This window comes from Rhodococcus sp. DMU1 (assembly GCF_012272955.1).
GTDB lineage: Bacteria > Actinomycetota > Actinomycetes > Mycobacteriales > Mycobacteriaceae > Rhodococcus > Rhodococcus aetherivorans.
Genome location: NZ_CP050952.1, coordinates 1,132,326 through 1,363,011 on the forward strand (window position 1 = coordinate 1,132,326; position 230,686 = coordinate 1,363,011).

207 protein-coding genes, 5 tRNA genes, 5 pseudogenes and 1 riboswitch (2 of these 218 only partly in view) are annotated in these 230,686 nt (G+C 69.1%); of the genes and pseudogenes, 134 read left to right on the forward strand and 83 right to left on the reverse strand.

The genetic code is table 11. From position 1 onward, the window contains the following. On the reverse strand, positions 1–363 hold the 5' portion of the coding sequence (locus tag HFP48_RS05370) for a hypothetical protein (protein ID WP_168579167.1). It extends 306 nt beyond the left edge of the window; the window shows 363 of its 669 coding nt (coding positions 1–363); the start codon lies at positions 361–363; the stop codon falls past the left edge of the window. A gap of 864 nt (positions 364–1,227) precedes the next feature. Here HFP48_RS05370 and HFP48_RS05375 point away from each other — a divergent pair. The 4 genes from HFP48_RS05375 (at position 1,228) to entS (ending at position 13,100) form a co-directional block, all read left to right on the forward strand. Then, positions 1,228–2,244: an ABC transporter substrate-binding protein gene (locus HFP48_RS05375; RefSeq protein ID WP_168579168.1), complete on the forward strand. Its 1,017-nt coding sequence runs from the start codon at positions 1,228–1,230 to the stop codon at positions 2,242–2,244. An 81-nt stretch (positions 2,245–2,325) separates the two neighbouring features. Further along, positions 2,326–11,598: a non-ribosomal peptide synthetase gene (locus tag HFP48_RS05380; RefSeq protein ID WP_168579169.1), complete on the forward strand. Its 9,273-nt coding sequence runs from the start codon at positions 2,326–2,328 to the stop codon at positions 11,596–11,598. A 4-nt stretch (positions 11,599–11,602) separates the two neighbouring features. Further along, on the forward strand, positions 11,603–11,842 hold the full coding sequence (locus HFP48_RS05385; protein WP_168579170.1) for a phosphopantetheine-binding protein: 240 nt from the start codon (positions 11,603–11,605) through the stop codon (positions 11,840–11,842). Positions 11,843–11,849: 7 nt separating this feature from the next. After that, a complete protein-coding gene (gene entS, locus HFP48_RS05390) occupies positions 11,850–13,100 on the forward strand; it encodes an enterobactin transporter EntS (RefSeq protein WP_168579171.1) in 1,251 nt (416 codons plus the stop codon). A 63-nt stretch (positions 13,101–13,163) separates the two neighbouring features. Here the strand turns inward: entS and HFP48_RS05395 are convergent, their stop codons facing one another. From HFP48_RS05395 to HFP48_RS05405, 3 genes are all read right to left on the reverse strand, one after another. Further along, a complete protein-coding gene (locus HFP48_RS05395) occupies positions 13,164–14,288 on the reverse strand; it encodes an NDMA-dependent alcohol dehydrogenase (protein WP_168579172.1) in 1,125 nt (374 codons plus the stop codon). 95 nt (positions 14,289–14,383) lie between these two features. Further along, the gene (locus HFP48_RS05400) at positions 14,384–15,856 is read right to left on the reverse strand and encodes an aldehyde dehydrogenase family protein (RefSeq protein WP_168579173.1); all 1,473 of its coding nucleotides are present in this window, start codon (positions 15,854–15,856) and stop codon (positions 14,384–14,386) included. Positions 15,857–15,936: 80 nt separating this feature from the next. Beyond that, on the reverse strand, positions 15,937–16,839 hold the full coding sequence (locus tag HFP48_RS05405; RefSeq protein ID WP_168579174.1) for a helix-turn-helix domain-containing protein: 903 nt from the start codon (positions 16,837–16,839) through the stop codon (positions 15,937–15,939). 362 nt (positions 16,840–17,201) lie between these two features. On the opposite strand from HFP48_RS05405, the gene HFP48_RS05410 reads away from it, so the two are divergent. From HFP48_RS05410 to HFP48_RS05440, 7 genes are all read left to right on the forward strand, one after another. Further along, entirely contained in the window at positions 17,202–18,572 is a 1,371-nt protein-coding gene (locus HFP48_RS05410) for an NAD(P)/FAD-dependent oxidoreductase (RefSeq protein ID WP_168579175.1), read from the forward strand. A gap of 9 nt (positions 18,573–18,581) precedes the next feature. Further along, positions 18,582–20,057 (forward strand): APC family permease, encoded by a 1,476-nt coding sequence (locus HFP48_RS05415; RefSeq protein ID WP_168579176.1) that lies wholly within the window; start codon positions 18,582–18,584, stop codon positions 20,055–20,057. 10 nt (positions 20,058–20,067) lie between these two features. Then, positions 20,068–20,661, forward strand: coding sequence for a TetR/AcrR family transcriptional regulator (locus tag HFP48_RS05420; protein WP_168579177.1), 594 nt, complete (start codon positions 20,068–20,070; stop codon positions 20,659–20,661). A gap of 55 nt (positions 20,662–20,716) precedes the next feature. Continuing rightward, a complete protein-coding gene (locus HFP48_RS05425) occupies positions 20,717–21,457 on the forward strand; it encodes a class I SAM-dependent methyltransferase (protein ID WP_246872520.1) in 741 nt (246 codons plus the stop codon). 110 nt (positions 21,458–21,567) lie between these two features. Continuing rightward, positions 21,568–21,999 carry an SRPBCC domain-containing protein gene (locus HFP48_RS05430; protein ID WP_006931928.1) on the forward strand — a complete coding sequence of 144 codons (432 nt, stop codon included), beginning with the start codon at positions 21,568–21,570 and terminating at the stop codon, positions 21,997–21,999. Then, positions 21,996–22,319: a metalloregulator ArsR/SmtB family transcription factor gene (locus tag HFP48_RS05435; RefSeq protein WP_168579178.1), complete on the forward strand. Its 324-nt coding sequence runs from the start codon at positions 21,996–21,998 to the stop codon at positions 22,317–22,319. The genes HFP48_RS05430 and HFP48_RS05435 overlap by 4 nt, the downstream gene beginning before the upstream one ends. A 193-nt stretch (positions 22,320–22,512) precedes the next feature. Continuing rightward, positions 22,513–24,078, forward strand: a complete 1,566-nt coding sequence (locus tag HFP48_RS05440; protein WP_168579179.1) for an alpha/beta hydrolase — start codon at positions 22,513–22,515, stop codon at positions 24,076–24,078. Positions 24,079–24,257: 179 nt separating this feature from the next. Here HFP48_RS05440 and HFP48_RS05445 read toward each other — a convergent pair whose 3' ends face one another. Both HFP48_RS05445 and HFP48_RS05450 read right to left on the reverse strand, forming a co-directional pair. After that, on the reverse strand, positions 24,258–24,821 hold the full coding sequence (locus HFP48_RS05445) for a nuclear transport factor 2 family protein (protein WP_168579180.1): 564 nt from the start codon (positions 24,819–24,821) through the stop codon (positions 24,258–24,260). A gap of 33 nt (positions 24,822–24,854) precedes the next feature. Continuing rightward, positions 24,855–25,688, reverse strand: a complete 834-nt coding sequence (locus HFP48_RS05450) for a TauD/TfdA family dioxygenase (RefSeq protein WP_168579181.1) — start codon at positions 25,686–25,688, stop codon at positions 24,855–24,857. Between the two features lie 156 nt (positions 25,689–25,844). Between HFP48_RS05450 and HFP48_RS05455 the strand changes: the two genes are divergently transcribed. From HFP48_RS05455 to HFP48_RS05470, 5 genes are all read left to right on the forward strand, one after another. Then, positions 25,845–26,765: a TIGR03564 family F420-dependent LLM class oxidoreductase gene (locus HFP48_RS05455; protein ID WP_168579182.1), complete on the forward strand. Its 921-nt coding sequence runs from the start codon at positions 25,845–25,847 to the stop codon at positions 26,763–26,765. Between the two features lie 68 nt (positions 26,766–26,833). Next, positions 26,834–26,968, forward strand: coding sequence for a hypothetical protein (locus HFP48_RS32060; protein ID WP_282597482.1), 135 nt, complete (start codon positions 26,834–26,836; stop codon positions 26,966–26,968). Position 26,969: 1 nt separating this feature from the next. Next, positions 26,970–27,239 carry a WhiB family transcriptional regulator gene (locus HFP48_RS05460; protein ID WP_246872560.1) on the forward strand — a complete coding sequence of 90 codons (270 nt, stop codon included), beginning with the start codon at positions 26,970–26,972 and terminating at the stop codon, positions 27,237–27,239. A gap of 229 nt (positions 27,240–27,468) precedes the next feature. Then, entirely contained in the window at positions 27,469–27,690 is a 222-nt protein-coding gene (locus HFP48_RS05465; RefSeq protein ID WP_168579184.1) for a hypothetical protein, read from the forward strand. A gap of 178 nt (positions 27,691–27,868) precedes the next feature. Then, the gene (locus HFP48_RS05470; RefSeq protein ID WP_168580519.1) at positions 27,869–28,561 is read left to right on the forward strand and encodes a GTP pyrophosphokinase family protein; all 693 of its coding nucleotides are present in this window, start codon (positions 27,869–27,871) and stop codon (positions 28,559–28,561) included. Between the two features lie 112 nt (positions 28,562–28,673). Here HFP48_RS05470 and HFP48_RS05475 read toward each other — a convergent pair whose 3' ends face one another. Both HFP48_RS05475 and HFP48_RS05480 read right to left on the reverse strand, forming a co-directional pair. Beyond that, complete coding sequence (locus HFP48_RS05475; protein ID WP_065922998.1) at positions 28,674–29,504, reverse strand: siderophore-interacting protein; 831 nt, start codon at positions 29,502–29,504, stop codon at positions 28,674–28,676. Between the two features lie 29 nt (positions 29,505–29,533). Then, positions 29,534–30,970 (reverse strand): MFS transporter, encoded by a 1,437-nt coding sequence (locus HFP48_RS05480; protein ID WP_050034621.1) that lies wholly within the window; start codon positions 30,968–30,970, stop codon positions 29,534–29,536. Positions 30,971–31,079: 109 nt separating this feature from the next. Here HFP48_RS05480 and HFP48_RS05485 point away from each other — a divergent pair, with 109 nt between their 5' ends. Further along, positions 31,080–31,973, forward strand: a complete 894-nt coding sequence (locus tag HFP48_RS05485) for a phosphoribosylaminoimidazolesuccinocarboxamide synthase (RefSeq protein WP_006931941.1) — start codon at positions 31,080–31,082, stop codon at positions 31,971–31,973. Beyond that, positions 31,970–34,111, forward strand: a complete 2,142-nt coding sequence (locus HFP48_RS05490; RefSeq protein WP_037201420.1) for a S9 family peptidase — start codon at positions 31,970–31,972, stop codon at positions 34,109–34,111. Before HFP48_RS05485 ends, HFP48_RS05490 begins: the two co-directional genes overlap by 4 nt. A 95-nt stretch (positions 34,112–34,206) precedes the next feature. Here the strand turns inward: HFP48_RS05490 and HFP48_RS05495 are convergent, their stop codons facing one another. Both HFP48_RS05495 and HFP48_RS05500 read right to left on the reverse strand, forming a co-directional pair. After that, positions 34,207–34,896 (reverse strand): response regulator, encoded by a 690-nt coding sequence (locus HFP48_RS05495; RefSeq protein ID WP_006931945.1) that lies wholly within the window; start codon positions 34,894–34,896, stop codon positions 34,207–34,209. Then, positions 34,893–36,449, reverse strand: a complete 1,557-nt coding sequence (locus tag HFP48_RS05500; protein ID WP_168580520.1) for a sensor histidine kinase — start codon at positions 36,447–36,449, stop codon at positions 34,893–34,895. The genes HFP48_RS05495 and HFP48_RS05500 overlap by 4 nt, the downstream gene beginning before the upstream one ends. Before the next feature lie 193 nt (positions 36,450–36,642). Here HFP48_RS05500 and HFP48_RS05505 point away from each other — a divergent pair, with 193 nt between their 5' ends. Beyond that, positions 36,643–38,049 carry a cation:dicarboxylase symporter family transporter gene (locus HFP48_RS05505; protein ID WP_168579185.1) on the forward strand — a complete coding sequence of 469 codons (1,407 nt, stop codon included), beginning with the start codon at positions 36,643–36,645 and terminating at the stop codon, positions 38,047–38,049. Between the two features lie 86 nt (positions 38,050–38,135). On the opposite strand, the gene HFP48_RS05510 is transcribed toward HFP48_RS05505, so the two are convergent. The 6 genes from HFP48_RS05510 to HFP48_RS05535 all read right to left on the reverse strand — a co-directional run bounded on the left by HFP48_RS05510 (position 38,136) and on the right by HFP48_RS05535 (position 44,499). Next, complete coding sequence (locus HFP48_RS05510) at positions 38,136–39,182, reverse strand: nucleoside hydrolase (protein WP_168579186.1); 1,047 nt, start codon at positions 39,180–39,182, stop codon at positions 38,136–38,138. Between the two features lie 120 nt (positions 39,183–39,302). Beyond that, on the reverse strand, positions 39,303–39,908 hold the full coding sequence (locus tag HFP48_RS05515) for a TetR family transcriptional regulator (RefSeq protein WP_006931956.1): 606 nt from the start codon (positions 39,906–39,908) through the stop codon (positions 39,303–39,305). Positions 39,909–40,002: 94 nt separating this feature from the next. Next, on the reverse strand, positions 40,003–40,920 hold the full coding sequence (locus tag HFP48_RS05520; RefSeq protein WP_006931958.1) for a LysR substrate-binding domain-containing protein: 918 nt from the start codon (positions 40,918–40,920) through the stop codon (positions 40,003–40,005). A 10-nt stretch (positions 40,921–40,930) separates the two neighbouring features. After that, on the reverse strand, positions 40,931–42,520 hold the full coding sequence (gene ahpF / locus HFP48_RS05525; RefSeq protein ID WP_168579187.1) for an alkyl hydroperoxide reductase subunit F: 1,590 nt from the start codon (positions 42,518–42,520) through the stop codon (positions 40,931–40,933). Between the two features lie 141 nt (positions 42,521–42,661). Continuing rightward, positions 42,662–43,225, reverse strand: a complete 564-nt coding sequence (gene ahpC, locus HFP48_RS05530) for an alkyl hydroperoxide reductase subunit C (protein WP_050034622.1) — start codon at positions 43,223–43,225, stop codon at positions 42,662–42,664. A gap of 197 nt (positions 43,226–43,422) precedes the next feature. Further along, complete coding sequence (locus HFP48_RS05535) at positions 43,423–44,499, reverse strand: alkene reductase (protein WP_168579188.1); 1,077 nt, start codon at positions 44,497–44,499, stop codon at positions 43,423–43,425. A gap of 113 nt (positions 44,500–44,612) precedes the next feature. On the opposite strand from HFP48_RS05535, the gene HFP48_RS05540 reads away from it, so the two are divergent. Continuing rightward, positions 44,613–45,359: a Mut7-C RNAse domain-containing protein gene (locus HFP48_RS05540; RefSeq protein ID WP_168579189.1), complete on the forward strand. Its 747-nt coding sequence runs from the start codon at positions 44,613–44,615 to the stop codon at positions 45,357–45,359. A 1-nt stretch (position 45,360) separates the two neighbouring features. On the opposite strand, the gene HFP48_RS05545 is transcribed toward HFP48_RS05540, so the two are convergent. Next, positions 45,361–46,065 (reverse strand): GAF and ANTAR domain-containing protein, encoded by a 705-nt coding sequence (locus HFP48_RS05545; protein ID WP_168579190.1) that lies wholly within the window; start codon positions 46,063–46,065, stop codon positions 45,361–45,363. A 202-nt stretch (positions 46,066–46,267) separates the two neighbouring features. Here HFP48_RS05545 and HFP48_RS05550 point away from each other — a divergent pair, with 202 nt between their 5' ends. Beyond that, positions 46,268–48,409, forward strand: coding sequence for an NAD(+) synthase (locus HFP48_RS05550; protein ID WP_168579191.1), 2,142 nt, complete (start codon positions 46,268–46,270; stop codon positions 48,407–48,409). Here the strand turns inward: HFP48_RS05550 and HFP48_RS05555 are convergent. Further along, positions 48,380–49,612 carry an aminotransferase class I/II-fold pyridoxal phosphate-dependent enzyme gene (locus HFP48_RS05555; protein WP_168579192.1) on the reverse strand — a complete coding sequence of 411 codons (1,233 nt, stop codon included), beginning with the start codon at positions 49,610–49,612 and terminating at the stop codon, positions 48,380–48,382. The genes HFP48_RS05550 and HFP48_RS05555 overlap by 30 nt on opposite strands. Positions 49,613–49,842: 230 nt before the next feature. Here HFP48_RS05555 and HFP48_RS05560 point away from each other — a divergent pair, with 230 nt between their 5' ends. Beyond that, complete coding sequence (locus HFP48_RS05560) at positions 49,843–50,322, forward strand: hypothetical protein (protein WP_006931977.1); 480 nt, start codon at positions 49,843–49,845, stop codon at positions 50,320–50,322. Positions 50,323–50,357: 35 nt separating this feature from the next. Here the strand turns inward: HFP48_RS05560 and HFP48_RS05565 are convergent, their stop codons facing one another. Together HFP48_RS05565 and HFP48_RS05570 are read right to left on the reverse strand one after the other, a co-directional pair. Beyond that, positions 50,358–51,038 carry an NAD(P)H-binding protein gene (locus HFP48_RS05565; protein WP_168579193.1) on the reverse strand — a complete coding sequence of 227 codons (681 nt, stop codon included), beginning with the start codon at positions 51,036–51,038 and terminating at the stop codon, positions 50,358–50,360. Next, on the reverse strand, positions 51,035–52,000 hold the full coding sequence (locus HFP48_RS05570; RefSeq protein WP_202916655.1) for an EamA family transporter: 966 nt from the start codon (positions 51,998–52,000) through the stop codon (positions 51,035–51,037). Before HFP48_RS05570 ends, HFP48_RS05565 begins: the two co-directional genes overlap by 4 nt. 37 nt (positions 52,001–52,037) lie before the next feature. Here HFP48_RS05570 and HFP48_RS05575 point away from each other — a divergent pair, with 37 nt between their 5' ends. Together HFP48_RS05575 and HFP48_RS05580 are read left to right on the forward strand one after the other, a co-directional pair. Continuing rightward, positions 52,038–52,919, forward strand: coding sequence for a LysR substrate-binding domain-containing protein (locus HFP48_RS05575; protein ID WP_168580521.1), 882 nt, complete (start codon positions 52,038–52,040; stop codon positions 52,917–52,919). Between the two features lie 110 nt (positions 52,920–53,029). After that, on the forward strand, positions 53,030–53,176 hold the full coding sequence (locus HFP48_RS05580; protein WP_168579194.1) for a hypothetical protein: 147 nt from the start codon (positions 53,030–53,032) through the stop codon (positions 53,174–53,176). Between the two features lie 203 nt (positions 53,177–53,379). Here the strand turns inward: HFP48_RS05580 and HFP48_RS31485 are convergent. From HFP48_RS31485 to HFP48_RS05635, 13 genes and pseudogenes are all read right to left on the reverse strand, one after another. Then, positions 53,380–53,811: pseudogene (locus HFP48_RS31485) on the reverse strand (IS1380 family transposase); the annotation flags it as partial. 69 nt (positions 53,812–53,880) lie between these two features. Continuing rightward, positions 53,881–54,669: pseudogene (map, locus tag HFP48_RS05585) on the reverse strand (type I methionyl aminopeptidase). A gap of 310 nt (positions 54,670–54,979) precedes the next feature. Then, positions 54,980–55,060 (reverse strand): annotated as a pseudogene (locus HFP48_RS31490) (nitroreductase family deazaflavin-dependent oxidoreductase); the annotation flags it as partial. A gap of 128 nt (positions 55,061–55,188) precedes the next feature. After that, positions 55,189–55,599, reverse strand: coding sequence for a RidA family protein (locus HFP48_RS05590; protein WP_168579195.1), 411 nt, complete (start codon positions 55,597–55,599; stop codon positions 55,189–55,191). Between the two features lie 137 nt (positions 55,600–55,736). Then, positions 55,737–56,549: an SDR family NAD(P)-dependent oxidoreductase gene (locus HFP48_RS05595; RefSeq protein ID WP_210432806.1), complete on the reverse strand. Its 813-nt coding sequence runs from the start codon at positions 56,547–56,549 to the stop codon at positions 55,737–55,739. Positions 56,550–56,633: 84 nt separating this feature from the next. Further along, entirely contained in the window at positions 56,634–57,935 is a 1,302-nt protein-coding gene (locus tag HFP48_RS05600; RefSeq protein WP_246872521.1) for an MFS transporter, read from the reverse strand. 202 nt (positions 57,936–58,137) lie between these two features. Continuing rightward, a complete protein-coding gene (locus tag HFP48_RS05605; protein ID WP_168579197.1) occupies positions 58,138–58,953 on the reverse strand; it encodes an NAD(P)-dependent oxidoreductase in 816 nt (271 codons plus the stop codon). Positions 58,954–59,043: 90 nt separating this feature from the next. Continuing rightward, positions 59,044–60,693, reverse strand: a complete 1,650-nt coding sequence (locus HFP48_RS05610) for an AMP-binding protein (protein WP_168579198.1) — start codon at positions 60,691–60,693, stop codon at positions 59,044–59,046. Next, entirely contained in the window at positions 60,690–61,661 is a 972-nt protein-coding gene (locus tag HFP48_RS05615) for a phosphotriesterase (protein WP_168579199.1), read from the reverse strand. Before HFP48_RS05615 ends, HFP48_RS05610 begins: the two co-directional genes overlap by 4 nt. Positions 61,662–61,685: 24 nt before the next feature. Further along, entirely contained in the window at positions 61,686–63,179 is a 1,494-nt protein-coding gene (locus tag HFP48_RS05620; protein ID WP_168579200.1) for an aldehyde dehydrogenase family protein, read from the reverse strand. Between the two features lie 284 nt (positions 63,180–63,463). Further along, complete coding sequence (locus HFP48_RS05625) at positions 63,464–63,727, reverse strand: hypothetical protein (protein ID WP_168579201.1); 264 nt, start codon at positions 63,725–63,727, stop codon at positions 63,464–63,466. Continuing rightward, the gene (locus HFP48_RS05630; protein ID WP_168579202.1) at positions 63,715–64,080 is read right to left on the reverse strand and encodes a hypothetical protein; all 366 of its coding nucleotides are present in this window, start codon (positions 64,078–64,080) and stop codon (positions 63,715–63,717) included. Before HFP48_RS05630 ends, HFP48_RS05625 begins: the two co-directional genes overlap by 13 nt. A gap of 474 nt (positions 64,081–64,554) precedes the next feature. Then, on the reverse strand, positions 64,555–65,379 hold the full coding sequence (locus HFP48_RS05635) for an alpha/beta hydrolase (protein ID WP_168579203.1): 825 nt from the start codon (positions 65,377–65,379) through the stop codon (positions 64,555–64,557). A gap of 203 nt (positions 65,380–65,582) precedes the next feature. On the opposite strand from HFP48_RS05635, the gene HFP48_RS05640 reads away from it, so the two are divergent. The 3 genes and pseudogenes from HFP48_RS05640 to HFP48_RS31495 all read left to right on the forward strand — a co-directional run. Continuing rightward, positions 65,583–67,325, forward strand: a complete 1,743-nt coding sequence (locus HFP48_RS05640; RefSeq protein ID WP_168579204.1) for an acetolactate synthase catalytic subunit — start codon at positions 65,583–65,585, stop codon at positions 67,323–67,325. Positions 67,326–67,337: 12 nt separating this feature from the next. Next, on the forward strand, positions 67,338–68,126 hold the full coding sequence (locus tag HFP48_RS05645) for an IclR family transcriptional regulator (protein WP_168579205.1): 789 nt from the start codon (positions 67,338–67,340) through the stop codon (positions 68,124–68,126). 248 nt (positions 68,127–68,374) lie between these two features. Next, a pseudogene (locus tag HFP48_RS31495) lies at positions 68,375–68,568 on the forward strand (IS1380 family transposase); the annotation flags it as partial. A gap of 172 nt (positions 68,569–68,740) precedes the next feature. On the opposite strand, the gene HFP48_RS32065 reads toward HFP48_RS31495, so the two are convergent. Continuing rightward, positions 68,741–71,536 carry a LuxR family transcriptional regulator gene (locus HFP48_RS32065; protein ID WP_282597454.1) on the reverse strand — a complete coding sequence of 932 codons (2,796 nt, stop codon included), beginning with the start codon at positions 71,534–71,536 and terminating at the stop codon, positions 68,741–68,743. A 178-nt stretch (positions 71,537–71,714) separates the two neighbouring features. Here HFP48_RS32065 and HFP48_RS05655 point away from each other — a divergent pair, with 178 nt between their 5' ends. From HFP48_RS05655 to HFP48_RS05665, 3 genes are all read left to right on the forward strand, one after another. After that, positions 71,715–71,939: a hypothetical protein gene (locus HFP48_RS05655; protein WP_139310946.1), complete on the forward strand. Its 225-nt coding sequence runs from the start codon at positions 71,715–71,717 to the stop codon at positions 71,937–71,939. A gap of 205 nt (positions 71,940–72,144) precedes the next feature. After that, positions 72,145–73,122, forward strand: a complete 978-nt coding sequence (locus HFP48_RS05660; protein WP_083662398.1) for an LLM class F420-dependent oxidoreductase — start codon at positions 72,145–72,147, stop codon at positions 73,120–73,122. A gap of 148 nt (positions 73,123–73,270) precedes the next feature. Further along, on the forward strand, positions 73,271–73,606 hold the full coding sequence (locus tag HFP48_RS05665) for a hypothetical protein (RefSeq protein WP_044475651.1): 336 nt from the start codon (positions 73,271–73,273) through the stop codon (positions 73,604–73,606). A gap of 17 nt (positions 73,607–73,623) precedes the next feature. Here the strand turns inward: HFP48_RS05665 and HFP48_RS05670 are convergent, their stop codons facing one another. Then, complete coding sequence (locus HFP48_RS05670) at positions 73,624–73,881, reverse strand: hypothetical protein (protein ID WP_006932002.1); 258 nt, start codon at positions 73,879–73,881, stop codon at positions 73,624–73,626. Between the two features lie 516 nt (positions 73,882–74,397). Then, a riboswitch (cobalamin riboswitch) is annotated at positions 74,398–74,517 on the forward strand. Between the two features lie 118 nt (positions 74,518–74,635). Here HFP48_RS05670 and HFP48_RS05675 point away from each other — a divergent pair. The 4 genes from HFP48_RS05675 to HFP48_RS05690 are packed head-to-tail and all read left to right on the forward strand — an operon-like array spanning position 74,636 to position 78,315. Then, a complete protein-coding gene (locus HFP48_RS05675) occupies positions 74,636–75,658 on the forward strand; it encodes an ABC transporter substrate-binding protein (protein WP_168579207.1) in 1,023 nt (340 codons plus the stop codon). Next, positions 75,655–76,770 carry an iron ABC transporter permease gene (locus HFP48_RS05680; RefSeq protein ID WP_168579208.1) on the forward strand — a complete coding sequence of 372 codons (1,116 nt, stop codon included), beginning with the start codon at positions 75,655–75,657 and terminating at the stop codon, positions 76,768–76,770. Before HFP48_RS05675 ends, HFP48_RS05680 begins: the two co-directional genes overlap by 4 nt. Continuing rightward, positions 76,767–77,549: an ABC transporter ATP-binding protein gene (locus HFP48_RS05685; protein WP_168579209.1), complete on the forward strand. Its 783-nt coding sequence runs from the start codon at positions 76,767–76,769 to the stop codon at positions 77,547–77,549. Before HFP48_RS05680 ends, HFP48_RS05685 begins: the two co-directional genes overlap by 4 nt. Then, the gene (locus HFP48_RS05690; protein WP_006932009.1) at positions 77,542–78,315 is read left to right on the forward strand and encodes a (2Fe-2S)-binding protein; all 774 of its coding nucleotides are present in this window, start codon (positions 77,542–77,544) and stop codon (positions 78,313–78,315) included. Before HFP48_RS05685 ends, HFP48_RS05690 begins: the two co-directional genes overlap by 8 nt. 4 nt (positions 78,316–78,319) lie before the next feature. Here HFP48_RS05690 and HFP48_RS05695 read toward each other — a convergent pair whose 3' ends face one another. Both HFP48_RS05695 and HFP48_RS05700 read right to left on the reverse strand, forming a co-directional pair. After that, positions 78,320–78,724 carry a DUF1304 domain-containing protein gene (locus HFP48_RS05695; protein ID WP_006932010.1) on the reverse strand — a complete coding sequence of 135 codons (405 nt, stop codon included), beginning with the start codon at positions 78,722–78,724 and terminating at the stop codon, positions 78,320–78,322. Beyond that, positions 78,721–79,182 (reverse strand): hypothetical protein, encoded by a 462-nt coding sequence (locus HFP48_RS05700; protein WP_050034629.1) that lies wholly within the window; start codon positions 79,180–79,182, stop codon positions 78,721–78,723. The genes HFP48_RS05695 and HFP48_RS05700 overlap by 4 nt, the downstream gene beginning before the upstream one ends. An 87-nt stretch (positions 79,183–79,269) precedes the next feature. Here HFP48_RS05700 and HFP48_RS05705 point away from each other — a divergent pair, with 87 nt between their 5' ends. Both HFP48_RS05705 and HFP48_RS05710 read left to right on the forward strand, forming a co-directional pair. Next, the gene (locus HFP48_RS05705; RefSeq protein WP_006932013.1) at positions 79,270–80,337 is read left to right on the forward strand and encodes a helix-turn-helix transcriptional regulator; all 1,068 of its coding nucleotides are present in this window, start codon (positions 79,270–79,272) and stop codon (positions 80,335–80,337) included. Between the two features lie 34 nt (positions 80,338–80,371). Next, a pseudogene (locus HFP48_RS05710) lies at positions 80,372–81,637 on the forward strand (serine hydrolase domain-containing protein). A gap of 63 nt (positions 81,638–81,700) precedes the next feature. Here the strand turns inward: HFP48_RS05710 and HFP48_RS05715 are convergent. Beyond that, positions 81,701–82,462, reverse strand: coding sequence for an IclR family transcriptional regulator C-terminal domain-containing protein (locus HFP48_RS05715; RefSeq protein ID WP_006932018.1), 762 nt, complete (start codon positions 82,460–82,462; stop codon positions 81,701–81,703). Beyond that, entirely contained in the window at positions 82,459–84,003 is a 1,545-nt protein-coding gene (locus tag HFP48_RS05720) for an APC family permease (protein ID WP_051446146.1), read from the reverse strand. The genes HFP48_RS05715 and HFP48_RS05720 overlap by 4 nt, the downstream gene beginning before the upstream one ends. 375 nt (positions 84,004–84,378) lie before the next feature. Here HFP48_RS05720 and HFP48_RS05725 point away from each other — a divergent pair, with 375 nt between their 5' ends. From HFP48_RS05725 to HFP48_RS05780, 12 genes are all read left to right on the forward strand, one after another. Next, entirely contained in the window at positions 84,379–84,969 is a 591-nt protein-coding gene (locus HFP48_RS05725; RefSeq protein WP_235431167.1) for a MauE/DoxX family redox-associated membrane protein, read from the forward strand. 40 nt (positions 84,970–85,009) lie between these two features. After that, positions 85,010–85,624, forward strand: coding sequence for a redoxin domain-containing protein (locus HFP48_RS05730; protein ID WP_006932024.1), 615 nt, complete (start codon positions 85,010–85,012; stop codon positions 85,622–85,624). Positions 85,625–85,668: 44 nt separating this feature from the next. After that, positions 85,669–86,331 (forward strand): methylamine dehydrogenase light chain, encoded by a 663-nt coding sequence (locus HFP48_RS05735; RefSeq protein ID WP_168580523.1) that lies wholly within the window; start codon positions 85,669–85,671, stop codon positions 86,329–86,331. Then, a complete protein-coding gene (locus HFP48_RS05740) occupies positions 86,328–87,641 on the forward strand; it encodes a hypothetical protein (protein ID WP_065922984.1) in 1,314 nt (437 codons plus the stop codon). Before HFP48_RS05735 ends, HFP48_RS05740 begins: the two co-directional genes overlap by 4 nt. Further along, complete coding sequence (locus tag HFP48_RS05745) at positions 87,638–89,251, forward strand: multicopper oxidase family protein (protein WP_168579210.1); 1,614 nt, start codon at positions 87,638–87,640, stop codon at positions 89,249–89,251. Before HFP48_RS05740 ends, HFP48_RS05745 begins: the two co-directional genes overlap by 4 nt. 11 nt (positions 89,252–89,262) lie before the next feature. After that, a complete protein-coding gene (locus HFP48_RS05750; protein ID WP_029541412.1) occupies positions 89,263–89,607 on the forward strand; it encodes a plastocyanin/azurin family copper-binding protein in 345 nt (114 codons plus the stop codon). Beyond that, positions 89,604–89,930, forward strand: a complete 327-nt coding sequence (locus tag HFP48_RS05755) for a cupredoxin domain-containing protein (RefSeq protein ID WP_006940361.1) — start codon at positions 89,604–89,606, stop codon at positions 89,928–89,930. The genes HFP48_RS05750 and HFP48_RS05755 overlap by 4 nt, the downstream gene beginning before the upstream one ends. Positions 89,931–89,976: 46 nt before the next feature. Continuing rightward, a complete protein-coding gene (locus HFP48_RS05760; RefSeq protein ID WP_006940359.1) occupies positions 89,977–90,813 on the forward strand; it encodes a hypothetical protein in 837 nt (278 codons plus the stop codon). Positions 90,814–90,882: 69 nt separating this feature from the next. Continuing rightward, positions 90,883–91,377, forward strand: a complete 495-nt coding sequence (locus tag HFP48_RS05765; RefSeq protein WP_006940357.1) for a glutathione peroxidase — start codon at positions 90,883–90,885, stop codon at positions 91,375–91,377. A gap of 5 nt (positions 91,378–91,382) precedes the next feature. Then, on the forward strand, positions 91,383–92,036 hold the full coding sequence (gene bluB, locus HFP48_RS05770) for a 5,6-dimethylbenzimidazole synthase (RefSeq protein ID WP_006940353.1): 654 nt from the start codon (positions 91,383–91,385) through the stop codon (positions 92,034–92,036). Between the two features lie 30 nt (positions 92,037–92,066). Beyond that, positions 92,067–92,771 (forward strand): DUF2334 domain-containing protein, encoded by a 705-nt coding sequence (locus tag HFP48_RS05775; protein ID WP_006940351.1) that lies wholly within the window; start codon positions 92,067–92,069, stop codon positions 92,769–92,771. Positions 92,772–92,819: 48 nt separating this feature from the next. Then, a complete protein-coding gene (locus tag HFP48_RS05780; protein WP_029541423.1) occupies positions 92,820–94,463 on the forward strand; it encodes an FAD-binding dehydrogenase in 1,644 nt (547 codons plus the stop codon). A 54-nt stretch (positions 94,464–94,517) separates the two neighbouring features. Here HFP48_RS05780 and HFP48_RS05785 read toward each other — a convergent pair whose 3' ends face one another. Further along, positions 94,518–95,162 carry an MBL fold metallo-hydrolase gene (locus tag HFP48_RS05785; RefSeq protein ID WP_006940348.1) on the reverse strand — a complete coding sequence of 215 codons (645 nt, stop codon included), beginning with the start codon at positions 95,160–95,162 and terminating at the stop codon, positions 94,518–94,520. A gap of 128 nt (positions 95,163–95,290) precedes the next feature. Beyond that, on the reverse strand, positions 95,291–95,833 hold the full coding sequence (locus tag HFP48_RS05790; protein ID WP_029541426.1) for a flavodoxin domain-containing protein: 543 nt from the start codon (positions 95,831–95,833) through the stop codon (positions 95,291–95,293). A 159-nt stretch (positions 95,834–95,992) separates the two neighbouring features. Between HFP48_RS05790 and HFP48_RS05795 the strand changes: the two genes are divergently transcribed. Both HFP48_RS05795 and HFP48_RS05800 read left to right on the forward strand, forming a co-directional pair. After that, a complete protein-coding gene (locus HFP48_RS05795) occupies positions 95,993–97,471 on the forward strand; it encodes a carboxylesterase family protein (protein WP_168579211.1) in 1,479 nt (492 codons plus the stop codon). Positions 97,472–97,702: 231 nt separating this feature from the next. Continuing rightward, positions 97,703–98,197: a hypothetical protein gene (locus tag HFP48_RS05800; RefSeq protein ID WP_246872522.1), complete on the forward strand. Its 495-nt coding sequence runs from the start codon at positions 97,703–97,705 to the stop codon at positions 98,195–98,197. A 10-nt stretch (positions 98,198–98,207) separates the two neighbouring features. On the opposite strand, the gene HFP48_RS05805 is transcribed toward HFP48_RS05800, so the two are convergent. The 3 genes from HFP48_RS05805 to HFP48_RS05815 form a co-directional block, all read right to left on the reverse strand. Then, positions 98,208–98,924: a hypothetical protein gene (locus HFP48_RS05805; protein WP_006940340.1), complete on the reverse strand. Its 717-nt coding sequence runs from the start codon at positions 98,922–98,924 to the stop codon at positions 98,208–98,210. An 81-nt stretch (positions 98,925–99,005) separates the two neighbouring features. Next, the gene (locus HFP48_RS05810) at positions 99,006–101,246 is read right to left on the reverse strand and encodes a heavy metal translocating P-type ATPase (protein ID WP_168579212.1); all 2,241 of its coding nucleotides are present in this window, start codon (positions 101,244–101,246) and stop codon (positions 99,006–99,008) included. A gap of 27 nt (positions 101,247–101,273) precedes the next feature. Beyond that, the gene (locus tag HFP48_RS05815; protein WP_006940337.1) at positions 101,274–101,591 is read right to left on the reverse strand and encodes a heavy-metal-associated domain-containing protein; all 318 of its coding nucleotides are present in this window, start codon (positions 101,589–101,591) and stop codon (positions 101,274–101,276) included. A gap of 202 nt (positions 101,592–101,793) precedes the next feature. Between HFP48_RS05815 and HFP48_RS05820 the strand changes: the two genes are divergently transcribed. The 3 genes from HFP48_RS05820 to purQ all read left to right on the forward strand — a co-directional run bounded on the left by HFP48_RS05820 (position 101,794) and on the right by purQ (position 105,209). After that, a complete protein-coding gene (locus tag HFP48_RS05820) occupies positions 101,794–104,175 on the forward strand; it encodes a PAS domain-containing hybrid sensor histidine kinase/response regulator (RefSeq protein WP_029541438.1) in 2,382 nt (793 codons plus the stop codon). A gap of 114 nt (positions 104,176–104,289) precedes the next feature. After that, positions 104,290–104,535 carry a phosphoribosylformylglycinamidine synthase subunit PurS gene (purS, locus tag HFP48_RS05825; protein ID WP_006940332.1) on the forward strand — a complete coding sequence of 82 codons (246 nt, stop codon included), beginning with the start codon at positions 104,290–104,292 and terminating at the stop codon, positions 104,533–104,535. Then, positions 104,532–105,209 carry a phosphoribosylformylglycinamidine synthase subunit PurQ gene (gene purQ / locus HFP48_RS05830; RefSeq protein ID WP_006940330.1) on the forward strand — a complete coding sequence of 226 codons (678 nt, stop codon included), beginning with the start codon at positions 104,532–104,534 and terminating at the stop codon, positions 105,207–105,209. Before purS ends, purQ begins: the two co-directional genes overlap by 4 nt. Here purQ and HFP48_RS05835 read toward each other — a convergent pair. Then, positions 105,176–106,297, reverse strand: a complete 1,122-nt coding sequence (locus HFP48_RS05835) for an ATP-binding protein (protein ID WP_006940328.1) — start codon at positions 106,295–106,297, stop codon at positions 105,176–105,178. The genes purQ and HFP48_RS05835 overlap by 34 nt on opposite strands. Further along, positions 106,294–106,989 carry a response regulator transcription factor gene (locus tag HFP48_RS05840; RefSeq protein ID WP_006940326.1) on the reverse strand — a complete coding sequence of 232 codons (696 nt, stop codon included), beginning with the start codon at positions 106,987–106,989 and terminating at the stop codon, positions 106,294–106,296. The genes HFP48_RS05835 and HFP48_RS05840 overlap by 4 nt, the downstream gene beginning before the upstream one ends. Positions 106,990–107,082: 93 nt before the next feature. Here HFP48_RS05840 and HFP48_RS05845 point away from each other — a divergent pair, with 93 nt between their 5' ends. Then, positions 107,083–107,442, forward strand: a complete 360-nt coding sequence (locus HFP48_RS05845) for an MmcQ/YjbR family DNA-binding protein (protein WP_168579213.1) — start codon at positions 107,083–107,085, stop codon at positions 107,440–107,442. A 182-nt stretch (positions 107,443–107,624) separates the two neighbouring features. Here HFP48_RS05845 and HFP48_RS05850 read toward each other — a convergent pair whose 3' ends face one another. Further along, positions 107,625–107,864: a hypothetical protein gene (locus HFP48_RS05850; protein WP_168579214.1), complete on the reverse strand. Its 240-nt coding sequence runs from the start codon at positions 107,862–107,864 to the stop codon at positions 107,625–107,627. A gap of 134 nt (positions 107,865–107,998) precedes the next feature. Between HFP48_RS05850 and HFP48_RS05855 the strand changes: the two genes are divergently transcribed. From HFP48_RS05855 to purM, 12 genes are all read left to right on the forward strand, one after another. Further along, entirely contained in the window at positions 107,999–108,619 is a 621-nt protein-coding gene (locus tag HFP48_RS05855; RefSeq protein WP_050034639.1) for a DUF305 domain-containing protein, read from the forward strand. A 105-nt stretch (positions 108,620–108,724) separates the two neighbouring features. After that, positions 108,725–110,794 (forward strand): copper-translocating P-type ATPase, encoded by a 2,070-nt coding sequence (locus HFP48_RS05860; RefSeq protein ID WP_168579215.1) that lies wholly within the window; start codon positions 108,725–108,727, stop codon positions 110,792–110,794. 325 nt (positions 110,795–111,119) lie between these two features. Continuing rightward, positions 111,120–111,485 carry a hypothetical protein gene (locus tag HFP48_RS05865; RefSeq protein ID WP_029541450.1) on the forward strand — a complete coding sequence of 122 codons (366 nt, stop codon included), beginning with the start codon at positions 111,120–111,122 and terminating at the stop codon, positions 111,483–111,485. Positions 111,486–111,545: 60 nt separating this feature from the next. Next, positions 111,546–111,896, forward strand: coding sequence for a VOC family protein (locus HFP48_RS05870; protein ID WP_029541452.1), 351 nt, complete (start codon positions 111,546–111,548; stop codon positions 111,894–111,896). Between the two features lie 172 nt (positions 111,897–112,068). After that, on the forward strand, positions 112,069–113,367 hold the full coding sequence (locus HFP48_RS05875; protein ID WP_006930236.1) for a M18 family aminopeptidase: 1,299 nt from the start codon (positions 112,069–112,071) through the stop codon (positions 113,365–113,367). Between the two features lie 69 nt (positions 113,368–113,436). Continuing rightward, positions 113,437–114,048 (forward strand): Uma2 family endonuclease, encoded by a 612-nt coding sequence (locus tag HFP48_RS05880; protein WP_029541454.1) that lies wholly within the window; start codon positions 113,437–113,439, stop codon positions 114,046–114,048. A gap of 65 nt (positions 114,049–114,113) precedes the next feature. Further along, positions 114,114–116,396 (forward strand): phosphoribosylformylglycinamidine synthase subunit PurL, encoded by a 2,283-nt coding sequence (gene purL, locus HFP48_RS05885; protein WP_029541457.1) that lies wholly within the window; start codon positions 114,114–114,116, stop codon positions 116,394–116,396. Between the two features lie 3 nt (positions 116,397–116,399). Continuing rightward, positions 116,400–118,175, forward strand: coding sequence for an alpha/beta hydrolase (locus HFP48_RS05890; protein ID WP_065922977.1), 1,776 nt, complete (start codon positions 116,400–116,402; stop codon positions 118,173–118,175). Further along, complete coding sequence (locus HFP48_RS05895; RefSeq protein WP_168579216.1) at positions 118,172–118,861, forward strand: CPBP family intramembrane glutamic endopeptidase; 690 nt, start codon at positions 118,172–118,174, stop codon at positions 118,859–118,861. The genes HFP48_RS05890 and HFP48_RS05895 overlap by 4 nt, the downstream gene beginning before the upstream one ends. A gap of 11 nt (positions 118,862–118,872) precedes the next feature. Further along, the gene (locus tag HFP48_RS05900) at positions 118,873–119,259 is read left to right on the forward strand and encodes a sterol carrier family protein (protein WP_006930223.1); all 387 of its coding nucleotides are present in this window, start codon (positions 118,873–118,875) and stop codon (positions 119,257–119,259) included. Positions 119,260–119,375: 116 nt separating this feature from the next. Next, positions 119,376–120,962, forward strand: coding sequence for an amidophosphoribosyltransferase (gene purF / locus HFP48_RS05905; RefSeq protein WP_006930220.1), 1,587 nt, complete (start codon positions 119,376–119,378; stop codon positions 120,960–120,962). A 175-nt stretch (positions 120,963–121,137) separates the two neighbouring features. Then, entirely contained in the window at positions 121,138–122,211 is a 1,074-nt protein-coding gene (purM, locus tag HFP48_RS05910) for a phosphoribosylformylglycinamidine cyclo-ligase (RefSeq protein WP_006930215.1), read from the forward strand. Positions 122,212–122,463: 252 nt separating this feature from the next. On the opposite strand, the gene HFP48_RS05915 is transcribed toward purM, so the two are convergent. From HFP48_RS05915 to HFP48_RS05930, 4 genes are all read right to left on the reverse strand, one after another. Further along, positions 122,464–122,673 carry a DUF3073 domain-containing protein gene (locus HFP48_RS05915; RefSeq protein ID WP_006930206.1) on the reverse strand — a complete coding sequence of 70 codons (210 nt, stop codon included), beginning with the start codon at positions 122,671–122,673 and terminating at the stop codon, positions 122,464–122,466. Positions 122,674–122,855: 182 nt separating this feature from the next. After that, entirely contained in the window at positions 122,856–123,830 is a 975-nt protein-coding gene (locus HFP48_RS05920) for an asparaginase (protein ID WP_168579217.1), read from the reverse strand. Then, the gene (locus HFP48_RS05925) at positions 123,827–124,501 is read right to left on the reverse strand and encodes an MOSC domain-containing protein (RefSeq protein ID WP_006930202.1); all 675 of its coding nucleotides are present in this window, start codon (positions 124,499–124,501) and stop codon (positions 123,827–123,829) included. Before HFP48_RS05925 ends, HFP48_RS05920 begins: the two co-directional genes overlap by 4 nt. Next, the gene (locus tag HFP48_RS05930) at positions 124,498–125,628 is read right to left on the reverse strand and encodes a folate-binding protein YgfZ (RefSeq protein ID WP_043801598.1); all 1,131 of its coding nucleotides are present in this window, start codon (positions 125,626–125,628) and stop codon (positions 124,498–124,500) included. Before HFP48_RS05930 ends, HFP48_RS05925 begins: the two co-directional genes overlap by 4 nt. Before the next feature lie 54 nt (positions 125,629–125,682). Here HFP48_RS05930 and HFP48_RS05935 point away from each other — a divergent pair, with 54 nt between their 5' ends. The 5 genes from HFP48_RS05935 (at position 125,683) to cydC (ending at position 132,682) form a co-directional block, all read left to right on the forward strand. Then, positions 125,683–126,528, forward strand: a complete 846-nt coding sequence (locus HFP48_RS05935; RefSeq protein ID WP_029541472.1) for an aminodeoxychorismate lyase — start codon at positions 125,683–125,685, stop codon at positions 126,526–126,528. 212 nt (positions 126,529–126,740) lie between these two features. Beyond that, complete coding sequence (locus tag HFP48_RS05940; protein WP_006930196.1) at positions 126,741–128,237, forward strand: cytochrome ubiquinol oxidase subunit I; 1,497 nt, start codon at positions 126,741–126,743, stop codon at positions 128,235–128,237. A 10-nt stretch (positions 128,238–128,247) separates the two neighbouring features. Next, positions 128,248–129,285 carry a cytochrome d ubiquinol oxidase subunit II gene (gene cydB / locus HFP48_RS05945; RefSeq protein ID WP_006930194.1) on the forward strand — a complete coding sequence of 346 codons (1,038 nt, stop codon included), beginning with the start codon at positions 128,248–128,250 and terminating at the stop codon, positions 129,283–129,285. Further along, positions 129,282–131,021, forward strand: a complete 1,740-nt coding sequence (gene cydD / locus HFP48_RS05950) for a thiol reductant ABC exporter subunit CydD (protein ID WP_161995141.1) — start codon at positions 129,282–129,284, stop codon at positions 131,019–131,021. The genes cydB and cydD overlap by 4 nt, the downstream gene beginning before the upstream one ends. Beyond that, the gene (cydC, locus tag HFP48_RS05955; protein WP_029541479.1) at positions 131,021–132,682 is read left to right on the forward strand and encodes a thiol reductant ABC exporter subunit CydC; all 1,662 of its coding nucleotides are present in this window, start codon (positions 131,021–131,023) and stop codon (positions 132,680–132,682) included. Before cydD ends, cydC begins: the two co-directional genes overlap by 1 nt. Positions 132,683–133,038: 356 nt before the next feature. Here the strand turns inward: cydC and HFP48_RS05960 are convergent, their stop codons facing one another. Beyond that, positions 133,039–133,710 carry an FABP family protein gene (locus HFP48_RS05960; RefSeq protein WP_029541483.1) on the reverse strand — a complete coding sequence of 224 codons (672 nt, stop codon included), beginning with the start codon at positions 133,708–133,710 and terminating at the stop codon, positions 133,039–133,041. A 229-nt stretch (positions 133,711–133,939) separates the two neighbouring features. Between HFP48_RS05960 and HFP48_RS05965 the strand changes: the two genes are divergently transcribed. Further along, complete coding sequence (locus HFP48_RS05965) at positions 133,940–135,175, forward strand: cutinase family protein (RefSeq protein ID WP_168579218.1); 1,236 nt, start codon at positions 133,940–133,942, stop codon at positions 135,173–135,175. A 53-nt stretch (positions 135,176–135,228) separates the two neighbouring features. On the opposite strand, the gene HFP48_RS05970 is transcribed toward HFP48_RS05965, so the two are convergent. The 5 genes from HFP48_RS05970 to HFP48_RS05990 all read right to left on the reverse strand — a co-directional run bounded on the left by HFP48_RS05970 (position 135,229) and on the right by HFP48_RS05990 (position 138,369). Then, positions 135,229–135,534: a DUF1416 domain-containing protein gene (locus HFP48_RS05970; protein ID WP_029541490.1), complete on the reverse strand. Its 306-nt coding sequence runs from the start codon at positions 135,532–135,534 to the stop codon at positions 135,229–135,231. 2 nt (positions 135,535–135,536) lie between these two features. Beyond that, the gene (locus tag HFP48_RS05975) at positions 135,537–136,373 is read right to left on the reverse strand and encodes a sulfurtransferase (protein WP_006936411.1); all 837 of its coding nucleotides are present in this window, start codon (positions 136,371–136,373) and stop codon (positions 135,537–135,539) included. 60 nt (positions 136,374–136,433) lie between these two features. Continuing rightward, a complete protein-coding gene (locus HFP48_RS05980; protein WP_029541494.1) occupies positions 136,434–136,901 on the reverse strand; it encodes a DUF4395 domain-containing protein in 468 nt (155 codons plus the stop codon). Positions 136,902–137,119: 218 nt separating this feature from the next. Continuing rightward, entirely contained in the window at positions 137,120–137,593 is a 474-nt protein-coding gene (locus HFP48_RS05985; protein WP_006936409.1) for a thioredoxin family protein, read from the reverse strand. Next, positions 137,590–138,369 carry an LmeA family phospholipid-binding protein gene (locus HFP48_RS05990; RefSeq protein WP_006936408.1) on the reverse strand — a complete coding sequence of 260 codons (780 nt, stop codon included), beginning with the start codon at positions 138,367–138,369 and terminating at the stop codon, positions 137,590–137,592. Before HFP48_RS05990 ends, HFP48_RS05985 begins: the two co-directional genes overlap by 4 nt. 127 nt (positions 138,370–138,496) lie before the next feature. Between HFP48_RS05990 and HFP48_RS05995 the strand changes: the two genes are divergently transcribed. The 6 genes from HFP48_RS05995 to pstB all read left to right on the forward strand — a co-directional run bounded on the left by HFP48_RS05995 (position 138,497) and on the right by pstB (position 144,345). Next, a complete protein-coding gene (locus tag HFP48_RS05995) occupies positions 138,497–139,225 on the forward strand; it encodes a response regulator transcription factor (protein WP_006936407.1) in 729 nt (242 codons plus the stop codon). A 10-nt stretch (positions 139,226–139,235) separates the two neighbouring features. Then, the gene (gene mshD / locus HFP48_RS06000) at positions 139,236–140,132 is read left to right on the forward strand and encodes a mycothiol synthase (protein WP_050034648.1); all 897 of its coding nucleotides are present in this window, start codon (positions 139,236–139,238) and stop codon (positions 140,130–140,132) included. Positions 140,133–140,370: 238 nt separating this feature from the next. Continuing rightward, positions 140,371–141,489: a phosphate ABC transporter substrate-binding protein PstS gene (gene pstS, locus HFP48_RS06005; RefSeq protein ID WP_029541508.1), complete on the forward strand. Its 1,119-nt coding sequence runs from the start codon at positions 140,371–140,373 to the stop codon at positions 141,487–141,489. A 58-nt stretch (positions 141,490–141,547) separates the two neighbouring features. Continuing rightward, a complete protein-coding gene (gene pstC / locus HFP48_RS06010) occupies positions 141,548–142,603 on the forward strand; it encodes a phosphate ABC transporter permease subunit PstC (RefSeq protein WP_006936404.1) in 1,056 nt (351 codons plus the stop codon). Positions 142,604–142,607: 4 nt separating this feature from the next. Next, positions 142,608–143,516: a phosphate ABC transporter permease PstA gene (gene pstA / locus HFP48_RS06015; RefSeq protein WP_072634423.1), complete on the forward strand. Its 909-nt coding sequence runs from the start codon at positions 142,608–142,610 to the stop codon at positions 143,514–143,516. Positions 143,517–143,568: 52 nt separating this feature from the next. Continuing rightward, positions 143,569–144,345 carry a phosphate ABC transporter ATP-binding protein PstB gene (pstB, locus tag HFP48_RS06020; protein ID WP_006936402.1) on the forward strand — a complete coding sequence of 259 codons (777 nt, stop codon included), beginning with the start codon at positions 143,569–143,571 and terminating at the stop codon, positions 144,343–144,345. A gap of 78 nt (positions 144,346–144,423) precedes the next feature. Here the strand turns inward: pstB and phoU are convergent, their stop codons facing one another. From phoU to HFP48_RS06050, 6 genes are all read right to left on the reverse strand, one after another. Beyond that, the gene (phoU, locus tag HFP48_RS06025; protein WP_010593878.1) at positions 144,424–145,131 is read right to left on the reverse strand and encodes a phosphate signaling complex protein PhoU; all 708 of its coding nucleotides are present in this window, start codon (positions 145,129–145,131) and stop codon (positions 144,424–144,426) included. Positions 145,132–145,214: 83 nt separating this feature from the next. After that, positions 145,215–147,215, reverse strand: coding sequence for an LCP family protein (locus HFP48_RS06030; RefSeq protein WP_029541514.1), 2,001 nt, complete (start codon positions 147,213–147,215; stop codon positions 145,215–145,217). A gap of 148 nt (positions 147,216–147,363) precedes the next feature. Beyond that, positions 147,364–148,506, reverse strand: a complete 1,143-nt coding sequence (gene dusB, locus HFP48_RS06035; protein WP_168579219.1) for a tRNA dihydrouridine synthase DusB — start codon at positions 148,504–148,506, stop codon at positions 147,364–147,366. 121 nt (positions 148,507–148,627) lie between these two features. Next, entirely contained in the window at positions 148,628–149,584 is a 957-nt protein-coding gene (locus HFP48_RS06040; protein ID WP_006936396.1) for an acyl-ACP desaturase, read from the reverse strand. 216 nt (positions 149,585–149,800) lie between these two features. Next, on the reverse strand, positions 149,801–150,376 hold the full coding sequence (locus HFP48_RS06045; RefSeq protein ID WP_065922971.1) for a DUF937 domain-containing protein: 576 nt from the start codon (positions 150,374–150,376) through the stop codon (positions 149,801–149,803). 58 nt (positions 150,377–150,434) lie between these two features. Then, positions 150,435–150,878: a hypothetical protein gene (locus HFP48_RS06050; RefSeq protein ID WP_072634426.1), complete on the reverse strand. Its 444-nt coding sequence runs from the start codon at positions 150,876–150,878 to the stop codon at positions 150,435–150,437. A gap of 163 nt (positions 150,879–151,041) precedes the next feature. Here HFP48_RS06050 and HFP48_RS06055 point away from each other — a divergent pair, with 163 nt between their 5' ends. After that, entirely contained in the window at positions 151,042–151,629 is a 588-nt protein-coding gene (locus HFP48_RS06055) for a hypothetical protein (protein ID WP_029541522.1), read from the forward strand. A 60-nt stretch (positions 151,630–151,689) separates the two neighbouring features. Here HFP48_RS06055 and HFP48_RS06060 read toward each other — a convergent pair. After that, positions 151,690–151,765, reverse strand: a tRNA-Lys gene (locus HFP48_RS06060). A gap of 231 nt (positions 151,766–151,996) precedes the next feature. Between HFP48_RS06060 and HFP48_RS06065 the strand changes: the two genes are divergently transcribed. From HFP48_RS06065 to HFP48_RS06085, 5 genes are all read left to right on the forward strand, one after another. Then, positions 151,997–152,650, forward strand: coding sequence for a TetR/AcrR family transcriptional regulator (locus tag HFP48_RS06065; RefSeq protein WP_006936388.1), 654 nt, complete (start codon positions 151,997–151,999; stop codon positions 152,648–152,650). Between the two features lie 98 nt (positions 152,651–152,748). Further along, positions 152,749–152,821 (forward strand) — tRNA-Glu (locus HFP48_RS06070). Positions 152,822–152,878: 57 nt separating this feature from the next. Further along, positions 152,879–152,952 (forward strand) — tRNA-Asp (locus tag HFP48_RS06075). Between the two features lie 37 nt (positions 152,953–152,989). Next, positions 152,990–153,066 (forward strand) — tRNA-Phe (locus HFP48_RS06080). Between the two features lie 70 nt (positions 153,067–153,136). Next, positions 153,137–153,210, forward strand: a tRNA-Asp gene (locus tag HFP48_RS06085). 56 nt (positions 153,211–153,266) lie between these two features. Here HFP48_RS06085 and HFP48_RS06090 read toward each other — a convergent pair. Both HFP48_RS06090 and HFP48_RS06095 read right to left on the reverse strand, forming a co-directional pair. After that, positions 153,267–154,952 (reverse strand): AMP-binding protein, encoded by a 1,686-nt coding sequence (locus HFP48_RS06090; protein ID WP_168579220.1) that lies wholly within the window; start codon positions 154,950–154,952, stop codon positions 153,267–153,269. Then, on the reverse strand, positions 154,949–155,917 hold the full coding sequence (locus HFP48_RS06095; RefSeq protein WP_006936384.1) for a cyclase family protein: 969 nt from the start codon (positions 155,915–155,917) through the stop codon (positions 154,949–154,951). The genes HFP48_RS06090 and HFP48_RS06095 overlap by 4 nt, the downstream gene beginning before the upstream one ends. A gap of 345 nt (positions 155,918–156,262) precedes the next feature. Between HFP48_RS06095 and HFP48_RS06100 the strand changes: the two genes are divergently transcribed. The 3 genes from HFP48_RS06100 to HFP48_RS06110 are packed head-to-tail and all read left to right on the forward strand — an operon-like array spanning position 156,263 to position 159,319. Beyond that, on the forward strand, positions 156,263–157,501 hold the full coding sequence (locus HFP48_RS06100) for a glycosyltransferase family 4 protein (RefSeq protein ID WP_006936381.1): 1,239 nt from the start codon (positions 156,263–156,265) through the stop codon (positions 157,499–157,501). Further along, a complete protein-coding gene (locus HFP48_RS06105; RefSeq protein ID WP_168579221.1) occupies positions 157,501–158,232 on the forward strand; it encodes a methyltransferase domain-containing protein in 732 nt (243 codons plus the stop codon). Before HFP48_RS06100 ends, HFP48_RS06105 begins: the two co-directional genes overlap by 1 nt. Then, positions 158,219–159,319, forward strand: coding sequence for a prenyltransferase (locus tag HFP48_RS06110; protein ID WP_037200535.1), 1,101 nt, complete (start codon positions 158,219–158,221; stop codon positions 159,317–159,319). Before HFP48_RS06105 ends, HFP48_RS06110 begins: the two co-directional genes overlap by 14 nt. Positions 159,320–159,323: 4 nt before the next feature. Here HFP48_RS06110 and HFP48_RS06115 read toward each other — a convergent pair whose 3' ends face one another. The 7 genes from HFP48_RS06115 to HFP48_RS06145 all read right to left on the reverse strand — a co-directional run bounded on the left by HFP48_RS06115 (position 159,324) and on the right by HFP48_RS06145 (position 165,393). Then, on the reverse strand, positions 159,324–159,983 hold the full coding sequence (locus HFP48_RS06115) for a class I SAM-dependent methyltransferase (protein ID WP_168579222.1): 660 nt from the start codon (positions 159,981–159,983) through the stop codon (positions 159,324–159,326). A gap of 114 nt (positions 159,984–160,097) precedes the next feature. Continuing rightward, positions 160,098–160,868 carry an SDR family oxidoreductase gene (locus HFP48_RS06120; RefSeq protein ID WP_161995846.1) on the reverse strand — a complete coding sequence of 257 codons (771 nt, stop codon included), beginning with the start codon at positions 160,866–160,868 and terminating at the stop codon, positions 160,098–160,100. 47 nt (positions 160,869–160,915) lie between these two features. Continuing rightward, entirely contained in the window at positions 160,916–161,281 is a 366-nt protein-coding gene (locus HFP48_RS06125) for a carboxymuconolactone decarboxylase family protein (protein ID WP_006936371.1), read from the reverse strand. After that, complete coding sequence (locus HFP48_RS06130; RefSeq protein ID WP_029541571.1) at positions 161,278–162,153, reverse strand: NAD(P)-dependent oxidoreductase; 876 nt, start codon at positions 162,151–162,153, stop codon at positions 161,278–161,280. The genes HFP48_RS06125 and HFP48_RS06130 overlap by 4 nt, the downstream gene beginning before the upstream one ends. Then, a complete protein-coding gene (locus HFP48_RS06135; protein WP_168579223.1) occupies positions 162,150–162,911 on the reverse strand; it encodes an SDR family oxidoreductase in 762 nt (253 codons plus the stop codon). Before HFP48_RS06135 ends, HFP48_RS06130 begins: the two co-directional genes overlap by 4 nt. Positions 162,912–162,916: 5 nt before the next feature. Continuing rightward, on the reverse strand, positions 162,917–164,398 hold the full coding sequence (locus HFP48_RS06140; RefSeq protein WP_168579224.1) for an aldehyde dehydrogenase: 1,482 nt from the start codon (positions 164,396–164,398) through the stop codon (positions 162,917–162,919). Between the two features lie 398 nt (positions 164,399–164,796). Further along, positions 164,797–165,393, reverse strand: a complete 597-nt coding sequence (locus tag HFP48_RS06145; RefSeq protein WP_029541579.1) for a TetR/AcrR family transcriptional regulator — start codon at positions 165,391–165,393, stop codon at positions 164,797–164,799. Positions 165,394–165,465: 72 nt separating this feature from the next. Here HFP48_RS06145 and HFP48_RS06150 point away from each other — a divergent pair, with 72 nt between their 5' ends. From HFP48_RS06150 to HFP48_RS06205, 12 genes are all read left to right on the forward strand, one after another. Further along, positions 165,466–166,650 carry a Rieske 2Fe-2S domain-containing protein gene (locus tag HFP48_RS06150; protein WP_168579225.1) on the forward strand — a complete coding sequence of 395 codons (1,185 nt, stop codon included), beginning with the start codon at positions 165,466–165,468 and terminating at the stop codon, positions 166,648–166,650. Next, on the forward strand, positions 166,647–167,414 hold the full coding sequence (locus tag HFP48_RS06155) for an enoyl-CoA hydratase/isomerase family protein (RefSeq protein WP_050034657.1): 768 nt from the start codon (positions 166,647–166,649) through the stop codon (positions 167,412–167,414). The genes HFP48_RS06150 and HFP48_RS06155 overlap by 4 nt, the downstream gene beginning before the upstream one ends. 10 nt (positions 167,415–167,424) lie before the next feature. Continuing rightward, entirely contained in the window at positions 167,425–168,087 is a 663-nt protein-coding gene (locus tag HFP48_RS06160) for a PaaI family thioesterase (RefSeq protein WP_043799783.1), read from the forward strand. After that, on the forward strand, positions 168,084–169,313 hold the full coding sequence (locus HFP48_RS06165) for a CoA transferase (protein WP_168579226.1): 1,230 nt from the start codon (positions 168,084–168,086) through the stop codon (positions 169,311–169,313). The genes HFP48_RS06160 and HFP48_RS06165 overlap by 4 nt, the downstream gene beginning before the upstream one ends. A 278-nt stretch (positions 169,314–169,591) precedes the next feature. After that, entirely contained in the window at positions 169,592–171,157 is a 1,566-nt protein-coding gene (locus HFP48_RS06170; protein WP_006936345.1) for an AMP-binding protein, read from the forward strand. Between the two features lie 34 nt (positions 171,158–171,191). Then, positions 171,192–172,571, forward strand: a complete 1,380-nt coding sequence (locus HFP48_RS06175) for an MFS transporter (protein ID WP_029541596.1) — start codon at positions 171,192–171,194, stop codon at positions 172,569–172,571. A gap of 188 nt (positions 172,572–172,759) precedes the next feature. Beyond that, positions 172,760–174,883, forward strand: a complete 2,124-nt coding sequence (locus tag HFP48_RS06180) for a molybdopterin-dependent oxidoreductase (protein ID WP_168579227.1) — start codon at positions 172,760–172,762, stop codon at positions 174,881–174,883. Further along, positions 174,873–177,110 (forward strand): molybdopterin-dependent oxidoreductase, encoded by a 2,238-nt coding sequence (locus HFP48_RS06185; RefSeq protein WP_043799793.1) that lies wholly within the window; start codon positions 174,873–174,875, stop codon positions 177,108–177,110. Before HFP48_RS06180 ends, HFP48_RS06185 begins: the two co-directional genes overlap by 11 nt. Continuing rightward, positions 177,107–178,339 carry a 3-hydroxyacyl-CoA dehydrogenase family protein gene (locus tag HFP48_RS06190; RefSeq protein ID WP_006936338.1) on the forward strand — a complete coding sequence of 411 codons (1,233 nt, stop codon included), beginning with the start codon at positions 177,107–177,109 and terminating at the stop codon, positions 178,337–178,339. Before HFP48_RS06185 ends, HFP48_RS06190 begins: the two co-directional genes overlap by 4 nt. Further along, a complete protein-coding gene (locus tag HFP48_RS06195; protein WP_168579228.1) occupies positions 178,336–179,970 on the forward strand; it encodes an FAD-dependent oxidoreductase in 1,635 nt (544 codons plus the stop codon). The genes HFP48_RS06190 and HFP48_RS06195 overlap by 4 nt, the downstream gene beginning before the upstream one ends. Positions 179,971–180,058: 88 nt before the next feature. Beyond that, entirely contained in the window at positions 180,059–181,582 is a 1,524-nt protein-coding gene (locus HFP48_RS06200) for an AMP-binding protein (RefSeq protein WP_168580525.1), read from the forward strand. A 7-nt stretch (positions 181,583–181,589) separates the two neighbouring features. Further along, entirely contained in the window at positions 181,590–182,330 is a 741-nt protein-coding gene (locus HFP48_RS06205) for an SDR family NAD(P)-dependent oxidoreductase (protein ID WP_168580526.1), read from the forward strand. A 127-nt stretch (positions 182,331–182,457) separates the two neighbouring features. Here HFP48_RS06205 and HFP48_RS06210 read toward each other — a convergent pair whose 3' ends face one another. From HFP48_RS06210 to HFP48_RS06220, 3 genes are all read right to left on the reverse strand, one after another. Then, positions 182,458–183,819 (reverse strand): MFS transporter, encoded by a 1,362-nt coding sequence (locus HFP48_RS06210; RefSeq protein WP_029541610.1) that lies wholly within the window; start codon positions 183,817–183,819, stop codon positions 182,458–182,460. A gap of 84 nt (positions 183,820–183,903) precedes the next feature. After that, positions 183,904–186,045 carry a molybdopterin-dependent oxidoreductase gene (locus tag HFP48_RS06215; RefSeq protein WP_168579229.1) on the reverse strand — a complete coding sequence of 714 codons (2,142 nt, stop codon included), beginning with the start codon at positions 186,043–186,045 and terminating at the stop codon, positions 183,904–183,906. Continuing rightward, entirely contained in the window at positions 186,042–186,920 is an 879-nt protein-coding gene (locus tag HFP48_RS06220) for a glucose 1-dehydrogenase (RefSeq protein WP_168579230.1), read from the reverse strand. Before HFP48_RS06220 ends, HFP48_RS06215 begins: the two co-directional genes overlap by 4 nt. A gap of 96 nt (positions 186,921–187,016) precedes the next feature. Here HFP48_RS06220 and HFP48_RS06225 point away from each other — a divergent pair, with 96 nt between their 5' ends. The 8 genes from HFP48_RS06225 to HFP48_RS06260 all read left to right on the forward strand — a co-directional run bounded on the left by HFP48_RS06225 (position 187,017) and on the right by HFP48_RS06260 (position 196,394). After that, positions 187,017–187,832, forward strand: coding sequence for an enoyl-CoA hydratase-related protein (locus tag HFP48_RS06225; protein WP_168579231.1), 816 nt, complete (start codon positions 187,017–187,019; stop codon positions 187,830–187,832). Positions 187,833–187,880: 48 nt separating this feature from the next. Further along, positions 187,881–188,918, forward strand: coding sequence for an LLM class F420-dependent oxidoreductase (locus HFP48_RS06230; RefSeq protein WP_168579232.1), 1,038 nt, complete (start codon positions 187,881–187,883; stop codon positions 188,916–188,918). Then, the gene (locus HFP48_RS06235; protein ID WP_006936321.1) at positions 188,915–190,402 is read left to right on the forward strand and encodes an acetyl-CoA acetyltransferase; all 1,488 of its coding nucleotides are present in this window, start codon (positions 188,915–188,917) and stop codon (positions 190,400–190,402) included. The genes HFP48_RS06230 and HFP48_RS06235 overlap by 4 nt, the downstream gene beginning before the upstream one ends. A gap of 77 nt (positions 190,403–190,479) precedes the next feature. Next, a complete protein-coding gene (locus tag HFP48_RS06240) occupies positions 190,480–190,797 on the forward strand; it encodes a hypothetical protein (protein WP_029541620.1) in 318 nt (105 codons plus the stop codon). Beyond that, positions 190,794–191,249, forward strand: a complete 456-nt coding sequence (locus HFP48_RS06245) for a zinc ribbon domain-containing protein (protein ID WP_006936317.1) — start codon at positions 190,794–190,796, stop codon at positions 191,247–191,249. The genes HFP48_RS06240 and HFP48_RS06245 overlap by 4 nt, the downstream gene beginning before the upstream one ends. Continuing rightward, complete coding sequence (locus tag HFP48_RS06250) at positions 191,246–192,439, forward strand: hypothetical protein (protein ID WP_006936315.1); 1,194 nt, start codon at positions 191,246–191,248, stop codon at positions 192,437–192,439. The genes HFP48_RS06245 and HFP48_RS06250 overlap by 4 nt, the downstream gene beginning before the upstream one ends. A gap of 23 nt (positions 192,440–192,462) precedes the next feature. Then, a complete protein-coding gene (locus tag HFP48_RS06255) occupies positions 192,463–193,923 on the forward strand; it encodes an aldehyde dehydrogenase (RefSeq protein ID WP_168579233.1) in 1,461 nt (486 codons plus the stop codon). A 44-nt stretch (positions 193,924–193,967) separates the two neighbouring features. Beyond that, positions 193,968–196,394, forward strand: a complete 2,427-nt coding sequence (locus tag HFP48_RS06260; RefSeq protein WP_168579234.1) for a CoA transferase — start codon at positions 193,968–193,970, stop codon at positions 196,392–196,394. A gap of 81 nt (positions 196,395–196,475) precedes the next feature. Here the strand turns inward: HFP48_RS06260 and HFP48_RS06265 are convergent, their stop codons facing one another. Further along, positions 196,476–197,714, reverse strand: coding sequence for a cytochrome P450 (locus tag HFP48_RS06265; RefSeq protein ID WP_168579235.1), 1,239 nt, complete (start codon positions 197,712–197,714; stop codon positions 196,476–196,478). A gap of 418 nt (positions 197,715–198,132) precedes the next feature. Here HFP48_RS06265 and HFP48_RS06270 point away from each other — a divergent pair, with 418 nt between their 5' ends. The 16 genes from HFP48_RS06270 to HFP48_RS06345 all read left to right on the forward strand — a co-directional run bounded on the left by HFP48_RS06270 (position 198,133) and on the right by HFP48_RS06345 (position 212,886). Next, positions 198,133–198,609 (forward strand): cupin domain-containing protein, encoded by a 477-nt coding sequence (locus HFP48_RS06270; RefSeq protein WP_006936304.1) that lies wholly within the window; start codon positions 198,133–198,135, stop codon positions 198,607–198,609. 1 nt (position 198,610) lies between these two features. Next, positions 198,611–199,834 carry an LLM class flavin-dependent oxidoreductase gene (locus HFP48_RS06275; RefSeq protein ID WP_168579236.1) on the forward strand — a complete coding sequence of 408 codons (1,224 nt, stop codon included), beginning with the start codon at positions 198,611–198,613 and terminating at the stop codon, positions 199,832–199,834. A 51-nt stretch (positions 199,835–199,885) separates the two neighbouring features. Continuing rightward, positions 199,886–200,698 (forward strand): mycofactocin-coupled SDR family oxidoreductase, encoded by an 813-nt coding sequence (locus HFP48_RS06280; protein ID WP_006936302.1) that lies wholly within the window; start codon positions 199,886–199,888, stop codon positions 200,696–200,698. A gap of 75 nt (positions 200,699–200,773) precedes the next feature. Further along, a complete protein-coding gene (locus HFP48_RS06285; RefSeq protein ID WP_029541633.1) occupies positions 200,774–201,256 on the forward strand; it encodes an OB-fold domain-containing protein in 483 nt (160 codons plus the stop codon). After that, positions 201,253–202,428, forward strand: a complete 1,176-nt coding sequence (locus HFP48_RS06290; RefSeq protein WP_029541635.1) for a transporter — start codon at positions 201,253–201,255, stop codon at positions 202,426–202,428. The genes HFP48_RS06285 and HFP48_RS06290 overlap by 4 nt, the downstream gene beginning before the upstream one ends. An 18-nt stretch (positions 202,429–202,446) precedes the next feature. Continuing rightward, positions 202,447–202,941 carry a lipocalin-like domain-containing protein gene (locus HFP48_RS06295; RefSeq protein ID WP_072634449.1) on the forward strand — a complete coding sequence of 165 codons (495 nt, stop codon included), beginning with the start codon at positions 202,447–202,449 and terminating at the stop codon, positions 202,939–202,941. Positions 202,942–203,011: 70 nt separating this feature from the next. Beyond that, on the forward strand, positions 203,012–203,548 hold the full coding sequence (locus HFP48_RS06300) for a flavin reductase family protein (protein ID WP_161996746.1): 537 nt from the start codon (positions 203,012–203,014) through the stop codon (positions 203,546–203,548). Continuing rightward, positions 203,548–204,210 (forward strand): TetR/AcrR family transcriptional regulator, encoded by a 663-nt coding sequence (locus tag HFP48_RS06305; protein ID WP_168580527.1) that lies wholly within the window; start codon positions 203,548–203,550, stop codon positions 204,208–204,210. The genes HFP48_RS06300 and HFP48_RS06305 overlap by 1 nt, the downstream gene beginning before the upstream one ends. A gap of 93 nt (positions 204,211–204,303) precedes the next feature. Next, entirely contained in the window at positions 204,304–205,719 is a 1,416-nt protein-coding gene (locus tag HFP48_RS06310) for an aldehyde dehydrogenase family protein (RefSeq protein ID WP_102799941.1), read from the forward strand. 47 nt (positions 205,720–205,766) lie between these two features. Further along, the gene (locus HFP48_RS06315) at positions 205,767–206,957 is read left to right on the forward strand and encodes an SRPBCC family protein (RefSeq protein WP_029541646.1); all 1,191 of its coding nucleotides are present in this window, start codon (positions 205,767–205,769) and stop codon (positions 206,955–206,957) included. 236 nt (positions 206,958–207,193) lie between these two features. Next, positions 207,194–208,543: an MFS transporter gene (locus HFP48_RS06320; RefSeq protein ID WP_168579237.1), complete on the forward strand. Its 1,350-nt coding sequence runs from the start codon at positions 207,194–207,196 to the stop codon at positions 208,541–208,543. A gap of 280 nt (positions 208,544–208,823) precedes the next feature. Beyond that, the gene (locus tag HFP48_RS06325; protein WP_081636967.1) at positions 208,824–208,970 is read left to right on the forward strand and encodes a DUF1059 domain-containing protein; all 147 of its coding nucleotides are present in this window, start codon (positions 208,824–208,826) and stop codon (positions 208,968–208,970) included. Positions 208,971–209,224: 254 nt separating this feature from the next. Then, complete coding sequence (locus HFP48_RS06330; protein ID WP_029541648.1) at positions 209,225–210,106, forward strand: SDR family NAD(P)-dependent oxidoreductase; 882 nt, start codon at positions 209,225–209,227, stop codon at positions 210,104–210,106. A gap of 2 nt (positions 210,107–210,108) precedes the next feature. Beyond that, positions 210,109–210,342: a ferredoxin gene (locus HFP48_RS06335; protein WP_006936280.1), complete on the forward strand. Its 234-nt coding sequence runs from the start codon at positions 210,109–210,111 to the stop codon at positions 210,340–210,342. Between the two features lie 40 nt (positions 210,343–210,382). After that, positions 210,383–211,606: a cytochrome P450 gene (locus HFP48_RS06340; RefSeq protein ID WP_006936278.1), complete on the forward strand. Its 1,224-nt coding sequence runs from the start codon at positions 210,383–210,385 to the stop codon at positions 211,604–211,606. 20 nt (positions 211,607–211,626) lie between these two features. Next, a complete protein-coding gene (locus HFP48_RS06345) occupies positions 211,627–212,886 on the forward strand; it encodes a cytochrome P450 (protein ID WP_050034670.1) in 1,260 nt (419 codons plus the stop codon). Positions 212,887–212,938: 52 nt separating this feature from the next. On the opposite strand, the gene HFP48_RS06350 is transcribed toward HFP48_RS06345, so the two are convergent. Together HFP48_RS06350 and HFP48_RS06355 are read right to left on the reverse strand one after the other, a co-directional pair. Next, complete coding sequence (locus HFP48_RS06350; RefSeq protein WP_029541658.1) at positions 212,939–214,090, reverse strand: acyl-CoA dehydrogenase family protein; 1,152 nt, start codon at positions 214,088–214,090, stop codon at positions 212,939–212,941. 52 nt (positions 214,091–214,142) lie between these two features. Beyond that, positions 214,143–215,312, reverse strand: a complete 1,170-nt coding sequence (locus tag HFP48_RS06355; RefSeq protein ID WP_006936272.1) for an aromatic-ring-hydroxylating dioxygenase subunit alpha — start codon at positions 215,310–215,312, stop codon at positions 214,143–214,145. Between the two features lie 164 nt (positions 215,313–215,476). Here HFP48_RS06355 and HFP48_RS06360 point away from each other — a divergent pair, with 164 nt between their 5' ends. The 3 genes from HFP48_RS06360 to HFP48_RS06370 all read left to right on the forward strand — a co-directional run bounded on the left by HFP48_RS06360 (position 215,477) and on the right by HFP48_RS06370 (position 218,978). After that, positions 215,477–216,511, forward strand: a complete 1,035-nt coding sequence (locus HFP48_RS06360; protein ID WP_029541661.1) for a GNAT family N-acetyltransferase — start codon at positions 215,477–215,479, stop codon at positions 216,509–216,511. 126 nt (positions 216,512–216,637) lie between these two features. Continuing rightward, the gene (locus HFP48_RS06365; RefSeq protein ID WP_006936270.1) at positions 216,638–217,462 is read left to right on the forward strand and encodes a mycofactocin-coupled SDR family oxidoreductase; all 825 of its coding nucleotides are present in this window, start codon (positions 216,638–216,640) and stop codon (positions 217,460–217,462) included. Positions 217,463–217,481: 19 nt separating this feature from the next. Continuing rightward, positions 217,482–218,978 carry an aldehyde dehydrogenase gene (locus tag HFP48_RS06370; protein WP_029541665.1) on the forward strand — a complete coding sequence of 499 codons (1,497 nt, stop codon included), beginning with the start codon at positions 217,482–217,484 and terminating at the stop codon, positions 218,976–218,978. Positions 218,979–219,125: 147 nt separating this feature from the next. Here HFP48_RS06370 and HFP48_RS06375 read toward each other — a convergent pair whose 3' ends face one another. The 3 genes from HFP48_RS06375 to HFP48_RS06385 form a co-directional block, all read right to left on the reverse strand. Continuing rightward, a complete protein-coding gene (locus tag HFP48_RS06375) occupies positions 219,126–219,788 on the reverse strand; it encodes a TetR family transcriptional regulator (protein ID WP_029541668.1) in 663 nt (220 codons plus the stop codon). Positions 219,789–219,874: 86 nt separating this feature from the next. Next, positions 219,875–220,738, reverse strand: coding sequence for an alpha/beta hydrolase (locus HFP48_RS06380; protein WP_050034672.1), 864 nt, complete (start codon positions 220,736–220,738; stop codon positions 219,875–219,877). Between the two features lie 23 nt (positions 220,739–220,761). After that, on the reverse strand, positions 220,762–221,553 hold the full coding sequence (locus tag HFP48_RS06385) for an SDR family NAD(P)-dependent oxidoreductase (protein WP_168579238.1): 792 nt from the start codon (positions 221,551–221,553) through the stop codon (positions 220,762–220,764). A 112-nt stretch (positions 221,554–221,665) separates the two neighbouring features. On the opposite strand from HFP48_RS06385, the gene HFP48_RS06390 reads away from it, so the two are divergent. The 5 genes from HFP48_RS06390 (at position 221,666) to HFP48_RS06410 (ending at position 227,360) form a co-directional block, all read left to right on the forward strand. Continuing rightward, on the forward strand, positions 221,666–222,628 hold the full coding sequence (locus HFP48_RS06390; RefSeq protein ID WP_168579239.1) for a PDR/VanB family oxidoreductase: 963 nt from the start codon (positions 221,666–221,668) through the stop codon (positions 222,626–222,628). Between the two features lie 8 nt (positions 222,629–222,636). Then, positions 222,637–224,076, forward strand: coding sequence for an MFS transporter (locus HFP48_RS06395; RefSeq protein ID WP_044475947.1), 1,440 nt, complete (start codon positions 222,637–222,639; stop codon positions 224,074–224,076). Positions 224,077–224,200: 124 nt separating this feature from the next. Further along, entirely contained in the window at positions 224,201–225,718 is a 1,518-nt protein-coding gene (locus HFP48_RS06400) for an AMP-binding protein (RefSeq protein ID WP_029541679.1), read from the forward strand. Positions 225,719–225,746: 28 nt separating this feature from the next. Continuing rightward, positions 225,747–226,589, forward strand: coding sequence for an enoyl-CoA hydratase-related protein (locus HFP48_RS06405; RefSeq protein WP_029541682.1), 843 nt, complete (start codon positions 225,747–225,749; stop codon positions 226,587–226,589). 114 nt (positions 226,590–226,703) lie between these two features. Continuing rightward, positions 226,704–227,360, forward strand: coding sequence for a TetR/AcrR family transcriptional regulator (locus HFP48_RS06410; protein ID WP_006936256.1), 657 nt, complete (start codon positions 226,704–226,706; stop codon positions 227,358–227,360). 50 nt (positions 227,361–227,410) lie between these two features. Here the strand turns inward: HFP48_RS06410 and HFP48_RS06415 are convergent, their stop codons facing one another. Further along, the gene (locus HFP48_RS06415) at positions 227,411–228,004 is read right to left on the reverse strand and encodes a TetR-like C-terminal domain-containing protein (protein ID WP_050034675.1); all 594 of its coding nucleotides are present in this window, start codon (positions 228,002–228,004) and stop codon (positions 227,411–227,413) included. An 86-nt stretch (positions 228,005–228,090) separates the two neighbouring features. On the opposite strand from HFP48_RS06415, the gene HFP48_RS06420 reads away from it, so the two are divergent. From HFP48_RS06420 to HFP48_RS06430, 3 genes are all read left to right on the forward strand, one after another. Further along, positions 228,091–229,314, forward strand: a complete 1,224-nt coding sequence (locus tag HFP48_RS06420) for a cytochrome P450 (RefSeq protein WP_006936251.1) — start codon at positions 228,091–228,093, stop codon at positions 229,312–229,314. Positions 229,315–229,387: 73 nt separating this feature from the next. Beyond that, on the forward strand, positions 229,388–229,948 hold the full coding sequence (locus tag HFP48_RS06425; protein WP_006936248.1) for a TetR/AcrR family transcriptional regulator: 561 nt from the start codon (positions 229,388–229,390) through the stop codon (positions 229,946–229,948). A gap of 3 nt (positions 229,949–229,951) precedes the next feature. Beyond that, on the forward strand, positions 229,952–230,686 hold the 5' portion of the coding sequence (locus HFP48_RS06430) for a cytochrome P450 (protein ID WP_006936246.1). 477 nt of this gene lie beyond the right edge of the window; the window shows 735 of its 1,212 coding nt (coding positions 1–735); its start codon is at positions 229,952–229,954; its stop codon lies beyond the right edge, outside the window.

Consider the following 230,686-nt stretch of genomic DNA (forward strand, 5'->3'; position numbering starts at 1 on the left):
CACCGCGCCGTCAGGGTCGTCGACGTGACGCTGGCCGCGACGCCGTGCACTGGCCAGTGCTCCGTCGGTGTCGGCGGGAATCGGTCCGTGCGCGGGCAGCAGCACCCGTGGCCGAAGGTCGGTCAACCGGTGCAGCGATTGCAGGGCCGTGCGGGCCGCGTCAGGGCCGTCGAGGGCACTGTCGACCCAGCCGACGTCGTAGTCGGACAGCGCGTCTCCGACCACCTGTAGTTGCTGCATGCGAGCAACCGCGTGCAAACAATCCTCGCCGCCCGCGAGTGCGGTCTCATCCGCTGACCCCCCGCCTGCAGCCTCGCATCCCCGCCCGCAGGCGTCGCCACCAGCAGCCACCGGGCTGGGCACTCGGCCCTGCCCGGTGGCGCATATTCCAGAACGGGGGCCAGACAGCCTGTCGGCTCCGCGGAGCACATCGAACGTCAGAAGTCAGCGCATACACGACGACGGGATCGCCGAATCAGGCTGGCGACAGCGGGCAAGGGGGTTACACGCTCGCGATGAGGCTTCGGAGGCGACGAACCAGTCTCGGGTGCGTCCCCGGAGCCGGAACAGTGACCACGGGTCCTCGCGTGTCAGCTCCGCCAATGCCAGGCTGTCGCCGGTGCGGCGATGCGAGGGAGGCATTGTCGAGTTCGCTCAGTTGCATACTCACCTCGTTGTCGAGGATCGACTCCGACAGTGTGCGTTTGCTCTGCAGGATCTCATCGATTCGTTCCTCCAGGGCGCCCACACACATCAGTCGGTGGACGACAACAGGATGGGTCTGGCCGATCCGGTGGGCGCGGTCGGTTGCCTGGTCTTCGACGGCGGGGTTCCACCAGTGATCGCCGGCTACGACGTGCGGCATGAGGCGGCAGCGGTCCGGAACGTTCGCATGCTGCGACGAACGTCGTCGGGGTCCCGGATACCACGCTCTGGGGCCTCCACCCGAGACAGGGCTGCACTCGTGGACGACCGGCCACCGGTCGTCGCGGTGGAGGCACCGCACCGCCGCCCGTCCCGATCCACTGGGAATGTGTCATATCGGGTCGAACGGGTGCCGTCGACGCTTGGCGGCGGCGGACGTGGAGTTTTGCTGGGGTCTGGCTCGGTGCAGACAACAGGTGCACAGGTCCGGGGACGTAGCGCTTGGCGCCCGCACCGAGTTCGGTTAGCCTAACCAATCAGGTCCGGGCGGATGCCCGGCGAACAGACATGTGGGAGTAAGCGATGCGGGTTGAGGGACGGGGCCGGCTGCGCCGCGCAGCGGTGTTCGGCGCGACGGCGGTGCTGGCCGTGGGCCTGGTGGGGTGCGGCAGCGACGGTGGCTCCGGCGAGGAACCGGCCGCGGATGCCACGCGCACGTTCGAGGCGCAGAACGGGCCGATCGAGATCCCGTCCGACCCGCAGCGCATCGTCGCCTGCGGCTACGCGGTGCTACCGCTGCTCCAGGCCGACGCGAATCTCGCCGCCGCCTGCGAATGGACCCGCGAGCTCGACAACATGGACGCGGAGACCAAGGCCGCGTACGAGGCGCTGCCCAAGGTGGCGCCGGACGGGGCCGTGAGCGAACTCGACTACGAGGCCGTCGCCGCCGCCGCGCCCGACCTGATCATCATGGGCGTGCCCGCGCGCGTGCAGTCGCAGCTCGACACGGCCAAGCTCGAGGCCCTCGCTCCGGTGGTCTTCCTCGGCCTGACCAACCCCGGTGACTGGCGCGGCCTCGGTGAGCAGTACGCCGACGCCGCGAACGTGTCCGACGCCTACGGCGAGTACAAGGAGCAGTACGAGGCACGCGCCGCGGAGATCGCCGGGAAGTACCGCGGCACCCTCGGGAACCTGACCTTCGCCGGCGTCTGCAACGTGTGCGGCACCGAGCCCGGTGAGTTCTTCCGCGAGTACGCCTCGTCGTACACCACCAACCTGTTCGAGGACCTCGACCTGCAGTTCCCCGGTCAGCCCGCCAACCCCGAGGACGTGCACGGCGAGTACCTCTCCGTCGAGGAGATCGGCCGGAACCTCGGGAACGTCGACGTCATCGTCTACGGCGTCGAGGCCGACGGCTCGGTCTCGCCCGAGCTGCAGGAGCTGATGGCCTCCCCGCTGTGGCAGTCCCTGCCCGCCGTGCAGGGCGGAAATCTGGTTCCGGTCAAACATTCCCACGCCGCGACCTACGAGACCGCGCTGCTCGCACTCGATTCCATCGACGAGGCGCTCGCCGCGCTGCCCGCGAACCGGCAGCAGTAGCCCTCCCCGCACCCACGGCCCCCGCGTCCGGCGACCCGGGGGCCGTGTTCGTCGCACCTCGCACCCGTTCGTTAGGCAGATATGACCCGCACCTCCGCGCTCGAAGACATCGTTCCCCTCTCGCCGCTGCAGCAAGGCCTGCTATACCTCAGCACCGTCGCCGCGCCCGACGACACCGCCCGTGCCGCCGGAGCCGTCGAACCGGACGCCTACACCGTGCAGTCCGTGCTGCGCCTGACCGGGCGGGTGGACGAGGACACCCTGCGGACCTCCGCGCAGGCGCTGCTGGACCGGCACCCCGCCCTGCGCACGTGCTTCCGCCCCCGCAAGGACGGCCGCACCGCCGGCCTCGTCGTGCGCGGCGCCGAAGCCCCCTGGCGCAGCGTCGATCTGACCGGTCTCGAGCCGGACGTCGCGGAGCGTCACCTCGCGGACCTGCTCGCCGAGGATCTACGCGACTGGTTCGACCTCACGCGGCCGCCGCTGATCCGCTGGCTGTTCGTGCGATTCGGGCCGGACGACGTGCGGCTCGTGCTCACCGCCCACCACATCGTCGTGGACGGCTGGTCCACCCCGATCCTGGTGCGCGAACTCCTCGAGATCTACGCCGCGGGCGGTGCCGCCACCGGCCTGCTTCCGGTCCGGCCCTACCGCGACTACCTCGCGTGGCTCGGCAGGCAGGACCACGACGCCGCCCGCGCGTTGTGGCGCGAATCCCTCGACGGACTCACCGAACCGAGCCTCGTCGCCCCGCCCGGCGCCACCCGGGCCACCACGCCGACCGCCGCCGTCGCCGTCGAGGTGCCGGCCGGACTCGGTGACCGGCTCACCGGCCTGGCCCGCGACGCCGGCGTCACCCTCAACACCGTCCTGCAGACCGGGTGGGCGCTGCTGCTGTCCGGGCTGCTCGGCCGCGACGACGTCGTCTTCGGCGCCACCGTCTCCGGGCGACCGCCGGAACTGGCCGGCGTCGAATCCATGGTCGGATTGTTCATCAACACCGTGCCCGTGCGGGTGCGCCTGGATCCCCGCGCCACCGTCACCGAGCTGCTGCGGCGCGTGCAGCTGGCGCAGTCCCGCACCGTCGACCACCAGTACCTCGGCCTCGCCGAGGTGCAGCGCGACGTGGGACTGGGGGAGCTGTTCGACACCCTCACCGTCTTCGAGAGCTATCCCGTGGACCGCGACGCGCTCGACCGTGCCCAGCGCGCCGGCGGGGTCACGATCGCCGCCGTCGAGGGCCGCGACGCCACCAACTATCCGCTCGTGCTCACCGCGGGCGTCGCCGACACCCTCGTCATGACCCTCGACTACCGGCCCGGCCTGTTCACCGCGGACGACGCCGCCGCCCTCGCCGGCCGCCTCGTCCACATCCTCGGCGCCCTCGCCGCCGCGCCGGACCGCCCGGCCGCCGCGCTGGACCTGCTCACCGGCACCGAACGCGGTCGCGTCCTCGGCACGTGGTCCGTCGCGCCGGCCGCGCCCTCGGACGGCACCGTCGCGGCGCTGCCCGCCTCGGCGGGTCCGGACACCCTCGCGGTGGTGTGCGGCGCCGAGGAGCGCACCTTCGCGGAGCTCGGGGCGAACTCGGCGCGGCTCGCGCGCCTGCTGATCGGGTTCGGTGTCGGACCCGACGTGCTCGTGGGCCTGGCCCTGCCACGCTCCGCCGCCACCGTGGAGGCCGTCCTCGCGGTGCTCGCCGCCGGGGGTGCCTACCTGCCGCTCGATCCGTCGTACCCGGCGGAGCGGTTGGCGCACATGGTCGCCGACGCCCGCCCCGGTGTCGTGCTCACCACCCGTGCCGTCGCCGACGAACTCGGAGCGACCCTCACCGGCAGCGGCGCGCGCCTCGTCGTGCTCGACGACCCGGACCTGCGCGCCCGGCTCGCCGCGCTGCCCGCCGCCGCGGTGGCCGACGCCGATCGTCTCCGCCCGCTCCGCCCCGGTCACGCCGCGTACGTCGTCTACACCTCCGGCTCCACCGGCCTCCCCAAGGGTGTCACCGTCACCCACGCCAATCTCACCGATCTCGTTGCCGCGCAGCGAGAGACGATCATGCGGTCGGCGTCCGGCACGTGGCGGGTGCTGCTGACCTACCCGTTCGCCTTCGACTCGGCCGTCGCCGCCCTGACCTGGCTGCTGTCCGGGCACACCCTGCACGTGCTGCCCGACGAGCACCGCACCGACACCGCGTTCGTCGTCGACTACGTGCGGACCCACCGCATCGATCATGTCGACTGCGTGCCCGTGCTGATGAGCGGTCTGCTCGACGCCGGTCTGCTCGACGGTAACCGCCACCGGCCCGCCAAGGTGACCGTCGGCGGCGAGGCCGTCGGATCGGCGCTGTGGCGGCGCCTCGGCGCCGCGGACGGCGTCGAGGCCTACAACTGCTACGGCCCCACCGAATGCACGGTCGACGCAACCTGTTCCCGTATCGAGGGAGACACCGTGACCATCGGCGGACCGACCCCCGGCACCCGGCTGTACGTGCTGGACCGGTGGCTGCGACCGGCACCGCCCGGCGTGGCCGGGGAACTGTACGTCGCCGGCGGGGGTGTCGCCCGCGGTTACCTGGGACAACCCGGCCGGACGGGGGAGCGGTTCGTCGCCGACCCGTTCACCGGCCGGGGCGAGCGGATGTACCGCACCGGCGACGTCGTGCGGTGGTTGCCGGACCCGGTCGACACCGAACGCGGTGCCCTCGAATACGTGGGCCGCGACGACGACCAGGTCAAGATCCGCGGGTTCCGCGTCGAACTCGGCGAGATCGAGGCCGCGCTGGGTGCCGTGCCGGGGGTGCGTGCCGCCGTCGTCGTCGCGCACACCGACGCCCGCGACGTGCGCCGCCTGGTCGGCTACGTCACCGGAACGGCCGAGCCCGTGACCGTCCGCACCGCCGTCGCCGCCCACCTGCCCGAGTACCTGGTGCCCGCCGCGATCCTGCGGGTCCCGGAACTGCCGACCACCGCGAACGGCAAGGTGGACCGGAAGGCCCTGCCGGAGCCGGACTTCGGGGCGCTCGCCGGATCCGGTGCGCCACGCACCGCGACGGAGTCGGCGCTGTGCTCCGCGTTCGCGGAGGTCCTCGGCCTCGACCGCGTCGGCGTCGACGACGACTTCTTCACCCTCGGCGGCGATTCCATCGTCTCGATTCAACTGGTGTCCCGCGCTCGCGCCGCCGACGTCCGGATCACCGCGCGCCAGGTGTTCGAACTGCGCACCGTCGCCGCGCTCGCCGCGGCCTGCGAGTCCGACACCGGTGACGAGCAGCCGGCGCGGCCCGCCGTCGTGGCCACCGGCCCGGTGCCGCTCACCCCGATCGTGCGCGAAACCCTCGACCACGGAGGGGATCTGCGGCACTTCGCGCAAGCCCGCCTGCTGATCGCTCCGCCCGGGCTCACCGAGGCGCACCTCGTCGCGGCCGTCGACGCACTGCTGCGCACCCATCCCATGCTCCGCTCGCGCCTGACCGTCGCCGGCGGCGACGCGGACTGGGTGGTGCCCGAGGGTATTCCGGACGCGGCGACGGCGGTGCGCCGGGTCGACGCGGCAGGTCTCGACGACGCGCGGTGGCGCGCCCTGTTCGAGGCCGAACGCGACCGCGCGCTGGCGGACCTCGACCCCGCGGCCGGGCAGATGATCCGCGTGGTGCTCCTCGACGCCGGCCCCGACGCGGCGGGCCGCGTGTTCGTCGCCGTGCACCACCTCGTCGTCGACGGTGTGTCGTGGCGGATTCTCGTGCCCGACCTCGCGGCCGCCGTCGATCGGGTGCGCCGCGGCGCCGCGCCGGACCTCGAGCCGGCCGGCACCTCCTTCCGGGACTGGGCGCTCGGGCTCGCCGAAGCCGCCACGTCCGATCGCATTGCGCAGTCTCTGCCGCGCTGGCAGGAGATCGCCGAGACCACCGAACCGCCGCTGGGCGCCCGCCCGCTGGATCCGGCGCGCGACACCGTCGCCACCGCGCGGTCGCGCGAGGTGCGGGTACCCGTGGCGGTCACCGAGCAGATCCTCACCACCGTGCCCGCCGCGTACCGGGCGGGCGTCGCGGATGTGCTGCTCACCGCCCTCGCGCTGGCCGTGACGTCGGTGCGCGGCGGCGACGTGCTGCGCGTGCACCTCGAGGGCCACGGCCGCGCCGAGCACGCCGTGCCCGGCGCCGACCTCACCCGCACCGTCGGCTGGTTCACCACCCTGTACCCCGCCGTGCTCGACGTGTCCGGCATCGACCCGCACGAGGCCCTCGCCGGTACCGCGGCAGCCGGAACCGCTCTGGTCCAGGTCAAGGAGTCGCTGCGGGCCCTGCCCGACGACGGCCTCGGATTCGGGCTGCTGCGCCGGCTCGCTCCCGGGGGAACGCGGCACTTCCCGGGGTACCGGGCCCCCGACGTGATGTTCAACTACCTCGGCCGGATGACGCTCGGGGAGAACACAGGTCAGGCGTGGTCCGCCGCGCCGGAGGCGGGCGCCCTCGGCGGCGCCGTCGATCCCGGCACACCCCTCGACCACGTCCTCGACGTCAACGCCGTCACCGAGGACGGCCCCCGCGGCCCCGAGATCATCTGCGAATTCACGGCGGCGGGCGTCCTCGACGAGGAGACCGTCGCCCTCGTCGCCGGCCGGTGGGTGGAGGCGCTCGCCGCGCTGGCCCGGCACGCCGGCACCCCCGGCGCCGGCGGACCCACCCCGTCGGACCTGACCTACCGGGGGCTGTCGCTGCCCGAACTCGCCTCGCTCACCACCGAACTCGGCCCGATCGACGACGTCGTGCCGCTCACGCCGTTGCAGCGCGGCATGTTCTTCCTCGCCGGTCTCGACGACGGCACCGGCACCGACGTGTACTCGATGCAGACCGTCCTCGATCTGCGCGGCGACCTCGACCGGGACACGTTGCGGCGCAGCGTCGTCGCGCTGCTGGACCGGCACGCGACCCTGCGCACCGGATTCCGCACGACCACAGCCGGTGACCCCGTCGGCGTCGTTCTCCGGGACCCCGGCCTGCGGTGGACGGACGTCGACCTCACACACGACCCCACCCCCGTGACCGAATGTCACACCGCTTCGGTCAGATCGACGCGATGTGACATTCGGCCCGTCGAGGAGCGCAGCGACGACCTCGTCGCCGCCGACCGCGCCACCGGGTTCGACGTCGCGGCCGCGCCGCTGGTGCGGTTCACCCTCGTGCGCCTCGCACCGGACCGGCACCGGCTGATCTTCGCCGCCCACCACCTGCTGCTCGACGGCTGGTCGTCGCCGCTGCTGATGCAGGAACTGTTCACCCTCTACGGCGCGGGCGCCGACCCGGCGTCGCTGCCCGCGGTCCGCCCGTTCACCGACTACCTCGCGTGGCTGGGCGACCGCGACACCGACGAGGGCTTGCGCCGCTGGACCGAGGCGCTCACCGGCGTCGAGGAACCCACGCTGCTCGCCCCGGCCGGCTCGTCGCTCGACGCCACGCTGCCCGCCGAACTCTCGGTGCCGGTGCCGGCCGGCCTGGCCGCGCGGCTGCAGCGCCGCTGCCGCGACCTCGGCGTCACCGTGAACACCGCGGTGCAGACCGCGTGGGCGGTTCTCCTCGGCGCCCGGCTCGACCGCACCGACGTGACCTTCGGCGCCGTCGTGTCCGGCCGCGTCCCGGACGTTCCCGGCGTCGAGACGATGATCGGCCTGTTCATCAACACCGTGCCCGTGCGCGTCGCGCTGCGCCCCGGCGAGCCCGCCGCCGAACTGCTCCGGCGCGTCCAGGACGAGCAGAACCGGCTCCTGGATCACCAGTACGTCGGCCTCGCCGACATCCAGCGCGCCGTCGGCCTCGGCGAACTGTTCGACACCCTCATCGTGTTCGAGAGCTACCCGATCGACACCGACGCCCTCGCCCGCGCGCAGCGCTCCGGTGGTCTCGATGTCACCGACGTCCGCGGTCACGACGCCACCAACTTCCCGCTGGTGCTCGTCGCCGAACTCGACGACGAGCTCGCCCTCACCCTCGAGTACCAGCAGGCGTTGTTCACCGCCGCCGACGCCGGCGCATTCGGCCGGCAGCTCGTGCGCCTCCTCGACCAGCTCGCCGGGGAACAGTCGCTGCGCGTCGCCCAGCTCGACGTCCTCGGTCCGGCCGAGCGAGGGCGGCTGCCCGAACTCTCGTCGACCGCCCCGGCACCGTCGAACGGGCACCGCACCGTGCCCGACCTGCTCGCGGCGCAGATCGCCCGCACCCCGGACGCGGCGGCCGTCGTGTGCGGCGCCGTGCGGCTCACCTTCGCCCAGCTCGGCGCCGCGTCGGCACGTCTGGCACGACGGCTGATCGACGAGGGCGTCGGGCCCGAGACGCTCGTGGGCCTGGCCCTGCCGCGCTCGGCGGACATGATGGTCGCGCTCTGCGCCGTGCACGCCGCCGGCGGCGCCTACGTCCCGATGGACCCGGCGTACCCCGCGGAGCGCCTCGCGCACATGGTCGGCGACGCGCGGCCGCGGGTCGTGGTCACGAACGGTGCCGTGGCGCAGACGCTGCGACCGGTGCTCGGTGGGGTGCCGGTGCTCGACCTCGACGACGAGACGGTCCGTGCCGACGTCGGGGCCCGCCCGGCCGCACCCGTCGCCGACCACGAGCGCACCGCACCGCTCCGGCCGGAGCACCCCGTGTACGTCATCTACACGTCCGGCTCCACCGGGTTGCCGAAGGGCGTGGCGATCACCCACGCGAACCTGCTCAACCTGTTCGACAGCCACCGCGCCGACCTGTACGTGCCCACCGTGGCGGGGGCGGGCCGGACGAGCGTGGGCGTCGGGCACGCCTGGTCGTTCGGGTTCGACGCCTCGTGGCAGCCGATGCTGTGGCTGCTCGACGGCCACGCCGTGCATGTGTTCGACGAGGACACCCTGCGCGATCCCGAGGCGATGGTCGCGTACGTCGCCGAACACGAACTCGACTTCCTCGAGGTCACCCCGTCGTTCCTCGACCGCATGGTCGCCGCCGGGCTGTTCGACGGCGGACACCGGCCCGCCACGGTCGGGTTCGGGGGCGAGGCCGTCAACCCGGCGCTGTGGCGGCGGTTGCGGGAGCTGACCGACGGACGTGCGTTCAACCTCTATGGGCCTACCGAGTGCACCGTCGACTCGCTCGTCGGACAGGTCACCGACGCCGACACCCCGTGCCTGGGCCGGGCCGTGCACGGCGCCGCCGCCTACGTCCTCGACCGGATGCTGCGCCCCGTGCCGGTCGGCGTCGCGGGTGAGCTGTACGTCGCCGGATCCGGCGTGGCCCGCGGCTACCTCGGCCGCCCCGACCTGACCGGCACCCGCTTCCTGCCCGACCCGTTCGGTCCGCCGGGAACCCGCATGTACCGCACCGGCGACGTCGTGCGCCGGGTCCCGGCCGGCGACGGCCGTATCACCCTCGAATTCCTCGGCCGCGGCGACGACCAGGTCAAGATCCGCGGCTTCCGGGTCGAGCTCGGCGAGGTCGAGGCGGCCCTGACCGCGGTGCGCGGGGTGCGCGACGCCGTCGCCGTCGCCCACACCGACGAACGCGGCGTGCGCCGGCTCGTCGGCTACGTCGTGCCCGACGGCGACGTGGACCCGGCCGTCGTGCGGGCCGTGCTCGCCGAGCGGCTCCCGGACTACATGGTGCCGGCCGCGGTGCTCGTGCTGGCCGCATTCCCCGTCACCGCCAACGGCAAGGTGGATCGGAAGGCGCTGCCGGAGCCGGACTTCGGGGCACTCGTCGGCTCGGGTGCGCCGCGCACCGAGCGGGAGGCGGTGCTGGTGGAGGTGGCCGCCGAGGTGCTCGGCCTCGACCGGGTGGGCATCGACGACGACTTCTTCGCGCTCGGCGGTGACTCGATCGTCTCGATCCAGTTCGTCTCCCGCGCCCGGGCCGCCGGGCTCCGGCTCACGGCCCGGCAGGTGTTCGAGCTGCGCACCGTCGCGGCCCTGGCCGCGGTCGACGAGACGGACACGGCCCCGGCGGCGGTGCCCGCGGTCGCCGCGACGGGCGACGTGCCGATCACCCCGATCGTGTGGGAGGCCCTCGCGTGGGGCGGCGACCTCGCCCGGTTCTCGCAGGCGCGGTTGCTCGTCGCGCCCGTCGGCCTCACCGTGGACACGCTCGGGAAGGCCGTCGCGGCGCTGCTCGACACCCATCCGATGCTGCGGTCCCGGTTCGCCGTCGCCGGGGGCCGACCCCGCTGGACCGTCCCCGAGACCGCACCGGGCATCGAGACCCTGGTGCGCCGCGTCGAGGTCGGTGAGGTCGACGACGAGCAGTGGGCGGATCGGTTCGCTGCCGAACGCGAAATCGCCTACAGGGCACTCGATCCGGAATCCGGAGTGATGGTGCAGGCGATCTTGTTCGACTTCGGGCCGCACCGCCCCGGCCGCGTGTTCGTCGCCGTGCACCACCTGGTGATCGACGGTGTGTCGTGGCGCATCCTCGTGCCCGACCTCGCCGACGCCGTCGAACAGGCCGGACGCGGCGAGACCGTCGCGCTGACGTCACCCGGCACGTCCTTCCGGGCGTGGGCGACCGGCCTCGCCGTGGCCGCGCGCTCCGAGCGGATCAGGGCCTCGCTGCCCGCCTGGCAACCCGCGGTCGACGCGGTCGAACCACCTCTCGGCGTCCGGGCCCTCGACCCGGCACGCGACACGGTCTCGGCGCTGCGCTCGACGCACGTGCGGGTTCCCGCGCCGGTCACCGAGGACGTCCTCGCCTCCGGGGCCGTGAACGACGCGCTGCTCGCGGCACTCGCCGTGGCGGTCGCCTCGGTCCGCGGCGGCGACGTCGTGCGCGTCGAACTCGAGGGTCACGGCCGCGAGGAACAGGTCGTGCCCGGAGCCGACGTCGCGCGCACCGTCGGGTGGTTCACGTCGATGTTCCCGGTCGCGCTGAACCTGGCCGGTATCGACCCCGAGGACGCCCTGACCGGCGCGGCCGCCGCGCGCGAGGCCCGCGCGCGAGTCGCGCACGCGCTGAACGCCGTGCCCGACAACGGCATCGGCTTCGGACTGCTGCACCGCCTCGCGCCGGACCACGTCTTCGACCGCTATCGGCGGCCCCAGGTGGTGTTCAACTACCTCGGCCGGATGACGCTCGGCGAGGACACCGGCGCCCCGTGGTCGGGCGCACCCGAGGCCGTCGCGCTCGGCGGTTCCGTCGACCCGGCCACGCCGCTCGACCACGTCCTGCACGTCGACGCCGTCGTCGAGGACACCCCGGAGGGGCCCGTGCTCGACTGCGAATTCGCCGCGCCCCACGAGGTGCTCGACGAGCACACCGTCGCCGTCGTGGCCCGGCGCTGGGTCCAGGCCCTCACCGCGGCCGCCCGCATCCCCGAACCCGTTGCAACCGAGAAGGAGTGACCTCATGTCAACACAGTCCGGCATCCTGGACCGCGAGACGATCCGCACCGATATCGCACGGCTCCTCGAGATCGAGGCCGACGAACTCGACCCCGCGCTCAGCCTCGTCGACCAGGGCCTCGACTCGGTGCGTCTGATGGCGCTCGTGGAGCAGTGGCGCGGCGCCGGCGCGGATGTCGACTTCGTCTCGCTGGCCACCGAACCGCAGCTCGAGGCGTGGTACGACCTGCTCGCCCCGCGGTGACCCGGCCGTGGCCCTGATCGACAAGCTGGTCCTCGACGTCGACCCCCTGCGCACCAGCCGCGAATTCCGCTACATCTTCACCGCCCGGGTCGTGTCGCTGTTCGGCCTCGGCTTCCTCGTCGTCGCCGTGCCGCTGCAGGTGTACCGGCTTACCGGGTCCACCGCGCAGGTCGCCGCCGTGTCGGCGGTGCTCGGCGTGACCACCTTCGCCGCCACGTTCGTCGGCGGGGTGCTCGCCGACCGCTACGATCGCCGGCGCGTCATCGCCGTCGCCCGGGGCACCGCGGGCGTGGCGTTCGCGGTGCTCGCACTCAACGCGTTTCTGCCCGACCCGAAGATGTGGGTCGTCTATGTGGCGGCCGTGATCGACGGCGCGTGCGGCGGCATCTCCGCGACCGCGCTCATGGCCGTCACCCCCAGCCTGCTGCCGCGGGAGAAGATGGCGGCGGCCGGTGCGCTCATGGCCCTCACCGGCGACCTGGGCGCGATGGTCGGACCCGCACTCGGCGGGGTCGTCATCGCCGCCGGCGGAGTCGGGGTGGCCTACGCTCTCGCGGCATTCACCACCGCCGTGACCACGTTCTGCATCACCCGGCTGCCGTCCCTGCCGCCGACGCACGTCGCCGACGAGTCGCCGCTGCGCTCGGTGCTCAGCGGCTTCCGCTACGCGTCGGGGAACCGTGTCATCGGCGGCGTGCTCGTCTGCGGATTCGTGACGATGCTGCTCGCCGGCTGGTCGGTGCTCGTCCCCGAGTACGCCACCGAGGTGCTCGGCGCGGGACCGTCGGTGGTGGGGCTGCTCTACACCGCCCCGGCCGTCGGCGCGGTGATCGGCTCGCTCACCAGCGGCTGGACCGGCCACCTCCGCCGGTCCGGGCAGGTGGTCTTCCTGCTCATGGCCGTCTCCGCCGCCGGGCTCGTCGGGGCGGGCCTCACCGCGACCGTCGCGGTGGCGCTGCTGGGCCTGGCCGCGCACGGCTTCGGCGACGCGCTCACCGACATCGTCCGGTACGCGACGGTCCAGAAACACACCCCCGACGAGTACCGGGGGCGCATCGCCGCGGTGTGGGCGGCGCAGGTCACCGCCGGTGCCTCCGTCGGCGCGGTGGTCGCCGGCGCAGTGGCGGCGCTGGTGCCGATCTCGGCGGCGCTGCCCGCGTACGGTGCCGTCGGGCTGGTGATCACCGCGCTGCTGTGGGCGACCTTGCGCACGCTGCGCCGACTCGACGAGGGAACTCCGCTCGAGCGCGTCGCCTGAGCCCGTCCTGCCGAACGCCGCTGCGCCGGCACCCGTTTCCGGGGCCGGCGCAGGCGGTTCCGCTCAGTCGAACACGATCACGCCGCGGATGTTCTTGCCGGCGTGCATGTCCTCGTACGCCTCGGCGACCTGGTCGAGGGTGTAGCGGGTGGTGATCAGCTCGTCCAGTTTCAGCAGTCCCCGCTGGTAGAGGCGCAGCAGGTTCGGGATGTCGTGGGCCGGGTTGGCCTCACCGAACAACGATCCCTGGATCCGCTTCTGGTACAGCGTCAGTTCACCGAGCGGGATGGGGGCCCCGAGGGCGGTGATGTCGCCGAGGCCGGTGACGACGACGGTGCCGGCCTTGCGGATTGCCGCGAGAGCCTGCGCAACGTGCTCGCCCTGTGTCACACCGACGGTGACGATCACCGAATCCGCGCCCTGGCCGTTGGTCATCGAGCGCGCGTAGTCGGCGGCCTCGTCGATGGTGGCATAGCTGTGGGTCGCGCCGAACAGCTTCGCCTGCTCGCGCTTGAACGGCACCGGGTCGACGGCGATGATCGTCGATGCTCCGGCGTGGGCGGCGCCCTGCAGGGCATTGGCACCGATGCCGCCGATGCCCATGACGATGACGGTGTGGCCGGGGCGGACACCGGCGGAGTTGACCGCCGAGCCCCACCCGGTGGGCACGCCGCAGCTGAGCAGGGCGGCGACGTCGAGGGGGACGTCCTTGTCGATCTTGACGACGGAATCGACCGAGGTGGTGGTGTATTCGGCGAAAGTGGAGATGCCGCACTGCTGGCCGACGGGGGCGCCGTCGAGGCTGAGCCGGAAGCTGGTCGGGTCGTTCGCGCGGGCACCGGTCAGCAGGGTGGCGCCGAGGTCACACAGATTCTGGATTCCCTGGGCGCAGAACTCGCACTTGCCGCAGGCCGGCAGGAATGAGAACACGACGTGGTCGCCCACCTCGTAGCCGGGGGTGTTCGGGCCGACCGCGGTGACGACGCCGGCGCCTTCGTGCCCGCCGCAGAACGGGTAGATGCCGACGGGGACGTCACCGGTGGCGGCGTGGTCGTCGGAGTGGCACAGCCCGGAGGCGGCCAGCTTGACGGTGACCTCGCCCTGGCGGGGATCGTCGAGCTCGAGCTCGACGACCTCGTACGTGCCGGGGGCCTGGCGCAGCACGGCGCCGCGGGTGGTGAGAGGCATGGTGGTTCTCCGTGGGGAAGGGACGGCGACGGTGTCCGCCGTCGACGTTGCTCGGTTGCAGTCGGGTCGAGGACCGGGCGGGCCGGCAGGTGAGCTCAGCGGTCCAGGGCCACCCAGACGCTCTTGGTCTCGGAGTACAGGTCGAGGGCGTGCCTGCCCATCTCCCGGCCCCACCCGCTCGCCCCGAAGCCACCCCAGGGAGCGGCGGGATCCACGGGATTGGGCATGTTCACGAACACGGTCCCCGCTCGCAGTGCCGCGGCAAGACGGTGCGCACGCCCCACGTCCCGCGTCCAGATCGACGCGGCCAGGCCGTAGTCGGTGTCGTTGGCGCGCGCGACGAGGTCGTCCTCGTCGTCGAACGGCATGATCGTGACGACCGGACCGAAGATCTCCTCGCGGGCGATCCGCATGTCGTCCCGCACGTCGGTGAACACCGCGGGACGGACGAAGAATCCGCCGCTCTCCGGGGCGACGCCCTGTCCGGTCTCCGAGCAGGTGTCCCCACCGGTGAGGAGAGTGGCCCCGTCCTCGACGCCGGAGCGGATCATCCCCCGGACGTGATCGAGGTGCTCCGCGGAGGCGAGGGGACCGAGTTCGGTGCTATCGTCCGTGCCGGCACCGAGGACCATCCCTTCCGCCGCTTCCGCGCAGCGGCGAGCGAACTCGTCAGCGATGCTGCGATGCACGTAGAACCGGCTGTAGGCCGCGCACACCTGGCCGCTGTTGAGGAAGGCGCCCTGCAGGCCACCGCGCACGGCGGCATCGAGGTCCGCGTCGTCGAGCACGACGGCGGGGTTCTTGCCGCCGAGTTCGAGCGAGACGCGCTTGAGGTTGCCGGCGGCGGCGCGCACGATCTTTCGTCCCACCTCCGTGGAGCCGGTGAAGGAGACCTTGTCGACGCCGTCGTGCTCGGTCAGTGCCGCGCCGACCTCCGGTCCGCCGGTGACCAGGTTGAGCACGCCGGCCGGCACACCGGCCTCCTGGCAGAGCTGTGTCAGCCGGACCGTGGTCAACGACGTCTGCTCGGCAGGCTTGAGCACCACGGTGTTACCGCATGCGAGGGCTGGCGCGACCTTCCACGAGGCGATCATGAGCGGGAAGTTCCACGGCGTGATCAGGGCGCAGACACCCACCGGCTCACGGCGGCTGTACTGCAGGACACCGGGTATCGAGACGGGCGAGGTCTCGCCCTCGAGCTTGGTGACCCATCCGGCGTAGTACCGGAAGTGCTCGGCAGCGCCGGCCACGCTGATCCCGCGGGCGATGCCGAGGGGCTGTCCCTGGTCCAGGGTCTCGAGCGCGGCGAGTTCCTCGGCGTGCTCGTCGACAAGATCGCCGATACGCCACAACAGCTTTGCGCGCTGTGCAGGGGTGAGACCGGTCCACTCCGGGTCCGTGAGCGCCGATCGCGCTGCCGCGACCGCGTCGTCGACGTCGCCGGCCGTCGCCGCTGCGACGGATCCGATCGTCTCCCCGGTCGCCGGGTCGTGCGTGGGGAAGGTCGCCGCGTCGGACGCGGGGCGCCATACGCCGCCGATGAACAGTTCTGTCTTGTGGGTGGTCATGTCGATCTTCCTCGAGCAGTGGCAGTTCCCCGATACTGCCGCTCCGGCGTGGCATGGATTTGTCCGTCCGTGCACTTGGTCTACGGGCCGCCGCTGCGCCGCCACTGCACGGGGCTGATACCGTACGCCGCCTTGAACACGTGGCTGAAATGCGCCGGGTCCGGAAAGCCCCACGCGGCTCCGACCGCGCGGACGGAGCGATGGGCGTAGCGCCTGTCCACGAGATCCTCCCGGCACCGTTGCAGTCGACGGGCGCGGATCCAGTGGGACACCGACAAGTCGTAGCGGGCGACGGCGTTGTACAGGGTGCGCCGGGAAACATAGTGGGCTGCCGCGATCCGGTCCGGTGTCAGGTCCGGTCGGGTCAGGTGCTGTTCGATGTAGTCCACCACGCGCCCGCACAGGGCGGTGCGCGGGTCGGTGCCCTTCGCCGAGGACGCCAGCACTGCCGCCGTGACACCGGGAAGTGTGACGTCCGGGGCCGGGTCGCCCGGTCCGGTGGGAACGGACGACAGGCCGGCGGCGAGCGACCGGACGAGACTGCGTGCGGACGGCGCAAGGCCGGCGACCCGGCCGTGCGGGAGGCCTATGGTGCTCTTCGGGGCCATGAGGACGAGTACCCGGCTGTCCTCCGGCAGGGTGAGGTCGTACGGGTGGTCCGGGTCGTAGAGGACCGCGTGGCCGGCCGGCACCGACATCGCGGTGTCACCGCGGCGGAGGGTGCAGGATCCCGCGAGGGGGACGGCGATCTTCGCCTTGCCGGAGGGGCTCGAGGCGATGTGGCGACGCTGTCGCCGCACGGTGTGCCGGGACGCGGTGATCATGCCCGCGCAGGCGTGCGCGCCGTCGGACACGGTGAGCCGTCCCGGGCCGAAGCGCTCGTCCGCGTCCACCTCAAGTTCCAGGAAGTGCGACCGCACCGTCGCACTCCAGTCCTCGAGGCCTGCCGCGATGGAGGTGTGGGGCGCAGCCGACATGGACATGGTATTCGCTCCTCGTAGCCGCGCACCCGTTCGATACGCGCAAAGGTTTGATCAAGATTGAGTGTCGTGGATCACCATACCGGACGCAGGGCCGGTCGCTTACGGCTCGATCGTGCTGTCTTGTCCGTCCGTGCACATCCGTCAGCGCCGAGGATTGTAACTCGCGTCACATAGGTGCAGGTCACGCCCGAATCCCGGCCCGGAGTCCGAACCCGCGCCGGCCCGTGCCCCGAAATCCACTGTTTACGCGAGCTGCCGCTCTTCGTAATCTCGAAACATCAACCTCTTCTACGTGCGTAGAAAAACGCACTTCGGAGGGTCCCAGCTCGATCAGAACCCAGCAAGGATCGGAAAGCAGAACCATGAAGATCATCGTCGTCGGCGCCGGATTCGCCGGCCTCGTCGCTGCCCGGGAACTCACCTGGACCGACCATGACGTCACCGTCCTGGAAGCTCGTGACCGCATCGGCGGTCGGACGTGGACCGACACCCGCCTCGGCATGCCGCTCGAGATGGGCGGGACGTGGGTCCACTGGATGCAGGGTTACGTATGGGCCGAGATGAAACGATATGGACAAACCGTTGTCGAAAGTCCGAGGCCTGCGGCCGCGTACTGGATCAGCGCCGGCACCGTACATGCCGGAACAGAGGAGGAACTGGACGGCAAGCTCCTGCGTCCCCAGGAAGCAATCTTCGCCGGCTCCCGGACGTTCTTCCCGCGGCCGGCCGACTGCGAGACGATCTTCCGCTCCTCCGAGGACGCCGACCTCGTCGCCCGATACCGGGCGATGGACGCCGGTAACGTTCTCGACGCCGTCCGGGGCGGTGACTTCACGCAGGAGGAGATCGATCTCGTCGACGCGTACTGGTCCGCCGCCAATTGCGGCCCCTCCGGCCGTGCCTCCGCCGCGATGGCCCAGCGCTGGGTGTCGCTGAGCGATCATCGCCTGTCCCTGCTCGACGACTGCACCCTGCGCTACAAGCTGGAGAACGGGATGCGCGACCTGTACGAGAACATCGCCGCCGACACCACTGCCGACATCCGGTTGAACAGTGTCGTGCGCTCGATCGTGCACGGCGCGGACTCCGCGACGGTGACGCTGACCGACGGCGATGTACTCACCGCCGACGCGGTGGTCGTGACCGTGCCGATCACCGCGCTCCGGGAGATCTCGTTCGAACCGCCGCTGCCCGAGGACGCGACGGCTGTCGTCGAGGAGGGACTCAACTCGACCGGCGTGAAGATCTGGGCGCGCCTGCGCGGCGAGCACTCGTTCATCGCCTACGCGCCCTCGGGGTACCCGCTGTCGCTCGTGCGTTCCGAGTACTCGATCGACGGGGACACCATCGCCGTCGGATTCGGTCCCGACGCGTCCGTGCTCGACCCCGACGACGCCACCGCTGTGCAGGAGGCGTTCCGGCAGTGGCTGCCGGATATCGAGGTCGTCGCGTCTGCCGGTCACGACTGGGTGTCCGACCCGTACTCGCAGCAGACGTGGGCGACGTTCCGCAGCGGACAGATGAGCGGAGGCTGGCGGTCGTTCCTGTCCACCTCGACTCGTCTGATCTTCGCCGGAGCCGATTACGCACAGGGCTGGAACAGCTTCGTGGACGGCGCCATCGAGAGCGGCATCACCGCGGCGCGCACGATCATCGGCCGGGACGCGTCCGGCCGGCAGTCGGCACCTGCCCCGGCCGAGGCTCCCGGCATCGCCGACCTGGCGCACGTCTAGGAGGCCGACATGAGCAGCAGCACGTCCTCCACGTCGGCACCGCATCCGCCGGCGCACACTGCAACCGAGTCGACACTGCGCGGATCGATCGGGATCCCCGGGGTGGTCCTACTCGTAATCGCCGCTGCGGCACCGCTGACCGCCGTCGGGGGCGCGCTGCCGGTCATGCTCGCGATCGGCAACGGGTCCGGCACCCCGGTCGCCTACCTCGTGGTGGCAGCGGTGCTGTTGGTCTTCAGCGTCGGCTATGCCGCGATGAGCCGTCACGTCGTGGAACCTGGAGCCTTCTACGCGTACGTCACCAAGGGGCTCGGCCCGTCGAACGGGCTGGGGGCGGCCGGTCTCGCAGTCGTCGGATACACCGCGATCCAACTGGCGATCTACGGGCTGGCCGCCGCGACGATGCGCGACCTCGTCCTGGCCCACGGAGGTCCGGACGTTCCCTGGTGGGCATGGGCTCTGGCGTTCGCCGCGATGGTCGCGGCCCTGGGATACCGGAGTATCGACGTCGGCAAGACGGTCCTCGGCATCGCACTGGCACTCGAGGTCGGGGTGGTGGCCGTGCTGTCGTTCGCGATCCTCGTTCGCGGCGGCGCCGAGGGCATCTCCTTCGCCACCTTCACCCCCGGAGCGTTCTTCCAGGGATCTCCCGGCATCGCCCTGATGTTCGCAGTGGCATCGTTCATCGGGTTCGAGGCCACCGCCCTGTACGGAGAGGAGTCGCGCAATCCCGGCCGCACCGTTCCCGCTGCGACCTACTGTGCGGTCGTCGCAATCGGAGTCTTCTACGCCTTTGCCAGCTGGACCATCGTTCTCGCGTACGGACCGGCTCGGGTACAGGCCGCGGCACAGAGCGACGTAGGAGACTTGACGTTCGCCGCCTCGGACCGCTTCGTCGGCACGACGTACACCGAGATGCTGCGGATCCTGCTGCTCACGAGCTTGTTCGCTGCGCTGCTGGCCTTCCACAACGCCATCGCCCGATATTTCCACGCGCTCGGCCGCAGCGGTGCTCTCCCGGTCCGGCTCGCCAGGACGCATCGCGTGCACGGTTCACCGCACATCGGATCCGTTGTGCAGACGGTTGTCGCCGTCCTGCTCGTCTCGACGTGCGCGCTTGTCGGAGCCGATCCGGTCCTGGAGGTGTTCGGCTGGATGTCGGGGATGGCCACCGTCGCGATCCTGGCCCTGATGATCCTGACGAGCATCGCGGTCACCGTGTTCTTCGCTCGCACCGGCGCGGACCGGCGGTGGTGGCACAGCCGCATCGCTCCGGTGCTCGGTGCGGCCGGACTGGGAGTCGTGCTCGCCCTGTGCATCGGCAATTTCACCACCCTGATCGGCGGATCACCCGCTGCGGCTCGGGCGTTGATCGGTGTCGTGGTGGCGACGTTCGTGCTCGGCGCCGGCTCCGGTCTGCGGCACCGTCGCCGGGCGCGTCGTGACGCCCCCGCCACACCGGGCGTACCCGTGGTCTCCACCTAGAATCTGCGCTGTGCCGAAAGCAGTGGATCACGCAGCCCGTCGCCGTGAGATCGTCGAGGTCGCTTGGAAGGTGATCGCCGAACGAGGAATCGATGCGACGGGCATGCGTGATCTGGCACGTGAGTGTGGATTCGCCAATGGCGCCCTGTCCCACTACTTTCCGAGCAAGAACGAAATCCTGCGGGCGGCGTGGGAGTACGTCTTCGAGCGGACGAACGAGCGGATCGCCGAGGCCGTCGCGGGTCGTCGCGGCCTGGACGCGCTGGTGCGGTTCTGTGAGCAGGTCATGCCGATCACCCCCGGTGCCGAAGCCGAGGCTCGCGTCGTCCTCAACTTCTGGCAGCGTGCCCTTGTCCACCCCGATCTCGCCCGGATCAACGACGACGCCATGATCTCGTGGCGTTCGTTCATCCGCCGCTGCATCACGGAGGCCCGGGAGGACGGCGCGGTGCGCCCCGGACTCGACGTCGAGGTAGCTGCCGAGGAACTCCTGGCCGCGCTCATGGGGGCGCAGATGCTCGCCGCCCTCACCCCGAGCGCGCATACCCCCGACGTCCAGCGGCAGATCGTGAGCTACGCGGTCCGAAGGCTCGCACCGGCGTGAGACCCGCCTCGTCGCACCGCTGTTTCCGGACTCCGGCGAGGGGAATCTCGACGGCATGTCCACCAACGAACCGTTCGTGCCGTTCGAGCGCACACCCGGAGAAGAGATCGATGCTGCGCACCCCTCTGCACGCTGGATGACGAGTGACGCAGCGCAGGCCCGGGACTACGACACCTGGTTCGCCAGCCCGTGGGGCGCCCACGCCTGGGCCGTGGAGCGCGGCGCGATCGATGTGGCCCTGCCGGAGGTGGCCGGCCGCACCGTGGTGGAGATCGGCTGCGGGACCGGCCGGCTCGTGTGCCATCTTGCCCACCGCGGTGCCCGTGTGCTCGGTGTGGACCTGTCGGCGGGCATGTTGGCCGTCGCGGCCGGCCGGGCACCCGGCCGGGTCGTGCGCGCCGACGCCGCCCGCCTGCCGGTGCCGGATGCCGCGGCCGACGCGGCCGTCACCGTCGCGACCCTCGAGTTCACCGACGCCGCGGCGGTGCTGACCGAGATGGCCCGCATCACTCGTCCGGGCGGGCGCATCGTCGCACTCACCCTGAACCCGACCAGCCCTTGGGGGTGGCTCGATCGGCCCACCCGCCGAGCGCCGTACTCGGACGGACGCTTTGTCACGCGGCGAGAGCTGCGCCGTCTGGGCGCTCGACACGGCCGGGCCCGGGTGCAGGGCCGGTTGTTCACCGCGGCGCATCCGCGGTTCGGGCACCGGCTCAAGCCGGTGGCGGCCCTGATCGGCCGGATCGTCCCGCAGTTCGGTGCCGTCCAGGTGCTGGTCGTCGACCGGACGCGATGAGAGGTGAGTCGCCGTCGCGACGAACATATTTCTGCAACTGAGGGGTTGCAGTCGAGGAAGAAAGGTGCAACCCTGGAGTTGCACAAACCCTACCCGAACTGGAGGCGATCATGGCCCCGCTCGACATCACCCGCACCATCGACATCGCGGCACCGGCCACCAAGGTGTGGTCCGCCCTGACCGAACCCGCACTGATCGCGCAATGGTTCGGCGACAGAATCGAATTCGACGCATCGCCCGGCGGTACCGGCACGTTCGGCTGGACGGGCCACGACGCCGGACCCTTCCGGGTGCTGGTCGAACACGTGGACGAGCCGAAGACACTGATCTACCGCTGGGCACGCGACGCGAATGTGGACCCGGTACCGGGCAACTCCACGGTCGTGCGGTTCGACCTGGCCGAGATCGACGGCGGCACCCGGTTGACGATGGTGGAGACCGGCTTCGAGGAACTCGTCGACCCGCAGTCGGCCCACGACGGCAATGTCGACGGCTGGCGTGCCGAACTCGGCGATCTGGTGGAGTTCCTGGAATCCCGGTGAACGATGTGCCGAAGGGCGTTCCAGCGGTGTTCGCGGTACTGGCCGACGAGACCCGCTGGAACATCCTCACCGCGATCGGCGCCGAGGACCTGTCCGCCAGTGCGCTCGCGGGGCGGCTGCCGGTCAGTCGTCAGGCGATCGCCAAGCACCTGACCGTGCTGGCCGACGCCGGGCTCGTGGAGTCGGTTCGGGTCGGACGGGAGATCCGCTACCGGGCGGTCGGTGCCCGGCTCGGCGAACTGGCCGGCGAGCTGGAATCGATCGGGCGGCAGTGGGACCGCCGGCTCGAAGCGATCAAGCGCATTGCCGAACGCCCCTAGCCGCACGGGCGGCCGGAGCGCGGCGAGGCCCGAGCGGCGACGCGCTCGGCGAGAACGGTGGAGCGCCGTCCCGAGGGGTTGTCCATCGACACCCTCGGGGTGGTGGTGCCGGTCGCCGCCGGCACCGACCCTGTAGTGGTCCGAGGAGAGATTCGCCTCTCCGATCGAGTACCACTGGAGGGCAGGTCGATTCATGGCGGCGAGTGGAGAGCGCAGGACCCGGGACCGGGTCCTGCGGTTCGTGACCGCAGCGGGAGCGGCGACGGCACTGATCGTGGGCGGGTTCACGTCTCCGGTCGGCGCGGCCGGCTTCGCTTCGGCGGCTGGGGAGATCCCGCCGGGCCTCGAGCCCTTCTACACCCAGCAGCTCCAGTGGGGCTCGTGCGACGGCTACAGCACCGACGGATCGGACCTGGCCGGGGCCGGGCTCGAGTGCGCGCGGGTGACCGTGCCGATCGATTACGAGAACCCCCAGGGCGATACCGCGCAGATCGCCCTGTCCCGATCACGGGCGACGGGGGAGAAGGTCGGGTCGCTGCTCGTCAACCCGGGTGGACCGGGAGCGTCCGGCCTCGGGATGGCCGTCGTCGGCGCCGGCACCGAGCTCGCCGAGCGGTTCGACGTCGTCGGATTCGACCCGCGCGGCATCGGTGCGTCGACACCGCAGATCGACTGCCTGACGCCCGAGGAGACCGACGCGTGGCGGCAGGACCCCGCGGTGGACATGACCCCCGAGGGGATCGCCCGGGCGGAGCAGAACCGCCGGGAGTACGCGGCGCGCTGCGCCGAACGCACGGGCACCGACGTGCTGGCGCACGTGGGCACCCGCGACGTGGTGCGGGACATGGACGTCATCCGGGCCGTTCTCGGCGACCCGAAGCTGAACTACCTCGGCTACTCCTACGGAACCCGGCTCGGTTCGGCCTACGCGGAGGCGTTTCCCGGCAACGTGCGGGCGATGGTGCTCGACGGGGCGCTCGATCCTCAGCAGGACCCGGTCGAGGAGGCGGTGCGGCAGGCCGCCGGTTTCCAGCAGGCCTTCGACGCATTCGCCACGGAGTGTGCGACCCGCGAGGACTGCCCCCTCGGCACCGATCCCGCGGTCGCAGTCGAGCGGTTCCGCTCGCTGGTCGATCCCCTGATCGATCGGCCGGCCGCGACGGAGGATCCGCGGGGGCTGAGCTACGCGAACGCGATCAGCGGCGTCATCGCGACCCTGTACTCGCCGGAGGGCTGGGAATACCTGCGGGACGGGCTCACCGAACTGGTGCAGGGCCGGGGCGACACACTGCTGGTGCTGTCCGACATGTACGAGGGCCGGTTCGCCGACGGTTCGTACTCGAACTCTGCCGAGGCGATGGCGGCGGTGCGGTGCGTCGACGACGCCGCCGTGACCGACCCCGCCGTGGCCGGTGAACTCGACACCCGGTCCCGGCAGGCGGCCCCGTTCCTCGACGACGGCCGCGGCACTGGCAACGCGCCGCTCGGTGCGTGCGCCTTCTGGCCCGTGCCGCCGACGGGAGATCGGCACGCCGTGGAGGTCGACGGTCTGCCCCCGATCGTCGTGGTCTCCACCACCGAGGATCCGGCGACGCCGTATCAGGCGGGTGTGGACCTGGCGAAGCAACTGGACGCGGTGCTCGTCACGTACCGCGGAACCCAGCACGGCGTGGTGCTGAGCGGCCAGTGGTGCGTCGACCTGCCCGTCGCGCGTTACCTCGTCGATCTGGCTGTGCCGGAGGGGGATACGACGTGCTGAGCCGCACCGGAGCCGATCCGTCGTGACAGAGGTTCGGGGCGCCCGCGGTGACCACCGCGGGCGCCCTGCTTCCCAGGGCGAAGGGGTATCGTCCCCCGCTGCGCGGACCGATGCGGACGCCCGTGACCTTCCACCCCGACCCGGGCACAGGTCGGTGGGGTAGGTCCGTCGCCTGCAGGTCACCATCGCGCGGGCGCCGGTGTGTCGATCGACAGTGGGCGCTGGTACGACAGGTCGTTCCGGGCGCGGGTGCCTTTGAGGAAGTTCTGCTTCGTGAAGACGGGTGAGCGCAGCATCGACGCATCGCCTGTTGCGGTCCATTCGACGGTCGAGCGGCGCACGACGATTCGCCACGCACCGTCGCGTCGTTCCAGCCGGTCGAGATAGCGGCCGTTGATCAACTGCACAGTCCTGCCGTCGTTCTGGAGCAACCCCACCAGTACGTAGCTCTCGCAGTGGGCAGTGTCTCCGTCGATCTCGCACGAGTGAGTCGTGATGTTGTGGGTGTGGGCGCGGGACGTGGCCGCGTGCGCGGTGTTCGCCCAGTTCGCATACTCCGGACCAGGATTGGTATTCGTACCGTGCTCATCGACACTGTCGGCATGATAAGCGCTGCCGATGAGATCTGAGTCGTGCCGATCACAGCCGCGGGCGTGCTGCGAGATGCAGTCAAGGATCGCTGCTCGGTCCAGCAGGTACTGCACGTCGGTCTGCAGACGGGCGATCATGGCGTCGGTGCCCATTGTTCTCCTGTCGGGTGATCGGATGGAAGGGGGTCAAGCCACGGCCTCTTCACCGACCAGCGTCGTCCGGTGCAGGAGCCGTGGTGAAGTGGGTGTGTAAGGGACGGCGCGGTGCAGCATCCCCGTGTTGTCCCACATGACCAGGTCTCCGGGGCGCCAGTGATGTTGCAGTGTGAAGCGCGGTTGTGTCGACCATTCGAGGAGGTGGTCCAGGAGGACACGTCCCTTCTCGTGTGGCCAGCCGACGACGTGTGACGCGGTGGCGCCCAGGAGAAGCGATTTGCGTCCGTTGCGGCGCGTCCACACCAGTGGGTGCACCCGTGTCGGAGCCCTGTCCCATGCCGCCTTCTGCTTGTCGGACGGTTCGGGGTTGGCGAGCAGTTGCGCGGTCGCGAAGCTGTGTACGACGCGCAGGCCCGCCAATGCTGCCTTCTCGTTCTCTGCAAGTGCCTCGTAGCCGGCGTAGGTGTTGGCGAACTGGGTGTCGCCCCCTTCGTCGGATACCTCCAGGGCGGTGAGCAAGGTCGCCATCTGGGGGGTCGCGTCGGTGGCACCGTCGATGTGCCAGTGAAAGGTGCCTTGATTGTAGGAGGCCAACACGGTCTTGGTCGGATCGAGGCTGATCGCCGAAATCTCGGGGTGCTCGTTCTGCCCACCCATCGGTGCTACGACGACCTCACCCAGCAGGCGGCTCAGGGCGACCAGGTCGTCGTCGTCGATGTGTGCGTTCCGAAAGATCACTACGCCGTGCTCGTCGAGCAGCGCGCGGTATCGGGCGGCGGTCTGGGCGTCGACGAGTCGGCTGCCCGGCAGCCCGGTGATTTCTACACCGATCGACGGGGTGAGGGGGATGGCGTTCGGGAACAAGGCTGCTCCTCCTGTCGTCCTGCGGACGGTGAAGCTGAATAGTCATGTATGAGAATAGTGATCTTCCCTCCAGGAGGGAATATTTTCATTTCGAGCAGAAACGTGTATGTATCGAAGAGGCTGCCGATTCGGGTCGTGCAGCAGAGAGGAGGCGTCATGCGGATCGGATTGACAGGAGGAGCATCGTCGACGGACAAGATCGTGCAGCAGGCACGACAGGCAGAGGCGGACGGTTTCACATCCTTGTGGTACGCCAGCACGGTCGCGGGGGATCCCCTGGTCGCTCTGGCGACGGCCGGACGGGCCACATCCTCGATCGAACTCGGGACCGCTGTGCTGCAGACGTACCCCTGCCACCCCCTACTGCAGGCGAACCGCGCCGCCGCCGTCGCCGAGGCCATGGGACGCCGTGGTTTCACGCTCGGCCTCGGTCCGTCGCATGAGTCCCTGGTCCGCGACGTGTACGGGCTGTCCTACGACCGTCCCGGCAGCAATACCGAGGAATACCTGCGGATCGTCACCGCCCTGCTACGCGGTGACGACGTCGATTTCCACGGTCGCGACTGGACCACACGCAGCGCCGGTCGCATGGCTCCCTGCGCGTATCCGGTCCCCGTCCTGCTCTCCGCGATGTCGCCGCGCATGGTGCGGGTGGCCGGTCGGTACGCCGATGGAACGGTGCTGTGGATGGCCTCGGCGACGGTGATCGACACCCGGATTGCCCCCGCACTGCATGCCGCCGCGGAGTCCGCCGGGCGTCCCGTGCCCCGCATCGTCGCCGGACTCCCTGTGGCAGTCCACGACGACCCCGACGAAGCGCGGGCAGCGGTCGCCGCCACCGCGACCGCATATGCCGGAATGCCGAACTATCAACGGATCCTCGAGGCCGGCGGGGCCACCAACCCCGCAGACGTCGCCATCGTCGGCAGCGAAGCATCCGTGCGCGCCCAGCTGCAGAACCTCCTCGATGTGGGTGCCACGGACATCTGGGCAGCGGTGTTCGCCGTCGGCGCCAATAGGAAGGACTCGGTCCGTCGTACCACCGATCTGCTCCGGGAACTTGCCGCCACCAACTGACTTCGAATGCGAGAACCTCTGTGCCACGGCCGAGGGCTTGTTCATCGTTCTTCGGAAGGAGGCACCTCATGGCCGGCATCGATCCGACTGAATCGGACATCTCCGAACGACTCGGGAACCGCATCAGTCGACCACTCGAGCCGGAGTACGAAACGGAAGAGGCCAACATCCGGCAACTCCCATCACCCGTCGTCGGCTCCTGAACTGGCAGGCGCGTGCAGCATGCGGGACGTCGACGCGGCTCTCTTCTTCCACCCCGACAACGAAAGAGGGGAAGCGCGCCTGGTACGGATCCGAGCCGCCAAGGCTGTCTGTGCTCAGTGTCCTGTGCGTGAAAGATGCATGGATCATGCGATCGAATCCTCCGAAAGATGCGGCATCTGGGGGCTCAACGAAGGGGAACGCAGGGTCTCGACTCGTAAGCGGATTCTTCGGGGGCGCCGTGGGATACGTCCGATCGGGCCCACTGCCTGACGGTGAGGGCAGCCGCACGGAGTCGCGGTGCGCCTTCCTCCCGGCTGCGGGTTCATCGGCTCGTCACGGAGTGGTGCCGTTGTTCCGAGGCGCCCCACTGGGAGCCCGTGCCGCGAACTCGGAGCCGAACGGCAGGTTTTCCCAAGGCTGCTGCCAGCTGCGCGAGTCAGTGTGGAGTCGTCCAACGGGCGGGGAACCACCTCGCCCCCGACGAGAGGACTGCGAAGTCGTGAAGGTTCTGAACACGAAGCTGGGCAAGATCGCGGCGACGGGGACAATCGCGTTGGCCGCAGTGGGCGTCGGCGCCGGCGTCGCGAGCGCCGCACCCGGTTCGTCCCCGGTTCAGCAGCAGCCGGCGCCGCAGCACCAGCCGGCCCCGCAGCATCAGCAGCCCGGGCTGCAGGGGCACGGGTTCTGGCTGTTCGACCAGTGGGTGCCGCTGCCGTGGTGACGACTGCGCCCGTCCATCCCGGCTGAGGGTGCGCGGCGACCGTGCCGCTCCGGCGCGGTCGCCGCGTGCCGCCCTCACGCTCGTCACCGCGGCTCCGAGTCGGCGCCGGGCCGCACCCTCGGCCGACCTGGCAGACTCGATCGGGAAGGCGATGAGGAGACAGACGGTGACGGAAACGGTGGACGGCGCTGACGACGTGCAGCTGAGGCAACCACGAGTCGAGCCGGCGCAGCTCAACCTGGACCCGCCGCAGATCGCGCTCCAACGGGAGTTCCGCCGCGTCCTGATGGTCTACAAGTTCGGTATCGACGAGATGATGACTAAGATCAACATCCTCCGGGAGGAGTTCGGCTTCGCCCACGACCACAACCCGATCGAGCACGTCAAGTCGCGGCTGAAGACACCGGAGTCGGTCGTCGAGAAGGCCGTCCGCAAGAACCTGCCGCTCACCCTCGACGCGATCCGCGAGAACATCTACGACATCGCCGGCATCCGCATCACCTGCAGTTTCATCTCCGACGTCTACCGGATCTTCGATTTGATCACCGGGCAGCGCGACGTCCGGGTCGTCCAGGTCAAGGACTACATCGCGCATCCGAAGCCCAACGGGTACCGGAGCCTGCACGCGATCGTCGAGGTCCCCGTGTTCATGTCCGACCGGGTGCAGCCGGTGTTCGTCGAACTGCAGATCCGCACCGTCGCGATGGACTTTTGGGCCAGTCTCGAACACAAGATCTTCTACAAGTACGACAAGGCGGTGCCCGTCGGACTGCTCGACGAACTCCGGGCAGCGGCCGCGACCGCCCGCGATCTCGACGTCCGGATGGAGGCCCTGCACGACCAGGTGCACGGGCCCGACTCGTCGCCCTGACCTCCTGCGGCCGAGCGAATGTATCGCTCGCTACCGCTGAGGAGATGGACGATACATTCGCTCGGCCCGGGGCGGCCCGAGGCGGCGCGCGGCACGCGTCACTCGGCCCAGCTCAGGCGTCGTGCTCGGTGAAGTCCCGGTCGTGATCCGTGGTACGGCCGTACCCGGTCTCGGTCATGCCGTGCCGCCAGTAGCCGATGACGAGGGTGGACCTGCGGTCGAAGCCCGCCTCGTTCCGCAGATACCTGCGCATCCGCAGCACAGTCGCGGATTCGGCCGAGACCCACGCGAACCGCTTCAACTCGCCGTCGGGGATCGGCACGGCGGTCGCCGCGTCGGCCAGGTGTGTGGTGGTGCCTGCCGGCGCCCCGTCGCGGTGCACCCAGCGGATCTCGATGTCGGCGGGGGAGCGCAGATCCTGTCGTTCACCCTCGTCGGCGACCTCGACGACGGCGGTGCCGCGGGCGCCCTCGGGTAGGCGTTCGAGCATGCGGCCGATCGCCGGCAGCGCCGTCTCGTCGCCGACGATCAGATACCAGTCGGCCGGGGGCGCGACGATCCCGCCGCCGCCGGCCGCCGCGATGCGGTCACCCGGACGGGCCCGCTCGGCCCAGGCGCTGGCCAGCCCTTCGTCACCGTGCCGGACGAAGTCGATGTCCATCTCGGAGGCCGCGGGATCGAGCCGCCGCACGGTGTAGGTGCGGACCTGTGCCTTGAGCGTGGGGTCGGGCCACTCGAGGCGACGGCCGCCGGTGTTGACCGGCAGGTCGAGGTCGCCGTTCTCCCGCGGGAAGATCAGTTTGATGTTGGGCACGCGGGTCGGGTCGCTCGCGTAGACCTCGACCCCGCGGCCGGCGAACGTGACGCGGCGCATGCGGGGGGTGATGTCCTCGACCTTCGCGACTTCGATGACGCTGGGCAGCAGCCCGTCTTCGTTCGACATGACCCACACCTTAGGTGAGCCTTTCCAACCTAAGGGGTGCCGGGTGGTTCGGCGGGCCGGTTCGGCATCGTCGCGGCCGTCACCGCCAGGCCCACCGCGGCCACGAGAAGGGCGACGAACACCGGAGCCACCGCGTCGGCGAGCCGCTCCGGCTCCAAGGGGCCCGACCCGGCGACCCCGTCCGCGGCCAGCGCCGAGTTCGCCAGCGCGCCGAACACCGCGACCCCGACGGCGCTGCCGATCGATCGGGCGAACGAATACGCCCCCGTCACCACGCCCCGCTCGGCCCACGTCACGCTCGACTGCGCCGAGATCAGCGCCGGGCTCGCGATCAGGCCCATCCCGAGACCGACCAGCACGCAGCACACCGCGACGTGCCACACCGGCGATTGCTCGTCGAGCAGCGTCAGCAGACCCGTGCCGGCCAGCACCGGCACGGACCCGATCATCGCGGTGTTGCGGAACCCGATCCGCAGGTAGAACCAGCCGGAACGAGCCGCCGCGAGCGGCCAGCCGATCGTCATCGTCGACAGGGTGAATCCCGCGACCAGTGCCGTGGTGCCCAGTGACCCCTGCACGAACGCGGGCACGTAGGAGGTCAGCCCCAGCACCACGGCGCCGACGAGGGCAGCGACCGCGCTGCTGGTCAGCACCACACGACGGGCGAACACCCACGGCGGCAGGATCGGCTCCGGCGCCCGCCGCTCGACCCACACGAACAGCAGCAACAGCGTCGTGCCGGCCGCGAACACCCCGGCGCTCGGCGCCGATGCCCACGCCCACGCCTGCCCGCCCTCGAGCAGACCCAGGATCAGCAGACCCGAACCCGTGGCGAGCGTCGCGGCGCCGGCCAGATCCACCCGCCGCCGGGCGGCCGGGGGCCGTGGCTCGGCGAACGCCCGCAGCAGCACCCCCGCGGCCAGCGCACACAGCGGCAGGTTGACCCAGAAGATCCACCGCCACGACACATAGTCGGAGAACACGCCGCCGACGGCGGGGCCGACGATCGCCGACATGCCCCACACGCTCGCGAGGTAGCCCTGCGCCTTTGCGCGCTCGGCGACGGTGTAGATGTCGCCGGCGATGGTCTGCGCCATCGGCAGCACGGCCCCCGCCCCGAGACCCTGCACCGCGCGGAAGGCGATCAGTGCCGGCATGCTCCACGCCAGCGCGCACAGCGCCGAGCCCAGCGCGAACAGCGCGATGCCGAACAGCAGCACGGGTTTGCGCCCGTACACGTCCGACACCTTGCCGTAGACCGGCACGAGCACGGCCTGCGTGAGCAGGTAGCTCGAGAACAGCCACGGGAACTGCGTGAAGCCGCCGAGGTCCGCGACGATGGTCGGGACGGCGGTGGCCAGGATGGTGCTCTCGAGTGCGACGAGCGCGGTGGCGAGCATCAGAGCCGCGAGAATCGGTCCGCGTTCCGAGCGCAGACCCACGTCGATCCGGGGTGCGGCCGACATCACGCTCCTGTTCGGGGTGGGGTTCCGGTCACGATCATTGTCATAGGGAACGATCCGGCGATCGGACGGGGGTGCGGTGCAGGTCGGCGCGGCGCACTAGGGTGGCAGCGTGCGTCCATCACTCCAGTCCTACCCCCACCTCGCCGGCGGCAAGGTCCGGGACCTGTATGTCATAGACGACGAGCACCTGCTCCTCGTGGCCAGCGACCGGATCTCGGCATACGACCACGTGCTCGACACCCCGATCCCCGACAAGGGCCGGGTGCTCACCGCGATGAGCGTGTTCTTCTTCAACCTGCTCGAGGTGAACCACCACCTCGCCGGGGAGCCCGACGACGAACGCATCCCCGCCGAGGTCCTCGGCCGCGCCCTCGTCGTCAAACGGCTGAAGATGGTGCCGATCGAGTGCGTGGCCCGCGGCTTCCTCACCGGGTCGGGCCTGCTCGACTACCGGAAGACCGGCGCGGTGTGCGGCGTCCCGCTGCCCGAGGGCCTCGTGGAGGCCAGTCAGCTGCCGGATCCGATCTTCACCCCGGCGAGCAAGGCCGAACTCGGCGACCACGACGAGAACATCACCTTCGAGGAGGTCGCCGACAAGGTCGGCGTGGATCTCGCCGTGAAGCTGCGCGAGGACACCCTCGACATCTACGGCCGTGCCGCGATGTACGCGGCGGACAAGGGCATCCTGCTCGCCGACACGAAGTTCGAGTTCGGCCTCGACGACGACGGCAACCTCATCCTCGCCGACGAAGTGCTCACCCCGGATTCGTCACGCTACTGGCCCGCCGAGGGCTACGAGCCCGGCAAGGTGCAGCCCAGCTTCGACAAGCAGTTCGTGCGCAACTGGCTGACGGGCCCCGAGTCCGGCTGGGACCGTGCGTCCGACACCCCGCCGCCGCCCCTGCCGCAGCACATCGTCGACGCCACCCGGGAGCGCTACATCGAAGCCTACGAACGGATCTCGGGCCTGTCGTTCGCCGACTGGTGGGGGCCGAGCGCATGACCCCGCCGATCGCCAAGCGGGTCCCGTCCGAGCGGGTCCATCACGGACACACCTTCGTCGACGAGTACGAGTGGCTCCGCGACAAGGAGAATCCCGAGGTCATCGCCCATCTCGAGGCCGAGAACGCGTGGACCGAGAAGCAGACCGCGCATCTGGCGCCGCTGCGGGAGCGGATCTTCGAGGAGATCAAGTCCCGCACGCAGGAAACCGACATGTCGGTGCCCACCCGCATGGGGGACTGGTGGTACTACGCCCGTACCGTCGAGGGCAAGCAGTACAGCATCCAGTGCCGCTGTCCGATCGCCGACCCCGACGACTGGAATCCGCCGGAGCTGGCGCCGGGTGTGGAACTGCCGGGCGAGCAGGTGCTGCTCGACGGCAACGTCGAGGCGGCCGGGCACGAGTTCTTCTCCCTCGGCGCGTTCTCGATCAGCCACGACGGGACGCTGCTCGCGTACTCGGTCGACGTCGTCGGCGACGAGCGCTACACGCTGCGGTTCAAGAATCTCGGCACCGGCGAGCTGCTCGCCGACGAGATCCCCGGGACCGCACCCGGCGCGACGTGGGCGATCGACCACAGCCACATCTTCTACCTCACCGTGGACGAGTCGTGGCGGCCGGACACAGTATGGCGGCACCGTCTCGGCACGTCCCACACCGAGGACGTCAAGGTCTTCCACGAGCCCGACGAGCGGTACTGGGTGTCGGTGGGTACCACCCGCAGCGAGAAGTATCTGATGATCTGGGTGGGATCCAAGATCACCACCGAGGGCTGGGTGCTCGAATCCGCGGATCCCACCGGCGAATTCCGGGTGTTGCTGCCGCGCCGCGAGGGCGTCGAGTACGGCGCCGAGCATGCCGTCATCGGCGGCGAGGACCGGTTCCTGGTCATGCACAACGACGTCGTCGAGGTGGTGAACGACGCGACGGGGGAGATCACCCGCGAGAAGGCGGAGAACTTCGTCCTCGCCGAGGCGCCAGTGGACGATCCGTCGGCGCTGCGCACTCTCATCGGGCACCGGCACGACGTGCGTCTCGAGGACGTCGACGCGTTCGCCGGGCACCTCGTTCTCGGGTACCGGCGGGAGGCGCTGACCCGGCTCGCGGTGTGGCCGCTGACCGCCGACGGCTACGGCGAGCTGACCGAACTCGAGTTCGACGAGGAACTCTTCGCCGTCGGCCCGGGTGCGAATCCGGAATGGCACCAGCCGATGCTGCGGCTCGGCTTCACGTCGTTCATCACCCCCAGCCGGGTCTACGACTACGTCGTGGATTCGGGAGAGCTGTTGCTGCGCAAGGCCCAGCCGGTGCTCGGTGACTTCGACCCGTCGAACTACGAACAGCGCCGGGACTGGGCGGTGGCCGAGGACGGCACCCGTATCCCGCTGTCGATCGTGACCCGCAAGGGCACGCCCGAGAACTCGCCGGCGCTGCTCTACGGTTACGGGTCGTACGAGGCCAGCATCGACCCCGGTTTCTCGGTGGCGCGCCTGTCGCTCCTCGACCGGGGCATGGTCTTCGCGGTGGCGCACGTGCGGGGCGGCGGCGAGATGGGCCGGCACTGGTACGAGAACGGCAAGACGCTGGCGAAGAAGAACACCTTCACCGACTTCGTCGCCTGCGCACGGCACCTGATCGACGCCGGTGTCACCGGCCCGGACCGGCTCGTCGCCGACGGCGGCAGCGCGGGTGGCCTGTTGATGGGCGCGGTGGCGAACCTGGCGCCGGAGCTGTTCGCCGGGATCCTTGCGAACGTGCCGTTCGTCGACCCGCTCACGTCGATCCTCGATCCGTCGCTGCCGCTGACGGTGATCGAATGGGACGAGTGGGGAAACCCCCTCGACAACCCCGAGGTGTACGAGTACATGCGCTCGTACAGCCCGTACGAGAACGTCGAGGCGAAGGACTACCCGGCGATCCTCGCGATCACCAGCCTCAACGACACCCGGGTGCTCTACGTCGAGCCGGCCAAGTGGGTGGCCAAGCTGCGCGCCACCAAGACCGGTGACGCCCCGTTGCTGCTCAAGACGGAGATGAGCGCCGGCCACGGCGGCGTGTCCGGCCGGTACGAGAAGTGGCGCGAGGTGGCCTTCGAGTTCGCGTGGGTGCTCGAGACCTCCGGGGCATACCGCGGCTGAGAACCGCCGGGGCCGAATGTCACATGCGTTCGATGTAAACGACACGGTGTGACATTCGGCCACAACGGCCACAAACGGCCACCGCGTGCCGCCGCTCAGCGCGGGGCGTAGCGGATCTGCGGCCGGCCGGCACGGCCGTACTCGGTGTGCCGGGAGGCGACGCCGTCGTCGGCCAGGCGCTCCAGGTACCGCCACGCCGTCACCCGCGACACGCCCACCGCGCTGCCCACCTCGGCGGCCGTCAGCGGGCGCGACGCGTCCCGCAGGCACCGGGCCACCGCATCGAGGGTTTGCGGCGCAACGCCTTTCGGGGACGAGGCGCGCGGATCGGAGGTCCGCAGCGCAGCCATCGCCCGGTCGATGTCGTGCTGGCCGGTGGCCGTGCCCGACGCGCCGAGCGCGTCGCGGTAGGCCAGGTAGTGGTCGAGCTTGTCGCTCAGGGCCGCGAAAGTGAACGGCTTGAGCAGATACAGCACGATGCCCCGGGCGACGGCGGTGCGGACGACCTCGAGGTCGCGGGCGGAGGTGACGGCGATGATGTCCGGGCTCGGGCGGATCCCGCTCATCGCTGCAGCCACGTCGAGGCCGCTCATGTCGGGCAGGCCGATGTCCAGCAACACCAGATCCACCGGCTCGGCGGTCCGCGCGGCGTCGGCGACGGCGCGCAGCGCGGCCTGCCCGGTGTTGGCGACGGCGACGACCCTGAACTGCGGCAGCCGATCGACGTAGGCGCGGTGGGCGTCGGCGATGCGTGGCTCGTCCTCCACGACGAGGACGCGAATCATCGTGCGCCGCCTCCGTGCTCGGCCTGCAGGGGGATCTCCGCGACGACCATCGAACCCAGCGACGGTTCGGTCCGCAGAGTGCCGCGGTGCCGCGCCACCACCTGCGCGACGAGGGCCAGGCCCAGGCCGTGGTGGTCCGCCTTCGTGGAGTAGCCCCGCGTCATGGCACGGGCGAGGGTTTCCGGCGACATCCCCGGCCCGCTGTCCGCCACCTCGACGATCATGTTCGAATCATCCTGCCGTATCGTCACTTCCACCCAGGGCTCGTCGACGGCCCGCGCGGCGTCGATGGCGTTGTCCACCAGGTTGCCGACGAGCGTCACCAGGTCCCGGGTGCCGAGCGGCGTCGCGCCCAGCGCGGTGTCGTCGGTGACGGTCAGCTCCACGCCGCGCTCGGCGGCGTCGTTGATCTTCCCCAGCAGCAGGGCGACCAGCGCGGGTTCCTGCACCGACGCGGTGAGCCGGTCGATGAGCTGCTGCGACAGGCGCAGCTCCTCCGTCGCAAACGCGACCGCCTCTTCGGGGCGTCCCAGTTCGACCATCGTGACGATGGTGTGCAGCCGGTTCGCCGACTCGTGTGCCTGCGCGCGCAGCGCGTCGGCGAATCCGCGCACCGAGTCCAGTTCGCCCAGCACCCTCCGCAATTCGGTGCGATCCCGCAACGTCATCACCGTGGCGATCCGTCGGCCCTCCCACTGCACCGGGCTGCGGTCGACGACCAGGACGCGGTCCTCGGTGAGAAGTACGTCGCCGCGGGCGTCCGAGTCCGAGCCGGCCACCCGCAGCGCTTCGGGCAGGTCCTCCGTCGTGACCGGGCCGTCGCCGAGGCCGAGCAGGCGCCGCGCCTCGTCGTTGACGACCTCCACACGTGCGGGCTCGTCGGTGCCGAGCACGATCAGGCCCTCGCCGATCGCGTGGAGGACCGCGTCGTGGTGCTCGTAGAGCCGGCGCAGCTCGTCCGGTGCGAGTCCGAGGGTCTGGCGGCGCAGGCGCCGGCTGACGAGCACGGCGCCGGCGGCCGCGACGGCCAGGGCCGCGGCCGACAGGCCCAGGAGGGCGGGCAGCCCACGGGCGAACTGGTCGGCGACCTTCGCGCGGGTGACGCCGACGGCGACCAGGCCGACGACGCGTTCGTCGTCGAGGATCGGCGCCACCGCCCGGATGGACGGGCCGAGCGAGCCGGCGTAGGTCTCGGTGAACGCGGTGCCGGCGAGGGCCGGTTCGATGTTGCCGCTGAACGGCAGACCGATCATCGCGGGGTCGGTGTGGGTGTACCGGGTCCGGTCCGGCGCCATCACCACGATGAAGTCGGTGCCCGTCGCCTCCCGGATCCGTTCGGTGCGCGGCTGCAGCACCGCGGTCGGGTCCGGCGTGCGCAGCGCCGCGGCCGTCGAGTCGGACCCGGCCAGGGATTCGGCGATGGCGAGGACGGTGCGGCGGGTGGCGTCGTCGCTGTCGCGGCGCTCGTCGATCCCGACGAGGACGGTACCTGCGGCGATGACCAGGGCGAGCACAGCCAGCTGCAGCACCAGCAGCTGACGTGCCACGCTCATCGACGGCCGGTGCGCGGTCGGCGGCACGGACGTACTCCTTCCGGATGCCGGTGGGTCCGCCTCGTGAGCGCGACATCACCTGAACGAAATGAACGCAATCTTCACCGGGTGAGGCTGCGCTACCACCATTTCTATCAGGAACGTGACCGCGATCACGAAGTCCCCCGAAACGTCCCATCCGAGAGGATCCGCCATGAGCACGTCCACAGACTCCCGGCTACCCGGTGCCAAGTCGCCGGCCAAGCGCAAAGACCGGACGCACTGGCTCTACGTCGGTGTCATCGTGGCGGTGGTGGCCGGCGTCCTCGTCGGCTGGCTCGCCCCGGACGTCGCCAAGTCGTTCGGCGTCCTCGGCACGATGTTCGTCGATCTCATCAAGATGATGATCAGCCCGGTCATCTTCTGCACGATCGTCCTCGGCATCGGCTCGGTGCGGGCCGCCGCCAGCGTCGGCAAGGTCGGCGGCCTGGCGATGGTGTACTTCCTCGGCATGTCCACCGTCGCGCTCGCTATCGGCCTGGGGGTGGGTAACCTGCTCGATCCGGGCAGCGGCCTGAACCTCTCTCCGGAGACCGCCGGCACCGGTGCCGCGCTGGCCGACAAGGCCCACGCCGCGGGCGGGACCATGGACTTCATCGCGTCGATCATCCCCACGTCGCTGCTGTCGGCGCTGACCGAGGGCAGCGTGCTGCAGACCCTGTTCGTCGCACTGCTGGTCGGCTTCGCGCTGCAGGCCCTCGGGAAGACCGGCGAGCCGGTCCTGCGAGGCATCGGCTACGTGCAGAAGCTCGTGTTCAAGATCCTGTCGATGATCCTGTGGCTCGCTCCGATCGGTGCCTTCGGCGCCATCGCCAACGTGGTCGGGCAGACCGGTCTCGGCGCGGTGGTCCAGCTCGGCACCCTCATGATCGGGTTCTACCTCACCTGCGTGCTGTTCGTGTTCGGTGTGCTGGGCTCCCTGCTACGCATGGTGTCCGGGGTGTCGATCTTCAAGCTGGTCAAGTACCTGGCCCGCGAATACCTGCTGATCTTCGCGACGTCCTCGTCCGAGTCCGCGCTGCCCCGGCTCATCGCCAAGATGGAGCACGTCGGTGTCGAGCGCACCACCGTCGGCGTCGTGGTCCCCACCGGCTACTCGTTCAACCTGGACGGCACCGCCATCTACCTGACGATGGCCTCGCTCTTCATCGCCGATGCGCTCGGTTCGCCGCTGTCCCTGGCCGAGCAGCTCTCCCTGCTGGTGTTCATGATCGTCGCGTCGAAGGGCGCGGCCGGAGTGAGCGGCGCGGGCCTGGCCACGCTCGCCGGCGGCCTGCAGAGCCACCGTCCGGAGCTGCTCGACGGCGTCGGCCTCATCGTCGGCATCGACCGGTTCATGTCCGAGGCGCGCGCGGTCACCAACTTCTCCGGCAACGCCGTCGCCACCCTGCTGGTGGGAACGTGGACCGGCACCGTCGACCGCGGCCGCGTCCGCGACGTCCTCGCCGGCCGCATCCCGTTCGACGAGGAGACCATGGTCGACGACGGCCACGGTCCGGTCGCCGAGCCGAAGCCGGCCGTCGCCGCCGAGCCGGAAGAGAAGGTGCTGGTACGCGCCTGACCCGCCTCCGCGAAACCCCTTGTGGCCGGATGTCACACCGGTTCGATCAGATCGAGCCGGTGTGACATTCGGCCACAGGCGTTCGGTCAGACGTGCGTCCGGGACAGCGCGGCGAGGTGCGCCCCGACCCGCTCGACGAGGTGGTCGAAGAACAGCGGCGGGTCGGTGGCGACGACGATCTCGGCGTTCGGTTGCCGGCCCCACATGCCGGACCAGTCGGCGACGGTGGTGCCGCGGGTGAGCCGGCCGTCGAGTTCGACGTCGACCGTCGCCGGACGGGTGGTGACGGGCACCGCTCCCAGGGCGACCGCCGCCGCGAACGGATCGTGGACGTGTGCCAGGAAACCCTGATCCTGATCGCGGTGGAATTCCATGTAGAAGCGCAGGGCGTCGGACAGGTACCGCACGACCGGGTGGGACGCCTCCGAGCGCAGTCCGCGCGGATCGTCCGGCGAGAGGATTTCGGCCGGCACGCTCCCCGCGGTCTCGGCGAGCCGTCGCAGGTGTTCGGGTCGCATCGCGATGGACTCGGTGGTGTCGAGCGGGCACACGATCGGCCGACGGCCGGGCTCGACCGCGGAGAACGCGTCGAACACCGCCTTCGCGGCCTCGGGGTCCACCGCGACGTTCCACTCGGAGGTGGGTGTGGTGTTGCCCGGGTAGTTGAACGCCCCGCCCATCACGACCAGACGACGCAACCGGTGGGGGAGTTCCGGGTCGAGCCGGACCGCCAGTGCGAGATTGGTGAGCGGACCGGTGACGAGCCCGACGAGTTCGCCGGGGTGGGCGCGGGTCAGCTCCACCCATGCCTCGGCGGCGCTGCGGCCCGACGGGCCGCGTCCGGGGGCGGGCAGGTCGGCGTAACCGACGCCGCGCGGGCCGTGCGTGTCCTCGGTGGTCATCAGCGGCGCGACGAGCGGGGCCTCGGAGCCGACGGCGACCTCGATGTCCGGCCGGCCGCACACCTGCAGCCACGCCAGGTTGTTCGTGGTGACCTGCTGCACGGGCACGTTCCCCGCGGTGGAGAGCACCGCGACGATCTCCGCGTCCGGACTCGCCAGCAGGTAGAGCAGGGCGAGTGCATCGTCGATGCCGGTGTCGACGTCGGCGACGAGGCGGGTGGGTTCGGGCACCCGCCCATCCTGCAGTACGCGGCCGCGGCCCGGAACGGCCGGGGCGGGCCGGATGGGTGTGGATGCCGACCACACCGCGGACGGACGGCCGATCGCGGCTCGGGCAGTGCGAGTGCGGTCTCAGCCGACGATGCGCCGCAACTCCTCGCGGCAGCGGCGGTAGACCTCCACCGGTTCCGCGGCCTCGCCCGCGAGGGCGAGTTCGCCCCAACGCTCCCAGCTCGTGCGCCACACGGCCACGGCCGTCTCGGCGACCAGCAGGATCGTCGCCGGGTCGTAGTGCGGGAGCTGTTCGGTCAGGCGGGCCCGGAGGCGGGACGTGAGGACCTGCTCCTGCGATGCGGCGAGCGCCTGCAGGTCGGGCTCTTTCGCCAGCAGGCGCGCGACGCGCCGGTGTTCCTCCAGGTCGGGGTCGGTCTCCCGGCTCATCACCGCCTCCGCGGCGGCCTCGACGCTTCTCAGGACGGCGGCGGGATCCGGGCCGGAGACCTCCAGGGCGTCGATCACCAGGAGCAGGCGGCGCTGTCCGGGCAGGGCGGCCTGCTCCTTGGAGGTGAAGTACCGGAAGAAGGTGCGGGCCGAGATGCCGACCCGGTCGGAGATCTGCTGGACGGTGGTCTCGCGGACGCCCTGTTCCTCGAACAACTCGAGGGCAGCCCGGTGGATCTCCTGGTGGGTGTCCAGGCGGCGCCGGGTCCGCAGATCGCGGGGGATGTCGACGTTCATGCGGTCCTTCCTCAGCCGGTGTCCTGCGATTATGACCACCTCCGTCGATGCCGGCGTGCGGGCGGCGACCCGGCCGTCGCCTCGGGTTGCCGGCTCAGGAGGGCGGTGTCGTGTCGACCAGGCCGGCGGGGAGCTGGCGGAACATCTCGGCGAGCTGAGGCAGGAAGTCGCGGAAGCCGCTGCTCTTGCGCCAGAACATGCCGATGCGGCGATGCGGGACGGGATCTTCGAAGCGCAGCAGCCGGATGTCCGGCGGCTGGGTGACCGGGGTGGTGACGGCCAGGCGGGGCAACAGTGTCACCCCGACCCCGGCGATCACCATCTGACGCAGGGTCTCCAGGCTCGTCGCCCGGAAGCCGTTGCGTTCGGCGGCTCCGGTCAACCGGCACACCTCGAGGGCTTGGTCCCGCAGGCAGTGACCGTCCTCGAGCAACAGAAGGCTCTCGTCCGCGATCACCGACATAGGGGCAGGTTCGGCCGTGGCGGCCAGCGGATGCGTGGCCGGGACGGCGAGCACGAAGTCCTCGGAGAACAGGTACTCCTGGTGCAGGTGTTCGTCGTTGACCGGGAGCGCCAGCACGGCGACGTCGAGGTCGCCGCCGCGGAGCCGCTCGAGGAGGTCCTCGGTCTTCTCCTCGATCAACAGCAGTTCGAGGTCGGGGAACCTCGCCCGCACCTTCGGTACGACATGGGGGAGCAGGTACGGCGCGAGGGTCGGGAACAGGCCGATGCGGAGCGTGCCCGACTCCGGGTCGGAGGACTGCCGGGCGATCTCGCGAATGTTCGCGGTCTCGCTCAGAATGATCCGGGCCCGCTCCACGATCTGCCGGCCCGCGTCGGTCAGGGTGATCTGACGCGGGCTCCGCTCGACGAGTTCGACGCCGAGTTCCTGTTCGAGCTTGCGGATCTGGGTCGACAGCGTCGGCTGACTGACGTAGCAGGCCTCCGCCGCCCGGCCGAAGTGGCGGTGATGCGCCACCGCGGCCAGGTACTCGAGATCACGCAGGTTCACGAGGGACGAACTATCGGACGACCGCGGCGACCGAGTCCTCGGCCGGGGCGCTGGTGCGGATGAGATGGTCGAACGCGCCGAGCGCTGCCGTCGCTCCGGCGCCGGCGGCGATGATGATCTGCTTGTACGGCACCGTGGTGCAGTCGCCGGCGGCGAACACGCCGGCCACCGAGGTCTGGCCGCGGTCGTCGACGACGATCTCGCCGCGCGGCGACAGCTCGACCGTCCCGGTGAGCCACTCGGTGTTGGGCAGCAGGCCGATCTGGACGAAGATGCCCTCCAGTTCGAGCGTGTGCGCGGTCTCGGTGGTGCGGTCCTGGTAGGTCAGGCCGGTGACCTTGTGGCCGTCGCCGAGGACCTCGGTGGTCAGCGCGCTGACGACGATGTCGACGTTCGGCAGGCTGCGCAGCTTGCGCTGCAGCACCTCGTCGGCGCGCAGCGCCGAGTCGAACTCGATGAGCGTGACGTGCGCGACGACGCCGGCGAGATCGATCGCGGCCTCGACGCCGGAGTTGCCGCCGCCGATCACGGCAACGCGCTTGCCCTTGAACAGCGGTCCGTCGCAGTGCGGGCAGTAGGTCACGCCCTTGTTCCGGTACTCGGTCTCGCCGGGCACGTTCATCGAACGCCACCGTGCACCCGTGGACAGGATCACGCTGCGGGCGAGCAGGGAGGCGCCGCTCTCGAGCTCGACCTCGACGAGGCCGCCCTCGGTCGCAGGCACGAGCTTCGCCGCGCGCTGCACGTTCATGATGTCGACGTCGTACTGGCGGACGTGGTTGTCGAGTGCGGCGCCGAGCTTGGGGCCTTCGGTGTAGGGCACGGAGACGAAATTCTCGATCGCCATCGTGTCGAGCACCTGGCCGCCGAAGCGCTCGGCGACGACACCGGTGCGAATGCCCTTGCGGGCGGCGTAGATCGCGGCCGCGGCACCGGCCGGGCCGCCGCCGACGACGAGCACGTCGAACGGGTCCTTCTCGTCGATCGCGGCCGCCGCCCGGTCCGCGGCGCCGGTGTCGAGCTTGCCGATGATCTGCTCGAGGCTCATGCGGCCCGAGTCGAACAGCTCGCCGTTGAGGTACACCGTCGGCACGGCCATCACCTGACGTCCGTCGACCTCGTCCTGGAACAGGGCGCCGTCGATCGCGACGTGCTTGATGCGCGGGTTGAGCACACACATCAGGTTCAGGGCCTGCACGACGTCGGGGCAGTTCTGGCAGGACAACGAGAAGTAGGTCTCGAAGTGCAGCTCGCCGTCCAGGTCTCGAACCTGCTGCTGCAGCTCCTCGGGCTCCTTCGACGGGTAACCGCCGACCTGGAGCAGTGCAAGCGCGAGCGAGGTGAACTCGTGGCCCAGCGGGATGCCGGCGAAGCGGACCTCGATGTCGGTGCCGACGCGGCGCACCGCGAAGGACGGGCGACGCGCGTCGTCGTCGCGACGCTCGTAGGTGACCTTGTCCGACATCGCCGCGATCTCGGTGAGCAGTTCGGCGAGTTCGGCGGACTTGGGTCCGTCGTCGAGGGAGGACACGAGCTCGATCGGCAGGGTCAGCCGCTCGAGGAGGGACTTCAGTTGGCCGGCAAGCGAGGCTTCGAGCATAGGGATCTACTCCATCGACGGGGCGGAACGGTGATCGGGGCGAAGGGAACTGCGCCGGGTGGTTCGGCGCTCCGGGGGGTGGCGCGGGGTCCGGCGGACCGGACCCCGCGCCGCACTACCGGGGTGTCGAATCCGGGTGCGTCAGATCTTGCCCACGAGGTCCAGCGACGGGGCGAGGGTGTCGTCGCCCTCTTCCCACTTGGCCGGGCAGACCTCGCCCGGGTGCGACCGGACGTACTGGGCGGCCTTGACCTTGCGGACGAGTTCGGCGGCGTTGCGGCCGATGCCCTCCGCGGTGACCTCGGTGAACTGGATGATGCCGTCCGGGTCGACGAGGAAGGTGCCGCGGTCGGCCAGGCCCTCGTTCTCACGCAGCACCTCGAAGTTGGTGCTGATCTGCAGGGTCGGGTCGCCGATCATGGCGTACTTGATCTTGCCGATGGTCTCGGACGAGTCGTGCCACGCCTTGTGCGTGAAGTGGGTGTCGGTGGAGACCGAGAAGACCTCGACGCCGAGCTTCTGCAGCTCCTCGTAGTGGTCGGCCAGGTCGCCGAGCTCCGTCGGGCAGACGAAGGTGAAGTCGGCCGGGTAGAAGAAGAAGATCGCCCACTTGCCCTTGATGTCCTCGTCGGACACGGAGACGAAGCCGCCCTCCTGGTAGGCGGTCGCGGAGAAGGGCTTGATCTGCTTGTTGATCAGGGCCACGTTGAACCTCTGTTCGGTCGATATGGGTTTCTGACGTTGTGAACACTAACGACTTTCGATAGATAATGCCAATCGACCGGTCTGATTCGATTGATAGTCTGCATCTATCGGTATGATTGGTCGCGCCCGTCCCGCACCATGAAGACGGCGAGAGTTGTTCTCTCCGCTGCCGAGCGGAGCCGGCGCAGCCGTGAGGCTCAGCCCGCCTGCAGGAACGGGTAGTCGGTGTAGCCCTCGGCGCCCGGCGAGTAGAACAACGCCGGCCGCAGCTCGTTCTCCGGGTGCTCGCCGTGCCAGCGCTCGACCAGATCGGGATTGGCGATGAGCGCCCGGCCCACCGCCACGGCGTCGGCATGGGCGGCCTCGATCAGCTGCACCGCCTCCGCACGGGTGGTCGGCGACGCGAAGCCGCTGTTGGCGATCAGCCTGCCGCCGAAACGCCGGCGCAGCTCCTGCACCAACTCACCGGCCGGGTCCGCGTGCAGCACGGACAGGTAGGCCAGATTCAGCGGGCGCACCTGCTCGAGCAGGGTGCCGTAGGTGGCCAGGACGTCGTTCCGGTCGGTTTCGTAGGCGTCCTGGATGTTGTGCTCCGGCGAGATCCGCAGCCCGACCCGGCCGGCGCCGACGGCCGATGCCACCGCCGTGACCACCTCCACGACGAAACGGGCCCGGTTCTGCGGCGAACCGCCGTACTCATCGGCGCGCTGATTGGCGGCCGGGGAGAGGAATTCGTGCAGCAGGTAGCCGTTGGCGCTGTGGATCTCCACGCCGTCCAGCCCGGCCTCGATCGCCCGGCGGGCCGCGGCGACGAAGTCCCCGATGATCGCCCGCGCCTCCTCCGTGGTCAGCGCGTGCGGCACCGGGTACGGCTGCTTGCCCTTCTCCGTGTGCCCCACACCGTCGATCGCGATCGCGCTCGGGGCGACGACCCGCCGGCCGCCGTTCACGTCGGGGTGCGTGACCCGGCCGCCGTGCATCACCTGCAGCACGATGCGGCCGCCGCGGTCGTGCACCGCCTCGGCCACCCGCCGCCAGCCGGCCACCTGCTCGCCGGTGACGATCCCCGGCTGGCCGACGAAGGCCTGCGATTCGTGGTTCACATAGGTGCCCTCGGCGATGATCAGCCCGGCACTCGCCCGCTGCCGGTAGTGCTCGACCACCAGGTCTCCGGGGACGCCGGAGGCGCCGGACCGCAGCCGGGTCAGTGGGGCCATGACAACGCGATTGGCGAGTTCGAGGTCTCCGAGGGTGACAGGTGTAAACAAATCCATGTCGGGCGCAACCGGGCTGGCGTACCCGCGATTCCCGAACGTGACCGACTGCGACCGGCGTCACGCCCGCCGCGACGGTTGTGCCGGGTCATGCTGCGCGCGAAGATGGTCCGATGACCGGCCACGTCGAGGTCCGGGCGTACGCCGAGCTGAACGACTTCGTGGCGCCCGAGTCGCGGGGCATCGCGGTGCGGCGGCCGTTCCGTGCCCATCAGACGGTCAAGGACGTCGTCGAGGCGATGGGCATACCGCACACCGAGGTCGATCTGATCGTGGTCGACGGCGAGCCGGTGGATTTCGCGTACCGGCCGCGCTCGGGCGCTCGCATAGCGGTCTATCCCTTGTTCGAGGCGCTCGACATCGAGCCGATCACCCGGCTGCGCCCGGTTCCCCTGCGTGACCCCCGGTTCGTGGTCGACGTCAACCTGGGCCGGTTGGCGCGCCTGCTCCGGTTGCTGGGGTTCGACGTGATCTGGACGTCCGACATGGACGACGCGGAGCTGGCGAGGATCGGGCGTGCGGATCAGCGGATCCTGCTGACCCGCGACCGCGGACTGCTCGAGCGCCGGGAGGTCACCCACGGGCTGTTCGTGCACGCCGACCGCCCGCTCGAGCAGATCGTCGAGGTCGTCCGCCGGCTCGATCTCGCGGCGCGGTTCGCCCCGCTCACCCGGTGCCTGCGCTGCAACGGCCGGCTCGACCCGGTGCCCAAGGACGAGGTCCTCGATCGGCTCGAGCCGCTCACCCGCCGCTTCTACGACGAGTTCTCCCGGTGCACGGACTGCGGCCGCATCTACTGGGCCGGGTCGCATCACGGGAAGCTGGTCGCCCTCGTCCGGGAGATCGCGGCGGAGGTCTGACTCAGATGCGCAACCCGACGTCGACGATCGCCTGCGCGACGGCGCGCACCGGCGCCTGATGACGGCGCGCGTAGGCGCGGATCAGCTCGAACGCCGCGGCCGGCGTGACGCCGCGGGCCTGGGCGGTGATGCCCTTGGCCTGCTCGACGACGATGCGGGTGTCGAGCGCGGTCTGCAGTTGCGCGGAGAGCTGCTCCTGCTGGCGCAGCTTGTCCGAGTTGACGATGTAGCCGGTGGCCATGTCGGCGAACACCTGCGCGGCGGCGAGCTCGTCGTCGGCCCATTCCCGGGGCTCGCGGCAGTAGAGGTCCAGGGCGCCGATCTTGACCTCGCCGAGCTGCATCGGGACACCGGCGACGGCGGCGATCTCCCGCCGTCGCGCCTCGGCGGCGAACTCCGGCCACAGATCGTCGCGGCGGCGCACATCGGAGACGGCGATGGTCTCGCCATGGGCGAAGGCGTGCGCGCACGGTCCGGCGGCGAATCGCTCCTGGCACCGCTCCATCGCCTCGATCTGTTCGCCGGCGGCGGTGACGAACCGGAGCCGGCCGTCGACGTGCAGAGTCACTCCCGCTCCCGACAGCTCGAGCACGGTGGTCACCTTGCGGACGACTGCGTCGAGGGCGGCGTCGACCTCGTACGGGGTGAGGAGGCGCTGCGCGAACTTCGACAGCGCGGCGACGAATTCCTGGTGCCGGTAGGCCATCACTACCCCCTGTACCGCGCGGACGGGCCCCGGATTCCGTCGTCTGTACTGAGTGTTCCCCGAAATGCCGAGATGATGCCGCGAAAGTCCGGATCCGGACCGCTCGACGTCGCCGAGTGGCGTCGAGCGGCCGGATCCCTAGGATTCGATCACGCGATCCGGGCGCCGCGAGGGCGCGGGCGACGGAGAAGGAGGCAGCGCGATGACCGACGAAGCCGGCGCTCGGGACGTCCCCGTCCCCGCGGCGAGACCCGAGTTCCGGTCCAGCTACCACCACGGCTTCCTGCGGGTCGCGGCCTGCGCGACGCCGACGACGATCGTCGATCCGGCGGCCAACGCGGCGGCGGTGCTGCGGGCCGCCCGGGTCTGCCATGACGACGGGGTCGGGCTGGCGGTGTTTCCCGAGATGACGTTGACCGGGTACTCGGTCGAGGACCTGTCGATGCAGGACACCGTGCTGGAGGCGGCCGAGCGGGCGCTGGCGGAGATCGTCGCCGGCTCGGCCGGCCTGCTGCCCGTCCTTCTGGTGGGCCTGCCGCTGCGGCACCGGCACCGGATCTACAACGCCGTCGCGGTCGTGCACCGTGGCCGGGTCCTGGGGGTCGCCCCCAAGTCGTATCTGCCGACGTATCGGGAGTTCTACGAGCGCCGGCAGATCGCGCCGGGGGACGATGCGAGCGGCACGGTCCGGGTCGCCGGTCACGACGCACCGTTCGGTCCCGATCTGCTGTTCGAGGCCACCGACGTTCCCGGCCTGGTGCTCCACGTGGAGATCTGCGAGGACATGTGGGTCCCCATCCCGCCCAGCGCGGAGGCCGCCCTGGCCGGCGCGACGGTGCTGGCGAACCTGTCGGGCAGCCCGATCACCGTCGGCCGCGCCGAGGACCGTCACCTGCTGGCTCGCTCGGCGTCGTCGCGGTGCCTGGCCGCCTACGTGTACTGCGCGGCGGGATCGGGGGAGTCCACCACCGACCTGTCCTGGGACGGGCAGGCGATGGTGCACGAGAACGGGATGCTGCTCGCCGAGACCGAGCGGTTCCCGCGCGGCGAACAGCACGCGGTGGCCGACGTCGACCTCGAACTGTTGCGCAACGAGCGCACCCGCATGGGCACCTTCGACGACAATCGGCGTCATCACGCGGCCCGCCTCGACGCGTTCCGCCGTATCGCGTTCACCCTCGCGCCTCCGCTCACCGACATCGGGCTGCGGCGCCGGGTGGAGCGATACCCCTTCGTGCCGTCCGATCCGGCCCGCCTCGAGCACGACTGCTACGAGGCGTACAACATCCAGGTCGCCGGGCTCGAGCAGCGCCTGCGTGCGCTGAGTGGTCCGACGCTGGGCGGTCCGAAGGTCGTGATCGGCGTGTCGGGCGGACTGGACTCCACGCACGCGCTCATCGTCGCCGTCAAGGCGATGGACCGCCTCGGCCGTCCGCGCGAGGACGTGCTCGCCTTCACCCTCCCGGGGTTCGCGACGAGTGACCGGACCCGGGAGAACGCCCGCCGGCTGTGCCACTCGCTCGGGGTGACGCTCGAGGAAATCGACATCACCCGTGCCGCGCGCGTGATGCTGGAGGACCTGGGTCACCCGTTTGCGCGCGGCGAGCGGGTCTACGACATCACGTTCGAGAACATCCAGGCCGGGCTGCGCACCGACTATCTGTTCCGGGCCGCGAACCAGCGCGGCGGCCTGGTGCTCGGGACGGGCGACCTGTCGGAGATCGCGCTGGGCTGGTCCACGTACGGCGTCGGGGACCAGATGTCGCACTACAACGTCAACGCCGGGGTGCCGAAGACGCTCATCCAGCATCTGATCCGCTGGGTCGTCTCGTCCGGGCAATTCGACGACGAGGTCGGCGCCACCCTCGAGGCCGTGCTGGGCACCGAGATCAGTCCCGAGCTCGTCCCCGTCGAGGAGGGGGAGACGCCGCAGAGCACCCAGGCCACGATCGGTCCCTACGACCTGCACGACTTCTTCCTGTTCCAGGTGCTGCGCTTCGGGTTCCGGCCGTCGAAGATCGCCTACCTCGCATGGCAGGCCTGGCACGAGGCCGGCGCCGGGGAGTGGCCGTCCGGCCATCCCGGGCACGCCCGCCGCGAGTACGACCTGCCCGAGATCCGGCGGTGGCTGGGTGTGTTCGTCCAGCGGTTCTTCGCCTTCAGCCAGTTCAAGCGGTCCGCGATGCCGAACGGGCCGAAGGTCGCCGCCGGGGGGTCCCTCTCACCGCGCGGGGACTGGCGTGCGCCCTCCGACGCGTCCGCGCGCATCTGGCTCGACGAACTCGATCGGGAGGTGCCGGAGGACCGGGGCGGATCAGGTTCCGAGGAACTCCGTCAGCGGTGAGACGGCTCGTCGCCCGCGCATCGCCGCCGAGATGCCGTCGAGGATGTGCTCGAGGACAGCCGCCGACGTGGCGAAGTTGATCCGCACGAATCCCGCTGCCGCGCTTCCGAAGGGTCTGCCGCCGTCGACCAGCACCCGGCCGAGGTCCCGGATCCGGCGGATCGGATCGTCGACGGGTGCGGCCGAGACATCGACCCAGCTGAGGTAGGTGGCTTCCGGCAGATGGTGGCGGGCTTCCGGCAGGTGCTCGCGCAGGACCGTGTCGACACGTCGCCGGTTGCGGTCGAGCACTCGGAGCAGCGTGTCCTGCCAGCTCTGGCAGCGTTGCCATGCGGCCAGTGTGCCGAGCACCGCCGGGGTCGATACGGTTCCGTACAGGTCGGGCGGTTCGCCGTCCCGCACGGCGAGCAACTGCTTCGACCCGTAGTGCGCGACGGCGCAGCGCAGTCCGGCGATGTTGAAGGCCTTTCCGGCCGACGTGACGGTGATCGTCCGAGCTGCCGCCTCCGGACTGATCGACGCGAACGGGATGTGCCGGTGCGGCGCGTAGATCAGCTCCGCATGAATCTCGTCGCTGACGACGAGAAGGTCGAACTCGACGGCCAGTTCGGCGATGCGGGTGAGTTCGGAACGGGTGTGGACGCGTCCGGTCGGGTTGTGCGGATCGACCAGGACGAGCACTTTCGGGCGCTCGGCGGCGAGCGACGCCCTGAGCGTCTCGAAGTCGAGCCGCCACCCGTCCTGTGTGTCGGCGAACGGGAATTCGACCGTCCTGCGGCCCATGGCCGCGATGGTGGCGAGGAACGGCGGGTAGTTCGGAGTCTGGATCACGACGGCGTCGCCGCGCTCGGTGTGCAGGTGCAGGATCAGTTGCAGGGCCTGGATGAGATCGGTCTGCTCCCGGACGTCGGCGGGGTCGACCGTCCATCCGTATCGGGACTGCATCCGCCGGGCGAACTCCGCACGCAGCGGGGTACCGCCGAGCCAATCGGGGTAGCCGAGTTCTCCCGACCGGGCCGACTTGCACAGCGCGTCCCGGATCTCGGGGGCGATCGGGAAGTCCATGTCGGCCACCCAGGCCGGCAGGGCGCCCGCGCGGACGGCACGTGCCCACTTGACCCCGGTGCGACGGACGAGATCGCCGATCTCGATATCGTCGAATCCGGGATACCGGGCCTCCGATGCCGGAGGCAATCCGGTCATCGGACGGTCCCGGAACGGGGGTCCCCCGAGCAGTCCATGCAGTGAGTGTGCCCGTGCCGCGTACCGGACGGAAGCGAACCCGAAATCCGATCCGCCTTCGTCCGCAGCTGCCCGTGGACTCCGCGAGTGGTCGATCGACGTTCGAAAGCGCCTGCCTGCCGTGCCCGTCGCGCAGCACCTGGCACGGGGTGTGGTTGACGGCGCCTGCGTGATGGGTGGAGCCTGACGACATGGCGAGGCGGTTGCCGGAGTGGGAGTTGCTGGTACCCGGGGAGGGGCCGTATGTCGGCACGATCCGGATCGAGGACGAGGCGGGGCGGCCGGTGCCGATCGCCGGCGGGGTTGCGGTGGGGGCGTGCGCGTGGCGGGCGGAGTGTCTGCATTGTGACTGGCTGGGCAGCACGGCGGTGCGGGTCGGTTCGGGCGAGGCGTTGCGTCCGGGGCGCCTGACGCGGGAAAAGCTCGAGGAGGAGTGGGTGCGCCACATCTATCGGGTGTCGGCGAAGGCGGCGGTGCTCGATGCGCTCGAGCAGCTCGACCGGTTGGCGGCCGAACAGCAGGCCCTGACCGAAGTGGTGGACGAGGGGGTACGGCGCCTGCGCGCCGAGGGTGCCTCGTGGGCGCAGGTGGGGGAGCTGGTGGGGATGACGCGTCAGTCGGCGTGGGAGCACTGGGCGGACTCGTCGGCGGCGCGCCGGCACCGCCGATGACGGTTGAAGAGTGCGCGCGCCGTAAATCGGGGCTGTCAGCCCCTCCTGACCCCTGACGTTGATGTGGCGGCGTGAACAGTGGAGTTCTGCGCAACGGTGAAGTGCCGGTCGGTGCCGGGGCGCTCGATTTCGTCCAGGGCGGCCACGGCGAGGTCCTCGGCGGTGATGCGGGAGGTGCCGTCCGGCTCGGTGAGCAGGGTGGTGGTTCCCCGGCGGTACGTGCCGGTGCGGGTACCGGGTTCGAGGATCGCGGGCGGGCTGAGATAGGTCCAGCGGTGGTTCGGGTGCTGGACGCAGGTGCGGAGTTGGGTGGCGCTGGCGTCGGCGATCGCTCGCCATTCGATCGGCACATAGTTCGGATCGTCGATGACCGACAGGTCGCCCTTGTGCGGTGAGCGTAAGGGCCCGGCCCCGCCGATGACGAGTAGACGGGCGCCGGCCCGGCCTGCCGCGTCCAGAACTGCGGTGGTCAGCGGTGCGATCGTCTGCTCCTGGCCGGGAGCCGCACGGACGGCGAGGATCGCGGCGTGGACGTCGGCGAGTGCGGCCTCGAGTTGCCCGGGTGCGCCGGCATCGACGGCGAGGGGAGTAACGGCGGGGTCCGGGTGTGTGCCGGGGTGCCGGGCGGCGGCGGTGACGCGGTGCCCGCGGGCGGCGGCTTCGGTGACGAGGCGCGAGCCGACCATGCCGGTGGCGCCGATGACGGTGATGTTCACGACGGGAGTCCTTTCCTCGTACGGGGACGAGGGATGACCTGTCCGGCGCCCAGCGCTGCGAGGGCGAACGCGAAGCCGACACGTTGGAGTGCGCTGAGGGTTTCTCCTGCCACGACGACGCCGAGGACGGCGGCCACGAGTGGGGAGAGCAGTCCGAGCAGAGCCGTCGCGGTGACCGGCAGGGTGCGCAGGCCGTTGAACCAGAGGGAATAGGCGAGAAGCCCGCCGACGATGCCGAGCCAGAGGTAGCCCGCCACGGCGGGGGCGCCGATTCGGCTGGGAATCCCCTCGAACAACAGCGTCGGGGCCAGCAGCACCAGGCCTCCGGCGGTGAGCTGCCAACCTGCGAAGCCGATCGCGCTGACTTCCTCGGGCCGGCCCCACCGTTTGGTGAGAACGACGCCGGTTCCCATCGCAGCGGCACCGGCCAGACCGGCGATGATGCCGGCGGGGTCGAACATCGCTCCGGGGCCCAGCACCACCAGCCCCACCCCGATCACGCCGACGACGCCCCAGCCCAGGCGCCAGAGCGAGAGGCGTTCGGACAGAACGATCACGGCGAGGACGGCGACGAGGATCGGCTGGGTCGCCCCGAGAGTGGCGGCCACTCCGCCGGGCAGTCGTTCGGCGGCGAGGAACAGCAGCGGGAAGAACAGGCCGATGTTCAAGGCGCCCAGCACCGCGGCCTTCCACCACCATGCCCCGCGCGGAAGCGTGCGGGAGAGCAGGAGGCCGAGTGCGCCTGCGGGCAGAGCGCGCATGAGCGCGGCGAACAGGGGGTGGTCAGGCGGCAGCAGTTCGGTGGTGACGAGGTAGGTCGTGCCCCACACCACCGGGGCCACGGCGGTCGCCGCGGTGAGCGCCGCACGATTCGTCACCGGGCCGGGTGACGTGGGCGGAGAAGTGGTCGTCGTAGTCACCCCACCACTGTCGTGCCCTTTCGGTTGATGAGTCCAACACATGCTTTTCATCACAACGATCGCGATGCACGATAGATGGATGGAGTTGCAGCAACTGAGGTATGTGCTCGCCGTGGCAGAGAAGAAGAACTTCACCCGAGCGGCCGAGCAGTGCTTCGTCGTCCAATCGGCGCTCAGTCACCAGATCAAGGCGCTCGAACAAGAGCTGGGCGTGCCGCTGTTCGCCCGGACCAGCCGTCGGGTCGAGCTCACTGATGCCGGGGCGGCGTTCCTGCCCGCGGCGCGGGCGAGTCTGGAGGCCGCCGAGCGTGCTGCCGCCGACGCGGCAGCGACCGTAGGGCAGATCCGTGGCCCGTTGACGATCGGTGTCATCCCCACCGTGACCGCCATCGACATTCCCACTGCGCTGGGCGAATTCCACCGCGCTCACCCGGCGGTGAGCATCGCGCTTCGAAACGGCGGCAGCGACGAACTCGTGACCGCGATCCGCGCGGGCGAGGTCGACATCGCCGTGCTGGGCCTGCCTGACGCGACCACCCCTCACCGTGTCCGGTTCATCGAGTTGGCCCGCGAACGTCTCGTTGCCGTTCTCGCCGCTGATCATCGACTGTCGGGGCGGCGCCGCCTGCGCCTACGCGATCTGGCAGACGAGACCTTCGCGGATTTTCCCGCCGGGACGCAGGGGCGCGCACAGAGCGACCGGGCCTTCGATGCTGCCGAACTCCGGCGCGAGGTGACTTTCGAATCGATGTCTACCGATCTGATCCTCGACCTCGTGAAACAGGGCCTCGCCGTTGCACTGCTGCCCCCCGCCTTCGTCCCCTCGAACCCGAACCTGGTCCAGGTGCCCGTCAGCGACGGGCCGACCCGAGTCGAATACCTCGCCTGGAGCGACTTCGACCCCGCGCCCGCCGCGGTGGCATTCCTGGACGCATTGCACTCTCAGATGGCATCGAATTAACTGAATTCCAACCCATTCCGATGCGACCTTTGCCACGCGGTGCGGCGCCTCACGCCGCGCCCCACATTGCTCTGCCATACAGCCTCGATTCTGTAACTGCGTCAGGAGCGATGACCACACCTGTTCTGCAGGACGAGGTGACTGAGGTCGATGCCGTGGGAGTGTGGGAGGAAGTTCACGAACGCTACGCCGAGCGTTTCGCGATCGACCCGACGCCAAGACGGCGCTTCCTGGCGGCTCAGCGTGTCGGCAAATGATGATCCGGCAAGCCTCGATCCACCGACTCACCGTGATTGAAGGCTGATTCGGCATACGGTGGCGGATCCGACATGCAGATATGAATGAACTTCCGACCTGGGTGTCGGAGTGTCCACTGGGTTTGTTTCGGTCGCCCCGTCTCTGGCCGGGTTGTCAGGTGTCCATCTGATTTGGTGGTCCGCAGACTCGGGTGAACAGTTCGGTCCATGACCAGGCGTGCGGCACCGCAGGGCGATCCACGGGAGTGTTTGCGGAGGCGTTGGGCGACGATCGCAGGTGCGGCCTGCTGGGTGGCGACGGCGTCGAGTTGGCGGATGTTCCCGAAGGTGAACGCCCGCAGGAACGAACCCGATGTCGAGGGCGCATAGGGTCGGTCGAACCCCTTGCTCATCGCCCCGTGCCGCAGCAGCGCCATGTCATCGATGCTGTCCAGCGCCGGCGATCATGCCCGCGACCAGCGAGGTCACCTAGCGGCCCGCGTTCGCGCCCGTATCCGTGGCCACGGAAAGAGGGTCATCGCCCAGGGTCCGTAACCCGGCATCCTGGGCGGCGTCACCAACGGGATCAGTCCAGCACACGAGACCGGATTCGAGTCGTCGAAGGACGCATCGGTCACCGGACGAGTTGTCGACAGCTGCGCGGACGAGCCTCTCGAATCGACGCAATGCTGATATGGCCGGGCCGGGTTTTCGGAAGTGCCGGACTACGGTGCGGATGCCGCGACGTGCTCCGAACACGTCAGCACGAGGGGCGTGCCGTCGGTGATGGCGATGGTGTGTTCGCTGTGAGCGGTACGAGATCCGTCGGCTGAGCGGATGGTCCACCCATCATCGTCGTAGATGATCTTGTCGGTGCTGCGGGCGAACCAGGGTTCGAGTGCAAGGGTCAATCCGGGCCGCAGCTCGAGACCACGTCCCGCACGTCCCATGTTGGGGACGTGTGGGTCTTCGTGCATGGTGCGCCCGATTCCGTGGCCACCGAACTCGGCGTTGACCGAGTACCCAAAGTCGGCGGCCACGGCGCCGATCGCAGCGGAGATGTCGCCCAAGCGGTTGCCGGGCAGCGCTGCGGCAATCCCTGCCGCCAAGGCACGTTCGGTGGCTTCGATGAGGCGCTCGTCCTCGGCTCGCGGGGCACCGACGATCAAACTCCGCGCCGAATCGGCGACCCACCCCTCGATCGACACCGCGATATCCATGCTCAGCAGGCCCGCGTCACGCAGCGCATAGTCATGCGGCAGCCCATGCAGTACAGCGTCGTTGACCGACAGGCAGATGACGTTGCGGAACGGACCTCGCCCGAATGACGGCGCGTAATTCCAGTAGCACGATTGGGCACCACGTTCGGCGATCAGCTAGCGGGCACGGTGTTCGAGGTCGAATAGGTTCGCCCCTGGCTGGCCCCGGTAGGCGAGGTCGTCGAGCAGCTCGGCGATGAACGCGCCGGTGACGCGCATCGCTTCGATCTCTCGAGGTGTCTTCAGTTCCAGCACTGCAATCCCTCTCCACCCGGCCTGATGACCGGTATTAAAATACCACCATAGTTGATTGGCCGGTATTTTCATACCGCTTTCGAGTAGGTCGGTGACATGTTGCGTCTCCCGCCCAACTCGCGGCCGGTCAGCGCCTGGGTGCATACCTGCGCCAAGTTCGAGGCGATCGCCGAGGTGGCCCAGGAGGCGAAGCGTGCATCAGCGAGATGCGCACAAGTGCTGACATCACATCGTCGAATCACATTGCCCACTAATCGTATCCACCCCCATGGGGCGATAACGTGGCAGCGCCTTCGGCAGACTGAGGCGAAGCGCGGCCGAGCGCGAGGACCGGGATGGTGCGGATGCCGGCGGCCTTCCTCTCGTAGTCGGCAAAGTCCGGGTAGCGGCGCAGTCACGCCACGACAATTGCCGCTGTCGGCGCGGAAGACCGTCGTTCGTGCCGACGTTCGCCGCGGGACTCATCGGCAGGTGGCCGATGAGTCCCGCGGGCCGGGGTCATGGCACCATTCCGTGGGTTCAGTTGATCACTGCGGTGGCCTCGACCTCTATGAGGAGTTCGGGTTCGGCGAGTGCTGCGACACCAATGCCCGTGAGCGGAGGCAGTGGAGAAGCAATTCCTAGCTTTGCGGATGCCCGGGTAACGCCTTCCACGAATTGCCCCATCTTGTCGGGGGCCCAGTCGACGAGGTAAACGGTCAGTTTCGCGACGTCGTCGAAGGATGCCCCGGCTGCGGCCAGTGCGGTGGCGACGTTGAGATAGCACTGTTCAGCCTGAGCGGTGAGATCTCCGACGCCCACGATGGCGCCGTCGACATTGACCGAGACTTGGCCTGCCATGAAGATCAGCTTCGATCCGGTGGCTATCGACAACTGCCGGTATAGATCGACCTCCGGCAGTCCTTCCGGATTCACAAGAATGATGGACATTTGTACTCCTTGGTGGATGAGACGCCGGGACGTTCGCTACGTCCCTGTGGGGTGCGTGCCCGAGGTAGTAACTTCTCTGACGGTTCATATCAGCCCCTGGATATGTATGTGTACGGGGACCGGTCGCGGGGCTGTGGCTACGAATATGTCAGTCCTCCGTCGACCGGGATGATCGCGCCGGTGACGTAGTCGCTGAGGTCGCTCGAGAGGAACTCGATGACTCCAGCGCAGTCCTCCGGCGTACCGTATCGGCCAAGCGGAACATCATCGAGGAGCTGTGCGTCTCCCATTGCGCTCAGTATTGGAGCGAGTCGTCCGGTCGAGATGTACCCAGGAGCAACGCAGTTCACTGTGACTCCGAACGGGCCCAGATCGCGCGCCAGATACTGGGTGTACTTGGCGACCGCAGCCTTCGCGGCGCCGTAGTGGGCATAACCTCCGTTGTCTTCGATCCGATGGCCCGCCTGGCTGCCGACGGTGACGATCTTGCCTGATCGCTGCTCCTTCATCGGCACGGCGACGGCTTGGCAGGTGTGGATCGTGCCGGTGAGGTTGCGCGCGACGACGACGTCGACGAGATCCTTCTCGACAATGGATGCGCGCGTCTCCTCAGGCGATCCGACACCACCGCCCGCGTTGCAGATCGCGATATCGAGTCGGCCCCATTCACCCACGATCTGTTGAACTGCCTCGTTCAAGGTCGTCGCATCGGTGACGTCCGCCTGGAAACCTAGTGCGCGTATCCCGATTTCGCGAATCTCATCGACCACCGTGTCTCCGCGCATCGATGCTGCCTCGAGTTGGTAGTCCTTGTACGAGTGCAGATCGAAGTCCACCACTGCGACGTCAGCCCCGCGTTTCGCGAGCCTGAGTGCGTAGGCGCGGCCTATTCCACGTGCCGCCCCGGTGACCAGCGCGACCTTCCCACGTAAGGGCAGGTTGTCCGTCATTGTCGAAATCTCCTCAGGTTCATTGATCGATCTGGCCGAGTCGGTCCGGTGAGACGTAGGAGTCTCGGAATTGGTTCCCGGTGCTCACACGATGTCTTGCAACGGAACTCCTTTGGTCTCCCTCCAGGTTGAGACAACGGCCATGCCGATGAGACAGAGCACGATGATGTACACGTTGAACGCCCAGCCAATCTCCTTGCCGTAGAGCCATTGGTTCAGGTACGGGGCCGTTCCACCGAAAATCGCAACCGCAAGCGATAGTGCGAAGCCGAGCATCCGGGTGCGGTATCGCGTGGGCAATAGTTCGGATAGGACCGCGGGCTTTGATCCTGCGACGAGGGCGATGAAGACCAAGGCGATCGACTGGGCGACGAAGAGGGTCCACGGTTCGTCGGTGATCATGCCCATGAGTGGAAAGATGCCGATGATGAACGCGCCATAGAAGATGAGGGTGACCGGTTTGCGCCCCCATTTGTCGGCCAGGAACCCGCCGATCGGGATGGCGGCAATGTAGATGAGTTGCGCAAAAGCGCTCGCCAAGAACGCGCTCGCGGCGTTCATGTCGTGATACGTGATCGCGAAAACGGCGGCGAACGATGTCCACGTGTAGTAGACGACATTGGTCCCGCCCTCGTACAGCATCAGTTTGAATCCGCGGAGGACGAGGGTCCGGCGGGGCAGCTTCGGGGTCTCGGTGGCCGTGGTCCCGTCCTCGGCCCCGGCGATTTGTTCCTCGTATACTTCGCTCTCCATCATCCCGCGGCGAAGGAACAAGGCGAACACGGCGAGGCCGGCGCCGAGGAAGAACGGAATGCGCCACCCCCACCGGTCGGCGTCCGCGGCGGGCAGCGCTGCGGAGATTCCAGCTCCTAGAGCAGTGGCACACAGAGTGCCGACGGAGACAGATAGGAACACAGCGCTCGACCAGAGTCCGCGGTGCCGGGGAGGGGCGATCTCGGACACGTATGCGTAGGAGGCGGCCGTCTCTCCGCCGTGCGCAAGACCCTGCATGAGGCGGGCCACTACGAGGATCAGCGATGCAAGCCCGCCGATGGCGGCGTAACTCGGTGTGACGGCAATCAGTAGGCTTCCCGCCGCCATCAACAGCATCGTCGTGATCATCGTCGTACGACGACCAACTCGGTCTGCGAGGGTGCCGAACAGAATTCCGCCCAGCGGGCGGAACGCGAAGCCCACAGCGAAAACTGCGAGCGTGCTGAGGAGAGCCGACGTCGGGTCGGAGGGGTCGAAAAGAGCTTTCGCGATGAACGGCGAAAACACCGCGTAGATGGTCCAGTCGAACCATTCCAGGAGGTTGCCGACACTGCTCGCGATAAGCGAGCGGCGACGTAACTGCGATGTGGCGCCGGCCTCCTTCGAGGGCACGGTCAGAGTTGAATTCACCATTGACGACTCGTCTCGGTTGTAAGTTGTCTGTATCTTTCGGTGCACGTACCGACGAAGCCCCCATCGGCATGGTCGGCAAGCCCGTCGCGGGCCGCGGCCTTCGTGAACAGCGCGTCGTGCTCCGCGCACTGAATATCCGAAGGCGCCACCATTGCGACGCGACCACCACGGAAGGGGTGCGTCAGGCCACGAAGAGGTCCTTGACAAGAGGCATGCCCGGCACCACTTCGTACTTGCGGAAGTCGGTGCTCCCACGCTGCCGCAAGAGATCTTCGTCGATGAAGAAGTGGCCGGTGAGTTCGGAGCTGAGACTGGTCACAATTGCATGCGCGGCATCGGACATAATCTCTGTGGTGCGGCACCCGGCGGCCTCGACGCCGATGACAGAACTCGCGGCGGTTTCGATCATTGTCTGTGGCCACAAGGCGTTGACGGCGATGCCACGATCACGGAACTCCGCCGCCAGTCCGAGCATGGTCATGCTCATCGCATACTTCGACATCGTGTATGCGCAGTGAGCGGCAAACCACTTCGGATTCAGCTCCAGAGGTGGCGACAAGGTCAGAATGTGGGGGTTCGTGCTCCTCGCCAGGTGCGGCAAGCACGCCTGCGAGACCGCGAATGTGCCTCGCACGTTGATGTCGAAGACGAGGTCGAATCGGCTCATGGGCGTCGAGAGTGTTTGCTCGAGGAATATCGCACTCGCGTTGTTGACGAGCACGTCGATCCCACCGAACGTGGCAGCCGCCTTGTCTACGGCGGCGGCGATCTGGTCGTCGTTGCGAACGTCGACGACTAGTGGCAGCGCGCGGCCACCCGCGGTAACGATCTCGTCTGCAACCGAGTGGATCGTGCCGGGCAACTTGGGGTGCGGTATGTCCGTCTTGGCAGCGATGACGATGTTGGCGCCATCAGCCGCCGCGCGGAGCGCGATCGCGCGCCCGATGCCGCGGCTGCCGCCGGTGATGAATACTGTTCTGTCTCTGAGCGTTGTCATGGAATCTCCCCGCTGGGCGGCGTCGATGAATTATTGATAGAGCGTGGGTGTACACTCGGCGCTTTCGTAGCCGGTGCGGTTGGTGGGCGCCTACTCCGACGTGGCTTGGTCTGCATGCGTGCGCAGGTCTTCGAGATATCGGTCGCGGAGGACGAACTTCTGGATTTTTCCGGACGCAGTCTGCGGCAGTTCGGTTCGGAATTGCCAAACACGCGGGATCTTGTACGAGGCCAGGTAAGCGCCGCAGTACGTTGCCAGATCGTCCTCGGTGACGTGTGCTCCCCTAGCAGTGACGATGAAGGCCGCCACGATCTCACCCCATTCGGGGTCGGGAAGCCCGACGACGGACACCGCGCTGACCGCTGGGTGTGCGAAGAGGACGTCTTCGATCTCCCGAGGAAAGATGTTCTCGCCGCCCCGAATGATCATGTCCTTGAGCCGGCCGCGGATCGTGACGAATCCGAAGGCATCCATGGTGCCCAGATCGCCTGTGTGGAGCCACCCCTCGATGTCGATGGTCTCTGCGGTCGCACGAGGATCGTCGAAGTACTCCGTCATCACGCAGCTGCTCCGGGTACACACCTCGCCGAGTTCACCTACATCGATCACGTCGCGAGTATTCGGGTCGACGATCTTGACCTCGATACCCGGGAGCGGTCGGCCGACGGTGCTCAGCGTCTGCGTCCGCTGGTCTCCGCTCTCAGTGTGGGTGATGTAGGGCGACGACTCCGTCTGTCCATATCCGATACCGACCTCTACTCCGAGGACGCGTCGGGCACGCAAAGCCAGATCGAGCGGAACAGGCGCTCCGCCGAGCGTGGTCAGTCGCCAACTCGACACATCACGTGGTTGGTCTTCATGCCGTTCAATCATCCGGATGAGCATGGTCGGCACGCTCAGCATCACGGTCCCCTGCTCGGCTTCGAACAGGTCCAACAGCAGGTCGGCATCGAAACTCGGTGGGATGACGTGGCAGCCGCCGGTCTGTAGCGCACCTAAAGTCACGAGACCGCATCCGGCGGTGTGGAACAGCGGCATGGGATTGATCCATACATCGCCCGGATGCGCACCGATGACGGTCGCGTAGCGCCGACCATTGGTGGCCAATCCGCGATGGCTCAGCAGAGCACCTTTCGGCCGGCCCGTCGTTCCCGAGGTGTATTGGATCTGTGCCGGGTCCTCGGGCCGGACCGCCGGCAAGGGACCGAATGGAATGCAGAAGCCTCTTCCGTCGGCAACAAACTCGTCCCAATCTCCGAACGAAATCACCTCGCGGACCTGCGTGCCGTCGAGTGCGGCGGTCACGATCGGCAGCAGATCCCGGGACCGGAACCGCGGTTGCACCACGATCCCCACCGCCCGAGACTGACGCAGCACGTACGCCAGCTCGGCCTGCCGGAAGGCCGGGTTCACCGTGACCAGCGTTAGTCCCGCCAGCGCGGCGCCGAATTCCAGCTGAATCCACTCCGGGCTATTGGCGGCCCAGACAGCCAGATGCTCGCCGGGGGAGAACCTGAGCAACAGGGCCCGGGCGACGTGGGTGGATGCCTCCAGTAGCTCCTCGAAGGTCCATCGGCGTGCTTCGTCTCCTACGACGCCCTCCACGAGAGCCGTTCGGCCTCCCCACTGCGATGCGGCGCGGACGAGGGCATCCCCAATCGTGCTGTCAAGATCGTCTGGATCCACATCTGCACACCAGATCGATTTGGACAGAGGCGGCCGGCTGCTCTGCACGGTCATTTCCTCGTTCCTGCGAAATGTCGTTGCGGGTTGTCGACCAAGATGGTCTCGACGTCGCGTTCGGTGATTCCTGCGTCGAGTAGCGCAGGAATCACGTCCTCGGGGATGTGACGGTAGTTCCACTTGGGGCCGATCTGGTCCCGGGATTCGACGGCGATGAAGTCGAGGAAACAGGACGCATCGTGCGAGATGACGATGCTTCCGGTGTAGCCCCGGCGGACGAGTTCGACAAGGGTGTCGACCCGCTCACGGAACGGCAGGAAGGCGTCGGCCCCGAACCGGTCAAGTCCGAGCAGGGATCCTGCATCGGCCAGACGACACAGGTAGTCCACATCGGTGGTGTCACCAGCGTGACCGATGATCACCTGCGTCAGATCGACGCCTTCCTCCGCGAGCACTCGCTGCGCAACGAGCCCGGATTCCGATCCGGCATGAGTGTGAACGGTGATCGGTGCACCGGTCTCGACACTCGCCTGACCGACTGCCCGCATTGTGCGCTCGACACCGGGGGTCAGTCCCGGAGCATCGATGGCGCACTTGAGGAATGCGGCACGCACACCGGTATCACCGATGCCCTTGGTCAGATCGCGGATGAACAGCTCGGTCAGCGGTTCCGCGGTGTCGACCATCAGACCGGGTCCGCGGTAGGAGAACTGAGGAGGAAGGTCGTTAAAGGTGTACAAGCCGGTGGCGACAATGATGTTGAGGGACGTTCGTTCCGCGATGCGCTGGATACGCGGGATGAAACGGCCGAGACCAAGCACGGTTGGGTCCATTATGGTGTCGACGCCGAGGTTCTTGAGTTCGTTCAGGTCGTGGACGGCCTGCTCGATCTTCTCGTCCTCGTCCCAGTCATCCTGATAGTTCAGCCGGAACTCCTCGCCGAGCACAAAGACGTGTTCGTGAACGAGCGTCCGGCCGAGTTCAGCAGAATCGACGGGTCCGGCAACTGTCTGCACTTCGGTCATGATCTGTTCCTTGTGGGTGTGGGTTCAGAGCGCGACGACGACGGACTTGGTTTCCAGATACTGCTCGAGCACGGCGTCCCCCTTTTCTCGACCCCAGCCGCTCTGCTTGTAACCGCCGAAGGGAAGTTCGGCGGCGAACACGTGGTAGGTGTTGACGTGCACGGTTCCGGCTTTGAGTCGCTTCGCCAGCAGGTGTGCCTTCGACAGATCGGCGGTCCACACACCCGCGGCGAGTCCGTAGATGGTGTCGTTGGCTTGCCGTGCCAGGTCGTCGATGTCGCTGAACGGCATTGCGGTGACGACCGGACCGAAGATCTCCTCTCGGACGATCGGATGGTCCCGTTCTGGCCGTGCGATCACACTTGGTTGCACGTAGTAGCCGTCACGGTCCAGTACGCTGCCGCCGGCCAAGGTCTGGCCGCCGGAACCCTTGCTCAGGTGGAGGTAGCGGCCCACGCGTTCGAAGTGCTCCGCCGACACCAGCGGACCCATGTCGGTGTCCGGGTCGAGCCCGTAGCCCACCTTGATGCCACGGGCATGTTCCGCGAGGCCTTCCACGACACGATCGAACTGGGACTCATGAACATAGAGGCGGCTGCCGGCCGAGCACACTTCGCCCTGGTTGTAGAAGATCGCAAGGGCAGCGCCGGCGATGGCGGCGTCGACGTCCGCGTCGTCGAGGACGATGTTCGGTGACTTGCCGCCCAACTCCAGCGACACCCTCTTGAGGTTGCCCGCGGCGGCGCGCACGATGCTGCGACCGACCTCGGTCGAACCGGTGAACGCGATCTTGTCGACCCCGTCGTGTGCGGCGAGGTGCGCCCCCGCGCGTTCTCCGAATCCGGGCACGATATTGACCACCCCATCCGGGAGGCCGGCCTCGAGCAGGAGTTCACCGATCCGCAGCGCGGTCAGTGGAGTCTGCTCGGCGGGCTTGAGGACGACGGTGTTGCCCGTGGCCAGCGCCGGGGCCAGCTTCCACGCCGCCATCAAGATCGGAACGTTCCAGGGGATGATCTGGCCTGCGACCCCCAGAGGCTCGCGAGTCGTGTACGCGTGAAACTCCCCGCCGGGCATGTAGGGAACCGAGGGCGTGAGCGTCGACCCGGTGATTCGGCGTGCCGCACCGGACATGTACCAGAACATGTCTGCTGCGAGTGGAATTTCGACGGCGAGCGCTGCACCCGCCGGCTTTCCGCTGTCCAGCGATTCCAGCTCGGCGAGTTCTTCGGCATGCTCGGCGATCAGATCTCCGATCCGGTGAACGAGGCGGCCCCGCTCGCTCGGTGACATTGTCGACCACGGACCCTCTGCCGCGCGCCGCGCGGCCTCCACCGCACGGTCTATGTCGCGTTCCGCACCCTCGGCCACAGTGGCGAGTACTCGCCCCGTACCGGGGTCGATGGTCTCGAACGTCCTGCCGTCCGCGGCGTCGACGAACCGGCCATCGATGAGCAGTCCGTGGCGCCGGGCCAGGAATTCTGTTGAGTGCTTGGGTGATATTGCGGCTGAAGTCATTTCGTTCTCTCCATTCTTGACAGGTGTGCATCTGCGATGCGGACGCTACGACGGTGACGTCGGTGCAACCTTGGCTATGCGCTGTCCACGGAGCGCATATGGCCGATGAGCAGTGCGAAACGCGGGTCGCCTGGATCCGATTCCGCGGCGAACACTTCGAGTAGGGATTGGTCGTACGGGTGTGTCCAGAGGTAACGCAGTGCCAGCTATCGAGACCGGGGAGGCGACAGCGGCTTGTGAGGCGGAGTCTCGACATGCTCGCGCAATCGACTCAACCAGGGAGACTACGTAATCGGGGAGATTGGCCTGTTGTGCGCTTCGAGCGCACGGTCTATTTGCCCGGCCTCGGCATGGTTGAGGGTTCTTCCGATGTCGGATTCGATCTCTGCTACGACCCCACAGGGTCGCGTCGTGAGGATCCCGGATCCGACGCTTGTCCTCAGCACGGAGAACTCTTCGCGGAGCGTCACCGCACCGATATCGACATCGCCGCACACGTCGGCGCGAATCTCCTCGAACGACAGCGGCGAACCCTTCAGGACGAGCACGGCGAGGACCTCCCCCTGTCGTCGCGGCAGAGCGATGACGGCGGGTTCACCTCGACGCGCGGTTGTCCGCCCGATTTCATGGCGATGCGATGCCCGAAATCGGGCTTCGGTTCGCTCCTCATCATTTGCTCGACCAGAAGCGCCACCGAACTCGCCAGTGCACCGGAAGACGGTGAGTCCGCGTCCCACGGCGCCGAGATATCTACCACTCCGGCCGGCCGCGCGTCGGAGACGTCTCTGATGGGCTGCGCCCAGCAAGACCATCCGTGGAGAAGTCCGTTGAGATGTTCCGCCGCGAACACGCTGACACCCCGTCCAGTTCGTAGCGCCAGGTCGAGGGCATTGGTGCCCATGGATTCTTCCGTCCAACCGGAGCCGTCGAAGGCGGTGACCTGAGCGGCGGTGCGCCGCGTTCGCCCTGTTGCAGGGGTGCCGACGCTCGAGTCCGCGGCGATCGCGCGGAGCTCCCCGTGCAGGCGATGCGCGTGGGCCTGCGGGGGGTCACCAGGGTCTGTTGGTCGGCCATCGGTGCGTGCCTGTCGAAGGTGGCATCAGTGAGGCGCCGCCACCTTGCCCGAATGAGCGGCGCGAGTGCGACCTCTTCGAGGTGCATTCCGCCGCGGAAGGACTCCCACAGCCGAGTGCCGCGCAGCCGGCGAGGTGCCAGGTTCTCCTCGGTCCGACGCCGACGGGCATCGAAGCCCACGTGGGGCGACGCTGATTCCACTTCGTGCTCCGGCGGTCGATGAAGTCGACGTAGTTCGGCTGGCTGGGGTGACAGGTCTATCACCGGAAGGGGGCTCCTCTGTCAGTGGCCCGCCGAACGGTCACCGATGATCAGGACTGGTACTTGCCGGGATGGCGGCCGCTCCGACGGATGTACGACGGGAGAGGAATTCGAGGATACGAGGAATGACGATGTCCGGGTCCTCGAGGAGCGGGCTGTGGCCCGCGTTCTTGATCCGCCACAGCTCGGCGTCCGGGATTGCCTCGAACATCTCATCGGACCACGCCGGCGGGCGGGCATGGTCTTGGATTCCGGAGATGACGAGAGTCGATGCCGTGATCTGCGGCAGTAGGGCGAGGGCGCTTTCGCGCTGTACAACGCCGCGTGCGGCATGCGCCAACTTCGGCGACAGCTCCCCGAGGCGTCGAGTCCACGTGTCGTGTACATCCCTGCGTTCCGGGTCGTCGAGAACACTTGCCGCAAACAGGATGCTCTTGACGATCTCCACGACTTCGGCGGTGAAACCGTCGCGTTCGAACATGTCGACGAACGCGCCGAACTCTTCCAGGTGTTCGACCGATTCGCCGCGCGCGGACGAACCCATCAACACCAGTTCGTCGACAAGATCGGGCCTACGACTCGCGATTCGGACCGCGACGTCCCCACCCATGGACTGGCCGACGATCGATAACCGGCGGAGGCCGAGTCTGTCGACGAGAGCGAGAACGTCGTCACTGCACTGATCCATGGTCACGGTGGAATCGACCTCGTCCAGGCGGCTGACCTGCCCGAGAAATTCCGGTGCGATGAACCGGAACTGCCCTGCACCCGCAGCGGCGAGACCGTCGAACGATCGCGGGTCGAGGAACAGTGAGTGAAGACAGAGCACCGGCCTCAGATGCGGTTCGCCAGTGTCGAATGTCATCAGAACTCCCTTGGGGTCGGGTTACCTCAGCGTTGCCAGGCGCACCTTTGTGACATCCGGCACATGTTTGTTTCGCTTGACGGTATTCCCCCTCGGGCAGAATGTCAATATCTGCATTCCGATGCAAATAATGAAAAATTCGATAGTTGACATGAACTTCATAGTCTGAAATCTTGGCCTCCTACCTTGAGGAGGGTGTTGAAATGAACAAGACGGTCGCCGATGCCATCGCAGGCGCCTTGGCTCGACATGGTGTGAAAACAATTCTGGGGCAGAGCAATCCAACCGAGCTGATGCTTGCAGCCGAACGTATCGGGATCCGCCAGATCCTCTACCGAACCGAGAACGCGGCTGGTGTCATGGCTGACGGGTTCTCCAGAGTCTCCGGCCGCATCGCCGTGGTCGCGGCGCAGAATGGACCGGCCGCAACGTTGCTCGTCCCGCCGATGGCAGAGGCCATCAAGGCGTCGATGCCGATGCTTGTCTTGGTGCAGGAGGTGCCGGCCGGAAACCGCGACCGCAATGCCTTTCAAGAGCTGGATCACGTCGGACTGTTCGCGAGCGTCTCGAAATGGACCCGGCGAATCGACGACCCGGCAAGGGTCGATGACAACATCGATCTGGCGATCACGATGGCCACCAGTGGGCGACCGGGACCGGTGGTCCTGCTCATTCCGCGCGACGTTCTCGGAAAGCCGGCTGCAGCAGGTCGATTCAAGCGGACAGCGAACCTCGGAGCCTTCCCGCTCGATCGTCCACGACCGGATGCCAAGGCGGTGTCGAAGGCCGCTCAACTCATTTCGGCGGCAAGATCACCTCTCGTCGTCGCGGGAGGCGGAGTTCACGGCTCGGGTGCGGTAGCCGAGCTGGCCGCTCTCCAGGACCTCGGTCAGCTGCCTGTGGTTACGACGAACATGGGCAAGGGCGTGGTCGACGAATCCGGCCCGCTGTCACTCGGCGTCGCCGCGAACGTCACCGGCGAGCGAGGGCCCGCCCACTTCCATCTCCCCCTGATCGCCGACGCAGATGTCGTGTTGCTGGTTGGGACGAGGACGAACGAGAACGGAACCGAGGGATGGACGCTGACATCTCCCGATGCCACGTACATCCATATCGACGTCGATCCCCTCGAGGTCGGACGGAACTACGAGTCGGTGCGATTGGTGGGCGATGCGCGTGCCGCACTCGCAGACCTCACCGAGGCCCTCGCTGCGACCGACCTCACGTTCCGGCGGGCTCAGTCGGAGCAGCTCCGCTCCAGTATCGCGGCCGGACGCCGCAAGCATGTCGATACCGTCGCACCTCTGCTCATGTCGGATGATGCCCCCATTGCCCCCGAGCGACTCTTCGCTGAACTCGACCGTGTCCTGACCCCCGACGACATCGTAGTAGCCGACGCCAGCTACTCCTCGTTCTGGATCGCTAGCTATCTCTCGGCGAAGCGACCCGGTCAACGGTTCCTCACGCCGAGAGGGCTTGCAGGACTCGGCTGGGGGCTGCCCTTGGCGTTGGGAGCGAAGCTCGCTGCTCCGGATCGCCGCGTCGTCGCGGTCGTGGGCGACGGCGGCTTCGCGCACGTGTGGGCCGAGCTGGAGACTTCAGTTCGAGAGGACCTTCCGGTGACAGTGCTCGTCCTCAACAACTCGATCCTCGCCGCGCAGCGCCACGCCGAGAATGCGGTGTTCGGCGAAACCACCACAGGCGTGGAGTTCGAAGCTGTCGATCACGCCGCAATTGCCACTGCCGTGGGAACCACGGGGATCGTTGTCGATCGTCCGGAGGGCATCGCGCCTGCCCTTCGGAAGGCTATGAACTCTCCTGGCACGGTGGTCATCGACGTGATCGTCGACCCGGATGCCTATCCACCAGTTCGCGCATGGGACACCTGCGTCGACCGGATCAATGCACAACTCCATCGGGACAGGCCAGTTCTCGCGGCACAATGATAGTTTCAGATAGTGAACAGAACTTCGGGTAAAGGGCAACCGACACTGCAAACGGTCGAGCGGGCACTGAGCTTTCTCGAGTACGTAGCTGCGGCCAAGAACCCGCCCACGGTTCAGCAGGTTTCTGCCGGTCTCGGCCTCAACATCACAACGTGCTATCACCTGATGCGGACGCTGGTGGCGCGTGGCTATCTCGAGCGCCGGTCCGACGCAACACTGCGACTCGGCGGAAGCATAGGCGCCTTGTTCCGGACCTACCAACTCGGATTCAACGTCAACGAACAGCTCTCGGCCATCGTCGCCGACCTGGCCGAATCCACCGCCGAGACGTCGTTTCTGTCGACACTCGACGACCGCAACGTGATCCTCAAAGTACTGGTGGAAGGTTCGCAGCCGCTACGCGTCGGAGGACTCTACGTCGGGTTGACCGGCAATGAGCCACGCCGCGCGGCGGGAAAGGCCGTACTCGCCCACGTCGACAGCGAGCTGAGGGAGGAGATCATCGACCGTAGCCTCGCTGACCTGGACCCGGCCGCTAGACGCCGCTTCCGCGCGACGCTGTACCGAGAACTGGAGGAAGTCCGGAAAAAGGAATGGGCAGTAGACATCGACACCAGCCCGGGGATCACCTCCGTCGGGGCCCCGATCTTCAGCCGAGACGAATCCATCGTCGGAGCCATCGGCATAGTCGCACCCACATCCCGTTTCCACGAAGCCCAGGACAACCTACTCCAAGCCGTGATCGACGCAGCACATCTGGCAACGGAGACACTGGGTCGCGCAACGGATGGATCCCTTTGACAGCGGATCACACGACGTCGGCGGGAGCAATTGGTCACTCGAACCTTCCAGACCTTCTAGCCGGCCATGGTCGTGTCAGGTTGTTTGGGAGGGGAGGACGTCGTCTGAGCCCTGATCAACCGATGTTGGTCGGTGTGATGAGCGTGGCGTAGAACGAGGATGCCCTTCCCGGCAGGGAAGATCTGGATTGCGACGTCCGATCCGAACTGCACAGGAAGGGTACCTCGTAGGCAAAACCTACTCACACGATCGTCAGGGGTTCGACGAATCCCACCCTGGTATCGACCGCGAGCCTGGGCCCGCGCTGCGGCTGGCCGAATCGGCCGGCCTGTACGAGCTGCTCGAGGCACTGACGGTGCAGTCCCCGAACGCTGCGGCGAAAACGACGAGCGTGCTCGCGGGGATGGTTGCGGGCGCGAATTCGATCAACGACCTGGATCTGCACCCCCGCTTGCACGCCAGGTTGAGCCGAGACGGGTTCCCCCGGGCACCCCACCGGACCCGCGGCCCGGCCCCCACCAACCCCCGACCAACTCGGCGACGAGCGGTCCCCGAGTCGACCGGGTACGCCCACCCCACGAAACCGACCGCTCGACTACCGCCTCGTAGGATGCTCAGGCGAGGACGTTGTCGCGCAGGTAGTTCGCCAGCTGGGTGCGGGACCGGATGCCGAGTTTCCGGTACAGCCGTCCCAGATGCATTTCGATGGTCTTGACGCTGAGGAAGAGCTGCTCGGCGATCTCACGGTTGGTGCCGCCGCGGGCGGCGAGCCGGGCCACCTGGAGTTCCTGCGGGGTGAGCCGGTGCCCCGCGGCAGCGGCGGGTGCGTCGACCGGCCGGCCGACGGCGCCCAGTTCCGTCGCGGCCTGTGCGGCCCACGTGCGGGCCCCGATGTGCCGGAACGCGTCGAACGCCACCTCCAGATGCTTGCGGGCGTCGCGCCGGCGCCCGGCGCGGCGCAACCGTTCGCCGTAGCACAGCGCGGTCCGGGCGGTGTCGAACGGGGACGGCGAGCGTGCGTGTAGTTGCAGGGCTTTGGTGAACCAGGTGTCGTACTCCGCGTCGTCGCCGATCAGTGCCCGGCCGCGGCAGATCAGGGCTCCGAGGGCATCGGGCAGCGCGAGTTCCGTGAGCAGCCGCAACTGTTCGCGAACCGCGTCCGGCACGTCGCGTCCTGATCGGACGTACGCTTCGAGCAGGTCGGCGGACGACGCTCGCGCGACGAGGAGACCGTCCGCGTACCCGGACGGTCGCCGGTTGGCCTCCTCCAGATGGTCGACGGCACGGTCGGGCCGATTCAGGCTCAGTTCCAGCAGCCCGAGTCCGTCCAGGGCGTCGCGGTGCATCTCGCCCAGACGGGTCCTCTCGCGGATCCGCAACGAGTCGGCGGCGTGCGCCCGGCAGGCCTGTTCGTCACCGAGTTGCGCCTCGAGTTCCGCCAGGCATCCGAGCGCCGCGCAGAGCGCGAGCAGATCGCCCGTGCGGGTGGCGAGTTCGACGGCCTCGGTGGCCGCGCGACGACCGGAGTGCAGGCGTCCGAGGCGGCTGTCGGCCAGCGCCGTGACGTACAGCGCCAGGGGCAACTGCCCCCAGGCGCCCTCGGCCCGGAGCCGGTGGACCAGCGGGTCGAGCACCTGCCGCGGATCGCCGTCCTCCCCGTGCCAGGCCACCGCGCCCAGCTCCGCGAACAGGACCCATTCGACGTCGGCGTCGGTGCCCCACCGCGCGAGCGCCGCCGCATCCTGCAGCCAGCGCATCCCGTCGGAGGGGTTGCCGGACAACGACAACGCGCTGCCGATGACGAGCGAGCCGAGGAGCGTCGTGTCGGTGTCCCGGGGCGGCGCCGACCGGATCGCCCGGCGAGCGAGCCGCAGTGCCCCCTCGGGCTCGCCGGCGACGAGTGCTCCCTCGGCCGCCATGGCCAACAGGTGGGCGCCTCGCGCCGGGTCTCGTCGACCGATGTCCGCGGCGCCCGTCTCCCACACCCGGCGTGCGATACACGCTGCGCCGGTGTGGAGTTCGACCCGTCCGCGGACGCCGGCGCTGGCGGCCCGCAGGGCCGGATCGGTGGTGTGGTCGTCGGATCGGTCCAGCAGCCGCAGCGCGGTCGTGCCGCGGCCCGCGCGCCGGGCCGCGTCGGCCGCCGCGCAGAGACGCCGGGCCGTACCCGCCTCGTCGGCGGAGAACGCGGCAGCCTGCTCCATGACGACCGCGGCGGCCGCGTACCCGCGCCGTTCCGACGTCAGCCGCGCGGACTGCTCCAGTTCCCGGGCGGTGCCCTCGTCCGGGGCGAGGGTGGCTTCGGTCAGGTGCCACGCACGTCGGTCCTGCTGCGCCGGATCGGTGAGCATCTCGGCCACTGCGCGGTGCAGCGACCGCCGCCGCGTCGGCGGGAGATCGGATACCGCGGCGCTGCGGATCAACGGATGCGGAAAGGACAACCGGCCGCCCGCGAACGACGTCAACCCGGTGTCCTCGAGCGTTCCCAGGGCACCGCCGGCGATCCCCAGGTGCGCCAGGACGGCGGACACCACGGGCAACCCGTCGTCGGCCGCCACCGCCGCGACCTGGAGGGCTCGGCGTGTCGCGTCGTCGAGCGTGGCGATGCGCGCACCGAAGATGCGGGTCGCGGCCGACCCGGCGCGTACCGGGAGGCGCAGCGGACGGGTTCCGGTGAGTTCGTCGCACGAGAGAGTGCCCGCCAGCTCCAGCAGCGCCGACGGGTTGCCCCCCACCTGTGCGGCCGCCGCCGCCACCACGTCGTCCGGCGGGCGCCGGCCCAGGAGGGCGGCCAGCAGCTGACCGGCCGCCTCGTCGTCGAGACCCCGCACCCCCGACGTCTCGACGCTGGCCGGACCCTGCGGCTCGCGGGTGGCGACCAGAATCCCGATCCGTTCGGTGGTGAGCCGCCGAGCGGCGAAGGCGACGGCGTCCAGGGTCGGCCGGTCCAGCCACTGTGCATCGTCGATCACGACCAGCAGTGCCGCGCTGCGTGCGGCCGCTGTCAGAACCCGGAAGAATCCGGCGTAGATCGCGAATCGGTCCTCCGGACCGGGAATTTCGCGCGCGGTGGAGCCGCACAACGGGCGCACCCTGGGCGGCGACGCAATGGGCCCCGGCACCGGCGCCAGCAGGCGTTCGAGCGCCGCGAAGGGGATCGGGGCCTCGGCTTCCGCACCCGTCACCGACAGCACCCCGAGCCCGGAGGCATGCTCGCGGGCGTAGTCGAGGAGGGCGGTCTTGCCGATTCCCGCTTCCCCGCTCAGCACCACTGCTCCACCCGCTCCCTGCCGGAGTGCGGCAAGCAGCCGATCGATGCGTGCGCATTCCGGTCCCCGCCCGAACAGCACAGCTTCACCGTAGCCCCCGGGCGGGGGCCGGCGCCCTCTTCTCAACCGAAATGGAAGCATCGGGGCCGGCCTCGACCGAAACGAGACCCGTCGGTACGTGGCCATGCCCGAGTCGTCGCGATGCAGGGTTTTCCCCGTCGCCCGGCGTCGGGTTCGTCGGCGATGCTGATATACAGCCGATCCATTTCCGTGCCGTGGGCGCGTATCGGTCGCGGCACGCGACGCGAGGAGAAACACCATGAGCAGGACTACGTTTCGCGCGGCGGTAGCGGCGACCGCCATGGCCCCCATGATCGCCCTCGGCACCGGTGCCGCGACAGCGGCCCCCGCCATCCCCACCGCGCCTGCCCCGATCGCGGAATCCGTCCAGCCGGCGGTCCTCGGCCCGTTCGGTGTCGTGTGCGTTCCGTTGCTCTTCGTTCCGGTCGTCGGAGTGCCGCTGTTCGTGGTCTGCCTCGTCTGACACCGGGTCGACCCCTCGTTGCGGCGAGCCGGCCCGGCCGGCCCGCCGCAACGAGACACCCGTACCTGCCGAGATGCGCAGCCGGCATCTCGGCGGCCCCTCCCTGCCGTGACGGTCGTGTACCGAGGCGACCGGTGGGTATCCCGAAGGACGGATCGCCGGCATCGGCGGGGCGCCCGGCACGGACCACGGGAGGAAACGAACAGTGACCGACTTCGGCTACACCATGCTCTGCGAGCAGTCCCGGCCGGACCACCTCGTCCGCGACGTGCAGATGGCGGAGAAGGCCGGCTTCGACTTCTCGGTGATCAGTGACCACTACAACCCGTGGCTGGAGGAACAGGGGCATTCCGGCTACGCGTGGTCCATCCTTGGTGCCGCTGCCCAGGCCACCGAGCAGATCCCGCTCATGACCTACGTGACCTGCCCGATCCTGCGGTACCACCCGGCGGTGGTGGCGCAGAAGGCGGCGACGATGCAGATCCTGTCCGGGGGCCGGTTCCGCCTCGGCCTGGGCGCGGGCGAGAACCTCAACGAACACGTCGTCGGCAAGGGCTGGCCCGCGGTGGGCACCCGTCACGAGATGCTCGCCGAGGCCGTGGAGATCATTTCGGCGCTGTTCGACGGCGGCAACGTGAACTTCCGCGGCGACTACTTCGACGTCGAGTCCGCGCACCTTTACGACCTGCCCGAGACCCGGGTGCCGATCGGCATCGCCGTGTCCGGTTCGCAGTCGTGCGCCCTCGCCGGGGAGAAGGCCGACCTGATGGTGGCGACCGAACCCGAGCCGGAGCTGACCCGGATGTTCGACGAGGCCGGGGGAGCGGGCAAACCGCGAGTCGGGCAGATCGCCGTCTCCTACGACACCGACCGCGACGCGGCGGTGCAGCGGGCGCACGAGCAGTTCCGATGGTTCGGCCTCGGCTGGAAGGTCAACCCGGACCTGCCCGCGCCGTCCTCGTTCGCGGCGGCCACCCGGTTCGTGACGCCCGAGCAGGTCGGGGCGCAACTGCCGTGCGGCGACGACATCGACGAGTACGTGGACAAGATCCGGCCGTTCGTCGACGCGGGATTCACGGAGGTCGCCCTCGTCCAGATCGGAGGTGACCGGCAGGGGCCGTTCATCCGGTGGGCCGAACAGGAACTGCTACCGGCGCTGCGCAGCCTGTTGCCGGGCTCATGAAGCGCAGCCTGTTGCCGGGCTCGTGAAACGCCGCGCGCTCGCGGCGCGATGGTCTCGGTAGTAGTCAGTTTTCGCTGACGCCGCAGACCTCGGACCCGCATGCCGCCGCGAGCGCACCCGACGGTCGCCGGTGTCGAAGGGTGCCGAGATGAACGTCGAACCGCGGATGGCCGGGTTGCGCCAATGGCGCACCGATCGCCTCGAGGATCTCGTGGCCCAGCTCGAACGCACGACCGATCCCGCGCTGCCCTGCTTCGCGCGCGACATCGCGCGCACCGAGCTGGCGCTGCGCCGGGAGGGCGGAACGGTGGACTGGGTGTGCCGTGTCAGGGCACAGCCGAGGTCCGACGGTCGTTCCGTGCTGCTGACCCTGGCGTTGCCCACGACGCTGTCGGAGCCGGAGGTGCGCGACGCGGCTCTGGTCCGCGCCCGCGAACTGTTCGGGTCCGACGTCGTCGTCGACAGCGTGCAGTTCGGCGACTGAGGGGTTCGCCGAGCCGGTCAGGGTCCGAGCCGGACGGCCGAGACCAGGCCGGACACCGTGGCGACGGTACCGACCGCCACGAAGCCGGTCACCATGGTGGCGACGGCCCCCGCGGAGACGACCGTGCCGAGGACGGTGCCCACGCGGGGACGCAGGCCGGAGGCCGGACGGATCGGGGCCGGCTCCTCGAGGCGTATCGAGTGGGGCGCCGCCGGAATCGTCGCGGCCGGCAGAGCGAAGAGGGGGTCGGGTCGGTGGGCGATGTTCTCGGACATATCAGTGTTTCCCCGTCCGTCGTTGACACCTTGTGCCTCCAGTGTCGCGGCGGCGGGTCTCCGGCAGATGGCCGCATTTTGAACTCTGGGTTTCGTGGAGTCGGCGTCGTCGGTCCCGGTTCCGGGGCACCGCGGGCGAGGCAGCGGCGTGGCAGTACGGTGATCCGCCCGAGTGTGCCGGCCCCCACGCGCCCGGATGCCGGTCACCGCCCCCTGCGCGGTGACCGGCCCCGCCGGTCCGCAGCATCACCCGACGTTCCGGCGCGTTGCCCCTCGGAAGAGGGGCCGGTGGCGACGCCCCGGCCGCACGAGGGCGCAGTCCGTTCGACAGCCACCATCAATCGGAACGCACCGGGGATCGCCGCGGTTCCGGAGCCGAGGTCGCGAACGGGGTGAAAGTGAGGGTGAAAACCGGGGGAGGGCGGCGGACGATGGAACGGCGCTCCGGGTGGCCGTCCCGACGGACCCGCGCACCGGTGGCCGACCCTGCGATGCGGGCCCGCCGCCGACATGCATAATGGCCGCAGCGTTGCTGACGCCCGTGCAGGGAAAGTCCGGTCCGAGTCCGGCGCTGACCCGCAACGGTAGGCCGTCCATCCGACGGTGAGCCCGATCGCCTGCACGGGGGTGCGCGACTCCGGTATTTCGTCGTGGTCTACGAGATGGAGTCCAGCAGGGTAGCCGGTGCCCGCTGTCCGGGGTCGCTGCCGTGCCGGAGTCTGCCTCGTGCCACCTGAGCAGAGCACGAGGTCCCATGCCCGTCGACTTCCGCCGTCCCGTGCGAGACGCCGCCGCGGTTCTCGCCGTCCTGACCGTCGCCACCGCGGCCCTGTCGGGTTGCTCGCGGGGCGCAGACACCGGCGCCACCCCGCCGGCCGCGGCCTTCGGCGAACCGGTGACGATCACCAACTGCGGACGCACCGCCACCTACGACGCGCCCCCGCAGCGGATCGTGTCGATGAACGACCACGTCACCGAAACCCTGATCCAGATGGGCGTGGGGGATCGCATCGTCGGTATGGGTTACGGCGAGAAGGACGACCCGCTGCCCGAGACGGCCGAGCAGTTCAGGGCGATTCCGTCGCTGGCTGCCGAGTACCCCACGTACGAGCAGATCCGCGACCTCGACCCGGATCTGGTCGTCGGCGGGATGCGCAGCGCATTCGACGACAAGACCGGACGCGGGCGGGACGCACTCGAGCAGGCGGGTATCCGCACGTTCCTGTTCTCCGAGTACTGCGGTGCCGGCTTCTCCGATATCGCGTTGCTGGAGAACGACTTCGCCCAACTCGGCGCCCTCCTCGGTACCGAGGAACAGGCCGCGGCCCTGACCGAATCGATCACGGCGGAACTCGACGCGGTACGCGCCCGCCTGGAGCGGGCCGCCGTCGCGCCGGTGCGCACCTTCTTCTACGACTCGGGCGAAGCCGAGCCGCTCTCGGTCGGCGGCGTGGGCATCGGCAACCTCATCGCCGAATACGCCGGCGCCGACAACATCACCGCCGAAGGCCCGAAACCGTACTTCACCACCGGCTGGGAGGTCGTCGGCGAGCGCGCACCCGAGGCGATCGTCGTACTCGACTACGGCGCGACCAGCGCGGAGGACAAGATCGCCTATCTGAAGAACCAGCCGATCGTGGCCACCACGCCCGCCGTGCGCAACGATCGTTTCGTCGTCGTGCCGCTCGACGACTTCTTCGAGAGCTCGCGCATGGTCGACTCGGTCGCGACGATCGCCCGCGGGCTGCACCCGGCCGCGTTCACGGATCCGGAATGACCCCCGCCGGTACCCTGGCCGACGCATCGGCGCGGCACGCCGGCGCCGCGGCGCCGGCCGCGCGGGGACGGGACGGGGGCGCGGCGCGTCGTTCGCTGTGGCTGATCCTGCCGCCGCTGCTCGCCGCACTCGTGCTGGCGCTGGCGGGCGCCGTGTCGCTGGGCACGGTGAACATCCCCTTCGGCGACGTGTGGGCGATCGTCGCGCACCGCCTCGCACCGGGGGCCTTCACGCCGTGGTGGACCGCGGCGCGGGAAGCGATCGTCGTCGAATCACGCCTGCCCCGGGCGTTGACGGCCGCCGTCGTCGGTGCCGCGCTCGCGATCGCCGGGGTGGTGGCGCAGGCGGTGACCCGCAACCCGCTGGCCGACCCCTACCTGTTGGGCGTGTCCTCCGGTGCCGGGTTCGGGGTGGTGCTGGTGACGGTCCTGGGTGTCGGCAGCGGCGCACTCGGAGCCTTCACCCTGCCGTTCGCGGCCTTCCTCGGAGCCCTGTTTCCGCTCGCCGGCGCGATCGCGGTGAGTCTGCGCGCCCATGCCGTCACCGCGATCGTCCTCGTCGGCGTGGCGATGTCGATGGTGTTCTCCGCGGCGACCACCTTCACCCTGCTGGTCCTGGGTGACGACCGTCAGATCGGTACGGTGATGCGTTGGCTGGCAGGAGGATTCGGGGATGCGACGTGGTCGATGCTCGCCGCGCCGGCGCTGGTCCTGCTCACCGTCGGTGGCGGCGTCCTGCTGTGCGGCCGGCAGCTGAACCTGCTGCTCGTCGGCGACGACGGGGCGACCGCCCTGGGAATGGACGTGCGGCGGTTCCGCATCCTGATCCTGCTGGCGGTCTCTCTGCTCACCGCCGCGGCGGTGGCCGTCTCGGGGACCGTCGGATTCATCGGACTGCTGATCCCGCACATCGCCGGCCATCTCGTCGGCCGCAACACCGTCCGGCTGATACCCGTGGCGGCGGTGGCCGGGGCGCTCGCGCTGGTCCTGGCCGACATGGTCGCCCGTTCGGTCAGCGGCTCGACCGAGCTGCCGGTGGGGGTCGTCACCGGTCTGCTCGGTGCGCCCGCCTTCCTCGTCATGCTGTGGCGCAGCTACGGGCGGGCACGATGACCCGCCTGCGCGCCACCGGGGTCCGCGCGCGGCTGGGCGAACGCACCGTACTCGACGGGGTGGACCTCGACGTGGCCCCGGGCCGGGTGCTCGCCCTCGTCGGGCCCAACGGCAGCGGCAAGACGACCCTGCTGCGCGCCTGTTACCGCGCGGTGCGGGTCGGGGCCGGCGCGATCACCGTCGGCGACGAGGACGTCACGGACCTGAAGCGCCGCACGCTCGCGCGCCTCGTCGGGGTCGGCGTCCAGGAGCCGGTCTCGCTCGGTGGGACGACCGTGCGCGAATCGGTGCAGCTGGGACGCACCGCCCGGCGGGGATGGCTCGAACCGTTCGGTGACGACGACCGAGTGGTCGTCGAGGATGTGCTCGGCCGGCTCGGGCTGCTGCACCTCGCCGATCGCGACGTGCTCGCCCTGTCCGGTGGGGAACGCCAGCGTATATCCATAGCCCGGGCCCTGGCCCAGCAACCCCGCGTGCTCCTGCTCGACGAGCCGACGAATCATCTCGACCTGCGCCACCAGCTGACCGTGCTGGAGTTGCTGCGCAGCCTCGCCGCGGACGGGCTCGCCGTGCTGGTGACGCTGCACGACCTGCGGCTGGCGGCCGCGTACTGCGATCGCATGGCGGTACTGGACCACGGATCGGTGGTCGCTGCGGGAACCCCGGAAGACGTCCTGCATCCCGCCGTGCTGGCGGGGGTCTTCGGAGTTCGTGGCCGGGTGGCTGTGGACGGCGACGGACGACGCACGCTCGAGGTCTGGGGGCTCGCCGATGCCTGACGGGCACGCCGACGCCGCGGCGCGTGCCTACGCCGCGGCCCGAACCCTGCTCGGCGACTTCGCGCACACCGTCGACCTCGGGACCGCCGTCCTTCCGGGCACGGTGACGACCGATCCGCAGTGGCTGGCCGGACGGGTATCCGACACCGGCCGCAGGTGGGACTGCAGCGACCCTCGGGTCAACGGCACGCTCTGGTGGTACTCGGCCAGTTCGACCCTGGTGGCCGGACCCGTCGCGATGCTCCTGGCCACCGGTCACGCTCCCGATCCCGACCCGGCCCGGTTGCGCTGCGTGCTGCGGGAGGACGGCTACCTCGGCGCGGTGCGTTCCTCGCGCCTGCTGCCCGGGCGCGATGCCTTTGCACGCGCTCTCGTGCCGGCGCTGTCGGCGATCATCGCGCCGCTCGCGCGGGTGTCGGGTGCGCCGGAGCGGGCGTTGTGGGCCGTCGCGTCCGACTCGATCGCCAACCGTGCCCTCGACGCCGGGCGTGCCGCCCACCGCGTCGACGACGGGTGCACCCTCGCCGCCGCGCTGTCGCGGCCGCCGCTGCTGCCACCGCGTTTCGTCGACGTCGATCCCACCGGCAGCGTCACGGCGGCAGCTCCCGGATCGCCGGAACCGGCGGACGGGCGACGCTTCGTGCGACGCAGCTCCTGCTGCCTGATCTACCGGGCGACCGACAGCGGCAAGTGCACGAGCTGCCCGCGCCGGTCACCGGCCGACCGCGCCGCGGCGCTGGGGCGGTACGTCGCCGCGCAGGAGTAGCGGATCAGGCTGCCGCGAGCGCGATCAGCGCGATCGCCGGTGGCGTGCACTGCGCCGCGGCACCCCCGAGCCCGGCGCCGCGGGGCCGGCTCATGGCCATGCGGTCCGAGACGAACAGGGCGATCCCGGCGAGCAGCATGAACGAACACGTGTAGAGCACGAGCGCGCGTCCGACCGTGTCCTCGCCGGCCCGCCACAGGGCCACCCCCATCAGCGCGCCGGTGCCGAGGAACAGGTTGTAGAAGCCGACGTTGAACGCCCACATCCGCACCGCTGCGACGTCGCCGGTGGGGATGCGGAACAGGTCTTCGTGTATCGACGGCCGCCGGAACAGCAGCGTCTCCCACACGAAGGCGAGCAGATGCACGGCCGCGCCGACCAGCGCGGCGACCTGCGCGAGAACGATCACGACGCACCTGCCTCCGCTGCGAGCGTGACCCCGTACCGGTCGGCGACCTCTCGGAGAGCCCGACCCGTCTCGTCCGGTGGACGCTCGTGCCCGAGGGCGTCGACCGCGCCGAAGAATCCGCCCATCGAGGTCCCGGCGGCGATCAGCAGGAAGGTCGCGGCGTCGGTCAGGACGGTGAAGGAGTTCACCGTTCCCGGCGCGAGGGTGATCGTGTCCCCGGCCGCGAGCTCGTGACCGGTCGCTGCGGCACGGACCAGGATCCGGCCGCTCAGCACGTGATACGACTTGGCCCACGGTTCGGCGTGCAGCGGCGCCGGCTCGGTGCGCGGGGCCTCGACGAGGAAGAGCTCGTAGGCTCCGCCGGCGTGTGCACCGGTGGACAGGACCGTGACGGTTGCGTCGGGCAGGGTGAGGCGACGGCCCTCGCCCATCCTGCAGAGTTCGATGTTGTCTGACATGTCTGTCACGTTAGGAACCGCCCGGCCGGTGGCCCATCCCCGAAAACGGGGATGGGTACAGGCCCGCCACCAGCGCATACTGGGTTCATGCTCGAGATCCGGGCGGAGAAGGTGGGCCGCGAGGTGGTGGCGCTCGCGGCCGCGGGCGCCGATGTGACGCAGGTGCACGGGCGCGCCATCGAACTCGTCGGCCGGACGGTGCGCAGCGACCTGACGTGCTGGGCGATGATCGATCCCCGGTCCCTGACGATCGGTTCCATGACGAGCGGACCCGACCGGGTTCCACCGGAATACGAGCCGCTGCTCGCCGAGAGCGAGTACCGCGGGCGGGATCCCGGCACTTTCGCCGAGCTGTTCCGCAACGGCCGCAGTGCGGCCCGGGGATCCGAGCTGCCCCCGGACGAGGTGGCCCACAGTCTTCGCCACGCCGGGGTGTGGCGTCCGCTCGGGTTGGACCACGAACTGCGCGTGATCTTCCGCATCGGCGGACTGTGCTGGGGTGCGGCCGGATTCGTTCGGTCCGGGGCGGACTTCACCGACTCGGAGGTCGAGTTCCTCACGCGGGTGGCGCCGGCGGTGGCGTCGGCGACCCGCGCCGCCGTGTGCGCCACCGCCGCCTCGCGCCTGGGCGACCCGGGTCCGGCGGTCGTACTCACCGGGGCCGCGGGTGAGCCGCTCGCGCTCACAGCGGCCGCCCGCGACTGGCAGGACCGATTCGACGAGATCGCGCCCGGACGGCTGGCCGTCATGGTGCGCGCCGCCGCGTTCGGGGCGCGTGCGAGCGGTTCGGGTGTGTTCCGAACGCGGATCCGCGACGCCACCGGCGGGTGGATCCTGATGCGGGCCACCGCGCTGCTGGGCGGTGCCGAACCGCAGACCGTGGTCACCATCGAGCATGCGACCGGCCTCGAACTCGCCGAGTTGCTGCTCGCCGCATACGCGCTCACCGCCCGCGAACGGGACGTGTGCCTCGAGGTGATGGCCGGATACTCGACCGCCGAGATCGCCGACCGTCGCGGTATCACTCCGAACACCGTCCACGATCACCTCAAGGCGATCTACACGAAGACCGGAGTCCGCAGCAGGGCCGAACTCACCGCCCGCCTGCGGTCCGATCGGGACCTGCGCCGAACCACAGCCGCCGGGCCGGAGTGATCGCACCGGCCGAGCGCATCTGCCAAGATCAGGCATGCCCCTGAACCGGCGGATCCTGTCCGTGCTGTGCGCACTCGGCCTCCTGACCGCCTGCACGTCGACGGACGATGCCGCGCCCGGCCCGTCCGGATCCGCCGACACCGCGGCCGCGTCGGGGACCGCATCGTCGGCCGACCTCGCGCCGGCCGAGGCCGTGGACCGGATCGTGCGCGACACCATGGCGGAGACGCACCTGAAGGCGGCGGTCGTGCGCGTCACGGTCGACGGCAGGGAGATCCTCACCCGCGCCTACGGCGTATCCACCACCGGCGTGCCGGCGACGACCGACATGCACTTCCGCAACGGCGCGGTGGCCATCTCCTACGTCGCCACGCTGCTGCTGCAACTCGTCGACGAGGGGAAGGTCCGCCTCGACGACAAGGTCTCGACGTGGCTGCCCGACATTCCGAATTCGGACCGGGTCAACCTCGGGCAGCTCGCCCAGATGACCTCCGGCTATGCCGACTACGTGCAGAATCCCGAACTGTCGGATGCGATCTACCGGGACCCGTTCCGGAACTGGACGCCCGAGGAGCTCATCGCCTACGGCACGTCCCAGCCCCTCTTCTACGAGCCCGGCACCAACTGGAACTAGGCGCACACCAACTACGTGATCCTCGGCCTGGCCCTCGAGAAGATCACCGGCCGGCCGGTGGCGGAACTGCTGCAGGAGAAGGTACTCGACCCGCTCGGGCTGGACGGCACGACGCCGTCGCAGACGCCGGCGATCCCGGAGCCGGTGCTGCATGCGTTCAGCTCGGAACGCCGGCAGGCGCTCGGGATCCCCGCCGCGACACCCTTCTACGAGGAATCCACGTTCTGGGACCCGTCCTGGACCATCACCCGCGGCGCCGTCCAGACCACCGACATCCACGACCTGCACGACACCGCGGTCGCCGTCGGCACCGGCACGCTGCTCTCCCCGGAGTCGTACCGGGCGATGGTGTCGACGGACCTGCGCGGCCGGACCACCGCGCTGCCCGGCTGCCCCACGTGCTTCCCGCAGTCCGAGGGCTACACCTATGGCCTCGGTGTGGTGGTCACCGGCAACTGGCTGATGCAGAACCCGTTGTTCGGTGGGTACGCCGCGGTCGAGGCATACCTGCCGTCGCGGAAGATCGCCGTCGCCGTCGCCGTCACCTTCGACCCGGCGGCGTTCGACGACACCGGTGCGTACCGGAACGAGGCCGACACGCTGTTCCGTCGGATCGGTGCGCACCTCGCCCCGGACGACGCACCCCCGCCGCGGCCCACCCGGTGACGAACCCCGCCGCGGCCCACCCGGTGACGAACCCCGCCGCGGCCCACCCGGTGACTCACGCCGTCACAGCAGCCCCGACAGGCGTGCCGAGCCGTCGAAGAGGAACCGCACGAGCACCGCGTCGTCCGGGGTGACCCGCGACGCCGACCCCTGCAGGTAGAGGCCGCCGACGACGAACGCCGAACGGTCCCGGATCGGCACCGCCAGCGCGGCCCGCCCGGTCCGGCACTCCTCGCCCTCGTACGCGTAGCCCGCGGCGGCGACGGCGCGCAGTTCCTCGGCGAGGACGTCGTGGTCGCAGATCGTGTGGTCGGTCAGGCGCCGCAGTTCCGGATCGGGACGCACGTGCGGATGGTGCGCCAACATGAGCTTGCCGAGGGCGTTGGCGTGCAGGTTCTTCGCGAGCACGCCGATGGCGATGATCTCGTGGTCGGGGTCCTTGTCGACGAACCGCAGCCGCCCGGCCGCGAACGAGGCGACGTGCACCCCGAATCGGGTGTGGGTGCGCAGCTCCTCGACGACGTCGTGCAGCGTCGGCGACGGGCTCGTCTCCGCGGCCGCCTGCGCGAGCTCCGCGGTGCGACGACCCAGCGCGAAGCCGGACAGGTCCGGCACGCGGACGAGGAATCCGTCGGCCACGAGCAGGTTGAGCATGCGGTACGCGGTGGTCGGCGGCACCCCGGCGAACCTGGCGATCTCCTTCGCGGACGTGCCGGGGCCGAGCTGCGCGACGGCCTCGAGCATCCCCAGCGCCTTCTGCACCGCGCGCGGCTGCTGTCCGCTGAAGTGCGAATCGTCCGCGTGCACGGACACGTGCGCGGTCAACCCGGGTTCCCGTCGCGGGGACGGGCGTCGTCGCCGGGGTGCGGGACGTCCGGGAGGATGCGCCGCCGCCCGTCCGCGCCGATCACGAGGGTCCCCGCCCCGGGGAGGATGTCCCCGGTCTCGACCGAGTCGAACGCACCGATGGTCGTCAGGCTGCCGGGCCGGACCCGGCGCAGCACGTACTGCCACACCGTGCCGGACGCCGCGACCGCCGAGAGTGTCGCGGGCACGACCCATACGCCGTGCGCGGTGCCGTCGACGGCGATGTAGCCGAGCAGGCCCATCCCCAGGACCGAGACGAACAGCGCGGCCGCCCGCGTCACGACGGTGTGCTCGCCGATGCGGTGCAGGAATCGCAGCGACGCGACGGCCACCAGCGTGTAGGCCACGACGAGGCCGATCTCCACGACGCCGTCGAACGCCCCCGAATCCGCCCCCGCGAGGGACGCGTACAGGCACGCGCCGGCGAAACCCGCGGCGGTGAAGGAGAGCACGCCCACGTGCGGGGTGCGGAACCGGTCGTGGACACGGGCGAGGGCGCTCGGCAGCACCCGCTCGACACCCATCGAGTACAGCAGCCGGGAACCCGCCTGCGCGCACCCCAGGGTCGACGCGAGCCACGAGCACGTCATGCCCGCCTGCACCGCGAGCACCACACCGACGCTCGCGCCGGACGCCGTGCCGTCGAAGTACGCGCCGACGACGACGGCGCCGTGGCCGGACAACGCGGCCCACGCCGCGAACACGAACAGGACACCGACGACGACGGGGGAGATCAGCACGGTGCGAGTGACGGTCACCAACGGCCGCTTGGCCTCCGGGCCGAAGAACGCGGCGCTCTCGAAGCCCGCCATCGACAGCACGGTGAGCATCGCGAGGAACGGCATGAGGCTCAGGGGTGCGTCCGGCAGTTCGGTGGTGGCCGTGCCCGCACCGGCCGGGGTGCCGAGCATGAGCGCCACGATGAGCACGAGCGAGCACGCCTCGACGAGCAGGATGGCGCGCGTCGCGAACCGCACGCCGCGCACCGTGATCACCGCGACGGCAACCGCGACGAGACCGATCGTGACCGACCACGGCGCGGCGCCGGGCACGTGCATGCCGAGCAGGTCTGCGATGCGGAGCAGGCTCTGTGCGGCCTGCGACATCACCGAGATCGAGATGCCGAGATAGCCCAGCAGCAGCGCCGCGCCCGTGGTGAGGGTCGCGCGGGCACTCAGGCCCTGGAACACGAAGCTGTAGAGCGACCCGGCCGCGGCGAGGCGCCGCGTGAACTGCGTGATGCACAGCGCCACCAGCACCACCACGGCGGTGGTCCCCGCGATCGCCAGCAGACCGCCGACGCCCGGCCGGTGGGTCACCATCCACAGCGCGATGAACACCATCCCGGTGGCCGGCGCGATCGTCGACAGGGACTGGCCGAGCAGATCGATCGGGGTGAGCTGACGGCGGCCGAGGGCGCGCAGCGGCGAATACACCGGATCCCGATGGGTTTCGGCGTCCCGTGAGCGGGCAATCGCGGCCCGGAGTGCGGTTGTCACGATCGTCGTATCCCGTCTGTGCGTCCGTGCAGCCGGCGGTGCCGGCACCTCGGGCGGTGAAACGCCTCAGGGCGAGGGACAACGTAGCGCCGCGGTGTTACGCGACGGTTACCTCCGCGAACGACATGGGGACGGCAAGTGGGAATCCGCCCGACGCGGCGCTGTGGCCCGCGCCACCGCACGGCCCCGTGCGCCGTGCGGACACGGTCCCCCGAGCGCCGGAGACCGTGTCCCACCTGCAGTGTCCGCATGGGGCGCGCCGCCACGGCCGGTTCCACTCGCGGTGCCCCCGGACGTTTCCCCGACGACCCGTTCGCGACGCATCCGGTGCGCACGATTGACCGGCACGATCACTCGACTGCGAAGGGGACGACCATGATCTGGGCGGTGGTTGCGGCGCTCGTCGGCGGGACGTTGTTGCTCGCCGGGGTGCCGAAGGCCGGCGATCACGAGGGGCTGCTGCGCGTCGTCCGCGGCTATCGGCTGCTGCCGCCCGTGTTGGAACGGGCGGTCGCGCGGGTGTTGCCCGCCGCGGAGATCGCCGTGGGTGCCCTGCTGGTGCTCGGCGTCGCCGGCAGTGCCGCCGCGGCTGTCGCGGCGGTGCTGTTCCTCGGCTTCTTCGTCGGTCTCACCGTGAACCTCGCGCGGGGCCGGCGCGAGCTCGACTGCGGCTGCTTCGCGTTCGGCGGCCACGGCGAGGCACCGCGCATCGGCTGGTTCCACTCCGTGCGGGCCGGTGCGTTCGCCGCCGCGTCGATCGTGCTGGCCCTCACCGGACCCGCGACGATCGCCGCGCTCCAGCAGGTGGCGGCAATCGCGCTCGCGGCGCTCGCGCTCGCCGCCGGGCTCGCGGTGGCCCAGTTGCGCTCCGTGGTCCACGTCGGGCGCCGGCCCGTCGACGAGCACCTGACCGGCGCGTCCATCGAACTGCGCGCGGTCTCTGCCGTGTCGCGCTACGGGGCCTGAAACCATTTCTTCCACAACATTTTCCGAGACAGGACGACAGATGGACACCATATTTCTCGTTGCGATCATCGTGCTGGTGGTGGCGGTCGCCGTGTTGTTCCTGATGGTGCTCGCGCTGGCCCGCGAGATCGGCCGGGTGCAGGTCCGGCTCGGCCCCCTCGGGGCCCGCATGATGGACACCGGTCCGAAGATCGAGCAGGCCGGCCCGTCCTTCCGGGGCCTCACCGACCATGTGGGCCGCACCGTCGGCGTCGGCGGCCACCGCGACAGGCCGCAGCTGCTGCTGTTCACGGCGCCCACCTGTTCCACCTGCAAGAGCCTGCTGCCCGGCATCCGGGCGATGGCCAAGGCGGAGAAGGACCTCGACGTCGTGATCGTCTCCGACGGCACACCGGAGGAACACCGGCAGTTCCTCGCCGGCAGCAACATCGGCACCGAACTGAGCTACGTCGACGGCCGCGACGTCGGCATCGCCTACCAGGTCGGCACCACCCCCTACGGGGTGATCCTCGACGAGCACGGCAGGATCCGCGCCAAGGGGCTGTGCAACCACATGGCCCAGGTCGAGAGCCTGCTCAACGCCCTCGAGACCGGCACCCCGTCGCTGCAGCACCTGCACGAACAGGCCAAGGCCCGCGCCGCCGCGAGCGCCTGAATCCCGCCTTCCCCCTGGACGAACGGAGAGATGCGTTGGAAGAGATGTACGAGAACCGGTATCCGGTCGACGAGGAGACCGTCAAGGAACAAGCCGCCTGGATGGCCGGCAAGGGCGGCTCGTTCATGAGCCGGACCGGACGCCGGATGTCGGAACAGGTGTCGCGCCGCTCGATGATCAGCCGCCTCGGCCGCTGGACGATGGGCGTGTCGGGGGTGGCGCTCATCAGTTCGCTTCCGGTGACCCGCACCGCGTTCGCGCAGGAACCCGCCCCCGAGGCCGGCCCGGAACCGCTCGTGCCCGTGTACGACGGCAAGGATCCCGCCGAGTGCGAGTACTGGCGCTGGTGCAACATGGACGGCACCTCCTGCGCTGCCTGCAACGGAGGCGGAGTGACCACGTGCGCGCCGGGCAGCAAGCCGGGCGCCGAATTCTGGGTGGGCTGCTGCACCAACCCCGACACCGGCAAGACCTACCTGATCGCCTACTACGACTGCTGCGGCGCCCCGTCGTGCTCCAACGCCTTCTGCGGCGAGCCCGACATGCAGGCCGTCATGTACAACCCGGTCTCGGGCAGCTACGACCAGGAGATCATCTGGTGCGTGTCCGACGAATCCCAGTCGTACACCTGCACCATGGCCCCCATCATCGGCGAGGACTGCCAGGCCCGTCCCGCCGACCGCCCGAAGGTCGGTGCCGGATCATGACATCGCGTTCCCGCCGCCTCGTGCGTCCCGCCGCGGCCGTCGTTCCGCTCGCGCTGCTCGTCACCCTCGCCGGTTGCGGCTCGTCCGGCGACGACGCGAACACCGCCGGCGACGTCACCTATCCCACCGTCGAATTCAGCACCCCCGGCGAGGGCATCTCGCTCGGCCACGACGACCAGGAGATCGGCGACACCATCCCCGAACCGCTGCACGTCGCCGAGATCGACCCCATCCGACGTGACCAGCTCGTCGCCGTGGCAGGCGGATTCGGCAAGCTCGAGCTCGGCGTCAACGTCCTCGACCCGAAGACGGGCGTCGCCGGCAGCCGCATCGTCGTCGGCCCCGGCATCTGGGACCCCGTGATCCACGGCTTCGTCGGCGAGACCCCGTCCGATCCGGCCGTTCTCGCCGCCGAGGTGTGGCGCCCCCGCGGCTCGCGGGGGGCCGCGGACTTCACCGTCAGCACCTACTCCGGGAATCTGCTCGAGCCGGCCGAGGCGCTGCTGCCCGACGTCGCGCGCGTGCACTCGCGGCCCGGTTCCAACGCGGTCACCTCCGACGGGCGGTACTTCGTCACGTGGGACGACGGGCTCTACGGCGTCCGCGTCGTGGACCTCGAGACGAAGCAGCAGAGCGGGGCCGTGCAGATCGTCGGCTGCGGACCGTTCACCTGGACCGTGGACCACGAGATCTACAGCGTGTGCGAGGAGACCGGCGAGCTGATCCGGATCTCCGTCGGCGACGACGGCGTGCCGGCCGAGACCGCCCGGGCGAAGGTGCTGCCGGAGGACTTCGTCAGCGCCCGGAAGGTCGGGTGGGCCGCCGAGGCGCGCAAGGCCCTGCTGGTCGGGGAGAACGGCGACGTGTACGTCTTCGACTTCTCGAACGGCCTGCCGCAGGGCGCGGTGACGCCGATCGGCAACGCCGGTCAGCCCGACGGGCGGTTCGCGAGCGACGTCATCGACAACACCGGCACCCGGATCGCGATCGCCTACACCGACTCACCGATCCATCCCAGTTCCGCGCGCGGCGGCGACCTGGCCCGCATCGTGCTGTCCGACGCCGCGAACCTCGCCCCGATCCGGTCGCTGAGCCTGCAGGACCTGGGGCTGACCGACATCGCGAGCATGGCGTTCTCCGTCGACGGCGCGACGTTCTACGTCCTCGGTGGCAATCCGGAGGGTCAGGGCGAGGCGGCACAGCGCATCGTCGGGTTCGACGCCGCGACCGGGCAACAGGTCTCCTCGGCGGAGATCAGCGGCAACGTCGAGGATTTCACCGACCTGCTCACCCCCGAGGTGATCGGATGAGACAACCCGACAACGGGTTGGGCCGGCGCCGATTCCTCGCCCTGGGCTCCCTCGGAGCCGGGGCGCTGGGAATGAGCGCGCTCGGGTTCGGTGCCGCCGGCTGCGCTACCGCATCGTCCGGTACGCAGCCGGCGGCCGCCGGCTCGGACACACGATCGGCGGCGTCCGATCTCGACTACATTTCCCCGGCCGATCCGGAGATCGCCGCCGCCGAGGCTGCCCGCGGGTGGAACGGCACCGTGGCGTCGTTCGCGCTCGCCGCCGGATTCTCCACCGTCGACCTGGGCGGACGCCTGGTCGACACCTGGACCTACGCCGGGCACGCCGTCGCCCCGGAACTGCGGGTACGCAAGGGCGACCGGCTCGACGCCGCGGTGCGCAACGACCTGGACGCCGACACCACGCTCCACTGGCACGGCATCCGGATCCGCAACGACATGGACGGCGCAGCGCCCGTCACCCAGGCGGCGATCGCACCGGGCACAACGTTCGACTACAGCTTCGTCGTCCCGGACCCCGGCACCCACTGGTACCACTCGCACAGCGGCCTGCAGGCCGACCGCGGCCTGTTCGGCGCCCTGATCGTGGAGGACCCCGACGACCGCACCGGCGCCGACGCCGACGCCGTCCTGGTCCTCGACGACTGGGTCGACGGCCTGGGCACCACGCCCGACGCCGTGCTCGCGGCGCTCAACCCCGCGATCTCCGGCGGTCACGGCGGCCACGGCGGGGGTGCGGCACCCGGCGCGCACCCGGCCGGCGACACGGACGTCGCCCGGCGGCTGGTGAGCGCCGGGCACGGCGACTCCGCGCCCCTCGGCGGGATGACCCAGCACATCGCGTATCCGTTGCACCTGATCAACGGTCGTCCCCCGAACGATCCCGCCCCGGTCGTCGCCGCGGCGGGGCAGCGGTTGCGGCTGCGGATCGTCAACGCGGCGGCGGAGACCCCGTACCGGTTCGCGGTGGCCGGGCACGAACTCACGATCGTCGCGGCGGACGGCTTCGACGTGCAGCCCACCGTCGCCGACACGATCGTCGTCGGAATGGCGCAACGCTACGACGTCCTCGTCACCGTGAAGTCGGGCGTGTGGCCGATCGTCGCGAAGGTCGAAGGGCGGCAAGGGTATGCCTCGACGGTGCTGCGCACCCCGGATGCGGTGCCGATGGCCGACGCCGACGTGGGCGATGCGATCCCCGAACTCGGCGGCCGGCTCGTCGCGGAGAGCGCATTGCGGCCTGCCGACACCGTGCGGCTCGACCCGCGCGAGCCCGACCGGGACTACCGGATCGAGCTGATCCAGGCAGGGGACCGCTACGTGTGGGGCATGGCCGGCGCCGACGCCGGCCGCCTCGTCATGAAACAGGGTGAACGCGTGCGGATCACGATGAAGAACTCGTCCACCATGTGGCACCCCATGCACACGCACGGACACACCTTCGCGATCGGCGCGTACGGCGGGTTGCGCCGCGACACGGTCAACGTGCTGCCCGGCACCGAACTTGCGATCGAATTCGATGCCGACAATCCGGGCGAATGGATGTTCCACTGCCACAACGCCTACCACTTCGAAGCCGGCATGACCGCGAACCTGCGGTACATCCGATGAGAGGAATCGCCATGAGAAGGTCCGTCACCCTGCTCGCCGGCCTGCTGACCGCGGCGAGCCTGTCCGCGTGCGGCAGCGCCGGAGGTTCGGCCGAACCGGCCGTCGTCGTGGAGGTGAAGAACATGGCCTACAACCCGGAGTCGGTGACGATCGAGAAGGGACAGACCGTCGAATGGCGATTCGACGACGGCGGACTGCCGCACGACGTCGTGGGCGAGGGCCCCCTCGAGGGGGAGCTGAAGAGTGAACTCCTCACCGAGGGAACGTATTCCTACACCTTCGACGAAGCCGGCACCTTCACCTATCACTGCACGCCGCACCCGATGATGGTCGGCACCGTGATCGTCCGGGAATGACCCGGCGGCCGGGGTGGGCTGCGGCCCTGCTGCTTCCGCTCGTCACGGCCTGCGGCCCGTCCGAGCGGCCCCCGGACGCGGTGGTGGTCGTCAGCAACGTCCACTTCGCTCCGCCCGACGTGACCGTGCCGGCCGGCGGCACCGTCGAATGGCGGTTCGAGGACGGCGGGGTGCTGCACCAGGTCACGTCGGAGGGGCGGTTCGACAGCGGGATCACCGGGGGAGGCACGTACTCCCACACCTTCGACGAACCGGGAACCTACGAGTACACCTGCTCGGTCCACCGGTACATGACCGGCACCGTCACCGTCACCGAATCCTGAACCAGTCGTCCGAATCCGGAGAACACCGACCCCCTTGGAGGAAGTCATGACAGCAGTACTCACGCACGAGCCGCTGACGACGGACGTGCCGGACATCCGTCCCACCCTGCAGAAGGCCGTGCCGTCGCGCACCCGGGCGGCGCTGATCGCCGCCGCCGGCGTCGCCGGTGCCGGGGCGGCGGCGCTCCTCACGCCGTCGGGACCCGCCGCGACGACCGCCGCGGTCGTGGGTGCCGGCGCCGTCACCGCCCTGGCCGCGAACTGGTCGACGTGCGGCATGTCGGTCGCCGGCGTCGTCGCGGCTCCGAAGCAGCCCGACCGCGCGGGCTCGTCGACGCCGGTGCGCCGGCTGGGCTGGCACGCGCTCGGGTCGGTCGCGACCGGCGCCCCCACCGGTGCGCTCGTCGGCGCGCTCGGTGCGCTCGTCGCCGGATCCGTCCCGGTGACGTGGGCGCTCGTCGCGTGGGGCGTCGTCGCGTTCGCCTACGGTCTGCACGAGCTGGGTCTGGTGACGCTGCCGACGCCGATGCGCCGCCGGCAGCTGCCGCGGCACCTGCGCCGGTCGATGGCCCCGTGGAAGGTCTCGCTGCTCTTCGGCGCCATGATCGGACCCGGCTTCGTGATTTTCATCCGGTCGAGCGCGTACTACCTGCTGGTGCTCGGCGTCGCCGTGGTCGGCTCCCCGGCGCTCGGCGCCGCCCTGTTCACGCTCGTCTCGCTCGGCCGGTGCCTGCCGAGCCTGCTGGCGATCCTGCACACCCGTGGCGGCGGGTCGATGCCGGGCTTCCTGTCGGCGATGTGCGTGGTCGACCGCCGCGTGCAGACGCTGACCGGCGCCGTGCTCGTCGCCCTCGGCGCGTTCGCGGTCGTCGCCGCACTCTGACGTGCCGGTTCGCGGCGGTTTCCGGGCGCACTACCGCACCCGGGACCGCCGCGACTAACGTCGGGCGGCATGACGACTTCTCTGCAGAACATCGGCATCAACACCCTCGGCGGGGTGCCCACCTCCCTCGCCGAGTTCGACGGCCGCGCGGTCCTCGTGGTCAACGTCGCCTCCAAGTGCGGCCTGACCCCGCAGTACACGGCGCTCGAGAAGCTCGCCGTCGAGTACGCGGACCGTGGCCTGACCGTGGTCGGTGTGCCGTGCAACCAGTTCATGGGCCAGGAGCCGGGCACCGCCGAGGAGATCCGGACCTTCTGCTCCACCAACTACGGCGTCACGTTCCCGCTGATGGAGAAGATCGACGTCAACGGCGAGAGCCGGCACCCCCTCTACACCGAGCTCACCCAGCACCCCGACGCGAACGGGGAGGCCGGCGACGTGCAGTGGAACTTCGAGAAGTTCCTCGTCGCGCCGGACGGGAACGTCGTCGCCCGGTTCCGGCCGCGCACCGAGCCCGACGCCCCCGAGGTGATCGCGGCCATCGAAGCCGCGCTGCCCCGCTGACCGCGATGACCGACACCATCGATGCGCGGGCGGCCCTGTACGACGTGATCCGTGCGCGCCGCGACGTTCGCGCGGAGTTCACCGGCGAGCGCGTCGACGAGCAGGTCCTGTGGCGGGTGCTGGGTGCGGCGCACGCCGCGCCCAGCGTCGGCAACACCCAGCCGTGGGACTTCGTGGTGGTCCGCGACCCGCAGCGGCTCGCCGAGTTCGCCGACCACGTCGCCGGATGCCGTCGCGCGTTCGCGGACTCGTTGCCGGAGGAGCGGCGGCGCACCTTCGACCCCATCAAGGTCGAGGGCATCGCCGAGTCCGGCACCGGGATCGTGGTCACCTACGACCCGTCGCGGGGCGGGCAGCACATCCTCGGCCGGCACACGATCGACGACGTGGGCGTGTTCTCGGCGGTGCTGTCGATCCAGAACCTGTGGCTCGCGGCGACCGTCGAAGGACTCGGTGTCGGCTGGGTCTCGTTCTACGACGAGGCGTTCCTCGCCGACTTCGTCGGGGCGCGGACCCCGGTGCGGCCGATCGCGTGGCTGTGCGTCGGCCCCGTGGCGCGGTTGCAGGAGGTGCCGGACCTCGAACGGTTCGGGTGGCGGACCGGCCGGCCCCTCGCCGACGCCGTGCATGCCGAAACCCTTCAGGTCCGCGACGCCTGACGTTCACCCGGCCCTGGCACCGTGGAGCCCATGAGCGGCCAGCTGATCGTGTCGGTGTCGGGCATCAGGGACGAAACCCGCCCGGCGGTGGACGCCTTCGCCCGGGAGATGGACGCCCGCGGCGTGCCGCTGTCGCTGCTCGTCGCGCCGCGACTGAAGGATCACTACCGGCTGGCGCGCGACCCGCACACCCAGGAGTGGCTGCTCGAGCGTCGCGAGGGCGGCGACGCCATCGTGCTCCACGGCTACGATCAGGCCGCGACCAAGCGGCGGCGCGCCGAGTTCGCGGTCCTGCCCGAACACGAGGCGCGGCTGCGGTTGCTCGCCGCCGACCGGGTGCTCGAGGAGACGGGGCTGCGGACCCGGCTGTTCGCGCCGCCGCGCTGGCTCGCCTCGCCCGGGGCCGTCGCGGCGCTGCCCGCCACCGGTTTCCGGCTCCTGGCCGGCGCCGCCGGAATCCACGACCTCGACCGCGATACCGTCACCCATGCACGGGTGTTCGGCATCGGCGAGGGCGCCAAGGCCGAACCGTGGTGGTGCCGGGCGATGGTCATCGGCGCCGCCCGGGTCGCACGGCGCGGCGGGCTGCTGCGGCTGTCGATCTCCGGCAAGCAACTCGACCGGCCGGGGCCGCGGCAGGCGATGCTCGACGCGATCGACCTCGCCCTGCACCTCGAGGCGCAGCCCTCCGTCTACCGCTGGCCGCCGCGCCTGCGCACACTCGGCGCGGCCTGAGCCCGAAGATCCGCCCACACGAACCTACCCTGCAGTAGGTTGGCGGGCATGGACGCAGACGTGATCGTGGTGGGCGCCGGCCTGGCCGGGCTCGTCGCCACGGCCGAACTCATCGACGCCGGGCGCACCGTGGTGCTCGTCGACCAGGAGAACTCACACAACCTCGGGGGACAAGCCTTCTGGTCGTTCGGCGGGCTGTTCTTCGTGGATTCCCCCGAGCAGCGCCGGCTCGGCATCCGCGACTCGTACGACCTGGCCCTGCAGGACTGGATGGGCAGCGCCGCCTTCGACCGGGAGGACGAGGACTATTGGCCGCGCCGCTGGGCGCAGGCCTACGTCGAGTTCGCGGCCGGAGAAAAGCACGCGTGGCTGAAGGAACGCGGGCTGAAGCTGTTCCCCATGGTCGGCTGGGCCGAACGCGGCGGCTACGACGCCGGCGGTCACGGCAACTCCGTGCCGCGCTTCCACATCACGTGGGGCACCGGACCGGCCCTCGTCGAGATCTTCGCCCGCAGGGTGCTCGACGGCGTCGACCGCGGCCGGGTGATCCTGCGGAACCGGCACCGCGTCGACGACCTCGTCGTCACCGGCAACGCCGTCACCGGGGTGCGCGGAACCGTGCTCGAGCCGTCGTCGGCGGCGCGGGGCGTGGCGTCGTCGCGCGTGGCGACCGGCGAGTTCGAACTCTCGGCCGGCGCGGTGATCGTCACGTCGGGCGGCATCGGCGGCAACTACGACCTGGTGAAGAAGAACTGGCCGAAGCGGCTGGGAGACCCGCCGAAGCACATGCTCACCGGCGTGCCGGCGCACGTCGACGGGCGGATGCTCGAGATCACCGAACGCGCCGGCGGGCGCGTCGTCAACCGCGACCGGATGTGGCACTACACCGAGGGCATCACCAACTACGACCCCGTCTGGCCCAACCACGGCATCCGCATCCTGCCCGGCCCGTCGTCGCTGTGGCTCGACGCCACCGGCAAGCGACTGCCGGTGCCGCTGTTCCCGGGCTTCGACACCCTCGGCACCCTCGAGCACATCGTGCGCAGCGGCCACGACCACACCTGGTTCGTGCTCGACCAGAAGATCATCGAGAAGGAGTTCGCGCTCTCCGGCCAGGAACAGAACCCGGACCTGACCGGACGCGACATCCGCAAGGTGCTGCAGCGGGTCAAGCCCGGCGCACCCGGACCGGTGGAGGCGTTCAAGCGCCGCGGCGTCGACTTCGTCGTCCGCGACACCCTCGCCGAACTGGTGGCAGGAATGAACGAGATCACCCCGGATGCGCCGCTGGATTACGCGACGGTCAAGCAGGTCGTCGAGTCCCGCGATCGCGAGATCGCGAACAAGTACACCAAGGATCTGCAGGTCGCGGCGATGCGCGCGGCCCGCGCCTACCTGCCGGACCGGATCACCCGCATCGCCGCCCCCCACCGGCTGCTCGATCCCAAGGCCGGACCGCTGATCGCGGTCAAGCTGCACCTGCTGACGCGCAAGACGTTGGGCGGGCTCGAAACCGACCTGTCGGGCCGGGTGCTGAAGGCCGACGGCTCGGTGTTCGAGGGCCTGTTCGCCGCCGGTGAGGTCGCCGGATTCGGCGGCGGCGGGGTACACGGCTACCGCTCGCTCGAGGGCACGTTCCTCGGCGGCTGCATCTTCTCCGGCCGCGCCGCCGGGAGGGCCGCAGGCCGCTGACGCGGCCGGTGCGTCCTTTGGGCGGCTACTGCAGCCCAAAGGACGCACCGGCGGTTACGCCTCGACCGAATCCTCGGCGGGCAGCACCCGGAACTCGGTGCCCTCCGGCGCCATCTCGGAGTAACGGCCGTAGAAGATGCCGGTGGCCTGCTCCGCGACGATGCCCTGGTGGATCGGCACGGCCACCCGCGGATTGACCGCGCGCAGATAGTCCACCGACTCCCAGATCTTCAGCCACGGTGCCGCGGCGGGCAGCGCGAGCACGTCGACCTCTTCGTTCGGGATGTACAGCGAATCGCCCGGATGCAGCAGCCGCGCCGGGTTCTCGGCGTCGCCGAGCAGATAGGCGGTGTTGTCGATGACCGGCAGTTCCGGGTGGATGACGGCGTGCCGGCCTCCGGTGCCGCGCACGCGCACGTCGCCGACGGTGAATGCGTCGCCCGGGAGCACGGCCTTCCAGCCGCCGCCCAGCTGAGCGGCGGTCTGCGGGTCCGCGTACAGGGCGGCCCCCGGGTTGGCCTCCACCAGCGCCGGCAGTCGCGCCGGGTCGGCGTGGTCCGGGTGCTGATGGGTGACCAGGATCGCGTCGAGCCCCGTGATGCCCTCGAAGCCGTGCGAGAAATTCCCCGGGTCGAACAGGATCGTCGCGCCCAGGTGCTCCACGAGCAGGCAGGAATGTCCGAAGTGGGTCAGTCGCATGCACCCGAGTATGGACCGTCGCGTGCCGCGGCGCGCCGAGCGATCTCGCGTCCGGGTTGCGCCGAGCGAATGTATCGTTCCGTCGGCCTACGGAGATGAGCGATACATTCGCTCGGCCCGCGGGCGGGTCAGCGCAGCTCCTCGGACCCGCTCGCTGCCTGCTGGGCGAGCGAGCGGCCCCACTGCTCGGCCCGATCCTCCTCGCCGGGCTCGAGCTTCGACTGCTTGTCGACGAGGAAGCTCTCCGGATCGGCGACGAGCTCGAACCCGTGCTTGCGCAGCTTCTTGGCGATGCCCTTGCCGGCGCGCCCGGTCAGGACGGCCGCCATGTCGATGCGCGTGTCGAACGATGCGGCCTTCCCGCCGCCGGCCGGCAGCGAATCGAGCCACTCGCGGACGCCCTCGCTCTCGGCGTCCGGCTCGAGCGTCAGCCCGCTGTCGGGTTTCTCGGCCTGCTCGACCGCGCCGTGGCGCGTCGACTCCCGGCTCATGCCGTGCGCATGCGTCGGGCCGCCGACGACCACCAGGTCGTATTCGGACAGGTTCTCCTCATGCGCCTGCGTCACGGGGACCGTGCGCACCGCGTCCGCCGGTCCCAGCCCGCGCGCGACGGCTTCCGCCACGTGACGGGTGTTCCCGAACATCGATTCGTACACCACCAGTGCTCGCATGCCGCGCCTCCTCGGCTGGGCGGAAAGTCGACGACCGTCCAACTCAGCATAGGAGCCGTCGGACCGAGCGAATGTGACTTTCCGTCGGCCTACGGAGATCAGCGATACATTCGCTCGGGTGGGTGGCGTTGTGAGGAGCTGCGAGGAGAGGATCGGGGCATGACGGATACGGTGCAGACGACCGGGGGAACGGTTCGGGGCACGCCGACCGACGGAGTGTGGGCCTTTCTGGGCATTCCGTACGCGGCCGCCCCGGTGGGGGCGGCGCGGTTCGCGGCCCCGGGCCCGGCGCCGCGTTGGGACGGTGTCCGCGACGCCGCCGCGCCCGGCCCCACCTGCCCTCAGGCGCCGTACGCCGCTCCGGCGGCCGCATTGCTCGGCAACGTCATCGAACCCGGCGACGAGTGCCTGAATCTGTCCGTGTGGACACCCGATCCGGGCGCCTCCGGGTTGCCGGTGATGGTGTGGATCCACGGTGGCGCGTTCACCCGCGGCTCGAACCGGATCGACAGTTACGACGGACGCGCCTTCGCGCGCGACGGTGTGGTGCTGGTCGGCATCAACTACCGGCTCGGCGTCACCGGGTTCCTGTCGCTCGACGGCGCGCCGGACAATCGTGGCCTGCTGGATCAGCTCGCCGCGCTGCGCTGGGTGCAGGACAACATCCGGGCCTTCGGCGGCAACCCGGACAACGTGACGGTGTTCGGCGAGTCGGCGGGCGGGATGAGCGTGGCCGCGTTGCTGGCCTCGCCCGCCGCGAGCGGACTGTTCCACCGCGCCGTCGTGCAGAGCGGCAACGCCACGGCCGCCTCGGACCTCGAGGACGCGCGCCGGGTGGGGGCTGTCCTCGCCGACCGCCTGGGTGTGCCGGCCACGGCCGAGGCGTTCGGGGCCCTCGCCCCGGACGTCCTGCAGGCGGCCCAGGACGCTCTCGGCCTCGACCTCGCCCAGAATCCGGACCCGGCCCGGTGGGGCGGGTCGGTGGTGCAGCGCGGCTTGGGCGTGATGAGCATGTTCCCGACGATCGACGGGGAGATTCTGCCGTCGTTGCCGATCGACGCGATCGCCGCCGGAGCGGGCACGGGTGTGCCGGTGCTGGCCGGCACGACCACGGACGAGTTCCGCTTCTTCCTGGTGCCGACCGGTATCGCCGCGGCGATCACCGACGACAACCTGCCGTTCGTCCTGCAGCGGTACGGGATCGATCCCGCGCTCGCCGACCTGTACGCGGCCCACCGGCCGGGCGCGACTCCCGGCGACGTGCTCGCCGCCGTCCTCACCGATTACGCCTTCCGGTCGGGCACGGTCACCCTGGCCGACGCGGTCGCCCGCCGCGGTGGCACGGCGTGGTTGTACGAGTTCGCCTGGCCGAGCCCGGTGCAGGATCTGCGGGCGTGCCATGCCCTCGAGATCGCGTTCGTCTTCGACCGCCTCGACGTCTCCCACCGGCTCACCGGCGATCGGCCCCCGCAGGCCCTCGCCGACGAGATGCACCGCGCCTGGGTGCAGTTCGCGACCACGGGAGGTCCGGGATGGGCGCCGATCGGTGCCTCGCGGCCGGTCCGGGTGTTCGGCGGTGAGGGTGATCCGGTGGTGGCCGATCCGCGCGCCGACGAGCTGGCGTGCTGGATCGGGTGACGTCGCAGCGGAATCCGTGAGGGCAGCACCCGCGGCGGGTAGGGTGGCCGCACGGTATCCCGGTGCCCGGAGGCGTCGCCCTCCGGGCCTTCGTCGAGTGCACCGGCCTGTGATGATGCATCGTTTCACCGAGCCGGCTCCGATCGGTGCCCGGGTCGGTAACGACGGGAACAGCGCTGCGCCCTCGGGTCCGCTCGCTCGGGTGCCGGCCGGTCGGTGAGGGTGGCGGACGTGAGGATCTGGATGCTCGTCGACCTCGAACCCGGCTACGAACGGCTGCACGTCGGGGACACGATCGAGGGCACGACCGAGTGGTGCCTGCCGCACATGCTGCCGCCGGAACTGATCAGCCGGAACCTGCCCGCTCGCGTCGAGCGGGTCCCGGCGAGCACGCCGGGTGGGTTCGACCGGGTCGCGCACCTCGGGGACGGGGTGTCGGCGCTGCTCCCGCCCGGATACCCGGAGGACGGGCAGGACACGGTCTCCGGCTGCCTGCTCTACGACCGCTACCTCGGTGTGTTCCACCGCACGGTGCCGACCGCGCGGGGCCGGATCGTGCGCCGGGGCTGGATCACCCAGCTCGCGAATCGCACGCCGGCCCGGTATCCGGGCTGGTATTCGGTGCACCCGTCCGGGCCGCCGACGCTGTGGGAGGGCGGTGGCCGCATCCCGGCGGAGCGGACCGTCACGTGGGACTGTGTCCTCCTCGACACGCAGGGGTGCTGAGCGGCCGGTGCTACGGCTCCGGGCCGGCGACGATCTGCTCGACCCGATCGTGGAAGATCCGCCAGCGCCGCTCGTTCTCGTGCGTGAGCACCGCGCTCTGCGCCGCGAGATCGGCGGCGTGGTCGATCATTTCCGCGGCCGAGAAGACGTAACGTGGCGCGATGCGGTCCCCGGCGAGGTCCGCGCGCAGGGCGGCTGCGGTGAAGTCGATGCGTCCCAGGATCGCGACCGCCCGGTCGAGGTTGCGGGCGACGAGTTGGGCCGTCGTCGCGCACTGCCAGTCGTTGGTGACGATGCGGTGCCGTTCGGCGAGCAGGTCCGCCAGGCCCGGGTAGGCCAGCAGCGCCTCGAGCACGTCCCAGGCGGTCGCCATGGCGTCGGCGAGCCACTGCCCGGTCGTCCGGTTCGCCTCGGCGAGCGCCCCGAGGTCGGCCTTCAGTCTGGTGATCTCGGCGGGTTCGTCGCCGCTCTCCATGAACAGGATGCCGAGCGTCTCGGTGGCCCGATCGTCGTTGAGGTCGGGCGCGCCGGCGAACGGGCTCGGCGACGTCCGTTCGAGCGGTGCGACGACCGACCACCGCTCGGCGAGCGCCTTCAGGGCACGTGAGCTGCGGTGCAGCCGGATCACGTCGTGGAACGGCGATTCGGAATAGAACTTCTCGTGCTCGCGGTGGAACCGGGCGAGATTACGCACCGTGAGCAGCAGCTGGTCCCGCTCCGCCTCCATGGCACGAGCGTGACACAGCACGACGACGCGCTGCCGGCGAATCGGAGACCTTCCGCCGGCAGCGCGTCGTGGGTGCGGGCCTCAGCGGGGGCTGAACCGCCGCAGCCGCAGGCTGTTGCTGACCACGAACACCGAGCTGAACGCCATCGCCGCGCCGGCGATCAGCGGGTTGAGCAACCCGAGCGCCGCGAGCGGCAGGGCCGCGACGTTGTAGGCGAACGCCCAGAACAGGTTGCCCTTGATGGTGCGCAGGGTGGCGCGGGCGAGCCGGATCGCGTCGGGAGCGGCCCGCAGGTCGCCGCGCACGAGCGTCAGGTCGGAGGCCTCGATCGCGACGTCGGTGCCGGTGCCCATCGCCAGTCCGAGGTCTGCCTGGGCGAGGGCGGCCGCGTCGTTGACGCCGTCGCCGATCATGGCGACGACCCGGCCCTCTTCCTGCAGCCTCTTGACCACGTCGACCTTGTCGGCGGGCAGGACCTCGGCGATGACCTCGTCGATGCCGACCTGCTTCGCGACGGTCTCGGCGGCGCTGCGGTTGTCGCCGGTGAGCAGCACCGGCCGCAGGCCGAGTTCGCGCAGATCGGCGATCGCCGACGCGGAGGTGTCCTTGATGGTGTCGGAGACGACGACGATCGCCCGGATGCGCCCGTCCCAGGCGATCCACACCGGTGTGCGGCCCTCGGACTCGGCGGCCCCGGCGCTCCGTCGCAGCGATTCGGGCGCGGTCAGCGACCACTCGTCGCGCAGCCAGGACAGCCGGCCCGCGAGCACGGCGTGGCCGTCGACGACACCGGAAACCCCTCGTCCACCGTGGTTTTCGAAGCTTTCCACCGGAGAGAGAGCCCCGGTGCCCGCGGCCCGCTCGGCGACGGCGCGCCCGATGGGGTGCTCGGAGGCGTGCTCGAGTGATCCCGCCAGGTGCAGCGCCTCGTCCTCGGAGCCGCCGTCCGCCGCGTGCACCGCGGCCACGGCCATGCGGCCGGTGGTGACGGTGCCCGTCTTGTCGAGCACGACGGTGTCGACGCGGCGGGTGGATTCGAGGATCTGCGGTCCCTTGATCAGGATGCCGAGCTGGGCGCCGCGGCCGGTGCCGACGAGCAGTGCGGTCGGGGTCGCGAGGCCCAGCGCGCAGGGGCAGGCGATGATCAGTACTGCGACGGCAGCGGTGAACGCCGCGGTCACCGAGTTGCCCGTGAGGAGCCAGCCGGCGAGGGTGAGCAGCGACAGCCCGATGACGATCGGGACGAACACCGCCGACACCCGGTCGGCGAGCCGCTGCACCTCGGCCTTGCCGTTCTGCGCCTCCGTCACCAGCCGCGCCATCTGAGCGAGCTGGGTGTCGGCGCCGACGCGGGTCGCGCGGACCACGAGCCGGCCGCCGGCGTTGACGGTCGCGCCGACGACGGGGTCCGCGGGCCCGACCTCGACGGGCACGGGTTCGCCGGTGAGCATCGACGCGTCGACGGCGGAGGTGCCGGAGACGACGACGCCGTCGGTGGCGATCTTCTCGCCGGGACGCACGACGAACCGGTCGCCGACGGCGAGCCGGCCGATCGGGATCCGGATTTCGGTGTCACCGTCGCCCAGCACGGCGACGTCCTTGGCGCCCATGTCGAGCAGTGCCCGCAGGGCCGCGCCCGACTGCCGCTTGGCGCGGGCCTCGAAATAGCGCCCCGCGAGAATGAAGGTGGTGACGGCGGCGGCGACCTCGAGATAGATGTGCGGCTCGGAGCTTCCGGTGGGGAGCAGGTCGAACGTCATCCGCATCCCGGTCATGCCGGCGTGGGTGAAGAACAACGCCCACAGCGACCAGAGGTACGCGGCCGTGACGCCGACGGAGATGAGGGTGTCCATCGTGGCGGCGCCGTGGCGGGCGTTGGTCCAGGCGGCGCGGTGGAACGGCAGTGCCCCCCACACCACGACGGGGGAGGCGAGGGTCAGGGTCAGCCACTGCCAGTTGTCGAACTGCAGCGCCGGGATCATCGACAGCAGTACCACCGGCACGGTGAGGACCGCGGAGACGGTCAGGCGCTGACGCCAGGCGGCGGCCTCGTCCGGTTCGGGGGCGGCCTCGGTGGCCTCCTCGGCCCGGGGCGGGGCCGGGAGCGCGGCGGTGTAGCCGGTCGCCTCGACCGTCGCGACGAGGTCGTCGGGGGCGACCCCGTGCGCATAGGTGACCTTCGCCTTCTCCGTCGCGTAGTTGACGGTGGCGGTCACGCCGTCCATCCGGTTGAGCTTCTTCTCGATGCGCGCCGCGCAGGAGGCGCAGGTCATGCCGCCGATCGAGAGTTCTACCTCGTGCACCATCTCACCCGTGGTCATGGGCGGGTCCCTTCTCGGGTCGGCGGGTCACTGCGGGGCGAGGCGGTAGTCGCCGGCCTCGTCGAGCGCGGTGGCGACGGCCTCGTCGTCGATTCCGTCGACGCTGGTCACCGTGACGGTGGAGACGCCGCCCGCGACCAGTTCGACGTGTACGTCCTCGACGCCGGGCAGGGCGCGCAGTTCCTCGGTGACGGCGCCGGCGCAGTGGCCGCAGGTCATGCCGACGACGGGGAAGGCCTGGGTGTTCATTCGGGGGTCCTCACTGCTCGGTCCGGTCGGTTCGGTGGGGTGGCTGCCGCAGCGGCAGCCGCTGGCCGTGTCGGTCAGGGGCAGGAGCCGGGTCATCGCGATTCTCCTCTGCGTGGGTGCACCCCATTTATACCCCCTAGGGGTATTGAACCGCCAGGGCGGGACGTGCTCTTCATCGAATCTTCAGGAATGCCGCGTGCCGTCGGGGCGGGACAAGGCCCGGAAAGCGACGGGCCGGCCCGCTTTATCCTGAGAACCTCCGACAGGACCGACGGCAAGGATGTGAGGCGACACCGAGGTGAACGACGAGACTTCGGCCCGCGCCCTGTTCCCGGAATCGGATCCCACCGCGACCGCCCACCGCGCCGCCGACTGGGCGTCGACCGCGCTGGGGCCGATCGACACCTGGCCTCCCGAACTGACGGCGGCCGTGCGGACCGTCGTTCCGTCGCGGGTGCCCATGCTGCTGTGCTGGGGCCCCGAACTGGTGCAGATCTTCAACGACGCCTTCCGGCCCCTCCTCGGCGAGAAGTTTCCGGCGGCGGTCGCCCAGCGGGCCTCCGAGTGCTGGGGCGAGATCTGGGACTTCGTCGGCGCCCTCTTCGCCCAGGCGCAACGCGGGGAGCCCACCCTGTCGGAGCGCATGCAGTTGTTCATGCACCGATTCGGCTACACGGAAGAGACGTACTGGACGTTCTCCTACAGCCCCGTCCGGGCCGCCGACGGCACCGTCGCGGGCATCTTCGTCGCCACCACGGACGTCACCGAGCAGGTGCTCGCCGAGCGCCGGGCCGCCGTCCTGCGGGAACTCGGCCAGCTCTCGATGACGGAGACCGACACCGCCGACGATGCCTGCCGGGCTGCGCTCGGCCTGCTCGCCGGCCACGAGGACGATCTGCCGTTCGGCAGTGCCCACCTGTGCCGCGACGAGGTGACGGTGACGGTCGCCGAGTTCGGCACCGCTCCCGGCGCCGCGTCGGACCTGCCGGAGGTGATCGCCCGGGTCGCCGAGTCCGGCAAGGCCGAGACCGTCGCGGACCTCGGCCGCGACGGCGACACCGCGGTGGTCCTGCCGCTCCCGGTCTCCGCTGGTGGCCCGGCCGGCTCCCTCGTGCTCGGCATCAGCCGGTTCCGCGAGCTGAACGAGCAGTACCGGGTGTTCCTCGATATGGTCGCGGTCCGCGTGTCCACGGCCCTGTCCGATGCGCAGGCCTACGAGGCCGAACGCCGGCGGGCGGCCGAACTCGCCGAGCTCGACGCCGCCAAGAGCCGGTTCTTCGAGAACGTCAGCCACGAGTTCCGCACCCCGCTGACGCTGCTCCTCGGGCCGCTGCAGACCCTGCTCGACGAGCACGCCGCCGCGCTGCCACCCGCCCAGGTCGACGCCGTCGCGGCGGCGCGGCGGGCCGCCCTGCGCCTGCAGCGGCTCGTCGACATGCTGCTCGACGTTGCGCGTGGGGACGCCGGCCGGCTCGACGCCCACACCGAGCCCACCGACATCGTCGCGGTGACGCGCGAGGCCGCCGAACTGTTCCGCGACGCCGCGGACCGCGCGGGGCTCGCGCTCCTCGTCGACGTCGACAATGTGCCGACCCGGTACGTGGCGACCGACCGGGCGATGTGGACGCACATCGTGCTGAACCTGCTGTCCAACGCGATGAAGTTCACGCCGGAGGGATCGGTCGCCGTGTCCCTGCGGGGTGACGGGGCGAACCTGGTGCTGCGTGTCGCCGACACCGGCACAGGCATCGCGGAGGCCGAGCGGGGCAAGATCTTCGACCGCTTCTACCAGATCGGCGACCGGTCCGGCCGCAGCCGCGAGGGCTCGGGCATCGGGCTGTCTCTTGTCGCGCAATTCGTTGCCGCCCTGGGTGGTTCGGTGTCCGTCGACGCCGTCGCCCCGCACGGCTCGGTGTTCACGGTGACGGTGCCCGCGGTGCCGAGCGCGCAGCCGGCACCACGCGCCGCGGACGACGTCGTGGCGTCCGCCGGCGCGGCGTATCTGGGGGAGGCCGAGGCGTGGCGGCCCGTCGCGACCCCCGGCGCCGGACCGCGCGAGGGGCAACCGCGCCTGCTCCTCGTCGAGGACAACGCGGACATGCGTGACCATCTCGTCGACCTGCTCGCCGCGCAGGGTTGGCACGTCGACGTCACCGCCGACGCCGAGTCCGCGCTCGAGCGGATCCGGACGGAGGTTCCCGACCTGCTCCTCAGCGACGTCATGCTGCCCGGACGTAGCGGGTTGTCGCTGCTGCAGGACGTGCGGGGCGACGAACGGCTGGTGCGGCTGCCGGTGATCCTGCTCACGGCCCGGGCCGGATCGGAGTCCGCCGTCGAGGGGCTGCGGGCCGGTGCCGACGACTACGTCGTCAAGCCGTTCCATCCCAGCGAGCTGATCGCCCGGGTCCGCGTGCACCTGGAGATGTCGCGGCTGCGGGAGGCGTTGCTCGCCGCCGGCGAGCGCGAGGCCGCCTCGCTCCGGACCGCCTTGGACACACGGAGTGTCACGAGCCGGGCCGTGGGCCTGCTCATGGCAGCGCACCGGGTCGACGCGGACACCGCGTTCGCGCAGCTGTCGGCGATGTCGCAGGCGACGAACGTCAAGGTCCGCACCCTCGCGGCCGAGATCGTCGAGAACTTCACGGCGTCGCTCGCCGAGCCGGGGCCGCCACAGCCGTGACGGGGCCGCCGGCGTCGGGCCCTGCCGATTCCGGACCGGCTCGGGTCGGCCGGTAAACTGCGGGCTGTCCGGTGTCCGTCCCCGGGCGCCAGCACTACTACCGAGGAGCAGCACGTGGCTCGTGTCGTCGTCGAAGTCATGCCCAAGGCCGAGATTCTCGATCCTCAGGGCCAGGCCATTGTCGGGGCGCTGTCGCGACTGGGCTTCGCGGGCGTGTCCGACGTCCGTCAGGGAAAGCGCTTCGAGCTCGAGGTCGACGGCAGCGTCGACGACGCCGAGGTCGAGAAGATCGCCGAGGCTCTGCTCGCCAACACGGTCATCGAGGACTGGACCGTGCGGCGGATCGACGGTGACGCATGAGTGCCCGCGTCGGAGTCATCACCTTCCCGGGCACGCTCGACGACATCGATGCGGCCCGCGCCGTCGAACTCGCCGGCGGTGAGGCCGTCAGCCTCTGGCACGGCGACGCCGACCTGAGGGGAGTCGACGCGGTCATCGTGCCGGGTGGCTTCTCCTACGGCGACTACCTGCGCTGCGGCGCCATCGCGCGGTTCGCCCCGGTCATGGGCAAGGTCGTCGAGGCCGCTCGGGGCGGGATGCCGGTGCTCGGCATCTGCAACGGCTTCCAGGTGCTGTGCGAGGCGGGTCTGCTGCCGGGGGCCCTCACCCGCAACGAGGGCCTGCACTTCATCTGCCGCGACCAGTGGCTGAAGGTGGAGTCGAACACCACCGCGTGGACCACCCGCTACGAGGCCGGGGCCGAGATCCTGGTGCCCCTCAAGTCGGGTGAGGGCCGGTTCCAGGCCTCGGAGAAGGTGCTGGACGAACTCGAGGGTGAGGGCCGCGTGGTGTTCCGCTACGCCGGCGACAACCCGAACGGCTCCCAGCGCGGCATCGCGGGCATCTCGTCGGCGAACGGCCGCGTCGTCGGCCTGATGCCGCACCCCGAGCACGCCACCGAAGCGCTCACCGGTCCCAGCGACGACGGGCTCGGCATGTTCTACAGCGTTCTCGACGCGGTCGTCTCCGCCTGATTCCCGTTCGTGGGCAGGGTCAGGTCGAAGCGGGCACCGCGCCCCGGCCCGTCGCTCGCGGCCGTGAGATTGCCGCCGTGGGCGCGGGCGAGACTGCGCGCGATGGTCAGGCCCAGGCCGCTGCCGCCGGGGCTGCGGGCCGGATCGATCCGGTGGAACCGCTCGAACACCGCGTCGAGCTGATCCGCGGGGATGCCGTCGCCCGTGTCGCGGACCCGCACCCGCACGGCCGCCCGGTCCGCGCGCTCGCACGTGACGACCACCCGGCCCCCGGCCGGCGTGTGACGCAGGGCGTTCTCGAGCAGGTTCGCCAGGATCTGCGCCACTCGCTGCGAATCGAACCGGACCGGCGGCAGCGCCTCGGGCAGCTCCGTCCCGAGCCCGACCTGCTTGTCGGCGAACCGCGGTGCCGCGGCCGAGACCGATGCCGTCACCGCCGCGGCGAGGTCGCCCTCCTCGGGGTGCAGGGCGAGCGCGTGCTCGTCCGCGGCGGAGAGGTCGGACAGGTCCGACACGAGACGCCGCAGCCGGTCGAGCTGGTGGTGCATCACCTGCCACGAGGTGGCGTCGGCGGGCAGTACGTCGTCCTCGATGCCCTCGAGGTAGGCCTCGAGCGTGGCCACGGGTGTGCGCAGTTCGTGGGCGAGATCGTCGAGCAGCCGGCGTCGTGAGAGCTCCGTGCTGTGCAGGCGGCCCGCCATGTCGGCGAAGGCGTTCTCGAGCCGGGCGAAGTCCGCGTCGCCGGACCGGGTGATCGGCACGTCGTAGCGGCCGCGGGCGACGTGGCCCGCGGCCTCCACCAGCCGGCCCACCGGCGCGGTGATGCGGCGCACCAGGACCACGGACGTGATCGCCGCGGCACCGAGCGCGACGGCTGCCCCGGCGGCGAGCGCGACCGCCCCGGCCTGCGCGAACGCCTCCTCGGTGTGAAGGCGGACCTGCGTGTCCTCCACGCCCGCGTGGGCGAGGTGGTAGTGGAACAGCGGGGCGGCCACCAGCGTCGCGACGACGGTGAGCGTCGCGGCCCCGACGAACAGCACGAGCAGTTGCGCGATCAGCAGCCGCCCGCGCAGTCCCAGCCGGTTCACCGCGCGGCCTCCATCGCATACCCGACCCCGCGCACGGTCCGGACGAAGCGCGGGGCGGCGGCATCGTCGCCGAGCTTGCGGCGCAGGGCGCGGATGTGGACGTCGACGATGTGCTCGTCGCCGAACCAGTTCGGCCCCCACACCTCGTCGATGATCTGCCGGCGTGAGAGCGCCGCCGAAGGTCGATCCGAAAGTGCCAGCAGCACATCGAATTCCGTGCGTGTCAGCTCCACCGGCGCGTCGTCGACCGAGACGGTGCGCGACACCGGATCGACGACGAGCCCGCCGATCCGGCGCGGTGCCTCCGCCGCGGTGCCACTGCGGGGCCGGCGCAGCATGGCACGCACCCGGGCGACGAGCTCCCGTGGCCCGAAAGGCTTCACGACGTAGTCGTCGGCGCCCACCGACAGGCCGATCACCTTGTCCACCTCGTCGCCACGGGCGGTGAGCATGAGCACGTACGCGTCCGAGAAGGTCCGCAGCTGCCGGCACACCTCGATGCCGTCGAATCCCGGCAGCATCAGGTCGAGCACCACGAGCACCGGGTCCGTCTGCCGAGCCAGCGCGACGGCCGTCGGTCCGTCGTAGGCGAGCGCGACCTCGAAGCCCTCCCGTTCGAGATAGCTGGCCACCACCTTCGCCAGGGCGGCTTCGTCGTCGACTACGAGGATGCGGGGGCCGGGGGTGTGCACGCGGCCAGGGTACCCAGCACTCGCGGCCGTCCGTTCCCTGTCGCGGGTCGGGTGTACAACTGGGTGGCCCTGTCCGCCGACCGAGGAGATCCCATGCCCAGCGCGGACAGTGTGCGCGCGATGATGCTGGCGCTGCCCGAGGCACGTGAAGTGGTGGTGGACAGCTGGGGTGACCAACCCACGTACCGGGTGCGGAACAAGATGTTCGGCCTCCTGGGTTACGGTGCGGCCACGGTCTGCCTCAAAGCCACCGTGGACACCCAGGCGGCCCTGCTCCACGAGGATCCGGACGTGTTCCGCGCGGCCCCGTTCTTCGGGCGCTACGGCTGGATCGACGTGGTTATCGCCGCGGTCGACACGGTCGAGTTGGCGGAACTGATCGAGGATGCGTGGCGGCTGACCGCGCCGAAGCGGGTCGTCGCGGCGTTCGATGCCCGCCGGGAACATCGCTGACGAGCGAGTGCCGCAGGGTGCCGACCATGCCTCGGGTGACCATGCCGCGGGGGACGAGGGCCGGGCGCCCCCGGCTGCCCGCCACTCGGGTTGCGGCAGAGAATTGTTCGGCGACCCGTCGACGACGGATCGGATCGCGGTGACCCCGTGAATGCGCTGCATCGCGTATCGAGCAGGCGGATCTATCGACGCGTCCGTCGTGGGGGCCGCGCGTCCAGTTCGTCGCGCAGAGTCCGGTAGGTTGCGACGTCGATCTCGCCGGAGGCGAGCCGCCGGTCCAGGATCCGGCGGGCCTCGTCGCCGGGATCCGGTGGCGCCGCCGCCCGGACCACCGCCCACACCACCACCCCGGCGAGCAACAGCCAGAACACACCCATTGCGAGGGCGGCGGCCCAGCCTGCGCCGCCGTACCAACCCATCATCGCGCACCTCCTACGACGAGTGTGCGCGCCGCCGCGTGTGGGCGGGCGTTGCGGCCGATGAAGTTTCGATGAAGGACCGGCCGGGGCGGGGCTGCGGCCCCGGACTCGGCCGATACGGCGGGTACCGTCGAATCATGTTGTGGAACAAGAGAGTAGTAGCGGCAGCGGCGGCGGTTCCGCTCGCCCTGATGATCGTGGCGTGTGGCAGCGACGAGCCGCAGCAGCAGGCGGGGACGGCGACTCCGGGCACGTCCCAGACCTCGGTGCCGGCCGGGCAGGCGCAGTTCGTCGACGCGGACGTCGAGTTCCTGCAGGAGATGTATCCCCATCACGCGCAGGCCGTGCAGATGGCCCAGGCCGTGCCCGAACGCAGCGAGGATCCGCAGCTCATCGACCTCGCCGCCCGCATCGAGGCCGCGCAGGAACCCGAGATGGAGCAGATGGTGTCGCTGCTCGACAGCTGGGGGCAGGAGGCGCCGGACGAGGACGGGATGGGTCACGGCGGCATGGGCATGCCCGGCGGGATGCCGGGAATGATGTCCGACGACGAGTGGGACTCCATGATGGGGGCCCGCGGCATGGACTTCGACCGCATGTGGCTGACCATGATGATCGTCCACCACGAGGGCGCGATCGAGATGTCGCAGACCGAGCTGGCCGAGGGCGTGAACCCGGAGGCGCGGCAACTCGCCGAGTCGATCATCGCGACGCAGCAGGCGGAGATCGACGAGATGCGCGCCATGCTCGAGCGGTAGTCGGTGCCGTGACCGGATCGTGACCGTCCCACCCCTTCCATTTATACCCCCGGGGGGTATCAATGGAGGGGTCCACGGAAACGGAAACGGATCGAGGCGGGAGCCATGACAGAGCTCGCACACCACGGACACGCTGCCCACACCGCGCCGCCCGGAGCGCGCGACGCCCACCGCGCCCGGGACCGGCACGCCGGGCACGGGCCGCACGGTGAGATCTTCCGTCGCAGATTCTGGGTGAGCCTGGTCCTCGCGGTTCCGATCGTGGCGTTCAGCGCCATGTTCGCCGACCTGCTCGGCTACGCGCTGCCCGACGCCGCGTGGGCCGGATGGGTCTCGCCCCTCCTCGGCACGGTCGTGTTCGCCTACGGCGGCAGCCCCTTCCTCGTCGGCGGGTGGAACGAGCTGCGGGACCGCCGGCCCGGAATGATGCTGCTCATCGCCATGGCCATCAGCGTCGCGTTCGCGGCGTCCTGGGTGACCACGCTCGGGCTGGGCGGGTTCGACCTCGATTTCTGGTGGGAACTGGCGCTGCTGATCGTGATCATGCTGCTCGGGCACTGGCTCGAGATGCGGGCGCTGGGCTCGGCGTCGCGCGCGCTCGACGCCCTGGCCGCGATGCTGCCCGACACCGCCGAGAAGGTGACCGCGGACGGCGTCGTGCAGGTCGCCCTCGCCGACCTGGCCGTCGGCGACGTCGCGCTGGTGCGCGCCGGTGCGCGCGTCCCGGCCGACGGCACGGTCGTCGACGGGCGCGCCGACGTGGACGAGTCGATGATCACCGGCGAGTCCCGCGCCGTGCCCCGCGCCGTGGGCGACACCGTCGTCGCCGGCACGGTCGCCACCGACAGTGCACTGCGCGTCCGCATCTCCGCGGTGGGGGAGGACACCGCGCTCGCCGGCATCCAGCGCATGGTCGCCGACGCGCAGGCCTCGTCCTCGCGAGCCCAGGCGCTCGCGGACCGGGCCGCCGCCTTCCTCTTCTACTTCGCCACCGTCGCCGGCGTCCTCACCTTCGCCGTGTGGACGCTGCTCGGCAACGTCGACGAGGCCGTCGTCCGTACCGTCACGGTCCTGGTCATCGCGTGCCCGCACGCGCTGGGCCTGGCCATCCCACTCGTCATCGCCATCTCGACCGAGCGCGCCGCCCGCGCCGGCGTGCTCGTCAAGGACCGGCTGTCGCTGGAGCGGATGCGCGGCGTGGACGTCGTCCTGTTCGACAAGACCGGGACCCTGACCCAGGGGCGGCACGTCGTCACCGACGTCGTCGCCACCGCCGGCACCACCGAGGACGACCTGTTGACCCTGGCCGCCGCGGTCGAATCCGACAGCGAGCACCCCGTCGCGCGCGCCGTCGTCGCCGCCGCGGGAGGGCGAGTCATGTTGCCGACGAAGGATTTCCGCTCCCTGCCCGGCCGCGGGGTGCGGGCCGTGGTGGACGGGGCGACCGTGTTCGTCGGCGGTCCGGCCGTGCTCGCGGACCTGCGGGCGCACGTGCCCGCCGACGTCGCGGCCGCGACCGACCGCTGGGTCGCCCGCGGGGCGTCGGTGCTGCACGTCGTGCGCGACGGCACGGTGCTGGGAGCCGTCGCGCTCGAGGACGCGGTGCGCGAGGAGTCGCGGCAGGCGATCGACGCCCTGCACGCGCGCGGGGTGAAGGTCGCCATGATCACCGGGGACGCGCGGCAGGTGGCCGACGCCGTCGCCGCCGACCTCGGTATCGACGAGGTGTTCGCGAACGTGCTGCCCGAACACAAGGACGCGAAGGTCGCCGAGCTGCAGGCCCGCGGGCACCGCGTCGCGATGGTCGGTGACGGGGTCAACGACGCGCCGGCGCTGGCGCGGGCCGACGTCGGCATCGCGATCGGCGCGGGCACCGACGTCGCCGTTGAGTCGGCCGGCGTGGTCCTGGCCGCAGACGATCCGCGCGCCGTGCTGTCGGTGATCGCACTGTCGCGGGCGAGCTACCGCAAGATGTGGCAGAACCTGGCCTGGGCCACCGGGTACAACGTCGTCGCGGTGCCCCTCGCGGCCGGTGCGTTGGCCTTCGCCGGGGTGGTCCTGCCGCCTGCGGTGGCTGCCGTGCTCATGTCGGTCTCCACGATCGTCGTGGCACTGAACGCGCAGTTGCTGCGCCGGCTGGAGCTGGATCCGGCGAAGGTCGCAGCCCGGAGCTGAGACGACCGTCGCCCGACGCGACGAAAGGGGCCCCGCCGCCGTCCCGATCGGCGGCGGGGCCCCTTCTCCTGCGGTCCGGAGCGCGGCCCCCAACCGGCTCCGGCGGGCACCGCCGAATCCCCCGATCGGCCGTGCCGGGCACCACTATGCCGCACGTCGTCGCCGTTGTCTCGAGTAGCATTACGCATCTTTGCCGGGGCTGTTCGGCCGTCCCCTTCCCGGGCCGGGAAGCGCGTGAGCGCGACGGCTCACCGTGAATTCCGCCTTTCACCGGCGCGGGCGCGTCCCGGCGTGTCACGCTCGAACAATGAAGACCAAGACTGCTGTGGTGGCGGCGGTCGCCGCCCTCTTCCTGCTCACCGCCTGCGGATCCGACGACGAGACGTCCGCGCCCGAGAGCACGACCCGCCCGGCCGGCAGCGTCGCCTCCAGCGTCGTCCAACGTGCCGTCGACGCAGCGAAGTTGGGGACCTTCGTCGCAACCTTCCGGACGGGCTACCCGAACCTGGCCGACGGTCGGGACGACGCCTCCATCGAGGCGATCGTCACCGAAACCTGTCCCCTGATCGACGACGGGGCGAGCGACGAGGAGATCAACAGCCGGGTCGCGGAGCTGTCCGCCAACGGGGCGGTCACCCCCACCGATCAGCAGGTGGACCGCATCACCCAGCTCGTCCGCGCCGCCTGCTGACGGCGAACTCGGTGCCGTTGCGGCACACCCGTGTCGGTCCCGTCCGCTACCGTCCCGGCCATGGCACTGAACATCGGGATGATCACCTTCGACAGCGCCGACCCCGGCCCGCTTGCCACGTGGTGGGCCGAGCAGATCGGCGGCCGGATCGAGCAGGACAACGACGGCTGGTTCTACATCGTCGGAATGCCCGGCACCGCACAGAAACTCGGTTTCCAGAAGGTTCCGGATCCGACCCCGGGCAAGAACCGGGTCCACCTCGACCTGGTGGCTCCCGATCTCGACGCCGAGGTGCGCCGGCTCGTCGAGGCGGGCGCGGGTGAGGTGCACCGCCAGGACATGGGCGGGTTCCGGTGGGTGACGCTCACCGACCCGGACGGCAACCAGTTCTGCGTGGCGGGAGGGCACTGAGCGACGGCGGCAGCGCGGCCCCGGGGCGGGATTCGATCCCGCCCCGTCGGCGCGGTCGCCGGCGACGCGGTGCGCTCGCGGAGACACTCCCGGTCGTGCATCACGGACGTGCCGGGGTGCGGGGTGGCGCGGCCGGGGTGTGTCGAGGCGGGTGCGGTGCGAGGATGCAGCCATGCCTACGACCACGCCCGCCGACGCACAGGGCCTGTGCAACTTCGTCGATCTGTCGCCGTCGCCGTTCCATGTGTGCGCGACCGTCGCGGCCACCCTCACCGACGCCGGCTTCACGCAGCTCACCGAGGCCCAGGTGTGGCCGAGCGAGCCCGGCCGCTACTACCTGCTGCGGGGCGGCTCGTTGATCGCGTGGAGCACCGAAGGCGCCGACGGCGACCCCGCCCGCCCGTTCCGGATCGTCGGCGGCCACACCGACAGCCCCAACCTGCGGGTCAAGCAGCACCCCGACCTCGCCTCGGCAGGCTGGCAACTGGTCGGTCTCGAACCGTACGGGGGAGCATGGCTGAACTCGTGGCTGGACCGCGATCTCGGCGTCTCCGGCCGGCTCACGGTACGGGCCGGCAACGGTGCCGAGGACGTGCTCGTGCGCGTCGACCGGCCGATCCTGCGTGTCCCCCAGCTCGCCATCCACCTCTCGGAGGACCGCAAGGGCGTGCAACTGGATCCGCAGCGCCACGTCAACGCCGTGTGGGGGGTGGGCACCGCGCCGCGGTCCTTCCTCGCCTTCCTCGCCGAGGCGGTCGAGGTCGAGGCCGACGCGATCCTGGGCTGGGAGCTGATGACCCACGACCTGGCCCCGTCCACCCTGGTCGGGGCGGACGCGGACCTCGTCAGCGCGCCACGGCTGGACAACCAGGGCACCTGCTACGCCGGGACCGCGGCGCTGCTCGCCGCCGTCGGCCACGTCGCCGAGCACGGCGGCCCGGTGCCGCTGCTCGCCCTGTTCGACCACGAGGAGGTCGGCAGCATGTCCGACCGCGGCGCGTTCTCCGACCTGCTGAACACCGTGCTCGAACGGGTCGTGCTGGCCCGCGGCGGGAGCCGCGAGGACTTTCTGCGGACCATGGCCGGCTCGGTGGTGGCCTCCGGCGACATGGCTCACGCCACCCACCCGAACTACCCGGACCGCCACGAGCCCGCCCACCGCATCGCGGTGAACGGCGGCCCCGTGCTCAAGGTCAACCAGAACCTGCGCTATGCCACAGACGCCGCCGGCGCCGCCGCGTTCGCGCTCGCCTGCGATCAGGCCGGGGTGCCGCTGCAGCGCTACGTGCATCGCGCCGACCTGCCGTGCGGCTCGACGATCGGCCCCATCACCGCCTCCCGGACCGGGCTGACGACCGTCGACGTCGGGGCTCCGCAGCTCGCGATGCACTCGGCGCGCGAGCTCATGGGAGCGAAGGACGTCACCGCGTACGCCCGCGCTCTCGGGGCGTTTCTCACTCCGGCGAACTGACCGGCACGGCCCGGCATCCGGTGCCAGACTGAGGGGACAATTCGCCCGACCGCGAACGGTGGTGATCCTGTGACCGGCCCGTCGTTCCCCGACCATCTGCTCACGCTCGCCGAATGGACGGAACTGCCCGAATACGAGCAGTTCCACGTCGAGGTCTGCGAAGGGGTGCTGTCGGCGTCGCCGCGGCCCGGATACCTGCACCAGCACGTCGCGTTCGGGCTCGTCGCTCAGCTCGCCGATCAGCTGCCGAAGGAACTGGCCGTGCTCGGCGACGTGGAGGTGCTGCTCACCGAGTCCCCGCTGACGGTGCGCTGCCCGGACGGCATCGTCGTCGACCGGGCGCTGGTCGACGCCGACCCCGACCGCGCGACGGCCGCCGACGTGCGGTTGGTGGTGGAGGTCATGGCCGAGGGCAGCGTCCGCACCGATCGCGTCACGAAGTTCTCCGAGTACGCCGAGGCGCGCATCCCCGCCTACTGGATGATCGACCTCGTCGAACCCGCGACGCTGGGGGTGTTCGTGCTCGACGACGGGTGGTACCGCTACGAGGGGGAGTACACGGGCAAGGTGCTGCTTCCGGCCGCGGGTCACCGGGTGAGCGTGGATCTCGACGCGTTGACGGCGGTGCGGCCGCCGCGGGGCGTCGCACCGGTGGACGGCGCCGGGCGTGCACCCGGATAGACTGGCCGCGGCAGCGCGCGCCCGGCCTGCCGTTTCGATCCCAGAGTGAAGGGACCCGACGCCCAGTGTCACCGCAGGTGGATACCGTCACCCACGCCGCCGAAACCCCCGATGTCGCCCAGCCCTCCCGCGAGCTGGGGCTGAAGGACGACGAGTACGCCCGCATCCGCGAGATCCTGGGCCGTCGTCCCACGGACGCCGAGCTGGCCATGTACTCGGTGATGTGGTCCGAGCACTGCTCCTACAAGTCCTCCAAGGTGCACCTGCGGTACTTCGGGGAGACCACCACCGACGAGATGCGGGCGTCGATGCTCGCGGGTATCGGTGAGAACGCCGGCGTCGTCGACATCGGCGACGGCTGGGCGGTCACCTTCAAGGTCGAATCCCACAACCATCCGTCCTACGTCGAGCCGTACCAGGGCGCCGCGACCGGTGTCGGCGGCATCGTCCGCGACATCATGGCGATGGGCGCCCGCCCGATCGCGGTCATGGACCAGCTGCGCTTCGGCGCCGCCGACGCGACCGACACCCGTCGCGTCGTCGACGGCGTGGTCCGCGGCATCGGCGGCTACGGCAACTCCCTCGGCCTGCCCAATGTCGGCGGCGAGACCGTCTTCGACGCCTCCTACGCCGGCAACCCGCTCGTCAACGCGCTGTGCGCCGGCGCGATGCGCAAGGAGGACCTACACCTGGCCTTCGCGTCGGGCACGGGCAACAAGGTCATCCTGTTCGGTGCGCGCACCGGTCTGGACGGCATCGGCGGCGTGTCCGTCCTGGCGTCGGAAACCTTCGAGGGCGACGAATCTTCTTCCGGCCGGAAGAAGCTGCCGGCCGTGCAGGTGGGGGACCCGTTCACCGAGAAGGTGCTCATCGAGTGCTGCCTCGACCTCTACCGCGAGAAGCTCGTCGTCGGCATCCAGGACCTCGGCGGCGCCGGCCTCGCCTGCGCGACCTCCGAGCTGGCCGCCGCCGGCGACGGCGGCATGCACGTCGCACTGGAGCGGGTCCCGATGCGCGCGAAGGGAATGACGCCCGCCGAGGTGCTCTCGAGCGAGTCCCAGGAGCGCATGTGCGCCGTCGTGACCCCGGAGAACGTCGACGCCTTCATGGCCGTGTGCAAGAAGTGGGACGTGCTCGCCACCGTGATCGGCGAGGTCACCGACGGCGACCGGCTCGTCATCACCTGGCACGGTGAGACCGTCGTCGACGTGCCGCCGCGCACCGTCGCGCACGAGGGCCCGGTGTACCACCGTCCGGTGCAGCGCCCGGAGTCCCAGGACGCGCTCGTCGCGGACACCACCGCCGGACTGCAGCGCCCGCAGACTCCCGAGGAGCTGAAGGCGACCCTGCTGAAGATGATCGGCTCGCCGCAGCTGTGCAGCCGCAGGTGGATCACCGAGCAGTACGACCGCTACGTCCGCGGCAACACGGTGCTCGCCGAGAACGCCGACGCGGGCGTGGTCCGCGTGGACGAGAAGACCGGCCGCGGCATCGCGCTGGCCACCGACGCGTCGGGCCGCTACACCCAGCTGGACCCGTACGCCGGCGCGCAGCTCGCCCTCGCGGAGGCCTACCGCAACGTCGCCGTCACCGGTGCCACCCCCAAGGCCGTGTCCAACTGCCTCAACTTCGGCTCGCCCGAGGATCCGGGCGTGATGTGGCAGTTCCAGCAGGCCGTGCGTGGTCTCGCCGACGGATGCGCGCAGCTCGGCATCCCCGTCACCGGCGGCAACGTCAGCTTCTACAACCAGACCGGGGCCACCCCGATCCTGCCGACCCCGGTCGTCGCCGTGCTCGGCGTGATCGACGACGTGCACCGGCGCATCCCCACCGGCCTCGGCCTCGAGCCGGGCGAGACCCTGATCCTGCTGGGGGAGACCCGCGACGAGTTCGACGGCTCGATCTGGGCGCAGGTCGAGCACGACCACCTCGGCGGCGTGCCGCCGAAGGTCGACCTCGAGCGGGAGCGGCTGCTCGCCGAGATCCTCACCGCCGGTTCGCGCGACGGCCTGATCTCCGCCGCCCACGACCTGTCCGAGGGCGGCCTCGCACAGGCGGTCGTGGAGGCCGCGCTGGCCGGCGAGACCGGCTGCCGGATCCTGCTGCCGGAGGACGCGGATCCGTTCGTGACCCTGTTCTCCGAGTCCGCCGGCCGGGTGCTGGTGGCGGTGCCGCGCACCGAGGAGACCCGCTTCACCGGCATGTGCACGGCGCGCAACATGCCGTGGGTGCGGATCGGGGTCGTCGACGAGGGCTCCGACTCCGTCGAGGTGCAGGGCCGGTTCTCGGTCTCGATGGCCGAACTGCGAGAGGTCTACGAGGGCACACTGCCGGCATTGTTCGGGTGAGCGATGGTCGGATCCCAGGTCGATCGGCTGGCGTTGATCGAGGCCCGGCAGGGCCGGATCATCGACGCGGTCACCGAATTCGGTGACCGTCATCCCCACACCGCCCAGGCGTGGGGACTGCTGAGCCTGGATTTCACCGGCATCGCCTTCGCGGCCCTGTTCTTCTGCTGGTCGCTGACCCCGTCGCTGCTGCCCCGCGACTGGTTGTTCCAGGGCATCATCGGCGGCATCAACGTCGCCATCGGCTACGGCGTGGGGTGTGCCGTCGGCTGGGCCGGGTACCGGCTGCTGCTGGCGAACCGACCGTGGTGGCCGCCGCCGCTGCCCGTGCTGCGGGCGATCAAGGTCGCGGTCCCCGTCGCGGCCGTGCTCGCGTCGCTGGTGGCCCTGGTGTTCGCCTCGCGGCAGCAGCGTCAGCTCGCCGCGCTGATGAATGCCGAGGGCACCACCACCAGCGGGTATCTGCGGACCCTGGTGCTTGCCGCCGCCGTCGCGATCACCCTGATCGCGACCTGGCGGGGGCTGCGCGAACTCGCGGGAATCGTCGCGTGGCAACTCGTGCGGCGCCTGCGCATGCCGCCGGGTGCGGCTCGCTCGCTCGGTGCGCTGCTGGTGGTGCTGGTGGTCTTCATGCTGATCGACGGTGTGCTGGCCCGGGGTGCGTACGCGGGACTCAACGTGGTGTTCGGTCTCCAGAACAGCGAGACCCGCCCCGGGATCACCCAGCCGCTCGTGCCCGAGAAGTCCGGGAGCCCGGAGTCGTTCGCGGCGTGGGACACGCTCGGTTACCAGGGCCGCGACTTCGTCGGCCGGGGACTGAGCGCCGCGGAGCTGACCGCGATCAACGGCGCCCCGGCGAGGGAACCGATCCGGGTCTACGCCGGGCTCGAGACCGCCGACACCCCCGAGGCGCGTGCCGACCTGGTGATCGACGAGCTCGAACGCACCGACGCGTTCGACCGCGAGGTGCTCGTCGTCATCCCGACCACCGGCACCGGATGGGTCAATCCGACCGCGGCGATGATGATGGAACTGGTCCACAACGGCGACGTCGCCCTCGTCGCGTGGCAGTACTCGTACATGCCGAGCTGGATCTCGTTCCTCGCCGACCGCGAGAAGGCCGCCGCCGCCGGCGACATGCTGATCGACCGGGTGCACAACCGGTGGCTCGCCCAGGCCGCCGAGCATCGCCCGAAGCTGTACCTGTACGGGGAGAGCCTCGGAACCCAGTCGGGGGAGGGCGCTTTCGACACGCTCGCCGAGATCCGCGACACCGTCGACGGTGTCCTGTGGGTCGGTCCGCCCAACTCGAACCGCCTGTGGCGTCAGCTCGTCACCCGGCGCGACCCGGGCACCACCGAGGTCGAGCCGGTGTACGCGGACGGTCTGGTGGTGCGCTTCGCCGACAACCGCGCGTCGATCGGCGAACCCGACACTCAATGGTTGTTCCCCCGGATCCTGTACCTGCAGCACGCCTCCGATCCGGTGGTGTGGTGGTCCCCGGACCTGATCTTCAGCCGGCCGGACTGGCTGTCCGAACCGCCCGGACCCGATCGGCTGCCGCAGATGCGGTGGTTCCCGTTCGTGACGTTCTGGCAGGTCTCGGCGGATCTGACCAACGCCGCGGGGGTACCCGACGGTCACGGCCACAACTACGGCACCACGGTGCTCGACGGGTGGCTCGCGATCGCCCGGCCCGAAGGCTGGGCGGAGACCGACACCGAGCGGGTGCGGTTCGCGCTGAGCGTCATCGACGACCTGCAGGGACCGGAGAAGTGAGCCGGCCGGGACGGGCTCGCCGCCGGCCGTGGCTCGGTCCGGTCGTCGTCGCCGCGGCGGTCGTCGGGTGGGGTGCGGTGCTGCCGGCCACGCGCCTCGGGCCGCGGGGGCGGGCCGTGCTGTCCGCAGCGGTCGGCGCCGCGGCGGTGGGTGCGGCGCGGGCCTCGGGCCTGGAACGGGCGACGCTGGGACTGGACCCGGTGCACCTGGTGTCCGGCGCCCGCTGGGGTGCGGCCGCCGCGACCGTCCCGCTCGCCGCCTACGGGGTGATGCTGGCCGTCCCGTCGCTGCGTGCCCGGCTCGTCGACGAGGCCCGTGCCGAACGTGAGGACTTCTACGAATGGGTGGGCCTGCACATTCCCTTCGGCACCGTCGCCGCCGAGGAACTCCTGTTCCGCAGCGTGCTCGCGGCGCTGCTCGGTCCGGGTGGGGCGGGGTCCGGCCTGCACGCGGCGGCCTTCGGGCTGTGGCACGTGCGGCCCGCGAGGGACGCCGGTCACCACGTGCTCGGAACCGTGCTGGTCACCGGACTCTCGGCGGTGGTCTTCGACGGGCTGCGCCGGCGCAGCGGCAGCGTCCTCGCGCCGGCACTGCTGCACCTGGCCCTCAACGCCGGCGGCGCGGTGGCCGTCCGCCTGGCCGGCCTGCCGCCCGAGGAGGACGCCGCCGCGCCGCGGCGGCGTTAGGCTGGCTCGCCGTGGCACCGCGCAGACCCGTCGACCCCGCCGAACTCCGCGCCGCCCTGCTCCGGGTCGGTCCGTGGCTGCGGGCGGAGACCGACGACGCGCCCGCCCGCACCGACCTCGCGACTGCCGTGCGCCTGAGCGCCCGTGCCCTCGAACAGGTGGCGCCCGGATCCAGCGTCGAGGTCCGGGTGCCGCCGTTCGTGGCGGTGCAGTGCATCGAGGGCCCTCGCCACACCCGGGGCACCCCGCCCAACGTGGTCGAGACCGACCCACGGACGTGGCTGCGGCTGGCCACCGGTCTCGTCGGCTTCGCCGACGCGGCCGCCGAGGGGTCGCTGGACGCGTCCGGCAGCCGGGCGGGGGAAATCGCGCACTGGATGCCGCTGCTGCGGTTGTGAGTGGGGGGCTACGGGACGCCGGATGGGGCCCCGGCGGCCCGTCGGGGCGGGGCACCGTCGCGCGACCCGTAGAATGGTGTTGCCTCTCTTCTGTCCAGCCCCCAGGGAGCACCCCGGTGACCAGTGCCGATCTGTCGGTCCACACACGTAATCTCCTCGCAGCCGAGGAACCTGAGAACGAACCTCGCGAGGAGTGCGGAGTCTTCGGAGTGTGGGCTCCGGGCGAGGATGTGTCCAAGCTCACGTACTACGGCCTCTATGCGCTGCAGCACCGCGGCCAGGAGGCGGCCGGCATCGCCGTCGCCGACGGCTCGCAGGTTCTCGTCTTCAAGGATCTCGGGCTGGTGAGCCAGGTCTTCGACGAGCAGACGCTCGCCGCCATGTCCGGTCACATCGCGATCGGGCACTGCCGCTACTCGACCACCGGGTCGACCACCTGGGAGAACGCCCAGCCGATCTTCCGCACCACCGCGGCCGGCACCGGCGTCGCGCTCGGCCACAACGGCAACCTGGTCAACACCGCCGAACTCGCCCAGCGCGCCCGCGAGCTGGGCCTCGGCGAGGACCGGCGGGCGGTCACGGCGACCACCGACTCGGACATCGTCGGCGCGCTGCTCGCGCACGCCGCCGCCGACAGCACCGTCGAGCAGGCGGCCCTCGAGCTGCTGCCGACCCTGCGTGGTGCCTTCTGCCTCACCTTCATGGACGAGCACACGCTCTACGCCGCCCGCGATCCGTGGGGAATCCGGCCGTTGTGCCTGGGTCGCCTGGACCGTGGCTGGGTGGTGGCCAGCGAGACCGCCGCGCTCGACATCGTCGGTGCGTCCTTCGTGCGCGACATCGAGCCCGGCGAGCTGCTCGCCATCGACGCCGACGGCGTCCGCTCGACCCGCTTCGCGAACCCCGAGCCCAAGGGCTGCGTGTTCGAGTACGTCTACCTCGCGCGTCCGGACTCGACGATCGCGGGCCGCTCGGTGCACGCGACCCGCGTCGAGATCGGCCGGCGCCTGGCCAAGGAACACCCGGTCGACGCGGACCTGGTCATCCCGGTCCCCGAGTCGGGCACCCCGGCCGCCGTCGGCTACGCCCAGGGCTCCGGCATCCCCTACGGCCAGGGCCTGATGAAGAACGCCTACGTGGGCCGCACCTTCATCCAGCCGAGCCAGACCATCCGGCAGCTCGGCATCCGGCTCAAGCTCAATCCGCTGCGCGAGGTCATCCGCGGCAAGCGGCTCGTCGTCGTCGACGACTCGATCGTGCGTGGCAACACTCAGCGCGCCCTGATCCGCATGCTCCGCGAGGCCGGTGCGCTCGAGATCCACGTGCGGATCGCGTCGCCGCCGGTGAAGTGGCCCTGCTTCTACGGCATCGACTTCGCGTCCCCGGCCGAGCTGATCGCCAACGGCGGCGGCACCCGCGACGCCTCCGAGCTGACCGGGCACGACTTCGACGAGATGGTGGAGATGGTGCGCCGTTCGATCGGTGCGGACTCCCTCGGGTACATCTCGATCGACGGGATGATCGGCGCCACCGAGCAGCCCGCATCGCGCCTGTGCGCCGCGTGCTTCGACGGGCACTACCCGATCGCGCTGCCGAAGGAGCACGCCGTCGGAAAGAACGTGCTCGAAGGCATGCTCGGCGGGGCCGCGGGCACCGCGCCGGTGCTCGACAACGACAACGCGGACGCGTTGAGCCGCCCCTAGACCCACCCGCCGCCGCGATGGCGGCGGCCACGGTTTCGCGTCGTCGCGCGTCGGCGGTCCGACCCGGTCAGGTACCTTGAGGTGCGCGATCGGCGGGCTTCGGCGTGCGTGCGCGCGCCCGGCAGCGATGCCGACACACCTGTTCACCACAACTCGAGGCTGGAGCCGACAACCCATGACCGAGGACACAACCCCCGGAGCTTCCTACGCAGCGGCGGGCGTGGACATCGAGGCCGGCGATCGAGCCGTCGAACTGTTCGCACCGCACGCGAAGAAGGCGACCCGCCCGGAGGTGCTCGGCGGCCTCGGCGGATTCGCGGGTCTGTTCGCGCTCAAGGGTGACTACAAGGAACCGCTGCTCGCGGCGTCCACCGACGGCGTCGGCACCAAGCTCGCGGTCGCGCAGGCCCTCGACAAGCACGACACGGTCGGTCTCGACCTCGTCGCGATGGTCGTCGACGACCTCGTGGTCTGTGGCGCCGAGCCGCTCTTCCTGCAGGACTACATCGCGGTCGGTCGCGTGGTGCCCGAGCGGGTGGCCGAGATCGTCGGCGGCATCGCGGCCGGTTGCGTCCAGGCCGGTTGCGCGCTGCTCGGCGGCGAGACCGCCGAGCACCCCGGCGTGATGGCCGACGGGGACTACGACCTGTCCGCCACCGGTGTCGGCGTCGTCGAGGCCGACAGGCTGCTCGGACCCGACCGGGTGCGCCCGGGCGACGTGGTCATCGCCATGGGCTCGTCGGGTCTGCACTCCAACGGATACTCGCTGGCGCGCAAGGTCCTTCTCGACATCGGCAAGATGAGCCTGACGGCACACGTCGACGAGTTCAGCCGCACCCTCGGCGAGGAACTGCTCGAGCCGACCCGGATCTACGCGAAGGACTGCCTCGCGCTGGCCGCCGAGACCGAGGTCCGTACCTTCTGCCACGTCACCGGCGGGGGACTCGCGGGGAACCTGGCCCGCGTGATGCCGAAGGGACTCGTCGCCGAACTCGACCGCACCACGTGGAGCCCGGCTCCGGTGTTCGGGCTCATCGCCCAGCGCGGCCGCGTCGAGCGGGCCGAGATGGAGAAGACCTTCAACATGGGCGTCGGCATGGTCGCGATCGTCGCGCCCGAGGACGTCGACCGGGCCCTCGCGGTGCTCACCGCGCGGCACATCGACTGCTGGACCCTGGGCACCGTGCGCAAGTCGCAGGACCAGGACGACGTGCGGGCCGTGCTGGTGGGCGACCACCCGCGGTTCTGACCCGGCGCCGGCCCGAGTCCGGCATCCGGGAACGCCCCACCCCGGAACCTCTCCACACCCGAAACGCGCAGCGCCCGGGCCGTTCAGGACGGCCCGGGCGCTGCGCGTCGTGGTGATGAAGAAGTTTTCGGGATCGCCTCACCGCCCGACCGGGTCCGCAGAGCTGTGGGGGATCCGGGCGGAGGGGAGGGGTGCCCAGCGGGAGGGGGGAGTCGGTGGTCCGACTCCCCCCTCCCGTGCGTGAGGCTCGGGTCAGCGACGCCAGTCGTCGTCGTAGTCGTCGTCCCAGGCGGAACGACCGTCCGGGCCGGAACGCTGGTCCGCGAAGACCTCGTCCCGGTGCGAGTTGGGTGTACCGCCAGACAATTCCCGCTGGAGGCTCTCGAAGTCGGTGGCCGGTGAGCTGTACTTGAGCTCCCGTGCAACCTTGGTCTGCTTTGCCTTAGCCCGGCCGCGGCCCATGGCTAACCCCCTCGCGCCTTGACGGGGCGGCCTGGGGAATTTGGCGGCCCCGGTTAATTGAGTATTTTCCTGGCCACCACTCTAGCGTGCAAAAGTCGGTTCCGCCTCCACACACCTGGTTGCGGCAGTGTCCGATTGGTCTCACCCACAGGCGACCTGGGCAAATGCGGTACCGGTGGCGCTCAGAGCACCCCGGGGATCGCCCGCACCGTGCCGACCCGGATGCCGCCGCCGAGCACCGGCTGCGAGGCGAGGTCCGCGTGGTCCTCGGACCACGTCACGCCGAGGTGGTGCAGCAGGGCGGCCGTGAGGGGGAGCCGGGCCCGCTCGTGGCCGTCGTCGATCTTGAGGGCGAACGCGGTGCCGTCCGGCAGGGCGCCCGCGTGCACGCCGTCCGCGCCGGCCTTGCACAGCAGCCCCGGCACCGCGGGCATCAGCCGGGCGTCGTCCTTGCCGCTGCCCGAGACGAGGTGCGGATGACGCCGGATCGCGTCGGCGACGGCCCGTTCCGGCGTCCCGGGCGCGGCCGTCGCCAGCCGCGAATAGGCGCGGGCGAGGTTGAACAGCGGTAGCGGCACGATCGGCAGGCCGCACCCGTCGATTCCGAGATCGGTGTCCTCCACGTCGCCAGCGAGTTCGAGGATCGTCTCGACCACCGCCTGCTGCAGCGGATGGGCGGAGTCGAGGTAGCCCGGCTCGTCCTGCTCGGCGCGGACGGGCCAGCCGTTCGCGGCGCACGTCGCGAGCATCGCCGCGTGCTTGCCGGAGCAGTTCATGTACACCGTCCGCCGTGGGCGGCCGGCCGCGACGATCGTCGCGCGGGCCGGTTCGTTGCCCGGCAGGTCCGGCGGGCACTGCAGGTCGTCCTCGGTGAACCCGTGCCCGGCGAGCAGCGCGTGCACGAGCCGGACGTGATCCTCCTCGCCCTCGTGGGAGGCCGTCGCGATGGCCAGTTCCTCCGTCGACCGGGGCACGAATCCGTGGCGCAGCAGGGCCACCGCCTGCAGCGGCTTGTTCGACGAACGCGGGTAGACGGGCGTGTGGATCTCTCCGAGGGCGATCCGCACCTCACCGTCCGGCCCGACCACGACGAGCGAGCCGCGGTGCACGCATTCGCGGAATCCGGACCGCACCACTTCCACGAGTTCGACGCTCAATACTCCACCTGCACCTCTCGTCCGGCGACTCGTCTGCGAGCCTTGTCGGCGACACTAGGGGACAAGTCGGCCTGCCGTTCGAGCATCACCGCGATCCGCGCCGGGTCCCGGCCGGTGAACAGCTCCCGCACGGTCACCCCGTGCTCGGGCACGTGCACGACGGTGATCCCGTCGCCCGCCTCGACCGGGCCCTCGACGATCACCTTCAGGTACGCGCCGGTGTCGCCGCGGGCCGCGAACCGCTTCACCCAGCCCGGTTCCTGCGCCCACACCCCGAACGTGCCGCACGGGGTGCGCGGTCCGGTGACTTCGAGGAGCAGGCCGGCGGAGCCGATCCGCCAGCGCTCGCCGATCACGGCATCCGACGTGGCGATCCCGCTCACGCGCAGGTTCTCGCCGAACCAACCCGCGGGCAGTTCGCGGCCGAGCTCGTCGGCCCAGCGGCGCACCTCGTCCTCGGCGTACGCGTAGACGGCCTTGTGGCGGCCGCCGTGGTGGGCGGTGTCGCACTGCCGGTCGCCGTGCAGGCCGAGCTGCCGGACCGGCACGGGCCCGGGCACGGGCCGCTTGTCGATGGCGGTGTACGGAACGCGGCGGGTGCCGCTGTGGCGGACGGCGTGCACCACGCAGACCGCCTCGACCCGGCCGGTCGGGACGTACGGGTGGCTCACCGCCCGCGGAGCCGTTCCACGGCGAGCCGGCCGGCCTGCACGGCGGCGTCGTCGGGCACCGAGTCCGGATCGATCGCCGCGGCGCAGGGTCCGGCGACGAGCGCCGTACCGACGGGAACGTTCCGCTTGACGAGGGCCAGCGCGACGGGACCGAGCTCGAAGTGGTCGACGACGGTGCCCACCCGGCCGACGGCGCGACCGTCGGCGGTCACCGGGTCGCCGGGTTCGGGCCGGCCCTCGGCGGAACCGTCGAGGTGCAGCAGGACGAGGTGCCGGGGCGGCTTGCCGAGGTTGTGCACCCGCGCGACGGTCTCCTGCCCCCGGTAGCAGCCCTTGTCGAGATGGACGGCGCCGCGCTCGGCCGGGCCGCCGATCCAGCGGGCCTCGTGCGGGATGGTGCGCTCGTCGGTGTCGAGGCCGATGCGCGGGCGCAGCGAGACGACCCGCAGCGCCTCGAACGCCCAGGTGCCCGCCGGGCGGGCACCGGCGTCGACGAGGGCGGTGAACACGTCGGCGAGCCGTTCCCGGGGCACGAGAAGGTCCCAGGCGTCGTCGGTGGGCCAGGGCATGCGCCGGACGAGCCCGCCCCCGGGCAGCGCGGCCGCGGCGTAGACGTCGGCGGGCAGGGCGTCGATGCCCAGCGCGGCCAGGACGGCGGCATCGCCGGCGTGCGGACCGAGCAGGGTGAGCACGGCCAGTTCGTTGCCGTCCCGCGGCTCGGCCTTGGACCAGAACACCATCTTGGTGAGGAACGCGAGCAGGTCCGGTCCTCGCTGCGGCTCGGTGTCGATCCAGGTGACGCCGTCGAGATCGGTCTGCACGAAGTGGTGCTCGACGCGGCCCTGCGCATCGAGGCTGAGGTTCTCCGCCGAGGTGCCGTCGCGCAGCTGCGCGACGTGCTGGCTCGAGATGGTGTGCAGCCAGCTCAGGCGCTCCTCGCCGGGAACGGCGACGACGAACCGGGTCGAGCGGTCGACGACGGCCACGCCGGTGAGGGCGGCGCGCTGTTCACCGAACGGGTCGCCGTAGTGCCACGGCAGTCCCGCGTCGGGGGTGCCGGCCGGCGCAGGGACGGCGCCGGGGCGGGCAAGGAGTGGGCTGTCGGTCACGGAGGGAGTGTCGGCCACGACACCAGTCTAGGAGCGCGGGTCTGTACCGGGAGGAATGGATAGGGTGTGCGCATGGCTGAGCGGGTGCTGGTGACGCTGGACGGCGAGGTTCGGGACGCGGATGTGCCGCTGCTGCACGCGGACGACATCGGGGTGCTGCGCGGCGACGGGGTGTTCGAGACGCTCCTCGTGCGTGGCGGGCGGGCCCGCACCGTCGAACAGCACCTGAGCCGGCTCGTGTCGTCCGCCGCGGCGGCGGGACTGCCGGCCCCCGAGCGCGACGACTGGCGGCTGGCGATCGAGGTCGCGATCGAGCAGTGGGACGCGGAGCGGGAGGGGGCGTTGCGCCTGGTGTACACCCGCGGCCGGGAGGGCGGGAGTGAACCGACCGCGTTCCTGTTGCTGACGCCGGTGGCCGAACGGGTGTACAAGGCCCGCAAGGACGGGGTGTCCGTGGTGACGCTCGAGCGCGGCTACTCGGTGGATCTCGCGTCGAAGGCGCCGTGGCAGCTGCTCGGGGCCAAGACCCTGTCCTACGCGACGAACATGGCGGCGCTGCGGCACGCCGAGTCGCTCGGCGCCGACGATGTGATCTACATCAGCAGCGAGGGGTACGTGTTGGAGGGGCCACGTTCGTCGGTCCTCATTGCGCGCGGCCGCACGCTCATCACTCCGCCGCCGGAGCAGGGGATCCTGCCCGGCACCACGCAGCAGGCGCTGTTCGACGTCGCGGGCGACCACAATTTCGTGGTGCGGTACGAGCCGGTCCGTCCTGCGGATCTTGTTGTGGCGGAAGGTGTTTGGCTCGTCTCGAGCGTTGCTCTGGCGGCGCGGGTGCACACCCTCGACGGGCACGCCCTGTCCCGCCGTGCCCTGGTCGGTGAGGTAGAGGCGTTGGTGGACGCCGCGGTCGAGTGAGCGCCGCCGCGGCCCGGCCGGGGGCGTGCCGCTCGCGCGATCGGAAGCATGTGTCGGTCGACACCGTCGACGCTTCTGTCCACTTCTACTACTGTTAGTAGTAACAAGGTCTCCGGCGCGTGCGGCGGATGGTCCCTTGTGCACAGAGTCCGAGGCCCCGAGCCCGCGCCCCGGATTCGGAGCCTGTCCCTGGGCGTCACCTCGGAGTAGCCATGGATGTGTTGGACCTGTCCCGGTGGCAGTTCGGCATCACCACCGTCTATCACTTCATCCTCGTCCCGCTGACCATCGGTCTCGCCCCGCTCATCGCGATCATGCAGACCATGTGGGTGGTCACGAAGAAGGACCACTGGTACCGCCTGACGAAGTTCTTCGGCAAGCTCTTTCTCATCAACTTCGCTCTCGGCGTGGCCACCGGCATCGTCCAGGAGTTCCAGTTCGGCATGAACTGGAGCGAATACTCCCGCTTCGTCGGGGACGTCTTCGGCGCCCCGCTGGCGCTCGAGGGCCTGGTGGCGTTCTTCCTCGAGTCGACCTTCCTGGGCCTGTGGATCTTCGGATGGGGCCGGCTGCCGAAACTGCTCCACCTGGCGACGATCTGGCTGGTCGCGATCGGCGTGAACGCCTCCGCGTACTTCATCATCTCGGCCAACTCGTTCATGCAGCACCCCGTCGGCGCGACGTACAACCCCGAGACCGGGCGTGCGGAGCTGACGAGCATCTGGGAACTGCTGACCAACAACACCGCGCTCGCGGCGTTCCCCCACACCGTCGCCGGGGCGTTCCTCACCGCCGGCACCTTCGTCGCGGGCATCGCCGGCTGGTGGATGGTGCGCAACATGCGGCGCGCCGCGCAGGCCGAGCCGGTCGAGGCCGACCGGCTCGAGGGCGAGGCCCGCGGGATGTTCCGCCCCGCCGCCCGCCTCGGCATGCTGGTCATGATCGTCTCCGGTGTCGCGCTCTTCGTCAGTGGCGACATCCAGGCGAAGCTCATGTTCGAACAGCAGCCGATGAAGATGGCGTCGGCGGAGTCGTTGTGCCACACCGAGACGGACCCCAAGTTCTCGGTCCTGACGATCGGCACGCACAACAACTGCGACGGTGTCATCCACGTCCTCGAGGTGCCGTTCGTGCTGCCGTACCTCGCGCAGGGCGAGTTCACCGGCGTCACCCTGCAGGGCGTCGAAGACCTGCAGGACCAGTACGAGGAGCAGTTCGGCCCCGGCAACTACCGGCCCAACCTGTTCGTCACCTACTGGTCGTTCCGCGCCATGATCGGCCTGGCCGCCGGTTCGGCCGCGCTGGCCCTGGCCGGGCTGTGGGTCACCCGCCGCGGCCGCGTCCCCGACCAGAAGTGGTTCGGCTGGTTGAGCATCCTCGCCATCCCCACGCCGTTCCTGGCCAACAGCGCCGGCTGGATCTTCACGGAGATGGGACGCCAGCCGTGGGTCGTGCACCCCAACCCGACGGGCGTGGACATGATCCGGCTCACCGTCGACCAGGGCGTGTCGAACAACTCGTCCGGCGCCGTGATCGCCTCGCTGGTGGCCTTCACCGTCGTCTACGGCGCGCTCGGCGTCGTGTGGTTCTGGCTGATCCGCCGCTACACCATCGAGGGCCCGTTGCCGCACGACGCCCACCCGCCGGGTGAGCACGACGACGAACCCGACGACACCGGCCGGCCCAAGCAGCTGTCCTTCGCGTACTAGGAGATCGGTCATGGGACTTCAAGAGGTCTGGTTCGTCCTGATCGCGGTGCTGTTCACCGGGTACTTCGTGCTCGAGGGTTTCGACTTCGGTGTCGGCATGCTGATGCCGGTGCTCGGCCGGGGCCGCACCGAGACGGCCGACACCCGCCGCCGGGTGTTGCTCAACACCATCGGACCGGTGTGGGACGGCAACGAGGTGTGGCTGCTCACCGCGGGCGGCGCGATGTTCGCCGCGTTCCCCGAGTGGTACGCGACCCTGTTCTCCGGGTTCTACCTGCCGCTGCTGCTGATCCTGCTCGGCCTCATCGTCCGGGTCGTGGCGATCGAGTACCGCGGCAAGATCGACGACCCCACCTGGCGGCGGCGCTGCGACTGGGGCATCGTCTTCGGCTCCTGGGTGCCGGCCGTGCTGTGGGGCGTGGCGTTCGCGAACATCGTCCGCGGCGTCGCCATCGACGAGAACAAGCAGTACATCGGTGGCTTCTTCGACCTGCTGAACCCGTACGCGCTGCTCGGCGGCGCGACCACCGCACTGGTGTTCGCGCTGCACGGCGCGGTCTTCATCGCCCTGAAGTCCGCCGACGAGGTGCGCGAGGACGCCGTGAAACTCGCCGCCCGGCTCGCCGTTCCGGCGGTCGTCGTGGCCGGTGTCTTCGTGGTGTGGACGCAACTCGCCTACGGCAAGACCTGGACGTGGCTCGTCGTCGGCGCCGCGGCGGCCGCGCTGCTCGCCGTCGTCGCCCTCACCCGCGCGGAGCGCGAGGGCTGGGCGTTCGTGTTCACCACCGTCGCGATCGTCGGCACCGTCGTCCTGTTGTTCGGCTCGCTGTTCCCGAACGTCATGCCGTCCACGCTCGGCGACACCCTGTCGCTGACGATCGAGAACGCGTCGTCGAGCCCGTACACGCTGAAGGTCATGACGTGGGCCGCGGTGATCGTCACCCCGGTGGTCCTGATCTACCAGGGGTGGACGTACTGGGTGTTCCGCCAGCGCATCTCCACCAAGCACATCCCGAAGTCCATCGGCCTGTCGCTCGGGACGAAATGACCGCGCCCGCCGACGCCCCGGTGCGTCCGTTCGGCTCCGCCCCCGGAGCGTCGGACGCGCCGCGGCGTCGCGGGCCGATCGACCCACGGTTGTGGCGTTACTCCGCCACCGCCCGCGGCTATCTGGCGCTCGCCGTCGTCACGGCCTCGATCAACGTCGCGATGATCGTCGTGTCCGCACTCGCGATCGGTGCGGTCCTCGCCGGGGTGCTCACCACCGGCTCCACCGACCTCGGCGCATGGCGGACCGAACTGCTGACGCTGGCCGCGGCCGTCACCGTCCGGACCCTCGTCACGTGGGTGCAGTCCCGGTTCGCGCACCGCTCGGCGAGCCGGGTCGTCGCCGAACTCGAGCACGAGGTGCTCGCGGCGGCGACCCGGTTGCCGCCGCGCGAACTCGAACCACGCCGCGACGAGATCGCCACCGTCCTCACCCGCGGGCTCGGCGGGCTCTCCGAGTACCTCACCGGGTACGTGCCGGCCCTGCTGCTCGCCGTCACGCTCACCCCGATCACCGTGGTGGTCATCGCCTTCCAGGACCTCACCTCGGCGATCATCGTCGTCGTGACGCTGCCGCTCATCCCGGCGTTCATGATCCTCATCGGGCTGCTGACCAAGGGCAAGGCCGACCGCACGCTGCGCACCATGACGACGCTGTCGGCCCAGCTGCTCGACCTGATCGCCGGTCTGCCCACGCTGCGCGCGCTCGGCCGCGAGCAGGGGCCGGCGCAGAAGGTGCGCGAACTCGGCGACGACCACCGCCGCACGACCATGTCGGCGCTGCGCGTGGCCTTCCTGTCCGGCACCGTGCTCGAATGGCTCGCCACCCTGTCCGTCGCGCTGATCGCGGTGAGCATCGGCCTGCGCCTCGTCTACGGCGACATGGCCCTCGAGGCGGGCATCGTCGCGCTGATCCTCGCCCCCGAGGCGTATCTGCCGCTGCGCACGGTGGGCGCGAAGTTCCACGCTGCCGAGGACGGCAAGGCCGCCGCCGAGCGCGCCTTCACGATCCTCGACCGTGCCCCCGCGACCACCGCGGTGTCGGAGAGCGCCGAATTCGATGCCACCGCAGCCGAACTGACGTTGACCGGCCTCAGCGTCGCGAGCCGCGACGGCTACGCCCCGTTCCGGCTCGACGCCGTGTGCCGGCCGGGCGCCGTGACCGTGCTGACCGGAGCGAACGGCTCGGGCAAGTCGACGGCGCTGCTCGCCGTCCTCGGCCTCGCCGCGCCGGTGGAGGGCCGCGTCGAGGTCGGTGGCCGTCCCGTGGTGGCCGACGACGCGTGGTGGGGGCAGGTGGCGTGGCTGCCCCAGCGGCCCGTGCTGCTCCCCGGTACGCTGGCCGACAACCTGCGCCTCACCGGCGTGGACCTCACCACCGCCGGGATCGACGACATCTGTGCGGCAACGGGATTCGACGAGGTGCTCGAGGAGCTCCCGGACGGCTGGGACACCGTCGTCGGCGCCGGCGGCAGCGGGCTGTCGCTCGGGCAGCGGCAACGGCTCGCCCTCGTCCGCACCCTCGCCGCGGACCGGCCCGTGCTGCTGCTGGACGAGCCGACCGCCCACCTCGACGACGCGACGGAAACCACGGTCCTGGCGACGGTGCGGGACCTGGCCCGTCGCGGACGCACCGTGGTGATCGTCGCGCACCGCCCGAGCATCCTGGCGATCGCCGACACCGTCGTCCGGGTCTGCTCCCACAGCGACGCGACCTCCGGCACGGGGGAGCGGTGATGAACGATCTGCGTCGCGCGATGGCGCTGCTCGAACTGCGCCCCGGCCGGGTCGCCGCCGCCGTCGCCGCCGGCGTCGCCACCCTGGGCAGCGCCCTGGCGCTGGCGGGCCTGTCGGCCTGGCTGATCATCCGTGCGTGGCAGATGCCGCCGGTGCTGGACCTGACGGTCGCCGTCGTCGCGGTGCGGGCCCTGGGCATCTCCCGCGGCCTGTTCCGCTATCTCGAGCGGCTCGCCGGCCACGACACCGCGCTGCGCGGCACCACCGCCGCTCGCACCCGGCTCTACCGGCGCCTCGCCGACGGCGACCCGGTCGCCTCCGCCGGCCTGCGCCGCGGGGACCTGCTCGCCCGCACCGGCGCCGACGTCGACGCCCTCGGGGACGTGGTGGTCCGGGCGCTGGTGCCCATCGCCGTCGCCGCGGTCCTCGCCCTCGCCGCCGTCGGCTGGCTCGCCCTGATCTCCCCGGCCGCGGCGGCGGTCCTCGCCGTCGCGCTGCTCGTCACCGGCGTCGCGGCCCCGTGGCTGTCCGCCCGCGCCGCGGCCCGCGCCGAGGCCGACAGCGCCGCCGCCCGCGTCCGGTTCTCCCGCGACGCGGTCACCGCGCTCGACCACGCCGCCGAGCTGCGGGTCGCGGGCCTGCTCCCGCAGGCCGTCGGCCGGGCGCACCGCGCGGGCGTGGACGCGGTGCGGGCCACCGACCGCGCGGCCGTCCCCGCCGCGTACGCGGAGGCCGCCACCCCCCTCGCGGTCGGGGCGAGCGTCCTGGGGTCGCTGCTCGTCGGCATCGCGGTCTTCGCCGAGGGCGGGATGAGCCCGATGTCCCTCGGGATCCTCGTGTTGCTGCCCCTGTCCGCGTTCGAAGCCGGCGCGGCGCTGCCCGGCGCGGCCGTCACCCTCACCCGCGCCCGGATCGCGGCGCGCCGCGTCGTCGACCTGCTCGACCGCGCCGACCGGCCGGTGCCGCACGGCACCCGGCCCGTCGCGGAACCGTGCCACCTGCGTGCCGTCGATCTGCGCAGCGGCTGGCCCGGCGGACGGGACGCCGGGCCCCTCACGCTCGACCTGCCACCCGGCGCGCGCGTCGCCCTCGTCGGGAGCAGCGGCAGCGGCAAGACCAGCACACTGATGACCCTCGCGGGGTTGCTCGAGCCCGTCGCCGGGACGGTCACCCTCGGCGGCGTGCCGCTCGCCGAGCTCGAACCGGCTGCCCTGCGGCAGAAGGCCGGATTCTTCGCCGAGGACGCCCACCTGTTCGAGACGTCCGTGCTGGAGAACCTGCGGGTGGCCCGCGGCGACCTCACCGAGGCCGAGGCGCTGGACGTGCTCGGCGACGTCGGGCTGGGGGAGTGGGTGGCCGGGCTTCCCGACGGACTGCACAGCACCCTGGCCGGCGGTGCGCGGGCTGTCTCCGGGGGCCAGCGGCGCCGGTTGCTGCTCGCGCGGGCCCTCGTGTCCCCCGCACGGGTGCTGCTGCTCGACGAGCCGACCGAGCATCTCGACGCCGTCGACGGTGCGCAGTTGCAGCGGCTGCTGCTGGACCGGGACGCCGGATTCGTCGCGCCCGAGCGCACCGTCGTCGTCGTCACGCACCAACTGCCCGGCGACACCGCGGCCGACCTCGTCGTTCGCCTGGGGAAAAACTCGTTGCCCGCGGTCTGAGCGGGGCGTACTTTCGGGCGTACACGAGAAAGGAGGTGGTCTGAATTGAAGTATCGGACACGTGAGGTGGCTGCGCGCTAGCCGCTGTCATCGACGACGGGATTGTCGACCGCTGCAGCGGCCGGCGAATACCACGCAGTCACCCGGCCCCCGAGCCTCCCGGTCCGTCCGACCGGGAATCGCCGAGACGATCCGTCCCGGCGTAGCGCTCGGGGGCCGTTCGCGTCCGTCGCTCGGGGGCCGTTCGCGTCCGTGGGCGGAGGCCGTGCGCGGGCCGCGCGACCACGTCCCTCGGCTCGGGGACCGGCGGAACGGGCCGCGTGCCCGGAGGGCGGTTCCGAAGGAGTGCCGGGCGGTCAGCCGATGTAGCGTGCCAGCCGCGCGGACATGTGCGGCTGCAGTTCCCCGTCCGCGGTGACGCGTTCCTCGACGTAGGCGAGATCGCCGCCCTCGACGATGCCGTACAGGCGCTTGGCGCCGCCGACCACCTCGCCGGACTGGCTTCGGATCACCACGTCGGTCGCCAGCTCCCAGGACGACTGGGTCAGGGCGGTGCCGTAGTACAGCTCGACGACGCCGGAGCTGTGATTGAGGAGCAGCTCGAGGGTTTCCGGATCCTCGCTGCCGGGCGCGCCGGTGCCGGAGACCCGCCAGAATCCGCTCTCCCGCCGGTCCGGGCCGCGGTAACCGCCCTCCTCGTCGAGGCGCCACGAACGGGCCTCCCACACGAGGTAGTTGCCGCCGTCGTGGGTGACCACGATCTGCTGGCCGAAGCGGTAGTCGCCGGTGCGGGGATCGTTGCCCTCGCCCTCCCCGCGCCACACGCCCACCATGGGCAGCAGCGCCAACAGCTCCGGATGCATGTCCGGGCCGAGGCGCAGGTTTGCGGTGTCGTCGGGGACGGGCAGGCCGCTCAGGATCGGGACGTTCTTGTCGGCAGTCGCCTTGGCCCGTTCGAGGGCGTCCGCGACCGCCTTGTCGCCGCTCCCGCGGACGACCTCCCGTTCCTCACCGGACTCGGCACTCACGGCTGATCGGTCACCAGACGGTAGAGGACGTACACCGCGAACCACGTGATGAGCACGGCCGCCAGGACAAGGAGAGCTTCGAAGAAGATGACCACGGCCATATCCTAGACGGCGCCCGGAGAGCGCGAAAACCGACGTCCCCACCGGGCGCGCAGTGCGGCGCGCGGGATAGTACCGTGCAGTGGGCCGTGTGGGCCCTTTCGTCCGGAAAGTCCGACTCGGAGGTCGTGTGCGCCCCATCCGTCTGCTGCTGCCGGCTGTTGCGGCGCTCGCGACCCTGTCCCTGACCGTGCCCGTCGCGGTCGCCGCCCCCGGGACGGGGTCGAGCAGCGGTTCGTCCGGGCCCGCCGTCCACCCCGACAACTACGCCCTGGAGTGCCCCGACCTGCTGATCGTCGCGGTCTCCGGCGCCACCGACTCCGAGGCCGGCCGCGATCCCGTGGTCGAGGAGTCGCGACAGCTGTGGTCGAACTGGGTGGGCAACGTGACGGTCCCGGCCGGCGAGGCCACCGCGGACCGTCCGGGCTCGATCGGCTGGATGTACGTGCCGTACCCGGCCACCTACGGCCTGGGCCTGTTCGAGGACGTGCCGACCTATCAGGACTCGGTGGCGGCGGGCGTCGCGTCGACCAACCGCATCCTCGACGAACGCAAGAGCGCCTGCGGGGAGCGCACCCGGTTCGCGCTCGTCGGCTACAGCGTCGGCGCCGAGGTGATCGAACGGGTGAGCCGCGAACTCGGGCACCGGCCCGCCGACGCCCACGTCGCACCGGACGACATCGCCGGGGTCGTCCTCGTCGGTGACCCGTACCGGCCGGCGGGGGTCGACTCGATGGGCGAGCCCGGTCCGCCCGGTGGCGGGTTCATGTCCTCGGAACCCGCCGACTACGGGGCGCTGGCCGACCGGGTCGTGTACTCGTGCCGGCGTTACGACGTCGCGTGCGACGCACCCGAGGACATCGCGGTGCTCGAACTGGTCCTCGGCGTGCTCGGACAGATGCGGTTCACGCTGCTGAACCCGTTGCAGACCGTCGGCGACCTGGGCGGTGCGCTGGCGGTGACGGCGGCCCGCGCGGCCGCCCACATCGTCACCCGCGACGACTGGTGGGAGTCCGGCGAATCCCTCCTCGACGTGCTGCGCAAGGTCGTCGACACGACGTACCCGGTGGACCCGAGCGCCGATGTGAGCCCCGAACGGATGCGGGAGATTCTCGACTGGGCCTTGGGACCGGGCCGGCCGGTCGTGGTGGAGAAGCTGCGCGCCGAGGGAGCCGGCTTCGCCGACGACAACAGCGGCATCGTCGACCTGTTTCTCGAGCCGTACCTCCTGCTGGGCTTCATCCAGCACATCGGCTACTGGAACACGAACCCGCACGATCCCTGGTACTCGGACAGTGAGCGGATCGTCGACTGGATCGTCGCGCTCGCCGACGCCGAACGGACGGACCGGCAGCCGCAGAACTGACCACGGACGACGGCGGGCCCGTTCCCGGAGGAACGGGCCCGCCGAACGGTCTGCTACTTCGCGACCGTGACCTCGACGTGGTGGACGCCGGGGGCGGCCGGGCTCACGGCGACGTCACCGTTGCCACGGCCGGACAACGCGCGGACCTTCCAGTCGCCGGGCGCGGCGAAGAAGCGGAAGTCACCGGTGCCGGAGGCGACGACCTCGGCGGTGAACTCACCGGTGCCGTCGAGCAGGCGCACGAAGGCACCGCCGACCGGCTGGCCGTCGGCGTCGACGACACGGCCGGTCAGGACCGTCTCCTTCTCGACGTCGACGCCCGCGGGCAGGGTCTGGGACTGAACGGGTGCACCACACATGGTCAGCGAACCTCCAACTCGATCGGGGCTCCGACGAGCGAGCCGTATTCGACCCAGCTGCCGTCGTAGTTCTTGACGTTCTTCTTGCCGAGGATCTCCTGCAGCACGAACCAGGTGTGGCTCGAGCGCTCACCGATCCGGCAGTAGGCGATGGTCTCGCGGCTGTCGTCGAAGCCCTTCGCCCGGTAGAGGGCCTCGAGGTCGTCGTCCGACTTGAAGGTGCCGTCCTCGTTGGCGGTGGTGCTCCACGGGATGTTGATCGCACCCGGGACGTGGCCGCGCTGCTGGGCCTGCTCCTGCGGCAGGTGGGCCGGGGCGAGGATCCGGCCGGAGAACTCGTCGGGGGAGCGGACGTCGATGATGTTCTTGGTGCCGATCGCGTCGATCACCTCGTCGCGGAAGGCGCGGATCGAGTAGTCCGGCTCCTGCGCCTTGTACTCGGTGGCCGGGCGGGTGACCTCGTCCTTGGACAGCGGGCGTCCGTCGAGCTCCCACTTCTTGCGGCCACCGTCGATGAGCTTGACGTCCCGGTGCCCGTAGAACTTGAAGTACCAGTACGCGTAGGCGGCGAACCAGTTGTTGTTGCCGCCGTAGAGCACGACGGTGTCGTCGTCGGCGACGCCCTTCGCGGACAACAGGGCGGAGAACTGCTCCCGGTTCAGGAAGTCGCGACGGACGCCGTCCTGCAGGTCCTTACGCCAGTCGAGCTTGATCGCGCCCTCGATGTGCCCGCCGTCGTAGGCTGCGGTGTCCTCGTCGACCTCGATGAACACGGTCTTCGGTGCGTGAAGGTTCTGCTCTGCCCAGTCTGCTGAGACCAGGACGTCGGAGCGAGCCATGGGGTTTCCTTTCGGTGTTGACACTCTCGGTCGAGTGGAACGGTGCGGAGGGAACGGTGGTCAGGCGGCGACGGCCCGGAACCTGGCCACGAGCGGGTAGATCGCGCAACCGAGGCACACCCCGAACGCGGCGTTGAGCAGCGCGGCGAACAGCGCGAACCCGGTGGCGACGAGACCTGCGAGGTCGGCGCCGAGGAGGAATCCGAAGGTGCCCACGGCGGCGAACACGAACCCGACGAGCTGCGCGAACCGCAGCGGGGCGACCGGTTCCTTCTCGGTGGGCGCGCCCAGCCGGGGCGCGACGAGCCGCGCGAAGAGCAGGCCGTAGGGGCTGCGGCGCGGGCCGAGGGCTGCACCGGCCGCGAACACCGCGGTCTGGACGGCGAGCAGTACGCCGGCCACCGTCGTCGAGACCGTCGCGACGGCCAGGACGACGACGAGGACGGCGGTGGTGATCCACGCCGCGAACCGGGGGCCGCGGACGTCTACCTGCTGACCCTGGCGGGCGGCGGGGGCGGTGGTGGACATGAGGGGTGCTCCTGCTGGGAGGGGACGCATGGGGGCGAACCGTCGCGGTGGCAACCGCGGGGATCACACCGGTGACGGCAGCGGATGCCGCGGAGACGGTCGGGCGTCTCGGCCGGGGTGATCAGCAGCAGGTACAGCAGAAGCCGCCGAGGCGGCACAGATCGACTGTGCGGCGTCGGGTGAGCATGAGCTCTCGGCAGGTCGACACGGCAGGCAGCTTAGCCGACGTCTCGACGGATCGGGGCCCAGGGGGTGCGCAGCGGCACCAGCGCGGCCCGCAGGTCCGCCGCGGCCGGCACCCCCGAAACCCGGTACCTTTCGGTGCCGGCGGCGTCGAACAGGAACGTCGTCGGCAGCGACAGCACGCCGAGTTCCCTTGCCAACTGCGGGTTCTCGTCGATGTCCAGTTCGAGGTCGCGGGGTGCCGGCAGCCCGTCGCCGGTGGCCGCGAGGTCGGCGACCACCTGAGCGACGACCCGGCGCACCGCGGCGCACGGTCCGCACCAGTCGGCGGAGAAGTGCAGCACCACCGGCGCACTGCCGGTGCCCACGCCCACCGCGGCCAGCAGGGGGCCGGGCCCCGGCGCGGGGGCGGCCGCGACGGCGCGGACCTTGCCCGCGCGGGCCCGCAGGACGGTCCCGGTGATCAGGGCGGCAGCCACCACCACCAGCAGTACGACGACGGCGGTCACAGGCGCTGAACCTCCTCGAGGTCGATCGTGGTCTGGTGCGCCTCGCCCTCGATCACGATCGTCGAGCCGCGGGCCTCGACCGCGGTCGGGCGCACCCCGAACGGCAGGTTCTGGGGTTCGATCGTGGTGGTGAACAGGCCCAGCACCGCCGGCTTCAGCGGATCCGGCACGGTGAAGTCCGCCTGTCCCTCCGGGCCGAAGTACAGGTCCGACGCGACGATGCGCACCGTGTCGCCCTCGAGCAGCAGGTCCGCCTGGACGCTGACCTCCGCGGAGACCGGGCCGACCGGAACCGTGCCGGTGAGGACGACCCCGCCCGCGGTGGTGCGTCCGGAGCCGCCGGACCCGCCGGTGCCGTCGGACTTGTCGGCCGGGGGAGCGGACACCTGCAGGTCGGGAATGCCGTAGAGCTGACCGAGCTCGGTCGCGTCGATCATCACGCGCCCGTACAGCAGGTCCACCGGCACCGAGCGGATCGAACCGTCGAGCAGCTCGCCCGCGGCCGCATGGGCACCGATCAGGTTGGCCTCGATCGTGATGTCGCCGAGCGTCCCGCTGGGCACGCCCTGCGCCCGGATCTCCACGTTCTCGTAGCGGCCCGCCCGGGCCTGGGTCAGGAACGGGAATCCGTGGATGGTCACCGCCGGGTCCGCCGTCAGCGCCCCACCCTCCCGCAGCGCCCGCGAGACCCGGTACTCGGACCACGCCGCGGCGCCGAAATCGATCAGGAGCGCGACTCCGACGAGCGTCACGAGAGCGAGGATGAGTTTGCGCACCGCACCATTGTGACGGACGGCTCGCGCCGCTTCCCGAGTGCGGTTGCCCGGTGAACGCCGTCGTGGCGTTAATCTGTAGCGCGTCGTTTACACGAGTTTCGCGCAGCCCGCGAAGAATGGAGGCACGGTGGAGCTGTTGCTGCTGACCTCCGACCCCAACCCGGACGCGGTCCTGCCCTCGCTGTCGTTGCTCGCGCACTCGGTGCGCCCGGCACCGACCGAGGTGTCCTCGCTCCTCGAGGCCGGTTCCGCGGACATCGCCATTGTCGACGCCCGCACGGACCTGGCCGCGGCCCGCGGCCTGTGCCGGCTGCTCGGCAGCACCGGGTCGGCAATACCGGTCGTCGCCGTGCTCACCGAGGGCGGCCTGGTGGCGGTGAACCCGGAGTGGGGGCTGGACGACATCCTGCTGACCACCACCGGCCCCGCCGAGCTGGACGCGCGGCTGCGATTGCTGGTCGGCCGGTCCGGCGGTGCGGCGGGCCCCGAGAACACCGGCAAGATCACCCTCGGGGAGCTCTCGATCGACGAGGGCACCTACACCGCTCGCCTGCGTGGCCGCCCCCTCGACCTGACGTACAAGGAGTTCGAGCTCCTCAAGTACCTCGCGCAGCACGCCGGCCGGGTGTTCACCCGCGCGCAACTGCTGCAGGAGGTCTGGGGTTACGACTTCTTCGGCGGCACCCGCACCGTCGATGTGCACGTGCGGCGCCTGCGCGCCAAGCTCGGCCCCGAGTACGAGTCCCTGATCGGCACGGTCCGCAATGTCGGCTACAAGGCGGTGCGGCCCACCACCAAGACCGGGAAGGGCGGCTCCACCACCATCGAGTTCGAGGACGCCGAACTAGCGGACTAGGCTCGCCGTCGTGGAATTCGTCAGCCGACTGTCCGCCGAGCAGGCCGCCGAGGTGCGGGCGCTCGTCGCCCGCGCCCACGCCGCCGACGGAACGGCCCCCGTGTCCGAGCAGGTGCTGCACTCCCTCACCGGCGACGGCGACGTCCGGCACCTGGTGGCCGTCGATGCCGCCGCGATCGTCGGCTACGCCAATCTGGTCCCCGGTCACGGGGAGCACCCGGCGATGGCCGAGGTGGTCGTCGATCCGCCGCACCGCCGCCGCGGCGTGGGGTCGCGGCTCGTCGCCGCGGCCCTCGACGCCGGTGGTGCCGGCACCCGGGTGTGGGCACACGGCGACCTCGAGTCCGCGCGGGCGCTCGCGGCGCGGCTCGGCCTGACCCCGGTCCGGGAACTCCTGCAGCTGCGGCGCCCCCTCGGGGAGCCCGAGCTGCCGGCCCTGCAGGTCCCCGACGGGCTGATCCTGCGGACCTACCGCGGACCCGAGGACGACGCGGAACTGCTGCGGGTCAATGCCGCCGCCTTCGCGTGGCACCCCGAGCAGGGCCGCTGGACCGAGCGCGACGTCGCGCAGCGCCGCAGCGAGTCCTGGTTCGACCCGGCCGGGGTGTTCCTCGCCTTCGACGAGCAGGACCCGGACCGGCTCCTCGGCTTCCACTGGACGAAGGTGCACGCCGCCACGGCGGACCAGCCGGCGATCGGGGAGGTGTACGTGGTGGGCATCGATCCCGGGGCGCAGGGGCGCGGTCTCGGCCGGCTGCTCACGCTCGCCGGGTTGCGGTATCTGCGGGAACGCGGGCTCGGCGCGGTGCTGCTGTACGTCGAAGGCGACAACGACGCCGCGCTGCGCACCTACGGCCGGCTCGGATTCGAGCGATTCCACGTGGACCTCGCATACGCGAGAGCGTGAGCGGAGCACGTACCGAACGAGTCCGGCCCGTGAATGTCGTGTGACGTCGACCATACGGACTGCAGGTGTACTTTTCGCGTTCACGTCGCGTTCACCTTCGGGCGCCCAACCGTCAACCCGTCCTCATTAACTTTCCATTACGGGCCGCAGCATGCCGGTCCGGCGCCGGGATCACCCCGCGCCTGATGCCGCCGCCCGTGTCGCGGGCGTGCCGGTCGCGAATTCCGGAGGAGTACGAGTGAACCTCAAGCGCAATGGCGCCCTGCTCGGTGTGGTGGCTGCAGGTGCCCTCACCCTGGCCGCATGCGGCAGCGACAACAATGCCGCCTCGACGGACGTGGACGCGTCCGCATCGGCCGCGACGTGTGAGGGCAAGGAGACGCTGTCCGCCGCCGGGTCGTCCGCGCAGAAGAACGCGATGGACCAGTTCGTGTCCACCTACATCGCGGTCTGCCAGGAGAAGGGCAAGAACGTCAACGTCGCCTACAACCCGTCGGGTTCCGGTGACGGCCGCACCCAGTTCATCGCGAAGCAGATCGACTTCGCCGGCTCCGACTCCGCCATCAAGAGCGAGCAGGCCGCCCAGGCCGCCGAGCGCTGCGCCGGCAACCCCGCCTGGAACCTGCCGCTGGTCTTCGGTCCGGTCGCCGTCGCGTACAACGTCGAGGGCGTCGACAACCTCGTGCTCAACGGCGAGACCGTCGCCAAGATCTTCAACGGCACCATCAAGCAGTGGAACGACCCGGCCATCGCGGCTCTCAACGAGGGTGTGAGCCTTCCGGATTCGGCCATCACCCCGATCGTCCGCTCGGATTCGTCGGGCACCACCGACAACTTCCAGAAGTACCTCGAGGCCGCCTCGAACGGTGCCTGGACCACCGGCGCCGGCTCCGACTTCACCGGCGGTGTCGGTGAAGGCGCCAAGGGATCGGCCGGTGTCGCCCAGGCCGTCGCCAGCGCCCCCGGCGCGATCACCTACGTCGAGAAGTCCTTCGCCGACCAGAACAACCTGAACGTCGCACAGATCGACAACGGATCCGGCGCGGTGGAGCTGACCGACGAGACCGCGTCGAAGGCCATCGAGGCGGCGACCTTCGCTCCGACCGGTGAGGGCGACCTGACGCTCGACCTGACCTCGATCTTCGGTACGAAGCAGGAGGGGGCTTACCCGATCATGCTCGCGACCTACGAGATCGTGTGCTCCGCCGGTTACGATGCCGACACCTCCGCGGCCGTGAAGTCGTTCCTCGTCAGCGCCGCCAACGAGGGCCAGGAAGGCCTCGCCGAGCAGGGCTACGTGCCGCTGCCCGAGTCCTTCAAGGCGAAGCTCACCGAGTCGATCAACGCCATCGCCTAGCCGATGAGCGCCGCGGACCGTACCGTCAATCCCCAGCAGAGAGAGATCGCGAGCGCAGATGAGTGACGCGCCCACCAAATCCGCACCTCGCACTCCCGGGTCCGGCAGCGATGCCGGGCCCGGGGCGGGCGGTCCGCACGGCAACACCCCGGAGGCCACGATTACCACTCCAGCGCGCGGCGACAGCAAGCCGCTGACCAGGCCGGGCGACCGGATCTTCCGTTCACTGGCCTCCGGGTCCGCCGTTCTCATCTCGGTGATCATCGCGGCCATCGGCGTGTTCCTCGTCTGGCGTGCGGTGCCGGCGCTGCAGCGCAACACCGTCAACTTCCTCACCAGCCGCGAGTGGGTCACCCAGGACATCGCCGCGATGGCGTTCGGCGTCCTCGACCTGTTCCAGGTGACCGTGCTGGTGTCGTTCTTCGCGCTGGTGCTCGCGATGCCGGTCGCACTCGGCATCGCGATCTTCCTCACCTCGTACTGCCCCGAGCGCATCAAGAAGCCCCTGGCGTACGTCATCGACCTGCTCGCCGCCGTGCCGTCCATCGTCTACGGCCTGTGGGGCCTGCTGGTCCTGGCCCCCGCGATCCGGCCGCTGGCGACGTGGCTCAACGAAAGTCTCGGCTGGTTCCCGCTGTTCGCGTCCGGATCGGGTTCCATCCTCGGCGGCGGCACCATCTTCACCGCGGGCATCGTGCTCGCCGTGATGATCCTGCCGACCATCGCCGCGGTGAGCCGGGAGGTGTTCGTGCAGACGCCGACGTCCCATATCGAGGCGGCGCTCGCTCTCGGTGCGACCCGCTGGGAGGTCGTCAAGACCACGGTGATCCCGTTCGGCAAGTCGGGCTACATCAGCGGCTCGATGCTCGGTCTCGGCCGCGCACTCGGCGAGACCATGGCGCTGTACCTGATCCTGCGCACCACGTCGCAGCCGTTCTCGTGGTCGCTGTTCGACGGCGGTGCCACCATCGCCTCGAAGATCGCCCTCGGTTACGCCGAGTTCAACAACGACATCCAGGCCGGCGCCTACATCGCCGCGGGTCTGGTGCTCTTCGTGCTGACCTTCGTGGTCAACGCCGCGGCGCGTGCGGTCGTCGCAGGAAAGAAGGACTGAAGCCATGACGACCACTCTCCTCGAGACGCCGGTCAAGGGCCCCACCTTCCGGGGCGTCGGCACCCGTCGGCGCGTCTCGGATCTCTCCGCCACCGTCCTGGTCACCGTGTCGGTGCTGATCGCTCTCGTGCCGCTGGCATGGGTGCTGATCACCGTGATCGTCAAGGGTCTTCCCGCCCTGACCAGCGCCACCTGGTTCACGAATTCCTTGAGCGGTCTGTCCGCGTCCGCGATGGGCGGTGGCATCTACCACGCCCTCGTCGGGACCCTGCTGCAGGGCCTGGTGTGCGCGGTGATCTCCATCCCGATCGGCATCTTCGTGGCGATCTTCCTCGTGGAGTACGGCGCCGGCACGCGACTGGGCAGGATCACCACCTTCATGGTGGACATCCTCAGTGGTGTCCCCTCCATCGTTGCCGCGCTCTTCATCTACGCACTGTGGATCGCCACCTTCGGCTTCCCGAAGTCCGCCTTCGCGGTGTCCCTGGCGCTGGTCCTGCTCATGGTTCCCGTGGTGGTGCGCAGCACCGAGGAGATGCTCCGGATCGTGCCGCAGGATCTGCGCGAGGCCTCCTACGCCCTCGGTGTGCCCAAGTGGAAGACCATCGCGCGCATCGTGATTCCGACCGCGCTGCCCGGCATCATCACCGGCGTCATGCTGGCCCTGGCCCGCGTCATGGGCGAGACCGCTCCGCTGCTGATCCTGGTCGGCTACGCGCCGTTCATCAACTTCAACCTTTTCGGCGGCGAGATGGGCAGCCTGCCCGGTGTCATGGTGGCGGAGATGAACAACCCGACCGACGCGGGCACGATGCGGATCTGGGGCGCTGCCCTGACCCTCATCCTCGTCATCGCCATCCTCAACATCGTTGCCAAGGTGGTCGGCCACTTCTCCCAGGTGCGCACCAAGTAGGTCACCTCATGTACACACCCTTCGATTTCGATACACCAGTAGGGAGCCGGTAATGGCCAAGCGTCTGGACCTCAAGGACGTCAACATCTTCTACGGCAAGTTCCACGCCGTCTCCGACGTGACGCTGTCCGTGCCGCCGCGGAACGTCACCGCGTTCATCGGACCGTCGGGCTGCGGCAAGTCGACCGTGCTGCGCTCGCTCAACCGCATGCACGAGGTGACCCCCGGTGCCCGCGTCGAGGGCTCCGTGCTGCTCGACGGCGAGGACATCTACGACTCGTCCGTCGACCCGGTCGGCGTCCGCAAGACGATCGGCATGGTGTTCCAGCGCCCCAATCCGTTCCCCACCATGTCGATCCGCGACAACGTCGTCGCCGGCCTGAAGTTGCAGGGCGTGCGCGAGAAGAACAGGCTCGACGAGATCGCCGAGCGGTCGCTGCGCGGCGCGAACCTGTGGAACGAGGTCAAGGACCGCCTCGACAAGCCCGGCGGCGGCCTGTCGGGTGGCCAGCAGCAGCGCCTGTGCATCGCCCGCGCCATCGCGGTGCAGCCGGAGGTGCTCCTGATGGACGAGCCGTGCTCCGCTCTCGACCCGATCTCCACCCTCGCCATCGAGGACCTGATCGCCGAGCTGAAGCAGGACTACACCATCGTGATCGTCACGCACAACATGCAGCAGGCCGCGCGCGTGAGCGATCAGACCGCGTTCTTCAACCTCGAGGCCACCGGCAAGCCGGGCCGGCTCGTCGAGATCGACGACACCGAGAAGATCTTCTCCAACCCCACCCAGAAGGCCACGGAGGACTACATCTCCGGCCGCTTCGGCTGAGCCGGCTGCGACTTCGGCACCGCGGACGCGGAAAGGCCCCGCCCGGAAACTCCGGGCGGGGCCTTGTGCCGAGTCGGGTTACTGATCCTGCGGGTACACCGTGAGCTTGTCGACGCGCTCACGCATCGCCCGGAAATCCTCGTCGGTGGGGAGCTTGCCGGTGACCAGGAAGATCACGCGACGACCCACCTCGACGGCGTGGTCGGCGAACCGTTCGTAGAACCGGCCCAGCAGCGTCACATCCACAGCCGCGGCCACGCCGTGCTTCCACTCCCGGTCCATGAGCACGGTGAACAGGTGACGATGGAGATCGTCCATCGCCTCGTCCTCCTGGTGGAGCCGGGCCGCCCGCTCGGGGTCGCGCGTCTCGAGGATCTCCCTGGTCGCTGCGCCGAGCGAGACTGCGATGCGGCCCATCTCGGCGAAGTAGCCGTTGACCTCTTCGGGCAGAACATGATTGGGGTGCCGACGTCGCGTCGCCTTGGCGACGTGCAGTGCCAGCGCACCCATCCGGTCGATGTCGGCGACGATCTGGATGCCACTGACCACGGAACGCAGATCACCGGCGACCGGCGCCTGGAGGGCGAGGAGCGAGAAGGCCTTCTCCTCGCACTGGGTACTCAGGTCGGTGATCTTGTCGTGCTCGCCGATGACGGTCTCGGCGAGCGCCAGATCCGCCTGGAGCAGCGCCTGGGTGGCCCGCTCCATCGCAAGGCCGGCAAGGCCCGCCATCTCTCCGAGGAGATCGGCGAGCTCGGTCATCTGTTCGTGGTATACGACGCGCATAATGGCACAGACTACGGCGCAGACAAAGCCGAGTCACGAGCAGCGGGTGAACGCCGGGTGAATGGACGGGCTCGAGGTGCTGCTCAGGCGCAGGAATCGTCGCCCGCGTTGGTGATCGACAGGTCGACCGGCAGCTCGTTCTCCTCGGCGGCCTGGATCGGCACCGTCGGCAGGACCGAACCCACCTCGGTCGGAGCCGCGATGCTGCCGACGAACCCGGTGCCGAGGACGAGTTCCACGATGCCGCCGAGGTCCTGGGACTCCTGCAGCACGGCCCCCGGAACTGCGGAGGCCAGCGTCAACGCCTCGGCCTCCTGCCCGGGCGAGAAGCGGACGACGGTCTCCTTGCTCGTCCCGGAGTAGTTGCCGACGCTGTAGATCGGGAAACCGTAGGCGCCGAGTTCTTCCGCGGTCCGGGCCGCGAGGCCGGATTCGCCGGAGGCGTTGGACACCTGCACCGACACCGTCGAGGGGTCCACCGCGGTCTGTGCAGGCAGCGGGGCTGCCGGCGGCGCTGACGATTCCGGCTCGGGAACATCGCGTTTCTCGCCGGGGAGCGGTTCGTCGTCGATGATCGCGTTGAAGATCGCCTTGATGTCGTCGAGACGCGGAATCTCGTTGCCCCACTCGTTGGTTCCGGCCGTCGGCACGGTGAGGAAGGTGACGGCGCCGGCTTCGACCCGCTGCAGCGAGCGGCCGAGCCGGACGAGGGACTCGGTGTCGACGTTCTCGACGAACGTGGCGCGGGTGAACGCGTTGATGAACCCGTTCAGCTTGCCGGGGTCGAACAGGACCTTGTTCGACATGGCCGAGCGCAGCAGTGACGACAGGAACTTCTGCTGCCGGGTGATACGCCCGTAGTCGCCGTTGCCCTCCGACTCGACCTTGCGGGCCCGCACGTAGTCCAGGGCCCGGCGGCCGTCGAGGGTGTGGGTGCCCGCCGTCTCGATGATGGTGCCGAGTTCCCCGTCGACCAGGGGGGTGGGTGTGCACACCTCGACGCCGCCGACCTCGTTGACCATGCTCTCGAAGCCCGCGAAGTCGATTCCGACGAAATGCCCGATCTTCAGGCCGGACAGCTTCTGGATCACCTTCACCAGGCACTTGGGCCCGCCCAGCGCGTAGGTGGCATTGAGCTTGTCGCCCTCGGCGGCGGGGAACGTCTCCGACGTGTACTCGCCGGTGGTGCTGTCCCAGCCGCGGCACACGGGCCGCGTCACGTCCAGGTCGCGCGGAAAGGAGACGGCGACGACGCGACTGCGGTCGGCGGGGATGTTGACGAGGATGACGGTGTCGGCGCGTGCGCCCTCGGCGTCGGCGACGGTGCCGGCGCCGACCGCGCCGCTCGCCCCGGCGCGGGTGTCGGTGCCGATGATCAGGTAGGTCTCGTCGCCGGTCTGCCCGCCGGGGTCGACGATGTCGGTGGATTCGGTGTCCAGCGCCGCGATCTGGGCGAATCCGGCCTCGGTGGAACGCACGTAGCCCCACACCAGGCCGCTGCCGACGAGGGTCAGCACGGACAGCAGCGCCAGGACGGTGCGGCCCACGGTCGCGAGGCGCCGGCGTTTGCGGCGCTTGTTCAGAGCCAGCCTGCTCAGGCCGTCGCCCCCGACGGCCTGGGGCAGCGCGGGCGGCTGGTCGGGGTCGTCGCTCCGCCGTCCGGCACGGTCGTCGCGCGGGGGTGGGGGCGGCGGGCCGGTCGGCGGGGCCGCGGCCACGGGCGGGATCTTCTCTGTGGGGTCGTCGTCGACGGCCGGCGTCCGCCGCGGCCGGCCCGGCTGCGGGCCCGGCACGGCCGGTTCGGGTTCGGGGTGCCGCCCGGGCGGGCTGTCGCGCCCGACCTTGTTCATCAGCGCGGCGACGGTGACCTGATCGGGATTCTCGTCGGGGGCGGCCGAGCGGCGGGGGCGGCCGGTATCGGCGCCCCGGCCCGACGGCGCGGGTCCGGCGTCGGCGGGCGGCGCAAGACCCTCCGGACGTCGTCGCACCCGGCCGGAATGTGAGCTGCGATACCCGGAGTCGGCGATAGGACGTTCCCAGGGAGCGCGACTGTCGGGCAGGCCCGACTCGTGCTCCTCACCCACCGATTCCCTCGCCTCTCCGCGGATGTTCCGCTCTCGTACGCATCCGCCACCACGGCGATTCCGTCATGATACTGGCGGCCTCGATCCGGATCGAGGCGTCCGCCGAGCACCGGTCCGGTTCGTCCGGCCCGCACGGCGGACCCTGCGGTCAGCCGCCCGAGTGCATGACGTCGGCGCCCGCCGGCACCATGCAGTCCTCCGGGTCGTCGAGCCAGCCGTCCGGCAGTGCGACGGTACCGGGGGAGCCCTGGCGACCGCGCGGGCCCTCCGCGTCCTTCGGGAAGGGCACGGTCGGATCGAGCCGGCCGAGCAGGTCGTCCAGCTCGGCGAGACCGGACACGCGCGCCAGGGCGTTGCGCACGTCGGATCCGGCCGGGAAGCCGCGCAGGTACCAGGCGATGTGCTTGCGAATCTCACGCATGCCGCGGTCCTCGCCGTGGTGGTCGGCGAGGAGTGCGGCGTGCCGGCGCATGATGGCCGCCACCTCGCCCAGGTTCGGCGGGGTGGGCATGGGGGTGCCGTTCAGTGCGGCGCTGAGTTCGGCGAACAGCCAGGGCCGGCCGAGGCATCCGCGTCCGACGACGACGCCGTCGCAGCCGGTCTGCTCCATCATCTTCTGGGCGTCCTCGGCGGCGAAGATGTCGCCGTTGCCCAGCACCGGCACGTCGGTGACGTGCTCCTTGAGGCGGGCGATCTCGTTCCAGTCGGCCTCACCCGAGTAACGCTGCGCGGCCGTGCGGGCGTGTAGCGCGACGGCGGCGGCGCCCTCGGCCGCCGCGATCCGGCCCGCGTCGAGGTGAGTGTGATGATCGGCGTCGATGCCGATGCGGAACTTCACGGTCACCGGGATGTCGGTGCCCTCGGTGGCGCGGACGGCGGCCGCGACGATGTTGCCGAACAGCCGCCGCTTGTACGGCAGCGCCGAGCCGCCGCCCTTGCGGGTGACCTTCGGCACGGGGCAGCCGAAGTTCATGTCGATGTGGTCGGCGAGGTTCTCGTCGACGATCATCTTCGCGGCCTGGTACGTGACGTCCGGGTCGACGGTGTACAGCTGCAACGATCGCGGCGTCTCGGTGGGACCGAACGTCGTCATGTGCATCGTGACGGGGTGGCGTTCCACGAGTGCCCGGGCGGTGACCATCTCGCACACGTACAGCCCCGACGTGCTCCCCGACCGCTCGAGTTCGAGTTCGCGGCACAGGGTGCGAAAGGCGACATTGGTGATTCCCGCCATCGGCGCGAGTACGACCGGGCTGTTCAACTCGAGCGAGCCGATGCGAAGGGGTGACATGAAAAAACCTCGAAGACGGCGTGAAGAAGAAGTGCGTGCAACTGTGCCCGGCACCGAATCCGGTACCGGGCACAGGATAGCTGTTCGGGGCCGCTGCTCCCGAATCACGGAACGGCCTGGATCAGGACGCGGCCTCGTTGCGCTCGCGGCGGGCGGCCTCGCGGGCGAGGGACCGATCGCGCATCTCCTCGAACTTCACCGCCTGCTTCTCGAGATCCTCGAGGAAGGTGCCGAGCTCGTCGAGGATGCGGGCGCCCTCGGCACCGAAGTCCTCACGCTCGAAGATGCGCCACTTGCGGAGCACCGGCATGACCACCTCGTCGAGGTGCTGACGCAGGTCGTAGATGCCGTGCTTGGCCATCAGCACGCCGTTGCGGCGGAAGTTGGGCATACCGGCGCCGGGCATCTGGAAGTTCTTCAGCACGTCTGTGATCGCCGCGAGGGTCTGGTCCGGGGCGACGTCGAGGGCCGCTTCGCAGATGTTGCGGTAGAAGATCATGTGCAGGTTCTCGTCGGCGGCGATGCGCTGGAGCATCTTGTCGGCGATCGAGTCGTGGCACGCCCGGCCGGTGTTGCGGTGCGAGACGCGGGTGGCCAGCTCCTGGAAGGTGACGTACGACACCGAGTGCAGCATCCCGACCTCGTTGGGCGAGGCGAACCCGTTGGTCATGTGCTCCATGCGGGCGTTCTCGAGGGCGACGGGGTCGACACCGCGGGTGACGACGAGGTAGTCGCGCATCACGATGCCGTGGCGGTTCTCCTCGGCGGTCCAGCGGCCCACCCAGGTGCCCCAGGCGCCGTCGCGCGAGAAGCTCTCGGCGATCTCGCGGTGGTAGGACGGCAGGTTGTCCTCGGTGAGGAGATTGGTGATCATCGCGGCCTTGGCGACCTCGTCGAGCTTCGACTGCTCGGGCTCCCAGTCCACGCCACCCATGGCGGCGAAGTTGCGCCCCTCGTCCCAGGGCACGTAGTCGTGGGGGTGCCAGTCCTTGGCCATCGAAAGGTGGCGGTTGACGTTCGCCTCGGCGACGGGCTCCAGCTCGCGCAGAAGCTCCAGCTGAGTCAGAACTCGCGTCATTCCGTTTACCTCTCCATAACTGTGCGTGTCACGTACGAATTACAGCCTACGGCACCGTAGGTTCGGCACCCGTTTGTCTGTTACCTGTTCCAAGTTCGGCCGACCGGGGCCTACCCGCCGATGGGATCACTCACAGACGGCGACGTCGTTATCATACCGGGGCGCGAACGGCGTCCCGGGGCGACGCGCGGGGGCAATCCATATCCCGCCGTGACCTCAGCGCTTGCCGGCGCCGAGGAGTCCGCCGAGCAGCTCGCCCAGGCCACCCCCGTTGCCGCCGAGAACGCTGCCGAGCACTCCGTCGAGACCGCCGCCGCTTCCGGTGCCGTTCGTCGCGCTGCGCAGGAGCCCGCCCAGCAGCTCGCCCAGGCCGCCCTGGCCGCCGGAACTTCTGCCGACCTGCTCGGCCAGGTACGTCAGCACGATCGGGGCGAGGATGGGCAGCAGCCGTGCGACGAGGTCGTTGCCGCCCGCGCCGTCGGCTCGGCCCAGCGTCTGCACGACCCGGTCCTTGTGGTCGCCGAACACGTTCGCCACGATCCGGTCGCCGTCCGCGGTGTCCACGTCGGTCACGTCCACTCCACCGTCGAGCAGGGCCGGGTTCCGGTGCTGGTCGAGCGCGGACAGCAGGGACGAGGCGCCGTCCGGATGCCGTGTGTTCGCCTCGAGGCCGCCGACCAGCGTGGGCAGGGCGGCCCGCACCGCCGTCGCCGCCGTCTGCTCGTCCACGTCGAGCCGGCGGGCGATCTGGTCGACCGGAATCCGCGAGAGGAGATCGTCGAGGGAAGGCATGGGAACCGAGGGTAGCCACCGTGGTCGCCCGCTCCGGGATCCCGCGTCGGCGTTTCGGCTACGCGGACGCCCGCCGCCCCGCGATCACCGCGCACAGCAGGGCGACCCCCAACCCGCTGAGCAGTAGCACGAACCCCGTCTGGTTGGTCAGCGCGGTAGCGTGGTTGACCTGCACGTAGTCGCCGAACCGCTGATAGACCCGCACCGCGAAGGCGCCGGTCGCGACGAGGCCGATCACCACCCCGGCCCAGCCGGCCACCGCCGAGTCGAACAGGGCGGCCAGGAGCAGCAGCACGGCGGCGAGCACGAGCGGCGCCGCCAGTGTCTGATGGACGGGCAGGTCGGCTGCGCCGAGGGCGGAGACGTCGCCGGCCGCGATCCCGTCGCGCAACTCGGTCAGCGGGACGTCGGTCGGCCGGGTCCCGGCCAGCACCGGGAGAAACGAGCCGATCCCCAGGGCGACGGCGGACAGGAACAGACCCAGGTCCACGAAGCTGCGCACGCCACTCCCATCGATCGTCGGATCGGTTTTGTGAGCGACCACACCCTAACCGCAATTCGGGTGCGGCAGCAGCGCGGAACCGACGATTCGGGCGCCGTGTCGGGCTTGCGGGTACGTAATCTGAGGGGAGCGGCACACCCGGACCCGGAAGGGGAACAACGCAATGGTGGGCAACGAGACGGTGCAGCGGTCGGGGCTTCCGCCGTGGGCCAAGAAGGCCCTGTGGAGCGTCGGGGCCCTGCTCGCGCTGGTGGTCGCGTACTTCGTGCTGGCGGCATTCGTCCCCCGGTGGTGGGCGCAGCGTATCGCCGGGCTGGCCGATGCCGGCTTCGCCCGCGGGATAGCCTGGGGCCTGCTGTTCGGCCTCGTGTGCACGTTCGTGCCGTTGGCCCTGTTCGCCGCCGCATGGCGGATCAGGACGTGGCGCCGGCACCGCGTCCTGCAGGTGGTGTTCGCCGCCGCCGCCGTGGTGGTGGCGATCCCCAACCTGATGACGTTGAGCATCGTGCTGGGCAACGGGAACGCGGCCCATGCGGGGGAGCGGATCCTCGACGTCGACGCCCCCGGCTTCCGGGGCGCGACGCTCGTCGGTGCCGTCGTCGGCGTGATCGTGTTCCTGGTGTTCGCGGCCCTGAGTTACACGTACCGCAAACGCGGTCGCGACCTCGAGCGGGAGCGTGACGAGCGGGGCCGGCAGGAGCCGGAGCTACGAAGCGACCGGCCGGGCAAGGTGGCCGGCGCTCCGGAGTAACGGGCGACGACGAGCCGCCTCGTGCCGGGGCGCTCCCGTCCTTCCGGACGGACGAGGGTGTGGTGCCCCCACCAGGGCTCGAACCTGGGACCTGCGGATTAAAAGTCCGTAGCTCTACCAACTGAGCTATAGGGGCGTGGGCGCACAGTCTAGCTGCATCGCGCCGGACAACAGTATCGGACGCGCGGGCCGTTCGAAGGCTCGGGTGCGCACCCCCTGCGGCGCACCCGAGCCGCACAAAAGCATACCACTTGGTGTGTTCTCTGCGAAGGCCGGAAAACGCCTGGTTGCGGGCGTGGGGGCCGGACGGCGGCTACAGTGGCGTCCGGGGGGGACTGCCGGTCACGTACGGAGGCACGAACCCCCCATGTCACGTCAGCAAGAGCGGGCGCGGCGCACACGCGCGGCGATCGTCGAATCCGCGGCGATCGAATTCGCCCGGCGCGGATACGGCGCCGCCTCGGTCAACGCGATTCTCGAGCACTCCGGGGCCACCAAGGGTGCGATGTACTTCCACTTCGATTCGAAGGAAGCGCTCGCCCGGGCGGTGCTCGCGGAGGGCCTCGAGCGCTACCGGGTGATCGCCGACCGGTGGCTGGACGCGCCGGGGCTCGATCCGTTCGAGCGGCTGTACGGCCTCGTCGGAGATCTCGCCGATGCCCTGCACGGCGACGTCATCATCCAGGCAGAGTTCAAGCTCGTGACCGAGCCCGAGTTCGACGCGGAGGCCAAACTGCGCGGCAGCTCGGTGTGGGGGAAGGCCGGTCACCGGCTCGCCGTCGAGGCGCAGGAAGCGGGGCTGTTCCGTGCCGGGGTCGACCTCGAACGGTTCCTGGGTGTGCTCAGTGCGTGCCTGGCCGGGCAGCGCTACTTCCACGACCTCACCGCGGAGGACGTCGACGTCCGGGCCCGGTTCGCGGAATGCCTGGACGTCTGCCTCGAGGCGACGGCTGCGCCGCAGTGGCTCGAGCGGCGGCGTGGTGCGCCGGAGTTGCGCCTCGAAGGCGAACAACCGGCGTGACCTGCTGATTTGTGAATCCGGAAACCCGTGTCCTAAGCTATCCAAGCTCCCAACGGAACGCGAACCCGTTGAGGGTGCGGGTCGGAGTAATCCGGCGGGCCCCCTTCGTCTAGCGGCCTAGGACGCCGCCCTTTCAAGGCGGTAGCGCGGGTTCGAATCCCGTAGGGGGTACGCTTGCGGAAGCAGTATCACCGCATGCAGTACGGTTTGACCACAAGTGAAGAGCATGGCCCTGTGGCGCAGTTGGTTAGCGCGCCGCCCTGTCACGGCGGAGGTCGCGGGTTCGAGTCCCGTCAGGGTCGCAGAGTTGGCAATTGGCATTCGGTTCGGGTGCCGTCCGGCCAGGTAGCTCAGTTGGTACGAGCGTCCGCCTGAAAAGCGGAAGGTCGCCGGTTCGATCCCGGCCCTGGCCACCACACAATTTCATACGGTAGACCCACCGCTCGGCGGTGGGTTTTCTGTGGAAACCCCTTCGGGGGTGCACACGGCCCTGTGGCGCAGTTGGTTAGCGCGCCGCCCTGTCACGGCGGAGGTCGCGGGTTCGAGTCCCGTCAGGGTCGCTTCACGGCGAAGGCCCGGTCCCGAAACGGACCGGGCCTTCGCCGTCCCGACCGGTTCAGCCGCGGGCCCGGAGTTCCCGGCGAAGAAGCTTGCCGGACACGGTCTTCGGGATCTCGTCGATGATCTCCACCAGCCGCGGGTACTTGTACGCCGCCATTCTCTCCCTGGCGAAGGCGATCAGTTCCTCCGCGGTGACCGAATGCCCCGGACGGAGGCTGACGAACGCCTTGACCGTCTCGCCGCGGTAGCTGTCCACCACCCCCACCACCGCGGCCTCGCGCACCGCTTCGTGCTCGTAGAGCACGTCCTCGACCTCTCTCGGCCAGACCTTGTACCCACCGGCGTTGATCTGGTCCTTCTTGCGGTCGACGATGTAGAACCATCCGTCGGCGTCCATGTACCCGACGTCCCCGGTGTGGAGGGCACCCCCGGGCAGTGCGGTCGCGGTCTCCTCGGGCTTGTTCCAGTAGCCGGCGACCACCTGCGGGCCCGACGTGACGAGCTCGCCCACCGCACCGACGGGAAGGTCGTTGCCGTCCTCGTCGACGATCCGCACGACGGTGTCGAAGGTCGGGACTCCGACCGACAGGGCGCCGGACGCCTCGTCCACCGGAGCCCGGGTGCCGAACGGAACCGCATGCGAGGGGGAGGTGGTTTCGGTGAGGCCGTAGATGTTGTGGATGTACGTCCCGGAGAATCTCTCGAACGCCGCGACGGTGCTCGGTGGTATCGGCGCTCCGCCGGAGAAGATCTTGGTCAGCGTCTTCAGCGACTCCCCGCGGGCGCCGGGGGCGTTCATCAGCGCGATGAACACGGTGATCGAGCCGACCGTGAACGTCGCCCGCTCCACCGCCACCGTTTCGAGGGTCACGCCGGGGTCGAGCCGGTACATCAACACCAGCGGCGCACCTGTCAGCAGGGCGACAGCGATGTGCCCGACGAGCCCGGTGATGTGAAACAGCGGGGCGATTCCCAGCACGACGTCGTCCGCGCCGAGTCCCACCCATTCCCGGTAGGTGCGGGCGTTGAACACCACGTTGCGGTGAGTGGTCATCGCGCCCTTCGGTGGCCCGGTCGTACCGGACGTGTAGGTGAGGAACGCGATGTCGTCCGGGCCGAGAGTGTGCACGGGGGCGGGCCGTCCCCGGAACTCGGCCAGGAGGGTCTGCAGGTCGAGGGTGTCGGGCAGTTCGAGGCGTTCGATGCCGGAGAAGATCCGCTCGTCTCCGCGGGTCTGGTATTCGAGTTCGGACGTGGTGATCACGATCCGGACGGCGGTGCCGGCGACGACGTGCTGTGCGACGTCCCGGTACAGCCCCTGGAGTGCGACGAGCACGGTAGCCCCCGAGTCCAGGAGGATTTCGCCGAGCTCGCGTTCCTTGTTCATGGGGTTGACGGAGACCGGGATGCCGCCGGCCTTCCAGACACCGAGCTGCGCCACGACGAACTGCGGGACGTTCTGCAGGAACAGCGCCGCCCGCTCACCCGGGCGGAAGCCGTGGGCCGTCAGTGCGGCCGCGAACGCGTCGGACTGCTCGTCGAGTTCGCGGCGGGTCAGGCGCCCGTCGAAGTAGCGGATGATGTCCGCGTCCGGATCGTGAGCGACGGTGGCGCGGAACATCTCCAGCGCGTCGGTGTACTCCGGCTCGATGTGGATCGGCAGGCCGGGCGCGTAGCGCGCGAGCCAAGGCTTGCTGTCGTAGACGCCCGTGCGTGCGTCGCGGGGTCCGGCTGCGCTCATCGGATGACGACCGGATTGACCGGAGCGCCCGTGCCGCCCACGACCTTCAGTGGTGCCGCGGTGTACAGGAAGGTCCAGCGGTTGTCGGCGGCGCACGCGTCGGCGAGGTCCTCGAGCCAGGCGATCTCGGTGAGGGCCACACCGAGATTGCGCATGAGCGCGCAGTGCAGGGGCAGCGCCACGCCACTGGCCGGGTCGGTGGTCACCTCGTTGGCGATGGTGTCCGTGACCAGGTTGGGGATCTCCCGGTTCCGGAACCATTCGACCAGTTCGCGGCTGTAGGTCAGGCCGGGTTCGCAGAAGTCGGTGTAGAACTCGGTGGTGTCGTCGAGGCTGTACCAGTACTTCAGCCAGCCGGTCCGGATCACGAGGATGTCGTGCGGTTCGATGGTCACGCCCTGGGCGGCGGCGGCCGCCTCGAGGTCGTTGTGGTCGAAGGTCTCGCCGGCGCCGAGCCAGTCCTTGCCCCGGTGGCGCGCCATATCGATCAGGATCCCCCGGCCCACAACGCCCTTCTCGGCGATCGGCAGCACCGAGGCCTTGTCCATGCTGCCGACGGTGCTGCGCGCGTCGTATCCGTTCCAGAGTTTGCCGTCGTACCAGACGTGGCCGAGGGCGTCGTACTGGGTGGAGCCCTGCAGGAAGAGGGTGGCTGTGTCGTCGGCGTAGTGCAGTCCGCCGGGGAACTGCGGAGCGTCCTCGCCGTCCCACGACGATTCGTCGAGGGTGTTGCGGCGATCGATGCCGCTGCGGCTGGGCCACAGGGGATCGCCGGGGGCCTCCTTGCGGCCCATGTGGATCTGCAGGGTGAACACGTCGCCGGACTTGACCTCGCCGATTCCGCCGAGAACCTCCTTGGTGCCGAGGAAGTTCAGAGCTCCGAGCTCATCGTCGGCGCCCCAGCGTCCCCAGTTGCTGGGGGCGTCGTCGCCGAGCAGTTCGCGCATGGACGGGGCGTCGGACATACCGTCTCCTTTTCGGGTCGAGGTGCACTCGTCGCTCACCGAGCGTTCGTACGGTAAGCGTGCGCTTATGGTGTAGGTCACATCGCCGGGTGTCAACCCGCGGAGGACGAGGGCGCGCCGCCCGCTCGCAATGCGCACCGCAGGCCCGGTCCGGTGTCGTCCCGGCGGGTCTTCGACGGCGGAACGGCTCGCCACCCTGTACGTTCAGTTTGCACTGGACCTGGTGCGGTTCCGGCGCTGATCCGCAGGGCTGCGCCGGGTTGCACGTCGGACGAGAACATGTTCTAGAGTGAGTTCGATCTTCTGGACGGACCCGCTCCGGCGACACGACGAACGAGGTGATCTGTGCGAATAGCTCTGCTGTCGTACCGCAGCAAGCCGCACTGCGGTGGTCAGGGCGTGTACGTTCGACACCTCAGCCGCGAGCTCGCGGCGCTCGGCCACGACGTCGAGGTGTTCTCCGGCCAGCCGTACCCCGAGCTGGACGACGGGGTGACCCTGGTGAAGGTGCCCAGTCTCGACCTCTACCGCGAGGACGATCCGTTCCGCTTTCCGCACCCGCGCGAGATTCGCGACGCGATCGACCTCCTGGAGCTGGGCACGATGTGGACGGCGGGTTTTCCGGAGCCGCTGACCTTCAGCCTGCGCGCCGCCAGGCTGCTGCGGGCCCGGGCCGCCGAGTTCGACGTCGTGCACGACAATCAGTGCCTCGGCTACGGCCTGCTCCGCATCGCGGACGCGGGCCTGCCACTGGTCGCGACGATCCACCACCCGATCACCCGCGACCGGGAACTGGACCTCGCGAGCGCGCCGACGTTGCGCCGCAAGCTCACCCTGCGCCGTTGGTACGGGTTCCTGCGCATGCAGGCCCGGGTGGCGCGGCGCATCCCCACCCTGCTCACCGTCTCGAAGTCCTCCGAGGACGACATCCGTACCGCCTTCGAGATCCCCGAGGGGCGGCTGCGCACGATCCCGCTGGGCGTCGACACCGAGGTCTTCGCCCCGCCGACGGCCGAGCGCGTGCCCGGCCGCATCGTGTGCGTGGCCAGCGCGGACGCGCCGCTCAAGGGCGTCGCCAACCTGCTCGAGGCGGTGGCGAAGCTGCGCACCGAACGGCGGGTCGAGCTGGTGCTCGTCACCCGGCTCGCGCCCGGCGGGGTCACCGAGAAGCTGATCGAGCAGCTGGCCATCGGCGACGCGGTGCGCACCGTCTCCGGGATCGACGACCGCGAGCTGGCCGAGCTGCTCGGTTCGGCGCAGGTGGCTGTGGTCCCGTCGCTCTACGAGGGGTTCTCGCTGCCCGCGGTCGAGGCCATGGCCTGCGCCACCCCCTTGGTCGCGAGCCGCGCCGGCGCGATCCCCGAGGTGGTCGGCGACGCGGGCATCCTCGTGCCTCCGGGGGACAGCGAACAGCTGGCCGCGGCGCTGGCGCGGGTTCTCGACGATCCCGCCGAGCAGATCCGTCTCGGGTCGGTGGCACGGGCACGCGTGCTCGAGCGATTCAGCTGGGCGGCCGTGGCCGCCCGGACCGTCCGGGCCTACCAGGACACCGTGGCGGCGCAGGCAGGAAGGACGAACACCTGATGCTGACAGTCGATTTCGACCGGCTCGGGGTCAAGCCCGGCGACCGTGCCATCGACATCGGGGCGGGCGCGGGCCGGCACTCGTTCGAGCTCTACCGTCGGGGCGCCGACGTGGTGGCGTTCGACCGCAGCGCGGAGGACATGAAGGCCGTCGGCGACATGTTCGCGGCGATGGAACTCGAGGGCCAGGTCCCCGAGGGTGCCCTCGCCCGGGCCGAGGTGGGCGATGCCCTCGCCCTGCCCTACGACGACGAGACCTTCGACGTCGTGCTGATCTCCGAGGTGCTCGAGCACGTGCCCGAGGACGACCGTGCCATCGCCGAATTCGTGCGTGTGCTCAAGCCGGGCGGCGTCGCGGCCGTCACCGTGCCGCGGTGGCTGCCGGAGAAGATCTGCTGGGCGCTGTCCGACGCGTATCACGAGGTCGAGGGCGGGCACGTGCGGATCTACAAGGCCGACGAGCTCGCGGCCGGGCTGACCTCGGCAGGCCTGACGGTGCGCGGCCGGGAGCACGCGCACGCCCTGCACTCGCCGTACTGGTGGCTCAAATGCGCTGTGGGCGTCGACAACGACGACAACCCCCTGACGAAGGCGTATCACCGGCTCCTCGTGTGGGACCTGATGCAGGGGCCGTGGCTGACGCGCACCGCCGAGTCGTTGCTGAACCCGGTGCTCGGCAAGAGCGTCGTGTTCTACCTCGAGAAGCCGACGGTTCCCGTTGCCGGCCGCTGACTTCCGCCCCGGCGGGGCACGGCCGGCGGTTCCGGCCGTGCCGGGAGTGCTGTCCGAGGAACAGTGCCTGCACACCGCCCGCGCGATCGCCGACATGCAGGAGTCCTCCGGAGCGATCCCGTGGTTCCCCGGTGGTCACACGGATCCGTGGGACCACATCGAGTCCGCGATGGCTCTCACCGCCGCGGGGTTGCTCGAAGAGGCGGAGGCGGCCTTCGACTGGTCCCGTCGCACCCAGCGGCCGGACGGCTCGTGGCCCATGCAGTTCCGCGAGGATGCCGTCGAAAACCACGACGCCGACTCGAACTTCACCGCATACATCGCGGTGGGAGTGTGGCACCACTACCTCGTCACAGGCGACGTCGACCACGTGGAACGGCTGTGGCCGACGGTGCGGACGGCCCTCGACCATGTGCTCGAGTTGCAGGCGCCCGGCGGTGAGATCTACTGGGCACGAGGAGAACACGGCGCGGCCGACGAGGCCCTGCTGACGGGGTGCTCGAGCATCCACCACAGCCTGCAGTGCGGCCTGCGCCTCTCGGAGGTGGTCGGCGATCCCCACCCGGACTGGGAGGTCGCGTGGTATCGGCTCGGGCACGTGCTGCGCCGGCACCCGGAGGCGTTCGCGCCCAAACCGGAGTACTCGATGGACTGGTACTACCCGATCCTCGGCGGCGCGGTGCGCGGTGCGCCGGCCCGGCAACGGATCCGGGAACGCTGGGACGATTTCGTGGTCGGAGGTCTCGGAATCCGCTGCGTCGACCATCGGCCGTGGGTGACGGGGGCCGAGACCTGCGAACTCGTGCTCGCACTGGACGCGATCGGTGAGGCCACGACGGCCCGGGAACTGCTCGCGGCCATGCAGCATCTGCGCGATCCGGACGGGTCGTACTGGACCGGAATGGTTTTCACGGACGGTAAGCGCTGGCCCGTGGAGAAGAGCTCCTGGACCAGTGCCGCCGTGATCCTCGCCGCCGACGCGCTCTCACGCAGCACCGCGGGCAACGGTGTGTTCCGCGATGCCGCCGCACCCTCCGGATGGGTCGCGACCGAGAACTGCCACGAGGACTGCCGGGTGACGGTCTGAGCCGTCAGCCCGGCAGCACTCCGACGGTGCCACCGGTGCGTTCGAGCACCCGCAGCGACCCGGTCATCGACACCTCGGCGAACTCGCCGCTGCCGAGCGCGCGCAGGTAGACCTCGTACGGGGGTCGTCCGCCGTCCTTCGGGTCGGGGAACACGTCGTGGATGATCAGGGCCCCGCCGACACGCACCCAGGGAGCCCAGCCCGCGTAGTCCGCCTGCGCCGCCTCGCTGCTGTGACCGCCGTCGACGAACACGAACGCCGCCGGGGTCCGCCAGAACGCCGCGACCTGGCCCGACCGCCCCAGCACCGCCACGACGTGGGATTCGAGGTCCGCGTCGGCGAGGGTGTGGCGGAACCGGCCCACCGTGTCGAGCCGGCCGGTGTGCGCGTCGACGAGGGCCGGATCGTGGTACTCCCACCCGGGCTGGTGCTCCTCGGACCCGTGATGATGGTCGATCGTGACGATCGTGCCGCCGGTGGCCTTCGCGGCGGCACCGAGATAGACGGTCGAGCGCCCGCAGTAGGTGCCGATCTCGACACCGACACCGTCACCGAGATAGCGCACCGCGGCGTCGTGCAGGGCCGTGCCCTCGTCGATCGGCATGAAACCCGGTGTTGCCTCGGCGAGTTCGATCATCTCCCGGGGCAGGGTGGTACGGGTCATGACGGCGGTCTCCGTTCACTGCGGTCCGGTGGCGGGTGCTGAAGCGGCGTGTACTGACGAGCACATTACCCATCGCCGGTTCCGGTGCGGTACCCCGCGCACGGTGGGCGCCGGTCACGCGCCGTAACCGCCGTCGACGTCGAGTGTCTGCCCGGACACGAAATCCGCGCGGTCCGAGGCGAGGAACGCGACCGCCTCGGCGATGTCCTCGGCGTCGCCGAAGCGGCGCAGCGGAATGTTGTTCCGCGCGACCGACAGTGCGTGCTCGTCGAGATCGCCGGACCCGATCAGCCGGGCGGCCGTGCCGTCGGTGAGCATGCCCGGCCCCACCGCGTTCACGCGCACACCGAACCGTCCCTCCTCGGCCGCCAGGCCCCGCACGAGGGCCTCGATCGCACCCTTGGGCCCGGCCGACAGACCGTCCCGGACGGGGAACCGGCGGGTCGCGGCGGTGGTCACGGCGACGATGCTGCCCCGCGACTCCCGTAGCCGGGGCAGGGCGGGACGGACGAGGTTGAAGAACGCGCCCGCGTCGCCCACGAGCTGGTCGCGGAACTGCGCGGGCGTGACCCGGCTCAGGTGCAGCATCGGTACGTGCGGCCCCGCCGCGTAGACGAGAGTGTGCAGCGCACCGAAGGATTCGATCACCGCGTCCACGCCGCCGGCGGCCGCGGCACTGTCGCCCAGGTCCACCTGCAGCGACAGCACCTTCGCGCCGAGCGCGGACAGTTCGGTCGTCAGGGCTGCGGCGGCCGCCCCGCTGCGGCGGAACATGAACGCGACGTCGCTGCCGCGCTCGGCCAGCACCCGGCACACCGCTCGGCCGATCCCGCCGGTGCCGCCGGCCACGAGGGCCGCGCCCGGCCGGTCCGCGAAGTCCTGCACTCGTCACTCCCTGTGTTCTCGTGCCGCACGGTGAGCCGGTGGCAGGCTCACTTCGCCGCCTTGCGGCGCTCGGCGAGCACGCCGCCGATCATCGAGTCGAGCTTGGTGCCGAGCGGCCACCCCACGTAGTGGCACAGGAACAGGGCGATCTCCTTCAGCTGCTGTTCGTCGAGTTCCTCGTTGTGGAGGGCGGCGCCGACCTGGATCTCGGCCACGTCGATCAGTCCCTGTGCGGTGAGCGCACCGAGCAGCAGCAGCCGCCGGTCGCGGATACTGAGCCCGGGCCGGGACCAGATGTCGGCGAACAGGTGGTCCGCGGTGACGGCGAAGTGGTCGCCGGGCCCGTCCTGCATCTCCCAGCCGTACACCTTCGACATCATGTCCAGGCCGCGGCGGCGGCGATCGTCGGTCATATGCGTTCCTCCTGTCGGTTCCGGCTCTCGACGTCTCCGGTGCCGACGCCGAGTCCGGGTCCCAGACCGGTCAGTGCCCGCGTGGCCAGGGGCAGGTCGACGCCGAGACGGGCGCCGAGGCCGAGGGCCAGCGACAGGTCCTTCTCGCCCAGGGCGCGGACGTGGTCGAGGATCGGGAACCAGAAGTCGTCCGGCGGGATCGGTGCGGTGGTGTCCCGGAGCATGATCGCCCCGGCGCCACCGGTGATCGCGTCGGTGTGGCGGACCACCTTCCCGAGCGCGGTGATGTCCAGCCCGGCCGCCTCGGCGAGGCGCTGCGCCTCCGCGGCCGCGGTGAACGACACGAAGTGCAGTAGATTCCGGGCCAGCTTCATCCGGGTGCCCGCGCCGACCGGACCGGCGTGCACGACGAGGTCGGCGAACCGCGAGAACGGCTCGCGTACCGCGTCGAACGCCGCGTCGGAGGCGCCGACCATCACCGCGAGCCGGCCCTGCTCGGCGCCGGGGGCCCCGCCGCTGACGGGCGCGTCGACCAGTTCGACGCCGCGGTCGGCGCATTCGGCGGCGAGCTCGACGGCGGTGGTGTCGGCGATGGTCGAGTGGACCGCGATCACCGTGCCGGGCCGGGCCGTGTCGAGCAGCCCGGCGACGACGGTGCGGACCTGCGCGTCGTCGACCACGGTGACGCAGACGACGTCGCAGTCGCGCGCCAGGTCGGCGGGGTCGCCGGCGACCCGGGCGCCGGCCGCGGTGAACGGCTCGACGGCCTCGGGCCGGGCGTCGAGGACGGTGAGCCCACCCGGCCGGTCCAGCAGCCGCTTCGCCATCGGCGCGCCCATGTTGCCGAGGCCGATGTAGCCGAGCCTGGTCACGAGCGGATCACCTGGCCGCCGTCGACGTTGAAGATCTGCCCGGTGATCCAGTTCGCCTCGTCGGAGAGCAGGAACAGGCACATTCCCACCAGGTCCCCGGGCGTACCGATCCGCTTCAGCGGCAGTGTGGAGACCATGTCCGCCACTATGTTTCCCGGCGTGACGGTGCGGGTGGCCTCGGTGTCGATCGGACCCGGGGCGATCGCGTTGATGCGGATGTTCGAGCCGCCGAGTTCGACGGCCAGCTGCTGGGTCAGGCCGTTGACACCGACCTTGGCCAGGCCGTAGAAGCCGGAGTACACCCACGCGGCGGTCGAGGACTGGTTGACGACGGAACCGCCGCGGTCCGTCATGTGCGGCCACGCCGCGCGGGTGATGTTGAGCGCGCCGTCCATGTTCACGCTCATGAACTTCTTGTAGTAGTCCCACGGGACGGTGAGCAGCAGGTCGAGCTTCATGCCCCCGTAGATGGCGGCGTTGTTGACGACGTGGTCGATGCTGCCGAACGTCTCGACCGTGAAGGCGGCGAGCTCGGTGGCCGAGTCGGGATCGGAGACGTCGACGGTCTTGAAGACGGCGATGCCGCCGTCGGCGACGATCTGCTCGGCGACCTGCTCGCCGCGTTCGGTGTCGATGTCCGCGACGACGACGGAGGCGCCCTCGGCGGCAAGGGCTCTGGCGTACGCCTCGCCGATTCCCTGCGCCGACCCGGTGACGATCGCGGTGCGGTCGGCGAAACGCGTTGTGCTGCGAGTCATGTTCGTCAGCCTCTCTGCTTCGCCGCCGGTTCGGCGACGAGCTTGGTCTCCAGGTATTCCTCGAATCCGGCCACACCCATCTCGCGGCCGATTCCGGACTGCTTGTAGCCGCCGAAGGGAGCGTCGGCGGCGTACCAGATGCCTCCGTTGACGCCCAGGGTGCCGGTGCGGACCCCCTCGACGACCCGGCGGACCCGGTCCTCGTCGGTGCCCCAGACGGCCCCGGACAGGCCGTAGGGGGAGTCGTTGGCGATGCGGATCGCCTCGTCGTCGCCGTCGTAGGGGAGGATCACGAGGACCGGCCCGAAGATCTCCTCCCGGGCGACGCGAGCGGTGTTGTCGACCCCGGCGATCAGCGTCGGTTCGAGGAAGAAGCCACGCCGGTGCTCGGCGGGGCGGCCGCCGCCGACGACGATCGTCCCGCCCTCCTCGACGGCGAGCCGCAGGTAGCCCTCGACCCGTGCGCGCTGGTGCTCGGAGATCAGCGGACCGCACACCGTGCCGGGCTCGTTCGGGTCGCCGGGCCGGATGCCGCGCAGGGCGTCGGCGGTGACGCGGACCGCCTCGTCGTAGCGGTTCCGGGGGACGAGCAGACGGGTCGTGATGGCGCAGCCCTGCCCGGCGTGGGTACACACGGTGAAGGCGGCCATCGAGCATGCGGCTCCGAGGTCGGCGTCGTCGAGCACGATGAACGCCGACTTTCCGCCGAGTTCGAGGAACACCTTCTTCAGGGTCTCCGAGGCGGCGCGCATCACCGACCGGCCGGTGGCGGTCGAGCCGGTGAACGACACGAGGTCCACCCGCGGGTCGGTGGCGAGCAGGGCGCCGACGGCATGGTCGCTCGAGGTCACGATGTTCACGACGCCCGGCGGGATGTCGGTTTCCTCGGCGAGGATCCGGCCCACGACCGCGGCGCACCACGGGGTGTCGGGCGCGGGCTTGAGCACCACCGTATTGCCGGCGGCGAGCGCGGGACCCAGCTTGGCGAAGTTGATCTGGTGCGGGAAGTTCCACGGTGTGATCGCCCCGACGACACCGACCGCCTCGCGGAGCACGTAGCGGTGGATGGCGATGCCCATCGGCGCGGCATTGCCGAGATCCTGTTGCCACGGGTAGTTCTCGGCCAGGTCGGCGAAGTACCCGAGATCGTCGACGGGGCCTTCGAGATGGGCGGCGGAGGTGAGGAACCGGGGTGCGCCGACCTCGGCGATGGTGACCGCCCGCAGTTCCTCGATGTGGCCGCGCAGCGCATCGCGGAGCTGACGCAGGCAGCGGGCGCGGAAGGCGTGCTCGCGGGACCAGCCGGTGGTGTCGAAGGCGCGACGGGCCGCCTCGATCGCGGCGTCCATGTCGGCGGCGGTGCCGTCGGCGGCGGTGCCGAGCACCTCCGCGGTGGCCGGGTTCACGACCTCGAACGTGCCGCCGGAGCCGGGAACCAGCTTGCCGTCGACGAGCAGAGCCGAGCTGTCGCCGGGAATCAGGGACATCGGACGTTTCCGTTCTGGAGATTGGAAAGTGTCAGGTGTAGTAGGAGATTCGGATGCGCACATGGCGGGGACCGGTCGGTACGCGATGCTGACGCCTTCGCTGCGTGCCTCGGGTGCCCCTTGTCTGGACAGTTGTCTGGACTATAGTTCGGACAAGTGCGTGACGCAATGCCCCGCGTCGCCCGGCGAAGCGGCACGCGTGCGGAGGGGCCGGACGATGGGACTGGGCACGAGTCGGCGCACGGCACGACGGTCGGTCCCCGGCGTGGGTACGCCGCGGCCCCGAGCCTCGGCGGCTCCTCCGGGGCCGGCTCCCCACGGGGTCGAGTGATCGGCCCGGAGCGGGCGGGGAACGCCCGATCGCGCGGCGTCGATGGGGAGTGGTGGTCCCGCGGGGTCTACGGGCGGGCGAGTAGCGACGGCACGACGAACGCGTACAGCTTCGCCCGCAACCGGTCGAGCGAGCCCGCACTGGCGCCGAGCGCACTGATGTAGTTCATCTCGATCTCCGACAGCCATTCGTAGAGCAGGTCCAGATCGACATCGGCGCGAAGCTCTCCGGACTCCCGGGCCTCGAGCAGAATCGGCTCCCACAGTTCGCGGGTGAGTTGGACGGCACGGCCCGAGGTCGCGAGCAGGGTTGTGGCGAGTGTTGCCTCGGCGGGGGAAACGAGGAGATGGATCATCGGGTCGCGGAGGCCTCGGCGGATATTGGCGCACAAGCCCTCGACGATCCGTTCGCCGAATGTCGGGTAATTCCGGATGCGCACTCGCCACGGCTCCATGTTCATCCGTGCGCGGCGGACGATCGACGCCACAATGAGCGATTCGCGGTCCGAGAAGTAGCGGTAGACGGTCGCCCGGGACATGTTTGCAGCTCGCGCGACGTCGGCCATCGTGGTCTTCGTGATACCGAACTGTTCGAAGCATGATTCGGCGGCGACAAGGATCGCTGCGCCGACGTCCGTGGTCTCGGTGTCCGTCTTGTGTGCCACGCATGCACCATACCGCCGGGTAATCTGGATAAGACACTAGACGCCACATGTCTCATGTGCCACGCTGGAGTCATGCAGCGTGAAGACAAGATCGACCTCACTCGGCGCCTGATCGCGCACGTCGACAACAACAGCACCGACTACGCGGACGAGATGCTTCGTGTTCCGTTCTCCGTGTTCAACGACCCCGAACTGGCGAGCCTCGAACGTGACGCCGTGCGCCGATTTCCGCACATCGTGGCGCACATCGACGAGCTGAAGAAGACCGGCGACTTCGTCACCACCGAGCTCATCGGCGCGCCGCTGCTGGTGATCAGGCAGTCCGACGGCAGCGTCAAGGCGTTCTCCAACGTGTGCCGGCACCGAGGTTCCAAGGTCGAATTCGAGGAATCGGGATGCAAGCGCCTCTTCAGTTGCCCCTACCACAACTGGGCGTACGGCCGCGACGGTGCGCTGCGGGGAATGCCTCACGCCGAAGGGTTCGACGGCCTGGATCGATCGCAGTACGGGCTGGTCGAGTTCCCGTGCGAGGTGCGGCACGGGCTCGTCTGGGTCGTGCCGACGGTCGGTGCCGAACTGGACATCGCGAGGGTGCTCGGTGAGAAGCACGACGCCGAGGTCGCCGACACCGGTATTGCCACGTCGTTCCAGGTCCGCAAGGAGACCTGGAAGCTCGACATGAACTGGAAGATCGCGGTCGACGGCGTGCAGGACTCCTACCATCTGTGCCAGCTGCACACCAAGACCGTGTGCAACTTCCTCGAGGGCAACATCACGGCCTTCGATCTCGTCGACAGGTCGTGGCGAATCGTTGTGGCGCGCAAGGCGATCACGGAGGTTCGCGATGCGGATCCGGATTCCTTCGATGTCCGCGACTACTCGCTCGCGAACTACACGATCTATCCCGGCACGATGCTGGTCACCGAGCCGAATCACTTCGAGGTCTGGACCATCGTCCCCGACGTCGACGATCCCAACGTCTCGTACTGCACCATCCGGTTGCTGTCTCCGGCCGAACCCACGACTCCCCGGGAGAAGCGGGTACTCGAGAAGAACTGGGAACTCCTGATGGAGACTCTCCACGCGGAGGACTGGTTCGTCACGAAGACGATCACCGGCAACGTCGCGCACGGCCAGGTGGACGAACTCGTCTACGGACGGAACGAACTGCCTGGGCAGGTCTTCCACAAGATGATCTCGGGCGATGCCGCTGCGATCGCGGAGGAGCGGCGGAAGAAGGCCGGCGTGACGACATGACCTCGCGTGAGTTGCTCGAATCGTCTCCCGCACCGGGTGTACTGCAACTGACGTTGAATCGTCCGGAGGTACACAACGCGATCTCGCTGTCGCTGCAACGGGCACTCGACGAGACGCTGACCCGTGCAGCGTGCGACGACGCCGTCCGGGTCGTGGTGGTCGCCGGGTCCGGTGAGCGCGCCTTCTCGGCAGGGTACGACCTGCAGGAACTCGCGGCACTGTCGTCGGACGCGAACCTGGAGGCGATGCTCGAGCGCGAGGAACTGCTCTGGCGGTATCTCGAATTCGCCAAGCCCACGATCGCGGCAGTTCAGGGCGTGTCGTACGGCGCCGGGACACTGCTCGCTGTCTGCTCCGACCTACGGGTCGGCGGATCGTCGACACAATTCACCGTGACTGCGGCGAAGTACGGTGGTGCGAACCTGACCTGGGTGCTCGACACCTTGATCGGGGCCGGACAGACGCGAGATCTGCTCATGACCTCGCGTGCCGTCGCCGGCGACGAGGCATATCGGATGGGCCTGCTCACCCGATACGCAGGTGACGGTGACGTTCTCGGGACCGCGCTGGAGGCCGCGGCGCAGATCGCAGCGCAACCACCCGAGGCGGTCCGGGAGATCAAATCGCTTCTGCTCGCCGGGCATGGTAAGGATCTGCGCAGCCGCTACGACCGCGAGAACGCGGTCGCACGCACCACGCTGCGCCCTCGCCCCATCGGCGACATGTTCACGGAATTCTTCGGTGCCCGTGCGGGAACCGACTGAAAGGGGCATCATGGACGTCTCGCTACGCCCGAACGCACCGATCGATATCTGGAATCCGGACTGGAACGATCCGTTCGATCCGACCGTCGAGGCCGGCGACGAGTTCGCCGAGCTGGTCGCCGCAGTCCGTGCGGTACAGGAGGCTTTCACGCGGTCGCGTCCCGACCCTGCCGCCGCGGCGGGTATCGCCGGGACACTGCGTTCTGTTGCACAGCGATTGGAAGAACTCGAGGTAGGCGAGGACGATCAGATCGCGGGACATCGCTGGGATCTGGCCGGTCGGGGACAGGCCCTGGCGCCGCCGCTGCACATCGACGCGGTGACGGAAACGACCGCTCGTGGGCGGGTCACGGTCGGGCGCTTCCATGCCGGTCGTTACGCGATGAACGGTGGTGTCACACCGCTGATCTTCGACGAGATCATGGCCCGGCTGGCCAATGATTCCGGACGTCCCTGGGCGCGTACGGCTTATCTGAACGTGAACTTCCGGGCGCCTGCCCCACTCGACGTCGAACTCCGTGTGGAGGCGGAGTACCTGCGACAGGACGGACGCAAGCGGTTCATGCGCGGAACCATGTACCACGGCGATGTGCTCGTCGCCGATGCGGACGGACTCTGGGTGGAACTGAAACCCGAACAGACGCTCAATATTTCCGAAGGAGGAGACGTATGAGTGGTTACTCGTTGCTCGAGGGCATGCGCATCCTCGAGGTCGCACAACTGGCGCCCGCATCGGTCGGTGGGCACCTTGCCGACCTGGGTGCCGAAGTCATCAAGATCGAATCAGGGCCGCTCGGCGATCCGGTGCGCATCGGCGGCAGCCGCGCGATCGGCGACCAGGACGGTCCGTCGTTCATGCATCTGAGGTGGAACCGGGGTAAGAAGAGCGTTGCACTCGACCTGCGGTCCCCCGAAGGCGCGCAGGCTTTCCTCGATCTCGCCCGGACGTGTGACGCGGTCGTCGAGGGCATGCGCAGCGGTTACCTCGACTGGCTCGGTGTCGGCTACGACCAGCTGCGAGAGGTCAATCCGAAGATCGTCTTCTGCACGGTCTCGGGTATGGGATCCGATGGGCCCTACAGCCGGCTCGGGACCGGGGGCCCTGTGTTCGATGCGTACGCGGGGCTGCGCGACGTGCGCACACCGGAGGAACCACCGACCGACGGGATCGCGGGGTCCACGACTGCGCCGATCGCGATGTACGCGCTGGGTGCCTACGGCGCGATGGGCCTGCTCGCAGCGGTACATCGTGCCGGTCGCACCGGTCGCGGCTGCAAGCTCGAGGTGGCGGGCATCGACGTGGCCGCGTCGTGGATGCCGGACCTGGTCGATGCCGAACTCAACAAGGATCGATCCATCCATCGCCCCACGTGGCTGCCGGACGGACGGCTGCCCGATTGGCCGCGACTCGAGGCGTACCGCACGAAGGACGACGAGGCCGTGCTGTTCGGCTCGCACGTCGACAAGTTCTGGCGCAACTTCTGCATGGCCGTCGACCGGCCGGATCTGCTCGAGATCGATCTGGCGGGTACCGATCCGGAAGCGCCGGCGCGCGCCGACCGTGTATACCGCGAGCTTCGCGAGATCTTCCTGCAGCGCACCCGCGACGAGTGGGTCGCGCTGTTCCTCGCGCACGACATCGCGGGTGGACCGGTGAACAGCGTCCGGGACATGATCGCCGATCCACACTTCGCCGGTCGCGCGAACACGTACCGCGTCGAGTACGAGGGAGTGGGTGAGCTCGAATTCGTGGTGAGCCCGGTCCGGGTGCAGGATGAGAAGTTCGCGCCGTCGCTACCGCCGGAGCTCGGGGCGGACACGGAGGATGTCCTCCGAAAAGTGTTAACACGCAGTGTATCCGACCATTCCGACGCGATGGGACCGATCTCGCGCGGGTAGGGGCGGCAAGGTCGGAATCCCCGCAATCGGGTGTGCGGATTCGATGCCGCATTCTGTTGTGCCAACTATCTATAGATGTTAGATTAACTGCGACCTCGGTGACGGCGATCACACACCGCCTCGGTGGGTGATCCGGCCCGACGGTCGCGCAGCAACTCCAGACGCGCCGCCCGACGGAGGCGCGTCCGAATCGGGTGGACGGGCCCGGCGCGGGCCGCACCCCCACCGCCGTGAGCGAGAGCGGGGCACGCCGCCACGGCGAGCATGAGGAGACGACAATGAATCTGACCGATCTGGTTCGATACTGGGGCAAGACTCGTCCCGCCCAGCAGGCGATCGTGTTCGGCAACACCTCCCAGACGTGGTCCGAGGTGGACGCAGTCACCGACGCGCTGGCCCGTGGCCTCGCCGCCCGGGGCGTTCGTAAGGGTGACCGCGTCGGGGTGATGATGCTCAATCGACCGGAACTGGCGCACGTCATCCTCGCGACACTCAAGCTCGGTGCGATCAGCGTCCCGCTCAACTTCCGACTGCTCGGCAAGGAACTGGCTCCGATGCTCGTGGATTCGGCGCCGCGGGTCGTGATCGTGGAGAACGAGCTGGCTCCGTTGCTCGAGGAGGCAGCGGCCGAAACCGAGTTCGAGATCTTCGCGATCGGGGGAAGCGACCACCGTGCATACGAGACGCTGCTCGACCCCGGAAACGTGCCGGACGTTCACATCGAGGCGTCCGATCCGGCATTCATCTGCTACACCTCGGGCACCACGGGTATACAGAAGGGTGCGCTCGTCACACATCGCAGCGCACTCGCGCCCGGTATCGCGCAGGTGCTCAGCCACGGCATCTCCCGCCGCGACCGCGTGATGTGCTCGGCGCCCCTCGTCTACACCGGCTCGGTCCTGTCGATCTTCATGCAGCTCGTGGTGCTGCCGGGATCGACGATGGTGCTGCTGCGCGAGTTCGATCCGGCGATCGCCCTGGACACGTTCGAGCGTGAGCAGGTCACCGCGACCACAACGGTGCCGGTGATCTGGGAGCGCATGGCCCAGCTCCCGGACTTCGGAACCCGCAAGCTCGCGAAGTTCACGTTCGCCGGCGCCGGTGGCGCACCCGTGAGCCTGGACCTGCTCGACTTCTACAACAGCCGCGGCGTGCCGCTCACCCAGGCGTACGGACTGACCGAGGCGTCGGGAATGGTCTCGACGCTGTACTACGAGGACGCTCGTACCCGGCCGGGCTTCGCCGGCCTGGCCCTGGCCGGCACCCAGGTGCGCATCGGCAGCATCGCCGGTGGCTTCGCCGCACCGAACGAGGTCGGCGAGATTCTGGTGCGCGGCGAGCACGTCATGCGGGAGTACTGGAACAAGCCCGAGGCGACGGCGGACACGCTTGTCGACGGCTGGTTGCGCACCGGCGATCTGGGCCTGCAGGACGAAGGCGGCTTCCTCAAGGTCGTCGACCGCCGCAAGGACATGCTCATCTCCGGTGGACTCAACGTATACCCGGCCGAGATCGAGAAGGCGCTGCACGGCATCGACGGCTTGGTCGACCTCGCGGTGATCGGAGTCAAGGACGACCGATGGGGTGAGGTCCCGATGGTGGTGTTCCACAGTCAACGGCCGGCGGACGACATCGTCACCGACATCGCGTGCGTCGCGAGCGGGAACCTGGCCAGATTCAAGCGCCCCGCGGTGGCGCTCGCGCTCGACGAACCGCTGCCGCGCACCTTCTCGGGCAAGCTTGCGAAGGCTGTTCTCCGAGAGCGCTTTCAGACGCCGCCGGCCCATGCGATCCCGGTACCCCGAGAGGCGCAGTCGGCGGATGCCGCGACGTCCCGGTCCTGAGGTTCATTTCCCCTTCTCCGAGAGGACACGCACCGTGAGCAGTACCCGCGATGTGGACATCACCAAGATCATCGACGACTCGCCCCTGTCATCCCTGCAGAAGCGTGTCCTCGCCCTGTGCCTCGGTCTCGCGATCCTCGATGGCATCGACGCACAACTCATCGGGTTCGTCATTCCTGCCATGTCGGCGGACTGGGGACTGTCGCCCGCGTCCTTCGGCTTCGCGCTCGCGCTGAGTACCGGCGCGATGGTCGTGGGCAGCCTGCTCTTCGGGCCGCTGGCCGACCGCTACGGCCGCCGCAGGATCATCATGGTGTGCACTGTCATCTTCGCGGTGTTCACGCTCGCCACCGCGCTGGTGACCTCCATGACGGCGCTGATCGTGCTGCGCGTGATCGCGGGTCTCGGCCTCGGCGGTGTGACACCGAATCTCATCGCGATGGTGAGCGAATACAGTCCTGCCCGGATGAGGGCGACGATGGTGACCGTGACGGTCGCGGGCATGTCGCTGGGTGGCTTCGTCGGTGGTTTCGCGGCCGCGTTCCTCATCCCGAAGTTCGGGTGGCAGGCGCTGTTCGTCGTCGGTGGCGTGTTACCGCTGATCTTGATGGCTGTGGCGATGCGGTGGCTGCCGGAATCCGTGAAGTTCCTCGTTGCCCGAGGCCGCAACGAGGAGGCCGCGCACATCGTCGACGAGATCGCGCCCCACGCACGCGTCACCGCCACGGCCAGGTTCGTGCAGGACACGTCGACCGTGACGAAGTCGCCGGTGAGCGTCCTGTTCCAGGGCGGCCGCGCGGTCGACACGGTCCTGTTGTGGGGCGTGTTCGTCATCAACTTCCTGGTCATCTATTTTCTGCTCAGCTGGATGCCGACGCTGTTCGGCGAAGGCGGTCGGAGTGCATCGACCGCGTTGCTCGCCGCGTCGCTGTTCAACCTCGGCGGGATGACGGGTGCGCTGACATTCGGCCGGATCACCGACCGGATCGGCAACGGCTTCGTCGTGGTGATGGCGGGCTACACGCTCGGAGCCGTGTTCACTGCGCTGGTCGCGATGCTTCTCGGCAGCGGATGGTTGCTGCTGCTGGCGGTCTTCTTCGTCGGATTCGGCATGTCCGGTAGCTCGGCCGGCATCATCGCGATCGCAGCCACGGTGTATCCGGTTGCGGTCCGCGCGACGGGTGTCGGCTGGGCAATGGGCATCGGGCGAATCGGCTCGATCGCGGGTCCGGCGGTCGGCGCGCTTCTGATCGCGGCGGGGTTGGGTGCGCAGAGCATCTTCCTCCTCACGATCGTGCCGACGCTGCTCGCTGTCGTGACTCTCGGGGTCATGTCCATCCGGAATCGCCGAGCGCAGAGCAACCGCCGTTCCGAGACCGCTACGACACCCCACACCATGGCTGCAGCCGAATAGCCCTACGCGGTTGACGGTTGTTCACCGCATGGAGTTCTGCTGGTGAATAACCGTTTGCCGTTCGTGGCCGCCGCAACAGGCTCATGTTGTGCCATTTACCTACAGATGTTAGATTGCGATGACGTCGGTGACGATCATCACATCCTGCAGAGCCCATCGCCTCTGCCGAACAGCGGACGGAGCGGACAGTGCCGGTGAAGTTGTCCTATTGCCGCCTGTGCCCCGCCTCGTGCGGGGTGCGGGTGGAGGTCGACGGCGATCGGATCCTCGGCATCGTCGGCGACGGACTGCACCCGTTGTCGGGCGGCTACTCGTGTCCGAAAGGACGTCGTGGTGGCGACTTCCATCAGGGGCCGGATCGGCTCACCACCTCGATGCGCCGCACCCCCGGCGGCAACTTCGAGCCCATCCCGGTGGAGGTGGCGATCGCGGAGATTGCCGAGCGCCTCGAAGCGATCACGGGGGAGCACGGTCCGGACGCACTGGCATTGTTCATGGGAACCCAGCAGAACTTCGCGGCGCTGACCGGCCCGATGGCGCGGGCGTGGTTCCGCACCACCGGATCCCGGAAACTGTTCTCGACCATGACGATCGATCAGTCCGCCAAGTGGATCGTGCAGTCGCGGATGGGGGAGTATCTCGGCGGGCGCCAGCGCTTCGACACCGCGGACGTGTGGCTGCTGGCCGGCACGAACCCGATGGTGTCGCTCAACGGCGGTGACGGGGACGGCGCGATCACTCAGAACCCGTCCGTGACGATCCGCAGGGCGCGCGAGCGAGGGCTGAAGCTCATCGTCGTCGATCCTCGGCGCACCGAAACTGCGGTTCGTGCGGACCTGCACCTGCAGCTCCGCCCCGGCACCGATGCCGCACTGTTCGCGGGACTGCTGCACGTGATCCTGTCCGAGGGTTGTCACGATCACGGGTTCTGCGAGCGCTTCGCAGACGGCCTCGAGGAGCTCGGCGCGGCGGTCGCACCGGCGACACCGGCGCACACCGAAGCGGTGACGGGCGTGCCGGCCGCCGATGTCATCCGCGCGGCCCGGATGTTCGCGGCGGGGCGGCGGGGCATGGCGACAACGGGCACCGGGGTGTGCATGGGCCCGCATTCCAATGTCGCCGAACACCTGGCCGCGTGCCTGAACGTCGTCTGCGGTCGGTACCTCCGCGAAGGCGAGGTGACACCCAACCGCAACGTTCTCGCACGGACGACCCCGTTGAAGGCAGAGGTTCGTCCGCCGTACCGGACCTGGGAATCCGGGTTCCGCAGCCGCATCGGCGGGATCGGCACGATGAACGGCGAGCTGCCGTCGGGCATTCTTGCCGACGAGATCCTCGAGCCGGGCGCCGACCGGGTGCGGGCACTGGTGGTCTCGGGCGGGAACCCGGCGCGGGCCCTGCCGGATCGGGAGAAGGTCGAACGTGCACTGAGCGAGCTGGAGCTCTTGGTGTGCGTCGACACGCGAATGTCCGACACCGCCCGGCTGGCCGACTATGTGATCGCGCCGACGATGGCGTACGAGCGACCCGACCACACCTTGCTGATGGAGTTCTTCTTCGCCCGGCCCTTCGCGCAATACACACCACGACTCGTGGCTCCGCCCGCAGGCGTGATCGAGGACTGGGAGTTCTTCTTCCGCCTTGCCTCTGCGGCCGGGCACACGGTGAAGTTCGCCGGGCGGGTGCTCGATCCGGACGCGCCGCCCACCTCGGACGAAATGCTCGCGATGTTCGCAGAACGCGGGCGCGTATCCATGGACGAAGTGATGTCGGCACGACGCGGCACGCTCGCGCCTCCGGAGGAGAAGGTGGTCGGTCCGCCCGCAGAAGGAGCGTCCGAACATCGCCTCGCCCTGTGCCCGGACGATGTGAGCGCAGAAATCGCTGCTGCACTGGGTGAGTCGACGCCACAACGCGGGCTCACCATGCGGCTGACGGTGCGCCGCATGCGGGAGCTGATGAATTCGGTGGGCCGGGATGTCAGCGGGCTCGCACGCTTCGGCTACAACCCCGCACACGTGAATCCGCAGGACCTCCGGCAGCTCGGCATCGAACACGGCGACATCGTGCGCATCCGCTCGGCCCACGGCCGTATCCGGGCTGTCGCACACGCCGACCCCACCGTCCGACAGGGCACGGTCTCGATGACCCACTGCTGGGGTGCTTCCGACGCCGACGCGGACCCCCGCGGAGTCGGCAGCAATGTCAACGACCTGACCGGCTACGACCGAGTCCAGAACATCAACGCGATGCCGGTGATGACTGCGGTGCCGGTGGCCGTCGAATCGGAGGTCCCCGCCGGTGCTCACTGACACTTCCGCCACGACGGTCGGCGCACGCATCTGTCCGCTGTGCGAAGCGACGTGCGGTCTGCTCTTCGAACTCGGCGGACGCACGGTGACGTCGGTGAGGCCGAACCCCGACGACGTGTTCACCGCAGGGCACAGTTGCGCGAAGGGGCTGGGCCTCGGGCAACTGGAGAACGACCCCGACGTCATCCGCACTCCGTTGATCCGCGACGGGGACGATTTCCGTGAGGCAACGTGGGACGAGGCGTTTGCCGAGATCGGTCGGCGACTGCCTCCGATCATCGCGGCGGACCCCAACAGTTGCGCTGTCTACTCGGGCAACCCGGCCGCGCACCACCTGGACCCGTCGTTCTACACGTTGCCGCTGATCTCGGCGATCGGCACCCGCAATGTCTACTCGCCCGCCAGCATCGACACTCTTCCGAAGAACTACGCGAACGCATTGCTCTACGGAACCGGGCTCGGAATGGCGGTCCCCGATATCGACCGCACGTCGTATCTGCTGATCCTGGGGTCGAATCCGCTCGTGTCGAACGGCAGCACCGTCACCGCGCCGGGAATCGGGAGGCGTTTGGAAGCGCTGCGAGAGCGCGGTGGCACCCTGGTGGTAGTCGACCCGGCGCGCACCCGGACGGCGGAGGTCGCCGACCTCCATCTCGCCATCCGGCCCGGTACCGATGCGTTTCTCCTGCTCGCACTCGTCTCGGTGATCGCGACCGAGGGGCTTGCTGCGCCCGGGCGCCTGACCGGGTACGTCGACGGATTGGACGACGTCCTTCGGCTCACAGAACAGTTCACCCCGGACGCGGTCGCGGAGATCTGCGGAATCGACGCCGACGTGATCCGCCGGATCGCACGGGATTTCGCCGCTGCCGACTCGGCCGTTGCCCATTCCCGGATGGGTTCGTGCACACAGGAGTTCGGTTCGGTCGCCAACTGGATGGTCGAGATCCTCAACATCGTGACCGGCAACCTCGATCGGCCGGGGGGCGCGATGTTCCCCGTGCCACCGGCAGGCGGTCCGACCACCTGGCCCGCCAACCCGAAGGCTCCGCTCGTGTTCGACCGATGGCGGTCGCGGGTCCGGAACATGCCGGAGGCGATGGGAGAGATCCCCGCGGTCTGTTTCGCCGAGGAAGTCCTGACCCCGGGCCCGGGACAGGTGCGGAGCCTGATCACGATCTCCGGCAACCTGGCACGGTCGTTTCCGAACAGCCACGCTGTCGAGGCCGCCCTGGCCGATCTCGAATTCATGGTGTGCATCGACGGGTACCTCAACGAGACGACCCGCTATGCCGATGTCATCCTGCCACCTCCACCGCTGACGACGCGGGGCCACCACGACCTCGCGCTCACCCACTTCCAGGTGCGCAATGTGGCCCGGTACACGGCCCCGTTGCTCGAGCCGAGTCCGGGCCAGGTCCCCGAGTGGCAGATTTTGCTGCGCCTCGCGGCAATCGTCCGTGGCGAACCGGAGCGGCCGGTCACCGAGCTCGACGACGAGGTCGCCACCACAGCGATCCGTCGCGCAGCGAAGCTCGCGGGCTGCGAACTCGACGACGTCGTACGGGCGACCGCGGGCCGCACCGGCCCGCAGCGGCTGCTCGACCTGCGGTTGCGCAGCGGCCCGTACGGCGACCGGTTCGGTGCCGTTCCCGGCGGACTGACCCTCGAACTGCTCGAACGCAATCCCAACGGCATCGACTACGGGCCGTTGCAACCGCGAATCCCCGAGGTGCTGCGGACCCCGAATGGACGGATCAACCTCGTCCCCGATGCGTTGATCGCCGACCTGCCGCGCCTGCGTGACACGCTGGCACAACCCGTGCCGGAGCTGGTCCTCGTCAACCGGCGACAGCGTCGCGGTATGAACTCCTGGCTGCACAATGCGCTGCCACAGCCCGACACAGGTCAGTGTGCGCTGTTCATGAATCCGTTCGACGCTGCCGCACGCAACCTCGTGGACGGCGACACGGTGCGTATCGCATCGAAGACCAGCGCTGTCGTCGCCGAACTGCGCATCACCGACGCGATGCGTCAGGGCGTGGTGAGCCTGCCGCACGGGTGGGGTCACGACGGCCGTGGTCTCCGCACCACTCGCTCGGCCGCTGCACCCGGTGCGAACGTCAATGCCCTGGTCGACGACACCGTGGTCGAGCCGCTGACAGGCGCCCCGATCTTCAACGGTTTCCCCGTCGACGTCACCCGCGTGGAAAGGCCGCAGTCATGACCGGGGAGTCGGGTGCTCTGACCGGCACCACGATCGGTGTCGTCGGCGCCGGGATGATGGGATCGGCCCTCGCGTACACGTGCGCACGGGCCGGCGCCGACGTCGTGCTCGTTGCGCGGACCCTCGAGGGTGCGCGCCGCGGAAGGGCGTACGCCGACCGGCGCGAAATGCGTGCACTGCAGGCCGGGACGACGGATACGGCGGTCTCACAGGCGTTGCTCGCCCGCATCACGCCTACCGAACGGGTTTCGGACCTCGCGCCGGCCTCGTTGGTGGTCGAGGCCGTGGCGGAGAACGTCGCCGCCAAACAACAGGTCCTGCAGTCGGTCGAGGCCGTCACCGACCCGGGCACCTTCCTCGCGTCGACGACGTCGACCCTGCCGATCACAACGCTCGCATCCACGCTGGCACGTCCGGAGAACTTCGTCGGGATGCACTTCTTCTCGCCCGTCGACCGGATGGCGTTGGTGGAGACGATCACCGGTACGCGCACGTCGGAGACCACTCTCGCGGCATCCTTGACGTACTCACGGAAGCTCGGGAAGACGCCCATCGTGGTGCGCGACAGCCGGGGGTTCTTCACCAGCCGGGTGATGCAGCCCTATCTGGACGAGGCGATGGTCGCGGTCGGGGAAGGAATCGATCCGGTCCTCGTCGAGCGTGCGGCGCTCGAAGCGGGATACCCGGTGCCGCCATTGCAATTGCTCGACGAGATCACGTTGACCCTCAACCGCGCGGTGCAGCGAGAGAACCGAGCCGCTGTCGGGACCGCCGGCGGCGCGTGGCGGGCGAGTGGTGCGGACCGTGTCCGCGACCGGATGATCGACGAGCACGGTCGAGTCGGTCGATCGGTGGGACGCGGATTCTACGAGTACGACACCGACGGCACGCGAATCGGGTTGTGGCCCGGCCTTCGCGACGTGTTCGGGACGACCCGGAGTATCCCGGTCGACGACATGCGCGACCGGTTGCTCTTCGTCGAGGTGATCGAAGCGCTGCGTTGTCTCGACGAAGGTGTGATCGGTTCCGAGGCCGACGCAGACACCGGATCCGTTCTCGGCATCGGATTCCCCGCGCACACCGGTGGGGTCGTGTCGTTCAGGCGGTCCTATACCGGTGGTGCGGAGGGATTCACGGCTCGCGCCCGCGAACTTGCCGACCGCTACGGCCACCGCTTCCTCCCGCCGGAACAGAGTTCGGAAGCACACGATCAACCGGAGTATCCATGACATACGTAGTCACCCAAGCCTGCTGCAACGACGCGACGTGTGTCGCGGTGTGTCCGGTGAACTGCATTCACCCGACTCCCGACGAAGCGCAGTACGCGCGCACCGAGATGCTCTACATCGATCCGGACACCTGCATCGATTGCGGGGCGTGCGCCGACGTGTGTCCGGTGGAGGCGATCGCGCCCGACAGCGATCTCACACCCGAGACCGAGATCTACAAGGATCTCAATGCCGCATACTTCCTGGGGAACCCGACCGTGTCCGGCCCGACGGAGGTGCCGAAGGAGCCCGTCGTCGTCGCCGAGCGGCCCGGTCCGCTGCGGGTGGCGATCGTGGGTTCCGGTCCGTCCGCCTTCTACGCTGCCGAGGAATTGCTGAAACGGCGTGACATCGACGTGGAGGTCTCCATGTTCGAGCGGCTCCCCGTCGTCGGTGGGCTCGTCCGCTTCGGTGTGGCACCGGATCATCAGACGACGAAGGCCGTCGATCGGGTCTTCGCCCGTACCGCCGGCCGCAACGGCTTCCGCGCATTTCTCGGTGTGGAGGTCGGACGTGACCTCAGCGTCGACGAACTGCTCGACCACCACCATGCGGTGATCCACGCAGGCGGCGCTTCCGACGACCGGAAGCTCGGTATCCCGGGCGAAGACCTGCCGGGCAGCTTTGCCGCACGTGAATTCGTGGCCTGGTACAACGGGCATCCGGACTACGCCGACCGTACGTTCGATCTGTCGGGGCGTCGCGCCGTGGTGATCGGCAACGGCAATGTCGCGTTGGATGTAGCGCGGATCCTGGCACGCGATCCCGAGCGGCTCGTGCCCGGCGACATCGCGGAGCATGCTCTGGATGTACTGCGCCGCAGCGCGATCGAGGAGGTGGTGGTGCTCGGGCGCCGCGGCCCCGAGCACGGGGCGTTCACGACACCGGAACTGCTGGCGCTGGGCTCGTTGCCCGAGCTGGACGTGACCGTCCACGGCGGTTACGACGCGCCGGAGGGCGCCTCGATCAAGCTGCAGACGATCGCCGAGTACGCGCACCGGCGTCCGCAACCGGGCAGGCGGAGGATCACGCTACGCTTCCAGGCCGCGCCGGTCGAGATTCTCGGCGGCACTCGCGTCGAGGGTCTGCGGATCGCACCGTACGGCCAGGCGGGGCCCGGCGAGGACCTCGACGCGTCTCTGGTGTTGCGGTCGGTGGGGTATCGCGGCCGTCCGGTGTCGGGTCTGCCGTTCGACGCGGTCCGCGGAACGATACCCAACGTCGCAGGTCGCGTCGTCGATCCGGCCGGCAACCGTCCGATATCCGGTGTCTACGTAGCAGGCTGGATCAAGCGGGGGCCGACCGGCGTGATCGGGACCAATCGATATTGCGCAGCCGAGACCGTCGAAGCGATCGTTGCTGACCACGAACGCGCCCTCCTGTCGCGGCCGAGCCGCACGGGCGACGATCTGGCGGCGATCGTCGAGACGCGCTGTCCGGACGCGTTCGGCTTCGACGGCTGGCGGCGCATCGACCGGTACGAACGGACCGAGGGGCGTCGCCAAGGCCGTGCCCGTCGGAAACTGGTCGAGGTCGATGCGATGCGCGCCGTCGCCCATGGTGCGGACGCCCATTCGTACTTGCCTCAATAAACAACAACCTTTAGATTTAATAGGCGGGTGTGATCTGCGCCTCACCGAGGTGGGCCCGCATCGACGACACACATTCATGGAGGGCTACATGAGCGGCACCGTTGTAGACGCTTTGACCTACTGGTCTCGGTCGAAGCCGGATCTGCCCGCGATCGATTTCGACGGCGATGTCGTCAGCTACGCAGAGCTGTCGAGCTGGGCAGACGGTGTTGCACACGACCTCGCCTCCCGTGGCGTCGCGCCGGGTGATCGAGTGGGCTTCCTCGGTGCCAACAGCCTGGAATGGGCCGTGGCCGCGCTCGGCGCCATGAAGGTCGGCGCCATCGCCGTGGGTTTCAACCAGCGCATGCTCACCGGCGAGCTCACCACCCTCGTCGACGACTGTGAACCCTCCGTGGTCTACTGCGAAGAGGCACTGCTGCCGCGACTCGAAGAGGTCCAGCAGGCACGCAACACCTTCTCGATCGCCGTGTTCGAGAAGGATGTGCGCCCGCTGCGCGGCCGCGAACACGCGAAGTACCGCTCGCCGGTCGTCGATCTCGACGCTCCCACTGCCATCGTGTTCACCAGCGGCACCACCGGGAAGCCGAAGGGTGTGATCTTCACGCACGCCACGATTGCCGGTGAGATGCACGAGTGGTCGCTGATGGAACCGATTCAGCCGAACGGTCTGCGCCCGGTACTGGTGCTGCCGCTGTTCACCGCCGCCGGCATCGTCTGGGGCATCTCGCGTGTCGTGCTGCACGGCGGAACCTTGTTCCTGCAGCCGGGATTCGACCCGTCGTCGGCGCTGCGCGTCCTCTCCGAGGACAAGGCCAACACCCTGACCGGGCCCCCGATTCTCTTCGAACAGATCGCGAAGGTGCCCGGATTTGCCGACACGGATCTGAGCCACATGATCACCGCACACGTCGGCGGTGCCCGCGTGCCTGTCGACCTGCTGCACAAGTGGCAGGCCCAAGGGGTGTCCCTGAGGCAGATCTACGGTCAGACCGAGATCGGCGGATCGGCCACCGCAATGCCGCGGGACGAAGCCGCGGAACACCCCGACAAGTGCGGGTGGGGCGGCATCTTCACGAAGATCCGGGTGGTCGACCCCGAAGGAAACGACCTCCCGCCCAACGAAACCGGTCAGATCCTGCTGCGCGGACCGGGCATGATGCCGGGATACTGGCGCAACGAGGAAGCCACCCGTGCGACTCTGATCGACGGCTGGCTCCAGACCGGCGACCTCGGCAAGCTCGACGAGAACGGCTACCTCACGTACGTCGACCGCCTCAAGGACATGATCATCTCCGGTGGCCTGAACATCTCGCCCGCCGAGATCGAGACCGTCATCAACCAGATCCCAGGGGTCGAGGAGGTCGCGGTGATCAGCGTCCCCGACGCCAAGTTCGGCGAGACCCCGGCAGCGCTGGTCAGGACGAGCGCGCAGATGAAGGAATCCGAGGTCGTCGCCTTCTGCAACGAGCGCCTCGCCGACTACAAGGTGCCGCGCTACGTCGTCTTCATGGACGAGCCGCTGCCCCGGATGCCCAGCGGGAAGATCGCGAAGCGCCAGTTGCGCGACACCTTCGCGGATGTGCCCGACAACTACGAGAAGGTCCGGTAATCCAGTGGTGAACCCGCAGAAAGTTGCTGTCGTTACCGGCGGGGGGCGCGGCATCGGCGCGGCCATCTCGCAGCGGCTCGCCGCCGATGGATTCGCCGTCGCGGTCAACTACTCGCGTAGTGCGCGCGATGCCGAGGACGTAGTCGCGAAGATCGTCGCGGACGGCGGACAGGCCGTGGCAATCAGGGCCGACATCTCGAAAGCCGCCGACGCGGAACGGCTCATCGCCGACACGACGGCCCGACTGGGTGCTCCCACCGTGCTCGTCAACAATGCGGGCATGAACAAGGCCGGTGCGGCCCGTAAGCAGTCCCCCGACGAGTTCGACGAAGTCATCGCGGTCAATCTCAACGGCGCGTTCTACTGTACACACTTCGCATTGCCCGCAATGTACGACGCAGGTTGGGGCCGTGTGGTGTTCGTGAACAGCCCGTCGGGCGGGCGCCGGCCGTCGCCCGGCATGAGTGCCTATTCCGCAGCCAAGGCCGGTCTCGTAGCCATGACCAAGGCGATGGCGGTGGAGGTGGCCCGTCGCGGCATCACGGTCAACTCTGTGATGCCCGGCTTCGTCGCCACGGACATCGTGTCGTCGGGAGGCGAAGCCGGCGTGGAGGCCCTGACCAGGCACTGGCCGTCGATTCCGCCCGAGTCGATCGCCTCGACGGTGTCGTTCCTGGTGAGCGACAACGCCGCCGACGTCTCCGGTGAGGAGATCGGTGTGTGGCGGGGTGGCCCGGTCGGCGTCTGAGATCCGACCACGATGCGACCCGTGCCGATTCGATCGGCACGGGTCGCATCGTGGTTGCGTGCCCCCTGCACCCGTGCGCGTTTCTGGTAGCTCTCGCTACCAGAAACGCGCACGGTGTTGGTAGGTGTTACACCGACACCGGGGCTCGGTCGTCGTCCTGCTTCAGGACGGACGACGACCGGGTACGGGACAGGACGGTTGCTGCGAAACCGAGCAGCGAGACGACGCAGACCAGGAGGCTGAGCCACACCGTCGTGTCGTCGAACGCCAAGGCGACTGCGATGACCGGGACGATTGCCGCGCCGAGCGCGTTGCCGGCCTCACGACCGAGACCGAGGCCACTGTAGGCGTGCTGCGTGTGGAACAACTCGATGACGTACGCGCCCATCGGACCGAAGATGGCGGCGACTCCGACCCCGTTGCCCAGTGCCATGACCACCCAGTACAGCAACGGAGGAGTTGCTGCCCCCGACAGGAGTGAAATGCCCACCCACGCGAATACGGCGCTGTAGAGGAAGCCGAACATGATCACAGGCTGTCGTCCGACACGATCCGACAGTGCTCCGAAGAGCGGGATCAGAACGGTATTCGTGAGTTGCGCAGCGATCAGGCCGACCAGTACTTCGGTTCTACCGAAACCGAGCTGGTTGGTGCCGAAGGTGCCCATGAACACGATGTAGAAGTAGCCGATACCGGTCTGTCCGATGGTCATCACAAGGACGGTCAGAAGGGCGCGCGGCTGCTGTCGGATCACATCGAGAATGGGACTCTTCGACAGGGCGTCGGATTCCTTGATCTCGCGGAACGCGGGCGTCTCGGGCAGGGCACGACGGAGCCACAGGCCGTAGGCGAGGATCACGACGCTGAGCAGGAACGGAATGCGCCAGCCCCACGCGAGGAAGGCCTCTTGGGACATCAGGGCGGACACCAGGAGGAGCGACAAGGTTCCGAGCACGCCACCGAGTGCCGCGCCCATGCCGGGGAGGGAGCCGAGCAACCCACGCTTCTTCTCGGGTGCGAACTCGACGGCGACGAGGGCGGCACCGCCGTACTCACCGCTGGCCCCGATACCCTGGAGAATGCGCAGGAAGACCAGCAGAGCCGGTGCAGCCCATCCGATCTGCGCGTAACTGGGCAGAAGCCCGACGAGGAGGGTTGCCCCTCCCATCAGCAGCATCGTGAAGACCAGGATCTTCTTGCGTCCGATGCGGTCACCGAGGCTGCCGAGAATCACGCCACCTACCGGGCGGACGAGGAAGCCGACCGCGAACGTGGCGACCGCCTGTAGTGTTCCCAGGAACGGGCTCGAGCCGGTGAAGAACACGCTGGCGAAGACAATCGACGCCGCCGAGGCGTAGAGGCTGAAGTCGTAGTACTCGAGCAGGGTTCCTACGAAGGCGGCACGGCTTGCGCGTCGTGAGTCCGCGCGGGAGGGCCCGGAGGTCGTGTTCGGGGGAGGGCCTGCAGCCGCGGTCGTACGTTCGGTCATGCGAAACCTCGATGTGAGTGATGGGCGATCTGCCCGAATGATGTAGTGACGGAAACCACATTAAGCTATAGGCATTAGATTTGTCTATCGGGGTCCGTTGTGCCCGCGCCGTGTGACATCGACGTTGATGCCGGTGAGGTGCGACTGATTGCTGAGGACGTCGTATCCGTCTTTCCCGATGGGGGAGAGTCTGTTCACGTTCGCACCGGGCTGGCGCCGCGCCACCTCGAGGCTGCGAGCGGAGCTCTGACCCCATCCGTGTGTCATCGCGACCACGCCCGGCTTGAGGGCCTCGTCGTATGCCAGTACCGCGTCGACCGACCCGTAACGGTTGTGGACGGTGACGTCGTCACCGGCTACCAGTCCGCGCCGCTCCGCGTCGGCCGGGTTCATCCACAGGGGATTATTCTGGTGCACTCCTTGTTTCAGTACCGGAAGGTTGTGCAGCCAGCTGTTCACCATGTACAGGGTGCGGCGTGTGATGAGCTTGAGCTGGTCGGCACTCTCGGTGGACAACTCCTCGAGAATGTCCTCGGCGGTGCGGTATGCGCGCCGGAAAATTGCCGGGCAGCAGTCGATCAGGCCGTCGTCGTGCTGCACTGCGATGGTGAACACGTGCGACGGGTCCGCCTCGGGCAACACCGCGGTCTGGCAAGGCATTTCCTTCAGCCGCTCGATACTCAGGCCCGAGTCGCGCATGGCGGCATCCGCGTTGGCGAGGGGGTCGGGATCGGGACTGTCGAGCAGCGTCTCCACGCCCATCTCCTGCTGGATTCGTGACAGGATCCACCAGTCGTCGCGCCGGTCGCCCCTCGGCGGTACCACCGCGGGGGTGTACTGCACGTAGGGCTCCATCGCGACGCCCATCGTGTTCAGGAAGTTGAGGTCCTCGTGTTCGAGCCAATCCGTGGCGGGGAGAACGTAATCCGCCATCTCGCCGGTGACCGTGCGGTACAGGTCGATCGTCACGATCAGTTCCAGGTCTTTCAGGGCGCGGCGCAGGCGCTCTTCTCCGCCTACCGACAACAGCGGGTTACCGGAGATGACGATCAACGCTCTGATCGGATCATCCCGAGTCTCGATGTACTCCGACAGCATTGCTGCGGGCAGATCCCCACTGACAGTGCGGACCTCGCCCACGCTGTTATGGAAGAACGGATTCTCGCGCTTGCGCTTCGAATTTTGCACGACGTCGGTCATGCCGCGGGAGTAGATGTTGCCGCCTCGGCGGCCGAGGTTGCCGGTGAAGAGACTGATCATGTTGAGCATCCAGTACGCCAGCGTGCCCTGGCGCCCCTGGTTCACGCCGGTCGCCATGTAGATGCTGGCGGTGGGGGCGGTGCAGAAGTCCTCGGCGACCTTCCTGATGACGTCGGCCTCGATGCCGGTCGCCGCCGTTACTCGCTCGACGGGATACCCCCGGAGGAAATCGAGCAGCCCGTCGATGTTGCGTGCATGCTTCTCCACCGCGGTGCGGTCGTACCCGATCCGGAACACGATCTCGTGCAGGATCGCCGCGAGGAAGTAGAAGTCGGAATCGGGTTTGATCAGCAGCACGTCACCGGTGTCCGGTCCCGACGACTCGATCCGCCGCGGGTTGACGAACAGGACGGTCCCTCCGCGCTGCTTGACCGCCTTGATCTTGGCCATCGGGTTCGAGATGTGCATGAGGGTCATGTGCGAGACGAGGGGGTTGCTGCCGAGACACAGGAAATAGTCGGTGTGCAGCAGATCCGGGATCGGATGCGCCATCGACGCCCCGTAGATCGCCTCGCTTGCAGCGTATTTTGCAGAGGTATCCTGGGTGCCGGCGCTGAAACGCATCCTGGTGTCGAAACCACGCGCGAGTGCCGCCGCGTTGGCGTAGTAGGTGCCGTTGAACGCCGACGGGTTGCCTTGGTAGACGGCGAGCGCGTTGCGCCCGTACCGCCGGCGGATGTCCCCGAGCTTGTCGGCGATCTCGCGTACCGCATCGTCCCAGTCGATCGGTACGAAGTCGCCGACCTCCTCGTGGCGAGGATTCGTGCGCTTGAGCGGGCGGTCGAGGCGGTTCGGATCGTCGTGGACCTGGAGGAAGTGCACACCCTTGTGGCAGGCGAATCCCTGGTGGATCGGGTGATCCTTGTCCGGCTGCAGTGAGACTACCTGGTCGTCCCGGACGTCTGCGACGAGACCGCACCCCGGTTCGCAGATGCGGCAGAACGTGTGGACCCGGCGCGTCGTCACCTGGTCAACCGCCCACGGCGGCTGCGCAAGTCGATGCCGCCCACGGCGGCTGCGCGAGTCGATGCCGCCTGCGCCTCGTCCCGATAGTTGGACGGCCACTTCTTGCCCAGGGTCAGTCCCCCGTCGACTCCGAGGGCCTGGCCCGTGACGAACTCGGAGTCGTCCGAGGCGAGGAACGCCGCGGCGTGCGCAAGGTCCTCGGGTTCGCCGGCTCGCGGGATGGGCTGGAACGTCGTCAGGCTGCCCCGTGCGGCGTCGACGCTGCGGTCGAGTGCTTCGTCCTCGAGTCCCGCACCGTGGCCTACGATGCGGGTGGCGACTCCTCCGGGGACCAGTGCATTGACGCGGATCCGGAATTCGGCCAGCTCCACGGCCGCGGTCCGGGTCAGTTGGAGCACGGCGGCCTTCGCGGCGCTGTAGGGATGCGGTCCGAATCCGGTGCGCACGCCCGCGACGCTCGAGACGTTGACGATGCTGCCGGAGCCCTGGTCGCGCATCACGCGCGCGGCATGCTTGGTTCCGAGGAACACGCTGCGTGCGAGCACGGCGAACCCGTCTTCCCATTCCTCGAGGGAGGTGTCCTCGAGGAATGTCCAGGCACCGACGCGGCCCGCGTTGTTGACCATGCAGTCGAGCCGTCCGAACCGGTCGACCGCCAGCGCGACGGCGGCCTCGACCTCGGATTCGGTGCGTACATCGGTGTGCAGGTAGGCACCGCGGGGACCGAGGGCGGCAGCAACGGTCTCCCCGCGAGCGTCGTCGATATCCGCGACGATCACACGCGCCCCGCGCTCGACGAACACGTGAGCAGTGGCTGCGCCGATTCCGCTCGCGGCTCCCGTCACCACGGCAACCTTGCCGTCGAGGTTCGTCATGGTGGACTCCTTCGGTTGTGCTCGCCGGTTCCTCGAGCTTTAATCTAAAGCCATTAGTCTTCTTCTGTCGAGTCCTTCGTCCCTGGGGAGAGCCATATGTCCGATGCGACACCGATCCTGACCGAGCGGCCGCGGCCGGGCATTCTCCTGATTCGCCTCAATCGCCCGGACGAGCTCAATGCCATGAACGTCGACCTCATCGACGCGCTGCACGAGGTGCTCGCCGAGGTGCGGGACGATTCGACCACCCGCGCGATTGTGCTCACCGGTGAAGGACGTGCCTTCTGCGCAGGTCTGGATCTGCGCGGATACGGAATCCCGCAGGGTGCGACCGAGGGGGAGGGTCGCGCGCAACTCGGACTGCGGGTGCAGAAGCACATCGCGGGTCTCGTCGATGCATTCCGCGGTGCGCGGCCACCGATCATCGCGGCCGTCAACGGGGCCGCGGCGGGCGGCGGAATGTCGCTCGCCCTCATGTCCGACATACGCATCGTGTCCGAATCCGCGGTGTTCCACGCCGCGTTCATTCGCCGCGGCCTGTCCAACTGCGACATCGGAATGAGCTGGCTCCTGCCCCGCATGATCGGCTTCTCCCGGGCTGCGCAGATCATGCTCACCGGCAGGTCCATCGACGCCGCCGAAGCCGAACGGATCGGGCTCGTCTCGTCCGTCGAACCCCCCGACAAGCTGCTCGACGTCGCGCTGGACACCGCCGGGGCCATCGCGCAGAACAGCCCGTTCGGCGTCTGGATGACCAAGGAAGTGATGTGGTCGAACCTGGAGGCGCCCAGTATGCGCGCTGCAATCGACCTCGAGAACCGTACGCAGATCCTCAGCTCGTTGACGCGCGATCACAAGGAAGCCGTCGTCTCGTTCCTCGAGAAGCGGCCGCCGGCGTTCCAGAATCACTGACCGGCACCGATCGATTCGACGACACACCGAAGAGGCAGTGAAAGCAGCATGAGAGTTGGAATCGCCGCAGGGTATTGGGGTTCGGGCCCGCCGCGCAATGTCGAACGGATGCTCGCCGAGGCCGAAGCGCTCGGGGTCGACAGCTTCTGGACCGCCGAGACCTACGGGTCCGACGCGCTGACACCTCTCGCGTGGTGGGGTGCGCAGACGTCGAGGATCAAGCTGGGGACGTCGGTGTGCCAGATGTCGGCGCGCACACCGACGGCGCTGGCGATGGCCGCGCAGACCCTCGATCACCTCAGCGGTGGTCGCGTGATCATCGGCATCGGCGCGTCCGGGCCGCAGGTCGTCGAGGGCTGGTACGGGCAGCCCTACCCGCGACCTCTCGAACGCACCCGCGAGTACATCGAGATCATGCGGCAGGTGTGGGCGCGTGAGGAGCCGGTGACCTACTCGGGACGGCACTACCAGCTGCCGCTCCAGGGCGGCTCCGGACTGGGGAAGCCGCTCAAGTCGATCGTCCACCCCCTGCGTGACGACGTCCCCGTCTACATGGGCGCCGAGGGCCCGAAGAACGTGGCGCTCGCCGCCGAGATCGCCGACGGCTGGACGCCGCTGTGGTTCTCGCCCAAGAGCGACGAGTTCTACCGCACGGCACTCGCCGAAGGCTTTTCGCGTGAGGGAGCGCGCCGCACCGCCGACGACTTCGAGGTTGCGAACGTGTGCTGGCTCCTCGAGAACGACGACGTGGAGAAGGCCGCCGCCCGGCTCAAGCCGACGGTCGCGCTCTACGCCGGCGGTATGGGGGCCAAGGGTGCCAACTTCCACAACGACGTGTTCGCCCGCATGGGGTGGGGCGAGGTGTGCGCCGAGATCCAGGAGCTGTACCTGAGCGGGCGGCCCGAGCTCGCCGCACAGGCCGTGCCCATCGAGATGGTCGAGGACGTCGCCCTGGTCGGTCCCGCGGACAAGATCATCGAAGAGATCGAAACCAAGTGGAAGTCCACGTGCCTGACCACCCTCATCCTCGGTGGGTGGCCGAAGCCGGAGAACCGCGAGCGCATTCTGGAGGCAGTGCAGTCGTGACCCTCGATCCGAGAACCCCGATCCTGGTCGGCACCGGCCAGGTCGACGAACGCGGCGGCGGCGTGGAGCCCGTCGATCTCATGGTGCGCGCGGCGCGCGAGGCCGCTGCCGATGCCGGGTCCGCGCGCCTGCTCGAACTGGTCGACTCCGTCCGCGTGGTCGGGCTCCTGTCCTGGCGTTACCGCGACCCGGGCGCACTCGTCGGCGAGCGCATCGGCGCGACCGTACGGCACACCGGTTACTCCGGAAACGGTGGGAGCACGCCGCAGGTGCTGGTCAACGGTGCCGCCGAGGACATCGCCGCTGGCCGCGCCGACGTCGTGCTCATCGGTGGCGCCGAATCCTGGCGGACCCGCATGAAGCTGCGGGCGCAGAAGCAGCGACCCGAGTGGAGCGTGCAGGACGAGTCGGTGCCCGCCGCCGAGATCATGGTCACCGATGTGCCGATGGCGGACGAGAGCGAACGCCGGATCGGTCTGGACCGGCCCTCGTACGTCTATCCGCTGTTCGAGCAGGCGCTGCGGGTCTCGGCGGGACGCTCCCTCGAGGAGCACCGCGAGTTCATCGGGGGCCTGTGGTCGCGGTTCAGCAAGATCGCGGCAACGAACCCGAATGCGTGGGTGCAACGGGAGTACACCGCGGCGGAGATCGCGACACCGTCGCCCGAGAACCGGATGATCTCCACGCCCTACACCAAGCTGCTGAACTCGAACAACATGGTCGATCAGGGCGCGGTGCTGCTGATGTGCTCGGTCGAGACGGCCGCCCGGCTCGGTATCCCGCGGGAGAACTGGGTCTTTCCGCAGTCCGGCACCGAATCGCACGATACGTATGCGATCGCCGAACGGGGTGCCCTCGACGGGTCACCGGCGATTCGCATTGCGGGGGCGCGGGCTCTCGAGCTCGCGGGTATCGGGCTGGACGATGTCGCGCACGTCGATGTGTACTCGTGTTTTCCGTCGGCGGTACAGGTTGCGGCGAACGAGCTGGGGTTGGCGCTGGATGATCCGGGTCGGCCGCTGACCGTGACCGGTGGTCTGACGTTCGGGGGTGGCCCGTGGAACAACTACGTGAGCCATTCGATCGCGACCATGGCGAAACGGGTGCGTGAGTCCCCGGGTTCATACGGTCTGGTGACCGCCAACAGCGGCTATCTCACGAAGCACGCCATGGGCGTGTACCGGACGGAACCTCCCGCCGGAGGATTCCGGCGGCTGGACGTGCAGGCCGAGGTGGCGGGGCAGCCCACGACCGCCGCGCTCATGTCCTACGCGGGCACGGCGTCGGCGGAGTCGTGGACCGTGGTGTACGGCCGCGACGGTTCGCCGGAGCGTGGTTTCCTCGCGGCACGCACTGCCGCAGGGGAGCGAACCCTCGCGGCGACCACGGACGCCGAGGATCTCGCGCGCCTCACGGAGGGCGATGTTGCAGGTCAGCACGTTTCGATCACGGAGGACGGGCAGTTCCACTTCGCGCGACGTTGACGGCATTTATCTAACGACATAAGGTTATTGCACTGACGGACACGACAGGCTCGTGTCACGAATCGAGGAGTTCACAGATGTCTGTCGAAGACTTTCGTGCACTGTACGAACAGCATGTCGGCTACGTTGTCGCCGGAAACATGAAGGCCGCTCTCGCCGACATGGTGCGAGAGAACATTCCGCAGGTCTTCGACGGAATCGACACCCCCCGCGAGGCCACGAAAGGCTTCGAGATCAAGGACGTGCGCGCCGAGGGCGACCGGATGGTGGGCGAGACCGTCTACGACATGGGCGACCGTTCGATCGGGCTGCGCTCCATCTGGGAGCTCCACGACGGACGCTGGCTCGCGGCGAAGCTCGAGAACTTCCCCGCCGGAACGGAGGCGAACGCATGACCGCAACAGAACTCGCGACCGAACCCTGGGGACCCGCGCCGGACGGACTCGATCAGCCGTACTGGGACGGTCTCCTTGCCGGTGAGCTGCGCCTTCAGCGCTGCAGCGATTGCCGCACGTGGATCTGGGGGCCGCAGGCCATTTGCGGTCACTGCCACAGCTTCGACCTCGGATGGGAAACCGTCGAGCCGGCCGGCACCGTCTACAGCTGGAATCGCAGCTGGTACCCGTACATGGACGAATATGCCGAGCGGTTGCCGTACGTGACGGTGCTCGTCGAACTGCCGCACGCCGGTGGCCGACGGGTGCTGGGCATTCTCGCAGACGACATCGACGCGAACCCCGAGATCGGCGACCGGGTCGTCGGAGTCTTCGAGCGGACCGAGGGCGCCGCCTGGCCGTTGCTGCGTTGGCGCCGGGCCGATTCGATCGTAGAGGGAGAAATGCGATGAGCGCCAACATCATGCGCGGCGCGACGGCCGTCGTCGGCGTCGCCGAACAGCATTACAAGCGCGGCGAAGCCCCGCACAGCGAGAAGCGCATGACTCTCGAGGTCATCCTCCGGGCGTGTGCCGACGCGGGTATCAACCCCCGCGAGATCGACGGCTTCGTCTCCTACGCGGGCGGCGCCAACGACGGCGCCATCATCGGCGGCGCACTGCTGATCGACGAACTGCGTTGGTCGAACATGATGTGGGGTGGGGGCGGCGGCAGCGTCGCAGCGGCCATCACGAATGCAGCCACTGCGATCGCCACCGGTCAAGCCGAGTGTGTTGTGGTCTATCGCGCGATGACGCAGGCGGATACGGGTCGGCTCGGATACGCGAAGTACCACTACGGCAGTCACTTCCTCGCGCACGGCATCGGCTCGCCCGCGCAGATCTGCGCGATGCGCACCCAGCGGATGCTCGAGCACGGCGGGGTGCCGCGGTCGGCCATGCGCTCCCTGGTCCTCGCGTCGTACCAGCACGCGCAGAGCAACCCGACGGCGCAGGGTTACGGACGCCCACTCGACGAGGAGACCTACGAGGATTCGCGGTTGATCGCAGAGCCGTTCCACCTGTTCGACTGCTCCCGTGAAAGCGACGGTGCGGTCGCGCTGGTGCTCGTCTCGGCCGAGCGGGCGAAGACCTTGCGTCCCGACCCGGCGTATCTACTGGCAGGCGCGCAAGGTGCACCGGGCGGATACTCGGAACTGATCGACAACGATCTCGGCGAGCAGTACATGACCGCCGGATTCGGCCCGGCCAACAACGGAAAACCCGGTGTCGCCGAAAGGCTTTGGTCTGCAGCCGGTCTCGGACCGGATGATGTCGACGTGGTCCAGGTCTACGAGAACTTCAGTGGTCCTGCTGTCGCGGCACTGATCGATCACGGCCTCTGTCCGCCGGGGGAAGCTGCCGGCACCTTCATGACCGTCGAGAACCTCACCGCGCCGAACGGCAAACTGCCCATCAACACCAGCGGCGGCAACCTCGCCGATTCGTTCATCAACGGTCTGAACCTCGCGGTCGAAGCGGTCCGGCAGATCCGCGGCACCTCGACCAACCCGGTGGAGGGCGCGAAGACCTCCCTGTTCATCGGCGGCCCGATGGCGCCGTTGGTGAGCTCGGTGCTGTTCGGCCACGAAGACACCCTCTGACCGCCACGTCCGAAAGGCACGACATGAACGACCGTGACACCAATAGTCTGGACCGGAGCGAGCTGTTCATCGGCGGACGGTGGGTAGCGCCGAAGTCCGGTGGCGGCGTGGACGTCATCGAGGCGGCCACCGAGAAGGTGCTGGGTACCTCCGCTCTCGCGTCCGACGCCGACATCGATGCGGCCGTCGCGGCCGCGCGTACCGCCCTGACGGGTCCGTGGAGCAGGCTGACCAACGTCGAACGGGCCGACCTGCTCGACACGTTCGCGGCCGCCCTCAAGTCACGTGGTCGCGACACGTCCCGGCTGGTGAGCCGCGAGAACGGCATGCCGATCGCGCTGTCGGGCGGTGTGAACGGTTTCGGCCCCGCGGCGATGCTCTCGTACTACGCAGGTCTGATCCGCGAAGCGTCCAACGAGGACGTGCGGCCGAGTGCATTCGGCGGTCGCACCGTCGTGCGCCGCGAGCCCGTGGGCGTGGTCGCGGCAATCACGCCGTGGAACTACCCGCAGCCGCTCGCTGCGATGAAGCTCGCTCCCGCGCTCGCGGCGGGATGCACGGTGGTGCTCAAGCCCGCCCCCGAGACCGCACTCGATGCGTTCGCCTTCGCCGACGCCGCGCTCGAGGCGGGTCTGCCCGACGGTGTGGTCAACGTCGTCCCCGCCGAGCGCGACGCCGGTGCCTACCTGGTTTCGCACCCGGGCGTCGACAAGGTGGCGTTCACCGGGTCCACCGCGGCAGGTCGCGCGATCGGGGCGGTCTGCGGTCGGCTGCTGCGGCCGGTCACGCTCGAGCTCGGCGGCAAGTCCGCGGCGATCGTCACCGAGCACGCCGATCTCGACGTCTTCGCGAAGAACCTGCTCGAGGTGTCGCTGGTCAACAACGGCCAGACCTGCCACGCGAGCACCCGGATCCTCGCCCCGCGCTCGCGGTACGACGAGGTCGTGGACGCGGTCACCGAGACCGTGCGGGCACTGACCGTCGGTGATCCGCTCGACAAGGCCACCAACGTGGGTCCGCTGGTCTCGGCCGCGCAGCGCGACCGCGTCCTCGGCTACATCGCTTCGGGCCGCGCCGACGGCTACCGCATCACCACCGGCGGCGGCGTCCCTGCCGACCAGCCGCTGGGGTGGTTCGTCGAGCCGACCGTGTTCGCCGACGTCGACAACTCCGCGCGCATCGCGCAGGAGGAGATCTTCGGTCCGGTGCTGACCATCACCGCGTACGACGGTGAGAACGAGGCAGTTGCCATCGCCAACGACTCGGAGTACGGACTCGGCGGTACTGTCTGGACCACAGACGAACAGCACGGCCTCGACCTCGCGGCGCGGATTCACAGCGGCACAGTCGGAGTGAACTACTACGCCCTCGATCTGGACGCGCCGTTCGGCGGCGTCAAGTCGTCGGGGCTGGGCCGCGAGCTCGGCCCGGAGGGACTGGCACCGTACTTCACCGCGAAGTCGGTGTACTTCGGAACTCGCTGACCAGAGCCAGGTCTCGCGGCGAGCACACACTATTGGAGCACAAGATGGCACTACCTCTGCATGGTGTCCGGGTACTGGAACTGACGGACGGATTCGGCGACACCGCGGGCCGGTTCCTCGCCGACCTCGGGGCCGAGGTCGTCCGAGTCGAACTGCCCGGAGGCTCGCCTTCGCGCTCGGCGCAACCGGTCCGGAACGGTGTGAGCGTTCCGTTCGCGCTGCGCAACGCGAACAAGCTCGGCGTCACGCTCGATCTCGAGGAGGACGAAGGCCGGGACCGGTTGCGCGCCCTCGCGCGGCGCTCGGACATTCTGCTGGAGTCGTTCCCGCCGGGCTTCCTCGCTGCGCGCGGCGTGGGTACTGCGGACCTGTGCCGGGCCAATCCCGCGCTCGTGGCCGTGTCGATCACCGGTTTCGGTCAGGACGGTCCGTATCGCGACTGGGCGGCGACAGAGCCGGTCCTGTATGCGCTCAGCGGTGTATTGTCGCGCTCCGGTGAGCCGGGGGAGCAGCCGCTGCTGCCGCCCGACGGGCTGATCGACGAGTCGGTAGGCGTGCATACGGCGTGGTCGGCGCTACTCGCCTACTTCGACCGGTTGCACACCGGACGTGGCCAGACCGTCGACATCTCGGCGTTCGAGGTCATCGTGCACGGCTTCGATCCCGGATTCGGTGTGCAGGGCTCCGCTGCCGCCGGCCGTTCCGAGGACTTCCCGCGGGGCCGGCCCGACGCCGCCAACTTCTACCCGGTCTATCGCTGCGGCGACGGGCAGGTGCGCATCTGCCTGCTCGCGAAGCGGCAGTGGCGGGCGATGTTCGAATGGCTCGGTGAGCCGGAGGAATTCGCGGATCCGACATACGACACCATTCCCGCGCGATTCGCTGCGTCCGCTCGCCTCAATCCGCTCATCGAACAGTTGTTCAGCACCTATACCCGCGACGAACTCGTCGTCGAAGGTGCGGCCCGGGGCATCCCGATCGGTGGTCTCAACACCGTGTCGGAGGTCTTGACGACCGAGCATTTCGATGCGGCCGGTACGTTCGTCGATACCGAGATCTCACCCGGCGTCACCGCGCGAGTCCCGTCCGGGTACGCGAAGGTCGACGGGCAGCGAGCCGGAGTGCGCATGCGTGCGCCAGAACTCGGTGAGCACAACGACACGGTGTTCGGGTCCGACATCGACGGGGCTCACGATCCGATTCCCGCACTGCAGCGCGAACCGGGTGGGCGGCCGTTCGAGGGTCTTCGGGTCCTCGATATGGGTGTCGTGGTGTTCGGTGCTGAACTCGGGCGCCAGTTCGCGGACAACGGCGCCGACGTCATCAAGATCGAGAACTCGAACTTCCCGGACGGATTGCGCCAGTCGAAGCGGGGTGCGGCCCTCGCCGCGTCCGTGGCGTGGGGCCACCGTAACCGCCGCAGCCTCGGACTGAACCTGCGCAGTCCCGAAGGCATCCGCATCTTCAAGCGGCTGGCCGCCGAAGCGGACATCGTGCTCGCCAACTTCAAGCCCGGCACTCTCGCCTCGATGGGGCTCTCGTACGACGAGCTCGCCGCGATCAATCCGCGCATCATCGTGTCCGAGAGCAGCGCCTTCGGCAGTGTCGGCCCGTGGAACAAGCGGCTCGGCTACGGACCGCTGGTACGGGCAGCCTGTGGTGTCTCGGCGCTCTGGCGGTACTCGGACACCACTGATGCACTGTGCGACGGCTCGACTGTCTACCCCGATCACATCGCCGGACAGGTCACCGCAACCACGATTCTCGCCACGCTGATCCACCGGCTGCGGACCGGGCGTGGCGCCGCGATCGAGGTCGCTCAGGCCGACACCGCGATCGTGCAACTGGGTAGCCAGCTCGTCGCGGAACATCTCGACCCTGGGTCGATCGGCGCCCCGGGAAATTCCGATCCGTACTCGGCGCCCTCCGGGGTGTACCCGTGTGGAGGTGACGACGAGTGGTGTGTCGTCACCGTCCGCGACGACACGGACTGGGCGAGGCTGTGCGGTGTAGTCGGCCGGCCCGACCTCGCCGACGACCCTCGTTTCGCCACCGCCGAGCTCAGGATCGACCACCGCGCCGAGGCCGACGAGGTGCTGACGGAGTGGCTGCTGCGGCACACGCCGACCGAGGCGATGGAGACTCTGCAGGCGGCTGGAATACCGGCCGGGGCCATGATCCGGTTGCCGGAGCTGCTCACCAACCCTCAGCTGATCGCGCGCGGTGCGTACACCGAGCTCGAACACGAGCTGCTTCCGGCGCCGCTCCCGACCGCGAAGCAGGTGGCGCACTTCGCGACGTTGCCGGACTGGCCGCTGCGGCAGGCGCCCCTGGCCGGTCAGCAGACACGTGAGATCTGCGAGAGAGTGCTCGGGCTGAGCACAGTCGAGATCGATTCGCTCGTGCGCGACGGCGTGCTGCAACCGCCCGCCGACGATCCGGCGCTGTCGCCGGTTCCCTCCACTGTGTGACACAGCCGAGAAGGTCCCCGGAGCTTCCTCCGGGGACCTTCTACTGTTCGGGCCGACTTCCTGCGACCGGGTCGAGCGGGATCAGCGCGTCGACGGCGTGAACGTGATCGGCAGCTTCTCGCATCCACGGACCTGGGACGAATGGAAGACCGCGGGATTGTCCGGAACGAGCGCGTAGTCGGGAATCCGCTTGTGAATCTCCTCCATGGCGAGCCTCAGCTCGAGCCGCGCGAGATGGGAGCCGAGGCAGCGATGCGGGCCGGCGCCGAACCCGATGTGGCGGTTGGGGTGCCGTTCGATCTGCAGCTCGTCAGGGTTGTCGAACTCGTCGTCGTCACGGTTGGCGGAGGTCATCAACACCAAGAGTTGGTCGCCGGCCTTGATCGAGACACCACCGATCTCGGTGTCTCGGGTCGCACGCCGGCCGCCGCTCGTGGCAGTCTCGATCCGCAGGATCTCTTCCACCGCCGACGGAATCAGCGTCGGGTCGTCAAGGATCGCCTCGCGCTGCTCGAGATTACGAGACAGGTGGATGAGTCCCCAGGCGAGAGCGCCTTGGACGGTGTGGAGTCCCGCGACGAGAAGCAGGAAGAACATCCGGCACAGTTCCTCGTCGGTGAGCTGCCTGGGTGTTCCTTCGACGTCGAGTGGGGTGTTGATGATCTGCGCCGTGAGGCTCCCGGAGTTGTCGTCGCCGGAGCGGACCTGGGCGACCACCTGTCCGAAGTACTCGTAGATCTCGCCGGCGGCCTTCGCGCGGGCCTCGGCCGATTCCTCCTCGCTCGCGCCGGGGATGCCCTGGAGCGTGATGTCGGTCCACTCCGTGAATTGCGGTGCGTCACTCAGTGGCCACCCCATGAGCGCAAGGAAGATCCGCGTCGGCAGTTCGTGTGCGAACTCGGAGATGAACTCGCACTCGCCCTTTTCTGCGAAGTCGTCGATCAGCGCGGTGATGATGCCCCGGATCTCGGGCTCGAGCGCCTTCATTTGCTTGGGACTGAACAGCGGCTGAAGTGCCTGCCGATAGTAGCTGTGTTCGGGCGGGTCGAGTTCGAGTGGAAGGAATTTGCCCTGCGCGGCATTGAGCAGGTTGTTCGGGAAGCTCGAGAACGTCTCCGGATCCTGGAGCACCTGGAGTGCCTCGCTGTATCGGGTGACGACCCAGTGTCCGCCGTGATGTGGGGAGTAGAGGACCGGCCCTTGCTTGCGTAACGCAGCGACACGCTCCTGGAACACATCGGCCGGCACGGCCAGGGACGGGTCGTACACATCGAAGTCGGTGATCAGATGTGCGGGAATTTCGATCTGTGTCGTGATCATCGGCGATCCTTCGCGAGGGGAGTGATCCGGAGAGCGCCTCGGCGGGGAGGGGTCCTCCGGGGAGTCAGGTGATGTGGCGCTGTGACGAGCGCGGGCTGACGTGGGGAGGGGCGATTGCCTTGGGACGACGGTAGATCAGTCGTTTCCGACCGGTCAACAGCGTATGTGCTCATGTCTGCGTTTCGCAGGGGAATTGCTGTCGCGCAGTCGGTGCCCGCTTGACCGATTAACCGATAGCATTTAGATTGATCGGTGTGATGCGCAGCACTCGCGTGCTGCGGGTGGGGCGCGTATCACACGTAGCACGCGGTGCTTCCCTGTTCGTGTCCGTGAACTGAAATCTGTTGTGGAACAGAACGTACTGTCTGCAATCCCGGCGCCGTTCGTCGTCACAGAATTGTCTCCCGGAGGGGCAAACATGGGCTTTCGTCGCGTAATCGCAGTCGAACGCAAGGGCGCGGCTGTGCTCGTCGCCGACGAGCAGATCGAGAGGCTGGACGCCGCCGGAATCGACCCCATCTGGCGAACCGACTCCGATCCCGAGGTCCCCAATTCCGGTGAAGTACCGGACGCCGTCGGATTTCCGGATCCGGGCGGAGTGTGGGTGATCGGCTGGGTGCTCGAGCCTGGTCGCATCGGCGACAGCGACAACGGAATCGTCGTCATGGACGACGAGGATCCGGGGTTTCATCGGACGGATTCCGTGGACGTGCACGTCCTTCTCGAGGGTTCGCTCGTGCTCGAACTCGACGACGGTGTGGAGATCGAACTGAATCCCGGCGACACGGTGGTGATCAACGGGAACAGGCACCGATGGCACAACCGAGGAGAACGGACCGCTCGGGCCATCGTCACCATCTGCGGCGCGTCACGCAATGACCGACAGGAGAACTGAAATGGAATCGGCAACCGAGAACACCGGGTCGAACGTGAACTATGCGCCGGCTGCGAGGAAGGCTCCGCTCCGGTGCGGAGTGTTCCTTCCGCCGTACCACAATCCCCGCCGTAACCCCACGATGGCGATCGAACAGGATCTCCGCCATGTCGAGGATCTCGATCGGCTCGGTTTCCACCAGGTGTGGTTCGGCGAGCATCACAGCGGTGGATACGAGGTCGGTCCGTCACCGGAACTGATGATCGCGGCAGCTGCACAGCGCACCGAGCGCATCGAGCTGTGCAGCGGTGTCATCTCTCTCCCGTACCACCATCCGTTGATGGTGGCCGACCGAATCACGTTCTTGGATCACATGACTAGAGGACGCATCAGGATCGGTGTCGGGCCGGGCGCGCTCGTGGCCGACTCGCAGATGATGGGCATGGACTACAACCTTCTGCGGCCGCGGATGGAGGAATCCCTCGACGCCATCCTGGAACTGCTCGAGACACCGGGGCCGGTCGACCGGAAGACCGAATGGTTCTCCCTCGAGGATGCCCGAGTGCAGCTGGGCCCCTATTCGTACCCCGGCGTGCCGATCACCGTCGCGGCGGCGATGTCCCCGTCCGGACCCAAGCTGGCCGGCAAGTACGGACTCGGTCTGCTGTCCATCGGTGGCACCAGTGACAAGTCGTTCGAGTTGCTCGAGCAGACGTGGGGTATCACGACCCACGAGGCGAACGAGCACGGTCGGACGGTCGACCGCGGTGACTGGGCGATCGTCGGCAACATCCACATCGCCGACACCTTCGAGCAGGCCGTCGAGGACACCCGGTACGGGCTGCGCGACTTCATGGATTACCGCCACGTCGTCACCCCGATGAAAATGATCGAACCCGGCGAAGAAGTCGCGCACGAGGAACTGGTCCGGCGCGTCAACGAGTCCGGATACGGCTGCATCGGCGATGCGAACGACGCCATCGACTACATCCAGAAGATCATCGACCGCACCGGCGGCTTCGGCACCTTCCTCGCGACAGCACACGACTGGGCCGACACCGAGGCCACCTCACGCATGTACCGCATCCTCATGCGCGACGTCATGCCGCGCTTCACCGGCGCCTGCGAACCGCTGCTGAACTCCTATCACTGGACCCAAGCGCGCAAGGACGGCTTCAGTGAGCGATTCACGACCGGCATCAGCCAAGCGACGCAGGACTACGAGCGTGTGAAGAGCGCGCGGTAGTCGATCCGGCAAGACCCCGCTCAACACCGTTATCCGACAGCAGGAGAATCGATGACCTCACTCGACGGAAAAGTAGCAATCATCACCGGCGGAGCTCGCGGCCAGGGTCGCGCCCACGCGCTCACGCTTGCCGCTGCCGGCGCCAGGATCGTGGTGTGTGACGTCGCCGCACCGATCAAGAATGTGCAGTATGCACTCGCGACACCGGGGGACCTCGAGGAGACGATCCAGCTGGTCAAGGAAGCCGGGGGTGAGATTGCCGGCATGCAGGCGGATGTGCGAAGCAGTGCGGACATGAAGGCTGTCGCAGATCTTGCGGTATCGCAATTCGGAAGGATCGACATCCTGCTGGCGAACGCCGGAATCCACGATCACTGCGAGTCGACGATCGAGATCGAAGACGACGCGTGGCAGACGATGCTCGACGTCAACCTCACCGGAGCGTGGAAGGCGTGCAAGGCTGTCGTACCGGTGATGATCGAGGGTGGTCGAGGCGGATCGATCGTGATCACCTCGTCGGTCGACGGACTCGGCGCTTCTCCCTCGTGGGGGCACTACGGCGCCGCGAAGCACGGACTCCAAGGCTTGAAGGACACACTCGCGTTCGAGCTCGCCGATCACAACATCCGCGTCAACACGGTCAACCCCACAGGGGTCAATTCGCCCATGGCGGAGGGACTGTCGAAGGTGTTGCCACACGTGGTGCGGAAGTGGAAGCACAACGACCGCACGAATCTGCTCGACGTGATGATGCTCGAACCACAGGATATCTCCGACGCCGTGCTGTGGCTCGTGTCCGACGGCGCGAAGTACGTGACCGGGATCGACCTGCCGATCGACGCGGGCTACCTGACCAAGCACTGACCGACCGGACTTTCTGCGACACCCGCCCGTAGGGCGAAGGAGCGATATGCCGATTCACGAAAGCGGTGCGATCCGATGACACCGGGTCCCGGGGTGGCCCGCGAGTTCCCGGCCACCGTCCTGGCCGGTCCGTACGCGGACGGCCTGGACCTGCCGTATTGGGAAGGTCTGCGGGCGGGTGAGCTGCGGCTGCAGAGATGCGGCCGGTGTGGACTGTGGATCTGGGGACCACGCTGGATGTGCGGACAGTGCCGGGCGTTCGACCCGGCATGGGTCGCCGTGGAACCGGTCGGACGGGTCTTCTCGTGGTCGCGGACCTGGCACCCCTTCATCCCGGAGCTGGCCGGCGAACTGCCGTACGTCACGGTTCTCGTCGAGCTCCCGCACGCCGGGGGGCGACGAGTGCTCGGTCTGCTGGCGGAGAACGACGATGCGGACATCGCCATCGGTGACTCGGCTGCGGGAATCATCCAGCAACCTGCCGACTCGCCCTGGCCGGTGCTCCGCTGGCGCCTCGCGAGCACTGCGAACGGGACCGAACGGGGAGACGAGCGATGACCGGCTCATTTCTCCGCGGTGCCGCAGCCGTCGTGGGCGTCAGCGAATTCCACTACAAACGAGGCGAATCGCCCGACAGCGAACTTCGGATGACGTTGCGCGCCATCGTCGAGGCTGCTGCCGAGGCCGGGGTGTCGCCCCGCGAGATCGACGGCTTCGTCTCGTACGGCGGCGGTGACAACGACGGGACCGTCGTGGGTGCGTCACTGATGTCGCACCGGATCCGCTGGTCCACCATGATCTGGGGTGGTGGCGGTGGTGGTGCCGCCGCGGCGATCACCAACGCGGCGGTCGCTATCGCAGCGGGCCAAGCACAGTGCGTGGTCGTGTACCGCGCCATGGCACAGCGGGATTCCGGCCGCCTCGGATATGCCAAGCACCATTTCGACGGTCACATGCTCCCGCACGGAGTCGGATCCCCCGCCCAGGCCTGCGCACTGCGCACCCAGCGGATGCTCGAGCACGACGGGGTCCCGGAATCCGCGATGAGGTCCCTGGTTCTCGCCGACTACGTACATGCGCAGCAGAATCCGGGTGCCGCGGCGTTCGGGCGTCCTCTCGACGAGTCGACCTACGAAGCCTCGCGGATGATAGTCGAGCCGTACCGGCTCTACGATTGTTCTCGTGAGAACGACGGAGCCGTTGCTCTGATCCTCGTCGCTGCCGAGCGCGCCGAGAAGCTCCATCCGAATCCGGCCTACGTGCTGGCCGGCAGTCAGGGCGCGGTAGGGGGCTACGCCGTCGACACGGAGAACGATCTCGACTACACCTCGGCGGGATTCTCCGGGGCGGCGGGGGTCGCGGAGAGTCTGTGGGCAGATGCCGACCTCGGTCCCGACCAGGTCGATGTCGTCCAGGTCTACGAGAACTTCAGTGGTTCCGGGGTGGCCGCGCTGATCGATCACGGGCTGTGCCCACCCGGCGCCGAAGCCGGCAAGGTCATGACCCTCGAGAATCTGACGGCTCCGCACGGACTGCTCCCGGTGAACACCAGCGGGGGCAATCTCGCAGATTCGTTCGTCAACGGGATGGGGCTGGCAGTCGAGGCCGTGCGCCAGGTGCGCGGAAGCTCGGCAAACCAGGTGCCCGGGGCGAAGGTGTCCCTGTTCATCGGCGGGCCCATGGCCGCACTCTCGAGTTCGGTCCTTCTCTGCACGCGCGACGTGTTGTGAGCTGAAAGGAAGCAGGACATGAGCACCGACACCGACACCGACATCGATGGCGTCTCGATCGCCCAGCGGATCGTCGGGGCCTGGGAACTCGTCGAGTACTCGACAACCTCCGATACGGGAAAGGTCGACTACCCGCTGGGTCCCGAGGCTCGCGGACTGATCATCTACTCGGCGGACGGGTACATGTCGGCACAGATCATGCGTTCCGGCCGAACCCTCTACCGGACCCGCAACGTGCACAGCGGCGAGATGGGCGAACGAAGCGAGGCCGCCGGGGGGTACCTCGCCTATTCGGGTCCCTACCGTGTCGACGAGGACAACTCCGCTGTCTGGCACGAGATGGCGGTATCGCTGTATCCGAACTGGATCGGCGACGACCAGAAGCGGTACGTGCGCTTCGAGGGTGACGTGATGACCCTGTCGTCGGATCCGCTCGTGTTCCGCACCACCACGCTGTCTCCGGCACTGGTCTGGCGACGGATCACTCCCCGCGCGGTACGGACGGCGCCATGAGCCCGATGCAGCTCGTTCCTGCAGGCGAGATCCGGGTGCACATCGCACCGGCCAGATGAGAGGACGACACGTGTCGACGCGAGTGGACAGCAGCACCGGCCCGGCAACGGACACTCGGGCGCTCCGCGACGTCTTGGGACATTTCTGCTCCGGTGTGACGGTGGTGACGGCGATGGTGGGCGACGAACCGGCCGGATTCACCTGTCAGTCGTTCTCGGCGCTGTCGCTGGATCCGCCCCAGGTCCTGCTGTGCCCGAGCCGGCGTTCGACGAGCTGGCCGGCGATTCGTACCGTCGAGACGTTCTGTGTCAACGTACTTTCCTCGGGCCAACACGCTCTCAGTGACCGCTTTGCGAAATCGGGGGGCCGGAAATTCGACGGAGTGCGGTGGCGCCCGGCCGAGGGCGGCGCGCCGATCATCGGCGGGGTGGCAGCGTGGTTCGAGGTGGCGCTGGCTGCGGAGCACGACGGTGGCGATCACCTCATCGCGGTTGCCGACCTCCTCGGCTTCGGGTCCGATCCGACCACGCAGCCACTGGTTTTCCATCGGAGTCGATACGGCGGGGTTGTGGAACTGAGTCTCGGGTCGATCGAAAGGGGGACGTGATGGGACGACCGGCAAAGCCTCTGATCAGCCGGAGTTCGACGATCGCGGCAAGCATCGAGATCATCGACACCGAAGGTATGGCTGCGTTCAGCCTGCCGCGCGTGGCCAAACACCTGAACGTGAAAACCTCCTCGCTGTATCATCACTTCGCCGATCGCCGTGAGCTCATGACAGAGGTGGCGAAGGAGCTCATGACCGGGGCCACGGTGCCCGAGTATTCGTCGGGTACCGACTGGGTGGAATGGTTCGTCGAACTCAGCCTCAACTACCGCGACGCGATTCTCCGCCATCCCAATGCCGCTCTCGTGCTGGTGCAGTTTCTTCCGCGCGACGTCCTCACGAGAACGTACGAAATGTGTGCCCGAATCCTCGAGGACGGGGGCGTACCGGCGCGCCTGCACGTGGTGATCCTGGACGGACTGGAGAAACTGGCACTCGCCACCACTCTGAGCGATCTCATGCGCGACCCGGTCGGCAGCACGGAGGTCTTCCCGAATGTCGACGAGCGGAGACACCCGACGCTCACCCGCGCGCTGGCAGCCAACCGATGGTCGTCGCGCGAGCTCTTCGTGGTAGCGATCCGAGGATTCCTCGCCGGTGTGATGGGTGTGGCCACCGCACCGGTGAGCGACGAAGGTCTGCGGGACCTCGTCGGATCGTAAGCGGTAAGCCGTTGCTTCTTATGCCTTCTCGGTGATCGAGCAGCTCGGTGTACCGGTGAATTCTGTCAACTCGATGATACGGAGTAAGCCATCGTGACCCTTGATCTGTACGTGGACGGCACGTGGAGTGCCTCCACGAGCGCGGAGCGTATCGACGTCGTCAACCCGACCACCGAGGAACGCATAGGGGATGTCCCCGCCGGGGCTGCCGCAGATGTCGATGTGGCGGTGGCTGCCGCGCGGCGGGCCTTGGAGCAGTGGTCACAGACCGCGCCGCACACGCGGGCGGAGTTCGTCTCGCGTCTGGCCGACGAACTGGAGCGGCGACAGGAGGAGATCACCGATATCGTCGTCGCCGAGGTCGGCACCCCACGCAGGGTGGCGCGTTGGGCCCAGGTCGGACTGGGTATCGTCGACCTGCGTGAGGCCGTGACCGCGGCGAGGGACTTCCCGTGGGAAGAACAGCTCCGCAACTCCCTGATCGTGCGTGAGCCTGTCGGGGTGATCGGGTGTATCACGCCCTGGAACTACCCGTTGCACCAGATCACCGCCAAAATCGGGGCTGCGCTCGTGACCGGGTGCACGGTGGTCGTCAAGGCCAGCGAGGTTGCCCCGTTCACCGCCCACGCCCTGGCGGAAGCGGTCGACGCTGCCGGAGTTCCGGCCGGCGTATTCAATCTGGTTCACGGGTACGGTCCGATCGTCGGCGAGGCCATCGCCATTCATCCGGACATCGATATGGTCAGCTTCACGGGATCGAACTCGGTCGGCAAGCGAGTCCTCGAACTGGCCGCCGGGACAGTGAAGCGGGTGTCGGTCGAACTGGGTGGAAAGAGCGCCGCTGTGCTGCTCGACGACCTCAGCGACGAGGAGTTCGGTAAGGCCGTGCCGCACACCGTGCGTGCCTGCTACATGAACGGCGGACAGTCCTGCAATGCGCAGACTCGTTTGGTCGTACCGCGCTCCCGCCTGGCCGAGGCGGAGAAGCTCGCCGCGAAGGCGGCCGCGGCATATGCGCCCGGCGATCCCGCCGACGGCGACACGAAGCTCGGACCCATGGTTACCGCATCTCAGCGTGAGCGGGTCCTCGACTACATCCGTGCCGGCGTCAAGGAGGGCGCAAAGCTCGTCGCCGGGTCGGTCGACGCACCGGCCCGTACCGGATTCTTCGTCGAACCGACCGTGTTCTCGGAGGTGGACCCGGACAGCACGATCGCTCAGGAGGAGATCTTCGGTCCGGTGCTGTCGATCATCGCGTACGACACACCCGAGCAAGCGATCGAGATCGCGAACGGCACGATCTTCGGTATCGCCGGCGCTGTGTGGTCCGGCGACCCCGAGCGCGCGAAGTCGGTTGCGCGCAGGATGCGTGCGACGCAGATCGAGGTCAACGGTGGAAAGTTCAACGGCGCTGCGCCTTTCGGCGGATTCAAGCAATCCGGCCATGGGCGTGAGGGCGGGGCATTCGGCCTCGAGGAGTTTGTCGAAATCAAGAGTCTGCAGCTCTAGCGACGTTCTTGCGGGGACCGCCGCGGTCCCGCGAAGGAGTGAGCACGATGGTCTACACCGATCTTCCGTACGACGAGGCGACGAAAGCGGGTTTTGCCCGGGCGTTGTTCGATCACCTCGACCACGACACCACCGATATGGCGCCGGAGATCCTCGAGGTCGATCCGCGCGTCTACACCGATCCGGAACTGGCGGCCCGCGAGCGCAGAGAGCTGTTCGGATATGTGCCGATCATCGCGGCGCACAGCACCGAATTGCCCGGCAACCACGACTTTGCGACGGTCCAGTTGCCGAACAACGAGATTGTTCTCGTTCGGCAGGCGGACGGTGGGGTTCGTGGGTTCGTGAACACCTGCCGGCATCGAGGCGCCCGGCTCGTTCCCGAGGAGAGGGGTTCGAAGCGCATCTTTTCGTGCCGCTACCACGGGTGGGCGTATGGGAGCGATGGCAGTCTGCGGTCGATCGCGGACGAGCCGACGTTCGGGAGGGTCGATCGTCGCTGCATGAGCCTGCTGGAGGTTCCGGTCGAGGAGCGACATGGTTTCGTCTGGGTCGTCGACTCCGCCGCGGGTGATCGAACGATCGACATCGCGGAGTGGCTCGGCCGGGAGTTCGACGAGTCCCTCGCCGCCATGGAGATGGACAAGTACCACTGCCATATCGCCCAGAACTTCGATGTGGACATCAACTGGAAGGTCTTGATGGATGCCTTCCTCGACGGCTACCACATCACCTCGACCCACGCCGGAACTGTTGCGCCGTACTTCTACAACAACGCGCAATCCTGGGAACCCATGGGCAGGCACGGACGAATGGTCACGGCACGCAAGAGCATCGACACGGTGCGAGGTGTCGCGCCCGCGGACGCCCCGATCGACCGGCACATCACCGTTGCGCACTTTCTGATGCCCAATATGTCGGTGCTGCGTCAACCGGATCATCTGGAGGTGCTCAACTTCGTCCCTGCTCCGGGCACGCCCGTCGGGACTCGGATGCAGATGCGTCTTCTCACTCGGGAACCTGCCGTGACGGACGAGCAGAAGGCGCGGTGGGACAAGAACTGGAACATTCTGATGGCGGTACTTCGAGAGGAGGACCTCGTCGTCAACGAGGGTCTGCAGAAGGCCGTTACGAACACGGACATCGGACCGATCTACTTCGGGCGAAACGAGATTGCCAATCAGCATTTTCATCAGTGGATGGCGCGTGCGTTCGAGGATTCGAGGAAGTGGGGCTGAGCTCCGAAGTGCTCATTCCGGGCTTGTCGCCAGTACCGATAGACATTAGATTATTGCCCGTGTGATGCAGGGCATACCGCGGTGGTAAAGAGCGTCTCCCGCAGCCCCGCACCTCGACGGTCGCGATGGGCTTGCAATCGAACGATTCTGCCCCGTTGTCGACACACGTCGACAACCGCCACTCGCGCGTTCGTCGGCATCGAACCCAGATACCCCACAACCCGAAGGAACCCAACATGTCGCAGATCTCCGGCCCGGGGAAGGAAAGGGCCGTCTCGGGTGCCCGATCCGTGGTCCTCACCTGCTTGGCCATCACCATCCTCGATGGTGTCGACCTCATCATGTTCGGCGCGGTGCTTCCGACGTTGCTGGAAATCGAACAGTGGGGGATCACCACCGCCTCGGCAGGGTTGATCGGCAGCTTGTCGCTGTTCGGAATGATGGCCGGCGCAATGCTGGCCGGCTACCTCACGGACCTCGTCGGCCGGCGACCGATCGTGCTCGCCTGCATTGTGAGCTTCAGTCTGTTCACCGGGTTATGTGCCATTGCACCGAATCTCGAGACCTTCGGCCTCTTCCGGTTGCTTGCCGGCCTCGGCTTCGGCGGAGCCCTCCCCACCCTGATTGCGCTCACCCAGGAATACGTCAAGGTAGACCGACGGCAGTTCTACAACGGCGTCATCCAAACCGGTTTTCCCATCGGCGGGTGCGTGGTCGCCATCGCCGCCATCTTCATGATCCCTGCCTTCGGCTGGGAATCGATGTTCGCAGTGGGTGGCCTCCTTGGGGTCGTGTTGTTCGTCATCGCATACCGAAGCCTGCCCGAATCGATCGCTTTCCTCGTGAGCAAGGGCCGGCACGATGAGGCCCGCGCGTTGACGCAGCGTTACTCGGTTGATCACGGTGCCGAATCCGGCCTGGCCCTGGAGGAGTCGAAAACCGCGAATGCCGGTTCCAAGTCGGGTCTCGAGCTCCTGTTCGCACCCGGATACAGGATCGCGACGATCATGTTCCCGCTCATCACCTTCTTCGGCCTTCTCGTCTCGTACGGCATGAACACCTGGATTCCTCAGATGCTGAGGGCCTCCGGCTACGATCTCGGGTCCGCGTTGACGTTCCTGCTCGCCTTCAACATCGGTAGCGGGTTCGGCATGGTGGTCATCACCGGTCTGGCGGATCGATTGGGATCGCGTCCGGTGATCTCGGTGAGCTTTGTCGGGGGAGCGATCGCAGTGTCCGCCCTGACCCTGCAGCCGGCACAGGCACTCGTGTTCGGGTTGGTTCTGCTGATCGGCTTCTGTGCGTCCTCCACGACGGGTGTTTACGGATTCGTCGGGGTCTTCTACCCGGCCGCCGCGCGTGGCACAGCGCTCGGACTGGCGGTGGGGCTGGGCCGGTTGGGTGGTGTCTGCGGGCCCATTCTCACCGGAATGATCATGAGCTCTGCGCTCGGAGCGGACTGGGCCTACTACGCCTTCGCGTTCGCTGGAGTGGCTGCCGCAGTGCTGGTGTCGTTGGTTCCCCGAAGGACCAATGCCATGCATCGGACGGACGCGCCTGTCGAAAAGGCCGCGGAGCCTGCCTGATCGATTCCGAAACGTGAGGGGGCTGGGGGACGGAGGCGCGCACGGGGCCTTCGTCTGCGACCCGAGCTTCGCGACGTTCCTGCTGTGTCGCACTGGGCGGCTCTATCGACAGCAGGCGACCGGCATCAGGGCTCCGGCGGTTGTGTAACCTACGTACGTTAGATATTGTGGTGTGATGTCGCCCACATCCGGCCGGCGCTCCCGAGTCTCTCGGTCGACGAGGGCGGACAGGGGTGTCACCGACCGTACCGATGGCGCAGAAGGGCCGACTGCTATGAGAATGAAGACGAGATTGACCTGCCCGTGTGGAACCGTGGTCACGGGCACGGATGAAGACGACCTCGTTGCAAGGGCTCGGTCGCACCTGAGCGAGTCACATCCCGGAATGGAGTACTCGCGCGATGAGATTCTCTTCATCGCGTACTAGCAGTGTCGCGTACCGGCAGTGTTTCGCCAATGGTCAAGCGGCTGTTCATCAACGACATCGATGCGGTGAGGAGTCGATTCCCGCGCAAGGGTCCTCGACACGTCGATCCGGCTCGGCTGATTTACAAAGAACGATTGACGTATCACTTCTCATGTATGTAAGCTGAATCACATGACGGTGCGAACCCTGTAGGGAAGTCGCCGTCCTCCAGCATCTTCCATCCCTCTGTTACATGTTCGAGCTGAGGAGCTTTGATGAAACTCGAAGGTAAGGTCGCGCTGATCACCGGTGCCGGGTCCGGGTTGGGACGCGAGGCGTCGCAGTTGTTCGCGTCGGAGGGCGCGAAGATCGCGGTGGTCGATATCGATCCGGAGCGTGCGAAGGGCACGGTCGAGTTGGTCGAGCAGCAGGGTGGTTCGGCGATCGCGGTCACCGCCGATGTGCGCGTCGAGCAGCAGGTGGTCGATGCGGTGGCGGCGACGGTGGCGGCGTTCGGCAAGCTCGACATCGCGTGGGCCAATGCCGGGATCGTCTCGCGCGGTGGTGTGCCGTCCGTTGCGGGCGGTGAGCAGGTCGAGTTCCAGGATCTGACGGACGCGGACTGGCAGGACGTCATCGGGGTGAACCTGTCCGGCGTGTTCTACACCGCGAAGGCGGCGGTGCCGGCGTTGCGGGCCAATGGTGGCGGTGTCATCCTGGCGACCTCGTCGGCGGCGTCGTTCGTGGCGTACCACAGCATCGCAGCGTATTCGGCGACGAAGGCCGGTGTGAACGGGATGGTTCGCGGTCTGAGCCTGGATCTGGGCAAGTACGGGATCCGGGTGAATGCGATCGCCCCGACGCACGGGATGTCGCCGAACTTCCTGGCGCCGGCCGGTGCTCCGGTGGTGGGGCAGTCGTACGAGGAGGTCGCCGGTCCGTGGGACCCGAGTGTCTCGCCGATTCCGCTCAAGCTCAATCGTCCGCCGTCGCTGAAGGACAATGCGCGGGCTGCGTTGTTCCTCGTGTCGGACGAGTCGGCATACATCTCCGGTGTCACCCTGCCGACCACCGACGGCGGCACCTTGTCTCGTGTGGCGATGATGTTCCCCGAAGACGGGAACAACCCGCCGCCGATGGTCACCGGCGAGGAATGACGATGACTGCCCACGACACGGAAGCGCAGTCAGGCACGCGCCGACTCGTCGTGGATCGGTCGGCGTGCGCCGGGCACGGCCTCTGTTACGGCCGCGCCCCCGAAATCATCGACTGCGACGATGCCGGATACCCGGTGCTCGTGCAGGAAACGCTCAGGACCGAGGAGCACATCGTGGCGGCCGAGGAGGCCGTCGCGATGTGCCCCGAACGAGCCCTGAGCCTCGAAACACTCTGACTTCTCGAGCAACACAGACCCTTCGAACGGGGCGATCAGCATGACCATCACCGACGAAATGTCGACACCTGTCGTCGACTTCGACATCTACGACCCGTCGCTCACGGACCCGGTGGACACCGTGCAGGAGAAGGTCGCCGAACTCGCGGCCAAAGGCCCTGTCGTCTACTCGACCGCGCACGGCGGCCACTGGATCGTCACCCGGTACAAGGAGCTCCACGAGGTCCTCCGCGACCCGGAAACCTTCTCGAGTTACCCGAACAACCTCGTCAATGCCGGGGACGGCAAATTTCTGCCGCTCGAGCTCGACCCGCCGGAGCACACCGGATATCGGGTGGCCCTGCAGCCGCTGTTCTCCCCGAACCGGATGAAGGCGCTGTCCGAGCAGATCCGGGGCGTGGTCAACGAACTGATCGACAGTTTCGCGGGCAAGGGTGAGGCGGAGTTCATCGCCGACTTCGCGCACGAGCTGCCCACCCGCGTCTTCCTCGCGTTGATGGACTGGCCACTCGAGGACGCCCCGATACTCACCGAGGCCACCGACACCGCCCTGATGGGCAAGCCCGGCGCCAGCGAGGACGAGTCGGCGAAGGCACGCGCCGAGGCAGCCCAGCAGATGTTCGCCTACTTCCAGAAGATCGTCGACGAGCGTCGCGCGAACCCCGGTGAGGATGTCACCTCCGCACTCATCCGCACCGAGGTCGACCTCGAGGACGGCAAGCGACTGCTCACCGACGAAGAGCTGACCCGCATGTTCTTCCTCCTGCTCATCGCAGGTCTGCACACCGTTCAGGGATCGCTGGCCTGGGCCGTGATCCACCTGGTGAACAATCCTCGTCAGCGCGCCGCGCTCATCGAGGACGACTCGCTGATCCCGAACGCCGTCGAGGAGGTCCTGCGGATCGAGGCTGCAGTGAGTATGGGCCGCCGTGCGACCCGCGACGTCGAACTCGGCGGGGCGAAGATCAAGGCCGGCGACCAGTTGCTGCTGGTGCTCTGTTCGGCCAACCGCGACGGAAGCGAATTCGAGGATCCCGACGAGTTCGTGATCGACCGGTCACCGAACCGGCACCTGACATTCGGTGCCGGTCCGCACCGGTGCCTGGGCTCACATCTGGCCCGCATCGAACTGTCGATCGCGCTCGAGGAACTGCACCGCCGGATTCCGGACTACGAACTCGTCGAATCCGATCCGCCGATCCTGCACGCAACGCAGGTGCGGGGCTGCTTGCGGCTTCCGATCAGGTTCACACCGACGACCTGAGCGTCGGATCGGTAGGTTCCATGGATTCAGAAGGGTGCAACGCGTTGACTGCCAGTAACGTATCCGAGGATCTGCTCGTCGACTTCGACGTGTACGACCCAGCTCTCGCCGCTCCGGTCGATGTCTTCCAGGAAAAGGCCGCCGAACTCCGTGCCCGCGGACCGATCGTCTACTCCCCGCACCACGGTGGGCACTGGATCGTCACGCGGTACGCGGACATCTTCCGCATCCTGCGCGATGCCGAGACGTTCTCCAGCTATCCGAACAACCTGGTCGATGCCGGCCAGGGCAAGTTCATCCCGGTCGAGATCGATCCGCCCGAGCACACGCAGTATCGTCAGGCGCTTCAGCCACTGTTCGGTCCGGCGCGGATGAAAGAGCTCGAGCCGAGGATCCGCGAGATCATCAACCAACTGATCGACGGCTTCGCGGACTCCGGCCGGTGCGAATTCGTTGCCGAGTTCGCGCATGCGCTGCCGACTCGTGTCTTCCTCAGTCTCATGGGCTGGCCTCTCGACGATGCCGAACAGTTCACGGAGTGGACGGATATTGCGCTCCAGGGGATTCCGGGAGCCGGCGAGGAGGAATCCGCCCGTGCCCGGGCAGAAGCGGCAACGAACGTGTTCGAGTACTTCGGTGCATTCGTGGATCGGGTGCGTTCCGGGCAGGAGGACTCGGAGAGCGTCACCGCACAGATCATCGATACCCCGATCCGGATGGACGGAGTCGAGCGGCACCTCACTGACGAGGAACTGCGCCGCATGTTCTTCCTGCTGCTCATTGCCGGACTGCACACGGTGCAGGGTTCACTCGGTTGGGCCATGGTGCACCTTGCGAACAACCCGGTGCAACGGCAGGCGCTCATCGACGACAGCAGCCTGGTGCCGGACGCAGTCGAGGAGATCCTCCGCATCGAAGCCGCCGTCAGCATGGGCCGGCGGGCCACCCGCGATGTCGAGATCGCCGGCGTCAACATCAAGGCCGACGATCAATTGTTGCTCCTGCTGTGTGCGGCCAACCGCGACGAAGCCGAGTTCGACAATCCGGACGCGTTCGTGATCGATCGTGGCCCGAACAGGCATCTGTCGTTCGGCGCAGGGCCGCATCGGTGCCTCGGGTCTCACCTCGCCCGCCTCGAGCTCACCTTGGCGATGGAGGAGATACATCGGAGAATCCCCGACTACGCGCTGGTCGACAGTGATCCGCCGTTGATGCACGGCACGTCGGTGCGTGGTTGCGTGCGGCTACCGCTCACGTTCACACCGGAATCGCGAAGCTGACACGAGGAAGGGGACCCGATTCGATCGGGTCCCCTTCCTCGTGTGCCGGGGCTCAGGCCTTCAGCAGATCACGGTGGATGATTTCCTTCATGATCTCGTTGGTGCCACCATAGATCCGCTGGATGCGGGCGTCGATGAAGGCCTTCGCGACCGGGTATTCCATCATGTAGCCGTAGCCGCCGTGGAACTGCACACCGGCGTCGATCACACGGCCCTGCAACTCGGTGGCCCACAGCTTCGCCTTGGACGCGTCGACCGCGGTGAGCGTGCCCTTGTTGTGTTCCCGGACGCAGCGATCGAGGTAACTGCGTGAGACCTCCACCGCCGTCTGCAGTTCCGCGAGAGTGAAGCCCATTCCCTGGAACTCGCCGATGCGCTTGCCGAAGGCGGTGCGTTCCTTGACGTAGTCGAGTGTCCAGCTCATGACGGCCTCGGCGGACACCTGCGCGGCGATGCCGATACCGAGCCGCTCCAGCGGAAGGCTCTGCATGAGGTAGCCGAAGCCCTGCCCCAGCTCGCCGAGCACATTCTCCTTGGGAACGCGGACATCCTCGAAGAACAACTCGGCCGTGTCCTGGGCGTGCAGACCGACCTTGTCGAGCTTGCGGCCGCGGGAGAACCCGGGCGTTCCGTCTTCGACCACGAAGAGGCTGAACCCTCGCGAACCGGCTGCGGGGTCGGTCTTGGCGAAGACGATGACGAGGTCGGCCAGGATGCCGCTCGTGATGAACGTCTTGGACCCGTTGAGGACCCAATGGTCGCCGTCGCGCACTGCGGTGGTGGTGATGCCCCGCAGGTCGCTGCCGGCGGCCGGTTCGCTCATCGCGATCGCGCCGATCGTCTCGCCCGTGACGAATCCGGGCAACCACCGCTGCTTCTGCTCATCGGTGGCATGGCGGAGCAGGTAGTTGAGGACGATGTCGTCGTTGGTCGAGAACCCGGACTGCAGCGCGGACGCGCCCACCCGCGCAATCTCGGACTGGATCACGACGCGAAAGCGGTAATCGAGCTCGCCGGGCCCGCCGTACTGCTCAGGGACGCTCAGGCCCAGCAGTCCTTGCTTACCCGCGGCGAGCCAGGTTTCCCGGTCGATGAGCCGGTCGGCGTCCCACTTCTCGAGATTTGGGACGACGTGCTTGTCGACGAAGCTCCGCACGGAGTCGCGAAACAGTTCGTGGTCGTGTTCGAAGAGATCGCTCTCCATGTAATCCTCCTGATGCGGGGCGCCCGCAGGCGCCCCGCTGTGGTGTTCGGTGTCAGTTCTCGCCGACGAGTTTCTGGATCTCGCGGCGGAAGACCTGGTTGGCAACCTCGTTGCGGCCCAGGAGCATGTTGCCGGCGTTCGCGCTGTCCATGGCGACCTGCGAACCACGCAGGATCGGGAAGTCCTCGTTGTGGAGGACCGCGATCAGGATCTCGACGTTCTTGTCCCAGATCCGATTCCAGCGCTCCTCGGTCATGCCGCTGTCTTCGAGCGTCGGTGCGATCAGACGGATCTCCATGTGGCAGCGCTGCGGATCGCTCCGGTGGGGGCGGAAGGTGAGCAGCTGGAAATGGTCGGGCTGCTTGAGCAGGGTGCTGTTGGGACCCACCAGGTGGCTTTCCGTCACGTGCTCGGCGAGGCTGCGATCGCCGGGGTCTTCCTCGATCCACCGGTCGATGGTCTTGCGGAGATTGAGGAACCGGCAGTGATGTCCGAAGTCCTCGAAGGCCATGACGTTGGTGTGGATGTGCTTGGCGGCGGTGTTCGGGTGCGCGTACTGGATGTGGTAGCCGTCGAGGAACGCGTCCTGCATCAGCTTCCAGTTGACGGGCTCGTCGAAGCGCTGAACTCGGGTAGTCACCATTTTGTCCATGCCGTATGACCCCATGATCGAGTCCATTTCGGGGCCGAGCCAGTCTGCGACATCGATGGTGGCGTCGGCGTCGTCGACAACCCAGACGAATCCGTGACGTTCCTCGGTCGGGAGTTGCACGAGGTTCCGTTCGGAACGGTCGGCGTCACCGAACGTGTTGTCGCGGGTGATGGTGCGCAGCGCGCCGTCGGTGTCGTAGGACCAGCGATGGTACGGGCAGGAGAACAGGCGGCAACGGCCCTTCTCCTCCTTCTCGACCATCGCGCCGCGGTGACGACATTGGTTCACCAGGGTTTTGACGCTGCCGTCGCGCTGACGGACGACGATGACATTGTTCCGCGGCAACTGGAGGGTGACGAAATCGCCCGCGCGGGGGATCTCGGAGCCGTGGATGATGATCGACGGAACCCGGCCGAAGACACGCTCGCGTTCGAGCTTGGCGATCTCCGGATCGGTGAACTCGACGGGTTCGAACCACGTGACGTGCTCGAATTCGTCGGTGGTGTCGTTGCGCAGATGGTCGAGAGCGCGGCGAATGCGTTCCTCGCGGGGAATTCCGACCTCTGTCATGGCTGCCCTCCAGGCGGTGGTTCGGATCGATGACGCTAAATCTAACTCAAGTAGTTTTAAGTGTAAACCCCGGACCGGTTGCGGGTGGCGCTTCGGCCGTTGCGGCCCTATACCGATCGGCATTAGATTTATGAGAACTGACCCGCAGATGAGGAGCGAACAGGATGATCTCGTATCAGTGGTGTTCGGAACTGGATTCCGGCGATCGGGACGAGGTGCTGGCTCTTGTCGCCGCGGCCGCCGAGTACGACGAGGAAGCCGGGTTCTCGCGGATCCACCCCGGTGATGTGACCTCGACGAGTCGCGACGGCGTCCGCGTCTCCCATCTGCCGATCAAGGCGCGCAAGGACCTGAGCGCGCGCGACGACGCGCCGCTGGTGATTGTGGCGTACCTGCACCTGCAGGTGGACGGCGAGGGGCTGGGTACCGTGCAGTTCGTCGTCCATCCGGACTACCGGTCGCGCGGTGTGGCCACGATGCTGGTCGAGGAGATCGGCCTGGGCACGACAGCGGACGGCGGCTGGGAGCGCACCGGTGCGGTGGCTCTGCGCTGCTGGGCGTACAGCACGCACCCCGCGTCCGAACGTCTCGCGCGACGGTTCGGCATCCCGGCGGTGGGCAGGCTGTGGACGTTGTTCCGCCACCTGTCCGGCCCGTTCGCGATCCCGCTCGACGAGGTCGCGGCGCCCGAGGGCATCACGACGGGCGACGCGCGTCCGCTCGGTGATCCGGCGGTGTCGCGGGCGATCGACGAGGTGCTGGACGCGGCGTCGCTCGTACCCGCGCAACGCGAGCGCCTCGCCGACGAGATCCGCCTCGGTTCCGGCAATGTGCTGGTCGCAACCGACTCTTCGGGAGCGAAGGTGGGGTTCGTGTGGTCCGATCCGGCGCTGTCCACCCACCTCGAGTTGGATGCGGCGTCGGTCCGGGCGCTCGTGCTCACGGAGACCGCCCGCGGGGCGGGCCTCGGGATGACGCTCCTCACGATGGCACTCGGGGCGCTGCGCGACGCGGGGGCCCAGATCGCCCTGATTCGTATCGACCCGGACGACGCGGGGGCGGTGCGCATGTGCCGGTTGATGGCATTCGAGCAGGAGGGGGAACATTCCTGCTACCAGGTCGGCGAGTGGGCCGAGGCGCCCAGCTTCCGAGTCCGCCCGGGTGAGACGAGCGACGAATCTTGTCCGACGTTGACCTAAAGGGTTTAGGCAACTACCGTCTGTGGTGCGCCTCACACTGATGTGTGGGTCCCCAACTTCACTACGTTCCCACGCACGGGCGCTTGCCCGCCCGGAGCTGGGGCGTGCAATCGGAGGAGAACACTCATGGGTCGACTCGAAGGCAAGGTCGCTTTCATCACCGGTGCGGCGCGAGGCCAGGGGCGCTCGCACGCCGTCCGGCTCGCCGAAGAGGGGGCATCCGTCATCGCGATGGACATCTGCGACCAGATCCCCACGGTCTTCTATCCGATGGCGACCAGCGACGACCTTGCCGAGACCGAGCGGCTGGTCAAGGAGGCCGGAGGCTCGATCGTCGCGTCCATTGGAGACGTCCGCAACATCGAGGATGTCCAGCGGGCCTACGACGCGGGCATCGCACAGTTCGGCAAGGTCGACATCGTGCTGCCGAACGCCGGCATCATGCCGGTGATCGGTCCCGGTGAACAGCGCCAGGCATGGCACGACGCAATCGACACCATGCTCACCGGGGTATGGCACGTGCTCGAGGTGACGGTGCCGCACCTCGTCGAACGGGGGGAGGGCGGGTCGATCATCATCACGAGTTCTGCGGCCGGCCTGACGAGCATCGGGCTGAACACCCTCCCCGGTCAGGTCGGGTACAGCGCCGCCAAGCACGGTGTTGTCGGTCTCATGCGGATCTACGCGAAACAGCTTGCCCCGCACAGCATTCGGGTGAACACTGTGCACCCGACCGGCGTGAACACGCCTATGGTGGCGAACGCGGAGTACGGCGAGTTCGTCAACTCCCATCCCGAGGTTGCCGCCGACGAGTCGTACAAGAACCCGATGCCGGTCGAATTGATCGAGGCCGTCGACATCAGCAACGCGATCGTCTACCTCGCCTCCGACGAGGCTCGTTACGTCACCGGTGTCACGTTCCCGGTCGACGCCGGCTACAACATCCGCTGAAGCGAAGGAGCTTTCACATATGACCACCACCGAAGCCTCGACGGGTACCACCCCGTCGATCGCCGACCGCGAACAGGTTTTCATCGGCGGCCGCTGGGTCGATTCGACCGGCGGCGAATGGGTCGACGTCGTCGACTCGTTCACCGAGGAGAAGGTCGCGCGGGTGCGCACCGCCACGGTCGAAGACGTCGCCAAAGCGGTTGCCGCAGCGCGTGAATCGTTCGACAAGGGCGAGTGGTCGTCTCGCAGCATGGCAGAGCGCGCCGATGTCGTCGACGCCATCGCCGACCGCCTCGAACGGCGGGTGGACGAGCTCACCCCGATCGGGGTCATCGAGGTCGGCGTGCCTGTGAGCGTCAGCCGGCCGACCCAGGAGATGGTCGGCGGGTTGTTCCGTGCGGTGGCCGCTGTGGCCCGCACGTTCGAGACCACCGAGGAGCGTCCGCGCGCAGCGGGCGGTGTCTCGCGCATCGTGAAGGAACCGACGGGCGTCGTTGCCGCGATCATCCCGTGGAACGGCCCGGTCGGCACGATCGCGTTCAAGCTCGCCCCGGCGCTGGCCGCGGGCTGCTCGGTCGTGCTCAAGACCGCACCGGAGGCACCGCTCTCGCCGTCGGTGTTCGCGGACATCATCGCCGAGCTGGTCGCGGAAGGTCGCATTCCCGAGGGGGTCGTCAGCGTGCTGTGCGCCGACCGCGAGGTGTCGGAGACGCTCGTGACCAACCCCGACGTCGACCACGTCACCTTCACCGGCAGCACCGCGGCGGGCCGGCGCATCATGTCGCTGGCAGGCGAGCGCATCGCGCGTGTCTCGCTCGAACTCGGCGGCAAGTCCGCGGCGATCATCCTCGACGACGCCGACATCAACCACGTGGTGCAGACGCTCCCCATGGGGGGCTGCATGCAGTCCGGTCAGGCGTGCATCGCCCTCTCGCGCGTGCTCGTCTCCCGCAAGCGTCACGACGAGGTGCTCGAGGTCCTGAAGGCCGCGTATGGCGCGTTGCCGATCGGCAACCCGTGGGAGCCGACCAATTTCCTCGGCCCGCTCGCGTCGAAGCGACAGCAGGATCGCGTCCTGGGATACATCGACATCGCGAAGGAGGACGGCGCGAAAGTCGTGCTCGGCGGCGGTCGACCGGAGGGATTCGACAAGGGCTTCTTCGTCGCACCGACACTGCTCGACAACGTCGACCCCGACTCCCGGATCGCGCAGGAAGAGGTCTTCGGTCCGGTCATCTCGGTGATCACCTACGAAGACGAAGAGGACGCCATCGCGATCGCCAACAACTCGATGTACGGGCTGTCGGGTGCGGTGTACACGGAGGACATCGACCACGGGTTCGAGGTTGCGCGGCGCATCCGCACCGGCACCATCAGCGTGAACACCGCGACGATGGACTTCACCCTGCCGTTCGGCGGCTATAAGCAGTCCGGCGTGGGCCGTGAGGGCGGCCTCGAAGGTCTCGAGGAGTTCTTCGAGATCAAGACCGTCCACATGCCCGCTCCGGCCCGGTAGGACCGACGACGACGCCCCGCGATTCGATCCGCGGGGCGTCGTCGTTGCGTCGTGGGTGGTCGTACGACTGCCGATCAGGTCAGTGGGCCGACACGCTCGGTGGGCCGACACGCTCGGTGGGCCGACACGCTCAGTGGGCCGACACGCTCAGTGGGCCGACACGCTCAGTTGGCTCTTGTCCGCGATCTCTACCTGAGCGTTGCGCACCACGCCGTGGAGGAAGCTGCGGATCATCTCCTCGAACAACTGCCGGGAGGTCATCTCGTTCTCGGCGAGAGCCCGCGCCAGCAGCGGCTGCGACTCCGGGTCGACGTTCGGGAAGATCGTGTTCTTCGTACTCGGCTTGCGCATCGCCTCGGTGAGCACTGCGCCCAGCGTCAAACGCTCCATGCCGTCGAGAATCTGGACGTGCAGGCGGGCCGGCACGCCGGACTCCTCCAGGAATCGGGCAGTGTCCTCGTAGGTGCCGATCAGCAGATCACGCGGAAGATACTGGAGCAGGATCGGCGCGGCATTGCGGTGCTTGAGGATCGACTGACGCAGATTCATGCTCAGCGTCACGAAGTACTCGGGCCAGTCCGGGCCGGGCCTGCGGCGTGGCAGGGTGCCGGCGCCGGCAATCTGTCGCGCGACAGCCTGGAGGATTTCCGACTTGTCGGCGAAGTGGTGGTAGAGGGAGGGCGCCCGTACCCCGAGGTGCTTCGCCAGCCGCGGCAGGCTGAAGGCATCGAGTCCCTCGGAGTCGATGATCTCGATGGAAGCCGCCACCGCGGACGCGCGACTGATGAGAGGCTTCGACGGTCGGGCCATCATCTACTTTCAGCTCGTGCGGTCCACCGGGCGGGTCTGCCCGGCGGGTGACCTATAGATGCTATCTGTTCCGGTCCGGCCGGTGGTTACGCCGTGAGGACGGCCTCGTCGAGGAACTCGACCAGGCCGCGGCTCAACACGTCGTTGTCGTCGCCGCCCACCATGTGCCCGGCACCGCCCACGTCGATGTACCGCGCCCCGGGGATCAGTTCCAGGAGTTCGCGCGCACCTTCGATGCTGACGACGTCGGACTGGGCACCACGAATCAGGAGGGTCGGAACCGCGACGGCGCGCGCCGCGGCCCGGGCCCGCTCCTCGCGCTCCGCGGCAGCATCCGGAAGGTTCGTCCGATGCGACAGCATCCGCGGATCCCAGTGCCAGTACCAGCGACCGTCTCGCTCGCGCATGTTCTTACGCAACCCCTCCACCCGCGGCGGACGGCTCCGGTGCGGGTTGTACGCGATCACGGCGTCGAGCGCGTCGTGCAGGCTGTCGAAGCCCGCCAGTCCCGCGCGCATGAATCCGGTGATCTTGGCCAACCCCTCGGGTTCGGCCTTCGGGGTGATATCCACCAGCACCAGCGCGCGGGAGAGCCCCGGATTGTCTCCTTCGGCGACGAGTGAGGCCATACCGCCCATCGACGCTCCCACGAGCACCGGTGGCTCACCGAGTTCGTCGACGATCGTGCAGATGTCGCGCGCGTGTGCGTCGGAGCTGTAGTCGCCGTCGTCGGCCCATCCGCTGTGGCCGTGCCCGCGCGCGTCGATCGCGTATGAGCGCCATCCTTGTTCCGAGAGGCGGATTCCGGTGCGCTGCCACGAGTGCCTCGTCTGCCCGCCGCCGTGCAACAGCAGGACGGTCCCCTTCCGCTCGGACGGGGGCTCCCAGACATCGGCGACCAGGGAAACGCCGTCGCCCCGAAGTGTGGTCACGGTGCTGGAGATCGTCATCGTTTCGCCCTTCGTCGTCGGAGTCAGTGTCCGGAAGTCCCACCGTCGACGGCGAGCGTCGACCCGGTGATGTAGCCGGAAGCACGGCTGGCGAGGAACACGACGGCGGCGTCGATCTCGCGCTGCGTGGCGGTGCGACCGAGCGAGCAGCCGCGCAGGAACTCCTCGAGGGTATCCGACGACATCTCGGCGATCAGGTCGGTCTCGACGAAACCCGGCGCGATCGCGTTCACACGGATCCCTTTTCGCTGCGACCACTGATGGGACAGATCGCGGGTGAGGCCGACGAGACCGGCCTTGCTCGCGGCGTAGGCGGCCTGGGGGAGCACCGACTTGACCAGCCCGAGCATGCTCGCGATGTTGACGATGCTCGAGCCCGGCTTCATCACGCGTCCGCATGCTTGCGCTGCCCAATACGCGCCGAGCAGATTCACGTCCAGCACGGAACGGAAATCCTCGGGTCGCTCGCGCGTCGCGGGTGCGGAATGGGTGACGCCGGCGTTGTTGATCAGGATGTCGAGCCGACCGAACTCGGCGACCGTGGCCCGGGCGAGGGCGTCGCACTGCTCGGGGTCGGTGACGTCGGTGGGGACGATGAGGCAGCGTCGGCCGGTGGCCTCGATCGTGGGGCCGACGGCGTCCAGCTTCTCGCGACGGCGTGCGGCGATCACCACGTCCGCCCCGGCCTCCGCGAGGGCGCGCGCGAACCCTGCTCCGAGGCCGCTGCCGGCGCCCGTGACGACGGCGACGGACCCGTCGAGCCTGAAGAGGTCGAGGATCGAGCTGGTGTCGTGTGCGGTATCTGTCGAGGTCATGTGGCTGCTCCCGGTGCTGCGTGTCATGGGGTTCGTCTGTGGGCCTTGCGTCCCTTAAAACTAATTACTTAAGATTAGAGCGTAGGTGATGTCCAGGGGAACGGAAACACTGATGGCCGGAAGCACCGATGTGGAGCAGGGCAAGATGCAGGTGATCGGCAAGGACGCACTTGCAGACGGCGTCGTGGCGGTGCGGTTCGCCGATCCCGACGGGGGGACCGTCCCCGCATGGGAACCCGGATCGCACATCGACGTCATCATCGACGAGTCGACGGTCCGGCAGTACTCGCTGTGCGGCGACCCGGCCGACGACACCTGCCTGACTGTGGCGGTCCTCCGTGAGGAGAACGGACGCGGCGGATCGCGGTGGATCCACGACTCGCTGCAGGTCGGCGACCTCGTCAGCATCGCCGGCCCCCGCAACAACTTCAGCCTCGAGCCCGCGCAGTCGTATCTCTTCGTCGCGGGCGGAATCGGCATCACGCCGCTACTTCCGATGGTGCGGGCGGCCGACGCGGCCGGCGCCGACTGGAGGCTCCTGTACGGCGGACGTACCCGCGCGAGCATGGCTTTCGCGGACGGCCTCGTCGCCCGGTATCCCGGCCGGGTCGAGCTCCGGCCTCAGGACGAATGCGGGCTCCTCGACCTGGCGGCAGCGCTCGACGCCCTCGGGGACGGCACCGGTGTCTATTGCTGCGGGCCGGAACCACTGCTGCACGCCATCGAGAACGAGTGCCGCAACCGCTCGGGTGTCACCTTGCACGTCGAACGGTTCGCCGCGAAGGAGCGGCCGGCCGACGCCGTCGACGGGGCATTCGAGGTGGAACTCCGGCAATCGGGCAAGACGATCACTGTCGACTCGGGCGAAACACTGCTCGACGCGGTGCTCCGCTCGGGCGTCGATTCGCCGTTCTCGTGCCGCGAGGGAACCTGCGGTACGTGCGAAGCCACTGTGCTGGAAGGAATTCCGGATCATCGCGACTCCGTCCTCACCGAGGACGAGCAGGCGGAGAACGACTGCATGATGATCTGCGTATCCCGCAGCTGCACCCCCAAGCTCACTCTGGATCTGTAGATCGGCCCATGGTGACCCTCCGTCTCGCCACTGCGCGAACGCGTGTGCGCACACCTGCCGTCTCGCCCGGTGTGCTGATCCCGGCGCTCTGCTTCGTCGTGATGATCACCTCGGTCATGCAGACCGCCGTCGTGCCGCTGATGCCCGATATCGCGGCGCAGCTCGGGGTGGGTACGAATGCGGTGGGATGGATCGTCACCGGGAATCTTCTGACGGCCACAGTCTGTACGCCGCTGCTGGGCAGGCTCGCCGACCGACGTGGACCACGAAGAGTGCTGCTGGGCATCCTGGGAGTGGTGCTCGTCGGTTCGTTGCTGTGTGTCGCGTGGGACTCGTTGCCGGTACTCATCGCCGGGCGAGCCCTGCAGGGGACGTCGTTCGCGCTGTTTCCGATCGGCGTCGCTGTGCTGCGCAGCGCTCTCGGGCCGTATCGGCTCACGGCGGCGCTCGGCATCATGTCGGGAACGATGAGCGTCGGCGGCGGTGCGGGAATGATCGCCGCCGGACTGCTGTACAGCGACGGCGACGACTATCGTCGCGTGTTCTGGCTGCTGGTGGCGCTCGCGGTGATTGCAGCTGCACTTGCGTGGGCGGTCGTTCCCGGTTCGCCCGGTTCCGGGACCGGATCCGGATCCGATCTCTGGGGTGCGGTCGGGCTCGCGGTCGGCCTGTCCGCACTGCTTCTGGCGCTCGCGCAGGGCGGGACGTGGGGCTGGGTGTCCGTGCCGACGATCGGTTGTGTCGTCGCGGGTGTGCTCGTGCTTGCCGCCTGGTACCGGCACGAGCGGCGATCCGATGCGCCGCTGGTGGCCCCAGCCCTCCTGACCGCACGTGCGGTGGCGCCCGCCCACCTTGCCGCGTTCCTCGTGGGAATCGCGATGTTCGTACAGTTCCTGGCCACAGCCGTGTTCGTGCAGGCCGCCCCGGAGGAAGCGGGGTACGGGTTCGGTGCTTCGGTGCTCGAGACGAGCCTGCTGTACCTGCTGCCCGGGCAGGTTGTCGGCATCTCCGCGGCTGCGGTGAGCGGGTTCCTGGTGCGGAGGTTCCGCGCCGAGCGGGTGCTGATGGTGGCGTGCGCTATCGGCGTGTGTGGGTTCGCATTTGTCGGGTTCGCCCACGACCGCCCGTGGCAGGTGATCGTTGCGGTGGCGGTCCTCAATGTTTTCGTCAGCGTTGCCTACGGCGCCCTGCCGGCAATGCTCGTCGAGCATGTGTCGCTGCACGACACCGGTGTTGCGAACGGCATCAACGCCATCGCACGGACATTCGGCAGTTCGCTGGCGAGCGCGCTGGTGGGGATGCTCCTCGCGACGATCACGATCGCGGGTGCCGACATTCCCTCCGAGCGTGCGTTTGTGGCCGCATTCGTGATCGGCGGTGTGGCCGCGCTTGCCGCCGGGTTCGTCGCCGGTGCGAGCCGCCCTTTGCAATTTACAAAATTTGATTGACGTCTCATGAGTGAGCCTATAGCCTGAGGTGTACGCGATATGAGGACCCGCGCTCCTCTCGCGCTGAAAATTCTTGTACACAAAACGGATTCGTATTCTCTCGGTCAAGGAAGGCAAGGGACACATGGCTGCCACCGTCGGCTCGGCCCTGTATTGGTGGGCGAAGACCAAGGGGGAACAGAACGCGATCATCGTTGCCGGTGAGGCTCTGACCTACCGTGAACTCCAGGACTGGTCCAGCCGCGTCGCTCGTGAGATCGTCGACCGGGGCATCAAGCCGGGTGAGCGTGTCGGAGTGCTCGGCCCGAATTCGGTGACGTGGCCCGTGGTGGCACTCGGCGTACTCAAGGCCGGTGCGGTGCTCGTCCCGCTGAATCCCCGGTTCAAGCCGGCGGAACTCCGCAAGGTCGTCGATGACGCGGGTGCCGTCCTGGTCATCGCGCCGGAACAGTTCTCCGCAACGGTCGCCCAGGCGCGTGACCTCGGCGATCCCTTCGACACGTTCGGGTTCACCGACATCGCGGCGCTGCGGGAAGGGGAGCGCGACGACTTCCGCGTCGACCTCGCGCCCGACGACCCCACAGCACTTCTGTTCACCAGTGGCTCCACGGGGTTGTCGAAGGGCGTCATCTGCACCAATCGGACTCTGCTCAACATCGTGTTCGAGGCCACCCTCACCGAGGAAGGCTTCCGTCCGGGTTCCACGTCGCTGCTGGTGTTGCCGCTCGTGTTCACCCCGGGCCTCGTGTGGGGGCTGGTCATGTCCACGGTGCTCGGTGGCACGCTCATCATCGAGAAGGAACTCGATCCCGGTCGTGCCGCGGCACTGCTCGGTGAGCACAAGGTGCAGGCTCTGTTCGGGGTTCCGCTGATCTTCGAAGCGATCTCGCGGTCGCCCGAATTCGAGAAGGCCGACCTGTCGTCGCTGCGCACCGCGATCGTCGGCGGCGCGGCAGTCGCACCGGCCCTGTTGAAGCGGTGGGCCGACAAGGGCGTCGCGCTGCGTCAGATCTACGGCATGACCGAAGCCGGCGGGGTCGCGACTGCGACTCTCGTCTCCGAAGCCTTCGACCACCCCGACACCTGCGGGTCCGGCTCGATCTTCACCGAGACGAAGGTGGTCCGCACCGACGGCACCGACGCAGAGCCCGGCGAAGAGGGGGAGATCCTGCTGCGGGGACCCGGCGTGACCCCCGGCTACTGGAACGATCCGGAGTCGACGGCGTCCGCGTTGCGCGACGGCTGGCTGCACAGCGGGGACCTGGGCACCCTCGACGAGGGCGGGCGCGTCAAGTTCGTCGACCGCCTCAAGGACCTCATCATCACCGGCGGCATCAACGTCTCGCCCGTCGAGATCGAGCGTGTCATCAGTGGGATCCCGGGTGTCGAGGAGGTCGCGGTCATTGCCGCGTCCGACGAGCGTTTCGGCGAGACGCCCGCGGCGATCGTCACTGTGAAGGACGGGGTCGACGCGGCAACGATCGTGGAATACTGCGACCGTTTGGTCGCCGACTACAAGGTTCCGCGCTACGTCGTGATCCGGGACGAGCCGCTGCCCCGGCTCCCCAGTGGCAAGCTGTCGAAGACGGCGATCCGGTCCGAGTACCGGGACGTCTCCGAACGATTCGACAAGGTGCGCTGACGCACCCGTCGCGCAGAAAGGAGCCCTCGTGGCTCGGACCGGAACCGACGACGCGGTGATCCTCGAGCGGCACGGAGAGATCGCCGTCGTGCGCTTGAACCGTCCCGATCGGCTCAACGCGTTCACCAATGCGATGTGCTACCGGCTCATCGAGATCTTCGACGAGACCGACACCGACGACGAAGTACGCGCGGTTGTGCTCACCGGAACCGGCCGCGCGTTCTGCGCGGGCGCCGATCTCGCCGCAGGCGGCGACACGTTCGTCCTCGGCGACGATCCGGAGACCGGTGGAGCCCCCGCCGACACGGGTGGTCAGGTGACGCTGCGGATCTACCGTTCCCTGAAGCCGGTGATCGCGGCGATCAACGGGCCTGCAGCAGGCGTCGGCGTCACGATGACGCTTCCGGCCGACATCCGCATCGCCTCGGATACGGCCAAGTTCGGTTTCGTGTTCACTCGCCGCGGCTTGGTGCCGGAGGCATGCTCGACGTGGTTCCTCCCGCGGGCGGTCGGAATCTCCACCGCCGTCGAATGGACGGTCGGCGGGAAGATGGTGCCGGTCACCGAAGCTCTCGACCGGGGTCTGGTACGTGAGGTCGTGCCCGCCGATCAGGTACTGGATCGCGCACTCGAGGTCGCCCGGGAACTGGTTTCGGGCACGTCGCCGGTATCGGCGGCACTGACCCGTCAGCTGATGTGGCGGATGCTCGGCGCGTCGGAACCCGAGGTTGCGCACCGCGCCGAGTCGATCGGCATCTATGTCCGGGGCTCCTCCGACGACGTGCGCGAAGGTGTCGACGCCTTCCTCGAAAAACGTGATCCGAAGTTTCCTGATCGCGTCTCGGATGGACTGCCGGATCTGTTCGAGTGACACTGGTGCCGCGTCGGACGCTCCGTGCCACAGTCGCGGGCCCGATGCTTGACAATGGTCATTACTTGTATCATTGCCCGTAGGAGTCGGTGAGGACGAGTTCGGGGGTGCGACATGGCGCGACGGCGGGCGAACGTCCTCAGTGAGAACGCAGAGGTGGCGCGAGGGCAGATACTGAAGGCTGCCGAGTCGATGTTCCAGCGGTACGGGCTCTCGAAGACCACGATGGACGACATCGCCAAGGAGGCCGGCGTTTCGCGGCCGACCGTCTACCGCTACTTCGGTGACCGTGACACGCTGATCACGGCCTTGATCGAGTTGCGGTCGCGCCGGCTGTTCGACAAGGCTCGTGCGTTCCTGAGGGAACGGACGACGTTCGCGGAGCAGATCGTCGACGGCCTGATCTTTCTCGTCGACCGTGGTCGCCACGATCCGATCGTCCGCTTGATCGTCAGCCCCGAACACATGGACATGGCGACGGCTCTGATCGGCAGCACCGGACTGGCGGTCCGGCTGACCCAGGAGATGTGGGCGCCGCTGCTCGACGAGGCCCGCGAACGAGGTGAGATCCGCGAAGGCCTCACCGACGAGGAGATCTGCCAGTGGATCGCGCTGGTGCAGCTCATCCTGGTCGGGCGGATGGATTTCGGCTCCGAGGGGGACCCGGAAAACAGACGGATGCTCACCAACTTCCTGCTTCCGGGAATCGTGACGGAGGAGGCGGCGGAACAGCTGCGGTCCGGTGGGGCAGCTGCTACTCCGACCCACTGAAGATCGCGGGTACGGAGTGGTAGACCCCGGACGCCGAACCGGGTAATGGCTCAGCGCGGCAGCGGAGTCACCCCCGCCGCCGCGAAGGCTCCCGCGACCACGTTCTCGTAGATGCGGTCGAGGTCGAGTTCGTCGCCGAGGAAGCCGCTGCGCACGATCGTGGCGAACCCGTGCATCGCGGTGAACAGGCTCACCGCGGCCTCGAGCGTGTCCTCCTCCGGCACCCCGCAGGAGGCGAGCATCGAGCGGAGCGCCCTGTTCGCGTCGAGGGCCGCCGCGATCAGGGCGCTGCGCTCGATCGGTTCCGTCGTCAGCGTCTGGTAGCGGTGCGGATGCTCGGCGGCCCACGCACGATGCGCATCGATCAGGGTGCGCAGGCCCTCCGGCCCGCTGCGCCCCATCGCCACCTCGCGCAGCCGCTCACCGAGGTCGGCCATCGTCCGCACCTGGATCTCGCCGCGGACGTCGTCGAGACCACGGACGTGGTTGTAGAGCGAGGCGGTGACGATGCCGAGGCGGCCGGCGAGGGTGCTCATTGTCAGCTGCTCCCAGCCCGACTCGTCCACCGCCTCCAGTGCCGCCTCGATCACCTTCTCGCGGCTGAGGTTTCGACGGCGCATCGGCCTCTTCTTCTCGGTTTCCATCCGCCCATCCTACGGGTCTTCCATTTCGAACGAATGTGTGTAGCTTATAAACGACGATCATTCGTAAACAAGTGCGAGGTGGTCCCGTGACGGCATCACGTATCGACCTGAAGAACCCCGATCTCTACACCGAGGGGGTACCCCACGACTTCTTCGCCGAGCTGCGGCACGGCTGCCCGGTCTACCGGCAGGACGAGGAGGACGGACCCGGCTACTGGGCGGTGACGCGCCATGCGGACGTCACCGCGGTCTCCCGCGACAGCGCGACGTTCTCGTCGGCGCTCGGCACGACCCAGATCGACGAGTTCGACGACGAGACGCGCCTCAAGCAGGCGGCGATGCTCGTCAACCTCGATCCGCCCGCGCACACCCGGCTGCGCCAGCTCGTCAGCCGCGGCTTCACGCCCCGGATGGTCCGGACGCTCGAGGGGCACATCCGGGACATCTGCAACCGCATCGTCGACGATCTGATCGAGCGGGGCCGCGACGGCGCGGTCGTCGACTTCGTGCCGGTGGCCGCCGCCCCGCTTCCGCTCGAGGTGATCGCCGCCCTGCTCGGCGCACCCACGGAGGACGTCGGCAGGCTCTACGACTGGTCCAATCGGATGATCGGGTTCGACGATCCGGAGTACGGCAACACCCAGGCCGACGGGGAACTCGCCGCCGCGGAGATCTTCTTGTACGCCAACGAGATCGCCGCGGCGCGCAGGGTGGAGCCGCGCGACGACATCGTCTCCCGGCTCGTCCGGCCGGACGAGAACGGTGACACGCTGACCGAGATGGAGTTCGACATGTTCTTCGTGCTGCTGGTGGTGGCCGGGAACGAGACGACCCGCAACGCCACCGCCGGCGGCATGCAGGCCTTCATCGACCATCCGGATCAGTGGCGCCGCCTGCAGGCCGAGCCGGAACTCGCCGCCGGCGCGGTCGAGGAGATCCTCCGCTGGGTCACCCCGGTGATCGGGTTCCGCCGCACGCCGACGTGCCCGGCGACGATCGGTGACCAGCCCGTCGAGGCGGGGGACAAGGTGGTGGTCTACTACCCGAGCGCGAACCGGGACGAGGACGTCTTCGAGGACCCGCACGTCTTCGACATCGGCCGGACCCACAACCCGCACGTGGCGTTCGGGGGCACCGGGGTGCACTTCTGCCTGGGCGCCCACCTGGCGCGCCTGGAACTGCGCATCCTGTTCGAGACCCTGGCGCGCCGGATCGAGCGCATCGAGCCCGCAGGGCCGGTCCGGCGGCTGCGCTCGAACTTCATCAACGGCATCAAATCCATGCCCGTGCGGGTGTATCCGAAGGTCTGAAGCGAATTCGGGTGGACGGGACCATTGCCTCGGACAGGCGACCGTAGTAATGTCCAGACACGTGTCCAGAAATGTGAATCTCGAATCCACCCGCCGCCGTCTCACCGAGAAGCAGGCCGACACCGTGGACCGTCTGACGCGCGCTGCCGTCGAGGTCCTGCGGGAAGAGGGGTTCGCAGGACTGACCGTACGCAACGTCGCCGCTCGGGCCGGTGTCGCACCGGCCACCGCCTACACCTACTTCTCGTCCAAGGAGCACCTCGTCGCCGAGGTGTTCTGGCGCCGGCTCGCCGCCTCGCCCGAACCCGAGGCGGCCACGACCGACCGGGTCGACCGCGTGGTCGCGGTGCTGCGCAACGTCGCGCTGATGATGGCCGACGAGCCCGAACTCGCCGGCGCGGTCACCAGCGCGCTGCTCGGCCGCGACCCCGACGTCGAACACCTGCGCGCCCGCATCGGCCTCGACATCCGGGACCGGCTCGCCACGGCCCTCGGCCCCGACGCCGATCCCGACGAGATCGAAGCGCTGGAAATGCTCTACGCCGGCGCCCTCGTCCGGGCGGGCATGGGGTACGAGACCTACGAGAAGATCGCCGATCGGCTGGAGACCTCCGCCAAACTTCTATTGGAGTAGCGCATGACCCAGGCTTCGCTCGAACCGCTCCTGTTCGATCCCTACGACTACGGCTTCCACGAGGACCCGTATCCGATCTACCGGCGCCTGCGCGAGGAGGCGCCGCTCTACCGCAACGACGACCTCGGCTTCTGGGCCCTGTCCCGGCACGCCGACGTCGTCGCGGGCTTCCGCGACCACACCCGGCTCTCCAGCGCGAACGGGGTGTCCCTCGACCCGGCGGCCTACGGCCCCCACGCCCACAAGGTCATGTCGTTCCTCGCGATGGACGACCCCCGCCACATGCGCATGCGCCGGCTCGTCTCCAAGGGCTTCACCCCGCGCCGGGTCGCCGACCTGCGCGGCCGCATCCTCGAGCTAACTCTCCACTACCTCGACACCGCCTTGGACAAGGACGAATTCGACTGGATCGCGGACTTTGCGGGCAAGCTCCCGATGGACGTCATCTCCGAACTGATGGGCGTGCCCGAGGCCGACCGCGCCGAACTGCGCCGGCTGGCGGATCTGGTGGTCCACCGGGAGCGGGGCGTACTCGACGTGCCCGTCGCGGCGATGGAGGCGTCGCTGAACCTCGTCGGCTACTACGCGGACATGCTGGCGCAGCGCCGCGCCCACCGGAGCGAGGACCTCACCTCGGCCCTGCTCGACGCCGAGGTCGACGGAGACCGCCTCGAGGACGACGAGATCATCGGCTTCATGTTCCTGATGGTCGTCGCGGGCAACGAGACCACCACCAAA

Bases quoted from the DNA above. Each gene is read 5' to 3' on its own strand.
- HFP48_RS05685 (WP_168579209.1), top strand. From the start codon at position 76,767: ATGACCCGCCTGCGCGCCACCGGGGTCCGCGCGCGGCTGGGCGAACGC.
- HFP48_RS06170 (WP_006936345.1), top strand. From the start codon at position 169,592: ATGAATCTGACCGATCTGGTTCGATACTGGGGCAAGACTCGTCCCGCC.
- HFP48_RS06390 (WP_168579239.1), top strand. From the start codon at position 221,666: ATGGCCGGAAGCACCGATGTGGAGCAGGGCAAGATGCAGGTGATCGGC.
- HFP48_RS05375 (WP_168579168.1), top strand. From the start codon at position 1,228: ATGCGGGTTGAGGGACGGGGCCGGCTGCGCCGCGCAGCGGTGTTCGGC.
- HFP48_RS05970 (WP_029541490.1), bottom strand. From the start codon at position 135,534: ATGTGTGGTGCACCCGTTCAGTCCCAGACCCTGCCCGCGGGCGTCGAC.
- HFP48_RS05610 (WP_168579198.1), bottom strand. From the start codon at position 60,693: ATGACCGTGCAGAGCAGCCGGCCGCCTCTGTCCAAATCGATCTGGTGT.
- HFP48_RS05785 (WP_006940348.1), bottom strand. From the start codon at position 95,162: ATGCGACTGACCCACTTCGGACATTCCTGCCTGCTCGTGGAGCACCTG.
- HFP48_RS05795 (WP_168579211.1), top strand. From the start codon at position 95,993: ATGACGGATACGGTGCAGACGACCGGGGGAACGGTTCGGGGCACGCCG.
- HFP48_RS05875 (WP_006930236.1), top strand. From the start codon at position 112,069: ATGCCTACGACCACGCCCGCCGACGCACAGGGCCTGTGCAACTTCGTC.
- HFP48_RS05975 (WP_006936411.1), bottom strand. From the start codon at position 136,373: ATGGCTCGCTCCGACGTCCTGGTCTCAGCAGACTGGGCAGAGCAGAAC.
- HFP48_RS05535 (WP_168579188.1), bottom strand. From the start codon at position 44,499: ATGGATTTGTTTACACCTGTCACCCTCGGAGACCTCGAACTCGCCAAT.
- HFP48_RS06315 (WP_029541646.1), top strand. From the start codon at position 205,767: ATGGTCTACACCGATCTTCCGTACGACGAGGCGACGAAAGCGGGTTTT.
- HFP48_RS06090 (WP_168579220.1), bottom strand. From the start codon at position 154,952: ATGAGCGCAGCCGGACCCCGCGACGCACGCACGGGCGTCTACGACAGC.
- HFP48_RS06345 (WP_050034670.1), top strand. From the start codon at position 211,627: ATGGATTCAGAAGGGTGCAACGCGTTGACTGCCAGTAACGTATCCGAG.
- HFP48_RS05860 (WP_168579215.1), top strand. From the start codon at position 108,725: ATGACAGAGCTCGCACACCACGGACACGCTGCCCACACCGCGCCGCCC.
- HFP48_RS06040 (WP_006936396.1), bottom strand. From the start codon at position 149,584: ATGACGCGAGTTCTGACTCAGCTGGAGCTTCTGCGCGAGCTGGAGCCC.
- HFP48_RS06260 (WP_168579234.1), top strand. From the start codon at position 193,968: ATGGCACTACCTCTGCATGGTGTCCGGGTACTGGAACTGACGGACGGA.
- HFP48_RS06330 (WP_029541648.1), top strand. From the start codon at position 209,225: ATGAAACTCGAAGGTAAGGTCGCGCTGATCACCGGTGCCGGGTCCGGG.
- HFP48_RS05690 (WP_006932009.1), top strand. From the start codon at position 77,542: ATGCCTGACGGGCACGCCGACGCCGCGGCGCGTGCCTACGCCGCGGCC.
- HFP48_RS06415 (WP_050034675.1), bottom strand. From the start codon at position 228,004: ATGGAAACCGAGAAGAAGAGGCCGATGCGCCGTCGAAACCTCAGCCGC.
- HFP48_RS05850 (WP_168579214.1), bottom strand. From the start codon at position 107,864: ATGATGGGTTGGTACGGCGGCGCAGGCTGGGCCGCCGCCCTCGCAATG.
- HFP48_RS05755 (WP_006940361.1), top strand. From the start codon at position 89,604: ATGACCCGGCGGCCGGGGTGGGCTGCGGCCCTGCTGCTTCCGCTCGTC.
- HFP48_RS06305 (WP_168580527.1), top strand. From the start codon at position 203,548: ATGGGACGACCGGCAAAGCCTCTGATCAGCCGGAGTTCGACGATCGCG.
- HFP48_RS06360 (WP_029541661.1), top strand. From the start codon at position 215,477: ATGATCTCGTATCAGTGGTGTTCGGAACTGGATTCCGGCGATCGGGAC.
- HFP48_RS05540 (WP_168579189.1), top strand. From the start codon at position 44,613: ATGACCGGCCACGTCGAGGTCCGGGCGTACGCCGAGCTGAACGACTTC.
- ahpF (WP_168579187.1), bottom strand. From the start codon at position 42,520: ATGCTCGAAGCCTCGCTTGCCGGCCAACTGAAGTCCCTCCTCGAGCGG.
- HFP48_RS05805 (WP_006940340.1), bottom strand. From the start codon at position 98,924: ATGGAGGCGGAGCGGGACCAGCTGCTGCTCACGGTGCGTAATCTCGCC.
- HFP48_RS06365 (WP_006936270.1), top strand. From the start codon at position 216,638: ATGGGTCGACTCGAAGGCAAGGTCGCTTTCATCACCGGTGCGGCGCGA.
- HFP48_RS05740 (WP_065922984.1), top strand. From the start codon at position 86,328: ATGACATCGCGTTCCCGCCGCCTCGTGCGTCCCGCCGCGGCCGTCGTT.
- HFP48_RS05870 (WP_029541452.1), top strand. From the start codon at position 111,546: ATGGCACTGAACATCGGGATGATCACCTTCGACAGCGCCGACCCCGGC.
- phoU (WP_010593878.1), bottom strand. From the start codon at position 145,131: ATGCGCGTCGTATACCACGAACAGATGACCGAGCTCGCCGATCTCCTC.
- HFP48_RS05605 (WP_168579197.1), bottom strand. From the start codon at position 58,953: ATGACAACGCTCAGAGACAGAACAGTATTCATCACCGGCGGCAGCCGC.
- HFP48_RS06165 (WP_168579226.1), top strand. From the start codon at position 168,084: ATGAGTGGTTACTCGTTGCTCGAGGGCATGCGCATCCTCGAGGTCGCA.
- HFP48_RS05940 (WP_006930196.1), top strand. From the start codon at position 126,741: ATGGATGTGTTGGACCTGTCCCGGTGGCAGTTCGGCATCACCACCGTC.
- HFP48_RS06385 (WP_168579238.1), bottom strand. From the start codon at position 221,553: ATGACCTCGACAGATACCGCACACGACACCAGCTCGATCCTCGACCTC.
- HFP48_RS05775 (WP_006940351.1), top strand. From the start codon at position 92,067: ATGAGCGGCCAGCTGATCGTGTCGGTGTCGGGCATCAGGGACGAAACC.
- HFP48_RS32065 (WP_282597454.1), bottom strand. From the start codon at position 71,536: ATGCTTCCATTTCGGTTGAGAAGAGGGCGCCGGCCCCCGCCCGGGGGC.
- HFP48_RS06195 (WP_168579228.1), top strand. From the start codon at position 178,336: ATGACATACGTAGTCACCCAAGCCTGCTGCAACGACGCGACGTGTGTC.
- HFP48_RS05495 (WP_006931945.1), bottom strand. From the start codon at position 34,896: ATGATTCGCGTCCTCGTCGTGGAGGACGAGCCACGCATCGCCGACGCC.
- HFP48_RS06400 (WP_029541679.1), top strand. From the start codon at position 224,201: ATGGCTGCCACCGTCGGCTCGGCCCTGTATTGGTGGGCGAAGACCAAG.
- HFP48_RS05635 (WP_168579203.1), bottom strand. From the start codon at position 65,379: ATGACATTCGACACTGGCGAACCGCATCTGAGGCCGGTGCTCTGTCTT.
- HFP48_RS06350 (WP_029541658.1), bottom strand. From the start codon at position 214,090: ATGGAGAGCGATCTCTTCGAACACGACCACGAACTGTTTCGCGACTCC.
- cydC (WP_029541479.1), top strand. From the start codon at position 131,021: ATGAACGATCTGCGTCGCGCGATGGCGCTGCTCGAACTGCGCCCCGGC.
- HFP48_RS06255 (WP_168579233.1), top strand. From the start codon at position 192,463: ATGAACGACCGTGACACCAATAGTCTGGACCGGAGCGAGCTGTTCATC.
- HFP48_RS05780 (WP_029541423.1), top strand. From the start codon at position 92,820: ATGGACGCAGACGTGATCGTGGTGGGCGCCGGCCTGGCCGGGCTCGTC.
- HFP48_RS32060 (WP_282597482.1), top strand. From the start codon at position 26,834: ATGGCCGGCATCGATCCGACTGAATCGGACATCTCCGAACGACTCGGG.
- HFP48_RS05555 (WP_168579192.1), bottom strand. From the start codon at position 49,612: ATGACCGGATTGCCTCCGGCATCGGAGGCCCGGTATCCCGGATTCGAC.
- HFP48_RS05680 (WP_168579208.1), top strand. From the start codon at position 75,655: ATGACCCCCGCCGGTACCCTGGCCGACGCATCGGCGCGGCACGCCGGC.
- HFP48_RS05445 (WP_168579180.1), bottom strand. From the start codon at position 24,821: ATGGGCACCGACGCCATGATCGCCCGTCTGCAGACCGACGTGCAGTAC.
- HFP48_RS06250 (WP_006936315.1), top strand. From the start codon at position 191,246: ATGAGCGCCAACATCATGCGCGGCGCGACGGCCGTCGTCGGCGTCGCC.
- HFP48_RS06115 (WP_168579222.1), bottom strand. From the start codon at position 159,983: ATGACCCGTACCACCCTGCCCCGGGAGATGATCGAACTCGCCGAGGCA.
- HFP48_RS05665 (WP_044475651.1), top strand. From the start codon at position 73,271: ATGAACGTCGAACCGCGGATGGCCGGGTTGCGCCAATGGCGCACCGAT.
- HFP48_RS06140 (WP_168579224.1), bottom strand. From the start codon at position 164,398: ATGTCCCTGATTCCCGGCGACAGCTCGGCTCTGCTCGTCGACGGCAAG.
- HFP48_RS05575 (WP_168580521.1), top strand. From the start codon at position 52,038: ATGGAGTTGCAGCAACTGAGGTATGTGCTCGCCGTGGCAGAGAAGAAG.
- HFP48_RS06220 (WP_168579230.1), bottom strand. From the start codon at position 186,920: ATGACGAACCTCGACGGCAAGGTTGCCGTGGTGACGGGAGCCGCGAGC.
- HFP48_RS06155 (WP_050034657.1), top strand. From the start codon at position 166,647: ATGACCTCGCGTGAGTTGCTCGAATCGTCTCCCGCACCGGGTGTACTG.
- HFP48_RS05735 (WP_168580523.1), top strand. From the start codon at position 85,669: ATGTACGAGAACCGGTATCCGGTCGACGAGGAGACCGTCAAGGAACAA.
- cydD (WP_161995141.1), top strand. From the start codon at position 129,282: ATGACCGCGCCCGCCGACGCCCCGGTGCGTCCGTTCGGCTCCGCCCCC.
- HFP48_RS05935 (WP_029541472.1), top strand. From the start codon at position 125,683: ATGGCTGAGCGGGTGCTGGTGACGCTGGACGGCGAGGTTCGGGACGCG.
- HFP48_RS05855 (WP_050034639.1), top strand. From the start codon at position 107,999: ATGTTGTGGAACAAGAGAGTAGTAGCGGCAGCGGCGGCGGTTCCGCTC.
- HFP48_RS06370 (WP_029541665.1), top strand. From the start codon at position 217,482: ATGACCACCACCGAAGCCTCGACGGGTACCACCCCGTCGATCGCCGAC.
- cydB (WP_006930194.1), top strand. From the start codon at position 128,248: ATGGGACTTCAAGAGGTCTGGTTCGTCCTGATCGCGGTGCTGTTCACC.
- HFP48_RS05490 (WP_037201420.1), top strand. From the start codon at position 31,970: ATGACCCCGCCGATCGCCAAGCGGGTCCCGTCCGAGCGGGTCCATCAC.
- bluB (WP_006940353.1), top strand. From the start codon at position 91,383: ATGACCGACACCATCGATGCGCGGGCGGCCCTGTACGACGTGATCCGT.
- HFP48_RS06095 (WP_006936384.1), bottom strand. From the start codon at position 155,917: ATGTCCGACGCCCCGTCCATGCGCGAACTGCTCGGCGACGACGCCCCC.
- HFP48_RS05570 (WP_202916655.1), bottom strand. From the start codon at position 52,000: ATGTGTTGGACTCATCAACCGAAAGGGCACGACAGTGGTGGGGTGACT.
- HFP48_RS06190 (WP_006936338.1), top strand. From the start codon at position 177,107: ATGACCGGGGAGTCGGGTGCTCTGACCGGCACCACGATCGGTGTCGTC.
- HFP48_RS05725 (WP_235431167.1), top strand. From the start codon at position 84,379: ATGATCTGGGCGGTGGTTGCGGCGCTCGTCGGCGGGACGTTGTTGCTC.
- HFP48_RS06275 (WP_168579236.1), top strand. From the start codon at position 198,611: ATGGAATCGGCAACCGAGAACACCGGGTCGAACGTGAACTATGCGCCG.
- HFP48_RS05675 (WP_168579207.1), top strand. From the start codon at position 74,636: ATGCCCGTCGACTTCCGCCGTCCCGTGCGAGACGCCGCCGCGGTTCTC.
- HFP48_RS06265 (WP_168579235.1), bottom strand. From the start codon at position 197,714: ATGATCACGACACAGATCGAAATTCCCGCACATCTGATCACCGACTTC.
- HFP48_RS05640 (WP_168579204.1), top strand. From the start codon at position 65,583: ATGAACAAGACGGTCGCCGATGCCATCGCAGGCGCCTTGGCTCGACAT.
- HFP48_RS05425 (WP_246872520.1), top strand. From the start codon at position 20,717: ATGTCCACCAACGAACCGTTCGTGCCGTTCGAGCGCACACCCGGAGAA.
- HFP48_RS06160 (WP_043799783.1), top strand. From the start codon at position 167,425: ATGGACGTCTCGCTACGCCCGAACGCACCGATCGATATCTGGAATCCG.
- HFP48_RS05415 (WP_168579176.1), top strand. From the start codon at position 18,582: ATGAGCAGCAGCACGTCCTCCACGTCGGCACCGCATCCGCCGGCGCAC.
- purM (WP_006930215.1), top strand. From the start codon at position 121,138: ATGACCGAGGACACAACCCCCGGAGCTTCCTACGCAGCGGCGGGCGTG.
- HFP48_RS05760 (WP_006940359.1), top strand. From the start codon at position 89,977: ATGACAGCAGTACTCACGCACGAGCCGCTGACGACGGACGTGCCGGAC.
- HFP48_RS06290 (WP_029541635.1), top strand. From the start codon at position 201,253: ATGACCGGCTCATTTCTCCGCGGTGCCGCAGCCGTCGTGGGCGTCAGC.
- HFP48_RS05550 (WP_168579191.1), top strand. From the start codon at position 46,268: ATGACCGACGAAGCCGGCGCTCGGGACGTCCCCGTCCCCGCGGCGAGA.
- HFP48_RS06375 (WP_029541668.1), bottom strand. From the start codon at position 219,788: ATGGCCCGACCGTCGAAGCCTCTCATCAGTCGCGCGTCCGCGGTGGCG.
- HFP48_RS06340 (WP_006936278.1), top strand. From the start codon at position 210,383: ATGACCATCACCGACGAAATGTCGACACCTGTCGTCGACTTCGACATC.
- HFP48_RS06135 (WP_168579223.1), bottom strand. From the start codon at position 162,911: ATGACTCGCAGCACAACGCGTTTCGCCGACCGCACCGCGATCGTCACC.
- HFP48_RS06335 (WP_006936280.1), top strand. From the start codon at position 210,109: ATGACTGCCCACGACACGGAAGCGCAGTCAGGCACGCGCCGACTCGTC.
- HFP48_RS05505 (WP_168579185.1), top strand. From the start codon at position 36,643: ATGAGCACGTCCACAGACTCCCGGCTACCCGGTGCCAAGTCGCCGGCC.
- HFP48_RS05545 (WP_168579190.1), bottom strand. From the start codon at position 46,065: ATGGCCTACCGGCACCAGGAATTCGTCGCCGCGCTGTCGAAGTTCGCG.
- HFP48_RS05765 (WP_006940357.1), top strand. From the start codon at position 90,883: ATGACGACTTCTCTGCAGAACATCGGCATCAACACCCTCGGCGGGGTG.
- HFP48_RS05750 (WP_029541412.1), top strand. From the start codon at position 89,263: ATGAGAAGGTCCGTCACCCTGCTCGCCGGCCTGCTGACCGCGGCGAGC.
- HFP48_RS05810 (WP_168579212.1), bottom strand. From the start codon at position 101,246: ATGACCACGGGTGAGATGGTGCACGAGGTAGAACTCTCGATCGGCGGC.
- pstB (WP_006936402.1), top strand. From the start codon at position 143,569: ATGGCCAAGCGTCTGGACCTCAAGGACGTCAACATCTTCTACGGCAAG.
- HFP48_RS05790 (WP_029541426.1), bottom strand. From the start codon at position 95,833: ATGCGAGCACTGGTGGTGTACGAATCGATGTTCGGGAACACCCGTCAC.
- HFP48_RS05515 (WP_006931956.1), bottom strand. From the start codon at position 39,908: ATGAACGTCGACATCCCCCGCGATCTGCGGACCCGGCGCCGCCTGGAC.
- HFP48_RS06380 (WP_050034672.1), bottom strand. From the start codon at position 220,738: ATGACGATCTCCAGCACCGTGACCACACTTCGGGGCGACGGCGTTTCC.
- HFP48_RS06065 (WP_006936388.1), top strand. From the start codon at position 151,997: ATGTCACGTCAGCAAGAGCGGGCGCGGCGCACACGCGCGGCGATCGTC.
- HFP48_RS05475 (WP_065922998.1), bottom strand. From the start codon at position 29,504: ATGTCGAACGAAGACGGGCTGCTGCCCAGCGTCATCGAAGTCGCGAAG.
- HFP48_RS05410 (WP_168579175.1), top strand. From the start codon at position 17,202: ATGAAGATCATCGTCGTCGGCGCCGGATTCGCCGGCCTCGTCGCTGCC.
- HFP48_RS05400 (WP_168579173.1), bottom strand. From the start codon at position 15,856: ATGACCACCCACAAGACAGAACTGTTCATCGGCGGCGTATGGCGCCCC.
- HFP48_RS05480 (WP_050034621.1), bottom strand. From the start codon at position 30,970: ATGTCGGCCGCACCCCGGATCGACGTGGGTCTGCGCTCGGAACGCGGA.
- HFP48_RS05890 (WP_065922977.1), top strand. From the start codon at position 116,400: ATGGTCGGATCCCAGGTCGATCGGCTGGCGTTGATCGAGGCCCGGCAG.
- HFP48_RS06230 (WP_168579232.1), top strand. From the start codon at position 187,881: ATGAGAGTTGGAATCGCCGCAGGGTATTGGGGTTCGGGCCCGCCGCGC.
- HFP48_RS06105 (WP_168579221.1), top strand. From the start codon at position 157,501: ATGCTGACAGTCGATTTCGACCGGCTCGGGGTCAAGCCCGGCGACCGT.
- HFP48_RS06325 (WP_081636967.1), top strand. From the start codon at position 208,824: ATGAAGACGAGATTGACCTGCCCGTGTGGAACCGTGGTCACGGGCACG.
- HFP48_RS06410 (WP_006936256.1), top strand. From the start codon at position 226,704: ATGGCGCGACGGCGGGCGAACGTCCTCAGTGAGAACGCAGAGGTGGCG.
- HFP48_RS05745 (WP_168579210.1), top strand. From the start codon at position 87,638: ATGAGACAACCCGACAACGGGTTGGGCCGGCGCCGATTCCTCGCCCTG.
- HFP48_RS06395 (WP_044475947.1), top strand. From the start codon at position 222,637: ATGGTGACCCTCCGTCTCGCCACTGCGCGAACGCGTGTGCGCACACCT.
- HFP48_RS05380 (WP_168579169.1), top strand. From the start codon at position 2,326: ATGACCCGCACCTCCGCGCTCGAAGACATCGTTCCCCTCTCGCCGCTG.
- HFP48_RS05655 (WP_139310946.1), top strand. From the start codon at position 71,715: ATGAGCAGGACTACGTTTCGCGCGGCGGTAGCGGCGACCGCCATGGCC.
- HFP48_RS06055 (WP_029541522.1), top strand. From the start codon at position 151,042: ATGGTGGGCAACGAGACGGTGCAGCGGTCGGGGCTTCCGCCGTGGGCC.
- HFP48_RS05630 (WP_168579202.1), bottom strand. From the start codon at position 64,080: ATGGGCACCAATGCCCTCGACCTGGCGCTACGAACTGGACGGGGTGTC.
- purQ (WP_006940330.1), top strand. From the start codon at position 104,532: ATGAGTGCCCGCGTCGGAGTCATCACCTTCCCGGGCACGCTCGACGAC.
- HFP48_RS06280 (WP_006936302.1), top strand. From the start codon at position 199,886: ATGACCTCACTCGACGGAAAAGTAGCAATCATCACCGGCGGAGCTCGC.
- dusB (WP_168579219.1), bottom strand. From the start codon at position 148,506: ATGTCACCCCTTCGCATCGGCTCGCTCGAGTTGAACAGCCCGGTCGTA.
- HFP48_RS05620 (WP_168579200.1), bottom strand. From the start codon at position 63,179: ATGACTTCAGCCGCAATATCACCCAAGCACTCAACAGAATTCCTGGCC.
- HFP48_RS06045 (WP_065922971.1), bottom strand. From the start codon at position 150,376: ATGCCTTCCCTCGACGATCTCCTCTCGCGGATTCCGGTCGACCAGATC.
- HFP48_RS05430 (WP_006931928.1), top strand. From the start codon at position 21,568: ATGGCCCCGCTCGACATCACCCGCACCATCGACATCGCGGCACCGGCC.
- HFP48_RS06320 (WP_168579237.1), top strand. From the start codon at position 207,194: ATGTCGCAGATCTCCGGCCCGGGGAAGGAAAGGGCCGTCTCGGGTGCC.
- HFP48_RS06125 (WP_006936371.1), bottom strand. From the start codon at position 161,281: ATGACCGACGATCGCCGCCGCCGCGGCCTGGACATGATGTCGAAGGTG.
- HFP48_RS05845 (WP_168579213.1), top strand. From the start codon at position 107,083: ATGCCCAGCGCGGACAGTGTGCGCGCGATGATGCTGGCGCTGCCCGAG.
- HFP48_RS05500 (WP_168580520.1), bottom strand. From the start codon at position 36,449: ATGAGCGTGGCACGTCAGCTGCTGGTGCTGCAGCTGGCTGTGCTCGCC.
- pstC (WP_006936404.1), top strand. From the start codon at position 141,548: ATGAGTGACGCGCCCACCAAATCCGCACCTCGCACTCCCGGGTCCGGC.
- HFP48_RS06150 (WP_168579225.1), top strand. From the start codon at position 165,466: ATGCAGCGTGAAGACAAGATCGACCTCACTCGGCGCCTGATCGCGCAC.
- HFP48_RS06210 (WP_029541610.1), bottom strand. From the start codon at position 183,819: ATGACCGAACGTACGACCGCGGCTGCAGGCCCTCCCCCGAACACGACC.
- HFP48_RS05615 (WP_168579199.1), bottom strand. From the start codon at position 61,661: ATGACCGAAGTGCAGACAGTTGCCGGACCCGTCGATTCTGCTGAACTC.
- HFP48_RS06245 (WP_006936317.1), top strand. From the start codon at position 190,794: ATGACCGCAACAGAACTCGCGACCGAACCCTGGGGACCCGCGCCGGAC.
- HFP48_RS05590 (WP_168579195.1), bottom strand. From the start codon at position 55,599: ATGTCCATCATTCTTGTGAATCCGGAAGGACTGCCGGAGGTCGATCTA.
- HFP48_RS06355 (WP_006936272.1), bottom strand. From the start codon at position 215,312: ATGACAGAGGTCGGAATTCCCCGCGAGGAACGCATTCGCCGCGCTCTC.
- HFP48_RS05700 (WP_050034629.1), bottom strand. From the start codon at position 79,182: ATGTCAGACAACATCGAACTCTGCAGGATGGGCGAGGGCCGTCGCCTC.
- HFP48_RS06200 (WP_168580525.1), top strand. From the start codon at position 180,059: ATGAGCGGCACCGTTGTAGACGCTTTGACCTACTGGTCTCGGTCGAAG.
- HFP48_RS06225 (WP_168579231.1), top strand. From the start codon at position 187,017: ATGTCCGATGCGACACCGATCCTGACCGAGCGGCCGCGGCCGGGCATT.
- pstA (WP_072634423.1), top strand. From the start codon at position 142,608: ATGACGACCACTCTCCTCGAGACGCCGGTCAAGGGCCCCACCTTCCGG.
- HFP48_RS05595 (WP_210432806.1), bottom strand. From the start codon at position 56,549: ATGACGGACAACCTGCCCTTACGTGGGAAGGTCGCGCTGGTCACCGGG.
- HFP48_RS05580 (WP_168579194.1), top strand. From the start codon at position 53,030: ATGACCACACCTGTTCTGCAGGACGAGGTGACTGAGGTCGATGCCGTG.
- HFP48_RS05670 (WP_006932002.1), bottom strand. From the start codon at position 73,881: ATGTCCGAGAACATCGCCCACCGACCCGACCCCCTCTTCGCTCTGCCG.
- HFP48_RS05980 (WP_029541494.1), bottom strand. From the start codon at position 136,901: ATGTCCACCACCGCCCCCGCCGCCCGCCAGGGTCAGCAGGTAGACGTC.
- HFP48_RS05730 (WP_006932024.1), top strand. From the start codon at position 85,010: ATGGACACCATATTTCTCGTTGCGATCATCGTGCTGGTGGTGGCGGTC.
- HFP48_RS05405 (WP_168579174.1), bottom strand. From the start codon at position 16,839: ATGTCCATGTCGGCTGCGCCCCACACCTCCATCGCGGCAGGCCTCGAG.
- HFP48_RS06270 (WP_006936304.1), top strand. From the start codon at position 198,133: ATGGGCTTTCGTCGCGTAATCGCAGTCGAACGCAAGGGCGCGGCTGTG.
- HFP48_RS05385 (WP_168579170.1), top strand. From the start codon at position 11,603: ATGTCAACACAGTCCGGCATCCTGGACCGCGAGACGATCCGCACCGAT.
- HFP48_RS06295 (WP_072634449.1), top strand. From the start codon at position 202,447: ATGAGCACCGACACCGACACCGACATCGATGGCGTCTCGATCGCCCAG.
- HFP48_RS05705 (WP_006932013.1), top strand. From the start codon at position 79,270: ATGCTCGAGATCCGGGCGGAGAAGGTGGGCCGCGAGGTGGTGGCGCTC.
- HFP48_RS05440 (WP_168579179.1), top strand. From the start codon at position 22,513: ATGGCGGCGAGTGGAGAGCGCAGGACCCGGGACCGGGTCCTGCGGTTC.
- HFP48_RS05915 (WP_006930206.1), bottom strand. From the start codon at position 122,673: ATGGGCCGCGGCCGGGCTAAGGCAAAGCAGACCAAGGTTGCACGGGAG.
- HFP48_RS06240 (WP_029541620.1), top strand. From the start codon at position 190,480: ATGTCTGTCGAAGACTTTCGTGCACTGTACGAACAGCATGTCGGCTAC.
- HFP48_RS05395 (WP_168579172.1), bottom strand. From the start codon at position 14,288: ATGCCTCTCACCACCCGCGGCGCCGTGCTGCGCCAGGCCCCCGGCACG.
- HFP48_RS05815 (WP_006940337.1), bottom strand. From the start codon at position 101,591: ATGACCCGGCTCCTGCCCCTGACCGACACGGCCAGCGGCTGCCGCTGC.
- HFP48_RS05455 (WP_168579182.1), top strand. From the start codon at position 25,845: ATGCGGATCGGATTGACAGGAGGAGCATCGTCGACGGACAAGATCGTG.
- HFP48_RS05560 (WP_006931977.1), top strand. From the start codon at position 49,843: ATGGCGAGGCGGTTGCCGGAGTGGGAGTTGCTGGTACCCGGGGAGGGG.
- HFP48_RS06285 (WP_029541633.1), top strand. From the start codon at position 200,774: ATGACACCGGGTCCCGGGGTGGCCCGCGAGTTCCCGGCCACCGTCCTG.